General features: G+C 65.9%; 197 protein-coding genes, 2 tRNA genes, 1 other RNA gene and 1 riboswitch (1 of these 201 running past the window's edge). Of the genes, 115 read left to right on the forward strand and 85 right to left on the reverse strand.

The features are described from left to right. The 13 genes from ACFPQ5_RS20855 to ACFPQ5_RS20915 all read left to right on the forward strand — a co-directional run. Window positions 1–152: the end of a glycosyltransferase gene (locus ACFPQ5_RS20855; protein ID WP_379760394.1), read on the forward strand. 1,156 nt of this gene lie to the left of the window's left edge; the window shows 152 of its 1,308 coding nt (coding positions 1,157–1,308); its start codon lies beyond the left edge, outside the window; the stop codon is at window positions 150–152. After that, complete coding sequence (locus tag ACFPQ5_RS20860; RefSeq protein WP_379760396.1) at window positions 134–1,432, forward strand: phenylacetate--CoA ligase family protein; 1,299 nt, start codon at window positions 134–136, stop codon at window positions 1,430–1,432. Before ACFPQ5_RS20855 ends, ACFPQ5_RS20860 begins: the two co-directional genes overlap by 19 nt. 162 nt (window positions 1,433–1,594) lie before the next feature. Continuing rightward, window positions 1,595–2,665 carry a glycosyltransferase family 4 protein gene (locus tag ACFPQ5_RS20865; RefSeq protein WP_379760398.1) on the forward strand — a complete coding sequence of 357 codons (1,071 nt, stop codon included), beginning with the start codon at window positions 1,595–1,597 and terminating at the stop codon, window positions 2,663–2,665. Further along, entirely contained in the window at window positions 2,662–4,632 is a 1,971-nt protein-coding gene (locus ACFPQ5_RS20870; RefSeq protein WP_379760400.1) for a heparinase II/III family protein, read from the forward strand. Before ACFPQ5_RS20865 ends, ACFPQ5_RS20870 begins: the two co-directional genes overlap by 4 nt. A 49-nt stretch (window positions 4,633–4,681) precedes the next feature. Continuing rightward, window positions 4,682–5,794: a non-hydrolyzing UDP-N-acetylglucosamine 2-epimerase gene (gene wecB / locus ACFPQ5_RS20875; protein WP_379760402.1), complete on the forward strand. Its 1,113-nt coding sequence runs from the start codon at window positions 4,682–4,684 to the stop codon at window positions 5,792–5,794. Window position 5,795: 1 nt separating this feature from the next. Next, window positions 5,796–6,545, forward strand: coding sequence for a WecB/TagA/CpsF family glycosyltransferase (locus ACFPQ5_RS20880; RefSeq protein ID WP_379760404.1), 750 nt, complete (start codon window positions 5,796–5,798; stop codon window positions 6,543–6,545). Between the two features lie 144 nt (window positions 6,546–6,689). Continuing rightward, entirely contained in the window at window positions 6,690–7,697 is a 1,008-nt protein-coding gene (galE, locus tag ACFPQ5_RS20885) for a UDP-glucose 4-epimerase GalE (RefSeq protein ID WP_379760406.1), read from the forward strand. A gap of 111 nt (window positions 7,698–7,808) precedes the next feature. Then, window positions 7,809–8,960 carry a sugar phosphate nucleotidyltransferase gene (locus ACFPQ5_RS20890; protein WP_379760408.1) on the forward strand — a complete coding sequence of 384 codons (1,152 nt, stop codon included), beginning with the start codon at window positions 7,809–7,811 and terminating at the stop codon, window positions 8,958–8,960. Window positions 8,961–8,972: 12 nt separating this feature from the next. Further along, window positions 8,973–10,391, forward strand: coding sequence for a mannose-1-phosphate guanylyltransferase/mannose-6-phosphate isomerase (locus ACFPQ5_RS20895; RefSeq protein WP_379760410.1), 1,419 nt, complete (start codon window positions 8,973–8,975; stop codon window positions 10,389–10,391). Window positions 10,392–10,568: 177 nt separating this feature from the next. Further along, window positions 10,569–11,309, forward strand: a complete 741-nt coding sequence (locus ACFPQ5_RS20900; protein WP_379760412.1) for a PEP_CTERM-anchored TLD domain-containing protein — start codon at window positions 10,569–10,571, stop codon at window positions 11,307–11,309. A 10-nt stretch (window positions 11,310–11,319) separates the two neighbouring features. Continuing rightward, window positions 11,320–12,360, forward strand: coding sequence for a TIGR03790 family protein (locus ACFPQ5_RS20905; protein WP_379760414.1), 1,041 nt, complete (start codon window positions 11,320–11,322; stop codon window positions 12,358–12,360). A 181-nt stretch (window positions 12,361–12,541) separates the two neighbouring features. Continuing rightward, window positions 12,542–15,541, forward strand: a complete 3,000-nt coding sequence (locus ACFPQ5_RS20910; RefSeq protein WP_379760416.1) for an ExeM/NucH family extracellular endonuclease — start codon at window positions 12,542–12,544, stop codon at window positions 15,539–15,541. Window positions 15,542–15,552: 11 nt separating this feature from the next. Further along, the gene (locus tag ACFPQ5_RS20915) at window positions 15,553–16,116 is read left to right on the forward strand and encodes an NF038129 family PEP-CTERM protein (protein ID WP_379760418.1); all 564 of its coding nucleotides are present in this window, start codon (window positions 15,553–15,555) and stop codon (window positions 16,114–16,116) included. Window positions 16,117–16,180: 64 nt separating this feature from the next. Here the strand turns inward: ACFPQ5_RS20915 and ACFPQ5_RS20920 are convergent, their stop codons facing one another. Beyond that, window positions 16,181–16,465 (reverse strand): hypothetical protein, encoded by a 285-nt coding sequence (locus tag ACFPQ5_RS20920; protein ID WP_379760420.1) that lies wholly within the window; start codon window positions 16,463–16,465, stop codon window positions 16,181–16,183. 313 nt (window positions 16,466–16,778) lie between these two features. Here ACFPQ5_RS20920 and ACFPQ5_RS20925 point away from each other — a divergent pair, with 313 nt between their 5' ends. From ACFPQ5_RS20925 to ACFPQ5_RS20980, 12 genes are all read left to right on the forward strand, one after another. Then, complete coding sequence (locus ACFPQ5_RS20925) at window positions 16,779–17,195, forward strand: hypothetical protein (RefSeq protein WP_379760422.1); 417 nt, start codon at window positions 16,779–16,781, stop codon at window positions 17,193–17,195. A gap of 125 nt (window positions 17,196–17,320) precedes the next feature. After that, complete coding sequence (gspG, locus tag ACFPQ5_RS20930) at window positions 17,321–17,788, forward strand: type II secretion system major pseudopilin GspG (RefSeq protein ID WP_379760424.1); 468 nt, start codon at window positions 17,321–17,323, stop codon at window positions 17,786–17,788. A gap of 34 nt (window positions 17,789–17,822) precedes the next feature. Further along, complete coding sequence (locus tag ACFPQ5_RS20935; protein ID WP_379760426.1) at window positions 17,823–19,010, forward strand: type II secretion system F family protein; 1,188 nt, start codon at window positions 17,823–17,825, stop codon at window positions 19,008–19,010. Continuing rightward, complete coding sequence (locus tag ACFPQ5_RS20940; RefSeq protein ID WP_379760428.1) at window positions 19,007–20,686, forward strand: GspE/PulE family protein; 1,680 nt, start codon at window positions 19,007–19,009, stop codon at window positions 20,684–20,686. Before ACFPQ5_RS20935 ends, ACFPQ5_RS20940 begins: the two co-directional genes overlap by 4 nt. Next, window positions 20,679–21,479 (forward strand): hypothetical protein, encoded by an 801-nt coding sequence (locus tag ACFPQ5_RS20945; protein WP_379760430.1) that lies wholly within the window; start codon window positions 20,679–20,681, stop codon window positions 21,477–21,479. Before ACFPQ5_RS20940 ends, ACFPQ5_RS20945 begins: the two co-directional genes overlap by 8 nt. A gap of 5 nt (window positions 21,480–21,484) precedes the next feature. Next, a complete protein-coding gene (locus ACFPQ5_RS20950; RefSeq protein ID WP_379760432.1) occupies window positions 21,485–22,030 on the forward strand; it encodes a PilN domain-containing protein in 546 nt (181 codons plus the stop codon). After that, window positions 22,027–22,602, forward strand: a complete 576-nt coding sequence (locus ACFPQ5_RS20955) for a hypothetical protein (RefSeq protein ID WP_379760434.1) — start codon at window positions 22,027–22,029, stop codon at window positions 22,600–22,602. The genes ACFPQ5_RS20950 and ACFPQ5_RS20955 overlap by 4 nt, the downstream gene beginning before the upstream one ends. Continuing rightward, the gene (locus tag ACFPQ5_RS20960; RefSeq protein WP_379760436.1) at window positions 22,599–23,120 is read left to right on the forward strand and encodes a hypothetical protein; all 522 of its coding nucleotides are present in this window, start codon (window positions 22,599–22,601) and stop codon (window positions 23,118–23,120) included. The genes ACFPQ5_RS20955 and ACFPQ5_RS20960 overlap by 4 nt, the downstream gene beginning before the upstream one ends. Beyond that, the gene (locus ACFPQ5_RS20965; protein WP_379761386.1) at window positions 23,120–25,123 is read left to right on the forward strand and encodes a secretin N-terminal domain-containing protein; all 2,004 of its coding nucleotides are present in this window, start codon (window positions 23,120–23,122) and stop codon (window positions 25,121–25,123) included. The genes ACFPQ5_RS20960 and ACFPQ5_RS20965 overlap by 1 nt, the downstream gene beginning before the upstream one ends. Continuing rightward, window positions 25,120–25,590, forward strand: coding sequence for a prepilin-type N-terminal cleavage/methylation domain-containing protein (locus tag ACFPQ5_RS20970; protein WP_379760438.1), 471 nt, complete (start codon window positions 25,120–25,122; stop codon window positions 25,588–25,590). The genes ACFPQ5_RS20965 and ACFPQ5_RS20970 overlap by 4 nt, the downstream gene beginning before the upstream one ends. A gap of 2 nt (window positions 25,591–25,592) precedes the next feature. After that, the gene (locus ACFPQ5_RS20975) at window positions 25,593–25,973 is read left to right on the forward strand and encodes a prepilin-type N-terminal cleavage/methylation domain-containing protein (protein WP_379760440.1); all 381 of its coding nucleotides are present in this window, start codon (window positions 25,593–25,595) and stop codon (window positions 25,971–25,973) included. Further along, window positions 25,967–26,653: a type II secretion system protein gene (locus ACFPQ5_RS20980; RefSeq protein ID WP_379760442.1), complete on the forward strand. Its 687-nt coding sequence runs from the start codon at window positions 25,967–25,969 to the stop codon at window positions 26,651–26,653. Before ACFPQ5_RS20975 ends, ACFPQ5_RS20980 begins: the two co-directional genes overlap by 7 nt. Here the strand turns inward: ACFPQ5_RS20980 and murJ are convergent, their stop codons facing one another. Next, window positions 26,654–28,204, reverse strand: coding sequence for a murein biosynthesis integral membrane protein MurJ (gene murJ / locus ACFPQ5_RS20985; protein WP_379760444.1), 1,551 nt, complete (start codon window positions 28,202–28,204; stop codon window positions 26,654–26,656). A gap of 209 nt (window positions 28,205–28,413) precedes the next feature. Here murJ and rpsT point away from each other — a divergent pair, with 209 nt between their 5' ends. Continuing rightward, on the forward strand, window positions 28,414–28,680 hold the full coding sequence (gene rpsT, locus ACFPQ5_RS20990) for a 30S ribosomal protein S20 (protein WP_056339242.1): 267 nt from the start codon (window positions 28,414–28,416) through the stop codon (window positions 28,678–28,680). Between the two features lie 234 nt (window positions 28,681–28,914). Here rpsT and ACFPQ5_RS20995 read toward each other — a convergent pair whose 3' ends face one another. Continuing rightward, complete coding sequence (locus tag ACFPQ5_RS20995) at window positions 28,915–29,712, reverse strand: DUF2243 domain-containing protein (protein WP_379760446.1); 798 nt, start codon at window positions 29,710–29,712, stop codon at window positions 28,915–28,917. 334 nt (window positions 29,713–30,046) lie between these two features. Here ACFPQ5_RS20995 and ACFPQ5_RS21000 point away from each other — a divergent pair, with 334 nt between their 5' ends. Further along, on the forward strand, window positions 30,047–32,281 hold the full coding sequence (locus tag ACFPQ5_RS21000) for an NADP-dependent isocitrate dehydrogenase (RefSeq protein WP_379760448.1): 2,235 nt from the start codon (window positions 30,047–30,049) through the stop codon (window positions 32,279–32,281). 169 nt (window positions 32,282–32,450) lie between these two features. Here the strand turns inward: ACFPQ5_RS21000 and ACFPQ5_RS21005 are convergent, their stop codons facing one another. Beyond that, the gene (locus tag ACFPQ5_RS21005) at window positions 32,451–33,017 is read right to left on the reverse strand and encodes a pseudouridine synthase (RefSeq protein ID WP_379760450.1); all 567 of its coding nucleotides are present in this window, start codon (window positions 33,015–33,017) and stop codon (window positions 32,451–32,453) included. Window positions 33,018–33,170: 153 nt separating this feature from the next. Here ACFPQ5_RS21005 and icd point away from each other — a divergent pair, with 153 nt between their 5' ends. Next, entirely contained in the window at window positions 33,171–34,427 is a 1,257-nt protein-coding gene (icd, locus tag ACFPQ5_RS21010; RefSeq protein ID WP_379760452.1) for an NADP-dependent isocitrate dehydrogenase, read from the forward strand. Between the two features lie 106 nt (window positions 34,428–34,533). On the opposite strand, the gene cspE is transcribed toward icd, so the two are convergent. Further along, window positions 34,534–34,737: a transcription antiterminator/RNA stability regulator CspE gene (cspE, locus tag ACFPQ5_RS21015; protein ID WP_020653506.1), complete on the reverse strand. Its 204-nt coding sequence runs from the start codon at window positions 34,735–34,737 to the stop codon at window positions 34,534–34,536. Between the two features lie 369 nt (window positions 34,738–35,106). On the opposite strand from cspE, the gene clpS reads away from it, so the two are divergent. The 4 genes from clpS to ACFPQ5_RS21035 all read left to right on the forward strand — a co-directional run bounded on the left by clpS (window position 35,107) and on the right by ACFPQ5_RS21035 (window position 42,942). Next, window positions 35,107–35,409: an ATP-dependent Clp protease adapter ClpS gene (gene clpS / locus ACFPQ5_RS21020; RefSeq protein WP_027864722.1), complete on the forward strand. Its 303-nt coding sequence runs from the start codon at window positions 35,107–35,109 to the stop codon at window positions 35,407–35,409. After that, a complete protein-coding gene (gene clpA, locus ACFPQ5_RS21025) occupies window positions 35,406–37,706 on the forward strand; it encodes an ATP-dependent Clp protease ATP-binding subunit ClpA (protein ID WP_379760454.1) in 2,301 nt (766 codons plus the stop codon). Before clpS ends, clpA begins: the two co-directional genes overlap by 4 nt. A gap of 121 nt (window positions 37,707–37,827) precedes the next feature. Next, complete coding sequence (locus tag ACFPQ5_RS21030) at window positions 37,828–41,181, forward strand: S41 family peptidase (RefSeq protein ID WP_379760456.1); 3,354 nt, start codon at window positions 37,828–37,830, stop codon at window positions 41,179–41,181. A 183-nt stretch (window positions 41,182–41,364) separates the two neighbouring features. After that, a complete protein-coding gene (locus ACFPQ5_RS21035; RefSeq protein WP_379760458.1) occupies window positions 41,365–42,942 on the forward strand; it encodes a methyl-accepting chemotaxis protein in 1,578 nt (525 codons plus the stop codon). Here ACFPQ5_RS21035 and ACFPQ5_RS21040 read toward each other — a convergent pair whose 3' ends face one another. Further along, a complete protein-coding gene (locus ACFPQ5_RS21040; RefSeq protein WP_379760460.1) occupies window positions 42,943–44,130 on the reverse strand; it encodes a trans-sulfuration enzyme family protein in 1,188 nt (395 codons plus the stop codon). It lies immediately after the preceding gene. Beyond that, entirely contained in the window at window positions 44,127–45,539 is a 1,413-nt protein-coding gene (locus tag ACFPQ5_RS21045; protein WP_379760462.1) for a pyridoxal-phosphate dependent enzyme, read from the reverse strand. The genes ACFPQ5_RS21040 and ACFPQ5_RS21045 overlap by 4 nt, the downstream gene beginning before the upstream one ends. A gap of 340 nt (window positions 45,540–45,879) precedes the next feature. Here ACFPQ5_RS21045 and ACFPQ5_RS21050 point away from each other — a divergent pair, with 340 nt between their 5' ends. Next, complete coding sequence (locus tag ACFPQ5_RS21050) at window positions 45,880–46,512, forward strand: Lcl domain-containing protein (protein ID WP_379760464.1); 633 nt, start codon at window positions 45,880–45,882, stop codon at window positions 46,510–46,512. 15 nt (window positions 46,513–46,527) lie between these two features. Here the strand turns inward: ACFPQ5_RS21050 and prpR are convergent, their stop codons facing one another. Beyond that, window positions 46,528–48,138 carry a propionate catabolism operon regulatory protein PrpR gene (prpR, locus tag ACFPQ5_RS21055; RefSeq protein ID WP_379760466.1) on the reverse strand — a complete coding sequence of 537 codons (1,611 nt, stop codon included), beginning with the start codon at window positions 48,136–48,138 and terminating at the stop codon, window positions 46,528–46,530. A 199-nt stretch (window positions 48,139–48,337) separates the two neighbouring features. Here prpR and prpB point away from each other — a divergent pair, with 199 nt between their 5' ends. The 6 genes from prpB (at window position 48,338) to ACFPQ5_RS21085 (ending at window position 57,944) form a co-directional block, all read left to right on the forward strand. Next, window positions 48,338–49,237 carry a methylisocitrate lyase gene (prpB, locus tag ACFPQ5_RS21060; RefSeq protein ID WP_379760468.1) on the forward strand — a complete coding sequence of 300 codons (900 nt, stop codon included), beginning with the start codon at window positions 48,338–48,340 and terminating at the stop codon, window positions 49,235–49,237. An 18-nt stretch (window positions 49,238–49,255) separates the two neighbouring features. Next, complete coding sequence (gene prpC / locus ACFPQ5_RS21065) at window positions 49,256–50,407, forward strand: bifunctional 2-methylcitrate synthase/citrate synthase (RefSeq protein WP_379760470.1); 1,152 nt, start codon at window positions 49,256–49,258, stop codon at window positions 50,405–50,407. Then, window positions 50,404–50,937 carry a GNAT family N-acetyltransferase gene (locus ACFPQ5_RS21070; protein WP_379760472.1) on the forward strand — a complete coding sequence of 178 codons (534 nt, stop codon included), beginning with the start codon at window positions 50,404–50,406 and terminating at the stop codon, window positions 50,935–50,937. The genes prpC and ACFPQ5_RS21070 overlap by 4 nt, the downstream gene beginning before the upstream one ends. Further along, window positions 50,934–53,534 (forward strand): Fe/S-dependent 2-methylisocitrate dehydratase AcnD, encoded by a 2,601-nt coding sequence (gene acnD, locus ACFPQ5_RS21075; protein WP_379760474.1) that lies wholly within the window; start codon window positions 50,934–50,936, stop codon window positions 53,532–53,534. The genes ACFPQ5_RS21070 and acnD overlap by 4 nt, the downstream gene beginning before the upstream one ends. 187 nt (window positions 53,535–53,721) lie before the next feature. Further along, window positions 53,722–54,906, forward strand: coding sequence for a 2-methylaconitate cis-trans isomerase PrpF (prpF, locus tag ACFPQ5_RS21080; RefSeq protein ID WP_379760476.1), 1,185 nt, complete (start codon window positions 53,722–53,724; stop codon window positions 54,904–54,906). 149 nt (window positions 54,907–55,055) lie between these two features. Beyond that, window positions 55,056–57,944, forward strand: a complete 2,889-nt coding sequence (locus ACFPQ5_RS21085; protein ID WP_379760478.1) for a sensor domain-containing protein — start codon at window positions 55,056–55,058, stop codon at window positions 57,942–57,944. A gap of 61 nt (window positions 57,945–58,005) precedes the next feature. On the opposite strand, the gene xth is transcribed toward ACFPQ5_RS21085, so the two are convergent. Further along, window positions 58,006–58,770 carry an exodeoxyribonuclease III gene (gene xth, locus ACFPQ5_RS21090; RefSeq protein ID WP_379760480.1) on the reverse strand — a complete coding sequence of 255 codons (765 nt, stop codon included), beginning with the start codon at window positions 58,768–58,770 and terminating at the stop codon, window positions 58,006–58,008. Window positions 58,771–59,205: 435 nt separating this feature from the next. Between xth and ACFPQ5_RS21095 the strand changes: the two genes are divergently transcribed. Both ACFPQ5_RS21095 and ACFPQ5_RS21100 read left to right on the forward strand, forming a co-directional pair. Further along, the gene (locus ACFPQ5_RS21095; RefSeq protein ID WP_379760482.1) at window positions 59,206–59,538 is read left to right on the forward strand and encodes a hypothetical protein; all 333 of its coding nucleotides are present in this window, start codon (window positions 59,206–59,208) and stop codon (window positions 59,536–59,538) included. Between the two features lie 10 nt (window positions 59,539–59,548). Beyond that, complete coding sequence (locus tag ACFPQ5_RS21100; RefSeq protein ID WP_379760484.1) at window positions 59,549–59,740, forward strand: DUF1653 domain-containing protein; 192 nt, start codon at window positions 59,549–59,551, stop codon at window positions 59,738–59,740. A 196-nt stretch (window positions 59,741–59,936) separates the two neighbouring features. Here ACFPQ5_RS21100 and ACFPQ5_RS21105 read toward each other — a convergent pair whose 3' ends face one another. Then, window positions 59,937–61,433 carry a leucyl aminopeptidase gene (locus ACFPQ5_RS21105; protein ID WP_379760486.1) on the reverse strand — a complete coding sequence of 499 codons (1,497 nt, stop codon included), beginning with the start codon at window positions 61,431–61,433 and terminating at the stop codon, window positions 59,937–59,939. 91 nt (window positions 61,434–61,524) lie between these two features. On the opposite strand from ACFPQ5_RS21105, the gene lptF reads away from it, so the two are divergent. From lptF to ACFPQ5_RS21120, 3 genes are read left to right on the forward strand one after another with little or no spacing between them, the layout of a single operon-like run. Beyond that, window positions 61,525–62,673 (forward strand): LPS export ABC transporter permease LptF, encoded by a 1,149-nt coding sequence (lptF, locus tag ACFPQ5_RS21110; protein WP_379760488.1) that lies wholly within the window; start codon window positions 61,525–61,527, stop codon window positions 62,671–62,673. After that, complete coding sequence (gene lptG / locus ACFPQ5_RS21115; protein WP_379760490.1) at window positions 62,670–63,863, forward strand: LPS export ABC transporter permease LptG; 1,194 nt, start codon at window positions 62,670–62,672, stop codon at window positions 63,861–63,863. The genes lptF and lptG overlap by 4 nt, the downstream gene beginning before the upstream one ends. Next, a complete protein-coding gene (locus ACFPQ5_RS21120; RefSeq protein ID WP_379760492.1) occupies window positions 63,863–64,240 on the forward strand; it encodes a sirohydrochlorin chelatase in 378 nt (125 codons plus the stop codon). The genes lptG and ACFPQ5_RS21120 overlap by 1 nt, the downstream gene beginning before the upstream one ends. A 162-nt stretch (window positions 64,241–64,402) precedes the next feature. Here ACFPQ5_RS21120 and yghU read toward each other — a convergent pair whose 3' ends face one another. After that, on the reverse strand, window positions 64,403–65,245 hold the full coding sequence (gene yghU / locus ACFPQ5_RS21125) for a glutathione-dependent disulfide-bond oxidoreductase (RefSeq protein ID WP_379760494.1): 843 nt from the start codon (window positions 65,243–65,245) through the stop codon (window positions 64,403–64,405). A gap of 261 nt (window positions 65,246–65,506) precedes the next feature. Here yghU and ACFPQ5_RS21130 point away from each other — a divergent pair, with 261 nt between their 5' ends. Next, on the forward strand, window positions 65,507–65,941 hold the full coding sequence (locus ACFPQ5_RS21130) for a hypothetical protein (protein ID WP_379760496.1): 435 nt from the start codon (window positions 65,507–65,509) through the stop codon (window positions 65,939–65,941). A 2-nt stretch (window positions 65,942–65,943) separates the two neighbouring features. Here the strand turns inward: ACFPQ5_RS21130 and cobA are convergent, their stop codons facing one another. The 6 genes from cobA to ACFPQ5_RS21160 are packed head-to-tail and all read right to left on the reverse strand — an operon-like array spanning window position 65,944 to window position 71,946. Further along, complete coding sequence (gene cobA, locus ACFPQ5_RS21135; protein ID WP_379760498.1) at window positions 65,944–66,693, reverse strand: uroporphyrinogen-III C-methyltransferase; 750 nt, start codon at window positions 66,691–66,693, stop codon at window positions 65,944–65,946. A gap of 16 nt (window positions 66,694–66,709) precedes the next feature. Further along, window positions 66,710–68,017 carry a sulfate adenylyltransferase subunit 1 gene (locus tag ACFPQ5_RS21140; RefSeq protein WP_379760500.1) on the reverse strand — a complete coding sequence of 436 codons (1,308 nt, stop codon included), beginning with the start codon at window positions 68,015–68,017 and terminating at the stop codon, window positions 66,710–66,712. Further along, complete coding sequence (gene cysD, locus ACFPQ5_RS21145; RefSeq protein ID WP_379760502.1) at window positions 68,017–68,955, reverse strand: sulfate adenylyltransferase subunit CysD; 939 nt, start codon at window positions 68,953–68,955, stop codon at window positions 68,017–68,019. The genes ACFPQ5_RS21140 and cysD overlap by 1 nt, the downstream gene beginning before the upstream one ends. A gap of 26 nt (window positions 68,956–68,981) precedes the next feature. Then, window positions 68,982–69,698 (reverse strand): phosphoadenylyl-sulfate reductase, encoded by a 717-nt coding sequence (locus tag ACFPQ5_RS21150; RefSeq protein WP_379760504.1) that lies wholly within the window; start codon window positions 69,696–69,698, stop codon window positions 68,982–68,984. A 9-nt stretch (window positions 69,699–69,707) separates the two neighbouring features. Then, on the reverse strand, window positions 69,708–70,268 hold the full coding sequence (locus tag ACFPQ5_RS21155; RefSeq protein WP_379760506.1) for a DUF934 domain-containing protein: 561 nt from the start codon (window positions 70,266–70,268) through the stop codon (window positions 69,708–69,710). Beyond that, window positions 70,261–71,946, reverse strand: coding sequence for a nitrite/sulfite reductase (locus ACFPQ5_RS21160; RefSeq protein WP_379760508.1), 1,686 nt, complete (start codon window positions 71,944–71,946; stop codon window positions 70,261–70,263). Before ACFPQ5_RS21160 ends, ACFPQ5_RS21155 begins: the two co-directional genes overlap by 8 nt. Window positions 71,947–72,117: 171 nt before the next feature. Between ACFPQ5_RS21160 and ACFPQ5_RS21165 the strand changes: the two genes are divergently transcribed. After that, window positions 72,118–73,056 carry a CysB family HTH-type transcriptional regulator gene (locus tag ACFPQ5_RS21165; protein WP_379760510.1) on the forward strand — a complete coding sequence of 313 codons (939 nt, stop codon included), beginning with the start codon at window positions 72,118–72,120 and terminating at the stop codon, window positions 73,054–73,056. A gap of 8 nt (window positions 73,057–73,064) precedes the next feature. Further along, window positions 73,065–73,715, forward strand: coding sequence for a class I SAM-dependent methyltransferase (locus tag ACFPQ5_RS21170; RefSeq protein ID WP_379760512.1), 651 nt, complete (start codon window positions 73,065–73,067; stop codon window positions 73,713–73,715). A gap of 247 nt (window positions 73,716–73,962) precedes the next feature. Here ACFPQ5_RS21170 and ACFPQ5_RS21175 read toward each other — a convergent pair whose 3' ends face one another. From ACFPQ5_RS21175 to ACFPQ5_RS21190, 4 genes are all read right to left on the reverse strand, one after another. Further along, window positions 73,963–74,979, reverse strand: a complete 1,017-nt coding sequence (locus ACFPQ5_RS21175; protein WP_379760514.1) for a porin — start codon at window positions 74,977–74,979, stop codon at window positions 73,963–73,965. A gap of 117 nt (window positions 74,980–75,096) precedes the next feature. Continuing rightward, window positions 75,097–76,254 carry a PAS domain-containing sensor histidine kinase gene (locus ACFPQ5_RS21180; protein WP_379760516.1) on the reverse strand — a complete coding sequence of 386 codons (1,158 nt, stop codon included), beginning with the start codon at window positions 76,252–76,254 and terminating at the stop codon, window positions 75,097–75,099. 277 nt (window positions 76,255–76,531) lie between these two features. Beyond that, window positions 76,532–77,293 carry a LytR/AlgR family response regulator transcription factor gene (locus tag ACFPQ5_RS21185; RefSeq protein WP_379760518.1) on the reverse strand — a complete coding sequence of 254 codons (762 nt, stop codon included), beginning with the start codon at window positions 77,291–77,293 and terminating at the stop codon, window positions 76,532–76,534. A gap of 94 nt (window positions 77,294–77,387) precedes the next feature. Next, window positions 77,388–78,653 (reverse strand): sensor histidine kinase, encoded by a 1,266-nt coding sequence (locus ACFPQ5_RS21190; protein ID WP_379760520.1) that lies wholly within the window; start codon window positions 78,651–78,653, stop codon window positions 77,388–77,390. A 330-nt stretch (window positions 78,654–78,983) separates the two neighbouring features. On the opposite strand from ACFPQ5_RS21190, the gene ACFPQ5_RS21195 reads away from it, so the two are divergent. Next, window positions 78,984–79,922, forward strand: coding sequence for an exopolyphosphatase (locus ACFPQ5_RS21195; RefSeq protein WP_379760522.1), 939 nt, complete (start codon window positions 78,984–78,986; stop codon window positions 79,920–79,922). Window positions 79,923–80,126: 204 nt separating this feature from the next. Here ACFPQ5_RS21195 and ACFPQ5_RS21200 read toward each other — a convergent pair whose 3' ends face one another. From ACFPQ5_RS21200 to ACFPQ5_RS21220, 5 genes are all read right to left on the reverse strand, one after another. Further along, complete coding sequence (locus tag ACFPQ5_RS21200) at window positions 80,127–80,828, reverse strand: YjjG family noncanonical pyrimidine nucleotidase (protein WP_379760524.1); 702 nt, start codon at window positions 80,826–80,828, stop codon at window positions 80,127–80,129. A gap of 264 nt (window positions 80,829–81,092) precedes the next feature. Beyond that, complete coding sequence (locus ACFPQ5_RS21205) at window positions 81,093–83,495, reverse strand: sensor domain-containing protein (protein ID WP_379760526.1); 2,403 nt, start codon at window positions 83,493–83,495, stop codon at window positions 81,093–81,095. A 105-nt stretch (window positions 83,496–83,600) separates the two neighbouring features. After that, a complete protein-coding gene (locus ACFPQ5_RS21210; protein WP_379760528.1) occupies window positions 83,601–84,572 on the reverse strand; it encodes an IS1595 family transposase in 972 nt (323 codons plus the stop codon). Window positions 84,573–84,706: 134 nt separating this feature from the next. Further along, a complete protein-coding gene (locus ACFPQ5_RS21215; RefSeq protein WP_379760530.1) occupies window positions 84,707–85,972 on the reverse strand; it encodes a nitronate monooxygenase in 1,266 nt (421 codons plus the stop codon). A 153-nt stretch (window positions 85,973–86,125) separates the two neighbouring features. Continuing rightward, entirely contained in the window at window positions 86,126–86,611 is a 486-nt protein-coding gene (locus ACFPQ5_RS21220) for a YajQ family cyclic di-GMP-binding protein (RefSeq protein WP_136219396.1), read from the reverse strand. A gap of 139 nt (window positions 86,612–86,750) precedes the next feature. Between ACFPQ5_RS21220 and murB the strand changes: the two genes are divergently transcribed. Next, window positions 86,751–87,779 carry a UDP-N-acetylmuramate dehydrogenase gene (gene murB / locus ACFPQ5_RS21225; RefSeq protein ID WP_379760532.1) on the forward strand — a complete coding sequence of 343 codons (1,029 nt, stop codon included), beginning with the start codon at window positions 86,751–86,753 and terminating at the stop codon, window positions 87,777–87,779. Window positions 87,780–87,782: 3 nt separating this feature from the next. Here murB and ACFPQ5_RS21230 read toward each other — a convergent pair whose 3' ends face one another. Then, complete coding sequence (locus tag ACFPQ5_RS21230; RefSeq protein WP_379760534.1) at window positions 87,783–88,772, reverse strand: GGDEF domain-containing protein; 990 nt, start codon at window positions 88,770–88,772, stop codon at window positions 87,783–87,785. 162 nt (window positions 88,773–88,934) lie between these two features. On the opposite strand from ACFPQ5_RS21230, the gene ACFPQ5_RS21235 reads away from it, so the two are divergent. Continuing rightward, window positions 88,935–89,645: an SDR family oxidoreductase gene (locus tag ACFPQ5_RS21235; protein ID WP_379760536.1), complete on the forward strand. Its 711-nt coding sequence runs from the start codon at window positions 88,935–88,937 to the stop codon at window positions 89,643–89,645. Window positions 89,646–89,657: 12 nt separating this feature from the next. On the opposite strand, the gene ACFPQ5_RS21240 is transcribed toward ACFPQ5_RS21235, so the two are convergent. After that, window positions 89,658–89,930, reverse strand: a complete 273-nt coding sequence (locus tag ACFPQ5_RS21240; RefSeq protein ID WP_379760538.1) for a hypothetical protein — start codon at window positions 89,928–89,930, stop codon at window positions 89,658–89,660. A gap of 49 nt (window positions 89,931–89,979) precedes the next feature. Then, window positions 89,980–90,978: an FKBP-type peptidyl-prolyl cis-trans isomerase gene (locus tag ACFPQ5_RS21245; protein ID WP_379760540.1), complete on the reverse strand. Its 999-nt coding sequence runs from the start codon at window positions 90,976–90,978 to the stop codon at window positions 89,980–89,982. A gap of 747 nt (window positions 90,979–91,725) precedes the next feature. Between ACFPQ5_RS21245 and ACFPQ5_RS21250 the strand changes: the two genes are divergently transcribed. The 10 genes from ACFPQ5_RS21250 to ACFPQ5_RS21295 all read left to right on the forward strand — a co-directional run bounded on the left by ACFPQ5_RS21250 (window position 91,726) and on the right by ACFPQ5_RS21295 (window position 106,955). Then, window positions 91,726–98,133, forward strand: coding sequence for a peroxidase family protein (locus ACFPQ5_RS21250; protein ID WP_379760542.1), 6,408 nt, complete (start codon window positions 91,726–91,728; stop codon window positions 98,131–98,133). Window positions 98,134–98,257: 124 nt separating this feature from the next. Further along, a complete protein-coding gene (locus tag ACFPQ5_RS21255) occupies window positions 98,258–98,506 on the forward strand; it encodes a hypothetical protein (protein ID WP_379760544.1) in 249 nt (82 codons plus the stop codon). Window positions 98,507–98,529: 23 nt separating this feature from the next. Beyond that, complete coding sequence (locus ACFPQ5_RS21260; RefSeq protein ID WP_379760546.1) at window positions 98,530–100,215, forward strand: type I secretion system permease/ATPase; 1,686 nt, start codon at window positions 98,530–98,532, stop codon at window positions 100,213–100,215. 12 nt (window positions 100,216–100,227) lie between these two features. Then, the gene (locus tag ACFPQ5_RS21265; protein ID WP_379760548.1) at window positions 100,228–101,565 is read left to right on the forward strand and encodes an HlyD family type I secretion periplasmic adaptor subunit; all 1,338 of its coding nucleotides are present in this window, start codon (window positions 100,228–100,230) and stop codon (window positions 101,563–101,565) included. Window positions 101,566–101,605: 40 nt separating this feature from the next. Further along, complete coding sequence (locus ACFPQ5_RS21270; protein WP_379760550.1) at window positions 101,606–101,881, forward strand: hypothetical protein; 276 nt, start codon at window positions 101,606–101,608, stop codon at window positions 101,879–101,881. Then, window positions 101,878–103,737, forward strand: a complete 1,860-nt coding sequence (locus tag ACFPQ5_RS21275) for a multicopper oxidase family protein (protein ID WP_379760552.1) — start codon at window positions 101,878–101,880, stop codon at window positions 103,735–103,737. The genes ACFPQ5_RS21270 and ACFPQ5_RS21275 overlap by 4 nt, the downstream gene beginning before the upstream one ends. Window positions 103,738–103,771: 34 nt before the next feature. Further along, entirely contained in the window at window positions 103,772–104,365 is a 594-nt protein-coding gene (locus ACFPQ5_RS21280) for an SCO family protein (RefSeq protein WP_379760554.1), read from the forward strand. 25 nt (window positions 104,366–104,390) lie between these two features. Then, window positions 104,391–106,223, forward strand: coding sequence for a multicopper oxidase family protein (locus tag ACFPQ5_RS21285; protein WP_379760556.1), 1,833 nt, complete (start codon window positions 104,391–104,393; stop codon window positions 106,221–106,223). Window positions 106,224–106,243: 20 nt separating this feature from the next. Next, window positions 106,244–106,495 (forward strand): hypothetical protein, encoded by a 252-nt coding sequence (locus ACFPQ5_RS21290; RefSeq protein ID WP_379760558.1) that lies wholly within the window; start codon window positions 106,244–106,246, stop codon window positions 106,493–106,495. Between the two features lie 7 nt (window positions 106,496–106,502). After that, the gene (locus ACFPQ5_RS21295) at window positions 106,503–106,955 is read left to right on the forward strand and encodes a hypothetical protein (protein ID WP_379760560.1); all 453 of its coding nucleotides are present in this window, start codon (window positions 106,503–106,505) and stop codon (window positions 106,953–106,955) included. Between the two features lie 18 nt (window positions 106,956–106,973). Here the strand turns inward: ACFPQ5_RS21295 and ACFPQ5_RS21300 are convergent, their stop codons facing one another. The 6 genes from ACFPQ5_RS21300 to ACFPQ5_RS21325 all read right to left on the reverse strand — a co-directional run bounded on the left by ACFPQ5_RS21300 (window position 106,974) and on the right by ACFPQ5_RS21325 (window position 112,395). Continuing rightward, complete coding sequence (locus ACFPQ5_RS21300) at window positions 106,974–107,288, reverse strand: YkgJ family cysteine cluster protein (protein WP_379760562.1); 315 nt, start codon at window positions 107,286–107,288, stop codon at window positions 106,974–106,976. A 298-nt stretch (window positions 107,289–107,586) separates the two neighbouring features. Continuing rightward, a complete protein-coding gene (locus ACFPQ5_RS21305) occupies window positions 107,587–108,819 on the reverse strand; it encodes an argininosuccinate synthase (protein WP_379760564.1) in 1,233 nt (410 codons plus the stop codon). A gap of 92 nt (window positions 108,820–108,911) precedes the next feature. Then, on the reverse strand, window positions 108,912–109,838 hold the full coding sequence (argF, locus tag ACFPQ5_RS21310) for an ornithine carbamoyltransferase (RefSeq protein WP_379760566.1): 927 nt from the start codon (window positions 109,836–109,838) through the stop codon (window positions 108,912–108,914). A gap of 69 nt (window positions 109,839–109,907) precedes the next feature. Next, window positions 109,908–110,807, reverse strand: a complete 900-nt coding sequence (gene rsgA, locus ACFPQ5_RS21315) for a ribosome small subunit-dependent GTPase A (protein ID WP_379760568.1) — start codon at window positions 110,805–110,807, stop codon at window positions 109,908–109,910. Next, window positions 110,804–111,136: a 4a-hydroxytetrahydrobiopterin dehydratase gene (locus ACFPQ5_RS21320; protein WP_379760570.1), complete on the reverse strand. Its 333-nt coding sequence runs from the start codon at window positions 111,134–111,136 to the stop codon at window positions 110,804–110,806. The genes rsgA and ACFPQ5_RS21320 overlap by 4 nt, the downstream gene beginning before the upstream one ends. Beyond that, entirely contained in the window at window positions 111,133–112,395 is a 1,263-nt protein-coding gene (locus ACFPQ5_RS21325; RefSeq protein ID WP_379760572.1) for a M48 family metallopeptidase, read from the reverse strand. Before ACFPQ5_RS21325 ends, ACFPQ5_RS21320 begins: the two co-directional genes overlap by 4 nt. Window positions 112,396–112,496: 101 nt before the next feature. Between ACFPQ5_RS21325 and orn the strand changes: the two genes are divergently transcribed. Both orn and ACFPQ5_RS21335 read left to right on the forward strand, forming a co-directional pair. After that, entirely contained in the window at window positions 112,497–113,027 is a 531-nt protein-coding gene (orn, locus tag ACFPQ5_RS21330; RefSeq protein ID WP_379761388.1) for an oligoribonuclease, read from the forward strand. A 61-nt stretch (window positions 113,028–113,088) separates the two neighbouring features. Then, entirely contained in the window at window positions 113,089–115,563 is a 2,475-nt protein-coding gene (locus ACFPQ5_RS21335; RefSeq protein ID WP_379760574.1) for a hybrid sensor histidine kinase/response regulator, read from the forward strand. 119 nt (window positions 115,564–115,682) lie between these two features. Here ACFPQ5_RS21335 and ACFPQ5_RS21340 read toward each other — a convergent pair whose 3' ends face one another. Beyond that, window positions 115,683–116,621, reverse strand: coding sequence for an MBL fold metallo-hydrolase (locus ACFPQ5_RS21340; protein ID WP_379760576.1), 939 nt, complete (start codon window positions 116,619–116,621; stop codon window positions 115,683–115,685). A 139-nt stretch (window positions 116,622–116,760) separates the two neighbouring features. Continuing rightward, window positions 116,761–117,798: an alpha/beta hydrolase gene (locus tag ACFPQ5_RS21345; RefSeq protein ID WP_379760578.1), complete on the reverse strand. Its 1,038-nt coding sequence runs from the start codon at window positions 117,796–117,798 to the stop codon at window positions 116,761–116,763. 152 nt (window positions 117,799–117,950) lie between these two features. Between ACFPQ5_RS21345 and ACFPQ5_RS21350 the strand changes: the two genes are divergently transcribed. Next, window positions 117,951–119,150, forward strand: coding sequence for an HPP family protein (locus ACFPQ5_RS21350; RefSeq protein ID WP_379760580.1), 1,200 nt, complete (start codon window positions 117,951–117,953; stop codon window positions 119,148–119,150). Here ACFPQ5_RS21350 and ACFPQ5_RS21355 read toward each other — a convergent pair. After that, window positions 119,147–119,365: a hypothetical protein gene (locus tag ACFPQ5_RS21355; RefSeq protein WP_379760582.1), complete on the reverse strand. Its 219-nt coding sequence runs from the start codon at window positions 119,363–119,365 to the stop codon at window positions 119,147–119,149. The two genes, ACFPQ5_RS21350 and ACFPQ5_RS21355, sit on opposite strands and share 4 nt — an antisense overlap. A 203-nt stretch (window positions 119,366–119,568) precedes the next feature. On the opposite strand from ACFPQ5_RS21355, the gene ACFPQ5_RS21360 reads away from it, so the two are divergent. Further along, window positions 119,569–120,036 (forward strand): DUF2127 domain-containing protein, encoded by a 468-nt coding sequence (locus ACFPQ5_RS21360; RefSeq protein ID WP_379760584.1) that lies wholly within the window; start codon window positions 119,569–119,571, stop codon window positions 120,034–120,036. A 68-nt stretch (window positions 120,037–120,104) separates the two neighbouring features. Beyond that, a complete protein-coding gene (locus ACFPQ5_RS21365) occupies window positions 120,105–120,377 on the forward strand; it encodes a hypothetical protein (protein WP_379760586.1) in 273 nt (90 codons plus the stop codon). 97 nt (window positions 120,378–120,474) lie between these two features. Here the strand turns inward: ACFPQ5_RS21365 and ACFPQ5_RS21370 are convergent, their stop codons facing one another. Further along, window positions 120,475–121,167: a UPF0149 family protein gene (locus ACFPQ5_RS21370; protein WP_379760588.1), complete on the reverse strand. Its 693-nt coding sequence runs from the start codon at window positions 121,165–121,167 to the stop codon at window positions 120,475–120,477. Window positions 121,168–121,269: 102 nt separating this feature from the next. On the opposite strand from ACFPQ5_RS21370, the gene ACFPQ5_RS21375 reads away from it, so the two are divergent. Both ACFPQ5_RS21375 and ACFPQ5_RS21380 read left to right on the forward strand, forming a co-directional pair. Next, window positions 121,270–122,280, forward strand: coding sequence for a serine/threonine protein kinase (locus ACFPQ5_RS21375; protein ID WP_379760590.1), 1,011 nt, complete (start codon window positions 121,270–121,272; stop codon window positions 122,278–122,280). A 97-nt stretch (window positions 122,281–122,377) separates the two neighbouring features. Next, window positions 122,378–124,699 (forward strand): coiled-coil domain-containing protein, encoded by a 2,322-nt coding sequence (locus ACFPQ5_RS21380; RefSeq protein WP_379760592.1) that lies wholly within the window; start codon window positions 122,378–122,380, stop codon window positions 124,697–124,699. A 43-nt stretch (window positions 124,700–124,742) separates the two neighbouring features. Here ACFPQ5_RS21380 and ACFPQ5_RS21385 read toward each other — a convergent pair whose 3' ends face one another. Together ACFPQ5_RS21385 and ACFPQ5_RS21390 are read right to left on the reverse strand one after the other, a co-directional pair. Beyond that, complete coding sequence (locus ACFPQ5_RS21385; protein WP_379760594.1) at window positions 124,743–125,162, reverse strand: hypothetical protein; 420 nt, start codon at window positions 125,160–125,162, stop codon at window positions 124,743–124,745. 113 nt (window positions 125,163–125,275) lie between these two features. Then, window positions 125,276–126,334: a DUF475 domain-containing protein gene (locus tag ACFPQ5_RS21390; RefSeq protein WP_379760596.1), complete on the reverse strand. Its 1,059-nt coding sequence runs from the start codon at window positions 126,332–126,334 to the stop codon at window positions 125,276–125,278. 187 nt (window positions 126,335–126,521) lie between these two features. Between ACFPQ5_RS21390 and ACFPQ5_RS21395 the strand changes: the two genes are divergently transcribed. From ACFPQ5_RS21395 to ACFPQ5_RS21405, 3 genes are all read left to right on the forward strand, one after another. Next, complete coding sequence (locus tag ACFPQ5_RS21395; RefSeq protein WP_379760598.1) at window positions 126,522–126,962, forward strand: divergent PAP2 family protein; 441 nt, start codon at window positions 126,522–126,524, stop codon at window positions 126,960–126,962. Between the two features lie 214 nt (window positions 126,963–127,176). Next, a complete protein-coding gene (locus ACFPQ5_RS21400; RefSeq protein ID WP_379760600.1) occupies window positions 127,177–128,349 on the forward strand; it encodes an efflux RND transporter periplasmic adaptor subunit in 1,173 nt (390 codons plus the stop codon). 13 nt (window positions 128,350–128,362) lie between these two features. Continuing rightward, complete coding sequence (locus ACFPQ5_RS21405) at window positions 128,363–131,605, forward strand: efflux RND transporter permease subunit (protein ID WP_379760602.1); 3,243 nt, start codon at window positions 128,363–128,365, stop codon at window positions 131,603–131,605. A gap of 76 nt (window positions 131,606–131,681) precedes the next feature. On the opposite strand, the gene ACFPQ5_RS21410 is transcribed toward ACFPQ5_RS21405, so the two are convergent. The 5 genes from ACFPQ5_RS21410 to ACFPQ5_RS21430 form a co-directional block, all read right to left on the reverse strand. Then, complete coding sequence (locus ACFPQ5_RS21410) at window positions 131,682–132,164, reverse strand: hypothetical protein (protein WP_379760604.1); 483 nt, start codon at window positions 132,162–132,164, stop codon at window positions 131,682–131,684. 300 nt (window positions 132,165–132,464) lie between these two features. Then, a complete protein-coding gene (locus tag ACFPQ5_RS21415) occupies window positions 132,465–132,911 on the reverse strand; it encodes a hypothetical protein (RefSeq protein ID WP_379760606.1) in 447 nt (148 codons plus the stop codon). Between the two features lie 355 nt (window positions 132,912–133,266). Next, window positions 133,267–134,220, reverse strand: coding sequence for an NAD(P)H-hydrate dehydratase (locus ACFPQ5_RS21420; protein WP_379760608.1), 954 nt, complete (start codon window positions 134,218–134,220; stop codon window positions 133,267–133,269). A 12-nt stretch (window positions 134,221–134,232) separates the two neighbouring features. Continuing rightward, window positions 134,233–134,997, reverse strand: a complete 765-nt coding sequence (locus tag ACFPQ5_RS21425) for a histidine phosphatase family protein (protein ID WP_379760610.1) — start codon at window positions 134,995–134,997, stop codon at window positions 134,233–134,235. 100 nt (window positions 134,998–135,097) lie between these two features. Beyond that, window positions 135,098–136,498, reverse strand: a complete 1,401-nt coding sequence (locus ACFPQ5_RS21430) for an L-cystine transporter (RefSeq protein ID WP_379760612.1) — start codon at window positions 136,496–136,498, stop codon at window positions 135,098–135,100. Between the two features lie 246 nt (window positions 136,499–136,744). Between ACFPQ5_RS21430 and ACFPQ5_RS21435 the strand changes: the two genes are divergently transcribed. Then, on the forward strand, window positions 136,745–138,451 hold the full coding sequence (locus tag ACFPQ5_RS21435) for a methyl-accepting chemotaxis protein (protein ID WP_379760614.1): 1,707 nt from the start codon (window positions 136,745–136,747) through the stop codon (window positions 138,449–138,451). Window positions 138,452–138,460: 9 nt separating this feature from the next. Here the strand turns inward: ACFPQ5_RS21435 and ACFPQ5_RS21440 are convergent, their stop codons facing one another. The 10 genes from ACFPQ5_RS21440 to ACFPQ5_RS21485 all read right to left on the reverse strand — a co-directional run bounded on the left by ACFPQ5_RS21440 (window position 138,461) and on the right by ACFPQ5_RS21485 (window position 147,783). Further along, window positions 138,461–141,142 carry a bifunctional diguanylate cyclase/phosphodiesterase gene (locus tag ACFPQ5_RS21440; RefSeq protein ID WP_379760616.1) on the reverse strand — a complete coding sequence of 894 codons (2,682 nt, stop codon included), beginning with the start codon at window positions 141,140–141,142 and terminating at the stop codon, window positions 138,461–138,463. Between the two features lie 183 nt (window positions 141,143–141,325). Then, window positions 141,326–141,401, reverse strand: a tRNA-Lys gene (locus tag ACFPQ5_RS21445). 72 nt (window positions 141,402–141,473) lie between these two features. Then, a complete protein-coding gene (gene ybgF / locus ACFPQ5_RS21450) occupies window positions 141,474–142,232 on the reverse strand; it encodes a tol-pal system protein YbgF (protein WP_379760619.1) in 759 nt (252 codons plus the stop codon). Window positions 142,233–142,340: 108 nt separating this feature from the next. Continuing rightward, window positions 142,341–142,862 carry a peptidoglycan-associated lipoprotein Pal gene (gene pal / locus ACFPQ5_RS21455; RefSeq protein ID WP_379760621.1) on the reverse strand — a complete coding sequence of 174 codons (522 nt, stop codon included), beginning with the start codon at window positions 142,860–142,862 and terminating at the stop codon, window positions 142,341–142,343. A gap of 43 nt (window positions 142,863–142,905) precedes the next feature. Continuing rightward, window positions 142,906–144,171 carry a Tol-Pal system beta propeller repeat protein TolB gene (gene tolB, locus ACFPQ5_RS21460; protein WP_379760623.1) on the reverse strand — a complete coding sequence of 422 codons (1,266 nt, stop codon included), beginning with the start codon at window positions 144,169–144,171 and terminating at the stop codon, window positions 142,906–142,908. A gap of 34 nt (window positions 144,172–144,205) precedes the next feature. After that, window positions 144,206–145,189, reverse strand: coding sequence for a cell envelope integrity protein TolA (gene tolA / locus ACFPQ5_RS21465; protein WP_379760625.1), 984 nt, complete (start codon window positions 145,187–145,189; stop codon window positions 144,206–144,208). A gap of 3 nt (window positions 145,190–145,192) precedes the next feature. Further along, window positions 145,193–145,624, reverse strand: coding sequence for a biopolymer transporter ExbD (locus ACFPQ5_RS21470; RefSeq protein ID WP_379760627.1), 432 nt, complete (start codon window positions 145,622–145,624; stop codon window positions 145,193–145,195). Between the two features lie 15 nt (window positions 145,625–145,639). Then, complete coding sequence (gene tolQ, locus ACFPQ5_RS21475; protein WP_056339399.1) at window positions 145,640–146,323, reverse strand: protein TolQ; 684 nt, start codon at window positions 146,321–146,323, stop codon at window positions 145,640–145,642. Between the two features lie 25 nt (window positions 146,324–146,348). After that, complete coding sequence (ybgC, locus tag ACFPQ5_RS21480) at window positions 146,349–146,753, reverse strand: tol-pal system-associated acyl-CoA thioesterase (RefSeq protein ID WP_379760629.1); 405 nt, start codon at window positions 146,751–146,753, stop codon at window positions 146,349–146,351. 283 nt (window positions 146,754–147,036) lie between these two features. Further along, entirely contained in the window at window positions 147,037–147,783 is a 747-nt protein-coding gene (locus ACFPQ5_RS21485) for an SDR family oxidoreductase (protein WP_379760631.1), read from the reverse strand. Between the two features lie 132 nt (window positions 147,784–147,915). Next, window positions 147,916–148,017: riboswitch (ZMP/ZTP riboswitch) on the forward strand. Between the two features lie 100 nt (window positions 148,018–148,117). Between ACFPQ5_RS21485 and glyA the strand changes: the two genes are divergently transcribed. The 9 genes from glyA to ACFPQ5_RS21530 all read left to right on the forward strand — a co-directional run bounded on the left by glyA (window position 148,118) and on the right by ACFPQ5_RS21530 (window position 154,886). Beyond that, the gene (gene glyA / locus ACFPQ5_RS21490) at window positions 148,118–149,365 is read left to right on the forward strand and encodes a serine hydroxymethyltransferase (RefSeq protein WP_379760633.1); all 1,248 of its coding nucleotides are present in this window, start codon (window positions 148,118–148,120) and stop codon (window positions 149,363–149,365) included. A gap of 108 nt (window positions 149,366–149,473) precedes the next feature. Further along, window positions 149,474–149,932, forward strand: a complete 459-nt coding sequence (nrdR, locus tag ACFPQ5_RS21495; RefSeq protein WP_379760635.1) for a transcriptional regulator NrdR — start codon at window positions 149,474–149,476, stop codon at window positions 149,930–149,932. 115 nt (window positions 149,933–150,047) lie between these two features. Next, the gene (pilV, locus tag ACFPQ5_RS21500) at window positions 150,048–150,572 is read left to right on the forward strand and encodes a type IV pilus modification protein PilV (protein ID WP_379760637.1); all 525 of its coding nucleotides are present in this window, start codon (window positions 150,048–150,050) and stop codon (window positions 150,570–150,572) included. Further along, the gene (locus tag ACFPQ5_RS21505) at window positions 150,569–151,471 is read left to right on the forward strand and encodes a PilW family protein (RefSeq protein ID WP_379760639.1); all 903 of its coding nucleotides are present in this window, start codon (window positions 150,569–150,571) and stop codon (window positions 151,469–151,471) included. The genes pilV and ACFPQ5_RS21505 overlap by 4 nt, the downstream gene beginning before the upstream one ends. A 7-nt stretch (window positions 151,472–151,478) precedes the next feature. Continuing rightward, window positions 151,479–152,114 carry a pilus assembly protein gene (locus tag ACFPQ5_RS21510; protein WP_379760641.1) on the forward strand — a complete coding sequence of 212 codons (636 nt, stop codon included), beginning with the start codon at window positions 151,479–151,481 and terminating at the stop codon, window positions 152,112–152,114. Window positions 152,115–152,133: 19 nt separating this feature from the next. Continuing rightward, window positions 152,134–152,568, forward strand: coding sequence for a type IV pilin protein (locus ACFPQ5_RS21515; RefSeq protein ID WP_379760643.1), 435 nt, complete (start codon window positions 152,134–152,136; stop codon window positions 152,566–152,568). Further along, a complete protein-coding gene (locus ACFPQ5_RS21520; protein ID WP_379760645.1) occupies window positions 152,565–153,122 on the forward strand; it encodes a GspH/FimT family pseudopilin in 558 nt (185 codons plus the stop codon). Before ACFPQ5_RS21515 ends, ACFPQ5_RS21520 begins: the two co-directional genes overlap by 4 nt. Window positions 153,123–153,138: 16 nt before the next feature. After that, window positions 153,139–154,245, forward strand: coding sequence for a bifunctional diaminohydroxyphosphoribosylaminopyrimidine deaminase/5-amino-6-(5-phosphoribosylamino)uracil reductase RibD (gene ribD / locus ACFPQ5_RS21525; protein WP_379760647.1), 1,107 nt, complete (start codon window positions 153,139–153,141; stop codon window positions 154,243–154,245). Between the two features lie 11 nt (window positions 154,246–154,256). Then, window positions 154,257–154,886, forward strand: a complete 630-nt coding sequence (locus ACFPQ5_RS21530; RefSeq protein ID WP_379760649.1) for a riboflavin synthase — start codon at window positions 154,257–154,259, stop codon at window positions 154,884–154,886. On the opposite strand, the gene ACFPQ5_RS21535 is transcribed toward ACFPQ5_RS21530, so the two are convergent. Further along, a complete protein-coding gene (locus ACFPQ5_RS21535; RefSeq protein ID WP_379760651.1) occupies window positions 154,850–155,695 on the reverse strand; it encodes a nuclease-related domain-containing protein in 846 nt (281 codons plus the stop codon). The genes ACFPQ5_RS21530 and ACFPQ5_RS21535 overlap by 37 nt on opposite strands. Before the next feature lie 194 nt (window positions 155,696–155,889). Here ACFPQ5_RS21535 and ACFPQ5_RS21540 point away from each other — a divergent pair, with 194 nt between their 5' ends. Further along, complete coding sequence (locus ACFPQ5_RS21540) at window positions 155,890–157,830, forward strand: S9 family peptidase (protein ID WP_379760653.1); 1,941 nt, start codon at window positions 155,890–155,892, stop codon at window positions 157,828–157,830. 74 nt (window positions 157,831–157,904) lie between these two features. Here the strand turns inward: ACFPQ5_RS21540 and ACFPQ5_RS21545 are convergent, their stop codons facing one another. Then, window positions 157,905–160,742, reverse strand: a complete 2,838-nt coding sequence (locus ACFPQ5_RS21545; protein WP_379760655.1) for a M16 family metallopeptidase — start codon at window positions 160,740–160,742, stop codon at window positions 157,905–157,907. Between the two features lie 171 nt (window positions 160,743–160,913). Beyond that, the gene (locus tag ACFPQ5_RS21550) at window positions 160,914–163,613 is read right to left on the reverse strand and encodes a two-component system response regulator (RefSeq protein WP_379760657.1); all 2,700 of its coding nucleotides are present in this window, start codon (window positions 163,611–163,613) and stop codon (window positions 160,914–160,916) included. 350 nt (window positions 163,614–163,963) lie between these two features. On the opposite strand from ACFPQ5_RS21550, the gene ribBA reads away from it, so the two are divergent. The 3 genes from ribBA to nusB are packed head-to-tail and all read left to right on the forward strand — an operon-like array spanning window position 163,964 to window position 166,097. Then, window positions 163,964–165,076, forward strand: a complete 1,113-nt coding sequence (gene ribBA / locus ACFPQ5_RS21555) for a bifunctional 3,4-dihydroxy-2-butanone-4-phosphate synthase/GTP cyclohydrolase II (protein WP_379760659.1) — start codon at window positions 163,964–163,966, stop codon at window positions 165,074–165,076. Window positions 165,077–165,127: 51 nt separating this feature from the next. Then, entirely contained in the window at window positions 165,128–165,613 is a 486-nt protein-coding gene (gene ribH, locus ACFPQ5_RS21560; protein ID WP_056339428.1) for a 6,7-dimethyl-8-ribityllumazine synthase, read from the forward strand. Between the two features lie 13 nt (window positions 165,614–165,626). Further along, entirely contained in the window at window positions 165,627–166,097 is a 471-nt protein-coding gene (gene nusB / locus ACFPQ5_RS21565; protein WP_136218412.1) for a transcription antitermination factor NusB, read from the forward strand. 367 nt (window positions 166,098–166,464) lie between these two features. Here the strand turns inward: nusB and ACFPQ5_RS21570 are convergent, their stop codons facing one another. After that, window positions 166,465–167,376: a transglycosylase SLT domain-containing protein gene (locus ACFPQ5_RS21570; protein WP_379760662.1), complete on the reverse strand. Its 912-nt coding sequence runs from the start codon at window positions 167,374–167,376 to the stop codon at window positions 166,465–166,467. A gap of 473 nt (window positions 167,377–167,849) precedes the next feature. Between ACFPQ5_RS21570 and ubiD the strand changes: the two genes are divergently transcribed. The 10 genes from ubiD (at window position 167,850) to ACFPQ5_RS21620 (ending at window position 177,495) form a co-directional block, all read left to right on the forward strand. Further along, window positions 167,850–169,334 (forward strand): 4-hydroxy-3-polyprenylbenzoate decarboxylase, encoded by a 1,485-nt coding sequence (gene ubiD / locus ACFPQ5_RS21575; protein WP_379760664.1) that lies wholly within the window; start codon window positions 167,850–167,852, stop codon window positions 169,332–169,334. Between the two features lie 72 nt (window positions 169,335–169,406). Further along, window positions 169,407–170,084, forward strand: a complete 678-nt coding sequence (locus ACFPQ5_RS21580) for a type 1 glutamine amidotransferase domain-containing protein (RefSeq protein WP_379760666.1) — start codon at window positions 169,407–169,409, stop codon at window positions 170,082–170,084. Window positions 170,085–170,147: 63 nt separating this feature from the next. Next, window positions 170,148–170,246, forward strand: an RNA gene (ffs, locus tag ACFPQ5_RS21585) — signal recognition particle sRNA small type. A gap of 230 nt (window positions 170,247–170,476) precedes the next feature. Beyond that, complete coding sequence (locus ACFPQ5_RS21590) at window positions 170,477–171,937, forward strand: methyl-accepting chemotaxis protein (protein WP_379760668.1); 1,461 nt, start codon at window positions 170,477–170,479, stop codon at window positions 171,935–171,937. Between the two features lie 90 nt (window positions 171,938–172,027). Then, entirely contained in the window at window positions 172,028–174,175 is a 2,148-nt protein-coding gene (locus ACFPQ5_RS21595) for a DNA polymerase III subunit gamma/tau (protein WP_379760670.1), read from the forward strand. A 36-nt stretch (window positions 174,176–174,211) separates the two neighbouring features. Continuing rightward, window positions 174,212–174,541: a YbaB/EbfC family nucleoid-associated protein gene (locus ACFPQ5_RS21600; RefSeq protein WP_229439345.1), complete on the forward strand. Its 330-nt coding sequence runs from the start codon at window positions 174,212–174,214 to the stop codon at window positions 174,539–174,541. A gap of 19 nt (window positions 174,542–174,560) precedes the next feature. Further along, window positions 174,561–174,851, forward strand: coding sequence for a YciI family protein (locus ACFPQ5_RS21605; protein WP_379760673.1), 291 nt, complete (start codon window positions 174,561–174,563; stop codon window positions 174,849–174,851). 1 nt (window position 174,852) lies between these two features. After that, window positions 174,853–175,443 carry a recombination mediator RecR gene (gene recR / locus ACFPQ5_RS21610; RefSeq protein WP_379760675.1) on the forward strand — a complete coding sequence of 197 codons (591 nt, stop codon included), beginning with the start codon at window positions 174,853–174,855 and terminating at the stop codon, window positions 175,441–175,443. Between the two features lie 110 nt (window positions 175,444–175,553). After that, complete coding sequence (locus ACFPQ5_RS21615) at window positions 175,554–176,690, forward strand: glycosyltransferase family 4 protein (RefSeq protein ID WP_379760677.1); 1,137 nt, start codon at window positions 175,554–175,556, stop codon at window positions 176,688–176,690. Next, the gene (locus ACFPQ5_RS21620; protein ID WP_379760679.1) at window positions 176,677–177,495 is read left to right on the forward strand and encodes a DUF2334 domain-containing protein; all 819 of its coding nucleotides are present in this window, start codon (window positions 176,677–176,679) and stop codon (window positions 177,493–177,495) included. Before ACFPQ5_RS21615 ends, ACFPQ5_RS21620 begins: the two co-directional genes overlap by 14 nt. A gap of 111 nt (window positions 177,496–177,606) precedes the next feature. On the opposite strand, the gene ACFPQ5_RS21625 is transcribed toward ACFPQ5_RS21620, so the two are convergent. Further along, window positions 177,607–177,888 carry a hypothetical protein gene (locus ACFPQ5_RS21625; RefSeq protein WP_379760681.1) on the reverse strand — a complete coding sequence of 94 codons (282 nt, stop codon included), beginning with the start codon at window positions 177,886–177,888 and terminating at the stop codon, window positions 177,607–177,609. 186 nt (window positions 177,889–178,074) lie between these two features. Here ACFPQ5_RS21625 and ACFPQ5_RS21630 point away from each other — a divergent pair, with 186 nt between their 5' ends. Then, window positions 178,075–180,483: a penicillin acylase family protein gene (locus tag ACFPQ5_RS21630; protein ID WP_379760683.1), complete on the forward strand. Its 2,409-nt coding sequence runs from the start codon at window positions 178,075–178,077 to the stop codon at window positions 180,481–180,483. A gap of 224 nt (window positions 180,484–180,707) precedes the next feature. Here ACFPQ5_RS21630 and ACFPQ5_RS21635 read toward each other — a convergent pair whose 3' ends face one another. The 4 genes from ACFPQ5_RS21635 to ACFPQ5_RS21650 form a co-directional block, all read right to left on the reverse strand. Next, the gene (locus ACFPQ5_RS21635) at window positions 180,708–182,876 is read right to left on the reverse strand and encodes a putative bifunctional diguanylate cyclase/phosphodiesterase (protein ID WP_379761390.1); all 2,169 of its coding nucleotides are present in this window, start codon (window positions 182,874–182,876) and stop codon (window positions 180,708–180,710) included. Further along, window positions 182,876–185,707, reverse strand: coding sequence for a response regulator (locus ACFPQ5_RS21640; protein ID WP_379760685.1), 2,832 nt, complete (start codon window positions 185,705–185,707; stop codon window positions 182,876–182,878). Before ACFPQ5_RS21640 ends, ACFPQ5_RS21635 begins: the two co-directional genes overlap by 1 nt. 246 nt (window positions 185,708–185,953) lie before the next feature. Then, a complete protein-coding gene (locus tag ACFPQ5_RS21645) occupies window positions 185,954–186,151 on the reverse strand; it encodes a YbdD/YjiX family protein (protein ID WP_379760687.1) in 198 nt (65 codons plus the stop codon). Continuing rightward, complete coding sequence (locus ACFPQ5_RS21650) at window positions 186,151–188,217, reverse strand: carbon starvation CstA family protein (RefSeq protein ID WP_379760689.1); 2,067 nt, start codon at window positions 188,215–188,217, stop codon at window positions 186,151–186,153. The genes ACFPQ5_RS21645 and ACFPQ5_RS21650 overlap by 1 nt, the downstream gene beginning before the upstream one ends. Before the next feature lie 371 nt (window positions 188,218–188,588). Between ACFPQ5_RS21650 and ACFPQ5_RS21655 the strand changes: the two genes are divergently transcribed. The 3 genes from ACFPQ5_RS21655 to ACFPQ5_RS21665 all read left to right on the forward strand — a co-directional run bounded on the left by ACFPQ5_RS21655 (window position 188,589) and on the right by ACFPQ5_RS21665 (window position 191,987). Further along, window positions 188,589–189,671, forward strand: a complete 1,083-nt coding sequence (locus ACFPQ5_RS21655) for an HDOD domain-containing protein (RefSeq protein WP_379760691.1) — start codon at window positions 188,589–188,591, stop codon at window positions 189,669–189,671. Next, a complete protein-coding gene (locus ACFPQ5_RS21660; protein ID WP_379760693.1) occupies window positions 189,664–191,721 on the forward strand; it encodes a putative bifunctional diguanylate cyclase/phosphodiesterase in 2,058 nt (685 codons plus the stop codon). The genes ACFPQ5_RS21655 and ACFPQ5_RS21660 overlap by 8 nt, the downstream gene beginning before the upstream one ends. A 176-nt stretch (window positions 191,722–191,897) precedes the next feature. After that, a tRNA-Ser gene (locus tag ACFPQ5_RS21665) sits at window positions 191,898–191,987 on the forward strand. Window positions 191,988–192,176: 189 nt separating this feature from the next. Here the strand turns inward: ACFPQ5_RS21665 and ACFPQ5_RS21670 are convergent. Continuing rightward, a complete protein-coding gene (locus tag ACFPQ5_RS21670) occupies window positions 192,177–193,919 on the reverse strand; it encodes a methyltransferase domain-containing protein (protein ID WP_379760695.1) in 1,743 nt (580 codons plus the stop codon). A gap of 122 nt (window positions 193,920–194,041) precedes the next feature. Between ACFPQ5_RS21670 and ACFPQ5_RS21675 the strand changes: the two genes are divergently transcribed. From ACFPQ5_RS21675 to ACFPQ5_RS21685, 3 genes are all read left to right on the forward strand, one after another. Continuing rightward, window positions 194,042–195,745, forward strand: coding sequence for a sensor domain-containing diguanylate cyclase (locus ACFPQ5_RS21675; protein WP_379760697.1), 1,704 nt, complete (start codon window positions 194,042–194,044; stop codon window positions 195,743–195,745). 128 nt (window positions 195,746–195,873) lie between these two features. After that, window positions 195,874–196,950 (forward strand): porin, encoded by a 1,077-nt coding sequence (locus tag ACFPQ5_RS21680; protein WP_379760699.1) that lies wholly within the window; start codon window positions 195,874–195,876, stop codon window positions 196,948–196,950. A 98-nt stretch (window positions 196,951–197,048) separates the two neighbouring features. Further along, window positions 197,049–197,483 (forward strand): hypothetical protein, encoded by a 435-nt coding sequence (locus ACFPQ5_RS21685; RefSeq protein ID WP_379760701.1) that lies wholly within the window; start codon window positions 197,049–197,051, stop codon window positions 197,481–197,483. 208 nt (window positions 197,484–197,691) lie between these two features. Here the strand turns inward: ACFPQ5_RS21685 and ACFPQ5_RS21690 are convergent, their stop codons facing one another. The 3 genes from ACFPQ5_RS21690 to ACFPQ5_RS21700 form a co-directional block, all read right to left on the reverse strand. Further along, window positions 197,692–198,735, reverse strand: coding sequence for an SDR family oxidoreductase (locus ACFPQ5_RS21690; RefSeq protein WP_379760703.1), 1,044 nt, complete (start codon window positions 198,733–198,735; stop codon window positions 197,692–197,694). Window positions 198,736–198,857: 122 nt separating this feature from the next. After that, window positions 198,858–199,877 carry a sulfate ABC transporter substrate-binding protein gene (locus ACFPQ5_RS21695; protein WP_379760705.1) on the reverse strand — a complete coding sequence of 340 codons (1,020 nt, stop codon included), beginning with the start codon at window positions 199,875–199,877 and terminating at the stop codon, window positions 198,858–198,860. A 148-nt stretch (window positions 199,878–200,025) separates the two neighbouring features. Then, window positions 200,026–200,238, reverse strand: a complete 213-nt coding sequence (locus ACFPQ5_RS21700) for a hypothetical protein (protein WP_379760707.1) — start codon at window positions 200,236–200,238, stop codon at window positions 200,026–200,028. Between the two features lie 135 nt (window positions 200,239–200,373). On the opposite strand from ACFPQ5_RS21700, the gene ACFPQ5_RS21705 reads away from it, so the two are divergent. Beyond that, on the forward strand, window positions 200,374–201,111 hold the full coding sequence (locus tag ACFPQ5_RS21705) for a phosphatase PAP2 family protein (protein ID WP_379760709.1): 738 nt from the start codon (window positions 200,374–200,376) through the stop codon (window positions 201,109–201,111). Between the two features lie 16 nt (window positions 201,112–201,127). Further along, window positions 201,128–201,964, forward strand: coding sequence for a metallophosphoesterase family protein (locus tag ACFPQ5_RS21710; protein WP_379760711.1), 837 nt, complete (start codon window positions 201,128–201,130; stop codon window positions 201,962–201,964). 177 nt (window positions 201,965–202,141) lie between these two features. Here ACFPQ5_RS21710 and cls read toward each other — a convergent pair whose 3' ends face one another. The 8 genes from cls to ACFPQ5_RS21750 form a co-directional block, all read right to left on the reverse strand. Next, a complete protein-coding gene (gene cls / locus ACFPQ5_RS21715) occupies window positions 202,142–203,533 on the reverse strand; it encodes a cardiolipin synthase (RefSeq protein ID WP_379760713.1) in 1,392 nt (463 codons plus the stop codon). Next, complete coding sequence (locus tag ACFPQ5_RS21720) at window positions 203,530–205,665, reverse strand: site-specific recombinase (RefSeq protein ID WP_379760715.1); 2,136 nt, start codon at window positions 205,663–205,665, stop codon at window positions 203,530–203,532. Before ACFPQ5_RS21720 ends, cls begins: the two co-directional genes overlap by 4 nt. A gap of 135 nt (window positions 205,666–205,800) precedes the next feature. Beyond that, window positions 205,801–206,262 (reverse strand): hypothetical protein, encoded by a 462-nt coding sequence (locus ACFPQ5_RS21725; protein ID WP_379760717.1) that lies wholly within the window; start codon window positions 206,260–206,262, stop codon window positions 205,801–205,803. A gap of 79 nt (window positions 206,263–206,341) precedes the next feature. Next, window positions 206,342–206,914: an NUDIX hydrolase gene (locus ACFPQ5_RS21730; RefSeq protein ID WP_379760719.1), complete on the reverse strand. Its 573-nt coding sequence runs from the start codon at window positions 206,912–206,914 to the stop codon at window positions 206,342–206,344. A gap of 124 nt (window positions 206,915–207,038) precedes the next feature. After that, window positions 207,039–207,707 carry a YiaD family glycine zipper/OmpA-like lipoprotein gene (locus ACFPQ5_RS21735; RefSeq protein WP_379760721.1) on the reverse strand — a complete coding sequence of 223 codons (669 nt, stop codon included), beginning with the start codon at window positions 207,705–207,707 and terminating at the stop codon, window positions 207,039–207,041. 164 nt (window positions 207,708–207,871) lie between these two features. Continuing rightward, complete coding sequence (locus ACFPQ5_RS21740) at window positions 207,872–208,018, reverse strand: lmo0937 family membrane protein (RefSeq protein WP_136223041.1); 147 nt, start codon at window positions 208,016–208,018, stop codon at window positions 207,872–207,874. Between the two features lie 90 nt (window positions 208,019–208,108). Further along, window positions 208,109–208,351, reverse strand: coding sequence for a hypothetical protein (locus ACFPQ5_RS21745; protein WP_379760723.1), 243 nt, complete (start codon window positions 208,349–208,351; stop codon window positions 208,109–208,111). A 163-nt stretch (window positions 208,352–208,514) separates the two neighbouring features. Then, entirely contained in the window at window positions 208,515–209,285 is a 771-nt protein-coding gene (locus ACFPQ5_RS21750) for a glycine zipper 2TM domain-containing protein (protein WP_379760725.1), read from the reverse strand. Between the two features lie 223 nt (window positions 209,286–209,508). On the opposite strand from ACFPQ5_RS21750, the gene ACFPQ5_RS21755 reads away from it, so the two are divergent. Continuing rightward, window positions 209,509–210,240 (forward strand): Crp/Fnr family transcriptional regulator, encoded by a 732-nt coding sequence (locus ACFPQ5_RS21755; protein ID WP_379760727.1) that lies wholly within the window; start codon window positions 209,509–209,511, stop codon window positions 210,238–210,240. 95 nt (window positions 210,241–210,335) lie between these two features. Beyond that, entirely contained in the window at window positions 210,336–210,647 is a 312-nt protein-coding gene (locus tag ACFPQ5_RS21760; RefSeq protein ID WP_379760729.1) for a hypothetical protein, read from the forward strand. Here the strand turns inward: ACFPQ5_RS21760 and ACFPQ5_RS21765 are convergent. Next, the gene (locus ACFPQ5_RS21765) at window positions 210,589–211,134 is read right to left on the reverse strand and encodes a hypothetical protein (protein ID WP_379760731.1); all 546 of its coding nucleotides are present in this window, start codon (window positions 211,132–211,134) and stop codon (window positions 210,589–210,591) included. The two genes, ACFPQ5_RS21760 and ACFPQ5_RS21765, sit on opposite strands and share 59 nt — an antisense overlap. An 84-nt stretch (window positions 211,135–211,218) precedes the next feature. On the opposite strand from ACFPQ5_RS21765, the gene ACFPQ5_RS21770 reads away from it, so the two are divergent. After that, window positions 211,219–211,572, forward strand: coding sequence for a winged helix-turn-helix domain-containing protein (locus tag ACFPQ5_RS21770; RefSeq protein WP_379760733.1), 354 nt, complete (start codon window positions 211,219–211,221; stop codon window positions 211,570–211,572). A 97-nt stretch (window positions 211,573–211,669) separates the two neighbouring features. Here the strand turns inward: ACFPQ5_RS21770 and ACFPQ5_RS21775 are convergent, their stop codons facing one another. The 3 genes from ACFPQ5_RS21775 to ACFPQ5_RS21785 form a co-directional block, all read right to left on the reverse strand. Next, entirely contained in the window at window positions 211,670–211,891 is a 222-nt protein-coding gene (locus tag ACFPQ5_RS21775) for a glycine zipper 2TM domain-containing protein (protein ID WP_379760735.1), read from the reverse strand. A gap of 27 nt (window positions 211,892–211,918) precedes the next feature. Continuing rightward, complete coding sequence (locus tag ACFPQ5_RS21780; protein WP_379760737.1) at window positions 211,919–212,233, reverse strand: BON domain-containing protein; 315 nt, start codon at window positions 212,231–212,233, stop codon at window positions 211,919–211,921. 115 nt (window positions 212,234–212,348) lie between these two features. Then, window positions 212,349–214,412: an AsmA family protein gene (locus tag ACFPQ5_RS21785; protein WP_379760739.1), complete on the reverse strand. Its 2,064-nt coding sequence runs from the start codon at window positions 214,410–214,412 to the stop codon at window positions 212,349–212,351. Between the two features lie 198 nt (window positions 214,413–214,610). Between ACFPQ5_RS21785 and ACFPQ5_RS21790 the strand changes: the two genes are divergently transcribed. Genes ACFPQ5_RS21790 through ACFPQ5_RS21815 form a run of 6 tightly spaced genes read left to right on the forward strand, consistent with a single transcriptional unit; the run spans window position 214,611 to window position 217,704 of the window. Further along, window positions 214,611–214,988: a DUF4398 domain-containing protein gene (locus ACFPQ5_RS21790; RefSeq protein ID WP_136223058.1), complete on the forward strand. Its 378-nt coding sequence runs from the start codon at window positions 214,611–214,613 to the stop codon at window positions 214,986–214,988. A gap of 11 nt (window positions 214,989–214,999) precedes the next feature. Beyond that, window positions 215,000–215,923, forward strand: coding sequence for an OmpA family protein (locus tag ACFPQ5_RS21795; RefSeq protein WP_379760742.1), 924 nt, complete (start codon window positions 215,000–215,002; stop codon window positions 215,921–215,923). A 26-nt stretch (window positions 215,924–215,949) separates the two neighbouring features. Further along, window positions 215,950–216,489, forward strand: coding sequence for a ferritin-like domain-containing protein (locus tag ACFPQ5_RS21800; protein WP_379760744.1), 540 nt, complete (start codon window positions 215,950–215,952; stop codon window positions 216,487–216,489). Window positions 216,490–216,529: 40 nt separating this feature from the next. Then, on the forward strand, window positions 216,530–216,850 hold the full coding sequence (locus ACFPQ5_RS21805; protein WP_379760746.1) for an ElaB/YgaM/YqjD family protein: 321 nt from the start codon (window positions 216,530–216,532) through the stop codon (window positions 216,848–216,850). A gap of 20 nt (window positions 216,851–216,870) precedes the next feature. Continuing rightward, a complete protein-coding gene (locus tag ACFPQ5_RS21810; RefSeq protein ID WP_379760748.1) occupies window positions 216,871–217,257 on the forward strand; it encodes a phage holin family protein in 387 nt (128 codons plus the stop codon). Window positions 217,258–217,281: 24 nt separating this feature from the next. After that, window positions 217,282–217,704, forward strand: a complete 423-nt coding sequence (locus ACFPQ5_RS21815; RefSeq protein ID WP_379760750.1) for a hypothetical protein — start codon at window positions 217,282–217,284, stop codon at window positions 217,702–217,704. 175 nt (window positions 217,705–217,879) lie between these two features. Here ACFPQ5_RS21815 and ACFPQ5_RS21820 read toward each other — a convergent pair whose 3' ends face one another. Then, entirely contained in the window at window positions 217,880–218,233 is a 354-nt protein-coding gene (locus ACFPQ5_RS21820; RefSeq protein WP_379760752.1) for a hypothetical protein, read from the reverse strand. Window positions 218,234–218,369: 136 nt separating this feature from the next. Further along, window positions 218,370–218,846 (reverse strand): outer membrane lipoprotein, encoded by a 477-nt coding sequence (locus ACFPQ5_RS21825; RefSeq protein ID WP_379760754.1) that lies wholly within the window; start codon window positions 218,844–218,846, stop codon window positions 218,370–218,372. A 227-nt stretch (window positions 218,847–219,073) separates the two neighbouring features. Between ACFPQ5_RS21825 and ACFPQ5_RS21830 the strand changes: the two genes are divergently transcribed. The 3 genes from ACFPQ5_RS21830 to ACFPQ5_RS21840 are packed head-to-tail and all read left to right on the forward strand — an operon-like array spanning window position 219,074 to window position 221,293. Continuing rightward, window positions 219,074–219,622, forward strand: a complete 549-nt coding sequence (locus ACFPQ5_RS21830; protein ID WP_379760756.1) for a hypothetical protein — start codon at window positions 219,074–219,076, stop codon at window positions 219,620–219,622. A 59-nt stretch (window positions 219,623–219,681) separates the two neighbouring features. Further along, a complete protein-coding gene (locus ACFPQ5_RS21835) occupies window positions 219,682–219,996 on the forward strand; it encodes a BON domain-containing protein (RefSeq protein ID WP_379760758.1) in 315 nt (104 codons plus the stop codon). A gap of 46 nt (window positions 219,997–220,042) precedes the next feature. Next, the gene (locus ACFPQ5_RS21840) at window positions 220,043–221,293 is read left to right on the forward strand and encodes an AI-2E family transporter (protein WP_379760760.1); all 1,251 of its coding nucleotides are present in this window, start codon (window positions 220,043–220,045) and stop codon (window positions 221,291–221,293) included. A 299-nt stretch (window positions 221,294–221,592) separates the two neighbouring features. Here ACFPQ5_RS21840 and ACFPQ5_RS21845 read toward each other — a convergent pair whose 3' ends face one another. Both ACFPQ5_RS21845 and ACFPQ5_RS21850 read right to left on the reverse strand, forming a co-directional pair. Beyond that, window positions 221,593–222,537: a YihY/virulence factor BrkB family protein gene (locus tag ACFPQ5_RS21845; protein WP_379760762.1), complete on the reverse strand. Its 945-nt coding sequence runs from the start codon at window positions 222,535–222,537 to the stop codon at window positions 221,593–221,595. 134 nt (window positions 222,538–222,671) lie between these two features. Continuing rightward, window positions 222,672–223,703 (reverse strand): OmpA family protein, encoded by a 1,032-nt coding sequence (locus ACFPQ5_RS21850; RefSeq protein WP_379760764.1) that lies wholly within the window; start codon window positions 223,701–223,703, stop codon window positions 222,672–222,674. Window positions 223,704–224,089 lie beyond the last annotated feature (386 nt).

Consider the following 224,089-nt stretch of genomic DNA (forward strand, 5'->3'; position numbering starts at 1 on the left):
CACTGCGCCTGCTGCGCGACCCCGAACTCGCCGCGCGTTGCGCCGTACGCGGGCCGCCCTGGGTCAGGGCGCACCGCACCTACGACATCCTGGCGCGCGAGGTGGCGCACGCCTACCACTGCATCCTCGCGCCATGTGGACCTGGTCGCTGAAGGCAACGCTGCGCTCGCTCGCGCGCATCCTTCTGCGCGGCCTGCCGGCGCGCCTGCTGGTCACCCCGCGCCTGCTGGCGCAGGAACGCTCGCCCGCGCTGCTGGCCGCCGCCATCGCCGCGCGCGCGCGCCGCCTGGAACTGCAGGTGGCCTTCGATGGCACCCGGCTGCCGCACGCCGATCCGGGCGGGCGCTTCCTGACCAAGGAGGTGCTGCGCCAGTACCCGGAACGCTTCGTGCGTCCGCGTGCGCCCGGCTCCATGCTGCGAAGCACGATTCGCACCAGCGGCACCTCGGGCACGCCGCTGACTCTGGTGCAGACGCTCGGCGCCGTGATCCGCGAAGAGGGCTTCATCCAGCGCCAGCTGCGCTGGATCGGCTGGCGTCCGGGGGAAAGGCGCGCCTGGATCCGCGGCGACATCGTCTGCGCCGACCGTCCACGCACGGAGCGCTACTGGTGCCACGACTACGCGGGCAGGATGCTGCTGATGTCCTCCTATCACCTGTCGGAGACGACGATCGGCGCCTATGTCGATGCGCTCGAGCGTTACGAGCCGGTGGTGCTGCACGCCTATCCGTCCTCGGTGGCGGCGCTGGCGGCCTGGCTCGAGGCGCACGGCCGGCGCTACCGCGGGAGGGCGCTGCGCGGCGTGTTGACCTCGTCCGAAACGCTCGAACCGGCCGTGCGGGCGCTGGTCGAGCAGCGTTTCGGCGTGCGCGTCTTCGACTGGTACGGCCAGGCCGAGCGGGTCGCGGCGATCGGCACCTGCGAGGAGGGCAGCTACCACGTGCTGACCGACTATGGTGGCGTGGAACTGCTCGCGGGCGATGACGGGCTTGCCGAGCTGGTCGGCACCACGCTGAACAACCCGGCCATGCCCTTGCTGCGCTACCGGACGGGCGACCGGGTATTGCCCGGGGACGGCCGGCCCTGTCCCTGCGGCCGGGTGTTTCCGACCGTGCAGGCCGTGATCGGGCGCCAGGAGCGCATCCTCACCTTGCCGGACGGGCGCATCGTTGCGCGCCTGGACCGCGTGTTCCAGGGCCACGACCGGCACCTGATCGAGGGCCAGGTGTTGTATGCGAACGACGGCAGCTTTCGCTTGCGGGTTGTTGTCACACCGGAATTTTCGGAGCGCGACGAAGCCCGGCTGGAGCAGGCTTTCCTGCTGCGCGTGCCGGGCGTCCGGGTGGCCGTGGAGCGGGTGGCGGCGATTTCGCGTGGGCCGAACGGCAAGTTCGAATTCGTCGCGGTCGAACCGGCTGTCCGGGCGGAATGAATGCAACATGCTCAGCATAATTTTTTTACATAATTGAAGGCTGAACCGTGCGCGGAAACGGAAACAGTTGATGTATGATCGAAATATTGTGCCTTTATCAAGAATAGTGAAACCGTCTTCCCACACCCGATCGGCAGCACCGACGAATGCCGGAGTTCGCGCATGAAAGCGCGCGCGCCGCGCATCCTCATGGTCGGAACTGCTCCGGAAGGGCGGGGTGGGGTGGCGGCGCTGGTGGCGGTGCTTCGTGCGGGCGGCCTGTTCGAACAGGCATCGGTCCGGTATGTGAGTACCCATCGCGAGGGCAGTGTCCTCACCAAGTTGAAAGCGGCGGCCGGCGGCTTCGTACAAACGCTTGCCTGCCTGTGGCGCCGTCCGGCGATCGTGCACGCCCACGCGGCCTCGCACGCCAGTTTCGCCCGCAAATCCCTGTTGTTGTGGCTGGCGCGTTGCGCCGGCTGTCAAACCATCTTCCACCTGCATGGGGGCGGCTTTCGCCAGTTCGCCACCCTGCGTTCAGGCGTCCTGATGCGGCGTTGGATCCGTCATACCCTCGAGCGCAGCTCGCTCGTCATTGCCCTCACCGAAGGCTGGGCCGCCTTCGTGCGCAGCTTCGCCCCACGCGCGCGCGTGGCCGTGGTGCCGAATGCGGTGTCGCTGCCGCGCGGTCTCGAAGACCAGGCTGAACCGAACCGCATCCTCTTCCTCGGCCGCGTCGAGGCCGCCAAGGGCGTCGCCGAGCTGCTCGATGCCGTCGCCTTGCTGGCGCCACGCTTTCCGGCACTCAGGCTGATTCTAGCCGGCAGCGGCGAGCTGGACGCCTGGCGCCGCGAAGCGGCCGAACGCGGCATCGCCGGGCGCGTCGAGCTGACGGGCTGGCTCGACGCCGGCGCCTGCGCCGAACAACTGGCGCGCGCCAGCGTGTTCTGCCTGCCCTCGCATGCCGAAGGCTTGCCGATGGCCCTGCTGGAAGCGATGGCCGCCGGCAAGGCCGTCGTCGCCAGCGCCGTCGGCGGGATACCCGAGGTACTGCGCGAGGGCGAGAACGGCTTGCTGGTGCCGCCGCGCGACGGGGCGGCGCTGGCCGGCGCGCTGGCACGGGTGCTGGAGGATGCGAACCTGCGCGCGCGGCTCGGCGCGCAGGCGCGCGGGACGGTGGCGCAACACTATTCAACCGAAGCGGTCTGCGGCCGGCTGGCTGCGATCTATAACGAATTGGCGGGGGCTCGATGAACGCAACAGTACGCATGGTGTGGTGGGTGAATCGTCTGCGCTGCATGTCGGTGGCCGAAATCGGCTTCCGTCTGCGCCGGGCGGCACGCGCGAAGATCGCACGCGGGGCGGCCCTGCGCGCCGCCATCGCGCCTGCCGCGCCCCTGCCGCGGGCCCGCACCTTCACCACCCATGCGGCCCCCGACCTGACGCCGGCACAGGTCGACGCCCTGCTGGCCGAGGCCGACCGCATCTGCGCCGGCCACGTGGTGCTGTTCGCCGACCGCAGCTTCGACGTCGGCGTGCCCACCATCTGGAACCGCGATCCCTACAGCGGCGTCACCGGTCCTTCGATTTTCTCGAGCGACATCGCCATCGACAATCCCGAGCTGGTCGGCGACATCAAGCACGTCTGGGAACTGAACCGCCACCTGCACCTCGTGCGCCTGGCCCAGGCCTGGAGCGTGAGCGGCGACGTGCGCTGGCTGCACGCGCTCGAACAGCAGCTGCGCAGCTGGCTCGACCAGTGCCCGCCGCTGCAGGGGCCGAACTGGACCAGCCCGATGGAGCTGGGCATCCGCCTGGTCAACTGGGCGCTGCTGTGGCAGCTGGTGGGCGGCGAGGCGAGCGTGCTGTTCGCCGGCGAATCCGGCCAGCGCCTGCGCGCCGACTGGTTAGATAGCATCCACGCGCACTGCCGCACAATTTCGCGCAACCTGTCGCGCCATTCCTCGGCCAACAACCACCTGATCGGCGAACTGGCCGGCCTGTTCGTCGCCAGCTCGGTCTGGCCCTGCTGGAAGGAGTCGAGCGCCTGGATGGAACAGGCGCGCCGCGAGCTCGAGCAGCAGGCGCGCTTGCAGTATTCGCTCGACGGCGTGAACCGCGAGCAAGCCTTCGGCTACCACGTGTTCTCGGCCGAGTTTTTATTTGTCGCAGGACTGGTCGGCCAGGCCTGCGACGTGGCCTTCTCGCGCACCTACTGGAGCGTGCTGCAGCGCGCCCTGCGTTTCCTGCGCTCGGTGCGCGACGTCAGCGGCCACGTGCCCAACGTGGGCGACAGCGACGACGGCAGCGTGTTCCGCCTGGACGCCGCCGGCAGCGACCGCGCGGCCCAGCTGCTGGCCCTGGGCGAGACCGTGTTCGGCGCCCAGCCGGCCAGCCACCCGGGCGTGCGCTGGCTGCTGCATGCGCTGCCGGGCAAGCGGCCCGACGCCGACACCCACGAGTCCGATACCGGCTGGGCCTTCCCGGATGGCGGCTACCTGTTGTTCGGTTCCCACTTCGGCGAAGAAAAAGAGATCAAGGGCATGCTCGACTGCGGCCCGCTCGGCTACCTCGGCATCGCCGCCCACGGCCACGCCGACGCCCTGTCGCTGACACTGTCGGTGGCGGGCGAACAGGTGCTGGTCGATCCGGGCACCTATTCCTACTGGCAGGGGCAGAAGTGGCGCGACTATTTCCGCGGCACCTCGGCCCACAACACGGTGCGCGTCGACGGGCGCGACCAGTCGGTTTCGGGCGGGCGCTTCATGTGGCTGCGCAAGGCGCAGGCGAGCATCGAACGCATGCCGGCTTCGCCCCACGAATTCGATTTCCGCGGCTCGCACGACGGCTATACCCGCCTGTCGGACCCGGTGCGCCACCTGCGCAGCGTGCGTTTCGACGCCGCCACCAGCACCCTGGTCGTGCGCGACGAGGTGTCCGCCAAGAAGGCCCACCCGGTCGAACTGTTCTGGCATTTCGCGCCCGAACTGAACGTGCGCCTCACCAGCACCGGCCTGCACGTGCGCGGCAAGCGCTTCGCGCTGCAGATGCACACCACCGGTTCCGACCTGAAGCTTGAATTGGTGCGCGGCGCCGAGAATCCGCCCCTGGGCTGGTACTCGCGCTGCTACCAGTCGAAGGAGCCGAGCGACGTGCTCCGTATCTCGACCGTATCGTCCGCCGTTCCGGTGGAATGTAAGTTTACAATAACGTTTTTTTAACATCGCAATCCGCTCTCATAATTACTATAGCTGTTAGGGAAGTCTGAAAATGCTCATTTACCTGGTCGCGGGCGCAAGGCCCAATTTCATGAAGATCGCCCCCATCGTGCGTGCGCTGCAGGCACAATCGGTGCTGTCGTTCAAGATCATCCATACCGGTCAGCACTACGACCGCGAGATGAACGACGTGTTCTTCGAGGAACTCGGCATTCCGCAGCCGGACGTCTTCATGGCCGCCGGCGGCGGCAGCCATGCCCAGCAGACCGCCAAGATCATGGTCGGCTTCGAGGAACTGTGCGTGGCCGAGCGTCCGGCCGCCGTGCTGGTCGTCGGCGACGTCAATTCCACGCTGGCCTGCTCGATCGTCGCCAAGAAACTCAATATCCCGGTCGCCCACGTCGAGGCCGGCCTGCGCAGCGGCGACATGTCGATGCCGGAAGAAATCAACCGCCTCGTCACCGACAGCATCTCCGACTGGTTCTTCGCCACCGAACCGGCAGCCGTCGAGCACCTCAAGCGCGAAGGCAAGGCGGACTCCGCCGTGCACTACGTCGGCCACGTGATGGTCGACAACGTCCTGTTCCAGGCCGAGAAGCTGGCCCGCGCCGATACCTCCAGCTTCGAGACCGCCGCCTTCAAGGCGACGGCCCAGCAGAACGGCGGCAAATACGGCGTGGTGACCATGCACCGCCCGAGCAACGTCGACGATCCGGTCATGTTCGCCCGCATCGCCGGCGCGCTGAAGGAAATCGCGAACGAATTGCCGCTGATCTTCCCGGTGCACCCACGCACCCGCGCCAACATCGAGAAGTTCGGCATCGACCTCGGCCCTAACGTGACCCTGGCCGGTCCGCAGGCCTACATGGCCTTCCTGAACCTGTGGAAGGATGCGGCCGTGGTGCTGACCGATTCTGGCGGCCTGCAGGAAGAAACGACGGCCCTGGGCGTGCCTTGCGTGACCATCCGCGAGAACACCGAGCGTCCGGTGACGGTGGAAGAGGGCTCGAACGTGCTGGCCGGTACCGACCCTGAAAAAATCCTGTCCGAGGCGCGCAAGGTCCTGCGCGGCGAGGGCAAGCAGGGCCGCCGTCCGCAGCTGTGGGACGGCAAGGCCGCCGAACGCATCGTCGAGGTACTGGCGCGCGAGCTGGAACAGGAATGACATGAGCCCCGCCATCACGATGATGGGCTGCAGGATCGACAATCTGTCGATGGAGGAAACCCTCGTGCGCATCGAGGATTTCATCCGCTCCGGCAAGCCCCATCAGCACGTGGTGGTGAACGTCGACAAGCTGGTCAAGGCCAGCCGCGACGAAGAACTGCGGCGCATCATCAATGCCTGCGCGCTGGTAAACGTGGACGGCATGCCGGTCGTGTGGGCTTCGCGCCTGCTCGGTAAACCGCTCAAGGAGAGGGTGGCCGGCGTCGATCTGTTCGAAGCGCTGATGCGCCGCGCCGGCGAGCGCGGCTGGCGGGTATTCCTGTTGGGCGCGCGCGCCGAGGTGGTGGCCGGCGTGGCCGAGAGGTACGGGCTCCGCTATCCGGACCTGGCGATTGCCGGCTGGCGCGACGGCTACTGGCAGGGCGAGGCGGAAGAAGCAGCGGTGGCCGAGCAGATCCGCGCCAGCCGCGCCGACCTGCTGTTCGTGGCGATCGGTTCGCCAAAGAAGGAACAATTTCTTGGACGCTGGCAGGAAACCATGCGCATCCCGTTTGCAATGGGCGTGGGCGGCACCTTCGACGTGGCGATCGGCCGCGTCAAGCGAGCCCCGCGCTGGATGCAACGTGCCGGCCTGGAATGGTTTTACCGTTTCCTGCAGGAGCCGCGGCGCATGTTCCGCCGCTACTTCATCGAGGACATGGCCTTCGTCTGGCTGCTGCTGAGGGAAGCGGCGCACATGCGCAGGCAATAAAGATCTCAGAGCGTCTCGCGGGACGCCCGGATTAGGGAAGACGCGGCCGTAGAGCCGCTGCCGAAGGACAAGAGGGGGACGGCAAGTACGCCGTTCTGAAGCGCCGAAACAGGCGCGCATCAACAGTGAATGAGAGTGACGACAATGAAGATTCTGGTTACGGGCGGCGTGGGCTATATCGGTTCCCACACCGTCGTCGAGCTGCAAAATGCCGGGTACGACGTGGTCGTGGTCGACAATCTCTCCAACGCCCAGCGCTCGGTGCAAGAGCAAGTGCAAAAAATCACGGGCAAATCCTTCGATTTCGTCGAAGCCGACATCCGCGACCGCGCGGCCATGGAAGCGGCCTTTGCCGCCCACAAGGTCGACGCCGTCATCCACTTTGCCGGCCTGAAAGCGGTCGGCGAATCGGTGGCGCAGCCGCTGCGCTACTACGACAACAACGTCTCCGGCAGCGTCGTGCTGTTCGAGACCATGGCCAAGTTCGGCGTCAAGACGCTGGTGTTCAGCTCCTCGGCCACGGTCTACGGCGATCCGGCCTCGGTGCCGATCCTCGAAGACTTCCCGCTGTCGGCCACCAATCCCTATGGCCGCAGCAAGCTGATGATCGAAGACATCCTGCGCGACCTGATCAAGGCCGAGCCGGACTGGCGCATCGCGCTGCTGCGCTACTTCAACCCGGTCGGCGCCCATGAAAGCGGCCTGATCGGCGAGTCGCCGTCGGGCATCCCGAACAACCTGGTGCCCTACATCGCCCAGGTCGCCACTGGCCAGCGCGAGAAGCTGTCGGTCTTCGGCGGCGACTATCCGACCCCGGACGGCACCGGCATGCGCGACTACATCCACGTGGTGGATCTGTCGATCGGCCACGTGAAAACCCTGGACAAGCTGGCGCAAGGCCCCGGCCTCGTCACCTACAACCTCGGTACCGGCCACGGCAACAGCGTGCTGGAAATGGTGCGCGCCTTTGAGCAGGCCAGCGGCCGTCCGGTGCCCTACCAGATCGTCGACCGCCGTCCGGGCGACATCGCCAAGTGCTATGCCGACCCGGCGCGTGCGCGTGACGAACTCGGCTGGGTCGCCACGCGCGACGTCGCCCAGATGTGCGCGGACACCTGGCGCTACCAGACGATGTCGGCCAAGGCGGCCTGAAGCAAGGAACCAGCACCGATTGCAGACCAATCCGGGCGACAAAGCGCCGACCTGAAACCGACAAAGTTTTACAGTGCGCTCGCCCGACAGCACACAGAATAAGGAACGTTAATGAAAGCAATGATTCTCGCGGCAGGCAAGGGCACGCGCGTTCGCCCGCTCACGTACGACCTTCCGAAACCGATGATTCCCCTGCTGGGAAAACCGGTGATGGCTTACCTGGTCGAACATCTGAAAAAACACGGCGTGACCGAAATCATGGTCAACGTCAGCTGGCTGCACGAAAAGATCGAGGAGTATTTCGGCGAGGGCGAGCAGTTCGGCGTCCAGATCGGCTATTCCTTCGAAGGCTACATGACGGACGACGGCACCATCGTGCCCGAGCCGATCGGTTCGGCCGGCGGCATGAAGAAGATCCAGGAATTCGGCCAGTTCTTCGATGACACCACGGTCGTGCTGTGCGGCGACGCGCTGATCGACCTCGACCTGAAGGCGGCCCTGCTCGAGCACCGCCGCAAGGGTGCGATGGCTTCGGTCATCACCAAGGAAGTACCGTGGGACAAAGTGTCCTCGTATGGCGTGGTGGTCACCGACGAGGAAGGCCGCATCACCGAGTTCCAGGAAAAACCGAGCCAGGACGTGGCGAAGTCGAATTTCATCAGCACCGGCATCTATATCTTCGAGCCGGAAGTGATCGACCTGATTCCGCCGGGCGTCTCCTTCGACATCGGTTCCGAACTGTTCCCGCTGCTGGCCGAGCGCGGCCTGCCGTTCTACGCCCAGCGCCGTCCGTTCAACTGGCTCGACATCGGCACCATGTCGGACTACTGGGAAGTGCTGCAGACCGTGCTGACCGGCGAAGTCAGCCACATGGACGTGCCGGGCACCCAGATCGAGCCTGGCCTGTGGGTGGGCCTGAATACGAGCATCGACTGGAACGGCACCACGATCGAAGGCCCGGTCTACATCGGCTCGGGCGTGCGCATCGAAGCGGGCGTGCACATTGTCGGACCGACGTGGATCGGCCACGGCAGCCACATCTGCGAAGGCGCCGAGATTGTCCGCAGCGTGTTGTTTGAATATACTCGTGTGTTGCACGATGTGACACTGAACGAAATGATCGTCTTCAAGGAATACAGTGTCGACCGTGCCGGGGAAATGAAGCACGCATCGGAGTACAGTTCCGAAGAGTGGTTGAACGCACGCGATCGCCGCCGCAGCAGTCGAAAAGAAAACGCAGGACAAAAGAGTAATAATCGGTAAGAAAGCGAACGCATGAAAATTTATCCCGTGATCCTCTCCGGCGGCGCCGGCACCCGTTTGTGGCCGCTGTCGCGCGCCGTGCTGCCCAAGCAGCTGCTGCCGATCGTGGCCGACAAGACCATGCTGCAGGACACCGCGCTGCGCGTGGCCGGCCTGCCGGGCCTGCAGGCGCCGCTTGTCGTGTGCGGCAACGACCACCGCTTCATGGTCGCCGAGCAGCTGCGCGCGGCCGGCATCACGCCGCTGGGGATCCTGCTCGAGCCGGTCGGCCGCAATACCGCGCCGGCGGTGGCCGCCGCCGCCCATTACCTGAAGGCGATCGATCCGGAAGCGGTCATGCTGGTGCTGCCGGCCGACCACGTGATCGAAAACACGGAAGCCTTCAAGGAAGCCGTGTTGCGCGCCGCCGCCCTGGTCAAGGAAGGCGGGCTGGCGACCTTCGGCATCGTGCCGCAGTCGCCGGAAACCGGCTACGGCTATATCCGCCGCGGCGCGGCGCTGGCCGGCTGCGAGGGCTGCTACCAGGTCGAACGCTTCGTCGAGAAGCCGGACGTGGAGACTGCCCGCGCCTTCGTCGCCGACGGCGGCTATTACTGGAACAGCGGCATGTTCATGTTCGCGGCCGAGCGCTACCTGGCCGAGCTGGCGAAGTTCGCCCCAGGAATCGCCGACGCCGCCGAGCAGGCCATGCGCAGCGGCTACCGCGACCTCGATTTCTGCCGCCTCGACGAAGCCGCGTTCACCGCCTGCCCATCGGACTCGATCGACTACGCCGTCATGGAGCACACCGACAACGCAGTCGTCGTGCCGGCCGACATCGGCTGGAACGACGTCGGTTCCTGGTCGGCCCTGTGGGAAGTGCAGGCGAAGGACGAGAACGGCAATGCCCAGCGCGGCGACGTCTACCTGGACGGCGTCAGGAACTCGCTGGTGCGCGCCGAGAGCCGCATCGTGGCCGTGGTCGGCCTGGACGACGTGGTCGTGGTCGAGACCAACGACGCCGTGCTGGTCGCGCACAAGAACGCCGTGCAACGCGTCAAGCAGGTGGTCGATCACCTGAAGTCGAAAGAACGTACCGAGCACCTGCACCACACCAAGGTCTACCGTCCGTGGGGTCACTACGAAGGCATCGATGCGGGAGACCGTTTCCAGGTCAAGCGCATCACGGTGAAGCCGGGCGAGAAGCTGTCGCTGCAGATGCACCACCACCGCGCCGAGCACTGGGTCGTGGTGTCGGGCACCGCGCGCGTGACCTGCGGCGAGAAGGTCAGCCTGCTGTCGGAAAACGAATCGACTTATATCCCGATCGGCATGAACCACCGCCTCGAGAACCCGGGAAAACTGCCTCTGCACATCATCGAAGTGCAGTCGGGCAGCTATCTCGGCGAGGACGATATCGTGCGTTTCGAGGACATCTACAAGCGGTCCTGATCGACTGCACGGGACGGAAAGCGGACGGCAACGTCCGCTTTTTTTTCGTCTGCGTTCCGGGCTCGCCGCGTCTCTGGCCGATCAAGGTTTCCAGGTCAACAGTGTGATGCCCCGCGCAGCCGCGGCATACAATAACCCTCAGTGCAAGCCCTCAGTGAACCCCGCCAGGAGGTGATCATGAAGACGTTCATTGCCGCCGCTGCGCCGCTGCTGGCCCTGTCCCTGGCCGCCATCGCGCCGGCCCATGCCCAGACCGGCGCGCCGCCGCTGGACCCCGTCCTCGAGGGCCAGCTCGAACGCTGGCTCGGTGCCGGCGACCAGATCTTCGAGAACGTCTATACGCGCCAGGGCGCGCTCGATACGTCGCTCGACTTCCACGCCGCCGCCGACAACCGCGGCCCCACTTTCACGCTGCTGCGCGTCAGCAATCCGGCCGGCCGCTCCTGGCTGATCGGCGGCTACAATCCGCAAAGCTGGGACCAGGACGACGGCTGGCACTTCACGCCGCGCGATTTCCAGCGCACCGCATTCATCTTCAACTACACGGCGCCCGCCGTCTATCGCCAGGTGCCGAGCGGCTTCGAGCTGCCCAGCCAGGGCAGCTTCCAGACCTTCAATGCGCCAGAGCAGGGCCCGACCTTCGGCGCCGGGCCTGACCTGCTGGTCAACGACGCCCTCGACACGGCCCTGTCCTGGCGCCTGAGCTATGGCGACCCGGCCGGGGAAGGGCGCAGCATCATCGACGGCTCCGTCGGCGGCCAGTTCTTCGCCGTCGATGCGCTGGAAGTGTACGCGGTCTCGCCGATTCCCGAGCCGGCCGCGGCGGCGATGCTGGCCGGCGGCCTGGGCCTGCTGGGACTGGCCGCGCGCCGGCGCCTGGCCGGGTGCGCCCCCCTGAACCACGCCGTGCCTGCCTGACGGGCGGGCGATGGCGCGCCTCGCCTCGGGAGTAGTTGCCGCGGTCCTGACGCTGTGCCTTGTGCCGGCCGCGGGCGCCGCTCCGGCCTCGAGCCCGGAGCGCGGGCTGGCAGCGCACCAGCTCGCCATCGTCATCAACGACGACGATCCCGACAGCGTCGCCATCGGCGAGGTCTACCGCAAGCGGCGCGGCATCCCCGCCGCCAACGTCGTCCACGTGCGCATCCCGGGGCGCCCGCAGGCGCTCGAACCGGGGCGCTTCGAGGAACTCCGGCAGGAAATCGACAGCCGCCTCGCGCCCGGGATCGAGGCCGTGCTGATGATCTGGACTGCACCCTATCAAGTCGGCTGCCAGGGCATCACTGCGGCCTATACCCTGGGCGTCGATGCGGCCCTGTGTGCCCACCCCTGCGGCCCGGGCCGGCCCAGCCGCTATTTCAATGCGCGGGGAGGGCGGCCCTACGGCGCCTACGGCATGCGCCTGTCGATGCTGCTGCCCATCGCGTCGCAGGCGCAGGCAAAGGCGCTGATCGGGCGCGGCATCGACAGCAACACCGCGCGCGGCCGCTACCGCCAGCCGGCCCACGCCTGGTATCTGACGACCTCGGAAACGGCGCGCAATGCCCGCGCCATGTTCTTTCCCAGGGCCGGCGAGCTGCCGGCCTATGGCTTGACGGTGCACCACCTGCAGGCCGACGTGCTCGACGGCGCCGGCGACGTGCTCGTCTACCAGACCGGCAAGGCACAGGTCGACAAGCTCGACACGCTGCGCTTCCTGCCCGGCGCCCTGGCCGACCACCTGACCTCGCACGGCGGCGAACTGCTGGGCAACAGCCAGATGAGCAGCCTGCGCTGGCTGGAAGCGGGCGCCACCGCCAGCTACGGCACGGTGGGCGAGCCCTGTAATCACTGGCAGAAATTTCCCAATCCGGCGGTCCTGCTGCGCCACTACCTGGACGGCGACAGCGCCATCGAGGCCTACTGGAAAAGCGTGGCCTGGCCCGGGCAGGGTGTGTTTCTTGGTGAGCCGCTGGCGGCACCCTTTCGGTAACAAGTCCGGGTATAAATTTCCCTGTGGAATCAATATGTTGTCGCTCTACCTCATCTGTTGCCTGAGGCGCAAGTCGGCTCGTCATAATCCTGTCAAATTCTCACAATAAACTTATTTCTAATAATAAAATGCCTATTCGCATCGACAACACGTTGTGCCCCTCCCACTCATTAGGAAGCCCATGAACATGCACGTTGCAACGAACACCCCGGCAGGCCGGCTGACCATCCTCGCCGCGCTGCTGGCCGGACTGTCGACCAGCGCGTTCGCAGCCTCGCCCGACCTCGTCATCAGCCAGATCTTCACTGGCGGCGCGAGTGGCGGCTCGGCCTACAACCGCGATTTCATCGAATTGTTCAATCGCGGCAGCGTCACAGTGGCGCTGAAGGGCAAGAGCTTGCAGTATGCGGCAGCCGACAAGACCTGGAGCGGCGCCAATGCACTGCCGGACGTGGTGGTGCAACCGGGCCAGTATTTCCTGGTCGCGGGCAACGTGCAGGCCGCCGGCGGCGCCGATATCGGCACTCCGATCGACCATAACTGGGCCATGAGCCTGCAGGCCACCTCTGCCAAGGTTGCGCTGGCGAACCAGACGGCCCTGATGACGGCCGCGACCGAGGCCGCCGCGACCATCGACATGGTCGGCTACGGCCCATCGGCCACGCAGTACGAGACCGCCCGCGCGCCGACGCCGTCTGTCACCACTGCGCTTCAGCGCGCGGGCAATGGCTGCACGGATACCGACAATAACAGCACCGATTTTGCCGTGGTGAACCCGGCTCCGATTCCGCGCAATTCGAAAACGGCCTTCAACGTCTGCTCGGGCGGCGGCACCGACCCGGGTCCGCAGCCCCAGGCCATCGTGACGAGCTGCCCGGCCAGCCTGCAGGCGGAGCAGGGCGTCGGCACCAGCGCCGCCCTGTCGGCGCGTGACAGCGACAGCATCGTCAACAGCATCGCCATCGAGTCCGGCGCCGTGCCGGGCATCCGCCTGGAAAACGTCGTGCTGGCCGGCAGCGCCGGCGCGGATGCCACGGCCACCCTGCGCGTGGACGCCAGCGTCGCCGCAGGCAACTACCCGATCAAGATCGCCTTCGGCAACAACGACACCCAGAGCGCCAGCTGCACGGTCGCCGTGCGCGTGGCCGGCCAGCTGACGATCCCGCAGATCCAGGGTCCGGACGCCAAGACCGCCTACAACAACAGCGTGCAGACCACCCAGGGCGTGGTCACCGCCATCGTCGGCAGCGGCTTCTTCCTGCAAGACCCAAGCGGCGACGGCAACCCGGCCACCTCGGACGGCATCTTCGTGTTCGGTTCGAGCGCCGGCGTTGCCGCGGGCGACCTGGTGCGCATCACCGGCACCGTCACCGAATACACCCCGACCGGCGCCACCCGCTCGTACACCGAGTTCAAGGACCTCACCGCCGTCAACAAGGTCGGTACCGGCACTGTCGCGCTGACCAATGTCGACATGCCGACCGACCTGGCCCGCTTCGAGGGCATGCTGGTGCGCTTCACCACGCCGCTGACCGTCAACGGCAACGCCTACCTGGGCGAGCGCGGCGAACTGACCCTGTCCGTCGGCCGCCGCGAAATCCCGACCAACCGCTACGTGCCGGGTTCGCCCGAGGCGCGCGCGCTGGCAGCGGCCAACGCCGCCAACATCGTCGTCCTCGACGACGGCATCTTCACCACCCCGGCCACGATTCCTTACCTGTTCGCGGACGGCACCGTGCGCAGCGGCGACACTGTCGACGATCTCACGGGCGTGCTCGACTTCGGCGCGATGGGCGGCGGCGGCGCGGCCTTCAAGCTGCAGCCGACCGAGACGCCGCGCTTCTCGCGCACCAACGAACGCCTGCCGGCGCCGATCGTCGCCAGCGGCAACGTGCGCGTGGCCAGCGCCAACGTGCTGAACTTCTTCACCACCTTCACCAACGGCAACGACGCCTGGGGCCGCACCGGCCAGGGCTGCAAGATCGGCAGCACGACCAATAAATCGAACTGCCGCGGCGCCGACAACATGGACGAATTCGTGCGCCAGCGCGACAAGATCGTGCGGTCGCTGCAAGCCGTGAACGCCGACGTCGTCGGCCTGATGGAAATCCAGAACAACGACGACATCGCCGTCTCGTACCTGGTGGAGCAGCTGAACGCCGTGGTGGGCGCCGGCACCTATGCCGTCGTGCCGAAGCCGGCTGCGACCGGCACCGACGCGATCCGCGTGGCCATGATCTACAAGCCGAAATCGGTGAGCCTGGTGGGCGGCGCGCTGTCGGACGGCGACTCGGTCAACAACCGTCCGCCGATCGCCCAGACCTTCAAGGCTGCGAACGGCGGCAAGTTCTCGCTGGTCGTGAACCACCTGAAATCGAAAGGCGGCTGCGGCGGCGCGAATGGCGCCAATGCCGACAGCGGCGATGGCCAGGGTTGCTGGAACGGCGACCGCGTCGAACAGGCGACGCGCCTTCGCGACTACTTCCTGCCGCAAGTCAAAGCGGCGGCGAACGACAGCGACGTCCTGATCGTCGGCGACATGAACGCCTACGGCATGGAAGACCCGATCCGCCTGCTGAACGCGGCCGGCTACGAAAACCAGATCGAGCGCTTCGTGCGCCCGGGCGGTACGCCGTACTCGTATGTCTTCGGCGGCGAGAGCGGCTACCTCGACCATGCACTGGCCAGCACCAGCCTGGCGGCGCAGGTGGCCGGCGTGACCGAGTGGCACAACAACGCGGACGAACCGGAAGCGATCGACTACAACATCGAGACGAGCGGCCAGGATCCTTACCAGGCCAATCCGTATCGCGCATCGGACCACGACCCGGTCGTCGTCAGCCTGAACCTGGCGCCGACGTTTGCCGACGTGACTGCCTCAACGACCATTACCCGTACGGCGCCGGTCATGAACCGCCTCACCGGCAAGTACAGCGCAACCGTGAAGATCACCAACACGAGCGGCGCGGCGCTGACCGGCCCTTTGCACCTGGTGCTGCAAGGCCTGACCGCCGGCGTGACGCTGGACGGCCAGAGCGGCGACCGCAACGGCTCGCCTTACCTGACGCTGCCGAGCGCGACGCTGGCGCCAGGCGCCTCGGTCAGCGTGACGACGACCTTTACCAACCCATCGAGACTCGGCATCGGCTACACCCCGGCGCTGTTCAGCGGCACTTTCTGAGGAACTGACCCATGTTTAACCTGAAAAACCTGTTTACCCGTGCGCTGCTGGCGCTGATGCTGCTGACCGGCGCCGGTGCCGCCCTGGCCGGTCCAACCTACCATGTGACGATCGACAGCACGGGCTACAGCGGTACCGGCTTGCTCGACTTCCAGTTCTCGACCTACGTGCCTTCCGATGACACGGCAGTGTTCTTGAGCAATTTCACTGGTGATTACACGGACGCAAGCGGCCTTGCTGCCGGCGTGCTGGTGGGAGCCACTGACGGCTTCGGCTACTTTGCGCAAACGCTCAATCTGGGCGGACGCTTCGGCTTCGATGCGCGCTTCGATAGCGGTGCAATGAGCGAAGGGGTGGCCCTGAGCGTGGGACTGTTCAGCGATGAGCTGGAGCAGTGGCTGGGCACGAGCGGTACCATTGCACTCATCCAGCTGACGCCGGGCGAACCGAGCTTCGTGGAAGTGGACACCGGGTTCGCCAGTGCTAGCGAAGTACCGGAGCCGGCCACCCTGGCCTCGATCATGCTGGGCCTGACCCTGATGGGTTCGACCCTGCGCGCACGCCGCAAGAAGTAAGCGAGGGCCTGACCGACCAGAGGCACATCCGGCGCAGGCCGGATGTGCCTTTTTTATTGGTGGATCAGCCCTGGCCGGCGCGGCGCATGGCGTCGATGCGGACGGCTTCGGCGTTGCCGTCGATGATGCGCAGGCCCTGGCAATGCTCGGCGGCGCAGTCGGGGGCCGGCGTCTGGCCGACGGAGGCAGGGTCGACCGACAGGTCGACGACGCGCGTGACGGCGGCGGACTGCAGGGACGCGGACTGGGCGGAGGGGAGGGCGCTTTCCGAAGCGCCGCCGCCGCAGGCGGTCAGGACGGCGGCGATCAGGGTCATGCTGAAGACGGAGAGGAAGCGGGCGGTGTTCATGGTGATTGAGGCAGGCTCGTCAGTGATGAAATCCATTGTAGCGAATATTCTTTCCATGTATCAATTGATTTGTGGAGAGATCGATGTAGATAGAAGATCTTGAACATAAAATAGGCTCAAGATGGAAGAAGTTGAATGGTGATAGTAGGAAATATCCTACGAGAAATAAAAAGTGCATAAGTGCACTTGTTTTGGCGGCGTCGCGTCTTCGCCACAACGCTGTCATCCACGCGGATCAAAGGCTTGCACGTCGGGCTTTTCGCACAGACCCGCGCACGCTTGACCCGGCCGGCCGCATGCGTATGATGAGCTGATGCGACAACTTGCCATCCTCATATTGCTGGCCTGCACGGCCTGCGCGACCCGGGCCGACGGTCCGTCTTCCACTCCCGCACCGGCACCGGCCGAGGCATCCGCGCCGGCAGCCTCGGGGACCCTGGGGCAGATCCAGGCGCTGATCGGCAAGGCCGAGTGCAGCAGCGACAGCCAGTGCCAGGTGCTGCCGATCGGCGCCAAGGCCTGCGGCGGTCCGGCCAGCCATCTCGCCTATTCGACGGCGAAGACCGATGCGGGCGCGCTCCAGGCTTTGGCCGAACGCTACAAGACCGAGCAGCAGGCGGGCAACCAGCGTTCCGGCAGGATGTCGAATTGCATGGTGCTGCCGACGCCGACCGCATCCTGCCGCGCAAACACCTGCCAATTGGGCGAGGCGGCTGCGGCGGTGCGCTAGGCGTTCAGGCAGGGCAAGAACAGGGGTAAAAACAGGGCTGTCGAGATGTCATCTTGGTTGCCTGGAGTATATTGCCGTGATACGCTTCACGGGTTTGATCGAATGGTCAACTCAGGAGTGTCTGGATGGATCTCGTAAGCCGCAAGTCCCTGTCGTCGCGCACGCGCGCGGGTGGAATCACAGCTGGACTCACAGCCGGATTCACGCTGCTCGAATTGCTGGTCGTGATCGTCATCATCGGCCTGCTCGCCGCCTATGTCGGACCCAAGTATTTTTCCCAGCTGGGCAAGTCCGAAGTGACGATCGCCAAGGCCCAGATCGAAGCCTTCGAAAAATCGCTCGACACCTACCGCCTCGACGTCGGCCGCTATCCGACCGGCGAGGAAGGCCTGGCCGCCCTGATGACGGCGCCCGCCAGCGCCGGCACCAAGTGGAACGGCCCCTACCTGAAGAAGGGCGTGCCGCCGGACCCGTGGGGCCATCCGTATCAATACCGTTCCCCTGCTGCCGCGGGAGAATACGAAATCCTGTCCCTTGGCCGCGACGGCCAGCCGGGCGGCAGCGGCGACAACGCCGACATTTCCTCGCGCTGATTTTCAGAATCACCTCACACCCGGGCACGTCTTCATGCAGTTCGCAGTCCGCACCCTCGCGCCCGACCTCTCGATCGCCAGCATCGTGGTCGATGCCCTCGACGAAGCCGACGCCCGCCGCCAGGTCGAGGCGCGCGGCCTGTACGTCAGCGCCGTCGAAGCGCAGGGCGGCGTGCGCATGGCGCGTGCGCGTGGCCCCAAGCTCTCGCTGGTCCTGTTCAGCCAGGAACTGCTGGCCCTCCTGAACGCGGGCCTCGGCATCGTCGAAGGCCTCGAGGCCTTGCTGGAAAAGGAAGCCAATCCCGCCGCGCGCGGCGTGCTCGAACGCCTGCTTGCGGGACTGCGCGAAGGCAAGCGCTTTTCCGGCGTGCTGGCCGCCCAGCCGGCCCTGTTCCCGCCGCTGTACGTCGGCATCGTGCGCGCCGCCGAAGGCACCAGCGATTTGCCGCGCGCGCTGGCGCGCTACATCGACTACCAGCAGCGCATCGACACCGTGCGTTCGAAAATCGTCAGCGCCTCGATCTATCCGGTGATCCTGCTGTGCGTCGGCGGCGGCGTGTCCGGCTTCCTGATCGGCTACGTGGTGCCGCGCTTCGCCGAGGTGTATCAAGGGGCGGGGCGCAACCTGCCCTGGATGAGTCAACTGCTGCTGGAATGGGGCCAGTTCGCGGCCAGGCACGGCGGCGCGCTGTTCCTGTGCGCGCTGGCGCTGCTGGCGCTGGCGGTAACTGGCGTGCGCCGCCTGTTGAAAAGCGGCGGCGTCAACCGCGTGCTGGCGCGCCTGCCCGGCATCGGCGAACGCGCGCGCATCTACGAACTCTCGCGCCTCTATCTCACGCTCGGCATGCTGACCGAAGGCGGCATCACCATCGTGAGCGCAATCGAGACGGTGCAGCCGATGGTCTCCAACACGCTGCGCGGCGCGCTGGCGAATGCGCGCGCCGCCATCGAATCGGGCCGGCCGCTGTCGGATGCCTTCGAGGCCAACGGCCTGACCACGCCAATCTCCCTGCGCATGCTGCGCGTGGGCGAGCGCACCGGCGACATGGGCCCGATGCTGACGCAATCGGCCGCCTTCTACGACGGCGAGATCAGCCGCTGGATCGACCGCTTTACGCGCACCTTCGAGCCCCTGCTGATGGCGGCCATCGGCCTGGTGGTCGGCGCCATCGTGGTGCTGCTGTACATGCCGATCTTCGATCTGGCAGGGGATATGTCGTGACCGTGCTCGATTCAGCCCTGCTGGCGCGCGCCCGCGTCCAGAGCCGCCAGTCGCAGCGCGCGCTGGTGGCCGAACTCGAAGCGCTGACCGGGCTCGAGCCGCGCCAGCTGGTGGCCGCGCTGGCCCAGCCCTTTGGCCTGAGCGTGATGGAAACGGCCGAGATGCTGAGCCAGGAGCCGGCCTTCGACCTGCTGCCGCTGGCCCAGGCCCTGTCGCGCCACTGCGTGCTGCTGCGCGGACCCGGCGGCGCGCTGACCGGCGTGATCGCCGATCCCTTTGACCTCGACCAGCAGACCTGGCTGGCGGCGCAGGCCGGCAGTTCGCCGCGCGCGCCGCTGCACCTGCGCCTGGCGCTGGCGGCAGACATCCAGGCCTATCTGTCGCGCCAGGAAGCCTCGGCGCGCGCGGTCGACACGCTCGCACCCGGCAACGACAACGCCCGGCGCGACGGCAAGACCGCCGCCGTGCTGTCCTTCGCCTCGGTCTCGGAGGCGGGCAGCCCGGCCGTCAAGCTGGTCAATTCGACGCTGTACGATGCCCTCAAGGCGGGCGCCTCCGACATCCACCTCGAGAGCACGGCCACGGGCATCGCGGTGAAATACCGCGTCGACGGCGTGCTCGATCATGCCACCAGCGTGGGCGGCATCGAGCTGGCCGAGCACATCATCTCCCGTTTGAAGGTGCTGGCGGAACTCGATATCGCCGAGCGCCGTATCCCGCAGGACGGCAGCTTCCGGGTCGAATCGGGCGGACGCGAGATCGACCTGCGCGTCTCCATCATGCCGAGCATCCATGGCGAGGATGCGGTCATCCGTATCCTCGACAAGCGCGCCATGGTCGAAGCCTACGGCGCCCTCACGCTGGAAGCGCTGGGCTTCGACGCGCCTTCGCTGGCAACCCTGCGCCAGCTGGCCCAGGAAGCCTACGGAATGCTCTTGGTGACGGGGCCCACCGGCTCGGGCAAGACCACGACCCTGTATGCGGCGCTGACCGAAATCCACAACGGGCGCGAGAAGATCATCACTATCGAAGACCCGGTCGAGTACCAGCTGCCCGGCATCCTGCAGATTCCCGTCAACGAGAAGAAGGGCCTCACCTTTGCGAAAGGCCTGCGCTCGATCCTGCGCCACGATCCGGACAAGATCATGGTCGGCGAGATTCGCGACCGCGAGACGGCGGAAATCGCGGTGCAGTCGGCGCTGACCGGCCACCTGGTGCTCACCACCGTCCACGCCAACAACGTGTTCGACGTGTTCGGCCGCTTCACCCACATGGGCATCGATCCGTATGCCTTCGTCTCGGCCCTGAACGGCATCTGGGCCCAGCGCCTGGTGCGCATGAACTGCCCGCACTGCGCGGTGCAGTACGATCCGGATGACGCCGAACTGGCCGCGGCGCGGCTGGAGCGGCTTGAGGTGAGCGACTATCTCTTCATGCACGGGAAGGGCTGCGGCGATTGCCGCGGCACCGGCTACAAGGGCCGCCGCTCGATCGCCGAGATCCTGACCCTGAACGACGAGATCCGCGAACTGATCGTCGACAAGCAGCCGATTCGCCGCATCAAGGCCGCCGCGCAGGCCAACGGCACGCGCAGCCTGCGCCTGGCCGCGCTCGACCTGGTCAAGCGCGGCGCCACCACCCTCGACGAAATCCGGAGGGTGACCCAGCATGCCTAGATTGCCTGGACAGGGATTGCGCCTGGGCGTCGGCCACGACAGCCTGGCCCTGGTGCGCACCAGCCGCCTGTTCGGCGCGCGCCGCACGCTGCTGTCCGAGCTGCATATCGACGGCCCCGAACCGGAGAGCCTGGCGCGCGGCCTGCGCACGCTGTTCGAAGGCATCGATGCCGCCGGCTGGCCCTTGACGGTGGTGCTGGCCGACGAGCTGGCGCGCATCTGGCAGGTATCTCCGCCGCCGCAGGCCGCCAGTCCCGCCGATTTGCAGGCCGCCGCCGCGATGCGCTTTACGAGCCTGTTCGGCAGCGCCACGGCCGGCTGGACCCTGGCCGCCGACTGGCGCGCCGACCAGCCTTTCCTGGCCGCGGCGCTGCCCGCGCCCTTGCTGGCGGCCGTCGCCGATGCGGCGCGGGCGGCGCGCTGTCCGCTGGTCGAAGTGGTGCCGCAGTTCGTCGCCGCGATGAACGGCTGGCGCAGGCTGCGCCGTCCCGGCGCCTGGTTCGGCCTGGTGCATGGCCAGGTGCTGACGCTGGCCGCCTACGAGGGCAAGACGCTGGCCGCGCTGCGCACGGCAGTCGTGCCGCCCGGCGCCGACCGCGCCTGGCTGGACAATCACATTGCACGCGAGGCGCTGCGCCTCGGCCTGACGGCGCCGGGCCTGCTGCAGCTGTGCGGGACGGCGCCGCGCAGCTGGGCGGGCGAGGCAGACGGACTGGCCTGCACGCTGTTCGAGGATGGCGCGGCAGGGGAGGCGGGCGCGCTGCGCCTGGCGTGCACCGGGAGCGTCCGATGAGGACGATGCGGAAACCTGTACGCCTCGATTTCGCGCCGCCCAGCCTGCGCCGCACGCTGCTGCGCGCGCCCCTGGCCGCCCGCGTGTCGGCTATCGGCGCGCTGGCCCTGTGCGCCGTGGCGCTGGTGCAGGTGTTCGATTACCGCGAGGCGCGCGAAGAGGTCGACGCGCAGCTGGCCGCCCTGCAGGCACGCGCCGCTACGCCGGTCGCCGCGCCGAGCGCGCCGCGCACGCCCGTCAGCGAACAGGAAGCGCTGGCCGTGAACGCCGCGATCGCGCAACTGAACCTGCCGTGGCGCGCGCTGCATGACGCCGTGCGCGCGGCGACCCCGCAAAGCGTCGCGCTGCTGGCGCTGGAGCCGGACGCGAAACGCCGCGTGCTGCGCATCACGGCGGAGGCGAAGAACAGCGACGACATGCTGGCCTATGTCAGCCTGCTCGAACGCGAGGAGTGGTTCGCATCCGTCACCCTGGTGCGCCACGAGGTGGTCGAGCAGGACCCGAACCGCCCGCTGCGCTTCCAGCTCGATGCCGGATGGGAGGCGCCATGACGTTTGCCCGAAGCGCTCTGCGCCTGCGCCTGGCGCTGCGCGCCCTGAACCCGGTGACGATCGCCGCGCTGCTGCTGGCCCTGGCCGGCCTGCTGGTGCTGGCCTGGGTGCTGCCGGCGCGCGAGGCCCTGGAGCAGGAGCGCGCGCAGGCCCGGCGCGCCGCCGCGCTGCCGCCGCCCGCAGTTGATCCGAGCCTGGCGCCGGTGGTGCTCGAAAGCGGCGCTCCCGAGAACCTGGCCCTGTTCCGCAGCGCGCTCGGACGCCAGCGCGATGTCGAACCGGCGCTGAAGACCCTGTTCGCGCTGGCGGCGAAGAGCGGCCTGGTGCTGCGCCAGGGCGAGTACAAGCGTGGCGTCGACCGCAACGCCAGGCTGCACACCTACCAGATCAACCTGCCCGTGAAGGGCAGCTATGCCCAGGTCTGGCAGTTCGCGCTGCAGAGCCTGCGCGCGCTGCCCTATGCCTCGCTCGACGACGTCAGCTTCAAGCGCGACAACATCGTCGAGACCGGCCTGGAAGCGCGCCTGCGCCTGACCCTCTACCTGTCGGACGCACCGGGAGCGCCGCGATGAAGCCGCGCCACATCGCCATGGGCGCGGCCCTGCTGCTTGCCGCCGGCCTGCTCGTTTTCGGCGACCGCAGCCCGGAAGCCGAGGTCGCGGAGGCGGTCGAACGTCCGGCCTCCGCACGTCCCGCGTCCGCGCGCCGGACAGAAGCGAAACCGGCGCCGCCGGTCGCGCGCCTGGTGCCGCGCGAGACCCTGATCGGCGACGGCAAGGACAGCTTCAACGCCGGCGACGGCGCGTTGTTCGGCCGCCAGGACTGGACCCCGCCGCCGCCACCGCCGCCGAAACCGGCGGCGCCACCGCCGCCGGCCGCGCCGCCGCTGCCCTTTACCGTCATCGGCAAGTCGCTCGGGGAGGGCAAGTGGGAGGTCTACCTTGCCAGCGGCCAGAGCACGCACATCGCCCATGAAGGCGCCGTGCTGGAGGGCGCCTGGCGCATCGACCGCATCGCGCCGCCCCTGATGACCCTGACTTACCTGCCGCTGAACCAGGTCCAGCAGCTCAACATTGGAGTATTCGATTGATGGTTCGTTCCCGCATTCGTGCCTGGGCCTCATTGCTGTGCGGCGCCGCGCTGCTGTCGGGCTGCACGGCGCAGCGCGCCTACCAGGAAGGCAATGCCCTCGTCGCCCAGCAGCAGGTCAGTGCCGGCCTGGCGAAATACCGCGAAGCGGTGGCGGCCGATCCGGGCAACGCGCTGTACCGCGCGGCGCTCCTGCGTGCACGCGACGCCGCCGCCACGCGCCTCATCGAGCAGGCCGAACGCGAGCTGGCAGCCGGCCGCGTCGACGCCGCGCGCAATGCGTACCAGCAGGTGCTCGAGGTCGACCCGGCCAACGAGCGTGGCCGCGCCGGCATGCGCCAGATCGAGGCCGACCGCCGCCACAGCGCCTTGTTCGATGCGGCGCGCGCCGATATCGAGAAGAAGGACGTCGAGGCCGCGCGCCAGAAGCTGGGCGCGATCCTGAGCGAGCGTCCCGGCCACGAAGGCGCGCGCCGGCTGCTGGTCGAACTCGACGAAAAGGCGGCCGTGCCGGCGGCATCGACAGGCGAGGCGACGCTGGCGGCGAGCTTTCGCAAACCGATCAGCCTCGAGTTCCGCGATGCGCCGCTGCGCCAGGTCTTCGAGATCATCGCGCGCCATTCGGGCCTGAACTTCGTCTTCGACAAGGACGTGCGCTCCGACACGCGCACCTCGATCTTCCTGAAGAACAGCACGGTGGAAGCGGCCGTGCACTTCCTGCTGGTGACCAACCAGCTCGAGCGCCAGGTCATGGACGGCAACACCATCCTGATCTACCCGAACAGCGCGGCCAAGCTGAAGGAATACCAGGAGCTGACGGTCAAGACGTTTTATCTTGCCAACGCCGACGCGAAAAGCATCGCCAACACCTTCAAGACCATCCTGAAGTCGCGCGACGTGGTGGTGGACGAGAAGCTGAACCTGGTGATCCTGCGCGACAGCCCGGAAGCGATCAAGCTGGCGACCCAGCTGGTGGCCTTGCAGGACGTGGCCGAGCCGGAAGTCATGCTCGACGTCGAGGTGCTCGAGATCAAGCGTAGCCGTATCATGGACCTGGGCGTGGCCTGGCCGCAGAGCCTGGGCTTCGCGCCGCTGATCGGCAGCAGCGGTGCGCCGATTTCGATCGACGAGTTGCGTGGCCTGAACAGCAGCGTGATCGGCGTGTCCGGCGTGCGCGCCACGGTCAACGCCAACAAGACCGATTCGGATTCGAACACCCTGGCCAATCCGCGCATCCGCGTGCGCAACAAGGAAAAGGCCAAGGTCGTCATCGGCGACAAGGTCCCGAACATCACGACCAACGTGTCGCCCGCGACCACCGGCAGCTTCCTGTCGCAGTCGATCAACTACGTCGACGTCGGCCTGACGCTGAACGTTGAGCCGACCATCTACCTGAACAACGAAGTCGGGATCCGCATCTCGCTCGAGGTGAGCAACCTGGTCGACACGATCCAGACCGAGAACGCGGTGGCCTACCGCATCGGCACGCGCTCGGCGACCACCATGCTGCAATTGAAGGATGGCGAGAACCAGGTGCTGGCGGGCCTGATCAACAGCGAAGACCGCAGCAGCGGCAGCAAGGTGCCGGGCGTGGGCAACCTGCCGATCCTGGGCCGCCTGTTCGGCAGCACGCACGACACCGACGACAAGACCGAGATCGTGCTGTCGATCACGCCGCACCTGGTGCGCACGGTCCAGCGTCCGCCGGCCGGGGCGGCGGAATTCAGCGCCGGCACCGAATCGAGCTTCCGCCGCCGTCCGGATACGGCGCTGCGCCTGCCGACGGCGCAGCCGGCGGTGCAGCCTGCGCGGCCTGCCGTGCCAGTGGCGCCGCCGGTCGGCCAGCCGGCCACGCCGGCCACGCCCGCAGTGACCGGCGTGCCGCTGTCGCAGCCGATCGGCACCGCACCGGCGCCATACACAGTGCCGCCAGCGGCGCAGCCGGGTGTCCAGGTCACGCCGATTCCGGCACCACCCGTAACGACGCAGCCGCCCGTGCAATGAAGCGGCGCGGCTTCACCCTGATCGAGCTGCTGGTCACGCTCGCCATCCTGGCGCTGCTGGCCACGCTCGTGATCCCGGTCGGCCAGACCGTGGTCCAGCGCCGCGACGAAGCCGCCTTGCGCCAGTCGCTGCGCGAGATCCGCGCCGCGCTCGACGCCTACAAGCGCGCATCCGACGAAGGCCGCATCGCGAAGGCGGCCGGCGCCAGCGGCTACCCGGCCAGACTGGAACTGCTGGTCGAAGGCGCGCGCGACCTGCGCAGCCCGAAGGGCGCGAAGATCTTTTTTCTGCGCCGCCTGCCGCGCGACCCCTTCAATCCCGATCCCGAACTGAGCGAGGCCGAGACCTGGGGCAAGCGCAGCTACGCCAGCGAAGCGGAGGAACCGAAAGAGGGCGACGACGTCTACGACGTGTATTCGACTTCCTCGCGCGTTTCGCTGAGCGGCATTCCCTACCGGCGGTGGTGAACATGCGGGTCATGAAAAAGGGCTTCACGCTGATCGAACTGCTGGTGGTGCTGGCCATCGTCGCGCTGCTGCTGACGCTGGCCGTGCCGCGCTTCTTTCCCAGCGTGGACAAGACCAGGGAGACCATTTTGATGGACAACCTGCGCAGCACGCGCGCGGTGATCGAGCAGTTCCATGCCGATACCGGGCGTTATCCGGATTCGCTCGAACAGCTGGTCGAGAAAAAATACCTGGCGCGTTTGCCGGTGGACCCGATTCTCGAGAGCGACAGCGGCTGGGTCATCGTGCCGCCCGAAGAGGAGGGCATCCAGGGCGAGGTCTACGACCTGCACAGCGGCGCGCCGGGGAATGGCCGCGACGGCCGGCCCTACGCCGAATGGTAGCGCGCCATCCTCGTCGCGTAGCCGGCTTCACCTACGTCGGCCTGATCGTGTTCGTCGCGATCCTGGGCATGGTCGGCGCGGCGACCGTGAAGGTGGACAGCCTGCTGCGCCGCGCCGCCGCCGAGCAGGAGCTGCTGGAAATCGGCGCCGCCTACAGCGCGGCCCTGCGCAGCTATGCCGCCGCCACGCCCAAGGGCTACACGCCGGTGCCGCCGACGCTGCAGGACCTGCTGAAGGACCCGCGTTTTCCCGGCACCCGGCGCCACCTGCGCAAGATTTTTGTGGACCCGATCACGGGCGGCACGCAGTGGGGCATCGTCTACCAGGGAGAGAATGTCGGGGTGCTGGCCGTGTACAGCCTGTCGCAGGCGAAGCCGCTGAAGGTGGCGAACTTCGACGCGCGCTTTCCGCACTTCGAGAACCGCGAGCACCTGTCGGAGTGGAAGTTCTCGGCGGCCGAGGGCGTGCCGGTGACGCCGGTCCGCCCGCCGCTGGTATCGCTGCCGCCGCCACGGCCGGAGACGCCGCCCGTGCCTGCCGCGGTGCCGCCGGCGGCGCCGGCCGACGCGCCTGCAGCGGAGCCGGAACCGGCGCCCGCGCAGCCGGAGGAAGCGGACGAAGCGGAAGAGGAAAAGGAAACCGCGCCGCCACCCCCACCCGACACGGCGTCGGGCACCTGATTACTTGGCGCGGCGCTTGAAGTCGCGCGGACGAAAACCCAGGACGCCGAGCACGCCGAAATAGCTGATCGCGCTGACGCTGATGATGGCCAGCAGGGCGCCGGCGCGCATCAGCGGGTGGGCGCGCATCGCGATCCAGTCGAACTGCACCTGGCCGAACCAGGCCACCGCGCCCATCACGGACACGGCAATCACCAGCTTGAGGAAGAAGCCGCCCCATCCCGGCTCCGGCTGGTAGATCGCGCGCTTGCGCAGGCCGGTATACAGCAGGGCCGCGTTGATGCAGGCGCCGACGCCGATCGACAGGGCCAGGCCGGCCACGCCCAGAAGCGGCACGAAGACGAGGTTCATCAACTGCGTCACGACCAGCACGCCGACGGCGATGCGCACCGGCGTGCGCACGTCCTGGCGCGCGAAGAAGGCCGGCGCCAGCGTCTTCACCAGGATGAAGCCGAGCAGGCCGGCGCTGTAGGCCATCAGAGGGAGCGAGGAGGCGACGACGTCGGCGTTGTCGAAGGCGCCGTAGTGGAACAGGGTGGCGATCATCGGCTCGGCCAGGGTGGCCAGGCCCACCGCGGCCGGCAGCGACAGCAGGAAGGTCAGGCGCAGGCCCCAGTCCAGCAGCGAGGAGTATTCGCGGGTATCGCCTTCGGTGTTGGCCTTGGCCAGGCCGGGCAGCAGGATCGTCCCCAGGGCGACGCCGAGCAGGGCGGTCGGCAATTCCATCAGGCGGTCCGCATATTGCAGGGCCGAGACGGCGCCCGCCGCCAGGCCGGCCGCGATCGTGGTGTTGATCAGGAGGCTGATCTGGGCCGCGGCCACCGAGAACACGGCCGGTCCCATCTTGGCCAGCATGCGGTGCACGCCGGCGTCGCGCAGGCCGACCAGGGGATTGATCGACAGGCGCGGGAGCATGCCGATCTTCAGCAGCGAGGGAAGCTGGAGCGCCACCTGCAGCACGCCGCCGATGCACACGCCCACCGCCATCGCATAGATCGGCTGCGCGAACCAGTCGGCCATGACGACGGCGGCGAAGATAAAGGAGAGGTTCAGCAGCACCGGCGTAATCGCGGGAATCTTGAACTGGCGCCAGGTGTTGAGCACGCCGCTGGAGAGGGCGACGAAGGCCATGCAGGCGATATACGGGAACATCATGCGCGTCATGACGACGGCGGCATCGAAGGCCGCCGGCTCGCGCTGCAGGCCGCCGCCGATCCAGTAGATCAGGACCGGTGCCGCGACGATGCCGGCGATGCTGGTCAGCACGGTCGCCCAGATCAGCACGGTTGCCACGTGGTCGACCAGGGTCTTGGTGGCTTCCTGGCCGTGCTTGGTCTTGTACTCGGTAATGATCGGCACGAAGGCCTGCGAGAAGGCGCCCTCGGCGAACAGGCGGCGCAGCAGGTTGGGCAGGCGGAAGGCGATATTGAAGGCGTCGGTGAAGTTCGAGGCGCCGAAGGCGGTCGCGAACAGGCTTTCGCGCAACAGGCCCGTCACGCGGGACACCATGGTCATGCTGGAAATGGCAGCGAGGGTCTTGAGCAGATTCATGGGGCGAGATTATAGCTGGGCAACACCTCCGTGACGCTCTCTCGCGTGGCGAAAATGAAGAATGAATTGCCAGAAGAGGGTTGTTTCGCTATAATCGTGGGCTGTACTGAATTCTGTTAGCAGACACATATGTTTGGCAGGCACTGGAATGGGCCAGTTTGACTCGCTAATGTTTGCAAACGCAACTTGACCCCGATTTAGGAAATTCCATGGCAAATACCGCACAAGCGCGCAAACGCGCTCGTCAAGCAGTTAAGCAAAACGCACACAACAGCGCTCAGCGTTCGACCCTGCGCACCGCCATCAAGGCCGTCCGCAAAGCCATCCAGGCAGGCGACAAAGCTGCAGCAACCAGCATCTTCCAGTCGTCGGTTTCGACCATCGACAGCATCGCTGACAAGAAGATCATCCACAAGAACAAGGCCGCTCGCCACAAGAGCCGCCTGGCTGCTGCCCTGAAAGCCCTGTCGGCTTAATACCCGGTTGGCGCGCGGTCCCGGCCGCGCTGGCAGTACAGTGGAAGAGAAACCCGCCCGGCATCGAGCCTGGCGGGTTTTTCCGCTTCTGGAGATAATTTGCTCCGGATTCGGAGTTCGTAGGGTGGACTCCTGAGTCCACGCATGATTGTTAGCGGCTCCGCTCTCGTGCTCGATGATCTCGCCGTCGCGTATCACCGCGTGGACTCGGGAGTCCACCCTACGAATGTCGGTCTATCTGCGTGCCGAGGTCCAGGCCAGGCATCCCGCCGCCAGCGCCGAATTGCTGACCATCCAGGCGCCATGCTTGTAAAGCAGGCCAGTCTTGCTGCGATCTTTCACATCCAGCGCCCACACATCCCCCGAGGGCGCCGACCACAGGATGCGTCCATCCACCGCCTCGATCCCGGCAAACACCGTCGCCGGCTTTGTCCCCGGCTTATAAAATACCATCACCGTATCGAGGCCCGGCGGCGGCAGCGCTGCGACCGGCCCACCGACGAGCACCGCCAGCACCAGCGCCGCCGCGCCGCCGCGTCCACCCACAGCGCCCCCATTGCCGCGCCGCAGCCACCGGCCGAGCACCACGAAGACCACGCCAAAGACGATAAACCACAGCAAGTCCCAAAACAGCACATTCTCCGAATCGAGCCGGATGCGGTGAATCCCGAGAATCCAGTGCGACAGCACGCCGTCGAGCATATGCCAGGCGCCGAAGCCGATCGCCGCGTTCGCCAGCAGCAGGCGGTCGCCGCCGCCCTCGAAGTGGTGGCGTCCCTTCCACAGTTTCCACAAGCCGGCTCCGGCCAGCACGTACATCAGCAGGTGAAAGAAGCCGTCGGCCATGATCTGCACCCGGATGTTCTGGAAGGGCGGACGAGTGACGAGAGACAGCAGGTGGTGCCATTGCAGGATCTGGTGCAGCAGGATGCCGTCGAAAAAGCCGCCCAGGCCGAATCCCAGCAGGTAGCCGGCCCAGCCGAGGGAACGCTGCTCGGCGATCGTCGATGCGTCGGACTGGCGTACGGTCATGGCGACTCCTGTCAAGGCTGTGATTCCATCCTAGCGCGTTCGCACGCGGCCGAGCGCCGCGTAGCCTGTGGCTTGCTAAAGCGGTGGCGCACAGTAAAATACTGGTGCATAATATGAAACGCTCGTCTTATGTCTTATAGAAGACTTGAGCGACAGCAGAGCTCTCCCGGCAGTGCGCCGCGGCCTTCGTGCCCGGTTCCCCTTCGCGTGAAGGAGGAGTAGCATGTCCGGCGGGCCGCATAGCTCTCGCAGGACGTCGCGTTCAGCGCGGACGAGGACAGGCATTTATTAGTTGAACCATCGCGACCGTTCGCGAGAACCGAGGAAAAAGCGCATGAGCAGTAATCCGACCATCATCTACACCCTGACCGACGAGGCGCCACTGCTGGCGACCCACGCCTTCCTGCCTGTCGTCAGCACCTTCACCAAGGCCGCCGGCATCGACGTCGTCTCGAGCGACATCTCGGTCGCGGCCCGTATCCTGGCCGCCTTCCCGGAAGCCCTGACGCCCGAGCAGCGCGTGCCGGACGCCCTGGCCGAACTGGGCAAGAAGACGCTCGAGCCGGACGCGAACATCATCAAGCTGCCGAACATTTCCGCTTCGGTCGGCCAGCTGACCGCCGCCATCAAGGAACTGCAGGAGAAGGGCTACAACTTGCCCGACTACCCGGCCGACGCCAAGACCGACGAAGAGAAAGCCATCAAGGCCCGTTACGGCAAGTGCATCGGTTCCGCCGTGAACCCGGTCCTGCGCGAAGGTAACTCGGACCGCCGCGCACCGCGCGCCGTCAAGGAGTACGCACGCAAGAACCCGCACTCGATGGCCCCATGGTCGCCGGCATCGCGCACCCACGTCTCGCACATGACCCATGGCGACTTCTACCATGGCGAAAAGTCGATGACGGTGCAGGGCGCCCGCGAGGTCAAGATGGAACTGATCACCAAGAGCGGCCAGACCATCGTCCTGAAGCCGAAGGTCGCGCTGCAGGACGGCGAGATCATCGATTCGATGTTCATGAGCCGCAAGGCCCTGCTGGCCTTCTACGAACAGCAGATCAACGATGCCCGTGATACCGGCGTCCTGTTCTCGCTGCACGTGAAAGCGACGATGATGAAGGTCTCGCACCCGATCGTCTTCGGCCACTGCGTGCGCATGTTCTACAAGGAAGCCTTCGAAAAGCACGGCGCCCTGTTCGACAGCCTCGGCATCAACGTCAACAACGGCATGGCTGATCTCTACAACAAGATCGCCAACCTGCCGGCCTCGCAGCGCGAAGAAATCGAACGCGACCTGCACGCCTGCCAGGAACACCGTCCGGCGCTTGCCATGGTCGACTCGGCCAAGGGCATCACCAACTTCCACTCGCCGAACGACGTCATCGTCGACGCCTCGATGCCTGCGATGATCCGCGCCGGCGGCAAGATGTACGACGCGACCGGCTCGCTGAAGGAAGTGAAGGCGGTCATCCCTGAATCGACCTTCGCCCGTATCTACCAGGAGATCATCAACTTCTGCAAATGGCACGGCGCCTTCGATCCGAAGACCATGGGCACCGTCCCGAACGTGGGCCTGATGGCGCAGCAAGCCGAAGAATACGGCTCGCACGACAAGACCTTCGAGATCCAGGAAGACGGCATCGCCAACATCACCGACCTCGCCACCGGCGAAGTCCTGATGAGCCAGAACGTCGAGACGGGCGACATCTGGCGCATGTGCCAGGTCAAGGACGCGCCGATCCGCGACTGGGTCAAGCTGGCCGTGACGCGCGCACGCAACTCGGGCATGCCGGCCGTATTCTGGCTGGACCCGTACCGTCCGCACGAGAATGAGCTGATCAAGAAGGTCAAGACCTACCTGAAGGACCACGACACGACCGGCCTGGACATCCAGATCATGTCGCAGGTGCGTGCGATGCGCTACACGCTGGAGCGTGTCAAGCGCGGCCTGGACACCATCTCGGTGACCGGCAACATCCTGCGCGACTACCTGACCGACCTGTTCCCGATCATGGAACTGGGCACCTCGGCCAAGATGCTGTCGATCGTCCCGCTGATGGCCGGCGGCGGCATGTACGAAACCGGCGCCGGCGGTTCGGCTCCGAAGCACGTGCAGCAGCTGGTGGAAGAAAACCACCTGCGCTGGGATTCGCTGGGCGAGTTCCTGGCCCTGGCCGTGTCGCTGGAAGACCTCGGCATCAAGACCGGCAGCGACAAGGCCAAGGTCCTGGCCAAGACGCTCGACGCCGCAACCGGCAAGCTGCTGGACAACCGCAAGTCGCCATCGCCGAAGACCGGCGAGCTCGACAACCGCGGCAGCCAGTTCTACCTGTCGCTGTACTGGGCCCAGGAACTGGCCGCACAGACGGAAGACGCCGAACTGGCGTCCTACTTCGCGCCGCTGGCCAAGAACCTGGCCGAGAACGAAGCCAAGATCGTGGCCGAGCTGCTGGAAGTGCAGGGCAAGCCGGTCGACATCGGCGGCTACTACAAGGCGGACGACGCCAAGGTGAAGGCCGTGATGCGTCCGAGCGCGACGTTTAACGCTGCGCTGGCTTCGCTGGGCGCGTAAGCTAGTCTTAGCTGGTCAATAAAACCCGCCGGTTCCGAAAGGGCCGGCGGGTTTTTTTATTTATATCGAATCGTTCGGACCTGAGACGTAGGGTGGGCGCCCCGTGCCCACCACACGCGTGCGTCAACGCGACGCCACGATTTGGTGGGCACAGGGCGCCCACCCTACGTCAGCGCTTGCTCTTCAAGGCTGCGACTGGTATTTCGACGAATTCGCCCGGCATCAAGGGATGCGTCGCCAGACTGAACGGTCCGATACTGCTCCTTACCAGCCGCAGCGTCGGCAATCCCACCGCCGCCGTCATCCTGCGCACCTGCCGGTTCTTTCCCTCTTCCAGCGTGATCGCAATCCACCCGGTCGGCTTGTCCGCACGCGTCCGGATCGGCGGGTTGCGCGGCCACAGCCACTCCGGTTCGGCAATGCGCACTGCGCGGCAGGGTTTCGTCACGAAGTCGCCCAAGTCGATCGGCGCCTGCAGGCGGGCGAGGGAAGCCGCATCGGGGATTCCGTCGACCTGCACCAGATAGGTCTTGGCCTCCTTGTGGTCCGGATGCGCGATCTTGTGCTGCAGGGCGCCGTCGTCGGTGAGTAGCATCAGGCCCTCGCTGTCGGCATCCAGGCGGCCGGCCGGATAGATGCCGGGAATGGAGAGGTAGTCGGCGAGCGATTGCCGGCCTTCCTGCGGCGAGAATTGGCACAGGACCTGGAAGGGTTTATTGAAGAGGATAAGCGGCATGAATAAAGTGTGGAACGACTGGTGAAGCGCTGGGCGGTGAAGCGTGGCATCTGGCAAAATGGTGCATAATGCAAGACGCCATCTTATGTCTTATAGAGGACTACAGATCCTGCCGCTATTGTAATGCAGCCCTGCGACCACCTGGGAGAACACATGTACCAACACATAAACGTCCCGGCCGACGGCCAGAAAATCACGGTCAACGCCGATTTCTCGCTCAACGTGCCGGACAATCCGATCATCCCCTATATCGAAGGCGACGGCACCGGCCTCGATATTACTCCCGTGATGCTCAAGGTGGTCGATGCGGCGGTGGCGAAGGCCTATGGCGGCCGGCGCAAGATCAGCTGGATGGAAATCTTCGCCGGCGAGAAGTCGACCAATGTGTATGGTCCCGACGTCTGGCTGCCGACCGAGACGCTCGAGGTGGTGAAGGACTACGTGGTCTCGATCAAGGGTCCGCTGACCACGCCGGTCGGCGGCGGCATCCGTTCGCTCAACGTGGCGCTGCGCCAGGAACTCGATCTCTACGTCTGCCTGCGCCCGGTGCGCTATTTCGCCGGCGTGCCTTCGCCGCTGAAGCAGCCGGAAAAGACCGACATGGTCATCTTCCGCGAGAACTCGGAAGACATCTACGCCGGTATCGAATGGGCGGCGGAGTCGGAAGGGGCGCAGAAGATGATCGCCTTCCTCACTAAAGAAATGGGAGTGAAGAAAATCCGCTTCCCGGAGACCTCGGGCATCGGCATCAAGCCGGTTTCGCGCGAAGGCACCGAGCGCCTGGTGAGAAAAGCGATCCAGTACGCGATCGACAACGACAAGCCTTCGGTCACGATCGTCCACAAGGGCAATATCATGAAGTACACCGAGGGCGGCTTCCGCGACTGGGCCTACGCACTGGCGCAGAAGGAGTTCGGCGCCGAGCTGATCGACGGCGGCCCATGGTGCAGGTTCAAGAGCCCGAAGACGGGCCGCGACATCACCATCAAGGATTCGATCGCCGACGCCTTCCTGCAGCAGATCCTGCTGCGTCCGGCCGAGTACAGCGTGATTGCGACCCTGAACCTGAACGGTGACTACATCTCGGACGCGCTGGCGGCCCAGGTCGGCGGCATCGGCATCGCGCCGGGCGCGAACATGTCGGACTCGGTGGCGATGTTCGAGGCGACCCACGGCACCGCGCCGAAATACGCGGGCAAGGATTACGTGAATCCGGGCTCGCTGATCCTGTCGGCGGAAATGATGCTGCGCCACATGGGCTGGACCGAGGCCGCCGACCTCATCATTTCGTCGATGGAAAAGGCGATCACCTCGAAACGCGTGACCTACGATTTCGCGCGCCTGATGGAAGGCGCGACCCAGGTCTCGTGCTCGGGCTTCGGCGAGGTCATGATCGAGCAGATGCAATAAGCTTTATTACGGCTCGGCCCGCTTTGGAAGAGGCGGGCGCCGGATAAACTGCACGGACGAAAAAAAACCCCGCGGTTCGCGGGGTTTCTCGCTTCCGAGGGCGGTATTACATGCCCTGGATGTTGGAAGCTTGCTTGCCTTTAGGGCCTTGCGTGACTTCGAATTGGACTTTCTGACCTTCTTTGAGGGTCTTAAAACCGTTCATGTTGATTGCGGAGAAATGCGCGAACAGATCCTCGCCGCCGTCATCTGGAGTGATGAAGCCAAAGCCTTTGGAATCATTGAACCACTTAACAGTACCAGTTGCCATAAAAGAACTTTCAAATATAAACAAATCACACGAGCCATAAAAGCAAGAAGCTTCTTGCCCCCTCCTCAGCCTGCTCACTTCTTATCAACAAGTACATAAGTACATGTCAATGTTTGCATTGTTGATGCACTAAACTTTGAAGTCAAGCCCTTTGATGCGACTGTTGTTAATTTTTTCATACGTCATGCATAGCCCATCTGTATGCCTGTGAAGAACGCTTGTGAAAACCCAGCTCTTGATTTCCGCAATCGGAACCGCATCTGCGCTTTCAACGGAAAACAAGTAAGATGAAGGCGAATCGAAGTGAGCTGATAGCAGTGAGCTGATATTTCTGCTTTGCATCATCCTTGAACGCTTTAGAATACGCCCATGGCAACCAAGCACGATACCGAACAGCTGCTGGAGCGGCAGACAGTTAAACCACCGCCCCTGTATCAGGTGGCCTTGCTGAACGATGACTACACACCAATGGAATTCGTGGTGGCCATCATTCAGGAGTACTTCAACAAGGATCGCGAAACAGCGACGCAGATCATGCTTTCCGTACACCGTCATGGTAAAGGGGTGTGCGGCGTGTTTTCCAAAGATATAGCGTGTACCAAAGTGGAGTTTGTCTTAACGCATGCGCGCAAGGCGGGGCATCCCCTGCAGTGCGTGATGGAGGAAGTATGATTGCGCAGGAACTTGAAGTATCCCTACACATGGCCTTTGTCGAAGCTCGACAGGCACGGCACGAGTTCATTACCGTGGAGCACCTGCTGCTTGCGCTCCTCGATAATCCTTCGGCCGCTGAAGTCCTGCGTGCATGCGCGGTCAATATCGATGACCTGCGCAAGACCCTGACCAATTTCATCGGTGACAACACCCCGACCGTGCCGGGCACGGGCGAGGTCGACACCCAGCCGACGCTCGGCTTCCAGCGCGTGATCCAGCGCGCGATCATGCACGTGCAGTCGGCCTCGAACGGCAAGAAGGAAGTCACGGGCGCCAATGTGCTCGTCGCGATCTTCGGCGAGAAGGACTCGCATGCCGTTTACTACCTGCACCAGCAGGGCGTGACCCGTCTCGACGTGGTGAACTTCATTTCGCACGGCGTGCGCAAGGACCAGCAGATCGACAGCCAGAAGGCGTCGGAAGGCGTGGAAGAAGCGCAGGTCGAAGGCGCGACGAAGGAAAGCCCGCTCGATCAGTTCACCCAGAACCTGAACAAGTCGGCTGCCGACGGCAAGATCGATCCGCTGATCGGGCGCGAAGAGGAAGTGGATCGCGTGATCCAGATCCTGTGCCGCCGCCGCAAGAACAATCCGCTGCTCGTCGGTGAGGCCGGTGTCGGCAAGACCGCGATCGCGGAAGGCCTGGCATGGCGCATCGTCCAGGAAGACGTGCCCGAGATCCTGCAGAACGCCGTCGTGTTCTCGCTCGACATGGGCGCGCTGCTGGCCGGCACCAAGTACCGCGGCGACTTCGAACAGCGCCTGAAAGCCGTCCTCAAGCAATTGAAGGACACGCCGAACGGCATCCTGTTCATCGACGAGATCCATACGATCATCGGCGCCGGTTCCGCATCGGGCGGCACGCTCGACGCCTCGAACCTGCTGAAACCTGCGCTCGCCAACGGCCAGTTGAAATGCATCGGCGCGACCACGTTCACGGAATTCCGCGGCGTGTTCGAGAAAGACCATGCACTGTCCCGCCGCTTCCAGAAAGTGGACGTCAACGAGCCGTCGGTCGAGCAGACCGTGCAGATCCTGCGTGGCCTGAAGTCGCGCTTCGAAGAGCATCACGGCGTGAAGTACTCGTCGTCGGCTCTGTCGACCGCGGCGGAACTGGCGGCACGCTTCATCAACGACCGTCACCTGCCTGACAAGGCGATCGACGTCATCGACGAAGCGGGCGCGGCCCAGCGTATCCTGCCGAAGTCGAAGCAGAAGAAGACCATCGGCAAGACCGAGATCGAGGAAATCATCGCCAAGATCGCGCGTATCCCGCCGCAGACTGTCAACCAGGACGACCGCAGCAAGCTGCAGACGATCGACCGCGATTTGCGCAACGTCGTCTTCGGCCAGGACCCTGCGATCGACGCGCTGGCGTCCGCCATCAAGATGGCGCGCGCGGGCCTGGGCAAGCAGGACAAGCCGATCGGCTCCTTCCTGTTCTCCGGTCCGACCGGTGTCGGCAAGACCGAGGTGGCCAAGCAGCTCGCCTTTATCCTCGGCATCGAGCTGATCCGCTTCGACATGTCGGAGTACATGGAGCGTCACGCCGTGTCGCGCCTGATCGGTGCGCCGCCGGGCTACGTCGGCTTCGACCAGGGCGGCCTGCTGACGGAAGCCATCACCAAGAAGCCGCACGCGGTGCTGCTGCTGGACGAGATCGAAAAAGCCCATCCGGACATTTTCAACATCCTGCTGCAGGTGATGGACCATGGCACGCTGACCGACAACAATGGACGCAAGGCCGACTTCCGCAACGTGATCATCATCATGACCACGAACGCGGGCGCCGAGAGCCTGACCAAGCGCTCGGTGGGCTTCGTCGATTCGAAGGCGGCCGGCGACGAGATGGCCGACATCAAGCGCATGTTCACGCCGGAGTTCCGCAACCGCCTGGACGCGATCATCAGCTTCCGCGCGCTGGACGAGGAAATCATCCTGCGCGTCGTGGACAAGTTCCTGATGCAGCTGGAAGAGCAGCTGCACGAGAAGAAGGTGGAAGCCGTCTTCACCGAGAAACTGCGCAAGTTCCTCGCCTCGAAGGGCTTCGATCCGCAGATGGGTGCGCGTCCGATGTCGCGCCTGATCCAGGACATGATCCGCAAGGCCCTGGCCGACGAGCTGCTGTTCGGCCGCCTGGTCAACGGTGGCCGCGTTACGGTCGACCTGAACGAGAAGGACGACGTCATCCTCGAGTTCCCGGAAGGCGATGCACTGCCGCCGCCGGCACCGGCCGAGACGGTCGAGATCGAATAAGTCTCGTTCCCGCTTCACAAGAACCGCGCCTCGGCGCGGTTTTTTTTTGCATGTATGCACGCCAACTCATCTGTGCGCTGTGGCAGACTCATGCTCTTTAGCAAACTCTGCCGCAGTGACCATGAAACTGTCCCGTACCATCCTCGCGCTGTCCCTGGCTCTGATCGGTGCCCAGGCCGGCGCCGCCGATCCCTATTTCCGCTTCCCGGCCGTGCGCGGCGACACGGTCGTGTTCACCGCCGAGGGAGATTTGTGGCGCACCACGCTCGCAGGCGGCAAGGCCACGCGCCTGACCACGCACCCATCGAGCGAAACCCATGCCGCGATCTCGCACGACGGCAAGTTCGTCGCCTTTGCCGCCTCCTACGAAGGCGCCCAGGAAGCCTATGTGATGCCGATCGAGGGCGGCCTGCCGAAGCGGATCACCTTCGAGAACGGCGGCGTCACGGTGCTGGGTTGGACCGCGCAGGGTGAAGTCCTGGTCAGCACCGAGAATTCGACGGGGCCGGCCAAGCACCGCGTGGTGGCCGCGCTGGATCCGGCCAGCCTGAAACGCCGCGTCCTGCCCCTGGCCGACGCCAACGACGCCGTGCTCGACGACGCCGGACGTACCGTGTACTTCACGCGCATGGGCTTGTCCATGACCAACGATAACGTCAAGTCCTACCGCGGCGGCGCGCATGCCCAGCTGTGGCGCTTCGACTTGCAGGGGAAGGGCGAGGCCGAGCCGTTGTTCAAGGGCGACAATGCCAACAACCGGCGCGCGATGTGGTGGCAGGGCCGCCTGTACTTCATCAGCGACGCCGGCGGCGCCGACAACCTGTGGACCGCCAATCCCGACGGCAGCGGGCGCCGCCAGCTCACCAATCACAAGGAGTGGGACGTGCGCACCGCCTCGCTGGGCGACGGCCGCATCGCCTACCAGCTGGGCGCGGACCTGCACGTCTTCGACATCGCCAGCGGCGCGGACTCTCTTCTGAAAGCCACCCTGCTGTCCGACTTCGACCAGCAGCGCATGCGCCGCGTGAAGTCGCCGCTCGAGGCGCTCACCAGCATCGAGGTCGCCAACAAGGCCGAGCGCATCGTGATCACCGCGCGCGGCCGCGTGACGATTGCCGGCACCGGCAGCCACCGGCGCGTCGAGATCGCGGTGCCGGAAGGCGCGCGTGCGCGCGGCGCCGTCTTCAGCCACGACGACAAATGGGTGTACGCGATCGCCGACACCAGCGGCGAGAACGAGATCTGGCGCTACGCCGCCGACGGCTCGGGCCATGGCGAACGCCTGACGATGGACGGCGCCAGCCACCGCCGTAACCTGTATCCCTCGCCGGACGGCAAATGGCTGGCGCACACCGACAAGAAGGGCCGCACCTGGCTGCTCGACCTGGCCGCCAAGACCAACGTGATCATCGACGACGCCGGCCTCGAAGGCCTCGATCCTTCGGACCAGGTGGTCTGGTCGCCGGACAGCCGCAACCTCGCTTTTGTCCGCGTGGGCAGCAGCGAGCGGCGCGACCAGATCGGCATGTACAACCTTGCCGGCAAGGCGCTCAGCTTCGTCACGACCGACCGCTACGAGGCCAGCTCGCCGGCCTTTTCGCCGGATGGGAAGTGGCTCTACTTCCTGTCGTCGCGCCACTTCGACGTCGGCAATGTCTCGGTCTGGAGCGACCGTAACATGGGGCCCGTGTTCGACAAGCGCGTCGGCGTGTATGCGCTGGCGCTGCAGCCCGATTCCCGTTTCCCTTTCAAGCCCGAGGACGAGCTGACCAAGCCGGAAGAAAAGTCGCCGGAAGCGGCGGCCAGGGCGGCCGTCAAGGCGCCGGGCGAGGAGGGCGAGAAGACCGCCGCGATCGCCGCCGCAGCGGTGGCCGCCGCCAGCAAGGCCGGCGCCGAAAAGTCCAAGGCGCCGACCCCGGGCATCGTCTATGCCGGCCTGCGCGAGCGTCTGTACGAAGTGCCGGTCGAACCGGGCAACTACCGCGCGCTGGCGCTCGACGACAAGCGCCTCTACCTGCTCGAGGCGGGCGACGACGAAGCGGCCAAGGGCACGCTCCGTACCTTGGCGATCACGCGCAGCGCGCCCCAGCCCGAAACCTTCGCCGCCGGCGTGCGCGAGTTCGGCCTGTCGAGCGACCGCAAGCACCTGTTCTACCGCACCTGGGCCAAGGGCACGCCGGGCGACATGCTGGTGGTCGACGCCGGCGCCAAGGCGCCCGCCGACCTGTCGAAGGCCAAGGTCAAGATCGACGACTGGGCGGTGACGTCGAACCCGCGCCTGGAATGGAAGCAGATGTTCAACGACGCCTGGCGCATGCACCGCGACTTCCTGTACGACGCCAAGATGCGCGGCATCGACTGGAACGCCGTGCGCAGCCGCTACGCGCCGCTGGTCGAGCGCGTGACCGACCGCGCGGAACTGGACGACGTGCTGGGCATGATGGTGGGCGAGGTCGGCGCGCTGCACTCGCAGATCCGTCCCGGCGACGTGCGGCGTGCGCCTGCCGAAGGCGTGCCGGCCAGCCTGGGCGCGGTGCTCAGCCGCGTGGCGGATGGCTACCGCGTCGACCGCGTCTACCGCAGCGAGCCGGAGCTGCCGTCGGAAGCCGGCCCGCTGGCCGCGCCCGACGTCAACGTCAAGGAAAGCGACGTCATCACGGCGGTGAACGGCAAGTCGCTGGTGGAAGCGCGCGACATCGCCGACCTGCTGCTCGACACGGCCGGCAAGCAGGTGCTGCTGAACGTGAAGCGCGCAGGTGGACAAGCGCGCGCCGTGATCGTCACGCCGGTGCCGATGGCGCGCCACGCCAGCCTGCGCTACGCCGACTGGGAGCAGGGCAGGGCGCAGCAGGTCGATGCCGCCTCCAAGGGCAAGATCGGCTACCTGCACCTGCGCGCGATGGTGGCGCGCGACATCAACGCCTTCGCGCGCGACTTCTACGCCAACATCAACAAGGAAGGCCTGGTCATCGACGTGCGCCGCAATAACGGCGGCAACATCGACAGCTGGATCATCGAAAAGCTGTTGCGCCGCTCCTGGGCCTTCTGGGCCTCGAACGGCAGGCAGCCTTACTCGAACATGCAGAACACCTTCCGCGGCCACCTGGTCGTGCTGATGGACGAGCTGACCTATTCCGACGGCGAGACCTTCGCCGCCGGCGTCAAGGCCCTGAAGCTCGGCCCCCTGGTCGGCAAGCGCACCGCGGGTGCGGGCGTGTGGCTGAGCGACGGCAACGGCCTGGCGGACAACGGCATGGCGCGCGTGGCCGAAAACGGCCAGTTCGGGGCGGACGGCGAATGGCTGATCGAAGGCGTCGGCGTGACGCCCGACGTCGAGGTCGACAACCTGCCGCACGAGACCTTCGCCGGGCGCGACCGCCAGCTGGAAGTGGCGATCGAGCTGCTCGAGAAGAAGATGAAGGAGCAGCCGGTGAAGCCGTGGAAGCCGGCGGCGATTCCGGCGATCAAGCGGTAAGAAGTAGAGGTAAGGCCGCGTGGTTTCATGCGGCCGAACCGCGTGGGCATGCCCACCCTACAGCAGCGGACGCAGGGTGGGCATGCCCACGCGTTTACACCGCCCGCATTTCGGCGAACGCATTCATGCTCTTGTCATAATCCCTACCTACACTGCGGGGCATCTCCATCCACCGTGACCCGCATGTCCCTCGCCAAACTCACCACCGGCACCAAGATCCTCGGTTCCTTCCTGCTCGTCTCCCTCCTCATCCTCCTCGTCACCGCCGTCGCCCTGTGGCGCATGCAAGCCGCCGACGCCATCGCGCGCGACCTCGTGCAGGACAAGCTGGCCAAGCAGCAGCTGGCCTCCGACCTGCTCGGCGCCGCGCGCCTGAATGGCTTGCGCATCATGTCGGTCGCGCGCAGCGACAGCCTGGAGCTGGCCGACCTGTACAAGGCGCAGCTGCAGGAGGGCGAACAGCAGGCGAGCAGAATCGACACGGCGATCCGCGCGCTGCCGCTATCGAACACCGAAGCGGCCCTGCTGCGCACCGCAAGCGAACAGCGCGACGCCTTCGCCGCCGCAACGAAAGCCGTGTTCGCGGCAAAGGACATCGGCCGCACCCAGGAAGCCGAGGAGCTGCTGGCGCGCTCGCTCGAACCCGCATTCGCCCGCTACGTCGCCGGCCTCGAAGCGCTGCTGAAGCACCAGGCGCGCGAGGCGCACCGCCTGGCCGACGATTCCGCCGCCGCCTTCGCCTTCAGCCGCATCCTGCTGTTCGCACTCGGCGCGGCGGCGCTGGCGGCGGGCGCGCTGCTCGGCTGGCTCCTGACGCGCCACATCGTCGGTCCGCTCAAGCAGGCCGTCGGTCTCGCCGAACAGGTCGCGCGCGGCGACCTCCGTCCGCGCATCAAGCACCGCCGCGGGGACGAGATCGGTCGCCTGTTCGACGCCCTGAACGGCATGACCGGCGGCGTGTCCGCCACCGTCACCGAAGTGCTGCGCGGCGCGCACGGCATCGACGCGGCATCGAACGAAATCGCCGACGGCAACCAGGACCTGTCGCAGCGCACCGAGCGCCAGGCCGACGCCCTGCGCCAGACCGTGCTGGCGATGGAAGAACTGACCGGCGCGATCGCCAGCAACAACCACAGCGCGCGCGACGCGAATGCGCTGGCGCAGTCGGCATCGAATGTGGCAGGCGAGGGCGCCGCAGCCGTCGCCCAACTGGTGCGGCGCATGGAAGCGATCAAGGCCTCGGCTGCGAAGATCGTCGACATCACCGGCATGATCGACAGCATCGCCTTCCAGACGAATATCCTGGCGCTGAACGCGGCGGTCGAAGCGGCGCGTGCCGGCGCCGAAGGACGCGGCTTTGCGGTCGTCGCGGCCGAAGTGCGCAACCTGGCCCAGCATTCGGCCGCGGCGGCCAAGGAGATCAAGGGCCTGATCAACACCTCAGCCGGCGAAATCGAAGCGGGCACCGGCATCGCGCACGGCGCCGGCGATACCATGCGCGCCGTGCTGGAGAAGGTGAACGCGGTGGCCGACATCCTGGGCGCGATCCACGGGGCCAGCGAACAGCAGGCGCAGGGCGTGGCGAAGGTGGGAAAGGCCATCGCCGAGATCGACACGTCGACCCAGCAGAACGCGGCGATGGTCGAGGAAGCGGCGGCTGCAGCCGCCGCGATGCGCGAACAGGCGGCCGCCCTGTCGGCGCTGGTGGGCACCTTCCAGCTGCGCCAGCAGGCGGGCGAGCCGCGCCTGCTGGCCGCCTGATTACACCTGGGCCAGGGCGCGCTGCAAGTCGCGGCGCTGGTCTTCCAGGTGCTCGATCCCGACCGAGAGCCGGATCAGGGTGTCGCCGATGCCCAGTTCCGCGCGCTGGGCCGGCGGGATGGTGGCGTGGGTCATCAGGGCCGGATGCTCGATCAGGCTCTCCACGCCGCCCAGGCTTTCGGCCAGCGTGAATACCCGGCAGTTCTCCAGGAAGCGGCGCGCGCCCGCCAGGTCGGATTCCAGTTCGATCGAAACGATGCCTCCAAAACCCGCCATCTGGCGCCGCGCCAGCGCATGCTGGGGATGCGACTCCAGGCCCGGATAAAACACCTTGCGGACCTTCGGTTCGCGCTCCAGCCACTGCGCCAGCGCCAGGGCGTTCGCATTGCTGCGCTCGACCCGCAAGGCCAGGGTCTTGATCCCGCGCAGCACCAGGAAGCTGTCGAAGGGCCCCTGGATCGCGCCCACCGCGTTCTGGATGAAGCCGAGGCGCTCGCCCAGTTCGGCGTGGTGCGGCGCGTCGCCGACCACGGCGACGCCGCCGATCACGTCCGAATGCCCGTTCATGTACTTGGTGGTCGAGTGGACGACGATGTCGATGCCCAGTTCCAGCGGGCGCTGGTTGATCGGGCTGGCGAAGGTGTTGTCGCACACGGTGACGATGCCGCGCTCGCGGCAGAGTTTGGCGATCGCGGCCAGGTCCGCGAGTTTGAGCATCGGGTTGGTCGGCGTCTCGACCCAGACCAGGCGCGTCTCCGGCGTCAGCGCGGCGGCCAGTGCCTCCGGATCGGCCAGGTTCACGTAGCTGAAGCGGTGACCGGCGCTGGCGCGGCGCACGCGTTCGAACAGGCGGTAGGTGCCGCCGTACATGTCGTCGCCGGCGACGATGTGCGAGTTGGCCGGCAGCAGCTCCAGCACCGCGGAAATGGCGGCCAGGCCCGAGGCGAAGGCGAAAGCCGCGCTGCCGCTTTCGATGTCGGCCACGCAGCGCTCCAGCGCCCAGCGCGTCGGGTTGTGCGAGCGGCCGTAATCGAGGCCCTTGTGCACGCCCGGGCTTTGCTGGACGAAGGTCGAGGTGGCGAAAATCGGCGGCATCACGGCGCCGGTGCTCGGCTCGGGCGACTGGCCGCCGTGGATGACGCGGGTGGCGAGATGGTAGTGGGTATCTTGATCGGTCACTGGATTCACGATAAGGTCCTGCGCAGGTGGTTGAGGAGGTCGAAGCGGGTGATCAGGCCGTAGAAGCGCTCGCCGTCCTGGACCACGGCGGTCAGGCCGCGGTCGAGGATGTCGCGCAGCTGGGCCATGCTGTCGGAAGGTTTCAGCGTCTGCAGCGTGGAGGTCATGGTGCTGGAGACCGGCGTCTGGAAGCGCGAGGCCTCCATCGTCACGTGCAGCAGCAGGTCCGATTCGTCGATGATGCCGACCAGGCGGCCGTTCTCGATCACCGGCATCTGCGCCAGGTCGCTCGAACGCATGCGGTTGAAGGCGGTCAGCAGGGTGTCGGTGGGACTGACCGTGACGACTTCGCCGGCATCGAAACGGCGCCCGACCAGGTCGCGCAGGTCGCCCGTTTTCGGCCGCTGCAGCAGGCCCTGGTCGACCATCCAGCCGTCGCTGTACACCTTGGTCAGGTAGCGTGTGCCGGTATCGCAGACAAAGGTGACGACGCGTTTCGGACTGGTCTGGGCGCGGCAGTATTTCAGCGCCGCGGCGAGCAGGGTGCCGGTCGAGGAGCCGGCCAGGATGCCTTCGTGCTGCAAGAGGGCGCGCGCGGTGCCGAAGCTTTCCTCGTCGGTGATCGTATAGGCGCTCTTCACGCGCGACAGGTCGGCGATGCCGGGAATGAAGTCCTCGCCGATGCCTTCCACGGCCCACGATCCGGCTTCTTTCGCCAGGTGGCCGGTGTTGACGTAGTCGGCCAGGATCGAGCCCTTCGGGTCGGCCAGCACGAATTCGAGATCCGGCTGGACGCGCGCGAAATAGTTCGACAGGCCGGTCAGGGTGCCGGACGAACCGACGCCGACCACGATCGCATCGAGCTCGTGGCTGGTCTGTTCCCACAGCTCGGGTCCGGTCGTGGTTTCGTGGGCGCGCGGGTTGGCGGGATTGTTGAACTGGTCGGCGAACCAGGCGCCCGGAATTTCGCGCGCCAGCCGTGCGGCCACGTCCTGGTAGTACTCGGGATGGCCCTTGCCGACGTCCGAGCGGGTGAGGTGGATTTCGGCGCCCAGCGCCTTCAGGTGCAGCACCTTCTCGGCCGCCATCTTGTCGGGCACGACCAGCACGACCCGGTAGCCCTTGATGCGGGCCACCAGCGCGAGGCCGAGACCGGTATTGCCGGCAGTGGCCTCGACCACGGTGCCGCCGGGCTGCAGGCTGCCGTCGCGTTCGGCCTGCTCGATCATGGCGCGGCCGATGCGGTCCTTGATCGAGCCGCCGGGGTTTTGCGATTCCAGTTTCAGGAACAGCTGGCACGGACCGGTATCCATGCGGGTAACTTGCACCAGCGGGGTATTGCCGATCAGGGAGAAGATTGCCGCTTGAGACGCATCTTGCTTACTGGCGTCCATATTGCCTTGCATGTCGCGTTGCATGTTGCCTCCAGAGAGACGCCTTGTGGGCGTCGCGAGCGCGGATGAGCGGGCGCAGATGGGCACCCGGCCGTGGTGAAAAAGACATGGTACGGCGGTTTGGAGAACAGGTGTTTGCATTTGCGCGAATCGCGATCGCGCCTTCTCCGGGCCGCCGGGGCGCCACCTTAACACGGGACATTGTTGATTAAAAAGCTAGATAAACGCATATCAATATGCGATTCATCAGGCGTGCGCGTGCAGCCTGGAGCTAGGATGGCTGCCGCTCTTCCGGCGCAAAACTTGTCAATTTTTCCAGTTATAAATGTTATACTGGAGCACTATTTTTTATATGACTAATCCCATGACCAAACATCTGCTTGCCCTTGCTGCCGCCTGCACTCTCACCCTATTGGGCGGCTGTGGAGGGAACAATGATGGCGTCCAGCTCGGCGAATTCCCGGCAATCAGTGTGGCGGAGGGCGACACGATCGACTTGAAGGCGCCTAGCTCGAAAAGTCCCGCTCCTTTCAGTTTTAGCAGCAGCAACCCGGCCATGGCCGAGGTCAGCGGGACTAAGCTGATCGCCAAGGCGGCTGGTACCGGTACCATTACAGCCCAGCAGGGGCAAATGGGCAGCTATAACCCAACTTCGACCAGCACGACCTTCACGGTGGTAGGTTATGTGAATCAGGGTGGCATGGTATGGATGCCTCCTACTGCAGGCGCGATGAATTGGGACAATGCGCAGGCGTTTTGTACGAACTCGACGATCAAGGGTCTTACAGAATGGCGGCTGCCAACCCAGGCCGAGCTGGCCGCGTTGACCGCTTCTGCCGCCCTTACGGGGCAGGGCTGGCCCTTGTCCGATACCTGGAGCTCGAATCCAGGTTCGCTCGCAAAGACCCATGTTGCCTTCAACATGACGACTAAAACGCCGGCCCCGCTCGCGGACGCCAAGACGGCTGCCGTCACCTGTGTGAAGCAAGCAGGCTAGCCGCTCCGCGTGTTTCTAAGTCTCTGCCTTCAGCCGCCGCCACAAGGTCGTGCGGCTGATGCCGAGGTGGCGCGCGGCCGCGTCGCGCTGGCCGCCGAAACGGGCCAGCACGTCGGCGATGTTTTCTGATGGGGCCTCTTCAAGCACCGTTGCTTCAGGCAGCGCAAGTCCCGCCGCGCCGAGCTCCGGCGCAATCCCCAATAAAAAATTCGGCGTCAGCGCCTGCAGCGGCTCGGCCGCCAGGAACAGGGCCAGGCGCTCCATCAGGTTGCGCAGTTCGCGCACGTTGCCCGGCCATGCGTAGCTGGTGAGCAGCGGCGCACAGGCCTGGATTTCGGCGTGCAGGTTCGGATGCGGCTTCGCGCCCAGGGCCGCCAGCGACTGCTTGAGCGACCACTCGGCGAGCGGCACGATGTCCGCCACCCGCGCGCGCAGCGGCGGCAAACTCAAACGCAGCACCGCCAGCCGGTAGAACAGGTCGGCGCGGAAGCGCCCCTCGCGCACGCGCGCTTCCAGGTCGCAGTGGGTGGCGCTGACGACGCGCACGTCGATCGGCACCGGCCGCGTGCCGCCGACCCGCATCACTTCGCGCTCTTCCAGCACGCGCAGCAGGCGGGTCTGCAGGCCGAGCGGCATTTCGCCGATCTCGTCCAGGAACAGGGTGCCGCGATTGGCCGCCTCGAACAGGCCGGCGTGGCCGCCGCGGCGCGCGCCCGTGAACGCGCCTTCCTCGTGGCCGAAGAGTTCCGATTCCAGCAAGGACTCCGCGATCGCGCCGCAGTTTACGGCCACGAACGGCCGGTTCGCCCCCAGGCTGCGCGGCCCCTCGCGGTGGATGGCCTGGGCCACCAGTTCCTTGCCGCTGCCGGTCTCGCCCTGGATCAGGACCGTGGCCGGCGAGCGCGCATACAGCACCACGGTCTGGCGCAGGCGCTCCATCGCTTCGGACTCGCCGCGCAGGTCGTTGAGGCCGCGCCGCGCGCGCCGCGGTTCGTTGGCCGGGCCGCGCCGGATGCGGTTCGCCTCCAGGTGGGTCAGGCGCGCCAGCTCGATCGCGTCGTCGAAGGCCTGGCGGATGGTGGCGGCCGAGTACAGGAAGATACCGGTCAGGCCCGCCTCTTCGGCCAGGTCCGTGATCAGGCCGGCGCCGACGATGACCTCGATGCCGGCCGCCTTCATTTCGTCCATCGCCGCACGCGCATCCTCGCGCGTGACGTAGCTGCGCTGGGCGACGCTCAGGCCGAAGGTGGCGCTGAACTCGGCCAGCTCGGGCAGCAGCTGCTGGTAGGTGATGACGCCGATGCGCGGCGAGATCTTGCGGGCACGCGCCAGCGCCTGCATCACGTCGTAGCCGCTGGCCTTGGCGACGATCACCGGCGCCGACACCCGTCCGCGCAGGTAGGCGCCGTTCGAGCCGGCCGCGATCACCACGTCGCAGCGCTCGTTCGCCATCCGTTCGCGGATGTGGCGCGCCGCCTCGTCGAAGCCGAGGTCGATCGGCTCGATGGTGGCGAGATGGTCGTACTCGAGCGTGATGTCGCGGAACAGGTCGGCCAGGCGGGAGACGGAAACGGTCCAGATGACGGGCTTGTCGGCGTCTTGCGGAACAGGAGAAAGAGGGCGCATGTTGCAATTTTAGCGCAACGGCGTTTCATGTGTTTCATCCTGCAACACCGAGTGAAACATCAGCGTGAACCGCAAGCTGCATATGGACGAGCCAAGTCCTTGAAACGATGTCGTTTTTCCCGGGTCGAAGGAGCAGGGCAGGGCTGGCACGGTCCTTGCAAAATGAAGCGCATCGTTCACGTTTTACCCAGGAGACCCCATGATCCAATCCGCAGGCGCTGCGTTCCGCAAAGCCGTCCAGGAAGAATCGCCGCTGCAAGTCGTCGGCGCCATCAATGCCAACCACGCGCTGCTGGCCAAGCGCGCCGGCTTCAAGGCCATCTACCTGTCCGGCGGCGGCGTCGCGGCCGGCTCGCTCGGCCTGCCCGACCTCGGCATTTCGAACCTGGACGACGTGCTGACCGACGTGCGCCGCATCACCGACGTCTGCGACCTGCCGCTGCTGGTCGACGTCGACACCGGCTTCGGCTCCTCGGCCTTCAACGTCGCCCGCACCGTGAAATCGATGATCAAGTTCGGCGCCGCAGCGATGCACATCGAAGACCAGGTCGGCGCCAAGCGCTGCGGCCACCGTCCGGGCAAGGAGATCGTCTCGAAGCAGGAAATGGTCGACCGCATCAAGGCGGCAGTCGACGCGCGCACCGACGAGAACTTCGTGATCATGGCGCGCACCGATGCGCTGGCCGTGGAAGGCATCGACGCCGCCATCGAGCGCGCCGTCGCCTGCGTCGAAGCGGGCGCCGACATGGTGTTCCCGGAAGCGATGACGGATCTCGCCATGTACTCGCGCTTCGCGAAGGCCGTCGGCGTGCCGATCCTGGCCAACATCACCGAATTTGGTTCGACCCCGCTGTTCACCGTCGAGGAACTCAAAACGGCGGACGTGGGCATCGTGCTGTATCCGCTGTCGGCCTTCCGCGCCATGAACAAGGCGGCCGAAAACGTCTACACTGCGATTCGCCGCGACGGCAGCCAGCAGGCCGTGGTCGACACCATGCAGACCCGCGCCGAGCTGTACGAGCGCATCGGCTACCACGACTTCGAGCAGAAGCTGGACGCCCTGTTCGCCGCCCAGAAAAACGCATCACAAGATCAATAACGATACCAGGAGATCACCATGACTGAACAAGCACCAGCCTTCAAGCCAAAAAAATCCGTCGCCCTGTCCGGTGTCGCTGCCGGCAATACCGCGCTCTGCTCGGTCGGCAAGTCGGGCAACGATCTGCACTACCGCGGCTACGACATCCTCGATGTCGCCAACTCCTGCGAATTCGAAGAGATCGCCTACCTGCTGGTGCACGGCAAACTGCCGACCGCCGCCGAACTGAAAGGCTACAAGGCCAAACTGAAGTCGCTGCGCGGCCTGCCGCAGGCGGTGAAGCTGGCGCTGGAAGCGCTGCCGGCCGGTAGCCACCCGATGGACGTGATGCGTACCGGCGTCTCGGCGCTGGGCTGCGCGCTGCCTGAGAAGGACGACCACAACATCGCCGGCGCGCGCGACATCGCGGATCGCTTAATGGCATCGTTCGGCTCGATGCTGCTGTACTGGTACCACTACAGCCACAACGGCAAGCGCATCGAAACCGAGACCGACGACGATTCGATCGGCGGCCACTTCCTGCACCTGCTGCACGGCACCACGCCGCCGGAAGAGTGGGTGCGCGCGATGCACACCTCGCTGATCCTCTACGCGGAACACGAGTTCAACGCCTCGACCTTCACCGCGCGCGTCATCGCCGGCACCGGTTCCGACATGCACTCGGCGATTACCGGCGCGATCGGCGCGCTGCGTGGTCCGAAGCACGGCGGCGCGAACGAAGTCGCCCTGGACATCCAGAAGCGCTACGAAAACGCCGACGAAGCCGAAGCCGACATCCGCAACCGCGTGGCGAACAAGGAAGTCGTGATCGGCTTCGGCCACCCGGTCTACACCATCAGCGACCCGCGCAACGTCGTCATCAAGGAAGTGGCGCGCTCGCTGTCGCAAAGCGCCGGCTCGATGAAGATGTTCGACATCGCCGAGCGTCTCGAATCGGTGATGTGGGAAGTCAAGAAAATGTTCCCGAACCTCGACTGGTTCTCGGCCGTTTCGTACCACATGATGGGCGTGCCGACCGCGATGTTCACGCCGCTGTTCGTCATCTCGCGCACCTCCGGCTGGTCTGCCCACATCATCGAGCAGCGCATCGACAACAAGATCATCCGTCCGAGCGCGAACTACGTCGGTCCGGAAGACCTGCAGTTCGTGCCGATCGCCGACCGTAAATGATCCACGCTCCGTCAGCCGCTTCGTTCGTACTGCGTCGCCTCGGCCCCGCCGACGCCGCGCAGTACCGCGCGCTGCGGCTGGCGGGTCTGCGCGCCTTTCCGCACGCCTTTCGGCCTGCGGTGGAGGAGGCGCTGGAACAGCCGCTGTCCTGGGCCGAGAAGCGCCTGGCGACCAAAGGCGAATACTGGTTCGGCGCTTTCGACGGCATCGAGTTGGTGGGAGCGATCTGCCTGCGTACGCAGGAGGGCGCCAAGATCCGCCACTCGGCCAGCCTGAATGCGCTCGTGGTCGATCCCGAACGCCAGCGTGAAGGTATCGGCGCCGCACTGGTGGCGCATCTGATCGCGTTTGCGCGTGAACTCGGCTTCATCCGCCAGCTCACGCTTACCGTCCATGACGGCAACTCGGGAGCCGTTAACCTGTACGAGCGCTTCGGCTTCCGCCAGTTCGGCCTCGAACCCGACGCCTTCCTGCACGACGGCGCTTACTACGCCAAGCAGCACCGACAACTATCACTGCTTACATCATGAACAACGCATACCGCAAACCCCTACACGGCACCAACCTGCATTACTTCGACGCGCGCGAAGCCGTCGACAGCATCCAGCCCGGTGCCTGGGACGGACTCCCTTATACCTCGCGCGTGCTGGCCGAAAACCTGGTGCGCCGCTGCGAGCCGATGGCCCTGGTGCCCTCGCTCAAGCAGCTCATCGAGCGCAAGCGCGACCTCGATTTCCCCTGGTTCCCGGCACGCGTGGTCTGCCACGACATCCTGGGCCAGACGGCCCTGGTCGACCTGGCCGGCCTGCGCGACGCCATCGCGCAAGAGGGCGGCAATCCGGCCCTGGTGAACCCGGTGGTGCCGACCCAGCTGGTGGTCGACCACTCGCTGGCCGTGGAGTGCGGCGGCTTCGATCCGGACGCCTTCGCGAAGAACCGCGCCATCGAGGACCGCCGCAACGAAGACCGTTTCCACTTCATCGACTGGACCAAGAAGGCCTTCCAGAACGTCGACGTGATCCCGCCGGGGAACGGCATCCTGCACCAGATTAACCTCGAGCGCATGTCGCCCGTGGTGCAGGTGAAGGACGGCGTCGCCTTCCCGGATACCCTGGTCGGCACCGACTCGCACACCCCGATGGTCGACGCGCTGGGCGTGATCGCGATCGGCGTGGGCGGCCTGGAAGCCGAGAGCGTCATGCTGGGCCGCGCCTCCTGGATGCGCCTGCCGGACATCGTCGGCGTCGAGCTGACCGGCAAACCGCAGCCGGGCATCACCGCGACCGACGTGGTGCTGGCGCTGACCGAGTTCCTGCGTAATTCGAAAGTCGTCTCGACCTACCTCGAGTTCTTCGGCGAAGGCGCAGCCAACCTGACCCTGGGCGACCGCGCGACGATCTCGAACATGGCGCCGGAATTCGGCGCCACCGCCGCGATGTTCTACATCGACGAGCAGACCATCAAGTACTTGCGCCTCACCGGCCGCGAGGACGAGCAGGTGAAACTGGTCGAGGACTATGCCAAGGAGACCGGCCTGTGGGCCGACACGCTGACCAAAGTCGACTACGAGCGCGTGCTGCATTTCGACCTGTCGAGCGTCGTGCGCAACATCGCCGGTCCGTCGAACCCGCACAAGCGCGTGCCGACCTCGGAACTGGCCGCGCGCGGCATTTCGGGCGTGGTCGAGAACGAGCCGGGCAAGATGCCCGACGGCGCTGTCATCATCGCGGCAATCACCAGCTGCACCAACACGAATAACCCCCGCAACATGATCGCGGCCGGCCTGCTGGCGCGTAACGCCAACAAGCTGGGCCTGCTGCGCAAACCCTGGGTGAAATCCTCGCTGGCGCCGGGCTCGAAAGCCGTCTCGCTCTACCTGGAAGAAGCGGGCCTGATGCCGGAGCTGGAGCAGCTCGGCTTCGGCGTGGTCGCCTTTGCCTGCACCACGTGTAACGGCATGAGCGGCGCGCTCGACCCGGTGATCCAGCAGGAGATCATCGCGCGCGACCTGTACGCGACCGCCGTCCTGTCGGGCAACCGCAACTTCGACGGCCGCATCCACCCCTATGCGAAGCAGGCCTTCCTGGCTTCGCCGCCGCTGGTGATCGCCTACGCCATCGCGGGCACGATCCGCTTCGATATCGAGAAGGACGTGCTGGGTACCGACAGTTCCGGCAAGGAGATCAGGCTGGCCGACATCTGGCCGAGCGACGCCGAGATCGACGCCGTGATCGAACAGAGCGTCAAGCCCGAGCAGTTCCGCAAGGTCTACACGCCGATGTTCGCGCGCGTGGCCGACGATGGCGAAGCCGTGTCGCCGCTGTACGACTGGCGCGAGATGAGCACTTACATCCGCCGTCCCCCGTACTGGGAAGGCGCGCTGGCCGGCGAGCGTACTTTGAGCGGCATGCGGCCGCTGGCGCTCCTGGGCGACAACATCACCACCGACCACCTGTCGCCGTCGAACGCGATCATGGGCGACAGCGCCGCCGGCGAATACCTGTTCAAGATGGGCCTGCCGGAAGAGGACTTCAACTCCTACGCGACCCACCGCGGCGACCACCTGACGGCGCAGCGCGCGACCTTCGCGAATCCGACGCTGAAGAACGAGATGGTGCGCGATGGCGCGGGCGCAGTGAGAGCTGGATCCTTGGCGCGCATCGAGCCGGAAGGGCAGGTCACGCGCATGTGGGAAGCGATCGAGACCTACATGGAGCGCAAGCAGCCGCTGATCGTGATCGCCGGCGCCGACTACGGCCAGGGTTCCTCGCGCGACTGGGCGGCCAAGGGCGTGCGCCTGGCGGGCGTGGAAGCGATCGTCGCCGAAGGCTTCGAGCGCATTCACCGCACGAACCTGGTCGGCATGGGCGTGCTGCCGCTGGAGTTCATGCCGGGCGTGAACCGCCTGACGCTGGGCCTGGACGGGACCGAGACCTACGACGTGGTGGGCGAACGCACGCCGCGCGCGACGCTGACCTTGGTGATCAAGCGCCGCAACGGCGAGCGCGTCGAGGTGCCGGTGACCTGCCGCCTCGATACGGCGGAAGAGGTGTCGATCTACGAGGCCGGCGGCGTGCTGCAGCGCTTTGCGCAGGACTTCCTGGCCTCGTCCAAAGTCGCGGCGTAGTCCGGACGCGCCGTACCGCGTGGGCACTGAGTGTCCACCCTACGGTGCGCTGCATTTCGTAGGGGTCATTGAGGCCAATGGCCTCAATGACGGGTTCACCGGGCGCTCCTGCGCCCACCGTTACGCACGTAACAATCGGCCATGTACGGCGACGCATTGCCCGCACAATCAACAGGACCACGAACAAATGGCACACACCCCCCAAATCAAAATCCCCGCCACCTACATGCGTGGCGGCACATCGAAAGGCGTCTTCTTCCGCCGCGACGACCTGCCCGAAGCCGCCCGCGTCCCGGGCCCGGCCCGCGATAAACTGCTGCTGCGCGTGATCGGCAGCCCCGACCCCTACGGCAAGCAGATCGACGGCATGGGCGGCGCCACCTCGAGCACCAGCAAGACGGTCATCGTCTCGAAGAGCACGCGTGAAAACCACGACGTCGACTACCTGTTCGGCCAGGTCTCGATCGACAAGCCTTTCGTCGACTGGAGCGGCAACTGCGGCAACCTGTCCTCGGCGGTCGGCTCCTTCGCCATCGCCAGCGGGCTCGTGACCAACGTGCCGCAGGACGGCATGGCGGTCGTGCGCATCTGGCAGGCCAACATCAATAAAACCATCATCGCCCACGTGCCGATGACGAACGGCGAAGTCCAGGAAACCGGCGGCTTCGAACTCGACGGCGTGACCTTCCCGGCGGCCGAAGTGCAGCTCGAATTCATGGACCCGGCGGCCGAAGAGGAGGGTGGCGGCGGCGCGATGTTCCCGACCGGGCAGCTCGTCGACGAGCTGGAGGTGCCGGGCATCGGCACCTTCCGCGCCACCATGATCAATGCCGGCATTCCGACCATCTTCCTCGACGCGGAGGAACTCGGCTACACCGGGGCGGAGCTGCAGGAAGCGATCAACGGCGACCCGGCGGCACTGGCGAAGTTCGAGACCATCCGCGCCTATGGCGCCGTGCGCATGGGCCTGATCAAGGAGACGAGCGAAGCCGTTGGGCGCCAGCACACGCCGAAGGTGGCCTTTGTCGCCTCCCCGATCGACCACACGACCTCCAGCGGCAAGCACCTGACGGCCGGCGAGGTGGACCTGCTGGTGCGCGCGCTCTCGATGGGCAAGCTGCACCACGCGATGATGGGCACGGCGGCCGTCGCCATCGGCACCGCGGCCGCGATTCCGGGCACGCTGGTGAACGAAATGGCCGGCGGCGGCGAACGCGACGCGGTGCGCTTCGGTCACCCGTCCGGCACCCTGCGCGTCGGCGCCGAGGCGAAGCTGATCGACGGCGAGTGGAGCGTGACCAAGGCCGTGATGAGCCGCAGCGCGCGCGTGCTGATGGAAGGATGGGTGCGCGTGCCGGGCGACGCTTTCTAAAACGCTCGCCATCCACCAGGCCCGGCCGCTGCGTTGCAGCCGTCGGGCTTTTTCGTCAATACCCCGTAGAGATTCTACCCACCCTGGTTTATCATTCTGCAACATCAAAGCGGTCCGCATAGAGGCCGCATGCAAGAGGATAGGCCTGAATGGATAGAACAACGAGCACCCCTGCCGGCGCCGCGGCTGCGCTGGACCTGGTCGCGGCGCCCGCCTGCGCCTGCGACGCCGCGGGCATGGTCATCGCCGCCAACGCCGCGATGAGCGCGCTGGCGGGCGAGCCGCTGGCCGGGCGGTCTCTGCTCGACCTGTTCCGCGGCGCCGCCGCGCAGCAGGCCGCGGACGAACTGCGCGCCGCCGTGAGCGCCGAGCGCCACTGGCGCGCTACGCTCAGCGTCGGCGGCAAGGCCATCGCCGCCGACGTGCGCGCCAAGCCCCTGCCGGCTGGCTGGGGCCTGCCGGGCGCGAGTTTTGTGTTCACCGACCTCGGCGCGCTCGAAAACGGCCAGGAAGCGCTGCGCAAGACCATGCTGGAACAGCAGGCCATCCTCGACCATGCGCCGGTCGGCATCGTCTTCACCAAGCCGGGCCTGCTCAAGGAATGCAATCCGCGCCTGGCCGAGATGGTCGGCTACAGTGTGGACGAACTGGCCGACCGCGATGCCGGCGAGATGTTCGCCACCCTGGACGCCTATCAATCCTTCCGCGACGAAGCCTTCGCCGCGCTGGCCAAGGGCGGCAGCTACGAGAATCCCGAGTGCCCGTTCCGCCGTCGCGACGGCTCGCTGTTCTGGGCGCGGGTGCGCGCCAGCGCCGTCGTGCCGGGCGAGCGCGAGGCCGGCACCATCTGGATCATCGAAGACGTGAGCGAGACGCGCGAGGCGCGGCGCGAGCTGCAGGCACTGGTGAACAACGCCTCGCTGGCGATCATGTTTACGCGCGAGCAGCGCATCCGGCGCGGCAATGCGGGCTTCTTCGAAATGTTCGGCTATGCGGTCGGCGAATGCGAGGGCCTGCCCGTGGCATGCCTGCATCCGGACCGGGCTGCGTTCGAGCGTGTCGTCGCCGAGGCTTATCCGCTGTTTGCGGAGGGACGCACCTACCAGGGCGAAGTCCAGCTCGCGAAAAAGGACGGCACGCCGATCTGGAGCAAGGTGATCGGCTACCCGGTCAATCCGGACGACCTGTCTCACGGCTACGTCTGGATCGCCGAGGACCGCACGCGCCAGCGCCGCGACGAGCAGGCGCTGCGTGAGGCCCTGCAGGAAAACCAGGCGATCTTCGACACCGCGGTGCTGGGCATCGCCGTGGTCGAGAACGGCCACACGCTGCACGGCAACCGCAAGATGGAAGAGCTGTTCGGCCATGCGCCCGGCACGATGACGGGCGTCTCGATCCGCTCGCTGTATCCCGATGTCGAGGGCTGGCAGGCCGCACGCCTGGACACGGCGCGCGACTTCGCCGCCGGCCGCGTCAGCGTCAGCGAGCGCCTGCTGGTGCGCAGCGACGGCGCCACCTTCTGGGGCCGCCTCTCGGGCCGGCCCTTCGACCAGGACGACCCGGGTGGACGCAGCCTGTGGCTGGTGGACGACGTCACCGCCCAGCACGAGGCGGCCGAAGCGGTGCGCCGGGCGCGCGACGAGCTCGAACTGCGGGTGAGCGCGCGCACCGCCGAACTGGCCGGCGCCAACGCGCTCTTGCAGGACGAGATCGTCGAGCGGCGCCAGGCCGAGGCGCGCGTGCACCACATGGCCTACCACGACAGCCTGACCGGCCTGCCGAACCGCGCGCTGCTGGCCGACCGCCTGCAGCAGGCGATCCACGCGGCCCAGCGCAACGGCACGCGCCTGGCCGTGATGTTCCTCGACCTCGACCGCTTCAAGAACATCAACGATTCGCTCGGCCATGCCACCGGCGACTACCTGCTCAAGGAAGTCGCAGCCCGCCTGTGCCACGTGGTGCGCGCCAGCGACACGGTGGCGCGCCTGGGCGGCGACGAATTCGTCGTGCTGGTGCCGGGCGCCGGCACGCAGGAGGAGTGCAGCCAGGTCGGCGACAAGATCATCGAGGCGCTCGGCGCGCCGGTGCGCTTCGAGGGCCACAGCCTGCACATCTCGCCCTCGATCGGCATCTGCGTCTATCCGGATGATGGCGCCGACGTCGACCTCCTGATGCGCCACGCCGACGCCGCCATGTACCAGGCCAAGGCGGCGGGACGCAACAACTACCAGTTCTTCAAGGAGCGCATGGACGGCGAAGTGGCGCGCGCCTTCGCCATGCACGCGCTCGAGTCGAACCTGCGCCAGGCGCTGGCCAATGGCGAGTTCGAACCCTTCTACCAGCCGATCATGGACATGCGCACGCGCCGCGTGCACGCGCTGGAAGTGCTGCTGCGCTGGCGCCGTCCCGAGCATGGGCTCGTGATGCCGGACGACTTCATCCCGACGCTGGAAGAGAACGGCATGATCGTGCCGGTGGGCGAGTGGGTGATCCGCCGCGCCTGCGAGCAGAGCATGGCCTGGCAGCGCGCCGGCCTGGCGCCGGTGCCGCTGGCGATCAACCTGTCGGCGCGCCAGTTCATGCACCGCGCACTGGTGGCCTCGATCAAGCGCATCGTCGACGAAACCGGCATCGATCCGCAGCTGGTCGAATTCGAAATCACGGAGACGGCGCTGATGCAGCACGGCGAGCAGACGCTCGAGATCCTCGACCAGATCAACCGCATGGGCATGCGCCTGTCGATCGACGACTTCGGCACCGGGTATTCGAGCCTGGCCTACCTGAAGCGCTTCCCGGTCAGGAAGATCAAGATCGACCGCGCTTTTATTCGGGAGCTGGAAGCGAGCAGCGAGGACCGTGCGATCGTCGCGGCGGTGATGGCGCTGGCGAACAGCCTGCAGCTGCAGGTGGTGGCCGAAGGCGTCGAGACCGAGGAGCAGCTGGCGCTGCTGCGCGATTATGGCTGCCAGTATGTGCAGGGCTGGCTGTTCGCGCGGGCGCTCGACGCGGAGGCAGCGCGGGAGCTGCTGGCTGGGTAGGGTGGGCACGGGGCGCCCGATGAAACCGTGATCGAGGCCATTGGCCTCGATCACCCCTACGTCACTCGATGGTGGCGATCACCGGCGTGTGATCCGACGGCTGCTCCCACTTGCGCGGCTCGCGGTCGATGGTGCAGGCCGTGCAGCGCTTGGCCAGCTCGGGCGAGAGCAGGATGTGGTCGATGCGCAGCCCGCGGTTGCGCCTGAAACCCATCATGCGGTAATCCCACCAGCTGTACTGCTTCTCCGGCTGCTCGAACAGGCGGAAGGAGTCGGCCAGGCCCAGCTCGACCAGGGCCGCCATCGCCGCGCGTTCGCGGTCCGAGCAGTGGATCTGGCCGGCCCATTCGACCGGATCGTGCACGTCGCGGTCTTCGGGCGCGATGTTGTAGTCGCCCAGCAGGGCCAGCTGCGGATGGGCGCGCAGTTCCTCGCCCAGCCATTCGTGCAGGGCCTTCAGCCAGGCCAGCTTGTACACGTATTTGTCGGAATCGACCGCCTGCCCGTTCGGGATATAGGCGTTCACGAAATGCACGCCTTCGATGGTGGCGGCGATGATGCGCTGCTGCTCGTCCTCGAAACGCGGATTGTTCCTGACCACGTCCTGGATCGGGAAACGCGACAGGATGGCGACGCCGTTATAGGTTTTCTGGCCGGTATAGGCGACTTGATAACCCGCCGCATTAATTTCGGAAACCGGGAACTTATCGTCGGTGAGTTTGGTCTCTTGAATGCAGAGCACGTCAATCGGGTTCGCTTCCAGCCAGCGCAGCAGGTGGGGCAGGCGTACTTTCAGCGAATTGACGTTCCAGGTTGCTATTTTCATGTCGGCGCACAGGTAAATGCGGCGGACCGTCCGCCGCGAAACGCGCAGTATCGACGCTTGCAGCATTTCCCGCAACTTTTCCCCTATGCAATCCGCTTCATATTGCGTGTTGTATTTATTTGCTTAAACTGCAAGCACAGTGCTCGAACGACAATTTTGTGGTTTAAAATATATTGTCGTTACGCACGGATGACATTTAGCTCTAGCAATATGTAACAATTACCGGATAAAATCTCACATTCCTGTTGTTACTGATAGGTAATATCCGGTTGTTTTTATATAACTCGCATTGTAGTATCTTGGCTGGACAAGATTCCTTGTCCCCATCGCCGCACGATTGAATTTGCCGTGCAAGCTTTATTAGGCGAAATGGTACTATGGTGAAATATTGCTGTTTCGATAGCGATAATCCGTACCCATATGAAAAGGACAGAGATGCGCAGTGCATTTGAAGCATGGGCCCAGCGTGATGGCCACATCGTTCGCCGCCGCGAAGACAAGCCCGAGGAATACCTCGTCTACGAAACGCAGCGCCGCTGGGTCATCTGGCAGGCCGCGCTGGCGCATGGCGCCAAGGCCGCCGAGGAGACCCCGTCGAAGTTCGCCGCCGAGCAGGTCAAGCCGGATGAGGCAGCGGTGCGCAACCGCGTGCTGAACGAGGTGCTCGACGCCTTCAGCGACCTGGACGAGGACACCGGCATCGAAGGCGTGCTGAAGGTCATCCAGGGCCTGAAGAAGAAGCAGAAGGCCACGGCCGAGCAGGCTTGAGCGAGCGGACTTGATCCAGTACCGCCACTACAAAGGCGGCCTCTACGAGCTGGTCTGCGAAGCCACGCTCGAGGCCGACCTGTCGCCGATGATCATCTACCGCGCCCACGACGGTTCGATCTGGGCACGGCCGAAGTCGGTCTTCTTCGAACTCGTCGAGGTCGAGGGGCAGATGGTGCCGCGCTTTGCGCAGGTGAATTGAAATAAAATTTCATTAATGAGTTGTAGGTGAAAGAATATTTCACCGTGGGGTGCGCATTTGTGCGCACGCGGTACGGCGCTCGCACAGAGTGCAGCATGCCGTGCCATATTTCGATGGTGAGACCGCGTGGGCATGGAATGCCCACCCTACAAAAATGGGCCGCTTGAAGCGGCCCATTTTCATTTCACGTTACTGATTACACCCGGTTCATCAGGAACGTCGTCAGCAGCGGCACCGGACGGCCGGTCGCGCCTTTCGCCGCGCCGCTCTTCCATGCCGTGCCGGCGATGTCGAGGTGGGCCCAGGTGTAGTTGCGGGTGAAGTTCTCGAGGAAGCAGGCCGCCGTGATCGAGGCGCCGCCCGGCGTGCCGATGTTGGCCAGGTCCGCGAAGTTCGACTTCAGCTGCTCGTTGTACTGCTCGCCGATCGGCAGGCGCCATGCGCCGTCGCCGGTCTGCTTGCCGGCGTCCAGCAGTTCCTCGGCCAGGGCGTCGTGGGCGGCGTCGTGGCGGGTGAACAGGCCGCTGTTGTGGTGGCCCAGCGAGACGATGCAGGCGCCGGTCAGCGTCGCGATGTCGACCACGGCGGCCGGCTTGAAGCGCTCGGCGTAGGTGAGGGCGTCGCACAGGATCAGGCGGCCCTCGGCGTCGGTATTCAGGATCTCGATGGTCAGACCGTTCATGGCGGTGACGATGTCGCCCGGCTTCGACGCGCGGCCCGACGGCATGTTCTCGCAGGCGGCGACGATGCCGATCACGTTCAGCTTCAGGCCCATTTCGCCGATGGCGCGGAAGGTGCCCAGCACCGAGCCGGCGCCGCACATGTCGTACTTCATTTCGTCCATGCCGGGACCCGGCTTGATCGAGATGCCGCCCGTGTCGAAGGTGATGCCCTTGCCGACCAGGACCACCGGCGCATCCTTCTTGCCGCCGCCCATGTGCTTGAGGACGATGAACTTCGGCGCTTCGTCGCTGCCCTTGGCAACCGACAGGAAGGAACCCATTTTCAGGGCTTCGAGCTGCTTGCGTTCCAGGACTTCGACGTCGAAGCCGTGGTCGTCGGCCAGTTTGCGGGCGACGGTGGCGAGGTAGGTCGGGGTGCAGACGTTCGGCGACAGGTTGCCCAGTTCCTTGGTCAGGCTCATGCCGTTGGCGATCGCGATCGACTGCGCCAGCGCGGCCTTCGCCTCGCCATTGGCAAGCGGCACGGCCAGGGTCACCTTGCGCACGCCGGTCAGCGCCGGATCCTTCTTGCTCTTTTGCGCGTCGCTGCGGAATTCCGCGTCCGTTGCGGCCACGACGACGGCGCGCATTGCCCATTCAGGCGTGCGCTCTTTCACTTCCGTCATCGGAAATGCGATAATGCCATCCGCCGCGCCCAGCGACGCGAAGGCTTTCAGCGTCGCGCCGACCGCGGTCATGAAATTCTTTTCGCCTACCGCCTCGTCGGCGCCCATCCCGACCAGCAGCACGCGCTGCGCGGCCACACCGGCCACGCCGCGCAGCAGCAGGGTCGAACCGGCCTTGCCGGAGATGTCGCCCGACTTCAGTGCCGCCGTGATTTCGCCCGTCTGGTCGAGGGTTTTCGCAGCCTGCGACAGTTTCTTGTTTTCGAACACCGCCACTGCGAGCACGCCGGTTTTGGCCGCAGCCAGGGTGTTCTTGGTGTCGAATGCTTTTATGCTAAAGTCCATTTGATTCTCCGTTTCGTTTTGTGCGCAGTGTGCACCGCAGTGTGCTTCGCAGTGTGCACGATGCTGCCTAACCTGCAATTATAACTATCGAATGATTTTTCAACGCGCCTTGCACCGTGAACTGGCCAGCGCAGCCGGGGCAACCTTCACGGTCCTGTTCACGGTGTGCGTCACCTGGACCCTCATCGCCATCCTCGGCCGGGCTGCGGGCGGACGCGTCGCATCCGGCGACGTCCTGGCATTGATTGCCTTTCAATCACTGAATTATCTGCCAACTGTCCTGATCCTCACCAGCTTTATTTCTGTGCTGGTGGCCGTCACGCGCAGCTACCGCGATTCCGAGATGGTCGTCTGGTTCGCCTCGGGCCAGTCGCTGCTCGCCTGGATCCGTCCGGTTCTGGTGTTCGGCGTGCCGGTCGTGCTGCTGGTAGGCGCGCTCTCCTTTGTGGTGGCGCCCTGGGCCAAGATGAAGAGCGCGGAATTCATCCAGCGCTTCGAGAAGCGCGAAGACCTCAAGCGCGTGGCGCCGGGCCAGTTCCGCGAGTCCTCCTCGAGCGACCGCGTGTTCTTCGTCGAGGGCAGCGCCAACGGTTCCACCGTGGTGAAGAACGTGTTCGTCAGCAGCACGCAAGGCACGGGCAGCTCGGTCGTCGTCGCGCGCGAAGGCGTGGTCGAATCCGACGGCAAGGGCGGCCAGTACCTGGTGCTGAAAAACGGCCGCCGCTACCAGGGCACGCCGGGCCAGGCCGATTTTCAGTCGATGGAGTTCGAGCGCTACAGCATGCGCGTAGCCACCAGCGTGCCCGTGATCGGCGCCGACGTGCCGCTCAACGCCATGTCGACGCCGGCGCTGCTCCTGATCAAAAACCAGTACACGCGCTCCGAACTGCTCTCGCGCCTGTCGGCGCCGATCGTCTGCCTGGTGCTGCTCCTGCTCGCCATTCCGCTCGGCTTCGTCAATCCGCGCGCCGGCTCCTCGGCCAACCTGATCCTCGCGCTGCTGATCTTCTTCACCTATAACAACCTGGTGCGCATGGTCGAAGCCAGCGTCAAGCAGGGCAAGGTCGATTTCGCGATGGCGTGGTGGCCGTTGCACCTGATCGTGAGCCTGATCGTCGTCGCCCTGTTCGCCTGGCGTTTGAACGTCAACCATCATTACCACCCGCTGGTCCTGATCAATGCCTGGAAGCGGCGCCGCCATGCGCAGCACGCGCTACGTGCCCAGGTGGAGTCCCGATGAAAGTACTGCAGCGTTATTTCGCGATCAACATCACGCAGGCGGTCGTCTTCGTGCTGTTCGCCTTCCTCGGCCTGATCGCCTTCATGGACCTGACCTCCGAGCTGCCCTCGGTCGGCAAGGGCGACTACATGTTCCAGCACGCGCTGCTCTACGTGGCGCTGATGCTGCCCGGGCACGTGTACGAGGTGATGCCGGTCGCGGCCCTGATCGGCACCATCTACGCGATGGCGCAGTTCGCGCAAAGCTCGGAATTCACGATCATGCGCGCCGCCTCGATGTCGACCCGGATGGCCGGCTGGATGCTGTTCAAGATCGGCATCGTGTTCGTCGTCATTACCTTCATCTTCGGCGAACTGATCACGCCGCGCACCGCGCCGCTGGCGGAAAAGGTGCGCCTGTCGGCCAAGGGATCCACGCTCGCCTCGGAATTCCGTTCGGGGATGTGGACCAAGGATAACGTGCACGCCGCAGGCCAGAACGGCACCCGCGGCGCGATCGTCGGCTCGCGCTTCTTCAATGCGCGCCAGATCCGCCCGGACGGCCAGCTGATCGACGTGCGCCTCTACGAATTCGACAATGCGATGCGCATGCGCGCCCTGATCACGGCGAAGAGCGCGACCTTCCTCGGCAACGGCACCTGGCGCCTGCAGGAGGTCAGCGAAACCCAGTTCTCGAACAGCCGCGTGCTGGCCGATCCGGGCGCGCCGGTCCCGCAGGGCCAGACCATCCAGAGCACCTACGGCCAGGAGACCAGCGCGGTTGCCACGCGCACCATCGCCAGCCTCGACCTGGTGTCGGAGATCACGCCCAAGATCCTGCAGGTCTCGCGGCGCGACCCTGAGCGCATGTCGGCCAACGAACTGGCCGTGTACTCGCGCCACCTGGCCGAGAACCGCCAGGAGAGCGAACGCTTCCGCATCGCCTTCTGGAAGAAGATCGTCGACCCGCTCGCCATCTTCGTGCTGATGGCGCTGGCGCTGCCGTTTGCCTACCTGCACACCCGCAGCGGCGGGGTCAGCCTGAAGATCTTCATCGGCATCATGATCGGGGTCGGCTTCATCCTGATCAATTCGCTGTTCTCGCACCTGGGGCTGCTGTCGACCTGGCCGGCCTTCCTGACGGCGGTGGCGCCGAGTTTGCTGTTCCTGCTGCTGGCGATCGGGGCGCTGCGGTGGGTGGAGAGGCATTGATGACCAAGGCTTTGGTCCTGTTTGCCCACGGAGCGCGCGCCGCGTCCTGGGCGGCGCCGTTCGAGCGCCTGCGCGACCTGACGGCGGCGCGCTTGCCGGATTGCGCGGTGCGGTTGGCATTTCTGGAGTTGATGGAGCCGAGGTTGCCGGAGGCGGTGTCCTCCCTCGTTGCCGAGGGCGTGGAGGAAGTAACCGTGGTGCCGGTGTTCCTGGGGCAGGGCGGGCATTTGCTGCGGGATTTGCCGATGCTGGCTGACGGCTTGCGCGCGGCGCATCCGGGCCTGCGTTTGAACGTCGCCGGCGCGGTCGGCGAAGATCCCGGCGTGCTGGCGGCGATGACGGACTATTGTGTCCGTTCAGTCGCGGCCCCCGAATAGCTGCGATACGTAGGGTGGAGTCCTGACTCCACGGCTTTTCAAACGGCGTAGACGCGTGGACTCGGGAGTCTGGTGAACCCGTCATTGAGGCCATTGGCCTCAATGACCCCTACAAGAGCGGGCGTGCACGCTGAAGCGGTGCTCCGCGCCGCTCCCATTCAATCAATCCAGATCCGCCGCCGAATGCCGCTCCGGCAGTTGCGTTTCCGGGTCTCCGAATACGCGATTCACCCGGCGCCCGCGCTTGACGGCCGGCCGCGCATAGACTTCGTCCGCCCAGCGCTTCACGTGCTCGTACTCGTGCACCGACAGGAACTCGCCCGCGCCATACAGCTCGCCGCGCACCAGGCCGCCGTACCAGGGCCAGATCGCCATGTCCGCGATCGTGTACTCGTTCCCGGCGACGAAGCGCTTGTTGGCCAGCTGCCGGTCCAGCACGTCCAGCTGGCGCTTCACTTCCATCGCGTAGCGGTCGATCGGGTACTGGTATTTTTCCGGCGCGTAGGCAAAGAAGTGGCCGAAGCCGCCGCCCAGGAAAGGCGCCGACCCCATCTGCCACATCAGCCAGTTCAGGGTCTCGGTGCGCGCCGGAATTTCCTTCGGCAGGAAGGCGCCGAACTTCTCGGCCAGGTAGATCAGGATCGAACCCGATTCGAACACGCGCACAGGCTCGGCGCCGCTGCGGTCGAGCAGGGCCGGGATCTTCGAGTTCGGGTTTACCTCCACGAAGCCGCTCGAGAACTGCATGCCTTCGTTGATCTTGATCAGCCAGGCGTCGTACTCGGCGCCGCCATGGCCGGCGGCCAGCAGCTCTTCCAGCATGATCGTCACCTTCACGCCGTTCGGCGTGGCCAGCGAATACAGCTGCAGCGGATGCGCGCCGACCGGCAGCGCCTGCTCGTGCGTCGGGCCGGCGACGGGACGGTTGATGTTGGCAAAGGTGCCGCCGTTGGACGCGGGCGGGGTCCAGACCTTCGGCGGTACGTAGTTCGATGATTCGCTCATTCGGTTCTCCTCGTAAGAAAGGTGGAGTGTCGAAACGACATGTGCGACGAGCTTACCCGAAGCGTTCCGATCGCGCTGGAAGCGCCCGCGTTTTGCGCCGGCGCCGGGTTTCGATAACGCCCTGCCAACAATCAGTGCCAAGCATGCGCCCCCTTGTTGTACATCAGATGCATGCACCGACCGGCGGTTTGACAGCCCAGCTGAACCCGCCCACACTGCGTGAGCTCTTCAGCCGCGTTTCCATCCATTCACGCGCTTCCCATGCTCCCATCCATTCTCAAGCAGATCGTCGCCATGCTCCTGCGCCCGCGCGCAGGCAGGGCAGCGCTGTGGGACGGCATGCGCCTGCCGGGAGGACTGTTCGCGCAGGCGCGCTGCGCACGCCATATCGACGCCACCGCGCGCCGGGTCACGCAGCTGCGCATCAAGATCACGACGCTCTCGAACCGCCTGCACGCCGGCAGCATCCCGGGCCTGGTCGATGCCGACCGCAGCCTGCGGCGCATGCTGGGAGAATTGAAGGACGACCTGAACGCGATGCGCCGCGACATGGCGCGCTGGCATAGCCGGGAATGTGCAGGGCGTGCCAGCGCGCGCCTGGAGGCGGCGATCGCGCGCTTGAACCGGGTGAATGCCGACACGCACGCGGCGGCCGACCTGCTACTGGGTCAAATCGAAGAATACGACAGACAGTAGTTTCAAGCGTTCTCGGCCTGCGCCACCGTACCGAGCGCCGGCTGATGCTCGCGCAGGCGCAGCGCCTCGCCAATCATCACCAGCACCGGACCATGCGCCGCTTCCAGGCCGCCGGCGAGATCCGTCAGCGTCAGCCGCAGGATGCGCTCATCAATCCGGCTGCAGTTTTCCACCACCACCACCGGCGTGTCGGCACGCCGTCCCTGCGCCAGCAGGCGCTCGGCGGTGGCCGCGGCTTCGCGGCCGCCCATGTACTGGACCATGGTGTCGGTGTGGGGCAGGGCGGGGTGTTCCGGCTGGTCCGGACCGGTGCTGGAAGTGAAGAAGGCGACGCTGCGCGCGACGCCGCGCTTGGTGAGAGGCTGTTTGGTGGCGGCGGCAGCGGCTACCGCGGTGGTGATGCCGGGGACGACTTCGACCTCGATGCCTTCAAGCTCGAGCGCGCGCAGCTCTTCGTCGGCACGCCCGAACAGCATCGGGTCGCCGCCCTTCAGGCGCACGATGGTCTTGAACTTGAAGGCGCATTCGACCAATAAGGCATTGATCGCATCCTGGGCCGTGGAACGCTGGCCCGAGCGCTTGCCGACCGAAATCAGCTCGGCCTGGCTGCACAGTTCCAGCATCTCGGGCGTTACCAGCGCGTCGTAGAGCACGACGTCGGCCTGCGCCAGCAGACGGGCGCCGCGCACGGTGACCAGGTCGGCGGCGCCCGGCCCGGCGCCGATCAGATACACCTTCCCCTTGCTCACCATGCGCCGCTCCATGTGTTTAATCGCCCAGGCGAATCATACCCGCAGCAACGGTCTGGTGCGTCACTTCGTCGATCAGGATGAAGGCGCCGGTGGCGCGGATGTCGCTGTAGGCGTCGGCGGCGAGCGGCTGCTGCACGTTCAGAGCGATGCGCGCGATGTCGTTCAGCTTCAGGCCTTCCGCAGCGTGACGTTGCTGGGTGTTGATGTCGAGGATGGAGTCGACCTTGGTCACCTTGGCCGCCGTCTGGCGCGTGCCGTGCTTGATCCAGTACTTGCGGCGCACGTCGAGCGGTTCGTCCGACATCCAGCAGACATCCGCCACGACCTGCTTCAGCAGGGTCGCCGGGGCTTCTGCGCCCGCGAGCGTGTCGCCGCGCGAGATGTCCAGGTACTCTTCCAGCAGCAGCGTGACCGACTGGCCGGCGCTGGCGCTTTGCAGCGAACCGTCGAAGGTCAGGATCTCTTTCACGGTCGCCTGCTGGTTCGAAGGCTGCACCACCAGCTTGTCGCCGACCGACACTTTACCGGACTCGATGCGGCCCATGTAGCCGCGGAAGTCCTTGGCTTCGTGGCCGTTGTGGCGGGCCACCAGCTGCACCGGGAAGCGGAAGGGCGCATCGTGGGCTTCGTCGTAGACCGACAGCGATTCCAGCAGCTCGATCAGGGTCGGGCCGGTGTACCAATCCATGTTGCTTGAAGCGTCGACCACGTTGTCGCCGGCCAGCGCCGACAGCGGGATCGCGGTCACGTCCTTGAGGCCCAGCGAATTCGCGAATTCCTGGTAGGCGGCGACGATGCGCTCGTATACGCTCTGGTCGTAGTTCACCAGGTCCATCTTGTTGACGGCCACGATCACGTGCTCGATCTGCAGCAGCTTGGCGATGGTCGAGTGGCGCTTGGTTTGAATGAGCAGGTCCACGCCCCCGTCTTCGCGCAGCTTCACCTTCGAGACGTCGACCAGGATGATCACGGCGTCCGCGGTGGACGCGCCGGTGACCATGTTGCGGGTGTACTGCTCGTGCCCCGGGGTGTCGGCGATGATGAACTTGCGCTTCGGCGTGGCGAAGTAGCGGTAGGCCACGTCGATCGTGATGCCTTGTTCGCGCTCGGCTTCCAGGCCGTCGGTCAGCAGCGACAGGTCGATGGTGTCGCCCACGGTGCGCTTGTGCTTCGAGCGCGACACGGCGGCCAGCTGGTCCGCAAAGATGCCCTTGCTGTCGTACAGCAGGCGGCCGATCAGGGTGCTCTTGCCGTCGTCGACGGAGCCGGCGGTGATGAAGCGCAGCAGGCTGTGTTGAGTGAGATTGTCAGTCATGGCGTTCATCAGAAATATCCTTGCTTCTTGCGTTTTTCCATCGAGGCTTCCGAGGTCTGGTCGTCCATCCGGGTGGCGCCGCGTTCGGTCACTTGCGTCACGGCCGTCTCGGCGATGATCGCCTCGACCGAGGATGCATCCGACGACACCGGGCAGGTGCACGAGATATCGCCCACGGTACGGAAGCGCACGGTCTGGGTTTCGACGGTTTCGCCTTCCTTCGCCGGCGTCAGCGGGGTCAGCGGCACCAGCAGGCCGTTGCGTGGAATGACTTCACGCTGGTGCGCGAAATAGATCGACGGCAGGGCCAGCTGTTCGCGGGCGATGTACTGCCACACGTCCAGTTCCGTCCAGTTCGAAATCGGGAACACGCGCATGTTCTCGCCCGGGTGGACGCGGGTGTTATACAGGTCCCACAGTTCCGGACGCTGGGCCTTCGGGTCCCACTGGCCGAATTCGTCGCGGAAGGAGAAGATGCGCTCTTTCGCACGCGCCTTTTCCTCGTCGCGGCGGGCGCCGCCGATGCAGGCGTCGAAGCCGTGTTCGGCGATGGTTTCCAGCAGGGTCACGGCCTGGGCCGCGTTACGCGAGTCGGTCTGCGGATTGCGCAGGCGCACCGTGCCCTTCTTGATCGATTCCTCGACCGAGCCGACGATCAGGCGCTCGCCCAGTTCGGCCACACGGGCGTCGCGGAAGGCGATCACTTCGTCGAAGTTATGGCCGGTGTCGATGTGCACCAGCGGGAAGGGGAATTTGCCCGGCCGGAAAGCTTTTTCGGCCAGGCGCAGCAGCACGACGGAATCCTTGCCGCCCGAGAACAACAGGGCGGGATTCGTGCATTCGGCCGCCACTTCGCGCAGGATGTGGATCGCTTCCGATTCGAGCGCGTCCAGGTGGCGCGCATTGACGGTGGCAAGGATGCCGGCGTTGTCCAGGAGGGTCGTCATGAGTTGCCTTGTGTTCAGTATGTAGCTCAGGCGGCTACGGATTTAATGCGAATGAGTTTGCCGTCCACGACGTGCAGGCCGCATTCCTTCGATTCCGGGTTTTCCCACCACCAGCGTCCGGCGCGCACGTCCTCGCCCGGCTGGATCGCGCGGGTGCAGGGTTCGCAGCCGATCGAGGGGTAGCCGCGGTCGTGCAGGGCGTTGTACGGGACCTGGTTGGCGCGGATGTATTCCCAGACGTTTTCCTCCGTCCAGTCGGCCAGCGGATTGAATTTGGTCATCATGTGCGCCGGATCGTCTTCCTCGACGCGCAGGTCGGAACGCGTGGCCGACTGTGCGCGGCGCTGGCCCGTGATCCACGCCTGGTTGCCGAGCAGGGCGCGGCCCAGCGGTTCGACCTTGCGCACGCGGCAGCATTCGCGGCGCATCTCGACGCTGTCGTAGAAGGCGTTCAAGCCGTTCTGGGCGACATAGGCATCGACCGCCTCGGTCTGTGGACGGAACAGGGCGATGTCGTAGCCGTAGTGCTCCTTGACGGCGTCCAGCACGGCCAGGGTTTCCTTGTGCAGGCGGCCCGTTTCCAGCGAGAAGATGCCGATCGGCAGCTTCGCCTTCAAGATCAGGTCGGTCAGCACCATGTCCTCGGCCGCCAGGCTGGAGGCGAACACGCTAGGGGTGAAATCGGCGGCGATGCGCGCGAGAATCGCTTCGGTCTCGCGGACGCGGATGGCGAGGTCGCTCATGTGTAATCCTCAGATACCCGCGCCGACGTCGCTGTGCTCCAGCGGCACGTCGCGTTCCTTGCGGCGGAACAGCGGCAGCGGCTGGTCGACGGAAGCCTGGTAGGTTTCCGAGAACACGGTCAGGCCCTTCAGCGCGTCATGGATCGAACGGTCCTTGCGCGTCGCATAGGCATTGATGCCCACGCGCGACATCGAGAACAATTGATCGCGCAGGACGTCGCCGATGGCGCGCACTTCGCCGGTGTAGCCGAGGCGCTTGCGCAGGTTGAAGGCGATCGAATAGCCGCGGCCGTCGCTGAACTTCGGGAAGTCGACGGCGATGACGGCAAAGCGGTCGGACTCGCCCTTCAGGACTTCGAAGCGCTCGTCCGCCGCCAGCCAGACGCCGATCTCGGCGCGCTGCGCCAGGGCTTCCTTATGGGCCAGCCACACGGTGAGAGGCACGATGACCTTGCCTTCCGGGACGACGACGGTCTCAGGGGCCTCGTTTTCTTCGAGGCGCAGCACGCGCCAATCGTCGGCCACGACTTCGCGGCCGCGGATGATCTGTTCATGGACTACTTCAAGCATGGTCTTCCCCAACCAGTTCGCCCGCCGTGATCGGCGTGGCATACACGTGTTCCTTGAATGGCGCGATGCCCAGGCGCTGCGCCGTTTCGGCGAAACGCTCGCCTTCGAAACGGTTCTGCACATACACCTCGAGCAGGCGGCTCACCACTTCCGGCATCTGCCAGCCGGCAAACGACGGGCCGATGATCTTGCCGATCGCCGAGTTGTTGCCCTGGGCGCCGCCGATCGAGACCTGGTACCACTCGCTGCCGTCCTTGTCGACGCCCAGCACGCCGATCGAACCCACGTGGTGGTGGCCGCAGGCGTTGATGCAGCCCGAGATGTTCAGTTCGATGTCGCCGATGTCGTGCTGGAAGTCGAGGTTGTCGAAACGCTCGGCAATGGCGGCCGCGATCGGGATCGACTTCGCATTCGCCAGCGAGCAGAAATCGCCGCCCGGGCAGGAAATGATGTCGGTCAAGAGGCCGATGTTCGGCGTCGCCAGGCCCTTCGATTTCGCCAGCGTCCAGACTTCGAACAGGTCGGACTGCTTCACGTCCGCCAGCACCAGGTTCTGCTCGTGGGTTACGCGCAGTTCGCCGAAACTGAATTTATCCGCCAGGTCGGCCACGAAGTCGATCTGCTCGGCGGTGGCGTCGCCCGGCGGTACGCCGGTTTTCTTCAGCGACAGCACGACGGCGGCATAGCCCGGCACCTTGTGCGGCTTGACGTTGCGGTTGAGCCAGTTGCGGAAGGCCTTGTTGTCCGGGTGCGCCAGCGTTGGATCGCTGTCTTCCAGGGTGGCGTAGGCCGGTGCCTCGAAATAGGCGGCGACGCGGTCGTATTCTTCCTGGGTCAGGGTTTCCGGACCGTCCTTCAGGTCTTGCCACTCTTCTTCGACCATGCGCGAGAATTCCTCGACGCCCAGGGCCTTGAGCAGGATCTTGATGCGGGCCTTGTACTTGTTGTCGCGTCGGCCGTACGAGTTGTACACGCGCATCACGGCTTCGGTATAGGTCAGCAGGTGCTGCCATGGCAGGAATTCGCGGATCACGCTGCCCAGGATGGGCGTGCGGCCCATGCCGCCACCGGCCATGAACTTGAAGCCGACTTCGCCGTTCTCGTTCTTGACCAGGGTCAGGCCGATGTCGTGGATCGCGATGGCGGCGCGGTCTTCCACGGCGCCGTTGATCGCCACCTTGAATTTACGCGGCAGGGCGATGAACTCGGGGTGGAAGGTGCTCCATTGGCGCAAAATTTCGGCGAAAGGACGCGGATCCATGATCTCATCGGCCGCCACACCGGCGAACTCGTCGGTCGTGATATTGCGGATGCAATTGCCCGAGGTCTGGATGGCGTGCATTTCCACGGAGGCCAGGTCGGTCAGGATGTCCGGCGTCTGCTCCAGCTCGATCCAGTTGTACTGGATGTTCTGGCGCGTCGTGAAGTGGCCGTAGCCGCGGTCGTACTTGCGTGCGATGTGGGCGAACATGCGCATCTGGGCGGTCGACAACAAGCCGTAGGGCACGGCGACGCGCAGCATGTAGGCGTGGCGCTGCATGTACAGGCCGTTCTGCAGGCGCAGCGGCAGGAATTCTTCTTCTGTCAGCTCGTCGTTCAGGCGGCGTGCAACCTGGTCGCGGTACTGCGCGATGCGCTCGCGGACGATGAGATGGTCGTATTGATCGTAACGGTACATGAGTTTTTCCTGATGGAAGCGGGCGTTCTAAACCCTTTAGGCTGGATGGAATGGTAAGGGAGACCAGCTTTATTCCAAACGACTGACAATTTATTTGCTTATATACGGTAGGGGCATAAGCATTCGCATAAAATAGCGGCTGGCGTTTTCACAAACTTAAAAACAACAGGAATGAACCTTCATCAATTGCGCTTCGTTCGCGAAGCCGTGCGCCAGAACTACAACCTGACCGATGCGGCGAAGGCCTTGTTTACCTCGCAGCCGGGGGTATCGAAAGCCATCATCGAGCTCGAGGAAGAGCTCGGCGTCGACATCTTCACCCGCCACGGCAAGCGTATCCGCGGCCTGACCGAGCCGGGCCGGCTGGTGCTGGAGTCGGTCGAGCTGATCATGCAGGAAATCGAAAGCCTGAAACGGATCGGCAAGGAATACGCGGCCCACGACAGCGGCAGTTTTACGATTGCCACCACGCACACCCAGGCGCGCTACATGCTGCCGAAGGTGGTGCAGGCCTTCATGCAGAAGTTCCCGAAGGTGCGCTTGTCACTTTTGCAAGGCAATCCGAAGCAGATCGCCGACATGGTCAAGACCGGCCAGGCCGATCTGGCCATTGCCACCGAGGCCATCGCCGCCATCGACGGCCTGGTGACCTTGCCCTGCTACCAGTGGGAACACGTGCTGGTGGTGCCGCCCGAGCACGATCTGCTGCGTTCGAAGGCGGTCTCTCTGGAAGAAATCGCCGGCTACCCCTTGATCACCTACGACGCCGCCTTTGCCGGCCGCAGCAAGATCGACCACGCCTTCACCCTGCGCGAGCTGAAGCCGGACGTGCTGCTGGAAGCGATCGACGCCGACGTCATCAAGACCTATGTCGAGCTGGGCATGGGCGTGGGCATCATCGCCGGCATGGCTTTCGATCCGGAACGCGACCGCAACCTGCGCGCCATTCCCGTCGGTCATTTGTTCGGCATGAACGTGTCGCGGGTGGCGGTGAAGCAGGGCGCCTACCTGCGCAGCTATATCTATACCTTCATCGAGCTGCTGGCGCCTAGCCTGAGCCGCAAGATGGTCGAAGCCGCGATGCGCGGCGGCGAAAACTACGAACTGTAAGAAACGAAATGAGCAATCAACAAGTCGCCAAGTATTACGCCCTGCTGGGCGAAGCGGTCGAGGACAAGTACCTCGAGCCGGACATGGACGAAGACATCGACGACATGAGCATCCACCTCGGCAACCTGCTGGCCGGGCACACGGTGCTGGAACTGGGCTGCGGCAGCGGGTTCTGGACCGAGGTCGTGGCCGAGTCGGCCGCGTCGGTGACGGCGCTGGACATCAATGCCAACCTCGTTGATATTGCCCGCGAGCGCGGCATGCCCGAAGGTAAAGTCAGCTTCCGGGTGGCGGATGCGCTCGATTTGCCGGAGGATATCGGCAAGTTCTCGGCGGTGCTGGTCAGTTTCCTGTGGTCGCACCTGAACAAGAAAGAGCAGGAGGGGTTGCTGGCGACGCTCAAGAAGCGTTTGGGCAAGGATGTGCTGCTGGTGATCCTGGACGATTCCTTTGTCGAGGGCTTCAGCGAGACCATCGCGCGCACGGATGCGGAGGGGACGACCTACGAGATCCTGACCACGGCCGAGGGCGAGCGTTTCGAGGTGCCGAAGAGTTACCAGTCGGATAGCGCGTTGCGGAAGCGGCTGGGGAATGTGGGCAAGGAGATCAAGATCGAACGCGTCGAGTTCTTCTGGATCCTTACCTGTCGCCTGAAATAACCGTTGGCTGTCGCGTAAGGTATGGGGTCATTGGGGCCAATGGCCCCAATGACGGCATCACCGGGCATTCATGCCCACGCGGTGCGGCGTTTGAATCGTGGCGACGTATGTGGTGGGCAAACGCACGTACGCGTGGGCATGCCCACCCTACGGTGCACCGCCGCCCGAAGTAATATCCGAGACACCTGGTCTCACATATAAAAACGCGCGTGAACTCACGCGCGTTTTTCATTTCACATCACACCGATTAGAACGCGTGACGCACACCGACGGTGAACGCCGTCGGATCCGCGCCCAGCGCGGTCGCCACCGGCGTCACGTTGTTCGACGACGAATTCAGGCCGAACACGCCGCGCTCGTTGTTGCGCATCGAGCCATAAGCGGTGTACAGGTTGGTGCGCTTGGACAGCGCGTAGCTGTAGGCCAGGGACCAGGCGTTGCCGCGGGCGCCGTTTTCGATCTCGTTGCGCTGCAGGTTCACGAAGAACTTGTTCGAACCCATGGTGTAGACGCCGCCCAGGTTGATCTGCTCGAACTTGTTGTTCGCGCCCGCCTGGTCGGCCGACAGGTAGTTCGCCTTCAGGTCAAAGGCACCGAACTTGTAGCCGGCGCCGACGGCGACTTCCTTGTCGTCCTCGAGGGCCACGCGCTCGAACTGGTGGTAGCCGGCGCCGACGTAGAACGGGCCGTTCGCGTATTCCAGCGCCACGCCCAGCAGGTTGCCGTTCGGGCCTTCCGTGGTGCGCTCGCCGGCCGAGTAGGCGGCCAGCACGCTGAAGCCCGACATCGAATTGCTCTTGAAGTTGACCGAGTTCGACAGGCGGCGGGTCAGGCGGTTGGTGGTGAAGGCAGACAGGTTGCTGCCGTAGAAGCCCTGGCCGAGTGCGTCGGTGGCGGCGGCGATCGAGGCGATCGGGCTGTATTCGCGGCCCACGGTCAGCTGGCCGAAGTTGCCTTGCAGGCCGACCACCGCGCGGCGGCCGAACAGCGAGGAATCGGCGGCGCCGGTGTCGAGGGCGACGCCGGCTTCGATGTTGAAGATCGCCTTCAGGCCATTGCCCAGGTCTTCGGTGCCGCGGAAGCCCAGGCGGCTGCTCGACTGGTTGCCCGAGCTGACGACGGTGCGGCGCTTTTCGCCCGGTGCGTCGGTGTCCTCGATGGCGACGGCCGCGTCCATGATGCCGTAGACGGTGACGTTGGTCTGCGCATGCGCGAACAGCGGAAGGGTCGTGATCAGCGCAGCGGCCAGGGCTTTGTATTGCATGAAGATCTCCAATAAGGGTGAAGGATTGAGTTGGCCTTTTGGCAAACTCAAGGTCCAGCGCATCTTATCGGTCGAATATGTCGACTTGATGACAGGTTGACATTCCGCAACAAAGGCTTAGACGGCGTGGCCCCTCAGCGGCACGACGATGTCGATGCGCGTGCCGGGCGGCTCGTCGGCGCTGATCGTGATCTCGCCCTGCAAAGCCCAGACCCGTTCGCGCATGCCGACCAGGCCCAGCGATTCGGCCTTTTCCATGTCTTCCTCGCGGATGCCGCGGCCGTCGTCGCGGATCGTGACCAGCAGTTCGCCGTTAACACGGTACAAGGTCAGCGTCACCAGGCTGGCCTGCGCATGGCGCGCGATGTTGGTCAGCGCCTCCTGGACGATGCGGAAGATGGCCGTGCTGGCCTGGTCGTCCAGGCGCAGCTCGGCTTCTTCGGCCAGCAGTTCGCAGGCGATGCCGTGGCGCTGGACGAAATCCTCGCGCAGGCCCTGCAGGGCAAAATACAGGCCGCCTTCGTCCAGCGCGCGCGGACGCAGGTTGGTGGCGATGCGGCGCAGCGAGGTGATCGCCGTGAGCAGGTTGCCGTCCATGCCGTCGATCAGGCGCGCCGAGCTGGGCGCGGCGCCGCAGACCTCGCGCAGCAGGGTCAGGTCCATGCGCAGCGAGGCCAGCAGCTGGCCGAGGTCGTCGTGCAGCTCGCGCGCGATGTGGGTGCGCTCTTCCTCGCGGATGGTCTGCAGGGCGCTCGAGAGCTGGCGCAGCTGGTCGTGCGAGCGCGCCAGCTTGCGCTGCACGCGCTGGCGCTCGGAGACGTCGCGCAGCACGATGGTGTAGACGGTGCGGCCACCCTGCAGACTGTCGACGATCGAGCCTTCGATGGCGAAGGCGTCGCCGGTGGCGCGCAGGCCGGTGCCGGCGTAGTCGGTGGCGCGCCGCCCGGCGCGGCCGTCGGCATGGAAATACTCGGTAGGAGCGGCGTCATCCAGCCCCGGTGCTTTGATGAAGTCGGCCAGCGAGCGCCCCTGCATCTGCCTTGCCGTCACCCCGAACATGGCGGCGGCAGCCGGATTGGCCAGCACGATGCGGCTGCGTTCGTCGGCCGCGATGATCGCTTCGTTGGCGTTGTGGACGATGCGGCGGCTGTGGTAGGCCGGGCCATCGCCGGCGCCGTTGGCGTCGAATCGGCTCAGCAGGCGGCCGCCGAGCAAGCCGAGCGCGAACATCGCCAGGCCGCGCCCGCGCGGGCGCGCACTGCGCTGTTGTTTCATGTGGGTATGCCTGCGGTAATGTCCGCGTGCGCGGACCAACCCCTACGATACGGCGCGCAGAGCGCCGTACGGTTGAGCAGGCACAAACTGGGCAGGAAGAGCACGTAGGGCGGGCATGCCCGCGCGTGACGCTTGCATCGTGTTGGCGGAGTCTTTCCCCAAACGAAGCCACAGTTCAACGCACAATGGCTTCGACGCGAGGCAACACAAAGCCGCCGTCACGCGTGGACGGCGTCAATGGCGCGACGGCTCTACCGGTCCAGTAGAGCCGTCCACCCTACATTTGCTTGAACAAGTGCAAGAAACTCCGGCTCACTTCCAGCTTCTCCGGACGCCCCTTCACGAGCACCAGGTGACGCCCGCGAATATCGCGCGTCACGCCTTCGATCGCGTTGACGTTGACGAGGGTGGCGCGGTGAATTTGCCAGAACAGCGCGGGATCGAGTTCCTCGGCCAGGTCGCGCACGGGCTTCCTGATCAGCGCTTCGAAGCTCGCGGTCTGCACGCAGGTATATTTCTCGTCCGAACGGAAGAACAGGATCTCTTCGACCGGGATCATGCGCAGGTCCTGGCCGATGCTGGCCTGGATCCATTGCAGGTGTTTCGGTTTCGGCGCCGCGATCTTCTCGGCCAGCTGCGACAGCATCGCGGTGACGCTGTCGTTGACGACGCTGCCCGGCTTGTCCAGGCGCGCCTTCAGGCGTTCGACCGTGACCTTCAGGCGCTCCGGTTCCGACGGCTTGAGCACGTAGTCGACGGCGCCGCGTTCGAAGGCCTCGACCGCGTACTGGTCGTAGGCGGTGACGAACACGATCTGGCTGCGGTCGCCGATCTCGGCCGCCGCTTCCATGCCGGTCTTGCCGGGCATGCGGATGTCGAGGAAGGTCAGGTCGGGCTTGCACTGGCCGACCAGCTCGACGGCTTCCTCGCCGTTCTTCGCTTCGCCCACGATCTCCAGTTCCGGCCACACCTGCTCCAGGCGCATGCGCAGCTGGTCGCGCATCAGTCTTTCGTCATCGGCAATAATCGCAGTCGGCATGGCGGGGTCCTGGCGGAAAAAGAGTTTGACAATTATTCAACGAAACGGCGCCGCAGGCAAGGCCGGCGGTGGCGCCGGCCGCCTCCGAACGCACTCAGCGGGAGACCTGGTAGGGCACTTCGACCATCGCGATCACGCCCGTCGGGCTGTTGGCGGCGATGTGCAGCTGGCCGGCCTCGCCGTGCAGCAGGCGCAGGCGCTCGCGGATGGTCGGCAGGCCCAGGCCCGTGCCCGTGCTCGGCACCACGCCGAAGCCCACGCCGTCGTCGGTGACGGTGACGCGCAATTTACTGTCGGCCACGTCGGCCACGATCTTCAGGGTGCCGCCCTCGGGCTTGCATTCGAGACCGTGCTTGATCGCATTCTCGACCATCGACTGCAGCATCATCGGCGGGAAGGCGGCGCTGCGCAGGCCGTCGGGGATGCGCATGTCGACCGTCAGGCGTTCTTCCATGCGCATTTTGAGGAGGTCGAGGTAGGCCGTGACCATGTCGACTTCGCGGCCCAGGTTGGTCACCAGGTTGTTGTCGCGCATCTGCGGCAGCACGGCGCGCAGGTAGAGGATCAGGCTGCGCTGCATGGCCGAGGCGCGCGGCGGATTGGTCTCGATCAGGTGTTCGACGGACGCGAGCGTGTTGAACAGGAAGTGCGGCTCCACCTGCGCCTGCATCATCTGCATCTTCGTTTCCGACAGCTGGCGCTGCATCGATTCGCGTTCGGCGGCGGCATTCGCGGACTGGGTCTGCAATTCCGCGCGCTTCTTGCCGCCCATCAGGGCCTTGATGCCGAACAGGGCGAGCACCAGCAGGAACACGAAGCTGTTGAACCAGGTCGAGGCCTGCTTGTGATAACGCGACACTTTCGCTTCTGCCGCATCGTCGACCGCACCTTCGATCGCCACCGACAATTCTTCGGCGATCTGCGGCGGCAATTCGATGTGGACCGCTTCGCTGCCGGGATTGGCGCCCTTGGGCAAGGCCAGGTCGGGCGCCGGCGCTGCAGGCGCTGCAGGGGCGGCCGGTGCCGCCGGCGCGGCGGGGGCAGCGTCCGGCGGCGAGGGCGGCGTCTCCGGACTGCCGGGCTTCGGTTTGTTGCGCGGATTAAAACGGATGCCGCTGTCGTCGATGACGATGCTGACCTGGTCCTTGCGCGCGGCGCGCTCGGCGGCGGCGATGTCGGCTTCGCCGCCAGAAAACAGTTCTTCCTGGAGGATGGCGCCGGCGATCAGGGTGAGGGCGGCGAACAGGAAGAATTTCCACCACGACAGCTGGGTGACCCAGGTCGCGACGGCATCGAAGGCGCGGTAGAGCGACGACAGGATGCCGGAAAAATAGTGGTGGGAGGAGCTGCGCGCTTGCATGTCGTTTCTTGTCGGTCGATTCGTGGGCGGGAGCGAGTGTACCGCGTCCCTGCCATCCGATGCCGGTTTGTCTTGTTCAAAGGACACGGGACGGCTTCCGGATTGTTGGAATGTTGCAACTTTACACCGGTGCCCGGCCGCTGGCACGCGCTTTGCGACAGCCTGCACGATGCGGGGCGTGGAATGCAAAACCGGGCGCCAGGATTCCCGGCATGCATGAATGGTCGCGACAAAAACCGGCTGGAGAAGCTAACAACACGAAACATTGCGCGGTATGATGAAAAACGAGCTCAGCTTCCACAGTCAACCATTCGACGAAAGGATTTGCCGATGTCCGCCGTTCCAGCACAGTATCGCCTCGTTACCCGCAGCGACTTCGATGGCCTGGTTTGCGCAGTCCTGCTCAAGCACCTGAACCTGATCGACGACATCCTGTTCGTCCACCCGAAAGACATGCAGGACGGGAAGATCGCGATCACGCAGCGCGACATCACGACCAACCTGCCTTACGTCGCGGGCGCCCACCTGGCTTTCGACCACCACCTGTCCGAAACCATCCGCAACCGCGGCGTGCGCGAGAACCACGTGATCCATCCCGAGGCGCCCTCGGCGGCGCGCGTGGTCTGGGATTACTACGGCGGCGAGAAAACCTTTCCGAAAGCCTGGCTCGACATGATGGCCGCCGTCGACAAGGGCGACAGCGCCCGCTTCTCGCGCGAGGAGGTGCTCGAGCCGGCCGGCTGGAACCTGCTGAACTTCCTGATGGACGCGCGCACGGGCCTGGGGCGCTTCCGCGATTTTCGCATCTCGAACTACCAGCTCATGATGGAACTGATCGAAGCCTGCCGCCGGCACTCGATCGACACCATCATGGCGCTGCCCGACGTGCAGGAGCGCACCAGGCTGTATTTCGAGCATGCCAACCTGTGCAAGGAACAGATCCGGCGCTGCGCGCGCGTGCAGGCCAACCTGGTCGTGCTCGACCTGCGCAAGGAGACGACGATTTATGCCGGCAACCGCTTCATCATCTATGCGCTGTTCCCGGAAACGAACATCTCGATCCACGTGCTGTGGGGGCTGAAGAACCAGAACACGGTGTTCGCGACGGGTAAATCGATCCTGAACCGGACCTCGAAGACCAACATCGGCGCGCTGATGCTCGAGTACGGTGGCGGCGGACATGAGAATGCGGGGACCTGCCAGGTCGATAACGAGATGGCGGAAGACGTGCTCGGCGCGCTTATTCAGCGGATTACCACCGAGGGGTAAGCGGGCGGGGTGGGGCTGTTGCCTGCCTTGCTATCGGTGCGCGTAATCCGCGTGGGCACGGAGTGCCCACCCTACAGGACACGTTAACGATCGGGTTTCGTGTGATCTTGCCGACAACGGTGACCGTAGGGTGGGCACTCCGTGCCCACGCGGATCGAACACACCGATAGCGGCGCAGGCAACAGCCCCACAATCAGGCGCGTCTCAGACGCCTGCCATGCTCCGCAACGCCGGCACGACCTCGTCCAGGTGCGCCACCTCGCAGGTCGGCCGCGCCTCCGACTCGTTCGCGAGTCCCCCCGGATTGAACCAGCAACTCTCGATCCCGAACCGGTTCGCCCCCAGGATATCCGCGTCCAGTCGGTCCCCCACGATCACCGTTTCCGCGTGCGCAAACCGGCGCGCCATCCTGACCGTGTAGTCGAAGAAGCGATGATCCGGCTTCGCATGCCCGCAGGCCTCCGAGGTCGCGACGAAGGACAGGTGCACATGCAGCTTCGCGGCCGCGATGCGCCGGTGCTGGATCTGCTCGACCCCATTCGTGATGATCCCGACCTCGCCGATCCCGGCCAGGGTTTCGCACAGCGCCTGCGCGCCCTCGACCAGGACCACCGTGTCCGCCAGCGATTCCAGGTACAGGCGGCTGGCCGCCTGCGGATCGAGCTCCAGCCCGCCCGCTGCGAAGGTCTGGCGAAACCGCTCCACCTTCAGGAAATCCTTCGACACCGTCCCCCCTTCGAAGGCCTTCCACAAGGCCAGGTTGAAGCCCTGGTAGCGCCCGAACAGGCCGTCGGGCAGCCTGGCCAGCCCGAGTTCGCGCATGGTGCGCTCGAAGGACAGCTGTTCGGAGGCCTTGAAGTCGAGCAGGGTGTCGTCCAGGTCGAAAAGAAAGAGTCGATGTTTCATCGCGTCGGATAGCGCGCAGCAAGGCCCGCAGTTAAGTGAAAATTAAATAGACAAACGCGCAGCCTGAAAAGACGATGATAACGGAAGCGGCAGATAGCTGCCGAGCTTGCGGCCCAGGCTTCCATACGCGGTGACGTACCGTATCAAGACCTCGAGAAACCGTAGCGAGCGGAAGAAGCTTTGGCCGAGAAGCGCAGCTGTACTTCGGTACAGCGAGCATCGCAGGCCGAAGATTCGACGCGCAGTAGGTTTATCGAGGTCTCACTACGCAGGCATGCGGTCGCGTACGAGCTCGCGCGCGATGTCGGGCTCCACCGGCTCGCTCATCAGGATGCCCTGCAGCACTTCGCAGCCGTGCGCCGTGAGGAAATCGCGCTGCGCCCGCGTCTCGACCGCTTCGCCGATGACCGGCATGCGCAGGTTGTGGCCGATGTCGATCAGGGTGCGCGCCATGGTGCCTCCCTCGGCATCGAGCTCGTCGGCGATCGAGCGCACCGCTTCCCTGGACAGTTTCAGCTGGCCCACCGACAGCTCGCGCAGGAAGCCGAGGTCGGTCATGCCCTGGCCGAACTCGTCGATCGAGAGCGTCAGGCCGAGCTCGCGCAGCTGGCCGGCCAGGTCGCGCACCTGGCCCGGGTTGCGGATCACGGTTTCCTCGCGCAGCTCGATCTGCAGGCTGTCCGGCGCGAGGCCGTAGGCGGACAGGCGCGCGGCGATGCCGGGCACGAAATCCTGCTGGCCGTATTCGCGCGCCGAGACGTTCACCGTCACCGGCACGTCGGTCACGCCGAGTTGCTTTAAATCGCGGAGAAAAGCGCAAGCCTGGTCCAGCACCCAGGCGCCGAACTCGACGATGCGGCCGTTTTCCTCGGCTTCGCTCAGGAAGGCCGAGGGCAGCAGCACGCCCTGCTCGGGATGGCGCCAGCGCAGCAGCGCCTCGAAGCTCGAGACCCTGCCGCTGCGTGCATCGATGCAGGGCTGGTACAGCATGAAGAGCTCGCCGCGCTCGATCGCGTGCGCCATGCCGTAATCGAGCCGCTGCCGCGCTTCGCTGCTCGTCTTCATGTCGTTCGAGAAGAAATAGATCTCGTTGCGGCCCGTGGCCTTGGCGTGGTACATGGCGACGTCGGCCGAACGCACCAGCTCGGCCGCCGTGACGCCATCGTGCGGATAGACGGCCACGCCGAGGCTGGCGCCGACCTCGATGTTCTTGTGCATGAAGGAGACCGGCTGGGTCAGGCTCTGGCGCAGGCGCTCGATCATGCGCAGCGTGAAGCGCAGCGAGGGCTGGTTGACCAGCACCAGCACGAATTCGTCGCCGGACATGCGTGCCACCGTGTCGATGTCGCGCACCGAGGCCTGCAGGCGGCGCGCCACCACCTTCAGCACCACGTCGCCGGCCTCGTGGCCGTAGCTGTCGTTGATGTTCTTGAAGTTGTTCAGGTCGATCAGGACCACGCCGGCCATCGATTTCTGGCGCTGCGACAGGTGCAGGGCCTGTTCCAGCCGGTCCCACATCAGGTTGCGGTTGGCGAGACCGGTGAGCGCGTCGTGGTTGACCTCGTGCTCGAGGTGGGCGGTGCGCTGCTTGCTGGTGGTCACGTCCATGATGACGCCGATGAAATGGGTCGTGGTGCCGTGCTCGTCGAGGACCGGGGTGATGCTCAGGTCGTTCCAGAACAGCTGGCCGTCCTTGCGCATGTTGCGAAACACCACGTTGACGCTCTTGTGCGCCACGATCGCCTCATGCACGCGCTGGCGTTCGTTGTTGTCCATGCCGGGCGCGGCCATGAAGCGCGAATCGCGTCCGATCACTTCCTCGGCGCTGTAGCCGGTGATGCGCTCGAAGGCCGGATTGACGTATTCGATCGGGCAGTCGCGCCCGTCGATGCCGGTGATGACGATGCCGTTGCTGGCCGCATGCAGGGCGCGCTCGCGCAGGCGCAGCCAGCGTTCCTGGTCGCGCCGGGCGCTGATGTCGACGCCCATGCCGAACAGGTACTGGCCGCCGTTGCAGTCCACGCGCGCGCCGCACAGCACCATCGGCGTCTCGCGCCCGTTGCGCGCGACGACGTCGGCCTCGATCGCGACTTCCTCGCCGTTCTCGAAGACACGGCGGATGCTCTCGGCGATCAGCGGCCGGGTCTGCAGGTCGAACAGCTCGAGCGCATTGGTCGCGCCCATTTCCTCGGCGGTGTAGCCGGTGATCCGTTCGTGGTTGCGGTTCCAGAGCACGAAACGGCCTTCGCGGTTGAGCGCATACACGGTGCCGGGCAGGACGTCGATGACGGCGGCCAGCGGCGTGCGTCCGACCAGCACGGAGTCGGGCGTGGCGTCGGTGTGGACGTTGTCGATGGCGGCGACCCAGACCTGCGTACTGCCGTCAGCCTGGGTTTGCGGCGACAGCGCCAGCTCCGCCTTGACGGTGCTGCCGTCGGCATGGCGCAGCAGGACGCGGTTGGTATGGCCGTGGTTTTCCGCCAGGCCGCGCCAGCGCTCGCCGCTGTCTTCCGGCGCGGTGCCGATGAGCAGGGCGCCAAGCGGCTGCAGGATGGCTTCGGCGGGCGTGAAGCCGAGCAGCTTTTGGCAGGCATTGTTCCAGGTCGTGATGATGCCCGCGCCATCGAGGAGGAAGGCGGCATTGGCTGTCGGGACGGGCAAGGTCATGCTGAGCGCCTTTCGTTCGCGGGCATCCTCAGTTGGACTCGACTAGCCTACACCCGTTCCCGAACTCTTGTCGCGGTTGTGCTGAAACAAAAGGCGCTGTTCACGTTAACTGTGGGAAGTCGCCGGACGCCCTGCGCCCATCGCCATCTGCAGCAGTCTGTCGGGCGTCCTGATGCGTCCACCATCGAGCGCCCAGCGCCAGCCCAGGTAGTGGCTCAGGTAGCGGCTGGCCACGCCCCGGAAAGGCTGAAGCCAGCCGCGCAGCCGGCTGTGATAGGCGTTGACGTTCTGGACGTGAATAGCGCCCCGCACCGGGACCCCTGCTTGCAGGTTGACCGCTTTATGCGTGATGCCCGCTTCCTGTGCGAAATGGCGATAGGCCGAATGGCTGTCCGTGACCAGCAGCACGTCCGGCTCCAGCCGTGCTTTCAGATGCTCGTGCAGCTGCCGCCGCGTGACCGGCCCTTTTCCGGGCACCCAGTCGAGCGTCTGGCCGCTGCGGTCGCGTGCGACCAGGATGCACATCTGCTCGTTCGAGATGCCGCGCTTTGTCGCTTTCCCGCCGCGCTTGCGAGGCGCACGGTCAAGTGTGCGCGAGCCTTTGTGTGATTCCAGCAGATACATTTCGTCGGCCTCGGCGATGCCGCCCAGGCGGTCGGGGCGGTCATGCTGGCTCAAGGCAAGGAAGCGGTGGCGCCAGCGAAAGCTCGTCGCGCCGGCAACGCCCAGCTGCTCGGCGGCGCGGCGAATGCTGTGCGAGTCGAGCATCCCACCCAGATAGTCGAGCCAGCGGCCCTTGTGCCGCAGGCGCGCCAGGGGCGTGCCGCTCAGGCCGTTGCAGGTGCGCCCGCAGTTGCGGCAACGGTAGCGCTGCAGGCCATGCGCGCGGCCGTGCTTGTGGAAATTGCCGCCGCCACAGCCAGGACACAGGAGCCGCCTGGCGGAGTGCTGCTCGATCAGCTCGACGACCTGGTCGCGCTTCACCTCCGGAAGCAAGAGATCGAGCAGGCGTTGCCGTTGGCGCAGCGTCAGCGCTGCCAGCTGTTTCAGGAAGTGTTCGAACTTGCGTGCCTGCATGCAGACCTCCGCTTGGTGAAGTCCAGGTTGGACCTCAGCCGTACAAGAAGATTCAACACTTAACACGAACAGCGCCAAACAAAAAAAGCCACGCATGCAGCGTGGCTTTCTGGAGCTTACGGCCAGGGCAGGGCTCAGGCCGCCACGCTCTCCTGCTTTTCCGGCAGCGCGATCTCGTTGTCGACGCTGAACTGGTAATCCTTGAACACGTGCTCGGCGCTCAGGATCTGGTAGTCGCCATTGGCCAGCTTGTGCGTGGTGTCCTTCAGGCGGTAGGTGTAGTGGCCGCAGGTCCAGCAATTGTAGTTGCGCATGTGCGTGCACAGGCAGGTCTTGTCCATCACCGGCGGATTCTTGACGTCCGGATTGGCCAGCACTTCGCGGTTGTACGAATTGATGTAGGCGCAGTTGCCGGTCGCATCCAGCAGGTAGCCATAGGATTCGCAGCCTGGACGGATGCCGGAACCGATCGCCGGCGTGCTTTTCAGCATGCGCATCGGATAACCGGTCGGCGAGATGCCGTTGACGATGATGTCCTCTTCGCTGGCGCGGAAGTATTCCTGCTTGACGCTGTCGGGCATGCCGCATTCGCGGGTGACGGTGAAGCGGGTCGCCACCTGCACGCCGCCCACGCCCTTTTCCAGGAAGGCGACCGCGTCGGAACCGGTGAACACGCCGCCGGCTGCGATCAGCGGGATGTCGATGTTTTCCGCGCGCATGTAGGCGAGGATCTCGTCAATGATCGTGTGCAGGTCGTAGTTCTTCCAGTCGAAGCCGAAGCCCAGGTGGCCGCCGGCCAGCGGACCTTCGACGATGATGAAATCGGGCGGGCGGTTCAGCTTGGCGACCTTGCGCAGGAACAATTGCAGGGCGCGCACCGAGGACACGATGATGCCCAGCTTGGCTTCGCGGAAGCGCGGATGATCCTTGATCAGCTCGAAGGAACCGAGGTGCAGGCCGGCCGACATGGTGATGCCGTCGATGCCGGCGTCCAGGGCCGAGGCCAGGCGCGTGCGCAGGGTTTCCTTGGGCGCGTTCATGGTCAGCTTTTCCATGCAGTTCACGAAAATCAGGCCGTCGCCCTTTTTCGCCGCCATGGTCGCGCCCACGTGCAGGCGGGTCGCTTCGGCCAGGCGCTCGAGGTCGAACTGCACCACCGCCTTGTCCATGTTGTTGATGTTGAACTTGTAGAGCTTGGTCTTGTCCTTGACGAAGGTGGTGTCGAACTTGCGGTCCGAGACGTCCTGCACCATCGCGTCCGAGATGTGGCCGATGCCGCCCAGGCGCGCCGCTTCCAGCGCCAGTTCCGAGGTCGAAATGTCCACGCCCATTCCGCCGATCATGATGGGCACATATTCCTTGTTGCCCAGACGCAGGCGGAAATCATCAACACGTTTCATTGCTATCCTTAGACTACGTTGCTCTTGCTCAAAAGGTGGGGCCCTGCGAGCGAGTTTGTGCAGCCTCCATTCTACCCCAAGCGAAAATGGGGCAGCGCGAGGCGTGCGGCGATATGCAGAGTGGGAATACGAGGCCTCAAGCCCGCACCGGGCTCAATCGCGGAAGTTATTAAATGCCAGCGGCAAGTCCTGGATGTCCTTGCGCAGCAGGGCCATGGCCGCCTGCAGGTCGTCGCGCTTGGCGCCGGTGACGCGCACGGTTTCGCCCTGGATGCTGGCCTGCACCTTCATCTTGCTTTCCTTGATCGCCTTGGTGATCTTCTTGGCGTCCTCGGTCTCGATGCCGTTGCGCACCTTGATCAGCTGCTTGACCTTGTCGCCGCCGATCTTCTCGACCTTTTCTTCGTCGAGGAAGCGGACGTCGACCTTACGCTTGGTCATCTTGTTGACGAGCACGTCCTTGACTTGATTCAGCTGGAAGTCGGAATCGGCGAACAGCGTCAATTCCTTCTCCTTCTGCTCGACCTTGGCCGAGCTGCCCTTGAAGTCGAAGCGGGTCGTGATTTCCTTGTTCGACTGCTCGACGGCGTTCTTCACTTCAACCATGTCTGCTTCGCAGACCACGTCAAACGATGGCATGGCGTTTTTCCTTTAGATTGCATTATTTATGAGTGGCAGTATTTTAACGGACTGGCCCAAATAGAACGACCGTTTCTTGCCGGTAGAGCAGGGCTTGCCTCTATAATCGACCGGTTTTCGCCCTCAGCCAGCCCTATCCATGTCTACCGCACTCCCGATCGAACACGACGTTTCGCTGCAAGCCTTCAATACCTTCGGCCTGGCCGCCCGCGCCCGCCACTACCTGCGCGTGACCAGCGCCGGCCAGCTCGACCAGCTGGCCTCGGATGCGCGTGCCCAGGGCCTGCCGCGCTTCGTCCTCGGCGGCGGCAGCAACGTGCTGCTCACAAAAGACGTCGAGGCCCTGGTGCTGCACATGGCCATCGAGGGCCGCGACGTCCTCGGCGAACAGGACGGCAAGGTCCTGGTGCGCGCCGGCGCCGGCGAGAACTGGCATGCCTTCGTCGACTACACGCTGGCGCAGGGCCTGGGCGGGCTGGAAAACCTGTCCCTGATCCCCGGCACCGTGGGCGCGGCGCCGATCCAGAATATCGGGGCATATGGCCTGGAGATCAAGGATGTGTTCCACTCGCTGACCGTATTCGACCTTGCGCGCGGCGAGCGCCGCACCCTGAACGGCGCGGACTGCCGCTTCGGCTACCGCGACAGCCTGTTCAAGCATCCGGACGGCGCCGGGCTGGTGGTGCTGGACGTCACCTTCGCCCTGCCGCGCGCCTGGCAGCCGAACCTGCGCTACGCCGAACTGGCCCAGGCGGTCGAGGCCGCCGGCGTCCAGGCGCCGACGCCGCGCCAGGTGAGCGACACGGTCATCGCGATCCGCCGCCGCAAGCTGCCCGATCCGCTCGAGATCGGCAATGCCGGCAGCTTCTTCAAGAATCCGGTCGTGCCGGGCGCGCAGTGCCGCGCCTTGCTCGAACGTTTCCCGGCCCTCGTGCACCACGCACAGCTCGATGGCAGCGAAAAGCTGGCCGCCGGCTGGCTCATCGACCAGTGCGGCTGGAAAGGAAAGAATCTCGGTGCGGCCGGCGTCTATCCGAAGCAGGCGCTGGTGCTGGTGAACAATGGCGGGGCCACCGGCCAGGAAGTCATGGCGCTGGCGCGCGCGATCCAGCAGGACGTGCGCGCGCGCTTCGGCGTCGAGCTGGAGCCGGAACCGGTGTTCGTGTAAGGATCAGGCGCGGAAGGCCGCCACGCGGTTGCGCCCACGCGATTTCGCCGCATGCACGGCTTCGGCGGCGCGCGTGATCACGTCGTCGAATTCGCCATTTTCCGCAGGCAGGGTCGAGGCCACGCCGACCGACATCGTGACGATGCGCCGCTCCGGCAGCGGGTGTGACAGGGCCAGGCGTTCAAGCGCGGCGCGGCAGGCTTCGGCCACCTGCACGGCGCCGTCCAGGCCGGTATCCGGCAGCAGGATCGCGAACTGCTTGCCGTCGTAACGGGCGGCGAGATCCGACGGGCGTTTCAGCTGCCCGGTCAGCACGCCCGCCATCTTGCGCAGGCAGAGGTCGCCCGCTTCGCGCCCGAGGCGGTGATTGAAATAGCCGAAACTGTCGACGTCGCACACCAGCAGCGAAAGCGGCTGGCCGTTGCGGCGCGCGCGCTGCCATTCGCCTTGCGCGACCTGGTCGAAGCGGCGCCGGTTCGGAATGCCGGTCAGGCTGTCGACGCCGTCGATGCGGTCGAGTTCGGCCTGAGCGCGGCTCAGCAGGGACTGCGTTTCCACCAGGCGGCGCAGGGCGTCGTCGCGTTCGAGCAGGGCGCGGTTGGTAGTGGCGTGGTAGCGCAGGCGCGCCAGCAGCTCGGTCTGCGCCGGCAGTTCGGAGAGATAATCGCTGGCGCCGGCGGCAAAGGCGGATTCGCGGCCAGCCGTGCTTCCATTCGGCGCCAGCACCATCAGCGGCACGCCGGCGAGGGCGCCATGTGCGCGGCAGGCGCGGATGAATTCGCCGCTGTCCTCGCTCCCGCCCAGCGCCCGCACCAGCACCGCCGGACGCAGGCTGGCCGCCTGCTCGAGCGCCTGGACGGCATCGGTCAGCACCAGTTCGAGGTCGTCGGCCCCCAGCAGCATCTCGCGCAGCGCGCCGGCAAACGGCGGCGCGCCGACCAGCAGGACGCGGGAAGGACTGTTCAGTGATGCAAGGGCAGGGACGTTGGACATCGCGGCTCGGTCGGCGAAAACAGGGTGAAAGGGGCGCTTCATTTTACCCTGAGGCACTTACAAATTGTTGCATTCAACCCATTTTGGGTAACGTTGGACAAGCTTCTGTGGCGCCGCCGCGTCTTCGGCTATGCTTGGGCTCCCATCCTGGAGGAGAATTGCATGAAAGCCATCGTCACCGGCCATACGAAAGGCCTGGGCGCCGCCATCGCCGCCGAGCTGGTCCAGCGCGGCATTCCCGTGCTCGGCCTGGCGCGCAGCGGTTCCGGCGCCGCCTCGCCGCTGCTGACCGAGATCGAGGTCGATCTGTCGGATTGCGCGGCGCTGGCCGCCTTCCTGCAGGGCGACGCGCTGGCAAGCTGGCTGCGCGACGAGGGCGCCACGCTGCTGGTCAACAATGCCGGCGTCGTCTCTCCGGTCGGGCCCCTGGCCGAGCAGGATCCGCTGGCGGCACTGCGCGCCGCGACCCTGAACGTGGGCGCGCCGCTGGCGCTGGCAGCGAGCGTGGTGCGCGCCAGCCGCGGCGAGCGGCGCATATTGCACGTTTCGAGCGGCGCCGGCCGCAATGCCTACCCCGGCTGGAGCGTCTACTGCGCCACCAAGGCCGCGCTCGACCGCCACGCCGAAGCCGTGCTGCTCGACGGCGACAGCACGGTGCGCTGCTGCAGCCTGGCGCCGGGCGTGATCGACACCGGCATGCAAGCCGAGATCCGCGCCACGCCGGAAGCGAATTTCCCGATGAAGGAGCGCTTCGTGCAGATGAAGCAGGAAGGCGCGCTGGCGGCTCCCGCCGACTGCGCGCGCAAGCTGGTCGACTTCCTGCTGGCGCCCGGCTTCGGCACACAGGCGGTCGCCGACCTGCGCGATGCCTGAGGCCTGCCCGCGCTAGCACTCCGTACCGGTCGTATCGGAAAACAGCACTGGCAGCGCCGCTCCGCTCCGGCGCCGCGGCGTGGTCGCGCGCAGCGTTGCCAGGCCGTCGAGCACGCGCCGCGCCAGCGCGGGCGCGACGCCGGTTTCGCGCATAAAGGCCGCGGCCACCCCCGGGCCGAGATTGAGCCGGTAGGCGATGGCGACGTCGATCAAGGCGCCCAGCACAGGATCGGCGCGCCGCTCCCCACGGCGCTGCGTGAACGCAGTATCCAATTGATTCCCCATGATCTGTCCGGCCGCGGCCCCTGCCTGGGGCCGCGGCGCGCCGGATGGCCTATTGCACGCTGATAAGCTCGACCTCGAAGAGCAGGGGAGCATCCGGTGGAATCGCCGTGCCGCTGCCGCTGCGGCCATAGGCCAGCGAGGCCGGGATGATCAGGGTGCGCTTGCCGCCGGCGCGCATGCCGAGCAGGCCCTGGTCCCAGCCGGTGATCACCTGGCCGGCGCCGAGCCGGAAAGTAAAGGGTGTCTTGCCGATCGAGGTGTCGAACTGCGCGCCCTTGAAGTCGGCCTTGCTTGCGTCGTACAGCCAGCCGGTGTAGTTCACCGTCAGCGTGCGTCCGGAAGTGGCGAGCGTGCCGCTGCCCTCCACGGTATCGATGCGCTGGAATGCCGGCCCCTGGGCTTGCGTCGTGGTCGCGCGTTCCTTCGTGTAGCGGGCGTCGGCGACATAGCCGCCGCCGGAGGGAGAAAGCAGCACCAGCTCGCCCTTGTCGAGGGTGAGCGCGCCGGCGCCGCTGGCCGCCGGCTGCGTCCCCGCATCGGCCGTGCACACCGCGCCGTCGGGATAGCCGATGCACCAGGACAGCACGCCGTTGGCGCCGGTGGTCGTGGTCACCGCCGGGCCGCTGCGGCTGCGCGTATAAGCCGGAATCGAAATCGTCACCAGGTCGAGCGCCACCTGCGTCGCTGTCGCACCAGGCGCCAGCAGGGCGGCCGCGGTACTGGTGCTGCCGTAGGTGAGCGTGAAGTCGGCGCTCAAGGTCTCGGAAGCGATCGCCGTACCGGCGCAGCCGTCGGCGGCGTGGAAATTGCGTACCAGGTTCAGGCGCAGGGCATGCGCGCCGCCATCGGCCATGGCCAGGGTCGCCGTGTCCTGGCTGCGGCCCTGGCAGGGACCGTACCAGGTGCCGGCATAGGCGGCCAGCGCCAGTGGGGTTGGTGCCGGCGTGGCGGCGACCGGGGGCGTACCCGTTGCCGGCGCAGCCGTCGTCGCCGTGCTTCCGCCTCCACCCCCGCAAGCGCTCAGGCCGAGACAGGCCAGGGCCAGCAAGCCGGCGCCGGATCCGAGGCGTTTCCAGCGCGGCCGGGAATGAACATCATTCGATTGAGAGGCAAGGCAGTAAAAGCCATCCCGAGTAACGGGAAAAAGTGCGCGCATTATTATCTCCCCAGGTGTTCTAATTTCCAGATCTCAACAAGTTTTGGTCAAACCTAATTACCTTCTGTTTTTATGGAATGCAATCGGCAAACATATGCACCGTTGTACCGATTTTGAAAATGACGAAAACGCGCATTTCCGCACATTCTGTACACGCAAATTCGGAAAGCACAATTGGGTAAATATAACCGGCGGGTCACTTAGGTGCGTATGCAGGTCAAATAATGCACCTACACGCTATCTTGCCTAAAATCATGTCTTCTACGGGGCGTAGGGCTCTCATTCGTAAAGCTGGCATTTTCGATGTGTCTTACGAGCTTGTAGGTGATCTCTTACGCGCTATGCATAAATTCCGGCTGATAGTTATATTTTATGGAACGAAAATCTGCGGATGTGTTGTTTTTGTAACATGTAAAAATTTATGCATTTTGCGTAAATTTTTTATGCTAGCTTAGTAAATACGCCTGTATTCACTTCCGGTTACTTTTGCAAATCCGGCCTTATCGCCGTGATTCTCCAAAGGTATGGCCTCGCTTTGCCTGGCGTTTGTGGAAACGGGTGGAAAGCACGGATATCTGCGTTGTTCGAGCAGTGAACAAACAAAGAAGCGTGGTCCAAACTATCTCAGGGGAAATTAACATGGCTACGAATCCGCAGTACAACTTCAACGTCAATCTGGATGACTTGACCTTCATTCTGAAGCAGATCAAGATCGCGGAAGACACGACCAATCCCGACGGTTCCATCAACGGCGCGGCACTGCGCGAGATGATCGGCAGCCCGCTGCTGCCGTATGGACTGCGCACGGTCGACGGCTCCTGGAACAGCCTGCTGCCCGGCATGGAACGGATGGGCGCTGCGGACAACATCATGCCGCGCCTGGTGCCCGGCGTCTTTCGCGACGCGGAAGGCGTGCCGGCCAACTTCTTCGGGCCGGGCGTCCCGGGTGTGGCGAGCAGCAGCTACGCCACCAGCACGCCCGGCAACATGGTGTTCGACTCGCAGCCGCGCATCATTTCCAACCTGATCGTCGACCAGACCGGGCGCAATCCGGCGGCGGTGGCCGCGGCCGACGACCGCGCCGACATCGCCACCTTCCCGGGCTTCGACGAGGTCCACGTCTCGCCCGACGGCACCCTGCAGATCCCGAACCAGTCGCCCGACATCGGCCTGTCGCCGCCGTTCAACGGCATGATGGCGCTGTTCGGCCAGTTCTTCGACCACGGCCTCGACCTGATCAGCAAGGGCGGGGGCACCGTGTTCGTGCCGCTGCAGCCGGACGACCCGCTGTACGTGCCGGGCAGCCCGACCAACTTCATGGTGCTCAGCCGCGCCGTGAATGCGCGCGGTCCCGGCCCTGACGGCATCCTCGGCAATGCCGACGACGACCTGCGCGGGCACACCAATACCACCACGCCTTTCGTCGACCAGAACCAGACCTATACCTCGCACCCCTCGCACCAGGTGTTCCTGCGCGAATACAAGATGATCGACGGTAAGCCGCTCGCCACCGGACGTCTGCTCGACGGCGAGCACGGCGCCGGCAACTGGGCCGAAGTGAAGGCGCAGGCGGCGCAACTGCTCGGCATCCAGCTGACCGATACCGACATCTTCAACGTGCCGCTGCTGGCGACCGACCGCTACGGCGAATTCCTGCGCGGGCCGAACGGCTTCGTGCAGATCGTCACCGCGCACGGCCTGGTCGAGGGCAACCCGAGCGCGAACGGCAACCAGGGCGTGGCGCTGCCGAACGACACCCTGCGTACCGGCCATGCCTTCCTCGACGATATCGCGCACACCGCGGTTCCGGGCACCTACGACCACGACCACGATCCGCGCACGCCGCAAGTGCAGCTGGTGCCCGACAGCGACGACGCAACCGGCCTTGCGGCCGGCCAGCAACAGCCGGTCGGTACCTACGACGACGAGCTGCTCGACCGCCACTTCATCACCGGCGACGGCCGCGGCAACGAGAACATCGGCCTCACCGCCATCCACGAGATCTTCCATAACGAGCACAACCGCCTGGTCGAGGAATACAAGCAGACCATCCTCGCCAGCGGCGACCTGGCCTTCGTCAACGAATGGCTGGCCAAGGACGTCACGGCCATCCCGACGGGCGCCGCCGACATCGCCGCCCTCCAGTGGGACGGCGAACGCCTGTTCCAGGCCGGCCGCTTCGCCACCGAGATGCAATACCAGCACCTGGTGTTCGAGGAATTCGCGCGTGCCGTCCAGCCCAGCATCGACCCCTTCGTGTTTTCCAACTCGGCCGACATCGACCCGGCCATCATGGAGGAGTTCGCCAACGTCGTGTACCGCTTCGGCCACTCGATGCTCGACGATACGGTCGCGCGTACGACCGCCAGCGGCCAGAATGACGACATCGGCCTGATCGAAGCCTTCCTCAATCCGGTCGCCTTCGACAAGGACGGCGGCCTCGATTCGCACAAGGCGGTGGGCGAGATCGTGCGCGGCATGTCGCGCCAGGTCGGCCAGGAGATCGACGAATTCGTCACCGACGCACTGCGCAACAACCTGGTCGGCCTGCCGCTCGACCTGGCCACGCTGAACATCGCGCGTGCCCGCGAAACCGGCGCACCCAGCTTCAACGAGGCGCGCGCCGCGTTCTACAAGATGACCGGCGACAGCCAGCTCAAGCCGTACACGAGCTGGGCCGACTTCGCGCCGCACATGAAGAACCCGGCCTCGATCATCAACTTCATCGCCGCCTACGGCCTGCACCCGAGCGTCGCCCTGGCGACCACGGTCGAAGCCAAGCGCGCCGCCGCCACCCTGCTGGTGATGGGCGACTTCGACCTGAACAAGGACGGCGACATCAATGCCGATCCCGACCTGGTCGGCCCGACCTACCGCCTGGAGACGGCACCGAGCGACCGCCTCGACTTCCTGAACGGCACCGGCACCTGGAAGGACGTCGAAACCGGCTTGAACAAGGTGGACTTCTGGATCGGCGGCCTGGCCGAGGCCAAGCTCGAATTCGGCGGCATGCTGGCGCCGACCTTCAACTTCGTCTTCGAATCGCAGCTGGAAAACCTGCAGAACGGCGACCGCTTCTACTACCTGAGCCGGACCCAGGGCCTGAACATGCTCAACGAGCTGGAAGGCAACCTGTTCTCGGCGATGGCGATGCGTAACACCGACATCGGCGACAAGGGCAGCACGACCCACCTGCCGGGCCTGATGTTCTCCACGCCCAGCTACACCCTCGAGATGGACCAGAGCAAGCAGCAGACCGGCATCGGCGTGGGCGGCCATGGCGACCCGGGCCGCGTGAACCCGGTGCTGAACGCCTTTACTTCGCTCGTCACCCGCGTCGCGCCCGGCGCCGACGTCAACGGCGACGGCTACAAGGACGGCGGCCAGCTGATCTACGCCTACGACGGCCCCGACCACGTGGTGCTGGGCGGCACGCCCGGCAACGACATCATCAAGGGCGGACGCGGCATGGACACCCTGTGGGGCGACGAGGGCGACGACATCCTCGACGGCGGCGACGAGGCCGACCAGGTCCATGGCGGCGACGGCGACGACATCATCACCGACCACGGCACCCCGGCCGGCGCCGCCGACTTCCTGCGCGGCGACAACGGCAACGACGTGATCAGCAACGGCGCCGGCAACGACATCGTGTTCGGCGGCGCCGGCCAGGACTTCTTCATCGTCGGCCCCGACTTCACCGAAGTGTTCGCAGGGGAGGGCAACGACTTCATCCTCGGCGGCAACGGCCCCGACGGCCTGATGGGCAACGAGGGCGACGACTGGATCGAGGGCGGCGAGGGCTTCGACAGCCTGTCCGGCGAAAACTCGCAGCTGTTCTTCAACAGCACCATCATCGGCCACGACGTCCTCAACGGCCAGGGCAACGACACCGACTACGACGGCGAGTCGGGCGACGACATCATGGTGCAGGGCACCGGCATCCAGCGCAACAACGGCATGCTCGGCTTCGACTGGGCCATCCACAAGGGCGACCCGGTGGCGGCCAATTCCGACCTCGGCATACCGATCTTCGGCCAGCAAGCGCCCTTCATCCTGCGCGACCGCTTCGATTCGGTCGAGGGCCTGTCGGGCTGGAAGTTCGACGACGTGCTGGTCGGGACCAACCTGCCGACCGGCGCGGCCGGCGGCGAGGGCGCGGGCGGCATCATCGGCGGCCCGGCCACCGACAGCATGCTGCTGCAAAAGAACGTGGCGCTGATCAACGGCCTGCAGGAGCTGCTCGGCGTACCGGCCGTGGCCAACCCGGAGGCGGTGGTGTTCAACCCGCAGACGGGCGCCGACATCCTGATTGGCGGCGGCGGCAGCGACCGCATCACCGGCAAGGCCGGCAACGACCTGATCGACGGCGACGCCTGGCTCAACGTGCGCGTCAGCGTGCGCTCGAAAACCGATCCCAACGTCGAGATCCGCTCGGTCGAGAGCATTGCCGAACTGAAGGACGACATGCTGGCCGGCCGCATCAACCCGGGCCAGCTGCGCATCGTGCGCGAAATCCTGCAATCGACCACCAAGACCACCGACATCGACCGCGCCATCTATTCGGACGTGCGTGCCAGCTACGACGTCTCGCGCAACGCCGACGGCACCTGGACGGTGGCGCACGTGCGCGGCACCGCCACGGACGGCATCGACACCATCCGCAACATCGAGGAACTGGTGTTCACCGACGACGTCTTCAACCTGACCGGCGAGCCGCACATCGACGACATGTCGCCGACCGAGCGCCACCTCCTGACCGCGACCCCCGGTTCCGTGGCCGCCTTCAGCAACGTGCCGGAATCGGCCATCAGCTACCAGTGGCAGGCCCTGGTGAACGGGGTGTTCGTGAACATCGCCGGCGCCACTGGCGCCACCTTCATGCCGCAGCAGGCGCAGGTCGGCCAGCAGCTGCGCGTGGTGGCCAGCTTCATCGACGCCACCGGCGTCAGCCGCGCGATTCCCTCGGCCGCGACCAAGGGCGTGGGCGACCAGGTGATCGGCACCGCCAACAGCGAAACCCTGAACGGCACGGCCTTCGACGACGAGCTGATCGGCCTGGGCGGCAACGACATCCTGAACGGCGGCGCGGGTGCCGACGTCATGGATGGCGGCGCCGGCAACGACACCTTCATGGTCGACGACCTGGGCGACGTCGTCATCGAGGGCGTCAACGGCGGCACCGACACCACCCAGACCACGCTGGCGGCGCGCACCCTGGCGGCCAACCTGGAAAACCTCACCTTCGCAGGCACCGGCGACTTCGTCGGCACCGGCAACGCGCTGGCCAACACCATCATCGGCGGCAACGGCAACGACACCCTCGATGGCGCCGGCGGAAACGACCGCCTGCAGGGCGGCCTGGGCAACGACACCTACATCGTCAGCGAGACCGGCGACGTCGTGTCCGAGCTGATCTCCCAGGGCGTCGACACGGTGCGCACCACGCTGGCCGCGCACATCCTGGCCGCCAACGTCGAGAACCTGGTCTACACCGGCACCGGCAACTTCACCGGTACCGGCAACGTCGAGGCCAACAGCATCAGCGGCGGCGCCGGCAACGACGTGCTCGACGGCGGCAGCGGCGGCAACGACAGCCTGTTCGGCAACGATGGCAACGACACGCTGCGTGGGCAGGGCGGCGACGACCTGCTCGAGGGCGGACTCGGCGACGACAGTCTCGACGGCGGCAGCGGCAACGACACAATGCGCGGCGGCAGCGGCGACGACACCTATATCGTCTCGGCCACCACCGACATCGTGACCGAACTCGGCAACGAGGGCAACGACACCGTGCGCACCGCGATATCGTCCTATACGCTGGGCGACGAGGTGGAAAACCTGACCTACACCGGCACCTCGTCCTTCGCCGGTACCGGCAATGCGCTGGCCAACGTCATCACGAGCGGCGCCGGCGCCGACACCCTCAACGGCGGCGCCGGCGTCGACCGCATGATCGGCGGGCGCGGCAACGACACCTACGTCGTCGACGAGGCGCTCGATGCCGTGGTCGAACTGGCCGCCGGCGGCACCGACACCGTGCGCACCACGCTGGCCAGCTATACGCTGGGTGCCGAGCTGGAGAACCTGACCTTCATCGGCACCGGTTCCTTCGCCGGCGAAGGCAATGCCCTGGCCAACATCCTCACCGGCGGCACCGGCGACGACACCCTCGACGGCGGCGTCGGCGCCGACCGCATGGTCGGTGGCCTGGGCAACGACACCTACATCGTCGACAACGTGGGCGACATCATCACCGAGAACACCGGCACAGGCTTCGGCATCGACCTGGCGCGCGTGAGCGTGTCCAGCTACACCATGGGCCTGAACCTGGAAGACATGGTGTTCACCGGCAGCGGCAACTTCACCGCCGTCGGCAACACCCTGAACAACACGATCACCGGCGGCGACGGCGACGACAGCCTGAACGGCAACACCGGCACCGACCGCATGATCGGGGGACTCGGCAACGATACCTATTACGTCAACACCAGCACCGACGTCGTCGTCGAGCTGGCCGGCGGCGGGATCGATACCGTCATGTCGAACGCGACCAGCTGGGTGCTCGCTGCCGAGGTCGAGAACGCCACCCAGTACGGCGGCACGGCCAACCTCACCGGTAACGCGCTGGACAACTACCTGAAGGGGGGCGGCCTCAACGACATCCTGCGCGGCATGGACGGCAACGACCGGATCGAGGGCGGGGCGGGCAACGACCGTCTCGAAGGCGGCTCCGGCAACGACATCTTCGTGTTCGCGGCCCCCGGCTTCGGCGCCGACACCATCGCCGGCGGTTTCGACTTCGACCCGGCGGGCGGCCAGGACCTGCTCGACATCTCGGGCCTGGGCATCACGGCGGCCACCTTCGGCAGCAGCGTCACCATCGCCGACCTCGGGGCCGACCTGCGGGTGACGATCGGCACCTCCGGTTCCTTCGTGATCCAGGGCGTGGGCGATCCGGCGTCGATCACCATCGACGACTTCCTGCTGCAGGGCCAGGTCGCACCGGCCGGCCTGGCGGCGCCCGGTGAGTTGCTGGCGTCCTGAGACAAGGGGGAGGAGAGAGCACGGCCCGTAGTACGGCAGTACCGGCCGGGCGCCGACAGCATGGCGGCGCCCGGCCCGGACAACACAACGACGAAGTCAAGAAACAAAACCAGGGGAGTACATCATGCGCATCACAAAGAAGTGCCTCACGGGCGCGCAACGGCTGCATGCCGCGCTCGTTGAAACCGATCCAGCCAGTCCCGACCTGATCCTCATCCGCGCGTCGGGCTTCTTGCGCCTGCCACAGCTGCGAATGACCGCGATGTCCGCGTCGTGTCCCGCGCACGCGCACCGTGCGCCGCCTGGAACCGGGTACGCCGGCAGGCCATGCCGCCGCCGCGCCGCGCCGAACAAGTCCGACAAGTCCGCCTGAATCCACCGCTCCGGGAGAACCACATGAAAACGATCTGGCGCGAGCTGCGGCCCCTGCTCGGGTATATGGCCCTGTTTTCCTTTTGCGTCAACCTGCTCTACCTGGTGCCGGCATTGTTCATGCTGCAGGTATTCGACCGCGTGTTGACGACCAATAGCCGCGAGACCCTGGTGGTCCTGATGGCCGGCACCGCGATCGCGATGATCGTGCTGCTGCTGCTCGACTACGTGCGCCACAGCCTGCAGGGCGTGCTGGCCACCATCGTCGACGAGCGCCTGGCGCGCCCGCTGGTGGAGACCCTGGTCGAGCGCGCCGCGCGCACCCCGCATGCCGGCATCGGCGAAGGCATGCGCGATCTGGCCCAACTGAAGACCGTGCTGTCCTCGAACGCGCTGGCGGCGCTGCTCGACGCACCGTGGGCGCCGCTGTTCCTGGCGCTGATCTGGGGCTTCCATCCGGCGCTGGGCCTGGGCGCGCTGGTCTCGGTGAGCCTGATGCTGGTGCTGGCCTGGCTCAACCACCGGGTCAGCCGCGCCGCCATCGAAGGCCTGCAGACCGACGGACGGCGCGCCTCGAAATACGTCGAAAGCTCGCTGCGCAATGCCGAGGTGCTGCAGGCGCTGGGCATGACCGGCAAACTGCTGGGCCGCTGGCGCGCGCTGCAGGACGAGGTGGCCGGCGCCCAGGCCAGCGCCGGACGCACCGGCGTCGTCTTCACCGCGCTGACCCGCTTCCTGCGCCAGGCGATCCAGATCGCGATGCTGGCGCTGGGCGCCTGGCTGGTGATCAGCCAGGAGGCCTCGGCCGGCATCATGATCGCCACCACCGTGCTGCTCGGACGCGCGCTGCAGCCCGTCGAGCAGCTGGTCGGCAGCTGGCGCGCGCTGGCCGACGGCCGCGCCGCCCATGCCCGCCTGCGCACGCTGCTGGACGAGGCCGCCGCGTACGGCGAACAGGTCGAGCTGCCATGCCCGGAAGGGCGCCTGCAGGTCGAGGGCCTGTCCTACCGCGCCCCGGGTTCGGGCAAGCCGATCCTGTACAACGTCGCGCTGCACCTGGAACCGGGCGAATCGCTGGCCGTGATCGGCGCCAGCGCCGCCGGCAAGTCGACACTGGCGCGGCTCCTGATCGGGGTCTGGGCCCCGGCCGGCGGCAGCGTGCGCCTGGACGGCAGCGACGTCGCCGTATGGAAGCGCGAAGGACTGGGCCAGTGGATCGGCTACGTGCCGCAGGACGTCGAACTGTTCGACGGCACCGTCGCCGAAAACATCGCGCGCCTCGACACGGTCGATTCCGAGCGCGTGATCCGGGCAGCGAAACGCGCCAATGCCCACGAGATGATCGTCGAATTCGCCAACGGCTACGACACCCAGGTCGGCGAGAGCGGCCTGCGCCTGTCGCCCGGCCAGCGCCAGCGCATCGCCCTGGCGCGCGCGCTGTATGGCAATCCGCGCCTGGTGGTGCTGGACGAGCCGAATTCGAATCTCGACGGCGCCGGCGAAGTGGCGCTGGCCCAGGCCGTCAGCGGCCTGCGCGCCGATGGCGTCACCACCGTGATCATTACCCACCGTCCTTCGCTGGTTGCCCACGTCACCAAGATCCTGGTGCTGGAAGCCGGCCGCGTGAAGCGCTACGGCGCCGCGGGCGAAGTCATGAAAGAGATGCAGCGCCAGGCGCAGGCGGCCGTCGATACCGCCAGCGTGGCTTGAGGAGGAAAAGAGATGGATACGACGATCGAATTGGTACAGGAAGAACGCGCCTTTACCGCGAGCGAAGAGCAGGGCCGGCGCCTGGGGCGTCTCGGCATGCGCATCTTCCTGCTGGCGCTGCTGCCGCTGGGTGCCTGGGTCTGCAGCGCGCCGCTGTCGATGGCGGTGGTGGCCCCGGCCTATGTGAAGGTGGACCTGAACCGGCGCCCGATCCAGCACCTGGAAGGCGGCATCGTGCGCCAGGTGCTGGTGCGCGACGGCCAGCGCGTGCGCGCCGGCGAACCGGTGTTGATGCTGGGCGACGTCGGCGTGGACGCCGACCGCAACCGCCTGGCCTACCGCGCCGTGGTCGAGCGGGCTGGCCTGGCGCGCCTGGAGAGCGAACAACTACGCGCCGCGGCGCTGCAGTTCCCGCAAGACCTGCGCGACGCGGCCGAGCGCGACCCGCGCGTGGCGCAGGCCCTGGCCAAGGAGGCCGGCCTGTTCGCCAGCCGCCGCACCTCGCTCGACAGCGAAGTGGCGCTGATGCGCGCCCAGCGCCAGCAGATCGGCAGCGAAGCCGAATCCCTGCGCGCCCAGATCGCCAACATCGAGCGCTCGCTGACGCTGCAGCGCCAGGACCTGGAACTCAACCGCGGGCTGCAGCGCGACCAGTTCATCTCGGCGGCCAAGCTGTCCCAGCTCGAAGCCGCGGTGTCCGACTACGCGGCCAAGGTCGACGAGCGGCGCTCGGAACTGGCGCGCGCCGCCCAGCGCATCGCCGACATCGACCTGCGCATCCGCTCGCTGCAGAACGCCTACGTGCAGACCGCCAGCGACGAAGTCAAGGCGACGCTGGCGCGCCTGACCGACATCGACCAGGAAGTGCGCAAGACCGACGACGCCGCCAGCCGCCAGGTGGTGGTGGCGCCGGCCGGCGGCGAGATCATCGACCTGAAGTTCACCTCGCCCGGCGCCGTCGTGCGTCCGGGCGATTCGATCGCCGAGATCGTGCCCTCGGATGCGCGCCTGATGCTGGAAGCGCATATCCGGCCCGAGGAGATCAACCATGTCCACCTGCGCCAGAAGGCGCGCATCAAGTTCACCGCGCTGAAGTTCCGCGGTGCGCCGATGGTCGATGGCGAGGTGACCTACATCTCGGCCGACCGCCTGGTCGACAAGGCCACCGGCCAGTCCTACTTCAACGTGTTGATCGCGGCCGACGACAAGTCGCTGCAGGCGCGCCACGAGCTCACGCTGCAGGCAGGCATGTCGGCCGAGGTCTACATCGACGGCAGCACCCAGACCCCGCTGCAGTACCTGGTCGAGCCGGTGATGTCGACCTTCCGCAAGGCGGGCCGCCAGCTCTAGGACGGGCCGGGAGATGAACGGGCGGCGGCAAGGGATCGAGATGCGGCGCTACGCCATCGTCAACGCGGTGCTGGCGGCCGCGGCGGCGCTGGTGCTGGCGCTGCACGACGATCCGGCGGCGCCTGCACCGCTGGGCGCCACGCCGCATGCCCCGGCGGCACGGGCGGACGCTCAGGCCGTCATCCAATCCGCGCGCCTGCAGCCGCCGCTGCGCGCGCTGGGCGAACCACGCCGCCTCGCCGTCCCGCAATCGGCCCCCCTGGCGCGCGTGCGCAGATCCATCAGATTGTTGTTGAAGAACTGGAGTACATCATGAAACCCGACGAAGGAAACGAAAACGACGACACACGCATCCTCACCCGGCGCAGGCTCGCCGGCGCTTCGATCGTGGCGGCCGGCGCCGCCGCGTTTGCCGCCGAAACCAGGCTGGGCCTGTTCGACGCGGCGCCCGCCGCGCCGGCCGGCCCGGCCTTGCCCGCCGCCGCCTCCACGGGCGCCGCCAAGGCAGCCGCCGCCGGCGCCGCGCCCGGCAGCCCGGTCGCCACGGCCGGCACTGCCACCGGCATCACCAGCTTCAAGAGCGCCGAGGTCGGCCGCGCACCCTACACCACGCCCTTCATCGTGCCGCTGCCGATGCCGCCGATTGCCGAACCGGTCAGCAGCCTCAGTCCCGAGCCCGGCGAGTACCCCGACGAGAAGGAAGCGGGACGCCTGCCGCACCAGGCCTGGAGCCGCTTCCCGCCGCAGAAGTTCTACTACCTGAAGGTCGAGGCGAAGGACCACGAGTTCCACCCCGAACTGCCGAAGCAGAAGATATGGGGCTATGGCGGCGTCACGCCGGGACCGACCTTCGTCGTCAAATACGGCGAGCCGATCCTGGTGCGCATCGAGAACGCGCTGCCGCTCGACCACGTCGGCTACGGCACGCCCGAGATCTCGACCCACCTGCACAACGGCCACACGCCCTCGGAGAGCGACGGTTTCCCCGGCGACTACTACAGCGAAAGGAAGTGCGGCTCGACCCTGAGCCGGCCCGGCAAGTTCAAGGACCACCACTACCCGAACGTCTGCTCCAACTTCACCGCCTACCCCGACACCGGCGGCGACCACAACCTGGCGCTGGGCACCCTGTGGTACCACGACCACCGCATGGAGTTCACGGCGCCCAACGTCTACCGAGGCCTGGCCGGCTTCTACCTGATCTTCGACGACCTCGATTGCGACGACGAGAACGACGATCACGAGGGCGCGCTGCGCCTGCCGTCCGGCGTCGGAAAGTACGATATCCCGCTGGTGTTCCAGGACCGCCGTTTCGATTCGGGCGGCTACCTGTTCTTCGACCAGCTCGATCCGGAAGGGATCGTCGGCGACAAGTTCCTCGTCAACGGCAAGGTCCAGCCCTTCTTTTCCGTCGAGCGGCGCAAGTACCGTTTCCGCATGCTGAACGGTTCGCCGCTGCGCTTCTACGAGTTCTACCTGGTCTACCAGGGCGCCGACCAGAGCTTCGTCCAGATCGGCAACGACGGCAACCTGCTGCCGGCGCCGGTCACGACCACGAAATTGCGCCTCGGCGTGGCCGAGCGCGGCGACCTGATCGTCGATTTTTCTCCGTATCCGATCGGGTCCAAGCTGTACATCGTCAACAAGCTCGAACACCTCGACGGGCGCGGGCCGACCGGACGCATTTTAAATCCCGGCACGCAGATCATGCGCATCGACGTCGACAGTGAACCGGCGTCGCCGGACAACAGCCGCGTGCCGGCCGTGCTGCGCCCGCTGCCGCCGATCGACCTGCGCAAGTCGCGCCCCGAGCGCCGCTTCGACTTCGGCCGCCTGAACAATATGTGGACCGTCAACGACAAGCTGTTCGACGAAACCAAACCGATCGTATCGGTCAAGCGCGGCGTCGAGGAGATCTGGACGCTGCGCGGGAAGGGCAGCTGGAGCCATCCGGTGCACATCCACTTCGAGGAGATGCGCATCCTGTCGCGCAACGGCCGGCCGCCGCCAGCGCACGAGGCCGGGCGCAAGGACGTGTTCGTACTGAGTCCCGGCGAAGAGGTGCGCATCCTGGTGTGCTTCCGCGACTTCGTCGGCAAGTACGTCATGCATTGCCATAACACGGTGCACGAAGACCACCACATGATGGCGCGCTTCGACGTCGTGGCTTGACACAGTCTGGTCCAATAATAGCGAGGGGAAGATCATGAAATCACGCAGGGCATTCCTGGCGGCCGCGGCCGCCACACCGCTGCTCTACCCGGTCATCAAGCATGCGCAGACGCGCGAGCCGGTCCCGTTGCCTGTCGACGACGGCCGCCGCCTGCCGAACGTGCTGCTCGAGACTCACGACGGACGTCAGGTCCGCTTCTACGACGACCTGGTGAAGGACCGCCTGGTCGTCGTCAACATGATGTACGCGAACTGCAGCAACCTGTGCCCGCCGAATACGGCGAACCTGCTGCAGGTGCAGGAAGCCTTGCGCGAGCACGTGGGCAAGGACGTCTTCATGTATTCGCTGACGCTGCAGCCGGCGATCGACAAGCCGCTCGACCTGCGCCGCTACATGGACAAGTTCGACATCAAGCCCGGCTGGACCTTCCTCACCGGCGATCCGGCCCACGTCGAACTGCTGCGCCGCCGGCTCGGCTTCTACACGCTCGACGCCGCCGCCGACGCCGACCTCAAGCAGCACACGGGCATGCTGCGCATCGGCCACGATGCGCGCGACCGCTGGTCGATGATCCCGGCGCTGGCCAGCCCGCGCCAGATCGTCAACTCGATCTCGAACTACATGTAGGCCTTTCGACTTTCAGGAGCGATCGATGGAACCGAGCGACGAAACGACGAAGAAAAGCCGGCGCTGGCTAGTGACCGGCGGCCTGGCCGCCGCCGGCGCCGCGGTGCTGGCGGGCGGGCGCGACGATGACGACGACGATGATGACCGTGCACCCGTACCCAGCCAGCCGACGAGCGGAACCACGGCGGGCACCACGGCCGGTACCACAACGGGAAGCACGACCACGCCGCGCACCACGACCACCAGCGTGCGCGACGACTACATGAAGAGCCGCGTCGGCAAGGCGCCGGCCACGCCGCCTTTCCTGGTGCCGCTGCCGATCCCGGAGATCAAGGAGCCGGAAAGCGGTCTCAGTCCGGCGCCGGGCAAGTTCCCTGACGAGGACGAAGCGGGGCGCCTGCCGCACCAGGCCTGGGACCGCTACCCGCCGCGCAAGTTCTACCGCCTGCGCGTGCGCGAGGAGAAGCACTCCTTCCACCCGCACCTGCCCGAGCAGAAGATCTGGGGCTACGACGGCATGCTGCCCGGTCCGACCTTCGTCGCCTGGTACGGCGAGCCGATCCTGGTGCGCATCGAGAACGACCTGCCGCGCGACCACGTCGGCTTCGGTTCGCCCGAGATATCGACCCACCTGCACAACGGCCACACGCCGTCCGAGAGCGACGGCTTCCCGGGCGACTACTACAGCCGCGACAAGTACGGCCCGACCCTGACCCGCGCCGGCCGCTTCAAGGACCATCATTATCCGAACAAGCTCTCCAACAGCGCCGACTTCCCCGACACCGACGGCGATCCGGAAGGCGCGCTCGGCACCCTGTGGTACCACGACCACCGCATGGAATTCACCGGCCCCAACGTCTACAAGGGCCTGGCCGGCTTCTACCTGGTGTTCGACAGCCTCGACACCGGCAACGAGCGCGACGAGCGGCCGGGGGCGCTGCGCCTGCCCAGCGGCGTCGGCGAATACGACATCCCGCTCGTGTTCCAGGACAAGAGCTTCGATTCGGGCGGCTACCTGTACTTCAACCAGTTTGACCCGGAAGGCATGGTCGGCGACAAGTTCTGCGTCAACGGCAAGATCCAGCCTTATTTCTCGGTCAAGCGCCGCAAGTACCGCTTCCGCGCGCTGAACGGTTCCTCGCTGCGCTTCTACGAGTTCTATCTGGTGCACGAGGGTGTCGACCACAGCTTCCACCACATCGCCAACGACGGCAACCTGCTCACCGCACCAGTGCTGACCAAGCGCCTGCGCCTGGCGAGCGCGGAGCGCGGCGACATCGTCATCGATTTCTCCAAGTTCCCGCTGGGGAGCAAGGTCTACCTGGTCAACCGCCTCGAACACCTCGACGGCCGCGGCCCGACCGGACGCCTGCTCACGCCCGGCACCCAGATCCTGCGCTTCGACGTCGACGCCGAGCCGGACTCGCCCGACCTCAGCCAGGTGCCGGACATCCTGCGTCCGCTGCGCCCGGCGGTGGTGCCGCGCAATACCCGGGTGAGAAAGTGGGAGTTCGACCGCGAGAACGACCTGTGGACCGTCAACGGCAGGCTGTTCGACGTGACAAAACCCGCCGCCATCATCAAGCAGGGCGTGGAAGAAGTCTGGGAGCTGCAGGGCAAGGGCAGCTGGAGCCACCCGGTGCACATCCATTTCGAGGAAGCGCGCATCCTGACCCGCAACGGCGCCGCGCCGCCCCTGCACGAGCGCGGACGCAAGGACGTGTTCGAGCTGCGGCCGGGCGAGACCGTGCGCATCCTGATCTGCTTCGAGGACTTCACCGGCAAGTACCTGATGCACTGCCATAACACGATCCACGAAGACCACCACATGATGGTGCGCTTCGACGTCGTGCCCTGACGGCAGCGCAATGCCGCCTTGTGCCAACCGTAGTGGAGCATGCGATGAAACAGAGCGATGCCAGGCAGGACGAGGAGGGAGCCGGCGGCCGGCCGGGACGGTGCTGGCTGCGGGTGGCGATGGGCATGGCGGGCGCCTGCGCGCTGCTGGCGCAGGCGGCGCTCGAACTGAGCGCGCTCGAGACGCCGGACCCCAGCTACGCGGCCCAGCCGGCGCCCCCGGCATGCACGCCGCCTTGCTCCGACGCGCCGACAATCACGATAAAGGGATGATGAACCGATGTACACACGCCGAACTTTCCTTGCATTTGCCGCAGCGGCGCAACTGGTCAGCCCCAACGTGCGGGCGGCAGCCGTGCCGCCGGGAGCGGCCGGGCGGCTGGCGCTGGCGCGCCTGCCCACCGTGCTGCCGCTGGCGTACCCGGGGCGCGACATCCACTTCCACAACGACCTGGCCGCGGGACGGTTGGCGATCCTGGACTTGCGCTACGACCTGGACCGTGCCCTGGGGCCGGCGAGCTTGCTGGACGGCGCCAGGCGGGCCGCCGGCAGCAGGCAGGCAGGGGATTTTTATGCGTATGCGCTCACCATGCAGCCGGCGATCCGCGACGAGGAAGCCCTGCGCCGCTACATGGAATGGTATGGCGCGACCGGGCGCGGCGAGCTGCCACCTGCTGCGCGCGACATCGAACTGCTGCGGCTCCGGTTCGGCGTCCTGACCGGCGAGCGCTGACACAGGAGGCAGGATCCCCTAGAGCAGCGCCAGCGGCGCCAGCCCATGCCGTGCCCGCGCGCGGGTGCACTTGTCGTCGCCGATCTCGACTTCGCGGCAGGGGCTCGGGCGGCTGTCGTAGACGGCGCAGGCCATCGGGCCCGCCGTGCCGCGGCCGAGGGCGGCGCAGCGCGGGCTGGACGCGTTGGTGCCGGCCATGCAGGCCAGGTGCGGCGTCAGCTGTTCGCTCAGGCCCTCGGGCAGCTGCAAGGCTTCGGCCCAGTAGAAGGAGACGCGAAAGCTCATGCAGCAGGCGCCGCAGTCGAGGCAGGGATTCGATGAAGAGTCGCTCATGCGTCGTGGCCGTAGAAGCAATATTTTTACCACGAATCCGCGCATGAAAAAAGCCGCCCGAGGGCGGCTTTCGATGGCTGAGTAAAGTAGGGTGGGCGCCCCGTGCCCACCATCGCCAAGAGCAGACAGGACGTATCCCGGACGCGCCAACGCGACGCGCGTGTTTGGTGGGCACGGGGCGCCCACCCTACGGTGCTTCGTGCTCGTAAAAACACCATGCTCACCACGAATTCGCGCATGGAAAAAAAGCCGCCCGGAGGCGGCTTTGTGCGGCAGGGCGGCGCTGTTGCCGGCCGCCTTATTGGCCGCGTTTTGCGCGCGCCTTGGCCGCGATGCGCATGCGCAGCGCGTTCAGCTTGATGAAGCCGCCGGCGTCCGCCTGGTTGTAGGCGCCGCCGTCTTCATCGAAAGTGGCGATGTTCATGTCGAACAGCGAATCGGTCTTCGAATCGCGCGAGACGACGATCACGTTGCCCTTGTACAGCTTGATGCGCACCCAGCCATTGACGGTCTGCTGGGTGTGGTCGATCAGCGTCTGCAGCGCGACGCGTTCCGGCGCCCACCAGTAGCCGTTATAGATCAGCGAAGCGTAGCGCGGCATCAGGTCGTCCTTCAGGTGCGCCACTTCGCGGTCCAGCGTGATCGACTCGATCGCGCGGTGGGCGCGCAGCATGATGGTGCCGCCCGGCGTCTCGTAGCAGCCGCGCGACTTCATGCCGACGTAGCGATTTTCGACCAGGTCGAGGCGGCCGATGCCGTGCTTGCCGCCCAGACGGTTCAGTTCCGTCAGCACCTCGGCAGGGCTCATGCGCTTGCCGTTCAGGGCCACGATGTCGCCCTTTTCGTATTCGATGTCGAGGTACTCGGCTTCGTTCGGCGCCTGCTCTGGGCTGACCGTCCAGCGCCACATCGATTCCTCGGCTTCCGCGCTCGGGTTTTCCAGGTGGCGGCCTTCGAAGGAGATGTGCAGCAGGTTGGCGTCCATCGAGTAGGGCGCGCCGCCGTTCTTGTGCTTCATGTCGATCTCGATGCCGGCGTCTTCCGCGTACTTCAGCAGCTTCTCGCGCGACAGCAGGTCCCACTCGCGCCATGGAGCGATGATCTTGACGTCGGGTTTCAGCGCATAGGCGCCCAGCTCGAAGCGCACCTGGTCGTTGCCCTTGCCGGTCGCGCCGTGCGAGACGGCGTCGGCGCCGGTTTCGTTGGCGATCTCGATCAGGCGCTTGGCGATCAGCGGACGCGCGATCGAGGTGCCCAGCAGGTATTCGCCTTCGTAGACGGTGTTCGCGCGGAACATCGGGAACACGAAGTCGCGCACGAATTCTTCGCGCACGTCGTCGATGTAGATGTTTTCAGGCTTGATGCCGAACTTGATGGCCTTGGCGCGTGCCGGCTCGAGTTCCTCGCCCTGGCCGAGGTCGGCCGTGAAGGTGACGATCTCGCAGTTGTAATGGTCTTGCAGCCATTTCAGGATGACGGAGGTGTCGAGGCCGCCGGAGTAGGCGAGAACTACTTTTTTGATGTCGCTCATGGAAGTTCCAGTGTGGAGAGGAGGAGGGATTGAAGTGGTCAGCCGGCCCGTCTTTCAACGGGACCGACGATCAAACAAAGGTGGGTGAAAAATTAGTTGTCTTCGATGCGGCCGAGCAGCAGGTATTCGATCAGCGCTTTCTGCACGTGCAGGCGGTTTTCGGCTTCGTCCCAGACCACCGACTGCGGGCCGTCGATGACTTCGGCCGCGACTTCCTCGCCGCGGTGGGCGGGCAGGCAGTGCATGAAGATGGCGTCGGGGGTGGCGCGCGCCATCTTGGCACTGTCGACGATGAAGCCGTCGAAGTCCTGCAGGCGCTGCGCGTTTTCCTTCTCGAAGCCCATGCTGGTCCAGACGTCGGTGCTGACCAGGTGCGCGCCTGCGCAGGCGTCCGACGGATTGTCGAACAGCGTGTAGCGCTTGGTGCTCAACAGGGCCGGATCGAGGTCGTAGCCCTTCGGGGTCGCGATGTTCAGGTGGAAGCCGAAGACTTCGGCCGCCTGCAGCCAGGAGTACAGCATGTTGTTGGCGTCGCCGATCCAGGCCACCGTCTTGCCCGCGATCGGACCGCGGTGCTCGTAGAAGGTGAAGATGTCGGCCAGCACCTGGCAGGGATGGTGTTCGTTGGTCAGACCGTTAATCACCGGCACGCGCGAGTGGGCGGCGAAGCGCTCGATGATGTCCTGGCCGAAGGTGCGCACCATGATGATGTCGCACATGCGCGACATGACCTGGCCCGCGTCCTCGACCGGCTCGCCGCGGCCCAGCTGGCTGTCGCGCGTGTTCAGGTAGATCGCGGCGCCGCCCAGCTGGTGCATGCCGGCCTCGAAGGAGAGACGCGTGCGGGTCGAGCTCTTCTCGAACACCATCACCAGCGTACGGTCGACCAGCGGGTGGTACACCTCGTAGGCCTTGAACTTGCGCTTGATGACCTTCGCGCGTTCGATCACGTATTCGAACTCGTCGAGCGAAAAATCGGAGAACTGCAGGAAGTGCTTGATCGCGTTGGTGCCTGGCATAGTAACTCGGAAGGAAGAATATCCTCTTGATTATAAGGGTTTTTGCTTGACGCTAGGGAAAGCACCCAATTAGTACAGCGTCTGGGCGGACTCGTGCAGCAGCTGGCCATACAGTTCGTGCCGGTGCTTGGCAATCTTCCCGTCGGCCAGCGCCGTCAGAACGGCGCACTGCGGCTCCGCCAGGTGCCGGCAGTTGTAGTACTTGCAGCCGCCGAGATAAGGCTTGAACTCGACAAAGGCGCGCTCCAGCATGCCTTCGCTCAGGTGGTACAGGCCGAATTCCTGGAAGCCTGGCGAATCGATGATGGAGCCGCCGTCCGGCAGCCAGTACAGGCGCGTAAACGTCGTCGTGTGCTTGCCAGTGTCGAGGGCGGCGGAGATTTCGCGTACGGCGATGTCGGCGTCCGGCACCAGCAGGTTGATGAGCGAGGACTTGCCCATGCCCGACTGGCCGATGAAGATCGAGGACTGGCCGGCCAGCAGCGGCTGCAGCACGCCCAGCGCATGTTCCGGATCGGCCTTGGCCGAGACTTCGTGCACCGGATAGCCGAGCGCGGCGTAGACGGCGGCGCGTTCGCGCGCGCGCGGCAGCAGCTCCGCGACGTCGGTCTTGTTGAGGATGATGTGGGCCTCGATGCCGGCCGCTTCGGCGGCGACGAGCGAGCGCGAGACCAGGTCGTCGGCGAAACCCGGTTCGGTGGCGACGACGATGAACAGGCGCGAGATGTTCGCCGCCAGCAGCTTCGATTTGTACTGGTCCGAGCGGTAGAGCAGGGTCTGGCGCTCGGCGATCTCTTCGATCACGGCCTGGTCGTTTGAGGTCTGCTTCAGGTGCACGACGTCGCCCACGGCGACATTCGTCTTCTTGCCGCGCGTGACGCACTGGAATTTTTCGCCGTTGACGTCGGCCAGGTAGTGGCGGCCGTGCGCCGCGATGATGGTGCCGGTCAGCTTGGTATCTTTGCTCACGCGCGTTTCCGTTCTTCGTAGAGTGCGTCGGCTTTCGCAGCGCAAATCAGGTCGTTCAGCGAGACGGCATTGCCCGCCGAGTGGGTGGTGTAGCTGACGATGCAGTGGCGATAGCGCACCGTCAGCTCGGGGTGGTGGTCCTCGGCGTGGATCATCCAGGCCAGGGCGTTCACGAAGGCGATCGTCTCGTGATAGTTCTTGAACTCGAAGCTGCGCACGATGCGCTGGCCTTCCAGCTGCCACTGCGGCACCTCGAGCATGAGCGCGGCGAGGGCGCCCGCATCGAGTGCCGGCGCGCCATGCGTGCAGCGCTGTTCCAGCAGCTTCATGCCGCCGCCCCGTTCAGGTGAGCGATGCGCACGGAAGCCGGCGGATGCGAATCGTAGAAGGCCGAGTGCAGCGGATCGGGCGTCAGCGTCGAGGCATTATCCTCGTACATCTTGACCAGCGCCGAGACCAGGTGGTTCGCATCGCTGTGCCTGGCCGCAAAGGCGTCCGCCTCGAACTCGTGCTTGCGCGAGGTGATCGCGTTCAGGGGACCGAAGACAAAAGTAAAAATCGGCAGCACCAGCGCGAACAGCAGCAGGGCCATGGCATCGTTCGGGCCGGCCAGCAGCGGCATCACGCCCAGGCCCGTGTAGAACCAGGCCTGCTCCTTCAGGTAGCCGAGCAGGGCGAGGAAGGCCAGCGACAGCGCGAACATGACGACGATGCGCTTGACGATGTGGCGCAGCTTGAAGTGGCCGAGTTCGTGGGCGAGCACCGCTTCGATCTCGTGCGGCGCCAGGCGCTCGATCAGGGTGTCGAAGAAGACGATGCGCTTGGCCGTGCCGAAGCCCGAGAAATAGGCGTTGCCGTGGGCGCTGCGGCGGCTGCCGTCCATCACGAACAGGCCCTTCGAGGCGAAGCCCACGCGCGTCATCAGGCCCTCGATGCGCGCTTTCAGCCCTTCGTCGGACAGCGGCGTGAACTTGTTGAACATCGGCGCGATCACGCTCGGGTACAGCACCATCATCAAGAGCTGGAAGCCGCTCCAGACCAGCCAGGTCCAGAACCACCACAGCGATCCGGTCGATTCCATCAGCTTCAGCACGACCCACAGCAGCGGCAGGCCGATCACGGCGCCCACCAGCGCGCCCTTGACCATGTCGGTCAGCCAGAGCTTGACGCTCATCTTGTTGAAGCCGAAGCGCTGCTCCAGCACGAACTGGCGGTAGTAGTCGAAGGGCAGGTCGAGCACGCCGGAGATGATCGCGAACGCGGCGATCAGGCCGATCTGGTATAGCATGCCAGGACCGGCCGCGTGCAGCAGGGCGGTGGACAATGCCTGCAGGCCGCCGAGCAGGGTGAAGCCGACCAGGGTCAGGCCGCCCCAGAGCAGGGCCGCGATGCCGAAGCGGGTCTTGGCGACCGTGTAGTCCGCCGCTTTCTGGTGCGTCTCGAGCGGGATCTTCCGGGCGAACTCGGGCGGCACGCTGCCGCGGTGGCGCAGCACGTGCCGGATCTGGCGGTTCGCCAGCCAGAAGCGCAGGCCCAGCGTGAGCACGAAGAAAACGACGAACAAAATCGAAAACGCGAGTGAAGACATTCCGTGCCTGTGAGAAAATGCAGGATTGATTAGGCAAAGAGAGAATTATGTCACACCCAACCGATTCCGCAGTCTCCACCCCGGTCCAGCGTCCGAACGACATGAACCTGGTGTGGGTCGACATGGAAATGACCGGCCTCGACCCGGATACCGACCGCATCATCGAAGTCGCCGTCGTCGTCACCGACATGCACCTGAACGTGCTGGCCGAAGGCCCCGTGTTCGCGATCCACCAGTCCGACGAAACCCTGGACAAGATGGACAACTGGAACAAGGGCACCCACGGCCGCTCCGGCCTGATCGACCGCGTACGCGCCTCGACCGTCACCGAAGCCGACGCCGAGACGGCCCTGATCGCCTTCCTGAAGAATTTCGTTCCTGCAGGCAAGTCGCCGATGTGCGGCAACACCATTTGCCAGGACCGCCGCTTCATGGCGCGCGGCATGCCGAAGCTGGAAGCCTTCTTCCACTACCGCAACCTGGACGTGTCGACGCTGAAGGAACTGTGCCGCCGCTGGAAGCCGGACCTGGCCTCGGGCTTCAAGAAGCACCAGAAGCACACGGCCCTGGCCGACATCATCGAGTCGGTCGAAGAACTCAAGTATTACCGCGAGCATTTCATCAAGCTTTGATGACGATTCGTCGGGGCAATCTGTGCTCCGGCGCCTGCACCAAGTGTGGGAGAATCCGACCATGCCCGGATTCCTCCCCACCGACCCCTCCCAGCCCCTGACCGGCGTCCGCGCGCTCTACGCCGCGCACGACTGGAGCACCTGCCCGCTCGGGCACCCCGACACCTGGCCGCCCGAACTGGCGACCGCGGTGAGCATGTCGCTCAATTCGGCTTTTCCGATGTTCGTGGTCTGGGGGCCGGACCTGCGTTTCCTGTACAACGACGCCTACGCCGTCATCCTCGGCGCCAAGCACCCGGCCGCGCTGGCCCAGCCTTTCCAGCGGATCTGGGCCGAGATCTGGGCCGACCTGGTGCCGATCATCGACCGCGCGCTGTCGAACAAGTCCGCCTTTCACGAAGACCTGCCGCTGGTGGTGGTGCGCAAGGGCTTCCCGGAGCAGGGCTACTTCACCTTCTCGTATTCGCCCCTGCACGACGGCAGCGGGCACGTGGCGGGGATGTATTGCACGGTCATGGAGACGACGAGCCGGGTCCAGTCCGAACGGCGCGCCGCGCTCGAGCTGAAGCTGTCCGACGCCCTGCATCCGCTTGGTACCCCCGACGACGTGCTGGGCACGGCCAGCGCCCTGCTGGGCGAGGAGCTGGACCTGAGCCGGGCGACCTATGCCGAGGTGGACGACGCGGGCCTTGCATTTACCGTGCGCTACCAGTGGAACGCCGGCGGCACCGGCGAACTGTCGCGGGAAAGCTATCCCCTCGACGCATTCGGACCCACCATCGCCGCGCTCACGCGCGCGGGCGAAACCCTCGTCGCCGACGATGTCGACAGCGATCCGCGCTTCGTCGACTGCCGTGCCATCTTCCGCGCGGAAGGAGCGGCCGCCGTCCTGACCGTGCCGCTGATGCGCAGCGCCCGCCTGGTCGGCTTCCTCAGCCTGAACCGCGCGCAGCCCTGTCACTGGAGCGACGCCGACGTGCGCTTCACGCGCGAGACGGCCGAGCGCACCTGGGCCGCTCTCGAGACGGCGCGCGCGCAGGCCGAACTGCGCGCCGAGCGCGACCGCAGCCGCTACATCTTCGACACCATGGTCGAGGGCTTCGCGCTGATGGATTCGGACTGGACCATCACGCGCATGAACGTCGAGGGCCTGCGCATCTGTCGCAAGACGGCCGAGGAAGTCGTCGGGCGCAGCCACTGGGAAGTGTTCCCGGAAGTCGAGGGCAGCGAAGCGGGCCACATGCTGCACCGGGCCATGGAGCAGCGCATCGCCGGCGCCGTCGAATACCGGGTGCCGCAGATCGAAGGGCGCGGCGGCTGGAACGAGATCCGCGCCTTCCCGACCCAGGACGGCGGCATCGCCGTGTTCTTCCGCGAGATCACCGACCGCAAGCAGGTCGAGGAACAATTGAAGGTGGCCGACCAGCGCAAGGACGAATTCCTGGCGATGCTGGCCCACGAACTGCGCAACCCGCTGGCGCCGATCAGCGCGGCGGCCATGCTGCTCGACATGGGCTCGCTGAACGAAACCCGGGTGCGCCACAGCAGCGCCATCATCGGGCGCCAGGTACGCCACATGACGCGCCTGGTCGACGATTTGCTGGACGTGTCGCGCGTCACGCGCGGCCTGATCGAACTCGATCGCACCCTGCTCGACGTGCGCGCCATCGTCGACGAAGCGGTCGAGCAGGTGCGCCCGCAGCTCGGGGCGCGGCGCCAGCGCCTGGCGCTGCATTTGCCCAGCGTGCCGCTGACGGTCGAGGGCGACCGCGCGCGCCTGGTGCAGGTGCTTGCCAACCTGCTCGGCAACGCCGTGAAGTACACGCCGGAGGACGGCGCCATCGAAATAGATGCGGAGACCCGGGAAGGCAGGCTGGTGCTGGGGGTGAGCGACAACGGCATCGGCATGGAGCCGGAACTGACCGAACGCGCCTTCGACCTGTTCGCCCAGGCCAAGCGCAGCTCGGACCGTTCGCAGGGCGGACTCGGGCTCGGCCTGGCCCTGGTGCGCAACCTGGTCGAGCTGCACGGCGGCACGGTCACCTGCGCCAGCCCGGGACTGGGGCAGGGCAGTACCTTCACGGTGACCCTGCCCTTGGCGGCGAGTGCGGCTTCACACCCGCCTCAGCTGGAAGCGGTTTCGCAGCGCACCGGCGGCCTGCGCCTGCTGGTGGTGGACGACAACGTCGACGCCGCGACGACGCTGGCCATGCTGCTCGAAGCGAGCGGCCATGAAGTCTTCATCGAACACGAGTCCCTGCGCGCGCTGGAACTGGCGCGCAGCGCCCGGCCGGATGCCTGCCTGCTCGACATCGGCCTGCCCGACATCGACGGCAACGAACTGGCGCGGCGCCTGCGTGCGCAGCCGGAGACAGCGCACAGCGTGCTGATTGCGGTGTCGGGATATGGGCAGGAGGCGGATCGCCGGCTGGCGCTGGATGCGGGGTTTGCGCATCACCTGGTCAAGCCAGTGGATCTGGATGGATTGATGGCGGTGTTGGCGACAGTGCGTCCGGACACCCGGGACGCGGCGTAGCCGTAGGGTGGGCACTCCGTGCCCACGCGGTCGTACTTTTGCATGCCGCAACGTCTGCGAATATTGTTTCGACATGCATGCGTTGTACCGCGTGGGCACGGAGTGCCCACCCTACAAAATCATGGCATGCGGCTGTAGTTGACCGGGATATAGCGATATCCCTTGCCCTCTTTCTGTAGATAACCCATCCCCGGGAACTGCAGGTGCGCGCCGCCGATCAGCAAGCCATCCTTGGCCGCCGCATCGAACAGTTTTTTACGCGCCGCAGCCGCCGCCTTCTGGTCGCCGTCGAAGCCGATCGTCACCGCCGGATCCTCGAACTGCACCGCGCCCACGTGGATCAAATCGCCGATCACGACCATCTTCTGGCCGCGGCTCTCGACCACGAAGGTGGTGTGGCCCGGCGTGTGGCCGTGGCCGCCCTGGGCGCGGATGCCGGGCGAGACCTCGACGTCGCCCTCGAAGGTCTTGAACTTGCCGGCTTTGACGTAGGGATCCAGCGCGGCCAGCGCATTCTTGAACGTGCCCTTGCCGTCTTCCGGCGCCTTGTCCATGTTCGCCTGGCTCAGCCAGTGGTCGGCTTCGCGCTTCGATGCGCGCACGACCGCGTTCGGGAAGGCGGCTTTCGATTGCGCCGACAGGCCGCCCAGGTGGTCGCTGTGCATGTGGGTCAGGTAGATCTCGTCGACCTGCTCGGGCGTGTAGCCGGCCGCCTTCAGGTTCGCCTGGATCTTGCCCAGGGTCGGGCCGAAGAACACGCCGGCGCCGGTGTCGATCAGAATCAGCTTGCTGCCGGTATTGATCAGGAAAGCGTTGTCCGAGGTTTCGAGCGGGACTTTCAGGTGGGCCTTGGCCAGCGCCGCGGTGGTCTTGTCGGCCTTCTGGGTCAGCAGCTTGTCGACTGGCAGGTCGACCGTGCCGTCGGACAGCGGCGTGACTTCGAAGTCGCCCAGCATCATGCGGTAGTAGCCGGGAGCCTGGGTTTTCGCCATCGGTGCGGCGGCAAAGGCGGGGGCGGCGAGGAGGGCGGCGAGCAGGCACAGGGAAGTGCGTTTCATGGGGTCTCCATTGGTGTGTGGTCGATATGGCAGCGTTGCGTATCGTACATCAATGCAGCCAAGAATCGTAGGGTGGAGTCCCGACTCCACGCGTTACAACGCGGGCACCATGGCAACGCCGCCATGATGCCGATACCGCTTATTTCGCTTTGAACGCCTTCTTCAACGCATCCGCCGCGTACTGCTCCGCCTCCTTCGCCTTCGGCACCACCGCACCCATGCCGAAGAACTCGTGCGTCACGCCGCTGTATTCCTTGTAATCCACGGCCACGCCATCCTTCTTCAGCTTGTCCGCATAGGCTTTACCTTCCGACAGCAGCGGATCGATCTCGGCCGCGATGATGGTCGCCGGCGGCAGGCCCTTGAGCGACTCGGCCTTCATCGGCAGCGCATACGGGTTCTTCGGGTCGCCCTTGTAGTGCTTGAAGAACCAGCCCATCATCGCCTTGTTGAGCGGCTTGGCGTTGGCGTTCTTCTGGTACGAAGGCGTGTTCATGTCGTCGTTCACCACCGGGTACACCAGCAGCTGGTGCACCGGCATCGCGACCTTCTTATCGCGCGCCATCATCGAGACCACGGTCGCCAGATTGCCGCCCGCGCTCTCGCCGCCGACCGCGACGCGCGCCGGGTCGCCGTTGAATTCCTTCGCGTGTTCCAGCGTCCACTGGTAAGCCGCGAAAGCATCGTTCGGCGCGGCCGGGAAGGGGTGTTCCGGCGCGCGGCGATAGTCGACCGCGACCATGATCGCGTTCGCCATTTTCGCCAGCGCACGCGGGCTGGCCTCGTAGACCTTGGTGTCGGCAATGACGAAGCCGCCGCCGTGGTAGTACATCATGACCGGGAACGGGCCCTTGCCTTCCGGGGTAAAGATGTGGACCGGGAAGCTGGCGTCGCCGCTGCCGACCGTCATCGTCTTCATCGTCACGCCCGGTTCCGGCGCCGTCGATTTCTTCATGTCGGTCAGGACTTTCTTGACGGCGTCGGCCGGCGTCGGCTGCATGCGCGCTTCCTCGGGCGTCAGGGTTTCGATCGGTTTCGGGTTCAACGAGGCGTGTGCGTCGAGCACCTTCTGCATGTGCGATTCGGCTTTCGGCGGCTTGGCGGCGTCGGCAGCCCAGGCGCTGGTGGCGAGCAGGGCGGCGCCGGCGATCAGCGTCAATGGCAGTGCTTTCTTCATGGGAAATCCTATTTATCAAATTTGATGGATTGCGGCAACAGACACCGCCCGAAATTACTGGGGCCAGCTTCGCAGAGGAGAGCAGGCTCGTCCGTGCGTTCACGCGCATTGACAAAATTGACGATGTGGCTGCGAGTCAGGAATGCACGCAAATGGTGCATCTCCTGCACCGCAACAATGCTTGTGGTGTAATTGCAGTCTTTGCCTGTTCCCTGCTCAGCTTCATGCGCGCCACCTTCATCCAATGGCTGCACGGCTTCCTGCCCCAGCCTCTTCCCGCCGGCAACACCGAGCGGATCCGTGCCGGCATCGGCGCCTGCATCGGCCTCTTCCTCACCGCGCTGCTCACCCACGTACTGGCGCCCGACCTGGCTGCCTGGCTGATCGCGCCGATGGGCGCTTCTGCCGTGCTGCTGTTCTGCGTTCCCGCCAGCCCGCTCGCGCAACCCTGGTCGGTGGTGGGCGGGAATACCATCTCGGCCCTGGTCGGCGTCGCCTGTCTGCACCTGGTGCCCGACCCGCTGCTGGCCGCGCCGCTGGCCGGCGCTCTCGCCATCGGCACCATGTTCGCGCTGCGCTGCCTGCACCCGCCGGGTGGCGCCGTGGCCCTGACCACGGTGCTTGGCGGACAGGCCGTGCACGACGCCGGCTTCCTGTTCGCCCTGAGTCCGGTGGCCTTGAATTCGGCCCTGATCGTGATCGCCGCCATCCTCTACAACAACCTGACCGGCCGGCGCTACCCGCACGCCCAGCACGCGGCGGACAAGAATGTCCACGCCACCGGCGACCCGGTCCCCGGCGCGCGCCTGGGCATCACCGAAAGCGACCTGGAAGCGGCGCTGGCGCGCTACGGCGAAGTGCTGGACGTCAGCCGCGACGACTTGCTGGCGATCGTCGACGACGCCCGCCAGCTGGCGCTGCACCGCCACTTCAACGAACGCGTCTGCGCCGAGCTGATGTCGACTCACATCGTCTTCGTCTCCCCGCGCGACACCCTCGAACACGCGCGCGAACTGCTGCTGCGCTACCGCCTGCAGTCGCTGCCGGTGCTGGACGACACCCGCCACCTGCGCGGCGTGATCGCCCAGGAAGACCTGCTGCGCATGGTGGGGTGGGGAACGCGCCTGCGCCAGCTGGTGCCGGGCGCCGGGCCCTACGTGGAAGATGCGATGCGCCAGCGCGTGGTGGCGCTGGACGCCGCCGCGCCGCTGGCGCAGCTGGTGCCGCTGCTGCGCGACGGCGGCTATCACCAGGTGGCGATTACCGGGGCCGATGGGGCGATGGTGGGCCTGGTGAGCCAGTCGGACCTGCTGGCGGCCCTGAGCGAGGAGCGGCTGGAGACGGCGGCTTAGCGTCCGACGCCGATGCCGATGCCGATGCCGGAACGGCCGCCGCTGCCGAAGCCGCCGAAAATGGAGGTCGATACGCCGCCGCGGTAGGTGCCGTTCCTGGTCGCCATCTGCACGACGCAATTGCGCCAGGGGTCGGTATTGGCGGCAAAGCCCAGCTGCACGCAGGCCGGCCCGTATTCGGCCATCATGCGATCCATCTCGGCTTGCTGCTGCATCGCCCTTTCCTGAGGGGTCGTACATCCGAATAAGCAAACGACGCTTGCTGTCATCAATAGTAACGCGCGCATGGCGGCCTCCTTGAGTGATCGATCGAACGGGCTTGAGCCCGGCAGGCTATGGAGCGATCATACCTCTCAATCGATTCAGCCGATTTCTACCGGACAGCCGGATCACGCCTGGATATGTGGGAGAACGAAGCATGCATGTTGCACAGGGAATCCGCACGGTAGCCGCGCTCGAAGCGGCCAAGGGCCTGGTCGTCCTGCTCGCCGGCTTCGGCCTGTTCGCCCTGCTGCACCGGGATGTGCAGCAGTTTGCCGAGGAACTGGTCAGGCATGCCCACCTGAACCCCGCATCCCATACGCCGCGCGTCTTCATCGACTACGCCGGCAAACTCGACGACGCGCGCCTGCGGCAACTCGCCGCCGCCGCGCTTGCCTATTCCGCCGTGCGCCTGGTCGAAGCCTACGGCTTGTGGTTCGAACGGGTGTGGGGCGAAGGCTTCGCGGCCCTCAGCGCTGCGGTTTATGTCCCGTTCGAAGTGCGCGAGCTGATCCACCGCCCCGGCCTGCTCAGCGTTTGCCTGCTGCTCGTGAACCTGGCGATCGTGCTGTTCATGGTCTACAGCTTGCGGCAACGAATGAAGCTCCCGAAGGATCTATGTTAGCGGGCTAACGGTTGCCTGCCGACGAAGCGCGTACTGTGAAGCTCGTAGACTTACACAAGGAGAGCTTCATGCGTACCAGACTTTCGCTCGCGGTCGTCAGCACCGCGCTGTTGCTGGCTGCCGGATCGGCCCAGGCCGGCTGCGGCAAGGGCGCCCTCGCAGGCGGTGTCATCGGCCACGTTGCAGGCAAGCATGGCGTGGCCGGTGCCGCGATCGGCTGCGCGGTCGGACACCATGCGGAAAAGAAGAAGCAGAAACAGAAGCAGCAGGCTGCGGCAGCAGCGGCCGCCGCGCAGAACAACGCGGCACCGGCCAGCGAGGGCGCCAAACCCAGGAAGTGATCTGCCTGGAAGCGGACTAGGCCAAACTTTGACTGTCGAAAGAAAAAAGCCCGGCTGATCACCGGGTTCCGCGCTTTGACTGCGACACAAACAGGCCTTACGCCGATTCCGCCCCGCAGCACTTCTTGTACTTCTTCCCGCTCCCGCAAGGGCAATCGTCATTGCGCCCGACCTTCGGCGTCTCGTGGCGCACGGTCTCGACCGCCGCCTTGCGCAGCGGCAGCCAATACTTGTAGATCGCCGGCAGGTTCGCTTCGATTTCCAGCGCCAGCTGGTGCGCCTTGACCGGGTCTTCGACCAGCGGCAGCTCTTCTTCCTCGATCTCGTCGGCGCCCAGCAGGTACAGGGGACGCATCAGTTCGGCAACCTCGGATTCCCAGATCGGGTCCCAGGAGCCGGGACGCAGTTCCATGCCTTCCCAGAATCCCCAGCACCAGGCTTCGGCGTCGATCAGGGTCTGGCCCTTGTGCTCGTGCTCGCAGTACAGGGGCTCGAACTCCTTCGGGGCGACTTCGAAGGTGATCAGGACTTCGTTCATGAAGCGCATGATCAGGTTGATGATGCGTTCTTCTTCCTTGCCGTTCTTCCACTTCGGCGCGGCGTCATCGCCTTCGCCCCACACGCGCGGCAGCCATTCGGCCGGCATGATGGTTTCCGGGCCGATCGCGATCGCGGTCAGGTAGCCGTGCAGGGTGTCCATCGTCATCGCGTCTTCCGGGCTGCGCTCGGAGAGGAGGAACTGGTCGAGTTCGTCGAATTCTTTTTCGGTGAGGGGCTGTTCGAGTTGCATGGGGTGCTCTGAATGTGTGCTTTAAATGCGGTGAAGTCCGCCAGTTTAACGCCTGGGAGCGCGGAGAGTACGAAATAACGCGCCGCGCCTTACAATGTCGATATGCACAACGAGTCTATTTCTTCCGACGAAAGCGCGGCGCACCCGTTCTCCCGGCTCGATCCGGGATGCGTGCTCGACGCCGTCGACAGCGTCGGCCTGCACGGCGACGGCCGCCTGCTGGCCCTGAACAGCTACGAAAACCGGGTCTACCAGGTCGGGCGCGACGAGGGCGAGCCGGTCGTGGTCAAGTTCTACCGGCCGGAGCGCTGGAGCGATGCCGCCATCCTGGAAGAGCACGCGTTTGTCGCCGAACTGGTCGGGCACGAGATCCCGGTGGTGCCGGCGATGCAGATCGATGGACGAACCCTGCACAGCTTCGACGGCTTCCGCTTTGCCGTCTTCCCGCGCCGCGGGGGCAGGGCGCCGGAACTGGGCGATCCGGATACCCTGGAATGGATGGGACGCTTCATCGGCCGCATCCATGCCGTCGGCGCGGTGAAACCGTACGCATTGCGCCCCGAACTCAATCCGCAGACCTTCGGACGCGAGCCTTTCGATTACCTCGTGAAGCACGATTTCATCCCGATCGAGCTGCGCGCGACCTATGCCAGCGTGGTCGAGCAGGCCCTGGCCGGCGTGGCACGCTGCTACGAGCGCGCGGGCGAGCAGCCGGCGCTGCGCCTGCACGGCGACTGCCACGGCGGCAACGTGCTGTGGACGCCGGACGGCCCGCATTTCGTCGACTTCGACGACAGCCGCATGGGGCCGGCGATCCAGGACCTGTGGATGCTGCTGTCGGGCGAACGGCACGAGATGGTGCGCCAGATGAGCGACGTGCTGGCCGGCTACGAGGATTTCTGCGAGTTCGACCCGCGCCAGCTGTACCTGGTCGAAGCCCTGCGCACCCTGCGCCTGATCCATTACGCGGGCTGGCTGGCGATGCGCTGGGACGATCCGGCCTTCCCGGCGGCTTTCCCGTGGTTCAACACGCAGCGCTACTGGCAGGACCGTATCCTCGAATTGCGCGAGCAGGTGGCGCTCATGGATGAGCCGCCCCTGTGGCCGGTGTAAGCAATAAAATAGGGCGAATTCACCGCGCAGTTCGGCGTGCCATGATCGTCTGGTTTAACAGATAATGGACGGGCGCGCCCTAGAACAGAGAACGACCATGGAACCAGCACCACACGACGATACCGACTTCACCATCGACATGCCGCCCGCCCTGGGCCAGCATGTGCCGCCGGCCGCCGCGCCGGCCGACCGGGGAAGTTCGGAAAAGATGGCGATCAAGGAAGCGATCGCCCGTGTGGAAGCCGAGGCGAAAGCGAATGTCGCCGCCGAGACGCGCGCCCATGCCGAGGCGCGTGCCCGCTCGCTGGCCGAGGAGCGTGCCGCCCTGGATGCCGCTGCCGCGGCCGCCGCGCTGGCCAATGCCCAGGCTTCCGAAGAAGTCATCGAACTCAACCGCGACCGCCTGGAAACCCTGCGCGCCGCCGCCCAGGCCACCAACGAGCGCCTGGAGGCGATGCGCCTGGAAACGGCCGAGCTGCGCGCGCGGGTCCAGGCCGATACCGAAGGCCGCCTGGCGGTCGAAGCGCGCGCCCGCGCGGCCGAGGAAGCCCGCCGCCGCGCCGCCGAGCAGATCGAGCTGGAGGCCGCGATGGCGCTCGAAGCCGCGCAGGCGGCCGAAGCGCTGCTGGTGCAGACCGAGGAAGCCCGCCGGCAGGCCGCCGAACGCGTCGCTGCCGTCCAGGCCGCGCGCGAAGAGGTGCTGCACAGCGCCAGCGCCGATGCGCGCGTGGCCGTGCTGGCGCGCGAGCGTGAACGGGCCGAGAAGGCCGCGCGCCAGACCGCCGAGAAGCTGGCGCAGGTCGAAGCCGAAGCGCTGGAACTGGCTGTGCAGCGCGAACGCGCCGACCAGGTCGCCCTGAGTTCGGCCTTTGCCCGCGCCACCGCCGAAGCGCGCGCGCTGGAAGAAGCCCGCGCGCTGGCCCACGTCGAGCACGAGCGCGAATCGATCGCCCAGTCGCAGGCCGATTCGACCCGCATCGCCGCCGACACCCTGCGCGCGCGCCTGCAGCTGGAAAAGGAATTGCGCGACGCCGCGATCCACCGCGAGCGCCTGGAGCAGACCGCCGCCGCCACCGCCGAAGCGCGGCGCGACGCCGAGGCGCGCATCGCCGCCGCCACCGAGGCGCGCATCGAAGCCGACCGCAAGCTGCGCGAAGTGGCCCTGGCGCGCGCCGAGGCCGAACACGAAGCGGGCATCCAGGTGGAAGCCCGCCTGCAGGCCGAGACCCTGGCCGCGCAGCATGCGCGCGAGCTGGCCGAGGCCGACCGCGAGGCGGCCCAGGCGGCCGAAGTGGATGCGCGCGAACAGGAGCGCGAGCGCGCCCTGGCCCTTGAGCGCGCCGCGCTGGCGCATGCCGCGGCCGAGGCCCGGTCGCGCGCCAACGCGGCCCAGGAAGCCGAACTGGCGCTGGCGAGCGAAGCGCTCGAACGCGAACAGGCGGCGGCGGCGCTGGCCGAACGCCGCGCGCAGGAAGCGGAGAGCCTGGCCGCGGCCGAACGCGCGCGCTTCGATGCGGAAAATACGGCGCTGGTGCGCCAGCAGGAAAAGATGGATGCCGAGCGCGCCCTGGTTGATGCCGCCTCGGCGCGCGCCGAGGCGGAAGCGCTGGAAGCGGCATCGCTGCGCGAGCAGCTCGACGTCGAACAGCGCGCTGCGCAGGCCGCGCAGGCGGCGCAGGAAGCGCAGCGCATCGAGACCGCACACGCGCAGGAAACTGCCGCGGCCCAGGAAGCGGCCGCTGCCGCCGCCCAGGCCGCACTGGACGCCGCCGTAGAACTGGCGCGGGTGCAGGCCGAACGGCAAGCCTGCGAACAGGCGCGCCTGGCCGCGACCGAGGCGGCGCTGGAGGCCGAACGCGAGGCCGCCGCTGCGGCAGCCGAGGCGCTGGCGCAGGCCGAACGCAAGCTGGCGGCCCAGCGCGAGCAGCTCGATTTCGACACCCGCGCGAACGCCGCCGCGGCCGAGCGCCTGGCGCTGGACGAGGAAGCGGCCCTGGCCGCGCGCGTGCGCTGCGAAGCCGAGGAAGAAGCGGCGCGCCTGGCGCGCGAGCGCGAGCAGGCCGAGTCGGCCGCGGCCCAGGCGGCACTCGAAAAACGCGACGCGCAGCGTGCGCTGCTGGAGCATGCGCAAGCCCACGCCGAGATGCAGAAGCGCACCGCCGCGACCACGCAGCAGATGGCCGACGCCCGGCGCGAGTTGCTGGAGCTGGAAACGAAGCGGCTGGAAGAGCAGGCGGCCGAGCTGTCGGCCACCGAGGATGCCATCGTCGAACGCAAGTCGGAAGCGCGTCAGCGTACGGCGTCGGAAAACATCACCCGCGAAGTGCTGGGACGCTTGAAGAAGCAGCCGTCGGCGCAGCAGGCGGCGGCGCGGCTGGCCGAGGTGATCATGGCCCAGCGCAAGAATACGGGCGAATGATTCGCCAAACGTATCACCGGCTCACGGTGATACGTGGTTCATATCACTGCGCCACCGTCGGCGCCTCGCTCGGCGACACCGGCGACACCGGCCCCGTATTCACCGCATTCACGAAATACTCGGTTTCGCCGAAGCAATTGGTCGGCACGCCCCGGTGCTGTTCGTAGCCGATCTCGACGCGCTGGCCCATGGTCGACTGCAGCTTCTGCACCAGCTTGTCGTCGCGCACGGTAAAGGCGAAGCGTTCCGGGATCGCGCCCGGCATGCTCGAGAGCAGGATTTCGCCTTCCCAGGTCTTGCACAGCCAGCCTTTTTTCGAGAACTTCTGCAGGTAGCCGGCCCGCGTGCCTTCCGAATACGACCAGGTCAGCGTGAACCAGGTGTAGAGCCCGAAGATGACGACGAGGGCGACGACGAGGGACAGCAGGATGGCGGTGGCGCGCTGCGGCAAGGCTTTCGGCATGGTGTCAGGAATATGAGTGGAAGAGGGCGCTCGGCAGCGCGGTGGCCCCATTCTGCCACGCGCACTCCGATTGTCAAAATGGCAGCGCTGCCGTTTAAGCGCTGCCTAAGGGCCTAGGCGATCTCGGCCTTGTCATGGGTTTCTTCATGGCCCAGGCGCCTGCGGTGCCGCACCGAGGACCACAGCGACACCAGGATGAAGGCCAGCCCCGACAGCCCCGTGAACCACTCCGGGATGTGATAGTGCACGCTGGCGAACATGATCAGCGCCAGGATGCCGATCGCGTAGTGAGCGCCGTGCTCCAGATAAACGAATTCCTGCAGCGTGCCTTTATAGACCAGGAACACGGTCAGCGAACGCACGAACATCGCGCCGATCGCCAGGCCCAGCATGATGATGACGACGTCGTTGGTGATCGCGAAGGCGCCGATCACGCCGTCAAAGGAGAAGGAGGCGTCCAGCACTTCCAGGTAAAGGAAGCCGCCGATGCTGCCCTGGGAAATCATCTTGCCGATGGTCGGGTCCGCTTCCTCTTCTTCCAGCAGGCCGCTGATCCAGTCCACGCCCACGTACACCAGCACCCCGACCACGCCGGAAATCAGCACCGGCAGCTTGCGCTGCTCCGGCATCAGGCTCATGGCGAAGAACACGGCCAACAGGGTCAGCAGGATGGCCAGGCCTTCCGAGCCGTACTTGCCGACCTTTTCCTCGATCCAGCCGAGCCAGTGCAGTTCCTTTTCCTCGTCGAACAGGAAGTTCAGGAAGACCAGCATCAGGAAGGCGCCGCCGAAGGCCGACACCTCGGCGTGGTGCTCGGTCAGATGGCGCGAGTATTCCTGCGGCGTGTCGATCGCCATGTGCCAGACGTCGATCAGGCCCAGGCCGGTGGCGACCGAGACGATCACCAGCGGGAACAGCAGGCGCATGCCGAACACGGCCACCAGGATGCCGACGGTGAGGAACAATTTGCGCCAGAACTCGTTCCAATGGCGCAGGACGGACGCGTTGACGACCGCATTATCGAAGGACAGCGACACTTCCAGCACGCCCAGCACCGCCGTGATCCATAGCGCGCTGAGCAGGCCCGGCATCCCCCCGTGTTCGAAACCCCACCAGCCCGCCAGCGCCATCAGGACGATGGTCACGGCAAAGGAAAGCCTGAAGTGTTGCATGTCGATTCCTCGTTTTCCGTTTTGTTGTTTGGTATTGGCAAAATGCCACAGTTTTCTCTATCTTAACCGCAGCAGGGGCGTCATGGCGCAGTGCAGGTCGCTAGCAGGTCGCTATCGAGCATTGCTTCTGCGATAATTCCGCCCGGCATATGCATTCAACCCCGGGCTTGCCCCGTACAAGGATTCCATGGATTACGCTTACCTCATCACTCCCTTCCTGACCTGGCTGGTCGTCGGCCCGATCAAGTTCCTGATCAATAGCGCGCGCCAGCGGCGCTGGGCCTTCAACCTGGTCGGGAATGGCGGCTTTCCCAGCAACCATAGCTCGGTCGTGACGAGCATGGCGACCCTGATCGCCCTGCGCGAGGGGCTCAATCATCCGGCCTTCGGCGTGGCCGTCACGCTCGCCTTCATCGTGATGATCGACGCCAACAGCCTGCGCCAGCACGTCGGCCGCCAGGCCGCCGCCATCAACCAGCATGCTGCCGGCCTCAACCGCCTGTCGCTGGGCGCCGCCAACCACAAGGTGCTGCGCGAGCGCATGGGGCACACCCTGGTCGAGATTTGCGGCGGCATCGCTACCGGCATCGGCATGGGTTTCCTCGTATTTAATTTGTTCGGCGCATAATCGTCGTTCGTCCCGGGGCGACCGGCCCCGGGTTTTCGCGCATCTCGTCACGTACGTATGCAGCTCATCGCAGTATTTCGCAGTTCATCCATCCAAAATAACAACGGGCGCGCTCCTCAATTGACGGGTGGGGCCGCCTCCTAGATACTGCGCGCTGACAGATTTCGTCCAATTTTTATAAATACACGTCAGAGTCCAATCTGGGAGATCCTCAATGCTGCGCAACACACTACTCGTCCTTGCCATCGCGTCCACCCTGGCCGCCTGCAACAAGGAAGCCAAGGATCCGGCCAAGCCGGACGGTAAAGCCCAGGCCAGCCAGAAGGACACGCGGCCGGACCAGCTGCTGGTCGCGCCCCAGGACCTGCTGACGGTGTCGAGCGACGCCATGGCGTCCGGTCCCGTGATCACCGGCTCGATCCAGCCGGAACGCCGCGCCGACCTGCGCGCCGAAGTCTCGGCCGTGGTACTGCAGGTACTCAAGGAAAATGGCGAGCCGGTCAAGAAAGGCGACCTCTTGGTGAAGCTCGACGAGACCGCGATCCGCGACAGTCTCGTCTCGGCCGACGCCGGCGTGACCGCGGCAAGCCAGGCGCTGGACCAGGCGAATCGCCAGCTCGAGCGCCTGAAAACCCTGCGCGCTTCGGGCATGACCTCGGCCGCGGCCCAGGACGAAGCCGAAGTGCGCCGCAACAGCGCCCTGAGCGAGCTGTCGGCGGCGCGCAGCCGCGCGGCGCTGGCGCGCCAGCAGATCGCCCGCACCCAGGTGCGCGCGCCGTTCGACGGCATCGTCAGCGACCGCAAGGTCTCCGCCGGCGACACCGCCACCATCGGCAAGGAACTGGTGAAGGTCATCGACCCGACCAGCATGCGCTTCGAAGGCCGCGTCTCGACCGACAAGATCAGCACCATCAAGGTCGGCCAGCCGGTCAAGTACCACATCAACGGCTACGGCACCCAGCAGTTCACCGGCGTCGTGCGCCGCATCGACGCCTCGGCCAACGACATCACGCGCCAGGTCGAAGTGCTGGTCGGCCTGACCGGCGAGCAGCCGCGCGTGGCCGGCCTGTACGCGGAAGGCCGCATCGACGCCGAAACGGCGAACGTGCTGATGCTGCCGGAAAGCGCCCTGGTCAAGGCGGGCGACAAGACCTATACCTGGCGCGTCAAGGGCAACCTGCTCTCAAAAGTAGACCTGCAGACCGGCGCGCGCGACCAGCGCACCGGCAACATCGAGATCAAGGCCGGCCTGGCCGCCGGCGACACCGTGCTGCGCAATCCGAGCTCGAACCTGAAGGATGGCCAGAAGGTCGCGTTCGCGGGCGGGGCCGCCGGTGCCGGCAAGACCGTCGCCAGCGCGTCCGTGCCGGCCGCCAAAGGCAACTGAGGGATATCGAGCCATGTTCCTGTCTAATTTCTCAGTCAAGAAGCCGATCGCCACGATCGTGCTGATCGTCGGCATGATGTGCATGGGCCTGCTGGCCCTGTCCAAGCTGCGCGTCAACCAGAACCCGGACGTCGAGATTCCCGTCATCGTCGTCAGCATCCCGTATCCGGGCGCCTCGCCGGAAACGAGCGAGCGCGAGATCATCAACCGCCTGGAAAAGCAGATGCTGAGCGTGCCGGGCGTAACCGAGGTCGAGTCCTACGCGAACGAGGGCAGCGCCACGATGGTGCTGCAGTTCGACTTCAAGCGTAACCTGATCGAAGCCTCGGACGACGTGCGCAACGCGATCTCGGCGGTGCGTTATAAATTGCCGACGGAAATGCGCGAGCCGATCCTGCGCCGCGTCGATCCGTCCTCGCAGCCGATCATGCAGCTGGCGCTGTCCTCGAGCGCGCAGTCGCACGCCGAGCTGTCGCGCCTGGCCGAAGACGTGCTGGCCGACCGCTTCCGCGCGATCGAAGGCGTCTCGACCGTCAACGTCAACGGCTCGCTGCGGCGCGAGCTGTCGGTGCTGCTGCGCGCGGATAAACTGCGCGAATACAACGTCTCGGTCAGCGAAGTGGCAAATGCCCTGCGCAACCAGAACACCAACGCGCCGGTCGGCAAGGTGCGCGGCGAAATGGACGAGAAGGGTATCCGCCTGATCGGCCGCATCGAGCGTCCGGAAGACTTCTCGCAGGTCGTCGTCAAGCGCATGGGCGAGACCATCGTGCGCCTGAACCAGGTCGCCGAAATCCGCGACGGCTTCGCCGACATCGACAGCGCCTCGATCCACAGCGGTTCGCCGAACGTGGGCATTTCCATCGTCCGTACCCGCGACGCCTCGACCGTGTCGATCGCCAAGGAAGTGCGTAAACTCGTCGAGGAAATCAACAAGGAACTGCCGAAGGGCAGCTCGCTGAACATCACCCGCGACGGCGGCAACGAGGCGCAGTCGAGCCTGAACAACGTGATCGAGTCGCTGGTCTTCGGCGCCGTGCTGACCGTGTTCGTGGTGTATGCCTTCCTGAATTCCTGGCGGTCGACCCTGATTACCGCGCTGTCGCTGCCGACCTCGGTGCTGGCCGCCTTCATCGCGGTCTGGCTGTGCGGCTTCACGCTGAACTTCATGACCCTGCTCGGGCTGTCGCTGGCGATCGGCGTGCTGATCGACGACGCCATCGTGGTGCGGGAAAACATCGTGCGCCACATGGAAAACGGCGCCGACCGCCGTACCGCCGCGCTGGTCGGCACTTCCGAGATCGGCATGGCGGTGGCCTCGACCACCTTCTCGATCATGGCCGTGTTCATCCCGGTGGCCTTTATGCCGGGCATCGCCGGCGAATGGTTCCGTCCGTTCGCGCTCACGGTCACCTGCTCGGTGCTGGTTTCGCTGTTCATCTCCTTCACGCTCGACCCGATGCTGTCGGCCTACTGGGGCGATCCTCCGGGCCACCACCACGCGCCGAAGAAGGGCATCTCGAAGCTGCTGGGCCGCTTCAACGACTGGTTCGACCGCCAGGCCGCGCGCTACGGCAACGTCATCGCCTGGGCGCTGCACCACCGCCGCTGGATGGGCGTGATCGCGCTGGCGACCTTTATCGGCGCGATCTTCCTGCAGGGCAGCTTCGGCGGCACCAGCTTCCTGCCCAAGGGCGACGGCAACAAGATCATGATCGAGGTGCGCACCCCGGCTTCCTCGAGCCTGGAATACGCCCGCCTGAAGATGGAACAGGCCGCCGCACTGGCGCGCACCATTCCGGAAACGCGCGCCACCGACAGCGTGATTCGTCCGAGCGGCGGCTCGATCTACATCGAGATCGGCAAGCGCAACACCCGTAACCGCACCGCGGCCGCCATCGGCGCCGAACTGCGCACCAAGGTGTCCCAACTGGTGGGCGCCGAGTACACCGTGCTCGACGACCTGAACGGCGGCGGCAAGCCGGTCCAGATCGAGTTCACCGGCGCCGATTCGCGCAAACTGATGGAGCTGACCACGGCCTACATGGACAAGCTGCGCCAGGTGCCGGGTGCGGTCGACGTCACGCTGTCGCAGCAGGATCCGAAGAACGAACTGCAGATCGAACTCGACCGCGGCCTGGCCAATTCCATGGGCGTCTCGGTGGGCGATGCTGCCACCGCTCTGCGCGTGGCCTTTGCCGGCATCGAAGTGGGCGACTGGGTCGATCCGACCGGGGAAACCCGCGACGTCGCCGTGCGCCTGCATCCGCAAGACCGCGTCAACATCGAGAACATCGAACGCCTGCCGATCGCGATCGCCGGCACCAACATGATGGTGCCGCTGGAACAGATCGCCCGCATCAGCATGGGCAAAGGCCCGTCGGAAATCGTGCACAAGGACGGCAAGCGCGTGATCACCGTCTCGGCCAACGCGCAGGGCCGTTCGAGCGGCGAAGTCACGGCCGACGCCATGAAGCTGGCCAAGACCTTCGACTTCCCGCCGGGCTATGGCCTGGCGCTGGGCGGCGCCGGCAAGGACCAGCAGGAACTGTTCCGCGAGATGACCATCGCGCTGCTCGGCGGTATTGGCCTGATGTACCTGATCCTGGTAATGCAGTTCGGCTCCTTTACCGCGCCGTTGGGCGTGATGCTGTCGCTGCCGCTGTCCCTGATCGGCGTCGTGCTGGCCCTCCTGATCACCGGCGGTACGCTGAACCTGATGAGCTTTATCGGCATCATCATGCTGATGGGCCTGGTGGCGAAGAACGCGATCCTGCTGCTGGACGCCGCGCGCGCCCTGGAAGCGGAAGGCTATGGCCGCGAGGACGCGCTGATGAAGGCCGGCCGCATGCGTCTGCGCCCGATCCTGATGACGACCTTCGCCCTGATCGCCGGCATGCTGCCGGTGGCCCTGGCGCTCGGTCCGGACGGCAAGTTCTACCAGCCGCTGGCGGTGGCCATCATCGGCGGGACGATCACCTCGACCTTCCTGACCCTGCTGGTCGTGCCGACCTTCTACGACAGCATCGAGATCGCGCGCGACCGCATGGGAGTCAAGTTCCGTGGCCGCGTGGAGCGCTTCACCGCGCTGCCGGCCTTCGTGATGACCTTCGTGGAAGCGATCCTGACCCTGGTCTTCGTGCGCCTGGTGTTCCGCATGATCGTGCGCGGTTTCCGCCTTGCCACCGGCCGCGGCCGCAAGCCGGCGGTGCCGCTGGCGAAAGCGCCGGTTGTCAAGGTGACCGAAGGCGTTTAAAAGCGCTGCCGCCACGTGAAAAAGCCCGCGCAAGCGGGCTTTTTTTTCGGCTGCTTATTAGCCGCTTATTTGCAACTTAGTGGATGCTGCCCGCGCCGCCGGAACCTGGCTTGGTGGAGGCGGGACCGGTGCCGGTGGTGTTGCCCGTGTGCCCGACGTGATCGGTGCCCGCTGCCGGCGCGCTCTGCATCGGCGCGCCGCCCGGATTGGCGCCGCCAGTGGTCTGGCCACTGCCATCGACCGGCTTGACGCCGTCGAATCCGCTGGCGCCGCCGCTCGCGCCGAGGCTGTCCTGCTTGTTGCTTTCCTCGTTGCCCACCGTGCGCGGCGTCGTGTTCGTGTTGTATTCGGTCGAGGACAGCCCGGCATTGCCCGAGTTGCCGGTGGCGCCGCTGACGCCGGCGGCCGAGCCGCCGCCGGTCCCTTCGACCCGGCTGCTAACGTGTTCCGCGTCGCCGGCGCCGCCGATGCCGGAATCCTTCTTGGTGCAGGCGCCGAGCGTGGCGGCGAGGAAAGCGGCGATCAGGACGATCTTCGGTAAGGTATTCGTGTTGCGCATGGTAGGACTCCTTGTTCGATGGCTTGCCGCTGCCGCGCATGGTTGGCGGCACGGGGGACTGGTTCGCATTGTGTCACGCAGGTGGAGGCTGCACTGTGCGCTGTTTGACACAGTGGAAACAGGCAGGCGCAATGGCGCATCCGGACGAACGGGCAGGGAGAAATCGAAGCGGGGAAGAGGACGTAGAGCCTGCCGCACGAAGGAATGCCGCAGGACTGCATTGAAACGCCGGCGCCAAAGCCGGCCGGACGCAAACGCGGAGCCCGCGTTGTGGGGCTCCGGTTTGCAGGACAGACGCGATTAGCGGCCGGTGCCGGTGGTGCCGGTGCCAGTCGAGTCGGTGTTGCCGGTGGTGCCGCCCGAGGTGGTGGTGCCGGTGGTGCCCGTGGAGGTCGCGCCAGCGCCCGACTGGTCGGTCATGGTGCCGGTGCCGGTGGTGCCGGCAGGGGGCATGGCGCCGGTGCCGGTGCCGGTGGCGCCGGTACCCGTCGTGTCGCCAGTGGTGCCGGTGGTGCCCATTGCGCCGGTGCCGGTGGCGCCCGTGCCAGTTGCGCCGGTGCCGGTGTCACCCGTCGTGCCGGTGGTGCCGGTGGTGCCGCTCGTGCCCGACGTCGAGCTCGGCGAGGTTGCCGAGGTGTCGCCGGTTGCGCCGGTGCCGGCGGTATCGTTCTTCTTGCAAGCGCCGAGCATCGAAGCCAGCAGGGCGGCGGTCAACAGGATTTTTGGTGCTTTGGTGATTGCGTTCATTGTTTAAACTCCTCGTTCACGTCTATCTTGTGCCGATGTCTCCAGGTGAGGCGGTGGAGAACAACGGCGCTAGTTCGGCTTTACCATGACCCTCTTGTCGGGCGCATCGCTAAGCTGATGCGACCTGTGCTCATTGGCAAAACCACCAGGGAACCGACGCAACACGCGGCCCCGTGAGATGCACGAATTCGACGGTAAAAAAATTAGACTGCCGTGATTACCGACAGTTCGTCGAATTGTGACCTTCTTGCTTTGTTCCGCGATCGTGCTAGCGGACTTTGATACCAGTCAAACGGTTCCCCGCTCGACCCTTTCCCCCAGCGTAAGCTGGATGGTTGGTGCAGATGCCTTTATTTCAAGGCTTCTTTTGATCGCTTGCTTCGCCGCCGGCGATGTACTCGAGCAGCGTCGGGATCTCATTCGGAATTTCACGCGCCAGGTAGCCCAGCACCCCCATGCGTTCGGCCAGGCGCTCGCCGGCGCGCGCATGCAGGGCGACGCCCCAGCAGGCCGCCTGTTCCAGGCTGGCGCCGCGGGCCGCCAGGCCGGCGATGATGCCGGCCAGCGTGTCGCCCGAGCCGGAAATGGCCAGGCCGACATTCCCCCCTTCGTGCTGCCACATTTCTCCCTTGGGCGAAGCGATCACGGTGCGCGCGCCTTTCAGGGCCACGACAGCATTCCATTGCGCGCTCGATGCCAGCGCCCGCGCATCGGGCCCGGAGACGATCTCGTCCTTCTCGATGCCGGTCAGGTGCGCCATCTCGCCGCAATGGGGCGTGACGATGACGGGCTGCTCGAATCGGAAGGCTTTGCCTGGCGCCCAGCCCGGCGGCGCATGCAGCAGCGTGCCCATGGCGCAGGCGTCGAGTACCACCGCCGTGTCGCTGCCCTGCATGCGTTCGAGCAGGCCATGCACCAGTTCGGCCGCCGCCGCTTCGTCCTGCATGCCCGGTCCGATCAGCATGGCGTTCACGCGGTCGGCCAGCGGGTCGAGGCGGGCGATGGCCTCCGGCAGGAAGCCGCCGGCCTCTGTTTCGGCCAGGCCGATCACGCGCGCCTCGGGCATGGCCAGGGCCACCAGCTGGGCGACACTGGCGCCGGTGGCGACCGTCAGCTTGCCGGCACCGGCGCGCAAGGCGGCAGTGGCAGCGAGGATGACGGCGCCCGGCATTTCGCGCGAGCCGCCCAAAATGAGCACGTGCCCGCGTACTTCCTTGTCGCCTTCGACCGCCGGCATCGGCAGCGGCCACTCGCGCAGCAGCTGCGTGGTGACGTCGTGCACGGCGGGAGCGGCGTGGATTGCATTCATCGGATGTTGACCTCAGGCTTTCGGCGCGGACGGCACGTCCTTGCCGACCGTGACCGGCGTGCCGGTGTTTTCGAGCGGCGCGACGAAATTCACGAGGCGCACCACCAGGCGGCCATGCTTGCCTTGAATGGGGTCGAAGGAATACGAGGTGACCGAGCAGTTCGGCACGTCGCCGGCGCGGTCGAAAGCCAGGATGCTCGCTTCGTCGAGACGCTCGATCAGGTAGCGGAAGCAGTTGACGATGACCTGGTGGGCGACGATCACGACGCGCTCGTTGCACCAGTCGCGGCTGAGGGTGTCGATGACGCTGCGCAGGCGCAGGATGACGTCGCACCAGCTCTCGCCGCCGGGCGGGCGGAAGTAGAACTTGCCGACGTGCTGGCGCTGCGCATACAGGTCGGGATACTTGTGGGCGATGCCGTGCGTGGTCAGGCGGTCGAGGATGCCGAACTCCTTTTCGCGCAGGCGCTCGTCGGCATTGATGGCCAGCAGCGTGTCGCGCTCGAGGCGGCGGATCAGGATCTTGGCGGTCTCGGCCGCACGCACGTAGGGCGAATGCAGCACGACGTTGGGACGCTCGTGCTGCGGCAGGCTGGCGAACCAGGAGGCAAGGGCTTCGGACTGGCGGATGCCCAGCTCGGACAGCGGCACGTCGACGTCGCGCTCGGCGATGTCGATTTCGTGCCCGGCAGCGGCCTCGGCGACGTCACGTGCGACGTTACCTGCGCTTTGCCCGTGCCGGATCAGCCAGAGTTCCTGTGGCCACTTTTGTTCCATTACCTGCCCGCCGTTGATGTTGACATGACATCATCATAGACAGATTCGGCAGGTGGGCCGCGCACGATTCCGTGCGCAAACTATTAACTTTTTTTGTACTTCAAGCAGCTTGTTCTTCGCTGTCCAGATTGGTTTCCGCGTCGCTATTAAATACCGCGATGTTGGTGGCGCCGAGCACGCGCGAGGTCAGGGTGCCCGCCGTAATCGAGCCGCTCACGTTCAGGGCCGTGCGGCCCATGTCGATCAGCGGTTCGATCGAGATCAGCAGTCCCGCCAGGGCCACCGGCAGGTCGAGGGCCGACAGCACGATCAGGGCGGCGAAGGTGGCGCCGCCGCCGACCCCGGCCACGCCGATCGAGCCGAACACGACGATGGCCAGCAGCGGCAGGATGAAACTCGCCGTCCACGGATCGATGCCGACCGTCGGCGCGATCATGACGGCCAGCATGGCCGGATAGATGCCGGCGCAGCCGTTCTGGCCGATGGTGGCGCCGAAGGAGGCGGCGAAGTTGGCGATGCCTTCCGGCGTGCCGAGGCGCGTGGTCTGGGTCGCCACGCTCATCGGAATCGAACCGGCGCTGGTGCGCGAGGTGAAGGCGAAGGCCAGCACCGGGAAGATCTTCTTCACGTAGCGCGCCGGGTTCAGGCCGGACAGCGCCACCAGCACCAGGTGCACGCCGAACATCAGGATCAGCGCGCTGTAGGAGGCGAGCACGAAGCCGGCCAGGTTCAGGATGTCCTGCAGGCTGGAACCGGCCACGACCTTGGTCATCAGCGCGAACACGCCGTAGGGCGTCAGGCGCAGCACCAGGGTCACCATGCGCATCACGATGGTGTGGGCGACGTGCACGAACTGGCTGAAGGAGGCGAATTCGGTCGGCTTCTTGGACGCGATGCCGGTGGCGGCGATGCCGACGAAGACCGAGAAGAACACGACGGCGATCGTCGAGGTCTTGCGCGCGCCCGTCATGTCGAGGAAGGGATTGGCCGGGATGAAGGAAAGCAGCATCGACGGCAGCGAGATTTCCTTGGCCGTGGATAGCGAACCCTGCAGGTACTCGCCGCGCGCCACTTCGGCGGCGGAGGCGGTCACGCCCACTGCCGTGAGGCCGAACAGTTTCGCCATCAGGATGCCGATCATGGCGGCCACGGCCGTTGTGGCGATCAGGATGCCGATGGTCAGTGCGCTGATCTTGCCGAGCGAGGCGGCGTCGCGCAATTTGAGGATAGCGCCGACGATCGAGACCATGATCAGCGGGATCACGATCATCTGCAGCAATTTGACGTAGCCGCTGCCGAGCACGTCGAGCCAGGCATTGGTGCCGGCAACGGTGGGCGAGCCGGCGCCGTAAATCGCCTGCAGCGCCGCGCCCAGCAGCACGCCCAGGCCGAGGCCGGTGAACACGCGCTTGGTGAAGGAGGCGTGGCTGGCCTGCATGCGGTAGAGCAGGGCGCATACGAACAGGGCGACGACGAGGTTCAGGATGATGGTGAGGGTCATGTCGTTCTTCTTAGAAACCAAAAACTCAATCGCAGCATTCTATAGGCAAACCGTTTGCGCCGCAGAAAGAGAGGGCTTGTCGATTTGTTCACAGGCCATGACGCCTTGTTATGTTTCCGTTGTCTTCAGGCGACGAAACCCGGAAAGCCAGTGCGGATATCCGATAGTGTTTCCTGTGGGATTCAGAAATTTCTATAATCAAATGAAGCGGGCCTTGCCTTTCATCAATCTATCTGCGGTCGAATCATGTTCAAGAACATCACCATCAAGACGCGCCTCATCTTTGTCATTGGTTTCCTTGCTGTCGAACTCATCGCCGGTTTCGCGGTCGGCATCCTGAATCTGGAAAAGTCGAACGATGCCATGAAGAGCATGTACGACGACCGCCTGGTGGCGCTTGCCGAACTCAACAAAGTCCAGCAGATCGTGATGCTGAACCAGATCCTGGTGTCCAAGGCGATCGCAACCGGCGACCCGGCCGGCCCGATCATGGAGCAGGTCGAGGCGAACATCGCCGAGGCCAACAAATCCTGGCAGGCGTACAACACCACCAGGATGGCGGATGACGAAAAGCAGCTGGCCCAGAAGTTTGCCGCATCTCGCGCGCGCTTCCTGGACCAGGCCCTGAAGCCGATCATCGCTGCGCTGAAGGATGGCGACATCGATCGCGCAACGGCGCGCATGAACGGGCCGATGCACAAACTGGCTATCCCGATGGGAAAAGATATCGCCGGTCTGGTCAAGATCCAGACTGACGTGGCCGCCGCCGACTTCAAGCGTTCGCAGGAAATCGTCGAGATCGTGCGCATCGTCTGCTTCGCCGGCCTGGTGCTGGGCCTGGCCGTCGCCGCCTGGCTCGGCTGGCTGCTGGTGCGCGCTATCGTGCGTCCGCTCGAAGAGGCGGTCAAGATCGCCGGCGCCGTCGCCCAGGGCGACCTGACCCAGCGCATCGAGGTGCGTTCGAACGACGAGACCGGCCGCCTGATGGCCGCCCTGCGCGACATGAACGATGCGCTGGTCGAGATCGTCACCCGCGTGCGTGCCGGCACCGATACGATTTCCACCGCCTCGGGCGAAATCGCCGACGGCAACCTGGACTTGTCGTCGCGCACCGAACAGCAGGCCGGCTCGCTGGAAGAAACCGCGTCCTCGATGGAAGAGCTGACCTCGACGGTCAAGCAGAACGCCGACAATGCGCGCCAGGCCAATGTGCTGGCCGGTTCGGCATCGGCGATTGCCGGCAAGGGCGGCGAGGTGGTGGCGCAGGTGGTCGAGACCATGGGCGGCATCAACGCTTCGGCCGGCAAGATCGTCGAGATCATTGCCGTGATCGACGGCATCGCTTTCCAGACCAATATCCTGGCGCTGAACGCAGCGGTCGAAGCGGCGCGTGCCGGCGAGCAGGGCCGCGGCTTCGCGGTCGTCGCCGGTGAAGTGCGCAACCTGGCCCAGCGCAGCGCCGCGGCCGCCAAGGAAATCAAGAGCCTGATCGACGACTCGGTCGGCAAGGTGCAGCACGGCTCGCAGCTGGTCGACCAGGCCGGCGCGACGATGAAGGAAATCGTCGCCAGCGTCAGCCGCGTCACCGACATCATGGCCGAGATCAGCGCCGCCAGCCAGGAACAGACGGCCGGCATCACGCAAGTCAACGAAGCCATCGTGCAGATGGACCAGACCACCCAGCAGAACGCGGCCCTGGTCGAGCAGGCTTCGGCGGCGGCGCAGTCGCTGCAGCAGGAAGCGGCCTCTCTGGCGCGCACCGTGGGCGCGTTCCGGATCGAGGGCAGCGTCAGCGTGCCGGCAGCGGCGCCGGCGCAGAGTCCGGCGCCGGTGGCAAAGCCAGCCGCGCGCCCGGCGCTCGCCAAGCCGGCCGCTCCCAAGGCCGCCGCGCAGCCGCGTCCGGTCAAGAAAGAAACGGCAACGACCGCGGGCGACGGCTGGGAAGAGTTTTAAGAAGCCAGTTCAGGTAGCCGGGGCGGCCACCGCGCGGTTGCGCTCGACCAGCGCCGGCACCTGGCCGGCCTCGACCGGCCGGCTGAACAGGAAGCCCTGGTAGTCGTCGCAGGCCAGCGCGCGCAGGATCGCCAGCTGCTCCGCGGTCTCGACGCCTTCGGCCACGACCGACATCTTGAGGTTGCGCGCCAGGTTCAGGATCGAGCGCACGATGGCGGCGCTGTCCTCGTCGCGGCCGAGGTCGCGGATGAAGGCGCGGTCGATCTTCAGGCGCTGCACGGGGAAGCGCTTCAAAGCGGCCAGACTCGAGTAGCCGGTGCCGAAATCGTCGATCGACAGCTCGACCCCGAGCGCGCGGATCGCGTGCAGCAGGTCGTCGACCTCTCCTTCGCGCCGCATCAGGGCCGTTTCCGTGATCTCGAATTCGAGGCAGCGCGGATCGACGCCGGTCTCGAGGATGCAGCGCTGCATCATCGGCACCAGGTCTTTCTGGTCGAACTGGCGCGGCGACAGGTTCACCGCCACTTTCAGGCCGGCGCCGCCGGCGTTCCAGCGCGCCAGCTGGCGGCAGGTTTCCTGCAGCACCCAGGCGCCGATCGGCACGATGAGTCCAGTGCGTTCGGCCAGCGGGATGAAGCGCACCGGCGACACCTCGCCGAGCTCCGCGCTGTTCCAGCGCAGCAGCGCCTCGAAGCCGACGATACGTCCCGACTCCAGCGCCACCTTCGGCTGGTACACCATGCGCAGTTCGCCGCGCTCGAGGGCGCGCCGCAGCTGGGCCTCGACCGTGAGCCGCTCGTCGAGGTCGGCCTGCACGCTCTCGGAATAAAAATGGATGGTCTCGCCGTCGGCGCCGCTGCGGTTGCGCGCGCTCTCGGCGCGGCGGAACAATTCGTCCGCGCTTTGTCCGTCTTCGGGGAAGAGCGAGACGCCGACCCGCGGGCCGAGGAAGAACTCGCGGCCGTTGACGCTGAACGGGCTGGACAGGCGGCGGTGCAGGGCCTGCGCGAATTCTTCCAGCTCGCCGCGGCCATGGTGGGCATGCACCGCCAGCGCGAACTCGTTGCTCTTGATCCGCGCCACGCCGGCCGCGCGCGGCAGCTGCGACTGGAACAGCACGCCGATCTCGCGCAGCGCCGCCTCGCCCGCTTCGTGGCCGAGCAGGTCGCTGATCTCGTGCAGGCGCGCCAGCGACACCACCAGCGTGCCCAACCCCGTGCCCTTGGCGGCGGCGTCGGCCAGTTCGGCACCCAGCAGGTGGCGGAAGTGATTCCGGTTCGGCAGGCCGGTCGGGGCGTCGAAGTTCGCCAGGTAGGCCAGGTGCGCCTCGGCCCGTTCGCGCTCGGTGATGTCGGTCAGCAGGCTGACCAGCTGCACCTGGCCGGAGGCGTCCAGCAGCTGCGAGGTCTGCTGGATCACACTGCGGGCGTCGCCTGCGCCGTCGGCGAGCGTGGCCAGCGCCTCGTCGGTGCGGCCGGTGCCCAGCACCAGGGCGTAGCGCCGCTCGCGCTCGGCCGCCCCGGCCGGATCGAGCACCTCGGCCTCGAGGCGCCCACCCAGTTCGGCCGGCGTGCGTCCGACGAAGCGGGTAAAAGCCTCGTTCCAGACCACCAGCCGGCGTGCGCCGTCGAGCACCCAGATCGGGGTCCGCACCGCATTCAGGATCGCCGCCAGGTAGCCGGCGCTGCGCCCGGCCTGCGCTTCGCTCGCTTCCAGGCGCACGATCAGGGCCTGCTGGCGCCGGGTATCGCGCGCCACGCGCCAGGCCAGGAAGGCCAGCGCCAGGCAGACCAGGGTCAGCAGCGACACGGCCGTCCACAGCCGGCCATACCACGGCGCCAGCGCCACCGACTTGTTCATCCCGGTGATGATCACGAGCGGGTAATTGCCGACCGCGTCATAGCCATACAGCCGCGCCAGGCCGTCGACCGGGCTGATTGTTTCGAAGGCGCCGCGCGGGCTCGCCGGCAGATGCTGCTGGAACAGGGGCGTATGGAAGAACGAGCGCCCGATGTTCATCGGCAGGCTCGGGCCGCGCACCAGCATCGTGCCGTCGCGGTGCAGCAGGGTCACCGAGCCGCCTTCGCCCAGTTCCACCAGGCTGTAGATGCGCTCGAACTGTTCCGAGTCGACTTCGGCCAGCACCGAGCCGATGCGCCGTCCGGCGGCGTCGCGCAGGGGGCGCACGACTTCGATGATGCCGCGCCCGGTCGTGCGGTCGACGGCGGAGATGCCGATCCGCAGCGTGTCGCCGCGCACCAGGGCGCCGGTGGGCGCTGCCGGCGCGGGCCTGGCCGCGCCCGGCGGCGCACCGCTCGCCAGCAGGCGGCCGTCGAGCCCGAAGACATGGAGCCCCAGCAGGTATTCGCGCGCCGGCCCCCCTTCGTCGAAGTAGGCGAGCCTTTGCGGCTGCCCGTCCGGCGCCGGCCGGTAGCTGCGCCCGACCTGGCGCAGCGCCTGGTCGACGGCCTGGACCACGACCTGGGACTGGGCGGCAAAGGCGATCGCCAGGTTGCGCAGCGTGGTCTGCTGCTGGCGCATGGTGTCGCGGTAGCTGACGTGCAGCATCGCCGCGGTGCCCAGCACCAGGGTCAGGATCAGCAGCGCCGCGAGGCTGCCCAGCCGCAGCGGCGAATACAGGCCGGGCGACGGCGGTGCAGCGGGCAGCGGGGAGGGAGGGCGTTCGCTCATGGTGGATGCGTTGGTTGCGCGCGGACGACGGTGTCCGCGGCGCTCGTGTGCTGCAACCGGATTATGCATTAACGGCCGGCATCACGGCACATGGCTGGGCTCAGCAGGGAATGGGCGCGGCGCCGAAAACAAAAAAGGAGTCGACGATTGCTCGTGACTCCTTTGATGCTGCTGCTGAATTCGTGGTAGGCCGTGCGGGATTCGAACCTGCGACCAACGGATTAAAAGTCCGCTGCTCTACCAGCTGAGCTAACGACCCGAAAGAAGCAAGATTATAGGGCGCTGCCGCCGTGCTGTCAAACGTGCAGGCCGTGAATGTTGCAGCGCAGCTTTACTTCAGCGCGGCCAGGCGGTCCTTGGCGGACTGCGCGGCCTGCGATTCCGGGAACTTCGACACCAGCGTCTGCAGGGTCTTCTTGGCTTTCACTTTGTCCTTCAGCTCGGCGTAGCTGGTGGCGATGTTGAGCAGCGCGTCCGGGGCCTTGGCGCTGCTGGCGTAGGTGGTGGTCACGACTTCCTGGGCGGCGATGGCGTTCTTGTAGTCGCGCTGGGCGTAGTAGGCGTTGCCGAGCCAGTACTGGGCGTTGGCGGCGTAGGCCGATTCCGGATAGCGCTTGACGAAGTCCTGCAGGGCGCCTGCCGCGCGCTTGTAGTCGCCGGTCTTGAAGACTTCCATCGCGCCGTCGTAGGCCTGCTTCTCGGACGGCAGCACCTGGGCGCTTTCGCCGTCGATGGTCTCGGTGCGCGGCTCGAGCTTCTTGATGCGGGCGTCGAGGTCGGCGTACAGGGTGCGCTGGTTGTTCTGGGCCTTGCTGACCTCGTTGGCCAGCACTTCGACCTGGCCGCGCAGCTTGGCGATCTCGGACAGCAGCTGCTGGTTCTGGTTCAGCAGGTCGAGGGTGGCGTTCTTGTCGGCCTTGGCGTCGAGGCGGGTGGTGAGGTCGCGCGTGATATTGTCGACTTTCGCGCGCAGGTCGATGATCGCGCGGCGCGCTTCATCGTCGTCCAGGATGCCGGCGGAGGCCTGCAGCGGCAGCCAGGCGGCCAGCATCAGGCAGGCAAGACGGGACGGGGACAACAATTTAGGCATGTCGTGGCTCTTTCTTTACGAGTGATGCAATGGAAAACGGGGCGGTAGCAGTCTGCACTGCACCCGCCCCGCTGTCAATTCGCCGAGTCTTAAGACCCGATCAAACGATTACTGGTAGACGATGTCGGCGCGACGGTTTTCAGCCCAGGCGCTCTCGCCCGAACCGGTTGCCTTCGGCTTTTCTTCGCCCAGCGAGACGGCTTCCATCTGGCTTTCGGCCACGCCCTGGGTTGCCATCGCACGGCGCACGGCTTCGGCGCGCTTCTGGCCCAGGGCCAGGTTGTACTCGCTGCCGCCGCGATCGTCGGTGTTACCTTGGATCAGGATCTTGCGGCCCTTGTTCTGGTTCAGGTACTGCGAGTGGTTGGCAACCACTGGCTTGCCGTCTTCACGCACGACGTAGCTGTCGAAGTCGAAGTAGACGCTGCGGTTGGCCAGCACGCCTTTCGGGTCGTTCAGCGGATCGACGGTCGCGGTTTCGACCGGGCGGATGTCGCGCGCGTCGGCGGCTGCCGGCGGGGTCACTGGACGCTCTTCGACGGCCGGTGCGGCCACTGGGGCTGGCGATTTGCAGGCTGCGAGCAGGGCAGCGGTGGCGATGATGAAGGATACACTCTTAACGTTGCGCATGGTTTTTCTCCTGGTCTTGGGTTGGTGGTTTACTTCTTTACTATTACTTCATGAAGGGGCCCCAGCTGGGTTCCCGAATGTTTCCCGCTTTGGTGGACAAACGCTGCTTGACGCGGCCATCGGTCGATACGACGGCCAGCGAGACACGCCCGCCACCCTTGTTCGCATACATGATGTATTTGCCGTTCGGCGAAAAACTCGGTTCGGAGGCCCCATCGGCCAGGCGCAGTTCCTGGCCGCTTGCCAGGTCCTTCGCGTAAAGAGAGTAGCCACCGTCGCGCTGGGAGATCCAGGCCAGGGTCTTGCCGTCCGGAGACACGCGCGGGCTGATGTTGTAGTTGCCGTTGAAGGTGACGCGGGTGGCGTTGCCGCCTGCGACGCTCATTTTATAAATCTGCGGGCCGCCGCTGCGGTCGCTGGTGAAATAGATGCTCTGGCCGTCGGCCGAGAATTGCGGCTCGGTGTCGATGCCGCTGCTGTTCGACAGGCGGCGCAGGCCGGAACCGTCGGCGTTCACGATGTAGACCTGGTAGTTGCCCGACTTCGACAGGGCGATCGCCAGCTTGCTGCCGTCCGGCGACCAGGTCGGTGCCGAATTGCTGCCCTTTTCGTTGGCGATCACGCGGCGCTTGCCGGTGACCAGGTCCTGCATGTAGATGACCGGCTTGCGGTCTTCGAAGGAAACGTACGCGACCTTGCCGCCGTCCGGCGACCAGGACGGCGAGATGATCGGCTCCTTGCCGTGCACCGCGACGATCTCGTTCTCGCCGTCGGCGTCCGCCACGGCCAGCGCATAGCTGCGGCCGGCGCGGTTTTCCTTCACGTAGGCGATGCGGGTCGAGAAGATGCCGCGCACGCCGGTCAGCTTTTCATACACGTCGTCGGCGATGCGGTGGCCCTGCAGGCGGATGTACTTCGGCTGCACTTCGCCGCCCATCTGCGAAAGCTGGCTGCCCTTGACCGTATCGTAGAGTTTATAGCGCACGGCGAAGCGGCCGTCCGGCTGGCGCGCCACGCTGCCGACCACCAGCGCGTCGGCGCCGCGCGCCTTCCAGCTGCCGGCGTCCACGCTGGCGCTGTCGCTGATGACCTGGCCGGCGTTGATGACCTTGAAGACGCCGCTGCGCTCGAGGTCGGCGCGCACGATGGCCGAGACCTGGTCCGGGGCCAGGGATTCGTCGGCGAAGGCGGCGACCGCCACCGGGATCTGGTTGCTGCCGACGCCGGCGATTTCCACCTGGAGCTGGGCATTGGCCGCCGAGCCCATCAGGAGGGTGGCGCTGAATAACAGGTAATGAAGTTTTTTCATGCGTTCTTTTCTCGGTAAAGAGTAACTTGTTCGGTCAGTCCAAATCTTTCATGGAGAAATTGACCACGATAGTGCGCTCCACCGTACCATCTTTCTTCTTTGGAAGTGGTGACGATTTGTTAATGCCGCGCTCCACCGCATCGTCGAACTGCGGCACGCCGCTGCTCTTGGTCAGGCGCACCGACAGGATCTCGCCGGTCGGCAGCGTCTCGACCTTGAACACGGCTTTCGGATTGCCCGGCACGTCGGTGCTGCCCGTGAAGCTCGTATTGCTCTTGATGAGGGCGGTCAGCTTGGCCACGTACCCGGGATCGGATTTCGGCGCGCTCGACTTGGCCGCGCTGCCGGTGGTGCCGACGGCGCCCATCATGCGCTTGAGTTCCTCGTCGCGCATCTTGTCGAGCTTGGCCTGTTCGGCTTTCTCGGCCTTGGCCTTGGCGGCTTTCTCGGCAGCGACTTTTTTCTTCTCGGCTTCCGCTTTTTCGGCGGCGAGCTTCTTCTCGGCCTCGAGCTTCTTCTTCTCGAGTTCCTTCTTTTCCTGTTCCTGCTTCGCCAGTTCTTTTTTCTTCAGCTCTTCGCGTTCCTGCTTCTCGGCCAGTTCGCGCTCACGTTCTTTCTTTTCAAGCTGTTCGCGTTCGCGTTCGCGCTGCTTCTTCTGCTCGGCCAGTTTCTTTTCGCGTTCGAGATTGATGTCCGGCGGGGCCGGCTTGACCGGCTCCGGCTCCACGACCTTCGGCGCAGGCGGCGGCGTCGGGACAGGCTCGGGCTGCGGCTCGGGCTCGACCACTTCGGGCGGCGTCGGCGGCGGCAGCGCAGGGGCGGCGGCCGACTCGACTTTCATGTCCCACACCTCGGCCTCGACCGCGGGCGGTTCCGTGTTCTGCCAGCTGATGCCGATCCAGAGGAAGGCCAGCAGCAGGGCGTGCACGGCCAGCGCCAGCACGATCGCGCCGGTGCGGTTCGGTTCTGGCGGCACCGTGTACGGGGCGCCGATGGTGGCAGGCTTCGTTGCGGACATTGCTTATTTGGTTGCGAGACCGACGCGGTTGATCCCCAGTTTCTTCGATTCCGAAATCAGTTCGATCACGTCGGCGTACTTGCTGTCGCGGTCGCCCGCGATCATCACCGGATAGTCGGGATTGCTCTCGTGCAGTTCACGCAGGCGGCTCAAGAGGGCGGCGCGGTCCGGCATCGTTTCGGCGGCGACGGTTTCCTTGCCGCTGACGCCGATCGCCAGCGTGGCGTCGGGTTTCACGGTGATGTGGATGTAGGTGTCGGGCGGCAGCGCCGACTTCTCGGCATTCGGCAGGTTGACCACGTTCGGGGTCTCGTTGGCCGGCACCGCCATGAAGATGATGAGCAGCACCAGCATCACGTCGATGTAGGGCACGACGTTGATTTCGGATTTCAGTTTGCTGCGGCGTCCGCCGCGCATGCTGCTGGAAAAGGCCATGATCGATTCTCCGGATCAGCGCGACTGGCGCTGCAGGATGTTCGAGAATTCCTCGACGAAGCTCTCGAAGCGGGTCGCCAGGCGGTCGATGTCGTGCGTGAAGCGGTTGTAGGCGACCACGGCAGGAATCGCGGCGAACAGGCCGATCGCGGTGGCGATCAGTGCTTCGGCGATGCCGGGTGCAACCACTGCCAGGGTCGCTTGCTGGACGCTGGCCAGGCCGCGGAAGGCGTTCATGATGCCCCACACGGTGCCGAGCAGGCCGATGTAAGGGGAGACGGAACCGACCGAAGCCAGGAAGTTCAGGTGCAGGTCGAGGCCGTCGAGTTCGCGCTGGAAGGCGGCGCGCATGGCGCGGCGCGAGCCGTCGAGCACGGCGCCCATGTCGAGGGCGTCGCGCGAGGCTTGTTTGCCCTTGATGAATTCGCCCATGCCGGCTTCGAAGATGCGCGCCAGCGGACCGCTCTGGTCGCGCTGGGCCGAGGCCGACTGGTGCAGGGTATGCAGGTTGCCGCCGGCCCAGAAGCTGCGCTCGAACTGCTCGGTCTGGCGGCGCGCGGCGCGGATGGCGAACAGTTTGCGGAAGATGTATGACCAGCTGACCACGGACAGCACCAGCAGGAGCAGCATGATGAGCTGCACGATGAGGTGCGCATTGCTGATGAGGGCAAGGAAGGAGAGGTCGTGGGATGGGGTCATCTGTTATGCAATATTGTTGAATGAGTCAAGCGGCACGCATTTTATCAGCGACATCGCCGGGGAGCGAGCGCGGACGCATGGCGGCGAGGTCGACGCAGCCGACTTTCACCTGCGCTTCGACCAGCAGCAGGTCGCCAAGATACGCTTTCTGGGCGAACTGGACCGAGGCGCGGCCGAGCTTTTCGACCGTCAAGGTCAGGGTGATCTGGTCGTCCAGGCGGGCCGGCGCGTGGTAGTCGAGGTGGGCGCTTTTCACGACGAAGCCGGCGCCTTCACGCTCGAGCAAGGCTTGCTGGTCGACGCCGGCGGCGCGCAGCCACTCGGTGCGGGCACGCTCGAAGAACTTCAGGTAATTCGCGTAGAACACGATCCCGCCGGCGTCCGTATCTTCGTAATAAACCCGTACTGTCCAGGTGAAAGGCGCAGGCATTCTTATTTGCCAAAAATGATAAAAGGAAACATTTTACGCTATACGCGTGTATGTATGCTAGCGAACACACTGCCGCGGGTCAGCACGGCGGTGCGTTCGCTGGAAAATCCATGGAGCGCGGCGTAGTAGACGAGAGACAACGCTGTCAGGACAATAACTGTAACACTTTCTCACAATTATCGAAGTCGGGGCGCACGCTGTGCCGCAGGGTGGGCGCCCCGTGCCCACCAAGCGTATTGGCTGCGCGTCCATCGGTGGGCACGGGGCGCCCACCCTACGACTCTTACGCCCGCTTGATATTGAACGGCGCGAAGCCCTGGCAAGTCGGCATCATCTCGATGCTGTTGACGTTGATATGCGGCGGCAGGGACGCGATCCAGTAAGCGGTCTCGGCAATGTCCTTGGCCGTCAGCGGCGTCGTGCCTTCATAGACTTTCGCCGCCGCCTCGTCGTTGCCCTTGAAGCGCACGTTCGAAAACTCGGTGCCGCCGCACAGGCCGGGCGCCAGGTTGGTGGCGCGCACGCCGGTGCCGACCAGGTCGGCGCGCAGGTTCAGGGTGAACTGCTCGACGAAGGCCTTGGTGGCGCCATACACGTTGCCGCCCGGGTAAGGATAGTGGCCGGCCACCGAGCCCAGGTTGATCACCAGGCCGCTGCCGCGCTCGACCATGGCCGGGAGCAGGGCGCGCGTCATCGTCACCAGGCCCTTGCAATTGGTGGCGATCATGGTTTCCCAGTCGTCCAGCGGCGCTTCGTGGGCGGGCGCGGTGCCCAGCGCCAGGCCGGCGTTGTTGATCAGGACATCGATCTGGCGCCAGGATTGCGGCAGCATCGCCAGCGCTTCCTCGATCGATTTCTTGTCGGTCACGTCCATCTCGACCGGCAGCGCCGATTCGCCCAGTTCGGCCGCCAGCGCCTGCAGGCGTTCGATGCGGCGAGCGGCCATCACGACCTGGTGGCCGTTGCGGACGAAGGTGCGCGCCATTTCGGCGCCGAAGCCGGCGGAAGCGCCGGTGATGAAAACGATCATGGTGGATTCCTCGGGTGGCAGATGCTGCAAGATTGTAGCCGACAATCTTGCTTGAAGTTTCAAAGATGTTGCCAGCCTGGCAGGGCTTTCCTTGCCCTCAACGGGCACTTCACATACAATCCTGAGTCCATTTATGTCTCACATAACTGGCGAAACTCGCACCTCAAGTGCGGGAAAGGTGGGGTCCCACCGGGGAATGTGAGACTTCATCCGCCGTTCGCCTGGGCAGCCGACAATGGTTCGCGTGTATTGCAGCGCGGCCGGCTGCTTCTTGGGCCGCGCGCCGATCCGACACTGCTGTTGTCCGGTTCTCTTATCGATTGGAGTTTTGTTCATGTTTGCAAAAGATCACACGCTGGCCAAGGTTGACCCGGAACTGTGGGACGCCATTCAGAAGGAAAACACCCGTCAGCAAGATCACATCGAGCTGATCGCGTCCGAGAACTACACCTCGCCGGCCGTGATGGAAGCCCAGGGCTCCCAGCTGACGAACAAGTATGCCGAAGGCTATCCGGGCAAGCGCTATTACGGCGGCTGCGAATACGTCGACGTCGCCGAGCAGCTGGCGATCGACCGCCTGAAGGAACTGTTCGGCGCGGAAGCCGCCAACGTCCAGCCGAACTCGGGTTCGCAGGCGAACCAGGGCGTGTTCTTCGCCATGCTGAAGCCGGGCGACACCATCATGGGCATGTCGCTGGCCGAAGGCGGCCACCTGACCCACGGCATGGCGCTGAACATGTCGGGTAAATGGTTCAACGTCATCTCCTACGGCCTGACCGAGCAGGAAGACATCGATTACGAAGCCATGGAGCGCCTGGCGCGCGAGCACAAGCCGAAGATGATCATCGCCGGCGCCTCGGCCTTCGCGCTGCGCATCGACTTCGAGCGCTTCGCCCGCATCGCCAAGGAAGTCGGCGCCTACTTCATGGTCGACATGGCTCACTACGCCGGCCTGATCGCCGCGGGCGAATACCCGAACCCGGTGCCGCATGCCGACTTCGTCACCTCGACCACCCACAAATCGCTGCGCGGCCCGCGCGGCGGCATCATCCTGATGAAGGCCGAGTACGAGAAGCAGATCAATTCGGCGATCTTCCCTGGCATCCAGGGCGGTCCGCTGATGCACGTGATCGCCGGCAAGGCCGTCGCTTTCAAGGAAGCGCTGTCGCCCGAGTTCAAGGAGTACCAGCAGCAGGTGGTCAAGAACGCCGCCGCCCTGGCCAATACCCTGACCGAGCGCGGCCTGCGCATCGTCTCGGGCCGCACCGAGTCGCACGTGATGCTGGTGGACCTGCGCGCCAAAGGCCTGACTGGCAAGGAAGCGGAAGCGATCCTGGGCCAGGCACACATGACCTGCAACAAGAACGGCATCCCGAACGACCCGCAAAAGCCCTTCGTGACCTCGGGCATCCGCCTCGGCAGCCCGGCCTTCACCACCCGCGGCTTCAAGGAAGAAGACGCGGTCAAGGTCGGCCACCTGATCGCCGACGTGCTGGACAACCCGCACGACGCCGCGACCATCGAGCGCGTCAAGGCCGAAGTCAAGGTGCTGACCGACAAGTACCCGGTGTACGCGAAGTAAGCGGAAATCACCATTCAGTAGCAAACGTAGTAGAGTTCAGGAACGGCACCGGGTGTCCGGCTGCCGTTCCTTTGCATTAGCCAGCATCATTGAGTAACACCGGCGCCCATGAAATGTCCGTTTTGCCAGCATGAAGACACCCAGGTCCTCGATACGCGCGTATCCGAGGAAGGCGACGCCATCCGCCGCCGTCGCCGCTGCGTGCAATGCGACAAGCGCTTCACCACCTACGAACGCATCGAACTGTCGATGCCGATCATCGTCAAGAAAAACGGCAGCCGCACCGAATTTGCCAGCAGCAAGCTGCGCGGCAGTTTGATGCTGGCCCTGCGCAAGCGCCCGGTCCCGGCCGCGGCGATCGACGCCGCCGTCGCCTCGATCGAGGAAAAGCTGCTCACCAGCGGCCGCCGCGAAGTCGATACCGGCTATGTCGGCGAGCTCGTGATGCAGGAACTCAAGCGCCTGGACGAGATCGCGTACATCCGTTTTGCCTCCGTCTATAAAGACTTCAAGGACCTGGCCGAGTTCCAGCAGGCGCTCGTCGAAGTCGGCCATTCACGCAAATAAATCAAACGCTGTTGGGCCGCCCGCGCACGCTTGAGCGAGCGCAGGAGCACGCTCGGCCGCGCTGTTAACTTCTCGGTTCGCGCGAATTCCCGCGTTCGAATCGTGGAGGTGGTCCTTGCAGCGCTGGTCTCAGGGTGGCTTCACCCTCATCGAAGTCCTGGTTGCCTTATTCGTGCTGGCCCTCGGCGTGGCCGGTGCGGCCGGCACCCAGCTGTCGAGCGCGCGCCTGCGCCAGCAGGCGGCGCTCGAATCCGAGGCCGTGCAGCTGGCCGCTTCGCTTGGGGCGCGCATGCGCGTGAATGCGGCGCTGCCCGACGCATCCAATCCCTACCTCGGCTTCGACTACGATGCCGCCGGCGGCGCGCCTGATGCGCCGTCCGTCCAATGCTTCGGCACCGCCTGCGACCCCGCGCAGCTGGCCGCCTTCGACCTGTACGAGGCGGCGCGCATCGTGCATGGCGCCTTTCCGGGCGGGCGCATCGCCGTCTGCCGCGATGCGGGCGGCTGGAACGCGGCGCTGCAATCCTTCGAGTGGAACTGTTCCGGCGGCGCCGGGGCGCCGGTGGTCGTCAAGCTGGGCTGGCATATTCCGGGCGCATCCACGGCGGCACCTGTCGTCGTCATGGTGGTGTCGGCATGAAGGCGCGGCAAAGCGGTATGACCCTGGCCGAGCTGCTGGTCGCGCTGGCCGTCGGCCTCGGCGTGCTGCTGGCCGGCGCGGTCCTGATGGTCAGCGCCAACAAGGCCTATGTCGCTCACGAAGACGCGGCCGGCATCGATGACGGCGGACGCTATGCGCTGGCGCTGATCGGGCGCGCGGTGCGCCAGGGCGCCTTTGTCGACTGGGAACGCCACGGCCCGCCCGACAAGAACGCGCCGGCGCCGCTCGCGGGTCTCGACAGCCGCTCGCTCGTCAAGACCAGCTTCGGGATCGACGATCCGGTGACGAGCGCCGTCAACGGCAGCGACGTGCTGGCCGTGCGCTATGGCGGCGCCGGCGGTGCGCCCGATGGCGACGGCAGCGTGGTCGACTGCGCCGGTTTCACGGTGCACGAGGCGAAGGATGGCTGGAGCATCTTCTATGTCGCGCGCAATGGCGACGGCCTGGCCGAGCTGCGCTGCAAGTACAAGGGCGCGGCCAACTGGAGCGCCGACGCGGTGGTCGCCGGCGTCGACGGCTTCCAGGTGCTGTATGGGCTCGATACCGACACGCCGACCGACGGCATCCCGAATCGCTACGTCAACGCCAGCGCACTGGCCGCGCTCGACGCCGCGCTGGCGCCGGGCGAGCGCAATGAAAAGACGGCCTGGAAGCGCGTCGCCAGCGTGCAGGTGGCGCTGCTGCTGCACGGTGAGCAGGCATCGAGCGCGCCCGTGCAGCCGGATGCTTATGCGCTCTTCGGAGCGGCCTACGGCGCGGCGCAGGGGAGTGCGGATGCGGGCGTGCAGCTGACGCGTGCGGAGCTCGATGGCGGCCGTCCGGCGCCGGCGCGCCGCCTGTTCACGGCCGTGTACGCGGTCGGCGCACCCCAGCCCTGAGCCCGACATGAAGTTCGCTGAACAGGAGCGCGGCGCGGCGCTCGTCACCATGCTGTTCCTGATGCTGGCGCTGCTGATGATGTCCTTGTCAGGCACGCGCGCCGCGCTGGCCGGCGCCAAGTCGGCGCGCTACGAACGCGACCGCCAGGTAGCCCATGCGGCGGCCGAGGCGGCGCTCGTCGACGCCGAGCGCGACATCGACGGCGCGGCCGGCCCGGCGTCGCCGCGCACCGCGATTTTCACGGCGCTCGATGCGGATGCCTTCGATCAGCGCTGCAGCGGCCGTGCCGAGAAGACGGGCCTGTGCAAGCCGGCGGCGGGCGCCGCGCCGGCCTGGCAGGCGGCCGACCTGCAGGGCGAGGCCGGCGTCGAATACGGCCGCTTCAGCGGGCGGACGCTGCCGACGGGCAGCGGCAGCTTGCCTGCCGCGGCGCCGCGCTACCTGGTCGAACTGCTGCCCGCATCGCCGCCGACATCCGAGCCCCTGTTTCGCATCACCGCGCTCGGCGTCGGCGCCGATCCGGCCACGGTCGTCGTCCTGCAGAGCTACTACCGGCGCGCCGCCGGCACCGCGCCGGCCAGGCGCCTCGGCTGGCGCGAGATTGCCAACTGGCCCGCGCTGCACCGGGCCGCATCCAAGTGAACCAATCGAGGAGAAAACGATGTCCCGCGGTTTCACCCTGGTCGAAATGCTGCTCGTGCTGCTCATCCTCGCCATCCTGTCCAGCATCGCCTGGCCTGGCTATGCCGGCTATCTGACGAAGACGCGGCGCATGGAGGGCAAGGTCGCGCTGATCGGCGCGATGCAGCGCCAGGAGCAGCACCACGCGCTCCACCATACCTATGTCGCCTTTTCGCAGGCAGAGCCGGTGGCGGGGCTGCCCTGGTGGTCGGGCAACAGCGCCGCCACCAGTTTCTACGAGCTGGACGCCGAGGCCTGCCCCGGCAGCGAGCTGCGCGACTGCGTGCGGCTGCGCGCGCGTCCGGGGACGGCGAACGTCGACGCGCGCTTCACCGATCCCGAGTGCGGGATCCTGAGCCTGGATAGCCGCGGCGCGCAGGGCGCCAGCGGAACGTCAAGCCGCTGCTGGCCATGAAAGCGCCTTTGACCATGGCGCGTGGCTTCTCGCTGCCCGAACTGCTGACCGTCACCGCGATCGCCGCCGTCCTGCTGGGCGTGGCCGTGCCCGATTTGGCCGCGCTGCTGCGCGCCCAGCAGCTGCGCGCGGCCACCAACGACCTGTTCGGCGCGATCGGCCTGGCGCGGGCGCAGGCGATCGCGCGCAACGAGCAGGTCATCGTGCTGCCGCGCGACGCGGGCGGGGCCGACTGGCGCCAGGGCTGGACCGTGTTCGCCGACCGCGACGGCGACGGCCTGCCTGGCCCCGGCGACGACATCCTCGCCGTGCACGAGGCGCTGGCTGCCGGCTTCGGTGCCGACTTCTCCTTCACGAGTCCTGCAGCGCCGTATTACATCGCCTACAATGGCGCCGGACGCAGCTGCAGCACGAGCGGCGCGGCGCGCTGGGGCACGCTGTCGCTGTTTCATGGCGGCGCGGTCCGCCGGATCAAGATCAACATGCTGGGGCGGGCGCGTGCCTGCAACCCGGCGCGCGACACGAATTGCGACGGCGCGGAAGCGCCAGGCTAGGACACGAAACAAGACTGTGCAGATCAATAACGACACCGAAGCGATGGCCCTGGCCCTGGAATGGGCTGCGAAGGGCATGTACATCACCGCGCCGAATCCGCGCGTGGGCTGCGTGATCGTGCGCGACGACGAAGTCATCGGCGCCGGCCACACCCAGCCGGCCGGCCAGGCGCATGCCGAGATCCAGGCCCTGCGCGACGCTGCCGCACGCGGAAACGACGTGCGCGGCGCCACCGCCTACGTCACGCTGGAACCCTGCAGCCACTATGGCCGCACGCCGCCCTGCTCGAAAGCCCTGGTCGAAGCGGGACTGGGACGCGTGGTGGCGGCGATGGGCGACCCGAATCCGCTGGTCGCCGGGCGCGGCATGGCGCAGCTCGAAGCGGCCGGCATCGCGACCGCCTCCGGCCTGCTGGCGAATGAAGCGCATGAACTGAACATCGGCTTCTTCTCGCGCATGCGGCGCGGCCGTCCCTGGGTGCGCCTGAAGATCGCGGCCAGCCTGGACGGCATGACCGCGCTGGAGAACGGCGAGAGCCAGTGGATCACGGGCCCCGAGGCACGCCAGGACGGCCACGCCTGGCGCGCGCGCGCCTGCGTGATCCTGACCGGGATTGGCACCGTCAAGGCGGACGATCCGCAGCTGACCGTGCGCGGCATCGACACCCCAAGACAGCCGCGCCGCGTCATCGTCGACAGCCGCCTCGAGATCGCGCTCGACGCGAAGATCCTGCAGGGCGCGCCGTGCTGGATCGTGGGCGCCGTTCCGGATGCGGACAAGGAAGCCCGGCTGCGCGCAGCCGGCCACGAAGTCATCCTGTTGGCGAACAATGCCGGCAAGGTCGACCTGCCGGCGCTGATGCTGGAACTGGGCCGGCGCGAGATCAACGAAGTGCACGTGGAGGCCGGCTCGAAGCTGAACGCCTCGCTGGTACGCGAGGGCTGCGTCGACGAACTGCTGGTCTACCTGGCGCCGAGTTTGATCGGATCGGGGCAGGGCATGTTCGCGCTGCCGCCTTTGACGCGCCTGGCGGACAAGATCGCACTGCGCTTCCACGACGTCGCCATGGTCGGCGCCGACCTGCGCATTGTGGCCAGACTACACAACGAAGAACCAACCTGAAGGAAAGCAGCATGTTTACTGGAATCGTCGCCGCCGTCGGCAATATCAACTCGGTCGCGCCGCTGGCGGGCGGCCTGGACGCGGGCGTGCGCCTGCAGATCGACGCCGGCAGCCTGCCGCTGGCCGACGTTGCCCTGGGCGACTCGATCGCCATCAACGGCGCCTGCATGACGGTGGTGGAAAAGGATGCGTCGAGCTTCTGCGTCGACGTCTCGCGCGAAAGCCTGAACAAGACCGTGGGCCTGGACGCGCCGGGCGAAGTCAACCTGGAAAAGGCGCTGACCCTGGCCGAGCGCCTGGGCGGCCACCTGGTTTCGGGCCACGTGGACGGCCTGGGCCGCGTGCACAGCTTCGAGCCGGTCGGCGAATCGCGCGAACTGGTGATCGACGCGCCCCAGGAGCTGGGCAAGTTCCTCGCCTATAAAGGCTCGATCGTGGTCAACGGCGTGTCGCTGACCGTGAACCGCGTCGAAGACCTGAGCGTCGATAGCGCGAAGGTCTGCCGCTTCTCGATCAACCTGATCCCGCACACCATCGAGGTCACGACGCTGAAGCACCTGCGCGCCGGCTCGCAGGTCAACCTCGAGATCGACCTGATCGCGCGCTACGTCGAGCGCATGCTCTCGGCCGCCAAGGCCTGATTCTGCTCCGGCGCCGGCGGATCGCCCTCGCTGTCGGCGGCGGGCGGGGCGGACGGCGCAGGCGGGCAAGGCGCGGGCATGGCCGCGTCGCGGCGCAAGCCGAAGCGCGCCATGGTGTCCGCCGTCGACGGGCTGTGCAGGGCGATCAGGCGCTGCGCGATCTCGCCGATGGATTCGGACATCCTTGTCCGGTTCAGCTCATGCAGCTTCGCCAGCGCCGTGGCCTGGGCATTCTCGACGCCGTTGTTCAGCTTTTCCAGGAACTGGTCGGCCCGCATCACGCGCATGGTGTCGTTGTCGAAGCGGCGCGGACGCTCGATGCGCGCATTCGGGGCCAGCAGCACCAGGGTCTCGACCGGCGCATCGTCCAGGCCGAAGGCTTCGAGTGCGTCGCGCAGCACCGAGACCTGGCGCGCCAGCGCGTCGAACGGGGAGGGAATCGGCGCGTGGCGCTTGTCCGCCTCGCTCCAGCGCAGGAAGTCGCCGTCCTCGGTGATCTTCAGGCCGTGCGCGAAGTAGCGCGTGTCGAGCACGTAGAAGCGGCGCGAGCGGTGGATCAGCAGGTGGTCGATCCGCGCCGCCGCGCCTTCGTTCGAGACCAGCCGCAGGTCGTGCACGACGGCGGTGCGGGTCGAATCCTTGAGGTGGACGTCGATCAGGGCGATCGCTTCGCGCTCGGCCAGGATCCCGGCGCGCATCATGCGCAGCTCGTGCGCGATCAGCGCGCGCTTGTCCGGTCCCGCCAGCGCCAGCATGCGCTCGAGTATGGCGACGACGGGCATCTTGTTGTCGCTGTCCTTGTAGATCATGGTCAACTCCTGCTGAGGTCGAACTTCCACTCTAGCTTTGCGTCAACGAACCGCCTTCATATTTCTTAAGTGCAAGCAAGTTTATTCCGCCTGCATACAAACTGTTGCGCTCCAGACTCACTCAAAACGGCGTAGACTGCGCTCCACAATAAACATGAGCCTGCCCATGAGCCGGCTCATCACGAGGAGAGCAGATGAGAATCAAGGAAAGTTTGCTGGGCGGAGCCTTGCTGCTGGCGACGGCCGCGCATGGCGCTCATGGGGCATCCATGCGCGAATACCGCTCGGTGGCGATCAGCGCCGGCGGCGAATCGATCGCCGCGATCGAGTCGAGCGACCCGGGCATCCCGGGACAGCGCGCCCATGCGGCCATCGTCGTGCGCGACGCCGCCAGCGGACGCATCACGGCGCAGTACGATCCCTGCGCCGCCTGCTCCTACGATTTTCCGTCCTGGTCGCCGGACCGCAAGGCCCTGGCCTTCATTGCTGCCAACCGCGGGACGGGCGAAGCCACGCTCTGGGTTGCGCGCGACGGCAAGACGATTGCCGCCGCCACCGTGAAAGGCGTGGCGAATACGGCGCGCTGGTCGCCCGACGGCGCCAGCATCGCCTTGCTGGCGACGGTCGGCGCGAAGAAGCTGACCGGCGCGGTGGAAGCGGGCGCACGCCAGGTCGGCGAGATCGGCATCGAGGAAGACGCCCAGCGCATCGCGCTGGCGCCAAGCGCGGGCGGCACGCTGCGCCTGGTTTCGCCGCCGGACACCTTCGTCTACGAATACGACTGGACGCCGGACGGACGCGGCTTCGTCGCCACCAGCGCCAAGGGCAATGGCGACAACAACTGGTGGGTCGCGACGCTCGGCCACGTCGACATCGGCAGCGGAGAACTGCGTGTGATCGCCGCGCCGAAGATGCAAATGAGCCTGCCCCACGTGTCCCCGGACGGCCGCACGGTGGCCTTTGTCGGCGGCCTGATGAGCGACTTCGGCTCGGTCGGCGGCAACGTCTACACCGTGCCGCTGGCCGGCGGCGAGCCGGTCGACGTGACGCCGAACTACGCCGGCTCCTTCAACGGCCTGGCGTGGAAGGGCACGCAGCTGCTGGCCTCCAGCCTGCAGGGCAGCGAGATGGCGATCGTGGCGATCGATCCGCTTGCGAAAACGGCGCGCACGCAGTGGGGCGCGGCCGTGTCCGCCAACGGCTCGGCCGACGGGCGCATCGTATTCAGCGCGGACGGCGCTTCGGCCGTATCGGTGATCGAATCCTACGAACAGGCGCCGCGCATCGTCGCCGGGCGCATTCCCGCTTTGAAGCCGATCACGCGCGACAACGCCGATTTCGCGCCCCAGGTGTCCGCACGCAGCATCGTGTGGACCAACGAAGGCATGCGCAGCCAGGGCTGGCTGATCGGTCCGCGCAAGCCGCGAGCCGGCGTCAAGCATCCGATGGTCGTGATCGTGCACGGCGGACCGGCGTCCGCCGCCACGCCGCGCTTCGTCGCCGAAGGGGAGTTCGGCAACCCGCTGGTGCGCGAGCTGACGGCGCGCGGCTTCTACGTGTTCCAGCCGAACCCGCGCGGCAGCTATGGGCAGGGCCTGGCCTTCACGCAGGCGAACCGGCGCGACTTCGGCGGCGGCGACTGGCGCGACATCCTGGCCGGGGTCGACGCCGTGATCAAGCAGGCGCCGGTGGACGGCGCGCGCCTCGGCCTGATGGGCCATTCCTACGGCGGCTTCATGACCATGTGGGGCGTGACGCACAGCCAGCGCTTCAAGGCCGCGGTGGCTGGCGCCGGCATCGCCAACTGGATCAGCTACTACGGCCAGAACGGTATCGACCAGTGGATGGTGCCATTCTTCGGGGCCAGCATGTACGACGACCCAGCGATCTACCGCGCCGCTTCGCCGATCGAATCGATCAGGAACGCGAAGACGCCGACCCTGCTGTACGTGGGCGAGCGCGACGTCGAGACGCCGGCCGTGCAGTCGATGGAGTTCTGGCACGGCCTGCGTGCGATGGGGACGCCGACGGCGCTGGTGATCTACGATGGGGAAGGGCATGCGATTCGCAAGCCGGAACACCAGCTAGATCAGAGGAAGCGTACGATCGAGTGGTTCGAACGGTATCTGAAGTAGGGTGGGCGCCCCGTGCCCACCAAAACGATGCGCCAACGCGGCGCATGCGGTCGGTGGGCACGGGGGCGCCCACCCTACGGGGCTGCGGGCACTTCCTTCTTCTCCGGATACAGCACCACCTGCACGTAATTCTCCGTGTTCAGGTAGCGCCGCGCCGCCTCCTGCACTTCGCCGGCACCGAGCGCATTCACGCGCTGCTCGTGGGTCAGGATGTCGGCCGGATCGGTCCCGTCGAGCAGCGCGGCCTGGATGCGGCCCAGCCAGTAGCCGTTCTCGCGCAGCGCCTTGCGGTGGTTCTGGATCCAGTTCTGCTTGACCTTGGCCAGATCGGCGGCCGACGGGCCTTCGCGCTTGAGGCGTTCGAATTCGTCGAAGGTCGCCTTCAAGACCCGGTCGACGTTTTCGGGACCGGTCGGCAGCGTCACCGACAGCGTGTAATTCCCGTAGGGGATGCGGCCCAGCTGGGCGCCGGCGCTGCCGCCGTAGATCAGGGACAGCTGCTCGCGCAGCACCTCGATGATGCGGATATTCAGGATCTCGACCAGGGCCTGCAGGCGCATCTGCTCCAGCTCGGAGAAGGGCGCCTCGCCGGTGAAGGTGAGCGAGATCGTGCTTTTCGGTTCGCTGCCGCTGTAGACGGCGCGCTTGACCACGCCCTTCACCGGACGCAGGCCGACGTCGCGCCAGGCGGTCGGGATGTCGGGCGTGGGCAGGCTGCCGAGATAGGTGGCCAAGAGCGGCTTCATCGCCTTGGGATCGAAGCTGCCGACGATGACAAAGGTGAAGTCCTTGGCGCTCGAGAAGCGTTCGCGGTAGATGGCGATGCTGCGGTCCAGGCTGATCTGGCTGTACTCTTCGGGCCGTAGCGGACGCGGTGCGCGCGGGTGGTTGTTGTAGAGCGTGGCGACGACCGCGTCGCCGAAGCGCGCGCCCGGCTGGCCGAGGCGGTTGCGCGCCGCCTCCACCTGCTTGCCGATGAAGGACTTGAACAAATCCTCGTCGCGGCGCACGGCGTCGAAGCGCAGCCACAATAGCTGCAGCATGGTCTCGATGTCGGTGGCGCCGGAGGAGGCGCCCAGCACTTCGCTGTAGCCGGCCAGGCCCATCGTCACGGCGGCCGCCTTGCCGGCCAGGACCTTCGACAGATCGAGGGGCGAATACTCCTGCAGGCCCATGCTGGCGACGATGGCGTTGGCGTAGCGCGCATTCAGGATGTCGCCGTCGCCGAACAGACTCTGGCCGCCGTAGCGCGCCGCGCTCACCACGACCTGGTCGTTGCGGAAGTCGGTGGGCTTCAGGATCGCGTTGACGCCGTTCGAGAACGTCAGGTTAGTGAGGCCGAGTGTCTTGTCTTCGCGTTCCTCGACGATGCTGCCGGCCTTGGGCGGCTGGGCCATCAGCTGGCTGCCGAGCGCCTTTTCCTCGTGCGGCGCCACCTCGGCCTTCTCGGCCACGGCCAGCGCCGCCAGCAGCGCCTCGCCCTGCGGCGGCGGGGTGTCCGCGCGCTCGATGCCGGTGTAGATCACCAGCTTGCCCGAGTTGGCGGGGATGGTGCGGCGCGCGTAGGCGTTCATCTCGTCCAGCGTCACGCCGGGCAGCATCTCGTTGGCGTAGCGGTATTCGGCGGCGATGCCGGGGATCGGTTCCTGCTGCAGGAAGTTGCGCATGTACTCGGCGACATAGGCGCCGGAATCGGTCTTTTCGCGCTCGTTGTACAGGCGCTCGAAGCTGCGCAGCATGTTCTTGCGCGCGCGATCGAGTTCGGCCTGGCCGAAGCCGTAGCGGCGCGCGCGCTCGTTCTCGCGCACCAGCGCGTCGATGGCCTTGGGCGCGCCGCCGGGGCCGATCACGGCGCTCGAGTTAAAGGATTTATAGAAGGGCGTGAGCTTGCCCAGGGCGCTGCCGCCGCGCAGGAAAGGCGGCTCGGCCAGCTGCGACAGCTCCTGCAGGCGCGCGCCCAGCATGCCGGTGAACAGGCCTTCGACCAGCTGCTCGCGGTAGCCGCGCACCGTGTCGGGCTCTGCTACCTTCTGCACCGGATAGCGCACCAGGATGCTGTTGCCGCCGGCTTCCTTGTCAGTGACGACCACCGCCTCGGTCTCTTCGCGCTGCGGAATCTCGGCATATACGCGCGGCCGCGCCGGCTTCGGGTTCTTCAGCTTCGAGAAGTGGGCCTTGACCAGCTTCTCGATGGTCTTCGGATCGATGTCGCCGACCGCCACCACGGCCATCAGGTCGGGCCGGTACCAGTCGCGGTAGTAGCGTTTCAGCGTCTCGGGCTTGAAGTTGCGCAGCACCTCTTCCTTCCCGATCGGCAGGCGCTCGGCATAGCGCGAGCCGTTGTAGATCTTCGGGTAGACCTGCTTGCCGATGCGGTCGCCCGCGCCTTTCCCCAGCCGCAGTTCTTCCAGCACGATGCCGCGTTCCTTGTCGATCACGTCCTCGTCGAAGGACAGGCCGTGCGCCCAGTCTTCGAGCACCTGGAAGGCCTTGCCCAGGTTTTCCGGGCGATCGAGCGGGATCGGCAGGATGTAGACGGTTTCGTCGAAGGAGGTGTAGGCGTTCAGGTCGGCCCCGAACTTGACGCCGATCGATTGCAGGTAGTCGACCAGCTCGTGCTTCTTGAAATTGGTCGAGCCGTTGAAGGCCATGTGCTCGACGAAGTGGGCCAGGCCCTGCTGGTCCTCGTCTTCCAGGATCGAGCCGGCCTTGACGACCAGGCGCAGTTCGAGCTTGCGTTCGGGGCGCGTGTTCTTCTGGATGTAGTAGGTGAGGCCGTTGGGCAGCTTGCCGACCTTGACCTGGGGGCCGACCGGGATCGGCGCGTCGAGCTTCAGGGCGGCGCCGGCGCTGAAGGGCTGCAGGAACAGGACGGCGGCGAGACAGGCGTAGCGGACGAATTGAGCGAACATCGGGGCTTCCGTGGAAAGGCGTCGAGCGGCCATTGTACCGGCCGTGCGGTGTGCAAGCGCACGTAAACGCGTGGAGTCGGGACTCCACCCTACGGCTAGACCGATTCGTAGGGTGGAGTCCTGACTCCACGCGTTACACCGGTCGAGCAGCCGCCTTCTTCGCGTCCTGTCCTAAACCGTGATACGCCCCGCCTGCAACAGCATCTCCATCTCGCGCGCCGGCAGCGGCTGGCTGTACAGATAGCCCTGCAGGGTCGTGCAGCCGATCCGGCCCAGGTAGTCGCGCTGGGCCAGGGTCTCGACGCCTTCGGCCACGACGCGCAGCGACAGGCCTTCGGCCAGCGCGATGGTGGCCTGGGCGATCGCCGCGCTGCGCGGGTCGCTGGTGATGTTGCGGACAAAAGCCTGGTCGATCTTCAGCTTGTCGAGCGAGAAGCGCGACAGGTAGCCGAGCGAGGAATAGCCGGTGCCGAAGTCGTCGAGCGAGAGCGAGACGCCCATCGCGCGCAGCTCGGCCAGCTGGGCTTCGGCCGCCGTGGTGTCGCCCATCATGACGCTTTCGGTCAGCTCGATCTCGAGGTAGCGCGCCTCCAGGCCCGATTCGGCCAATGCGTTGCGCACCACCTGCGGCACCGTACCGGCCTTGAACTGGTGCGCCGAAACGTTGACCGCCACCGGCACGCGCGGCAGGCCCGCATCCTGCCAGGCTTTATTTTGCAGGCAGGCCTGGCGGATCACCCAGTCCCCGATCGGCAGGATCAAACCGGTGTCCTCGGCCAGCGGGATGAAGTCGGCCGGCGAGACCCGGCCCAGCTCCGAGCTGTGCCAGCGCAGCAGGGCTTCCATGCCGAGCACGCGCCCGTCCTCGCCCGCCACCTGCGGCTGGAAGTGCAGGGCCAGTTCGGCCTGGCCGATGGCGCGGCGCAGGCGCGTCTCCAGCGCCAGCCAGCGCATCGCCTCGGCATTCATCTCGCCCTTGAAGAAGCGGAAACCGTTGCGGCCGGCGTCCTTCTGGTGCGCCAGCGCGGCGTCGGCAGCCTTGAGCAGGTCGCCCGGCACGTCGCCGTCGCGCGGGAAGACGCTGATGCCGATGCTGCCGGTGACGACCACGTCGTGCCCGACCACCGAATGCGGCTGCGCGATCGCTTCGATCAGGCGCTGCGCGGTGAAGATGATGTCCTCGGTGTCGTCGCAGCTGGTGAGCAGCACGAATTCGTCGCCCGACAGGCGCGCGACGGTGTCGGCCGGTCCGGCGATTTCCTTGGCGCGGCGCGCCACTTCGCGCAGCAGGGCGTCGCCGGCGGCGTGTCCGAGGCTGTCGTTGATGCGCGAGAGGCGGTCGACGTTCACCAGCAGCAGGGCCAGCTGGCTGCCGTCGCGCCGCGCCGCCGCGATCGACTGCTGCAGGCGGTCGTGGAACAGCGAGCGGTTCGGCAGCAGGGTCAGCGCATCGTGGTTCGACAGGAAGTCGAGCTGGTTGTGGGCCGCCTTCAGCGCCGACAGATCGGTCGAGACCGAGACGTAGGCGGTGAGGTTGCCCGCATCGTCGCGTACCGCGCTGATGCTGGTGCGCTCGGGGTAGACCTCGCCGTTCTTGCGGCGGTTCCAGATCTCGCCGCGCCACTGGCCGTCCTCTTCCAGGCCGTTCCACATGCAGCGGTAGAAGCCGGCGTCGTGGCGGCCCGAGCGCAAGAGGCGCGGGTTCTTGCCGACGACTTCCGCTTCGCGAAAGCCCGTGATCTGTTCGAAGGCCGGATTGACCGCGACGATATTGGCGCAGGCGTCGGTCATCATGATGCTTTCCTGGGTGCTGTCGAAGACCTGGCGCGCCAGTTCGAGACGGTGTTCGCTCTCGCGCAGGGCGGCGTCGGCTTCCGCGCGGGCGGTGGCTTCCAGCTGCAGCTGGGCCGCGTGGCGCTGGACCACGGCGTACAGGTTCAGGTTTTCGTAGGCCACCGCCAGGTGGGCGGCCAGGGTCGAAGCCCAGCGCGCGTCCTCGCGCTCGAAGGCCGGCGCGCTCGGCGCGCGTACGAGGAACAGCCAGCCGTGCAGGTGGCGCAGGTCGCGCACCGCGAGACCCAGGAAGGAGCCGCAGCGCGGCAGGCCGGGCGGCAGCGTGGCCAGCAGCGGGTCGCCCTCGGCCAGCAGCAGCACTTCGCGTGTTTGCAGCAGGGCGCCGGGCAGGCGGGTGCCGATGGCATGCGCCGACAGCAGCGCGCCGTCCAGGCCGCGCGCGGCCAGGTGGCTGACGGTGCGTTCGTCGCTCTCGAGCAGGCACAGGGCCAGCTGGTCGGCGTCGAGGATGCGCTGGGCGGCCTGCAGGAACAGGTCGACCAGGCCTTCGACGCGGCGCTCGCCGGCCAGGTGCAGGCACATGTCCTCGAGCGCGGCCAGGCGGTTTGCGAGACGGCTGTCGGCCGGCGGCGCGGCGGGCGGCGCGGCCACGCCAGGCGTGCTGCGCGCCGGCTGCGCCGGAGCGGGGGCAGTGTTCTGTGCCGCGGCCGACAGGCCCAGTTCCGCGTTCACCGCGGCCATGATGTCGGCCGGATCGGATGGCTTGGAGAGCACGGTCTGCACGCCGCAGCTGCGCGCCATTGCCATCGTCTCGCGTTCGGCATACACGGCCGAATAGAAGATCACGCGGGTCGCGGCCAGGGCGCGGTCGGCGCGCAGGCGCTGGACGAACTCGTAGCCGTCCATGGTCGGCATCAGAATATCGGTGATGATCAGGTCGGGACGTTCGGCCCGCACCAGCTGCAGGGCGGCGGCGCCGTCTTCGGCTTCCAGCAGCCGGTGTTCGGTAAAGCCGAGCAGGGCCAGCAGGTAGGCGCGGTTGCTCGGCCGGTCGTCGACGATGAGGATGGTGGCCATCAGTTGTGCTCCCGGGCTGCGGCGGTGAACTGATGGACGAATGTTGATCCCAGCATAACTACTCCATGAATGCGCCGGCGGCAGCACGCCGGCACGTTAGCCCTGACTGTGGTAAATCATAATCCTTTGCATGACGCATGCATGACAAAGTTGCTTATTAAAACATGGAATTTAACAATTATTTTTGAACAAATGCACTTTGTTGCATTTGGGCAACGTTAATTGTGGTATTTGTCACACTCATTTTTGGAATCGTACTGTCGAGTTCCTCGCATCGGACTCGGTTAAACGGCGGCAAATCCTTTAAAATAGCGGATTACGCACGATGCGTCACCGTTTCAAGGATTCGAATGTCTATTTCTAGTACTCAGGAAATCGTTGCCGAGCTGCGTGCCGGCCGCATGGTCATCTTGGTCGACGAGGAAGACCGCGAGAACGAGGGCGACCTGGTACTGGCGGCGGACTTCGTCACCCCGGAAGCGATCAACTTCATGATCCGCCACGCGCGCGGCCTGGTCTGCCTGACACTCAGCGAGGACATCTGCGACAAGCTGGCCCTGCCGATGATGACGAGCCGTAACGGCACCTCCTTCGGCACCAATTTCACGGTCTCGATCGAAGCGGCCGAAGGCGTCACCACCGGCATTTCGGCGGCCGACCGCGCCCGCACCATCCAGGTGGCGGTGGCGAAGAACGCCAGGCCGGACGACCTGGTGCAGCCGGGCCACATCTTCCCGCTGCGTGCGGTGAAGGGCGGCGTCCTGATGCGCGCCGGCCACACCGAAGCCGGTTGCGACCTCACCGAGATGGCCGGCCTGACCCCGGCCTCGGTGATCTGCGAGATCATCAAGGAAGACGGCACCATGGCGCGCCTGCCGGACCTGATCGAATTCGCCAGGGAACATGGCCTCAAGATCGGCACCATCGCCGACCTGATCCACTACCGCAGCGAGAACGAAAGCCTGGTCGAGCGCGTTGCCGAGCGCACGCTGAACACGGCGCAGGGCGAATTCAAGCTGGTCGCCTACCGCGACAAGCCGAGCGGCTGCGCCCACCTGGCGATGGTGCACGGCGACGTGCAGCGCGAAAACGAAACCCTGGTGCGCGTGCACCAGCCGGTGTCGATCCTGGACGTGCTGGAACACCGCGCCACCACCCACTCCTGGACCATGGCTTCGGCCATGGAAGCGATCAAGAAAAGCGATTCGGGCGTGATCGTGCTGCTGAACTGCGGCGAGACGGCCGAGCAGCTGTTCGCGCAGTTCACTTCGCTGGATGCGCCGGGCGCGCGTCCGACCGGCCGCGCGGCGACGATGGACCTGCGCACCTACGGCATCGGCGCCCAGATCCTGAAGGAACTGGGCGTGGGCAAGATGAAGCTGCTGGCCAATCCGCGCAAGATGCCGTCGATGACCGGTTTCGACCTGGAAGTCACCGGTTACATCGCGAATCCGGGCGCCTGAGGCGTTACCATACACACTAACTAATACGAACACACTAAGAAGAGGGCAGCCATGACGGTAGGAACTTATGAGAGCAACATGACAGGCGAGGACCTGCGCATCGGGATCGTGCAGGCGCGCTTCAATGCCGACGTCGGACATGGCCTGCTGTCGTCCTGCCTGGCCGAGCTGAAGCACCTGGGCGTGGCCGACGAGGACATCCTGCACGTGACCGTGCCGGGCGCCCTGGAAATCCCGCTGGCCCTGCAGAAGATGGCCGAGACCCAGCAGTTCGACGCCCTGATCGCACTCGGCGCCGTGATCCGCGGCGAAACCTACCACTTCGAGCTGGTCTCGAACGAGTCGGGCGCCGGCATCACCCGCATCGGCCTGGACTACGGCATCCCGATCGCCAACGCCGTGCTGACCACCGAGACCGACGAGCAGGCCGAAGTGCGCATGGCGGAAAAGGGCGCCGACGCGGCCAAGGTTGCGGTCGAGATGGCCAACCTGCTGCTGGCGCTGGAAGAGCTGCACCCCGAGGAAGAAGAAGAGTAAGCGAAGGACCAATATGACCGACAAGACCACCCACGCCAACCCGAGCAAGAACCGCACGCCGCGCCACCGCGCGCGCGAGTTCGCGCTGCAGGGCCTGTACCAATGGCTGCTGAACAATGAGCCATCGAGCCAGGTGGCCAACAACATCCGCGCCGCCCACGGCTTCGACAAGGCCGACGGCGAGTACTTCTCGTCGCTGCTGAACGGCACCATCACGACCTCGGTCGAGCTGCGCGAAACGATCGCCCCGCTGATCGACCGTCCGGTGGCCGACCTGTCGCCGATCGAGCACGGCGTGCTGCTGCTGGGCGCTTTCGAGCTGAAGAACCATCCGGAAATTCCGTACCGCGTCGTGATCAACGAGGCGGTCGAGCTGACCAAGTCGTTCGGCGGCATCGATGGCCACAAGTACGTCAACGGCGTGCTGGACAAGCTGGCGTCGAAACTGCGTCCGGAAGAGGTTGGGGCCGACGCGCGGCGCTGATTCCCTCTATATATAGTAGGGAGGCAAAAAGCCACCGTTGCTGAAGAGCACGGTGGCTTTTTTAATGCCCGTGAAGGTCGTGCACCGTAGGGTGGACCGGGCGGCGAACCGCTCCCGAGTCCACGCGTACGTGTTCGTCCTTTGGTATAACGTTTCCGTCAGCCACGAACATTGGCGCACACATGCCGCGGGCGAGCCCCTGGGCCGCGAGCGTTCAACCGCACGTAACGCGTGGACTCAGGAGCGGTTCGCCGCCCGGTCCACCCTACGGTGCGCCACCGTCTCGGGTAGTTACCAGCGTTTAGTGGCGACAGCCCATAAAAAAAGCCACCGCAAGCGGTGGCCACGAGGAGTGAACGATCGGTACTTACAGCGTCGCCAGAGCTTCCGCCTGCGGCTCGGCCTGGACCGGTTCCGCGGCCTTCACCGGCGCTGCCGCAGGCTGGGCGGCTGGCGCGCTCTTGACGACCATCTGGGTCGGCGCGGGCGGGGTGACGGTCGGCACCTTCTTGCCGCCGGCAACCATCTTGAGGCGCTTGTATTCGGCCAGCACCTTGGCGCCATAGCCCGAATCGTCTTCCATGTCGGCCGCGCCCACATAGGTTTTCAGGCCGCCTTCGACGGAACCGGTGCGCTTCACGTAATCCTTCAGGATCTGGGCGCCGACCTTGATGTTGGCGACCGGATTCAGCGCGGCTTCGGCGCCGCCGAGGTTCTCGAACTTGTCGTGGTGGACCTTGGCCATGACCTGCATTAGGCCCTTGGCGCCCATCGGGCTTTCGGCGAACGGGTTCAGGCCCGATTCGATGGCCATCACGGCCAGGATCAGCAGGGGATCGAGCTTGATCTCGTGGGCCGTCGTGTAGGCCGTCGAGACCAGCATGTTGGCCGCGTCGCCGGCCACGCGGTAGCGCTTGGCGAGCCAGGAGGTGACGTTCTGCTGCTGCTTGCTGTTGCCGAGGTATTTGGCGTCGGCCTTGTCCTGCTTCGTTTCCACCGCGGCGTCCTGGACCGTGGCTGGGGCGGCGGCCGCGACGACGGTGCTGGCGGGTGCGGCGGCAACGGTTTCTGGGTGCAGCAATTGCGAAACTTTTTTCGCTGCATCTGGATTCAGATAGAGCAGGGCCAGTACCGCCACTGCCGAGAGACCGAATACGGTCAGGGTGTGCTGCATGGTGGTCAACAGACCACGTGCCGTTTTGCTCACTTGTGAAAACGTGATTGGCTGGCTGGCCAGGTGGACGAGCCTTGCGCTCGTGCCGAACAAACGATTGATCATCGAAGTCCCCTTTGTCGCGGCGAAAAGGATCCCGTCGCGGCGCTCTAAGCGCTGCGGAGGTTACCAATGCCGTGCATCAGAAAAATCGTCAGGGCTTCCAGTGTGGAAGACCAAAACGCCGTCATTGCTTTGCTTCAGCTGGTCGCTAGCCCAGGGCGGGTGCGGTCCAGTGGCTCAACAACTGTCTCGGGGGTTCAGGCAGACGCCTGGTGGAAACACTCCTTAAAATGTCATTGGGGCCCCGACCCCGTGAAGTTATGAGAGCGGCTACAATCTGCTTTCAAAAATGGCCGTCTCATCAAGTAGGTGCGATTGTAGGAGGTCGTTTATACCAAGTCAATACTAGCACGACTGCGCTTTATAACTTATAGATCTGACTTTTGGGTCGTGAGCTCAGCAATACCTTGCCAAATCAAATACTTGGCGCAGGTATTTGATTAACCTCAAGCAAGTGAAAAAACAAGCAAAACTTGATGAAATATTCAGATCTTCGGGATTTTATGTCCCAACTGCAACTAAATGGTGATCTTCGGCGTGTAAGTACCCCGGTTTCCCCGCATCTCGAGATGACGGAAGTGGCCGACCGCGTCCTGCGCGCCGGCGGGCCGGCCTTGCTGTTCGAAAAACCGACCGGTCACAGTATCCCAGTGCTGGCCAACCTGTTCGGCACGCCGCAGCGCGTCGCCCTGGGCATGGGCGCGGACGACGTCGGCGAGCTGCGCCGAATCGGCCACGTGCTGGCGCGCCTGAAGGAACCCGAGCCGCCGCGCGGCTTCAAGGACATCATGGGCCTGGGTTCGCTCGTCAAAGCCGTGTGGGACATGGCGCCGAAGGAAGTGAAGGGCGCGGCCTGCCAGGAGATCGTCTGGGAGGGTAAAGACGTCGACCTGGGGCGCCTGCCGATCCAGCATTGCTGGCCGGGCGACGTCGCGCCCCTGATCACCTGGGGCCTGGTGATCACCAAGGGGCCGAACAAGAAGCGGCAGAACCTGGGCATCTACCGCCAGCAGGTGCTGGGGCCGAACAAGGTCATCATGCGCTGGCTGGCGCACCGCGGCGGCGCGCTCGACTTCCGCGAGCATGCGCTCGCCAACCCGGGCCAGCCCTATCCGGTGGCCGTCGCCCTGGGCGCCGACCCGGCCACCATCCTGGGCGCGGTGACGCCGGTGCCGGACAGCCTGTCCGAGTACCAGTTCGCCGGCCTGCTGCGCGGCCAGCGCACCACGCTGACCAAAGCCATCGGCAGCGAACTGCGCGTGCCGGCATCGGCCGAGATCGTGCTGGAAGGCCATATCTATCCGGACGAGAATCATCCGTCGGGCTTCGAGCATGCGCTGGAAGGTCCGTACGGCGACCACACCGGTTACTACAACGAGCAGGACAGCTTCCCCGTGTTCACGATCGACCGCATCACGATGCGGCGCGATCCGATCTATCACTCGACCTATACGGGCAAGCCGCCCGACGAGCCGGCGGTGCTGGGCGTGGCGCTGAACGAGGTCTTCATTCCACTGCTGCAAAAGCAGTTCAGCGAGATCACGGACTTCTACCTGCCGCCCGAAGGCTGCAGCTACCGCATGGCCGTGGTGCAGATGAAGAAGCAGTACGCCGGGCACGCCAAGCGCGTGATGTTCGGGGTCTGGAGTTTCCTGCGCCAGTTCATGTATACCAAGTTCATCGTGGTGGTGGACGAGGACGTCGACGTGCGCGACTGGAAAGAGGTGATCTGGGCCATCACGACCCGGGTCGATCCGACCCGCGACACGGTGCTGGTCGATAACACGCCGATCGACTACCTCGACTTCGCCTCGCCGATCAGCGGCCTGGGCAGCAAGATGGGCATCGACGCCACCAACAAGTGGCCCGGCGAAACCAATCGCGAATGGGGCACGCCGATCGTGATGGCGCCGGAGGTCAAGCAGCGCGTCGACGAGATCTGGCAGCAGCTGGGCCTGTAGGGCGATCGTGCGTCGCGCGAAGCGGCGCTCGGCTAGACTCGGCCTTCGATCAAGAACCTTGAAGGAGGCCCGATGAACATCCTGATGGTGCTGACCTCGCACGACCGCCTCGGCGACACCGGCAAGAAGACCGGCTTCTGGCTGGAAGAGTTCGCCGCTCCCTATTATGTATTCAAGGATGCCGGCGCGACCCTGACGCTGGCCTCGCCGCAGGGCGGCCAGCCGCCGCTCGACCCGAAGAGCGACGAGCCGGATGCCCAGACCGAGGCGACCCGGCGTTTTCAACAAGACCCGGCCGCGCAGCAGGCGCTGGCCAATACGGTCAAGCTCGCCGGCGTCTCGGCGGAGCAGTTCGATGCCGTGTTCTATCCCGGCGGCCACGGTCCGCTGTGGGACCTGGCCAACGACCAGGATTCGATCCGCCTGATCGAATCCATGATCGCCGCCGGCAAGCCGGTCGCCGCCGTCTGCCACGCGCCGGGCGTGCTGGGAAAAGTGAAAGGGCCGGACGGCAAGCCGCTGGTGCAGGGCAAGCGCGTGACCGGCTTCACCAATACCGAAGAGGCGGCCGTCGGGCTGACGGACGTGGTTCCTTTCCTGGTCGAAGACATGCTGGTGAAAAATGGTGGCCAGTACAGCAAGGCAGGGGACTGGGCGCCGTATGTGCTGACCGACGGCTTGCTCGTCACCGGCCAGAATCCGGCCTCGTCCGAGCCGGGTGCGCATGCCTTGCTGGCGCTGTTGACATAGCCATTGCAATAGCCATTGCAACAAGCGGCCCCAAAACCGGCGGGGTCGGTTATAATGGCCGCTGGCGGGCCCCTGCGCATTGTGGCATGGTTTACCTGGTCAGGTCGGGAACGAAGCAGCCAAAGCCGTTCACCGCAAGTGCCGCAGATCAGGCTCGCCTCCTTCCTTTTATTTCCCCTCCTGCATCGTCTCTCTCAGCGCTATCATTCAGCGTTGCCTCGTTCCGCCCGTTGAACAATTGTTTTAAAGCTACAAACATTTGTTTAAGGTAATCAATTCCTACAAATTTCGGGACAGCCTGTCCAGGCTTTGTCGATTTTTAGTTCCGAGTGGAAATCTTTTTGCTGTAAGCTCACCCGTTTCCAATAATTTCAATAAATCAGGAGAGCGGAATGAGCAATTTGCAGGTGGAAGAAGCGCTACGGCACCATGCGCACAAGGCGGACCGTTTGATGGTCGCGATTTTGTGGGCGATGTTCGTCCTCGCCCTGGCCTTGTCGACCATGCACGACACCATGGGCTGGGCGCTTGCCGTCGGCCTGCCGGTCGCCGCCGTTCCGACCCTGCTGATGCTGGCCGCGCCCGGCGCGCGCCCAACGCGTCTGGTGACCGGCGTCGCGATGATCGCCATGTGCGCCCTGCACATCCACCAGGGCGCCGGACGCAACGAACTGCACTTCGGCATCTTCGTCGTGCTCGCCTTCCTGTTGTGCTACCGCGACTGGGCCGTGATCGCGCTGGCGGCCGGCGTCACCGCGCTGCATCACCTCTCCTTCAGTCAATTGCAGGAACTCGGCTTCGGCGTGCGCTGCCTGCTCGAGCCGGGCTTCGGCATGGTGCTGGTGCATGCCGCCTATGTCGCCGCCGAAGCGCTCGTGCTGTGCCACCTGGCCCGGGTGCTGCGCCGCGAAGCGCTGCAGTCGGCCGAGCTGCGCGTTAGCGTCGCGGCCCTGCAGGCAGGCAAGGGCGCGATCGACCTGCGCGCCCAGCCGCAAGCGCGAAGCGACAGCGGCCGCGCCCTGCAGGAAGTCGTGGCGCTGCTGCAGCGCTCGCTGGCCAGCGTCCAGCGCAGCGTGCACACCACCAGCGCCGCTTCGCACCAGATCGCCGAAGGCAATGCCGAGCTGTCGCAGCGCACCGGGCGCCAGGCCGATGCGATCCGCGCCACGGTGTCCTCGATGGCCGAGCTGACCGACACCGTGCGCCGCAACGCCGAGCACGCGCGCCAGGCCGATGCGCTGGCCGGCTCGGCTTCGCAGGTGGCCGCGCGCGGCGGCCAGGTCGTGACCGAAGTGGTCGAGCGCATGGAGGCGATCGATGCCTCCTCGCGCCGGATCGGCGACATCATCGCCGTCATCGACGGCATTGCCTTCCAGACGAATATCCTGGCCTTGAATGCGGCCGTCGAGGCGGCCCGCGCGGGCGAGCAGGGCCGCGGCTTCGCGGTCGTCGCCGGCGAGGTGCGCAACCTGGCGCAGCGCTCGGCCGGCGCGGCGCGCGAGATCAAGGCCCTGATCGAGGAATCGATGGCCCAGGTCGGCGCCGGCAGCACGCTGGCCCAGCAGGCCGGACGCACGATGGCCGAAGTGGTCGACAGCGTGCACCAGGTGTCGGGCATCATCGGCGAGATCAGCAGCGCCAGCCGCGCCCAGGCGCAGGGCATCGCGGCGATCAGCGAAGCGGTCCAGGCGATGGACGACGAGACCCGCGACAGCGCCGCCATGGTGCACGACGCGGCCGCCGCGGCCGGCGCCCTGAAGGACGAAGCGGCGCACCTGGCCGAGGTGGTCGCCGTGTTCCATCTGGACAAAACCGGCGCCACGGCGCCACGCCCGGCGCTGCTGCCGGCCTGATACGAGCCGGCCGGGGCAGGCTTGCCACAAGGGCAAGCCTACTCGGCCGGGAAACTGCCCGACGCGGCCCAACTGCGGTAAAATCGCGGTATGTCCTATCAAGTCCTCGCCCGCAAATACCGCCCCAAGAACTTCGAAACGCTGGTCGGCCAGGAGCACGTGGTGCGCGCGCTCACGCACGCGCTCGATACCGGCCGCCTGCACCACGCTTACCTGTTCACGGGCACCCGCGGCGTCGGCAAGACGACGCTCTCGCGCATCCTTGCCAAGTCGCTCAACTGCACCGGGCCGGACGGCAACGGCGGCATCACGGCCCAGCCCTGCGGACAATGCGAAGCCTGCCGTGCGATCGACGCCGGCCGCTTCGTCGACTATATAGAGATGGACGCCGCCTCCAACCGCGGCGTCGACGAGATGGCCCAGCTGCTCGAGCAGGCCGTCTACGCACCGAGCAATGCACGCTTCAAGGTCTACATGATCGACGAGGTGCACATGCTGACCAATCATGCGTTCAACGCGATGCTCAAAACGCTCGAGGAACCGCCCGAGCACGTCAAGTTCATCCTTGCCACCACCGATCCGCAAAAGATTCCGGTCACGGTGCTGTCGCGCTGCCTGCAGTTCAACCTGAAGCAGATGCCGCCGGGCCACATCGTCGGCCACCTGGAAAACATCCTGGGCCAGGAAGGCGTGAGCTTCGAGCAGCCGGCCCTGCGCCTGCTGGCGCAAGGCGCGCACGGCTCGATGCGCGATGCGCTCTCGCTGACCGACCAGGCGATCGCCTACGCGGCCGGCGCCGTCACGCTGGATGCGGTGCAGGGCATGCTGGGCGCGCTCGACCAGTCCTACCTGGTGCGCCTGCTCGACGCGCTGGCGAACGAGAACGGCGCCGATTTGCTGGCCGTGGCCGACGAGATGGCCAGCCGCAGCCTGTCGTACAACGGCGCGCTGCAGGACCTCGGCACCTTGCTGCACCGGATCGCGCTGGCGCAATCGGTGCCCAACGCGGTGCCGCAAGACTTGCCGGAACTGGCCGACATCCTGCGCCTGGCCGCGGCCTTCGACCCGCAGGAAGTGCAGCTCTTCTACCAGATCGCCGTGCACGGCCGTAACGAGATCGGCCTGGCGCCGGACGAGTACGCCGGCTTTACGATGACCTTGCTGCGCATGCTGGCCTTCCGGCCAGGACAGGGCGGGGCGGAACGTATTGCCGCACCCGTTGCGGCAGCCGCGCCGCGCGCGCAGGCACCGGCGGCGCGTGCCGCTTCCGCCGCCAGCCCGGCGCCGGCGCCGGCCGCGCAGGCGCCTGCCGCCGCGCCCCAGCGTCCGGCGGCTCCCCCGCCGGCAGCCGATCGCGGCCCGGCCAACCCGGCCCCGGCCATGAATTCGGCGCGCGCCGCGATCAATGCCGCGCTGGAAGCGGCCCGTGCCGCCTCCGGCCAGCGCGTCGCGCCGAAGCGTCCGGGCGCCGATGCGGCACCGGCACCAGCCCCGGCGGCGCCGGCCGCGCCTGACCGTCCGATCCAGGTGGGCCCGAGCGGCGGCCACCCCGACGGCGGCGCCCCATCCGCACCGCCTGCCGCGGCAGCGCAGGGCACGCGACCGGGCGCTACACCGCCGCCCTGGTCCGGCGGACAGCAGCCGCAGGCCATGGCGCGCCCGCAGGCGCAGGCCCGGCAGCAGGAAGACAATAGCGACGAGCCGCCGTCCTGGGTCACCGAATTTTCCGACGACACCGCCGTCGCCTCCGAAGCCGCCGCCGTAACCGCGCCGGTAAGCGCACCGCCGGCCGCGCGCGCGCCGGCCCGGCCGCCGCACGAGTACGTGATCACGCCCGTGCCTGCACTCGACTGGGACGGCAACTGGCCGGCCCTGGCCGCCGGCCTGCCGCTGCGCGGCGTGTCGCAGCAGCTGGCCCTGCAGACCGAACTGGTCGGCTGCCATGCCGACGCGGCCTCGGCCGTGTTCAAGCTGCGCGTGCCTGTGGACACCCTGCGCGCCAGCGGCAACAGCGAAAAGCTGCAGGCGGCCCTGCAGGAGATTTTTGCCGGCAAGCGCATCACGGTCGAAACCGAGATCGGGCCGGTCTGGTACACCGCCAGCGCCGAAGCCAAGGCCGCGCGCGAGGAGCGCCAGCGCCTGGCCGAATCGATCGTCGCCGGCGACCCCTTCGTGCAGGACCTCGAGCGTACCTTCGGCGCCTTCGTCGTGCCCGGCTCGGTGCGTCCGCCGGTCTGAGCACCCCTTATAAACTATTTATTGGAGAACCACACCATGATGAAGAACCAGCTCGCAGGCTTGATGAAACAGGCGCAAGCCATGCAGGACAACATGAAGAAGGCGCAGGAGCAGCTGGCCCAGATCGAAGTCGAAGGCCAGTCGGGCGCCGGCCTGGTGAAGGTCACGATGACCTGCAAGAACGACGTCAAACGCGTGCAGATCGATCCATCGCTGCTGGCCGACGACAAGGACATGCTGGAAGACCTGGTCGCCGCCGCCTTCAACGACGCCGTGCGCAAGGCCGAAGCCACCGCCGCCGAGAAGATGAGCGGCCTGACCGCCGGCATGCCTGGCCTGCCGCCCGGCTTCAAGATGCCGTTCTGAGCGGACTCCACGCGCGTTCATGTTCATCGTCTCGCTCACCTATACCGCACCGCTCGCGAAGATCGATGCGCGCCTGGCCGCGCACCGCGAATTCCTGGCGGGGCAGTACGCGGCCGGCATCTTCCTGATGTCGGGCGCGAAGGTGCCGCGCGACGGCGGCATCATCCTCGCGCGCGCGCCCAGCCGCGGCGCGCTCGAGCGCATCCTGAGCGGAGATCCGTTCGCGCTGGCCGACCTGGCGCGCTACGAGATCACCGAATTCACCCCGACCATGACGGCCGAGGCCTTCGAGGCCTGGCGCGGGGTCTGACATGTCCAAGTCACTCGACTTCCTGACCGAGGCGCTGCGCCGCCTGCCCGGCATCGGCCCCAAGTCGGCCCAGCGCATGGCCTTCCACCTGCTGCAGCACGACCGCGAAGGCGCGGCCATGCTGTCGCGCGCGCTCTACCAGGCGGTCGACTCGGTGCACCACTGCGCGATGTGCAATACCTTCGCCGACACCGAAGTGTGCGAGATGTGCGCCGACGAGACGCGCGACCGCTCGCTGCTGTGCATCGTCGAGACCCCGGCCGACCAGATCATGATCGAGCAGACCCTGACCTACAAGGGCCTGTACTTCGTGCTGATGGGGCGGCTGTCGCCGCTGGACGGCATCGGTCCCAAGGACCTGCACCTCGACAAACTGGTCGGGCGTGCGGCCGACGGCGTCGTCGGCGAGGTCGTGCTGGCGACCAATTTCACCAACGAGGGCGAAGCGACTGCCCACTACATCAGCGAAATGCTCAAGGCGCGCGGGCTGAAGGTCAGCCGCCTGGCGCGCGGCGTGCCCGTGGGCGGCGAGCTCGAGTACGTCGACGCCGGCACCATCGCGCGCGCCATGCTCGATAGGCGCAGTGCATAATCTTCTGCTAAGAACCCGATAGCTGTTCGAGACGGTGCCGTTTGCGTGCGCGCAATCGGCATCGGAAGTCCGCTGCTATCGTGGGCTTGACCTTTAGCGGACCTGCGAGCATGCACCTAGTCGACATCACGATGTTCTACGCCGCCGAAGGCAATGGCGTGAGCACCTATCTGAATGCCAAGGCACGCTGGCTGGCGCGCAATAGCCGCGTCCGGCATACCATCCTCAGCCCGAACGTCGACAGCGGCGGCGACGCCCCGGCCCTGGTGCGCGTGCCCGCGTTCGCGCTGCCCGGCATCAACGGCTTTCGCATGCCGACCTCGGTGCGCGCGCCCGCGCGTCTGCTGCGCCAGGCCGCGCCCGACCTGATCGAAGTCGGCGACGCCGGCCATAGCGCCTGGGCCGCCCTGCAGCTGCGGCGCCGCCTCGGCGTGCCGGCCATCGCCTTTTATCACTCCGACCTGCCGCGCCTGGTGCGTCCGCGCTTCGGGCAAACGGCGGAGGGCGTCACCTGCAAATACCTGTCCCACCTGTACCGCCAGTTCGACCTCGTGCTCGCGCCCAGCCGCGTCATGGTCGAGCAGCTGCAGGCGATGGGCGTGCCGGGCGCCTGCCACCAGCCGCTCGGCATCGACAGCAGCGTCTTTCATCCGGCGCGCCGGGTCGAGACCCTGCGCGCGCATTTGCGCCTGCCAAGCGATGCGCGCCTGCTGGTCTACGCCGGCCGCTTCACGCTCGAGAAGAACCTGCCGCTGCTGATCGAGGCGGTGCGTAAACTCGGCCGGCCCTACCACCTCGTGATGATCGGCGGCGGACGCGACCTGCCGCGCTACCCGCAGATCACCTACATGCCCTTCAAGCGCAACCAGCGCCACCTGGCGCGCCTGCTGGCCAGCTGCGACGTGCTGGTCCATCCGGGCGACCGCGAGACCTTCGGCCTGATCGTGCTCGAAGCCATGGCTTGCGGCCTGCCGGTGGTGGCGACCAGCGGCGGCGGGGTGGCCGAACTGGTCGACGATGACACCGGCATCCTGGCGCGGCCCAACTGCGTCGACAGCCTGGCCGCCGCGATCGACGCCATCTACGAGCGCGACCTGGCCCAGCTCGGCGCCAACGCGCGCCGCAAGGCGGCCGAGTACTACGACTGGAACCAGATCCTGCCGCAGGTGATGCGGCGCTACCAGGCCGTGCTCGGCACGCGCGGCCAGGACGAACCCGGAGCGAGGAGCATCTGTGTCACCGATTGAACGGCACCTGGCGCACGAGGAAACCGAGGACCCCATGCTGTGCGTGTCGATCCACGACGTCGCGCCCGGCACCTGGGACGAATGCGCGCGCCTGGCGCGGGCCATGCGCGAAGTGGCGCAAATCCGCCTGACCTGGCTGGTGGTGCCGCGCTACCACGAGCGCATGGGGGATGAGAAATTCGTGGACGAGGGCGCCATGCGGCGCGGGCTGGATGCGGCGCTCGCGCATGGCGACGAGCTGGCGCTGCACGGCTACACGCATCTCGACACCGCGCGCGCATCGCCTGGTCTGCGCCAGCGCTTCCTGCGCGGCGTCTACACCCAGCGCGAAGGCGAGTTCGCAGCCCTGGCCGCGGAAGAAGCGCGCGAGCGGATCGCGCTCGGCCTGGAATGGTTCCGCCAGCGCGACTGGCCGGTAGCCGGCTTCGTGCCGCCGGCCTGGCTGCTGGGCGAAGCCTCCTGGCGCGTGCTGCCCGAATTCGCGTTCTCGTACACGACGACTTTCACGCGCTTTCATTTGCTGCGCCAGGGCCGCTCGGTGTTCGCGCCTTCGCTCGTCTACACGGCCAGGAACGCCCTTGGGCGGGCCCTGTCGCCGCTGGCCGCCAGCGCCGCCGCGCGCTGCATGGCGCAGTCGCGGCTGGTGCGCCTGTCCCTCCATCCGCCCGACGTGCGCCACCCGCAGCTGGTCGCGCATGCGCAGCGCCTGGTCGAGCGCATGCTGGCCACGCGCGAGGCGGTGACGAAGGCGGAGTGTGCGCGCCGGCTGGTTGCGCGCCTCCCGGCGCCACTGTATCCTGCCTAAAAATGTGGGTACATCGAATGACACTACGACAGTTGCGTAACGTAGGGGTCATCAAGGCCATTGGCCTTGATGACCCCTACGTTACCTTTTCGGGCTAACCGCCACAAGTAACTACCAGCCCCGCCCCCAGAACCCGCCGCCCCAGTAGCGTCCGCCCCAGCCCGGCCCGTAGGCCGGATAACTGCCATAGCGCTGCACCTCATCCTTGGTGCTGAGGTTGATGATGCAGTTGCGCCATTGGTCGGATTGCGCGGCAAAGCCGAGCCGTTCGCAGGCCGGCCCATAGACGGCGATCATCTCGGACATTTCCGCCTGTTTGCGCGCCGCGCGTTCCTGAGGAGTGGCGCAGGCGCTCAGCAGCAGCGCTGCCGACAGCATGATGAAAGTACGCATTGCGAGCTCCTTTTGCGGTGAACGTTCCCGGTTTCGAGCTTAGCGCAAGAATCAGAACACTGCTCGATCCCGTCCAATCGGACAGCCGGGCGCCGCCATGCGTCATGCATGCACGAGCGCGCCAGCCTTTCTCGAATGCTGCTTTTCTGGCAAGATCATTCGCACAAAAAATAACAAGGAGACCGCATGCGCGCTCGCCGCTGGACAACCTGGACCAGGCGCCTAGCCCTCATCCTGCTCGTCCTGGTGCTGCTGGCCTGCCTCGGCGCCTGGCTGCTGCTGCGCGCCAGCCTGGCGCAGGTGGACGGCACCCGCCCCGTTGCCGGCCTGGAGGCGGCGGTGACGGTCGCGCGCGACGCGGCCGGCGTGCCCTTGATCCGGGGCGCCAACCGCCTCGACCTGTCCTACGCGACCGGCTTCGTCCACGCCCAGGAGCGCTTCTTCCAGATGGATCTGCTCCGACGCACGGCCGGCGGCGAACTGGCCGAGCTGTTCGGGCCGCGCGCCTTGCCGCTCGACCGCGCGCGCCGCCTGCACCGCTTCCGCGCCCGCGCCGTGCGTGCGCTGGCGGCGCTGGAGCCAGGCGAGCGTGCCTTCGTCGAGCGCTACGTCGCCGGCGTCAACGACGGCCTGAACGCGCTCGGCGCGCGGCCCTTCGAATACCTGCTGACGGGGACGACGCCCCGGCCCTGGCGCGCCGAGGATTCGCTGCTGGCTGTGTGGGCCATGTACATCGACCTGCAAGGCAACCAGGAGCCGCGCGAACTGGCGCGCGGCTGGCTGCGCGCGCACAGCGATCCGGCCCAGCTGGTCTTCCTGCTGCCGCAGGCGAGCCGCTGGGACGCGCCGCTCGACGCCGCCGTCGCACCGGCCGAAGCACCGGCGCCTGCGACGGCGCCATCCTGGTGGGGCATGGCGGGGGAGCGTGCTGCGTCGCTGGCCCTGCTCGGACGCGGCGACATGGTCGGCAGCAATAACTACGCGCTGGCCGGCAGCCGCAGCGCGACCGGTGCGGCGATCGTCGCCGACGACATGCACCTGGGCCTGCAGCTGCCCAACATCTGGTATCGGCTGGCGCTGGCCTGGCCAAGCGGGCAGGGCGGACAGCGGCGAGTGGTCGGGGTCAGCCTGCCGGGCGCGCCGCCGCTCATCATCGCGGGCAGCAACGGCAAGGTAGCCTGGGGCTTCACCAACAGCTATGGCGATTACCTCGACCTGGTCGAAGTCGGCACCGCGCCCGGGCAGCCCGGGATGGTGCGCACGCCGGCGGGCTGGGAGCGGCCTGACACTCACGTCGAAACGATCCTGGTGAAAGGCGCGCCGGCCGAACGCCTGGACGTGCGCGAGACGCGTTTCGGACCGCTGCGCGAGGCGGGCGGAAAAACCTATGCGCTGCACTGGGTCGCGCATGCGCCGGGCGCCGTGAACCTGAACCACCTGCGCCTGGAAAGCGCGGCCACGCTCGATGCGGCGCTGGCGGTGGCCGCGATCGACGGCATCCCGGCCCAGAACTTCGTCGCCGGCGACGCCGCCGGGAACATCGGCTGGACGATCGCCGGGCGGCTGCCGCGACGTGTCAACCTTGCGGCCGGTAGCGACGGCGCCAGTTTTCCGATGCTGGCCGGAGAGGGGACAGCGACCTGGGACGGACTGCTCGCGCCCGAAGCATATCCTCGCGTAGTGAACCCGGTCGACGGCCAGCTCTCGACCGCGAACAGCCGCCAGCTGCTGGGCGATGCCGGCGCGCTGCTGGGCGACGGCGGCTTCGACCTGGGCGCGCGCAGCAGCCAGCTGCGCCAGCGCCTGCGCGAGCTCGGGCCGCGCACCGACGAACACGGCGCCTTCGCCGTGGCCCTGGACGACCGCGCGCTCTTCATCGCGCAGTGGCGCCAGCGCGCCCTCGCCGTGCTCGACGAGCGAGCGCTGGCCGGACAGCCGCGCCGCGCCGATTTCCGGCGCCTGCTCGAGACCAGCTGGAACGGCCGCGCCGGCGTCGACTCGGTCGGCTACCGCCTGGCGCGCAACTTCATGTGGGCGCTGCACGACATCCTGTTCGCGGGCGTCGATGCGCAATTGAAGACGCTCGATCCGAAGGCGACGATGGCGCTGGCGAACCCGCGCTGGCCGGCGCTGGTGGCGCGCCTGCTGGACGAACAGCCGGCCGGATGGCTGCCGCCCGGGCAGCGCAGCTGGCGCGACCTGCAGCTGGCGGCGGTCGACCGCGTGCTGGCGGAGCTGGAGCGCGACGGCGTGCCTTTGGCGTCCGCGACCTGGGGCGCACGCAATACCGCCGCCTTTGCCCATCCGATCGCGCTGGCCGTCCCGGCCCTGGCCAGCTGGCTCGGCGTGCCGCCCGACCAGCTGGCGGGCGACTCGCACATGCCGCGCGTGGCCGGTCCCAAGTTCGGGCAGTCGGAACGGATGACGGTCTCGCCGGGACACGAGGAGCGCGGGCTGTACAACATGCCGGGCGGGCAGAGCGGCCATCCGCTCTCGCCCTGGTTCCTGCACGGGCACGCGGAGTGGGTGCAGGGCCGGCCGCAGCCGCTGCTGCCGGGGCCGGCGCGGCATACGCTAACGTTCATGCCGCGGTAGGGGGCATTGAGGCCAATGGCCTGATGCCGGTCACTTGAGCCGAGAATCCGCGGTTTCTCGTAGGGTGGGCACTCTGTGCCCACGCGGCGATACGTTCCGGCTCCGATGTCGGGCGCGACGATCTCGAAGGCACGTATCGCCGTGTGGGCTCGGGGAGCCCACCCTACGTTACGCAGCTGTTTCGGCTTAGTTGACCGGCATTGGGCCATTGGCCTCAATGACCCCTACGGCGCGGGCAAGATCATGGGCACTGGCCCCAGCATCTCCGTGATCACTTCCGCGCTCGACGGGTGGCCGAGGAAGTAACCCTGCACCAGGTCGCAGCCGAACTGCTCGAGCAGCACCAGCTGCTCGTCGGTCTCGACCCCTTCGGCCACCACCGCCATCTTGAGGCCGTGGGCCATGGCGATGATGGCGCGCGTAATCGCCGCGTTTTCCGAGTCCTGGGGCAGGCCGCAAATGAAGCTGCGGTCGATCTTCAGCGCCCGCACGTCGAAACGTTTTAGATAATTCATCGACGAGTAGCCGGTGCCGAAATCGTCGATCGAGAGATAGACGCCGATCCGGCGCAGCTGCTCGAGCGTGGCCAGGGTGGCCTTGGCGTCGTCCATCAGCGTGCCTTCGGTCAGCTCCAGTTCCAGCAGCTTCGGTTCGAGCCCCGTCTCGTCCAGCGCCGACAGCACGATCTGCGACAGGTTCTCGTCCTTGAACTGCTTGGCCGAGAGGTTGACCGCCATGCGCACCGAGCGGCGCAGGGCGTGCTGCCAGGCGCGCGCCTGGTTGCAGGCGGTGCGCAGCACCCATTCGCCGATCGGCACGATCAGGCCCGTCTCCTCGGCCAGCGGAATGAACTCGGTCGGCGAGATGATGCCGCGCTCCGGATGGCGCCAGCGCACCAGCGCTTCGACGCCGACGATCTCGAGCGAGCGCACGTCGAGCTGCGGCTGGTACAGCAGGTACAGCTCGTCGTTCTGCAGCGCCTTGCGCAGGCCGACTTCGAGCTTCACGTGGCTCATGATCTGCATGGTCAGCGAAGAGCTGTACAGCTTGGCGTTGTTCTTGCCGCAGTTCTTGGCGTGGTACATGGCCGTGTCGGCGAACTTGAGCAGCGAATTGCAGTCGTCGCCGTCTTCCGGGAACAGCGAGATGCCGATGCTGGCGGTGACGAAGATCTCGTTGCCGTCGATGAGGAAGGGCCGGCGCATCGCTTCCTTGACCCGGTGCGCGACGTTGAGCGCATGCTCGACCCGCTCCAGGTCGGGAATCAGGATCGTGAATTCGTCGCCGCCCAGGCGCGCGAACTTGGTGCTGGAGCTGTCGTGATCGAGCCCGAGCGCGGCGTCGGGCGTGGCTTCGCCGCGCGACACCAGGTCGCTCGGGCGGATCGTCTCGCGCAGGCGCTCCGAGACGATCTTCAACAGATGGTCGCCGACGTTGTGGCCGAGCGTGTCGTTGATGCGCTTGAAGGCGTCGAGGTCCATGAACAACACCGCGAACTTTTTATTGCCGACTTTCGAGCGCTGCAGCTCGCGCTCCAGCGTTTCGAGAAACGCCTGGCGGTTCGGGATGCCGGTCAGGCTGTCGCAATAAGCCAGGCGCCGGATCTGTTCTTCGCTGCGCTTACGTTCGCTGATGTCGCGCACCAGTCCCAGCACTTCGGACGGACCGGTGGCCACCAGGCGCGCCTCGAAATGCTGGGTCGCGCCGAAGCGCAGCAGCTCGTATTCGATCGAGCGGATCTGCTGGCTGCGCAGCACCTCGCCCAGTTGCGCCATCACCCGCGCCGCGATGTCCTTCGGCAGCACCTCGGTGATGTGGCGCCCGACGCAGCGTTCGCTGGTAAAAGGCACGGCGCCGTCGCGCTCGCGGCTGGGAAAGCCGCGGCCCGGCTCGTAGTCCAGGTAGAAGCCGTCGCCGTTCATGCGGAAAAACGTGTCCGGAATCGCGGCCAGCACGGCGCGGTTCTGGGCGTCGGCAATGCGCAGGCGCGCGATGGCGTCGCTCGCGCGCAGCACGTACAGCACCCGGTGGCCGAGAATCGGCCAGTTGATCGGTTTCGAGACGAAGTCGGTGGCGCCGGCTTCGTAGGCGCTGGTGACGGCTTCGATGTCGTCGCCGCCGGTGACCATCACGATCGGCACCGAGGCGGCGGGACCTTCGCTGCGGCGGATCGCGCGGCAGGCCGCGAAGCCGTCCTGGTGCGGCATCTCGACGTCCATCAGGATCAGGTCGGGACGGCGCGCCGCGGCCAGCGCCACGGCTTCGCGTCCGTCCGCCGCTTCGATGCCCTCCAGTCCGACCTGCTGCAGCATCTCGAGCATCAGGAGGCGCATCACCGGATCGTCGTCGGCAACGAGCACGACACCGCGTTGGGGGGAAGGGGAGAGGGGCATCATGTTTCCTTCTCTAACAAGCCGTTCAATGAAGCTCGCACCGCCTGGAATTCTTCTTCCATGTCGGTGAGCAGGGGCGCCGCGCCGCTGACGCTGGCGTTGCGGCCCATCTGTTCGAGGTCCTTGCACAGGCGCGCCAGCGTGTCGGCGCCGACGTTGGCGCTGGCCGACTTCAGGCTGTGGGCGACGCGGCGGATGGTCGCGGCGTCCTGTCCGCCGACCGCCTCGCGCAGGGTGCGCAGGTGCTGCGGCGTGTCGCCGACGTAGGCCGCGACCACCTTCTGCACCAGCGCGTCGCCGCCCTGCTGGCTGAGCGCGCGGATGTTGTCCAGCGCCCTGGCGTTGATGACGTCGCGCTGGATCACTTCGCGCGCTTCGATCGGCAGGGTCGGCGCGGCCTCGCCGTGGTGCACGCTGGCGCTCAGGGGCAGGGCGATCCAGCGGCCGATCACGCCGGCCAGCTCGGCCTGGGTGAAGGGCTTCGACAGGTAGTCGTCCATGCCGGCGGCCAGGCAGGCTTCGCGGTCGCCCTGCAGGGCATTCGCCGTGATCGCGATGATCGGCAGGGTGCGCGGGCGGCCCGCTTCCTGTTCCTCGCGCCGGATCGCGGCGGTGGCGGCGAAGCCGTCCATCACCGGCATCTGGCAATCCATCAGCACCGCCTCGAACGCGTTGGTGCGCGTCGCTTCCAGCGCTTCCTGGCCGTTGCGCGCCACCTGCGCCTGCAGGCCCAGGCTTTCGAGCATGGCCTTGGCCACTTCGACGTTCACCGGGTTGTCCTCGGCCAGCAGCACGCGGCGAACGCGGGCACTGCCTTCGCCGCGCGGGGCTTGCGGCGGCGGCAGGAACTGCGGCGCCGGCGCGGTGACCCCGCGCGGGCGCGTGCCCAGGCAGGCAAACAGGTCGGCCGCGCGCGCCGGTTCGATCAGCTGGTAGGCCACGCCCGCTTCGCGCCGCTGCACCGGATCGGCCGCCAGGCGCTCGGGGCTGAGGAGGACGATGCGGGTCGGGCGCGTGAGCGGATCGGCCTTGATCGTCGCGGCCAGCAGCAGGCCGCTCGACTGGGCCAGCTCCATGTTGATCAGCGCGGCATCGAAGGGCTGGCCGGCGCGCGCGTGCGTGGCCAGGAGATCGAGCGCTGCGCGCGCGCCGGCAGCGCCTTCGCAGGCCAGGTCCCAGGCGGCCAGGTGACGCTCCAGCGCGATGCGCGTGGTCTCGTCCTCGTCCACCACCAGCACGCGCATGCCGTCCAGGGTGTGCTGTTGGCTGCCCGGCGCTACCACGCCAGGCGCGTCCGGATCGACGCGGCGCTTGTCGAAGCTGACCGTGAACCAGAATACCGATCCCTGCTTGGCCCCGTTGTCGACCCCGATCGCGCCGCCCATCAGCTCGACCAGCTGCTTCGAGATCGCCAGGCCCAGGCCCGTGCCGCCGAACTTGCGGGTGGTCGAATCGTCGGCCTGCGAGAAGGCCTCGAACAGGCGCCCGCGCGCCTCGCGCGAGATGCCGATGCCGGTATCGTGCACCTCGAAGCGCAGCATCACGGCCTGGCTGTCCTCGCTGGCCACGCGCACCCGCGCCACGATGCGGCCCTGCTCGGTGAACTTGATCGCGTTGCCGAGCAGGTTGGCCATGATCTGGCGCAGCCGGTTCGGGTCGCCGCAGATCGCCACCGGGATGTCGTTGGCGATGTCGAAGTCGAGCGCGATGCCCTTGTTCTGGGCTTGCGGCGTGTAGACCGTGTGGATGTCTTCCAGCAGGTCCCAGAGATTGAAATTGATGTACTCGATGGTGAGCTTGCCGGCCTCGATCTTCGAGAAATCGAGGATGTCGTTGATGATCACCAGCAGGTGCTCGCCCGAGCGCTTGACCAGGCGCGTGTAGTTGCGCTGCGCCTCGGTCAGGTTCGTCCCGAGCAGCATCTCGGTCATGCCCAGCACCCCGTTCATCGGGGTGCGGATCTCGTGGCTCATGGTGGCGAGGAAGGCGCTCTTCGCGCGGCTGGCCGCCTCGGCCGCGTTCTTGGCGCGCTCCAGCTGCTCGGTGCGCACCGAGACCTGGCGTTCGAGTTCGTCGCGATGCAGGGTCAAGGCCGCGCCGCGGCCCTCGATCTGGGCCAGCATGTCGTTGAAGCTGTCGATCAGGATGCCCAGTTCGTCGCGCCGTTCGTGCGGCACGCGCAGCGTGTAGTTCTGGCTGCTGGAGACTTCCTGCGCGGTCTGGATCAGGCGCGTCACCGGCGCGGCGATGCTGCGCGTGAAGCGCCGCGCCAGCACCAGCGAGACCAGCAGCGAAGCGCACATGGCCGCGGCCAGCACCGCGCTGCTGCGCAGGATGTCGCGCCACATCGGCAGCAGGTCGACCTCGATCACCAGCACCCCGACCTGGCTGCGCGCGCCCGCCACCGCGCGGTACAGGCGCATGCGCGGCGACCACAGGCGCGCGCTCTCGAGGTTGGCGCGCGCGAGAAACGCGTCGTCGACCGCATCGAGCAGCGCGCTTGGCTCCTCGCCCGCGTGGCCGGGTGCGCTGTAGGCGGCGAACAGCTTGCCCTTGCGGTCGTACAGGGCCGCGCGCGAGATTTCTCCCTTCGCTTCGAGCGAGGCCAGCAGGGTGCGCGCCAGGTTGCGGTCGTTAAAGACGAGGGCGTCGGCGCTGTTGGCGGCGACCACGCCCGCCAGCGAGGACAGCTGCTGCCGTTCGTTGGCGCGCCCGTTCAGCACCGAGGCGACGGTGAAGGCAACGAACACGCAGACGAGCGCGACGCCGGTCGACAGCAGCGACATCGTCGTCAGGGTGCGGTACAGGCTGGAGCGCGCAAAGGTCGGCATGGGAGATGAACAGGGGCGGCAACGTGAAGCGGGCCGGCGCGATGTGCGTGCGCATGCCCTCCTTGCAGAAATGCAAATTCCTGCAGGAAAAAATATTACGTGGGAGGGGGGAGGGTGGCTTTGCGGTGGCGCAAAGCGGGAGGGGCGTAGGGTGGACGGCTGTGCCGTCCACGCGTTTAACTACAGTTCAACAAGACGCATCGTTCCCTGGGCACGAGTGCCCAGGCTCCCGCGGTGGGTGCTGCTTCAGCAGCACCCACCGCTGCGCCCAGACCCATACCGCGCTTCCTGACGCTCGCGGAAGAACTCCTCGTAGCTCATCGGCCGCTTGTCCGGATGCTCGCGCTCCATGTGCGCGAGGTAGGTGTCGTACTCCGGCAGGCCGACCATCAGGCGCATGCTTTGCCCGAGATACTTGCCGGCCTGGGCGAGGGTGGCGAACATCACTGCACCTGTGCGGCTGGCGCAGCCACGAACGGCGATTCCTTCACCGTCGGGTTGCCGCTGTTGCGGGCGTTGATCACCGTGCGGATGCCGTAGAACAGCACCGCCAGCACGACCACCATGAAGAAGCCGCACAGGGTGGCGTCGACGTAGTCGTTGAAGATGATCCGGCGCATCTGGTCGAGCGACTTGGCCGGCGCCAGCACTTCGCCGGCGTCGAGCGCGGCCTGGAACTTCTGCGCGTGGGCGAGGAAGCCGACCTTCACGTTTTCGTGGAAGATCTTCTGCCAGCCGGCGGTCAGGGTGCAGATCAGCAGCCAGATGGTCGGCACGATCGTGACCCAGGCGTACTGGCCGCGCTTCATCTTGAACAGCACCACGGTGCCCAGCGTCAGCGCAATACCGGCCAGCATCTGGTTGGCGATGCCGAACAGCGGCCACAGGGTGTTGATGCCGCCCAGCGGATCGACCACGCCCTGGTACAGGAAGTAGCCCCAGGCCGCGACGCACAGGCCGGTGGCCAGCAGGTTGGCCGGCAGCGAGTCGGTGCGCTTGAGCGACGGCACGAAGGCGCCCAGCAGGTCCTGCAGCATGAAGCGGCCGGCGCGGGTGCCCGCGTCCACCGCGGTCAGGATGAACAGGGCTTCGAACAGGATCGCGAAGTGGTACCAGAAGGCCATCATCGCCTTGCCGCCCACGACGTTGGCCAGGATGTTGGCCATGCCGACGGCCAGCGTCGGGGCGCCGCCGGCGCGCGAGATGATGGTGTGCTCGCCGACGTCCTTGGCGGTCTGGGTCAGCATCTCGGGCGTGATGACGAAGCCCCAGTTCGAGACCGCGGCGGCAGCGCTCTGCGCGGTGGTGCCGAGCACGGCGGCCGGCGCGTTCATGGCGAAGTAGATGCCCGGATCGATGGTCGAAGCGGCGACGAGGGCCATGATGGCCACGAAGGATTCCATCAGCATCGCGCCGTAGCCGATGAAGCGGGCATGGGTCTCGTTCTCGATCATCTTCGGCGAGGTGCCCGAGGAGATCAGCGCGTGGAAGCCGGAAACGGCGCCGCAGGCGATGGTGATGAACAGGAAGGGGAACAAATTGCCCGACCAGACCGGGCCGGTGCCGTCGATGAAGCGGGTCACGGCCGGCATCTGCATGTGCGGCGCGACCAGCAGGATGCCGATGGCCAGCGCGACGATGGTGCCGATCTTGAGGAAAGTCGACAGGTAGTCGCGCGGTGCCAGCAGCAGCCAGACCGGAATCACGGAGGCGACGAAGCCATAACCGATCAGCATCCAGGTCAGTTCGGTGCCGGTGAAGGTGAACATCGGGCCCAGGGTCGGCGAATCGTGCACCCACTGGCCGCCGACGATGGCCAGCATCAGCAGGATGAAGCCGATGAAGGAGATCTCGCCGATGCGGCCGACGCGCACGTAGCGCGAATAAATGCCCATGAAGAGCGCGATCGGGATCGTCGCCATCACGGTGAAGGTGCCCCATGGCGAACCGGTGAGCGCCTTGACGACGATCAGCGCCAGCACCGCGAGGATGATAACCATGATCATGAAGGTGCCGAAGAGGGCGATCACGCCCGGGATCTCGCCCATTTCGGATTTGATGAGGTCGCCCAGCGAGCGGCCGTCGCGGCGCATCGACATGAACAGGACGATGAAGTCCTGCACCGCGCCGGCAAAGACGACGCCGGCAAGGATCCACATCATGCCCGGCAGGTAGCCCATCTGGGCCGCCAGTACGGGGCCGACCAGGGGACCGGCGCCGGCAATCGCGGCGAAATGGTGGCCGAACAGCACGTACTTGTTGGTGGGAACGTAGTCGAGGCCGTCGTTGTATTTATAGGCGGGGGTCTGGCGCCCCGGGTCGAGCCCCATCACCTTGGTGGCGATGTAGAGGCTGTAAAAACGGTAGGCGATCAGGTAGACGCAGACGGCGGCCGCCACCACCCAGACGGCATTGATGGACTCGCCACGGCGCAAGGCAACGTAAGCGAGCGCACCGGCGCCGAGGAGTGAGAGCGCCGCCCAGCCGAGTCGATTTCCGAGACTTTTCATGGTGGCTCCTGTTGGTTTTTTCGTGAGGGTGCGGCGCATCTGTCCTGCTGCCGAGACCGTCAGCGAGGGCAGGATGAGGATCCGACCCGAATTTCACACTAAGCTTGCACTAGTATGGAAATGGCAAGCGCATGATTCTAACTGTCGGGGATGTCGATTCGACTACGTAATAGTACGTATGCAATGCGTGGTAAATACCGCCAAAATGTATCCGCAAGGAAACATTTCCATTGCTTTTGCGCATTTGCTCGACTACTATTGTCTGACTACCTACTCCGAAGACGCCAATGGCCTTGCTGGACCTTGCTTCCTTTCCAACGGTGCGCTTGCACCCCATCGCCAATGGCAGGAACGAGTGGGTGGCGTTGGGAATGGACCTGTCCGCCGGCAAGCTGGCGGAACTGATCCCCGCGCTGTTCGGCGCGCCCGACCTGCTGGCGGCGATCGCCCCCCTCGACTGCGTGCTGCTCTTGTCCGATCCGGCCGAGCTCACACCCCCGCTGCTGAACCTGCTGCCGCCGAACCGCATCGTGTTCGGGGTCGCCGCCGCCGCGCTGGCGGCTGAAGGGGCGGCGCAGCAGTTGGCCGCCCTGGCCGATGCCGGCTACCGCGTGATGCTCGACGGCCCCTTGCCGCCGGGCGTGGCGCGTCCGGCCAAGCTGCGCGCGGTGACGCTGCGCTGCCGCGACGGCGCGCCTCCCAACGCCAGCCTGCTGGCCGTATTCGGTCCGCACCTGGCGCGCGAGGTCGACAGCATGGCCCGCTTCGAAGAGTGCGAGCGCGCCGGCTTCACCTGGTTCAGCGGCGACTATCCATTGGCGACGCCGACCGGCGGTCCCGCCGAGGACGGCAGCTCGCGCCGGCGCATCCTCAGCCTGCTGGCCCTGCTGGCCACCGACGCCGACTCGCGCGACATCGAACTACTGCTCAAGCAGGATCCGGCGCTGTCCTTCCACCTGTTAAAGCTGGTGAATTCGGCCGCGTTTGCGGTCAACACCGCGATCACCGGCTATGCCCAGGCCATCGCCGTGCTCGGCCGGCGCCAGCTGCAGCGCTGGCTGCAGCTGCTGCTGTACGCGCGCGGCAATGCCGACGGCTTGCCGAACCTGCTGCTGCCGCTGGCGGCCCTGCGCGCCGGCCAGCTCGAAATGCTGTGCAAGCGCGACGGCGGCGAGCGCGATGAACAGGACCTGGCTTTCATGACCGGCGCCTTCTCCCTGCTCGACCGCCTGCTCGGCATGCCGATGGCGGAGATCCTGGCCGACCTGCCGCTGCCGGATCACGTCGCCGCCGCGCTGCTGCATCGCGAGGGCGTGCTGGGCCGGCGCCTGCTGCTGGCCGAGCGCGGTCCCGATGCCGCCTTGCTGGACGCGGCCGGCATCGACGCCGCCACCTGGTGGCAAAGCCAGCTGCACGCGCATCATTGGGCGATCCAGGTGGGCCGCAATGTCTGAGGCGCAGCTCCTGCACAGCCACGACTTCGTCGCCTGCAGCGCGGCGCTAAGCGCGGCCGTGATGCGCCTGCGCGGCGAGGCACTGGCCGAAGAACTCGGCCGCATCGCACGCACGCTGCTGGGCTGCGCGGAAGGGCGCTTCATCGCGGCCGACCCGCTGGCCCCGGCCTTCCCCGAGCCGCGCAGCGCGCCGGCGGGCACGCTGCTGCACGAGGTTCATGCCGAGGGCACGTATCACGGCTGCTATGAAGTCGCCGGCCGCTGCGATTTCGATGAGCAGGACCGGCGCCACCTGGCCGGTCTCGCGTCGCTCACCGGCTCGCTGCTGCAGGTGCATTCGCTGGCGCGCCGCGCCACCCACGCCTACGCCGGCATCGAAGCCCAGCTGGCGCACCAGTCGCAGATCCTCGACCAGATCCACGAGTCGGTGCTGACCCTCGACCTGATGGGCTACATCACCAGCTGGAATGGCGGCGCCGAGCGCCTGTTCGGCTACTCCGCGCTGGAAGCCGTGGGCAAGAGCATCCTGTTTCTGTACGTGGACGAAGACGAAAGCATTCCGGATGCGTTTGCCGAAGGCGGCGGGCGCATGATGGAAGTGCGGCGCCGGAAAAAGTCGGGCGAGGTGTTCTGGGCCAGCCTCTCGCTGACGCCTTTGCGCGACCTCGAAGAGCGTCCGGTCGGCCTGATCGCCTACCTGACCGACATCACCGAACGCAAGCTGGCCGAAGAGCGGCTGCACCACCTCGCGTATTACAACGAGCTGACCGGCCTGCCGAACCGCACCCTGTTCGCGCGCCTGGTCGACCAGGCGCTGATGGTCGCCCAGCGCAACGTCGCTACCGGCTGCGTGCTGTTCATCGACCTGAATCGCTTCAAGCTGGTCAACGACACCCTGGGCCGGCGCATCGGCGACGAGCTGCTGCGCCAGGTCGCGGCGCGCTTCCGCGGCACCTTGCGCGAGGAAGACGTGGTGGGCCACCTGGCCGGCGACGAATTCGCGGTCGGCCTGTTCGACATCCGCCAGCACTTCGAGGCCACCACGGTGGCGCAGAAGCTGCAGGCCGCGCTCGACGCGCCCTTCGTGATCGAAGGCCACGACCTGCGCGTCGGCGCCAGCATCGGCATCAGCGTCTTCCCGCAGGATGGCGTGGAAGCCGAAACCCTGCTGCGCCACGCCGACATCGCGATGGCGCGCGCGAAAGAGGGCCATGCAAACCCGGACCACAGCGTCGCCTTCTACAGCATGGACATGAACCAGGGCATGCATGAGCGCATGCGCATCGAATCCGGCCTGCGCCACGCGCTCGGCCATGGCGAGCTGCTGCTGTACTACCAGCCGAAATTCGAAATCGGCAGCGACCGCATCGTCGGCGCCGAAGCGCTGGTACGCTGGTCGCATCCCGAGCGCGGCCTGGTGCCGCCGTCCGAATTCATCCCGCTGGCCGAAACCACCGGCCTGATCGTGCAGGTCGGCGAATGGGTGCTGGAACAGGCCTGTGCCCAGGCGGCCGTCTGGCAGCGCGCGGGCATGCGCCCGTTCCGCCTGGCCGTGAACGTCTCGGCGCGCGAATTCACCGAGTCGCTCCCGACCCGCGTCGCCGCCACGCTCGAACGCTACGCGCTCGATCCCTGCTGGCTGGAGCTGGAAATCACCGAGAGTACGCTGATGCACGACATCGACCGCGTGATCGGGATCATGGATCGGATCAACGAACTCGGTGTCGCGCTCTCACTGGACGATTTCGGTACGGGCTACTCGAGCCTGTCCTACCTGAAGCGCTTCCCGATCCATACCTTGAAAATCGACCGTTCCTTCACGACCGGCATTCCTTCCGATACGAGCGACTGTGCGATCGCCAGCACCATCATCAGCATCGGGCGCCAGCTCGGGCACCGCGTGATTGCGGAAGGTGTCGAGACGCTGGATCAGCTGTCCTTCCTGCGCGATTCGGGGTGCGACGAGGTGCAGGGTTATCTGTATGCGGCGCCGTTGCCGGCGGCGCGTTTCGAGCAGGGTTTGCGGGAGAATTGGCTGCTGGTGGAGTAGGGCTCGGCCGGTTTTGTAGGGTGGGCGGGTCCCCCGCCCACGCGGTGATACGCGAACGTCGCGCTGCTGCAACCGTTCCGATCACCGATCGACTGTGCTGGATAGCGCTGCTCCTGTTGAGTGATGCTGATTGCCTGCCGTCAGCACAATGATTTATGTATAATGCCGGTCTCACAGGAAGCGTGGCCGAGTGGTTGAAGGCAGCAGTCTTGAAAACTGCCGACGGGGGAACCCGTTCGTGAGTTCGAATCTCACCGCTTCCGCCAGGAAATAAAGAAAACCGCCCGAGGGCGGTTTTTTTATTGCCTGGCGGAAGCGAGGGAGGCGCCTGCGCGCCTCCCGTGTGAGATTCGAAGGGCTGGGCATACTTGCCCAGCCCTCTTCGAATCCGGCCGATTGCTGCCCGCGCAGCGGGCAGCGCCGCGCGCCGAGGGCGCGCGCTCCACCTCTGATCATCATGCGCGGCCGTAGCCCGGCTCCCAAGCCCTCAACCCCTGATCCTTCGCCAACCGAATCCGCTGCACCTTCATCGCATCGATCAGTTCCAGCGACGAACCCGAATTGCGCAACATCGGCAAAGTCTGCTCCGCCTCCAGGAAAAACCGCTGACGCGTCCCATTCCCAACCGACAGGAACGCATCCTCCCACCACTCCCCAATCCGCTCGCTGGCCCGCTCCAACGCAGCTTGCGTGACCAATCGATTCGATTTCTCATTGTTGATCCGTTTCGACGCCGGCATCAGGTTCCATGCATCCCCACAAGGCCAGGCAGCGAACGGAAAACAATGGTCGATGTCGTAGTCATCCCGCAAACGCTGGCCCGACCAGACACAGTAGACCGACTTGCCTTGACCTCGAAGCCGTTCGACTGCCGCCCGCGCAAGCCGGGTGTCGCGCTCGGGATCCGCCCACGCAAGCAGGGAATAGGCAGTCTGGCCGATTGCCGGGCCGAGTTGGCCGGCGTAGGACTCCATCAGGCGCACCCATTCCGCAACGAGAACCGGTTCGACCCACACGTTGTAATGGCTGAGCGCATCCCAGATCTGGAGCGGGACATGAAACTCGCCGAAGCTCCACAGGAACGGGTCATCGATCCGCAGGCTTGCCGGTGTCGATGTGCGGCGCTGGTGCCTGATATGGAAGATGTGCTCATCGCTTGCCGGCCAGCGCAGATACTTCACCGGCATTTCGCGGATCAGCCTGGCAATTTCCCACAGACTGGCGTGCAGGTGACGCGCTGTGTCGTCATGGAATTCCATCCCTGCCCGAAGGTCCACCGGTCGAACGGAACGCAAGGCAGTGAAGTTGCTGGACACGAAGCTGGGGGTATTTCCCGCCCGGTTGGGCGGCATCTGCGGAAGCCCGCCTTCGATGAGCGGCTTGTACATGCGTAACCAGAAGAGCGCGACAAGGCCCATTGGCAGGGCGACGAACTCGGGCTCGTGGCGCGCTGCACCCGCCGCGGTATCGGCGATCCTGGCAAGAATGCGCAGCAGCGCAATCTTGTAGGTCGATGACTTCCCGTCCGTGAGGATCAAGTGACGTAGCAGCGGAAGCGCGCCCAATCCATCATCAGGCAACCCAAGAACCGCCGTCGTCCACGAAATGCCCGGCCGTCCCAGCCTGTCGGGGCTGTCGTCGGTCCGTACTAATCTGAGCCCGAACTGCTGGGCCATCGACGTCAGCTCAGGCAGCGTCACCTCGTACATGGCCCGATCGGTATCCGGTGGGCCGAGGCGAAGGCTGATGGCGATCCGTCCATTCGGCGACAGCAGCGTTGCCAGCTTGCGCAGGGCGCGTTGACGCGACGCCGGCGGCACGTGCATCCAGACCGCCGAGAGCAGGATCAGGTCAAAAGTAAGTCCCAGTCTGCGTACCTGGGCCAGGTCCGGCAGGCTGTCGGCGACCCAGTGAATACGTGGCGAAGGATGGCGCTGACGTGCAAGGATGCGCATTGCCTCCGAGGGCTCGGCAGCGACCACCTCGTATCCTTTGGACGCGAGCCAGGCGGCATCCCTTCCGGAACCGGCGCCGACGTCGAGAATCGTCGCGCCGGGCGGCGGCAGCAAGTCCAGCAGGGCAGGATGCACATGCTCGAAGCTCAGCGACTCGTACTGGGCGACGAACTGCTCGGCGTTCTGATCGTAGTGGGAAATGGTCTGCACGCGACCTTCGGTATGTTTTGTCGATTCATTCATTGTAAGCCGAGCATGCTGCTGGAAGGCACCGATTCCGAGAAATTGTGCTTTTCAGCACTATTTTCGTTGTCCGCCCAACCCCACCCGGCTATGATGTGCGATTCATTCGACAATGTGTCCACATGAACATTCCGGCCCGCCCCCCGACGCGCCGCTCCCTGCGCCTGGCGACCATCACCATGCTCACCGTCAGCATCGCCGTCACCCTGACGGTCCTGCTGCACCTGGCCCTGGTCAGCCACTTCGCCCACCAGCAAGCCCGCAAGGAAGCCCAACTGCGCCTGCAGCAGCTGTCCTGGCAGATGCGCGATTCGCTCAACCGCGTCACGAACAACGCACTCGTCACCGTCAAGCTGCTCGCGGACCTGCCCCAGGTGCGTTCCTTCGACGACGCGGATGCCACCCGCGGCGTGCTCGAATCGATCCAGCGCGAAGTGGCGGACTATGCCTGGATCGGCGTTGCCGATGCGAACGGCAAGGTGAGGGTGTCGACCGGGCGCATGCTGGAAGGGGCGCAGGTCGAGGCCCGGCCCTGGTTCCAGGCCGGCTTGAAACGGGCGCACGCCACCGACTACCATCCGGCCCTGCTGCTGAATAAGTTGCTGCCGAAAGCGGCCGATCCTTGGCGCTTCATCGACATGTCGGCCCCGCTGGCGGGCGCGGATGGCCAGGTGCGCGGCGTGGTCGGGGTGCACATGAGCTGGCAGTGGGCGCGCAACCGCGCGCGCCAGCTGCTGACGCCGGCGCTGCGCGAGTACGGCGCCGAAGTGCTGGTGGTGCGTGCCGACGGCACCGTCATTCTCGGTCCGGACCACCTGATCGAGAAGAAGATCGACACCCCGAGCCTGCGCCTGGCCCAGGCGGGCGCGACCGGCTCGCTGCGCGAGGAGGGCGTGGACGGCAAGACTTATCTCACCGGTTATAGCCGGACCGGCACGGCGGGCGATCCCACGACCTTGCAGTGGGCGGTGCTAGTGCGCCACACCGAGGATGCAGCCTTGGCCGATGCGCGCGCGCTGGAGGACCGCATGATCGTGCTGAGCGTGCTGATGGCCCTGGTGCTGGCCGGCTGTGCGGCCCTGCTGGCGCGCCGCCTGACGCGGCCGATGGATGCGCTCAGCGGCGCGATCGAGCAGGCGGCCGCTGCCACCCGCGCCGGCGGGCGCCCGCAAGACATTCCGGTCGTCAACGGCTTCCACGAGGCGCAAGTGCTGTCGGACGCAATGCGCGAACTGGTGCGCAGCGAGGAGGCTCATCGCAGCGCTCTGGAAACGATGAACCGGCAGCTGGAAAGCACGGTCGCCGCGCGGACCGCCGAGCTACAGGCGCTGTTGCTGCACGACGCCCTGACGGGGCTGCCGAACCGGCGCGCCCTGATGCAGGCCTTGCCCGATGCGATGCGCCGCGCCGCGCGTGCCGGCAAGCCCTGCGCCTTGCTGTTCCTCGACATGGACGGTTTCAAGGGCGTCAACGATACCCACGGCCACGAGGAAGGCGACGAATTGCTGCGCCAGTTCGGCGCGCGGCTGCTCGACGCGGTGCGCAAGACCGACTTGGTGGCGCGCCTGGCCGGCGACGAATTCGTGGTCGTGCTGGAAGGCCTGGCCGACGCGCAAGATGCTCATGAGAAAGCAAACAGCCTGCTGGACGTGCTGGGCCAGCCCTACGCCCTGCGCCGCGCCGGCGTGCGCGTCGGCGCCAGCATCGGCGTGGCCCTGCACCGGCCCGGCGATCCGCAGGATCTCGACGCCTGGCTGGCCCGTGCCGACAGTTCCATGTATGCCGCAAAACGGGGCGGCAAGAACGCCGTGGCGCTGGCAAACTGAGGGTTCAATGTATGTACGTCAGAGTTCGCCTACATGAAGGCGAGCCGAACCGGTCAGCCGTATGTGCGACATTCGACAGAAGAAGCCGCTTGAGAGGCGTAATGTAGAGGCGTAGAGAGGATACGCCGATGCTGAAGTCGTTTGTCACGTTTGCTGTGCTGGGAGGAAGTGCCGCGCTTGCCTGCGCGCAGAACGGCGTCACGACCTATGGCGTGATCGATGCCGGGGTGGTCGGGCAGGGCGGATGCGGCAACATGTGTGCGACCCAGGTAAGCAGCGGACTGGCCTCGGAATCGCATATCGGCATCCATGGCAAGGAACCTATCGGCAACAACACATCCGCCGTCTTCACCCTGGAAAGCGGCGTCCGGGTCGACACCGGCCGCAGCGACCAGCACGAGCGCGTGTTCGGACGCCAGGCCTTCGTCGGCCTCGCCGGCGAATTCGGCGCGATTACCATCGGCCGCCAGTACAACCTGCAATACCTGGCGCTGGCCGACGTGGCCGATCCCTTCAAGGGCGGCATGTCCGGCAATGCGGGCAACCTGATCGGCGGCGGGCGCCGGGTCGACAACAGCATCCAGTACTTCGGCGCCCTGGCACGCGGCATTTCGGCCGGCGCCTCGTATGCCTACAAGGAGCAAGTCGACACCTCGCCCGCCGGGCGCGCCTGGGGCATGACGGTGGGGCTCGAGGCCGGACCGCTGACCGTGCGCGCGGCGCACCAGAACCTGAGCGCCGTGCGCGTGCAGCTCAACAGCAAGACGGCCAACGACACCATCTCGCGCAACTCGATCCTGGCAGCGAACCTGCGCCTGGGCTGGGGCACGGCTTACACGGCCTATAGCCTGAGCCGCGGCTGGGCCAGCTCGCCGCTATTCAATCCCGACAACCCCTACGGCGCCGGCCTGGCGCGCACCGCGTCGACCAACAGCCGCGACGTGCTGTTCGGCATGGCGGTGCCGGTCGGCCAGCGCACGACCCTGCTGGCATCCTGGATCCAGAAGGACGACCGCGATCCGGCCAACCAGGACGCCCGGCAGGTCGCGATCGGCGCCAGCCATGCGGTATCGCGCCGTACCGATTTCTATGCGGCGTATTCGCGCATCCAGAACCGCAATGGCGCCGGCTATACGGTCGGCAATGCCAGTGCGCGCGGCAATGGCAATGCGGCCATCAACGTCGGCATGCGCCACGCTTTCTAGTGCCTTGCTACCGCGCCCTGCGCTGCGCCGTGCACTGCCGAATGGCTGTAGCCTGACACTATCCTGAACTATCCGACAACCATCTTCACGGAGGCATCATGACTGGCATTAGCACACTTGATCCGGACAACTTCCCGGAACGTCCAGACCGCAGCCTTGGCAAGGGCCATGGCACCGACGCGCTGGGACCGAGCGATATCTCCGATACCGGCAGCGACGTGGTCGGCGGCCCGGGTTTCTCGGCCAACCTCGACGACGACCAGGTGCTGCACCTGGACGAGGGCACGACCTCCGACCTGGAAGCAAGCCACGCGGGCGACACCGCTGGCCCTGACGTGGGCGACGCCGACTTTTCCGGCGACAGCGACATGGGCGGCACCGGCGAACGCGCCGCGGCCGGACGCGACACGGTGGCCAAGGATGGGGCCGACATCGATACCGACCGGATCGAGTCGATTCCCGATTTGCCGCTGACGGAAGACGATACCGATTTCCTGGCGAGCCGGCCGCCGATCGATAAGGATGCCGGCTAATAAACCTTGGCGCGTGGTTTCGTAGGGTGGGCACTCCGTGCCCACGCGGTTACGGCGCTTGCAGGTCGAGACGTGGCACCTGGCCTGACATGGTGCTTGGGGACGATGCGGTATGCGTAGGCAGGACCGCGTGGGCACAGAGTGCCCACCCTACAAGATCGAAAAAGACGCGTCTTGTGCGCGTCTTTTTTGTTACGGCCGGCGTCGCTTACACCCGACCCAGCCTGCGCCTTGCCATCCCCGGCTGCGCCAGCTTCCACGCCGCGAACAGCGCGCCGCCACCCAGCAGGGCCGTCATCAAGGGCTTCTTGTTCAGGCTGAGCGTCGTATAGGCCGAGGTTTCCTTCACGGTACGCTCAGGCATGCCCTGGCGCTCGCGCAGCGTGTGGGTCGGGTCCGGCGCATGCAGCGCGTCGGGGCGGCCCGGCATCTTGTCCTGTTTGGTCTTTTGCTGGCTGAACATGGTCGCCTGGCTGAAGCGGTCCGTCAGGCCCGGCATGCGGGCGCGGCTGGCAGAGATGAACTTCGAGGCGCCGCCGACATACACTTCGCGCTTCGGATGGCAGGCGCAATGCAGGATGGCCTTGGCCACGATTTCCGGCGCGTACACCGGCGGCGGCAGGGTCGCTTCCTTGTCCATGTAGTTCTTCGCGTGCACCGCGAACAGGGTGTCGATCGCCGCCGGCTTGATCAGGGAGACCGAAATCGGGGCGTCTTCCTTCTGCAATTCCATGCGCAGCGAATCGGTGAAGGCTTTCACGGCATGCTTGGACGCCGAATACATGCCCTGCAGCGGAACCGGCGTATCGGACACTTCGCTGCCGACATTGATCAAGGCGCCGCCGCCGCGCTGCTTCATGCGCTTGACCGCTTCCAGCGAGCCGTGCACGACGCCCCAGAAATTGGTCTGGAACAGGCGCTGGTGGTCTTCGAGCGTCACCTCGTCGAGCCGCCCGAAGGTGCCGACGCCGGCATTGTTGATCCAGGTGTCGATGCGGCCGAAGCGTTCCATCGCCGTCTGGCCGATGCGCTCGACGTCCTGCACGTTGCCGACGTCGGCCGCGACGGTGGCGACCTGGCAGCCCTGGCGCCGCAGTTCGCTGGCCAGCTGGTCGAGCGCGTCGCCGTTGCGCGAGGCGAGCACGAGTTTCGCGCCCTGTTCGGCGGCCTTGCGCGCGGTGGTGAGACCGATGCCGCTGCTGGCGCCGGTGATGACGATGACTTGTTCGTTGATCTTGCGTAGTGCTGACATGTCGTCTTCCTTTCCTAGGGGTAGTACAGGAAGGACTGCCGCGACGGATGCGCAAGAGCACTTCCGCCGGCAGGCCACGATTATCAAATCAACACAGTCGTGGCCATGCGCCGGATTTCAAGTCATTTTTTGCCGGGCTGGTAGATCTGGTCGAAGACGCCGCCGTCGGCGAAGTGGGCCTTCTGTGCAGTGGTCCAGTTGCCGGCCACCTGGTCCAGCGTGAACAGCTTGATGTTCGGGAACTGCGACGCGTACTTGCGCGAGAACTTCTCGACCGCCGGACGGTAGTAGTTCTTGGCGATGATGTCCTGGCCTTCGTCGCTGTACAGGTATTCGAGGTAGGCCTGGGCCACCTGGCGCGTACCGCGCTTGTCGGCGACCTTGTCGACCACGGCGACCGGCGGTTCGGCCAGGATGCTTACCGACGGGGCGACGATCTCGAACTTGCCCGGACCGAGTTCGCGCAGGGCCAGCAGGGCTTCGTTTTCCCAGGCCAGCAGCACGTCGCCGATGCCGCGTTCGACGAAGGTGGTGGTGGCGCCGCGTGCGCCCGAATCGAGCACCGGCACGTTCTTGTACAGCTTGCCGATGAAGTCGCGTGCGCTCGCTTCGTTGCCGCCCGGCTGGCGCAGGGCATAGCCCCAGGCCGCGAGGTGGTTCCAGCGGGCGCCGCCCGAGGTCTTCGGATTCGGCGTGATGACGGAGACGCCAGGCTTCACCAGGTCGCCCCAGTCCTTGATACCTTTCGGATTGCCCTTGCGCACCAGGAACACGATGGTCGAGGTGTAGGGCGAGCTGCGGTACTTCAGGCGATCCTGCCAGTTGTGCGCGATAAGGCCGCGTTCACTGATAGCATCGATGTCATAGGCCAGTGCCAAGGTGACAACGTCGGCCGTGAGGCCATCGATCACGGCGCGGGCCTGCTTGCCCGAACCGCCGTGCGATTGGCGCACCGTGACGTTGTCGCCGGTCTTGGCCTTCCAGTGCTTGGCGAAGGCCGCGTCGTAATCCTGGTAGAGCTCGCGGGTCGGGTCGTAGGAGACGTTCAGCAGGGTGACGTCGGCCGCATGAGCGGCCGAAAACGCTGCGGAATGGGCCAGCAGCGCGACGGCTACCAGCGAACTTGCGATTTTCTTGAACATACGATTCTTTCGGATGAGTTGGAACAGGGTTACCGTTAGGGTATTGCTCCACTCATCCGAAGAAAACGAATGATTTCAGCTATGGTTATGCGATTTTTAATGCTTGCCCGGCAGGACGATAATGCCGCATGCTCGGGCCAGGAAAGCCTTAGTGGGCTTTCGAGAGAATGAGCAGCCAGCGGCCGAACAGCAGCACTTCGATGTGGCCCGCTTCGACGCCGGTATCGCATTCGATGATCGGGTTGATCGGGTAGAAGCGTTTGCGGAAGTCACGGGTAATCAGGATTTCACGGCGTCCGATGCGCATAAGAAAAGGTGCAGGAGCGTATTCCAGGCCGAAGGTGTTGTTCAGAGTGGTCATTGACGTTTCCTTTGTTTGAATTATGTTGATCAGTGAAAACAGGATAACACAACTACTGTATAAATCTACAGGTACTGTATATAACACCAGTAAAAAATTTTAAGTGTAGTTTTTTTGCCATGTCTCGCTCGTTGCATGAATGAATCCTTGACGACCCGCCTGCACCGTTTCGCCGTCGCGCGTTTCTCGCCGCAGGAGCAGTTCGGCCTGCACCTGACCCTGGGCGTGCTGGTCCTGCTGCTGGCGATGGCGGGCTTTGCGCGTATTGCCGGCGAGGTCGTCAATGGCGCGCCGATCACCGCGCTCGACCTGCGCCTGGCGAACTGGCTGCACGTGCATGCGCATGCCAGCGCATGGCTGCGCAATGTCCTGCTGGTCGTGACCCAGCTGCACAGCACGCCGGGCATGCTGGCCCTGACGGCGCTGGCCGGCTGGTGGCTGGTGCGGCGTGACGCGCGCCACTGGATGCTGGCCCTGGTGGCCGCGGTGCCGGGCGGGATGCTGCTGAACGTGGCCATGAAGCACACCTTCGAGCGCGCGCGCCCGCATTTCGACGAGCCGATCCTGACCCTGACGACCTATAGTTTTCCAAGCGGCCATACGGTCGCGGCGACCCTGTTCTACGGCGTGCTGGCCTGCTACCTGACGCGCCATGCGCGCAGCTGGGGCAGGCGCGCGGCGATCGTGCTGGCCGCCTGCGCCATGGTGTTGCTGGTCGCGGGTTCGCGCCTGTATCTTGGCGCCCATTATTTGTCCGACGTGCTGGCCGGTATGCTCGAGGGCTGCGCCTGGCTGGCGATCTGCGTCACCGGCGTGTCCACGCTGCGCCGGCGCCAGGCGGCGCGCGCAGGCCGCGCCGCTTCCGAATACTGATCAACGAGGAATTCCGATGCGAACACTCATTCACTTGTCCGACCTGCATTTCGGGCGCGTCGACCAGGCCCTGCTGGGGCCGCTGCGCGAGCTGGTCCATTCGATCGCGCCCGACGTCGTCGTCATCTCCGGCGACCTGACCCAGCGCGCCAAGCCCGAGCAGTTCGAGGAAGCGCGCGCCTTTCTCGACAGCCTGCCGGGACCGCAGATCGTGGTGCCGGGCAACCACGACATTTCCCTGTACAACGTGTTCCGCCGCTTCGTCAAACCCCTGGCGCGCTACAAGCGCTACATCACCGACGACCTCGATCCGATGTATGTCGATGACGAGATCGCCGTGGTCGGCGTCAACACGGCGCGTTCGCTGACGATCAAGGACGGGCGCGTGAACAAGGAGCAGGTGAGCAAGATCCGCGAGGAACTGGCCGGCCTGGATCCGAAGATCACGCGCATCGTCGTCACCCACCATCCCTTCGACCTGCCCACCACCTTCGAGGAACAGGACCTGGTCAACCGCGCGCCGATGGCAATGGAGGTGTTCGCCGAGTGCGGTGTGGACGTCCTGCTGGCCGGCCACATGCACGTCAGCCATGCGGCCAGCACGGCTTCGCGCTACCAGATCGACGCCTACGCGGCGCTGGTTGTGCAGGCGGGGACGGCGACCTCGACGCGGGGCAGGGGCGAGGTCAATTCGTTCAATTTGCTGCGGGTCGAGCATGAGCGGGTCGAGATCGACCGCTATGGATGGGATGCGCTGACGAATACCTTCCGCGTGATCCTGACCGAGAAATTTTTGCGGAGCGGGAATGTGTGGGCGCCGGCGGCGGAAGGGATGCTGGCTGCGGGAATTTGAGGGGCGTAGGGTGGGCACTCCGTGCCCACGCGGTAGTACGGTTGCGTTCCACGACGCGTAAAAAATCGACGTTTCGAAATGCACACGTAGTACCGCGTGGGCACGGAGTGCCCGGTGAACCCGTCCTTGAGGCCATTGGCCTCAAGGACCCCTACAACGGCAACGGCAACGGCAACGTCAGATCCAGTACTCGGTCAAGCGCGCGGCCCACTCCTTGATCCGGTCCGCCCACGGCCGGTCGCGCCACTGCTCCAGCGTCACTTCCTTCGAATCGCGCAGGTCCTCGTTGAACGCACTCTCCATGTCGCGTCCAAAAGCCGGATCGATCACCACCACGTTCAGCTCGTAGTTGTGAATGAAACTGCGCCGGTCGATGTTCGCCGAGCCGATGGTCGACCAGGCTTCGTCGATCACGGCCGTCTTGGCGTGCAGCACGGCCACCTGCAGCTGGAAGATCTTTACGCCGCCGGCCAGCAATTGTTCGTAGAAGGCCTGGCCGGCGTACATCACGAGGCCGTGGTCGGACACGCCCGGCAGCACCAGCTTGACGTCCACGCCCCGTTTGGCGGCGGCGATCAGGGCGTCGACCACCTGCTGGTCGGGCACGAAATAGGCCGAGGTGATGTGCACCGATTTCTTCGCTTCGTTGATCGCCACCATCAGCGACTTGTAGATTTCCGAGTGACTGCCCGGCTCGGTGGCCAGCACGCGCACGAACTTGTCGCCGGCCGGGGCCAGGCGCGGGAAGTAGTCGCGGGGAGGCTGGAGTTCGCCGCCTTCCTGGCGCACCCAGGCGTTCACGAACGCCCATTGCAGCGTCGCCACCGCCGGGCCTTCGATCCTGACGTGGGTGTCGCGCCAGCCGACCTTGTTCTTGTCGACGTTGTCGGGCTTCCTGCGCGAGCGGAACAGCGAGCTGTTGGCATAGTCGGCGCTGATGTTGATGCCGCCCGTGAAGGCCACCTTGCCGTCGACCACCATCAGCTTGCGGTGGTCGCGGTTGTTGATCGACCAGTTGCCCTTGGCCTTGGCCGGATTGACGGGATTGAAGGCGACCATCTTGATGCCGGCCGCGCGCATGCGATCGAAGAATGCCTGGGGCGTGCCGATGGTGCCGACGCTGTCGTACATGACGTTCACCGTCACGCCCTGGCGCTGCTTCTCCATCAGCAACTCGGCGAACTGCAGGCCGATCGGATCCTGGTCGAAGATATAGGTCTCCAGGTTGATCGAGGTAGTGGCGTTACGTGCCGCGGCCATCATTTCGCGCATCGTCGCCGGCCCGTCGAACAGCAGCTGCACCTGGTTCCCTGCGATCAGCGGCAGGCCGGTCGCCTGTTCCTCCAGCACCGCCAGCTGCTTCAGGTCGCTCGTCGCATTCGCCCAGCGCCGCTGCAGCAATGCCGCCGCCTGCTGCTTCTGCAGCGTACCCTTGGCGGTGGCCACCGTCGGGTTGTTCTTGTGCGGCGTGTCGGGCAGCGTGTCGGCGTCGGGCAGGGTGCGGCAGGACGCGATCGCGCCGACGAAGGCGAGGGCGGCGAGCCACCAGCTCAGGCGTTGCTTGTTCATTTGTTTCCCCTTGTGGAGACGTGGATGTCGATGCTGTCGATATCCCGCGGCCCGATGAAAAAGTCGAGCGGCGCGTACGCGAAGCGCCGGCCGAGTGCGCGCAGCAGCAGGATGCTGCGCTTGAACTGGATCTTGCGGGCGCGCAAGGCCACCCACAGCGCCAGGCTGAAACTGACCAGCAGGTTGACCGCGCCGATCAGCGCGACGCCAAGCGAGGCATTCGCCACCATCTCCAGGCTCATCTGGTAGTCGAGCCCGACCAGGGCAGTGGCGAAATTCGCCGTCGAGAAGGTGACGTGCCGGATGTCGAGCGGCAGGCCGAGCAGGAAGCCGACGGTGCCGGTGGTGCCGAGCAGGATACCGAAATAGAAGTTACCCATCAGGCCGCCGAGATTGTCCTCGACGTAGCGCGAGACGCGGTCGCGCCGCTCGGTGCCGAGCAGGATGCCGAGCCAGCGCAACTGGCGCACGCGCTGGCCCATGCGCGTGTACAGCGCCTTGTTGTCGTAATAGCCCGAGATCAGGCCGGCCACGAACAGCCAGACACCCGCAATCGCCGCATAGAACAGGGCCGGCGTGTGGAAGGGATCGATGTCGTGCAGCAGGTGGTGGGCCTTCTCGGGCGTGACGAGGTGGTGGCCCGTCATTTGCTGGTAAGCGACGGCGATCACGAGCGCGGTCGGGAAGGCGACGACCACGTTGCCGAGCACCGAGACGATCTGGGTGCGGAAGACCTTGTTCACCAGCTCGGCCATGCTGTCGAAATCGATGCTGCGCCCGTCCCGGCTGTGCAGGCCGGCGGCGATGCGCTGCGCCGTCATAGCCGGCTGCTTGGTAGCGATGGTCCAGTGCAGCATGTGGACGAGCATGAAGCCGAGCGAATAGTTCATGCTGAACAGGAAGGCTTCGACCAGGGGCGCGGCGCGCAGGTAGGACAGCAGGATCTTGAAGGTCGCCATGAAGCCGACGATGAAGCCGGCCCCGGCCGCGGCCTTGAACATGTCGCGCAGCTGGGCGCGGCTTTCGGCGATGTAGTGCTCGCCGGTGCGGCTGGCATTTTCCGTGACGTTGCGCGCCAGCAGGTGGATGTTGTCGCGGAACAGGCCGCGCACCTGGTATTTCGTGTTGTGCGCTTCGACCAGTTCCTGGGCCAGGGCGAGCGCGGCGGCGCGGCGCGCGCTGACCGGACGCGGCGGTGGAGAGTGCGGCGGGATCGTCGCCAATGCGCGGCTGTTCGACAGCGTGAGCTCCCCCTCGTCTTGCGCCGCGGCCGGCAGCTGCGGCGGTTCTTCTTCCGTTTCCTCGCTGCTGTCGACCAGGAACAGCAGCTTGCGCAGCCGCTCGATGCTTTGGGAAATGGCGACCAGCACATAGGTCAACGCCACGCTGGTGCCGAAGGAGAGCGAATTGCGGCGGATCTTGGCCACCACCTCGTCGCACTGGTCGAGCATCACCAGGAGGTGACGCGGATCGTCCGGGCGATCGATCGATCCTTCCAGGAAGCGGCCGTACTCGTCGAGGTAGTTGTTGACCTCGATGTTCTGCATCAGGAAGGGCGAATCGAAATCCTCGATCTCGCTGTAGCTGTGCACCAGGCGCGGCTCGAGCCCGAGCGCGCAGACGCGGCAGGACAGGGTGCGGATCGCGTCCAGCATGCCCATGGTCGTGACCAGGCGCGCGCGGTCGGGCGCGGCGTCCTGCGGCGGCGGCGCCTCGGCCACGACGTCGAACAGGGCCAGCCAGTCTTCGTCCGGCACCGAGCGGATCCAGTAGTAATCGGCCTCGGCGTACAGCACCTGGTCGAGCGCGTCGGACAGGTAGAGGTCGTCGAGCGCGGGGGGCAGCAGGCGCCAGGCGATGCGGCGCTTGAGTTCGGTGAAGAAGCCGTCGTTGGAGAGAATGCCGATGTCGCTGTACAGGCTCGTGTGGCGGCGTTTTTCGAGCAGGGTGACGATATAGCTGCGCAGCGCCCAGGCCTGCGCCGGGTTGCCCCGCAATAGTTGTGTCAGTGTGCGCACGGCGGCGCGCGCATGGCCCAGGTGACGCCGGCGCGGCCGCAAACAATCGACGAGCTCGATGAGCAGGTCGATGCGGTCGCTGCGTGGGTCGATGCGTTCAAGAATGTCAAGCATACAAAATCCGTTTCCTCATGGACGACAGTGTACGCGTTGAGGCCGGTCGCGTTTGGTACGGCAGCGTACACTTTCGGTCGATGAGAAAAAGGATGTAGGGTGGGCGGCTCTGCCGCCCACGCGTTCAGCGCGCGGTCAGGTAAACGCCAGCAGCAAGGCCGTCAGCATCGCCCCGGCAGCCCAGCACATCAGCCCCCAGGCCACCGCCACGCCCAGCGCGCCATTCCAGCCGCGCCGCGCATAGCGCCGGCCGAAGCGCCGCCGCACCACGCGCCATTGCGGCGCCGCCGCGCCCAGCAGCCACAGGCCCAGCCAGGCCAGGGCCAGCCACTGGGCAAAGGGTGCGTTGCCGTTCACGCGCGCGCTGATCGCGCCGGCCAGCCCTTCGAGCGCCAGCACGAGCACGCTGGCCAGCAGCCAGCGCCGGGCGCTGTGCGCCGCGTGCGCATGGCCCAGCACGCGCCAGTTGTGCATCAAGAGCCAGGACCCGAAGACCGGGGTGAACAGCAGGCTCCAGGCGGCAACGGCCGAAGGCCGCCAGAGTGCAGGCATGTCGTGGAGGGTGTCGGAATCAAACGCGGCATGGGTGTCAGGCATGATAGCGAGAGAAATGTTGCTGAAGAGAAGCAACATGATCCCGCCGGCCTACCCGACCGTTCTTGCGCCTAGTCTTCCTTCATGATGTACAGCTGCAGGTATTGCAGCAATACGACAGTCTTGACGTCCACGATCTCGCCACGAGCCAGCTTGTCCAGGGCCTCGTCGCAGCCGAGTTCGCGCACCTCGATGTCCTTGCCTTCGCTTCCTTGCCGCCGCCCGCGCTGCAGCGGTCGTCAAGCCGGTACTCGCCGACAAAGTAGTGCACCTGCTCGGTGAGCGTGCCGGGACTGGCGAACAGGGTCATCACGTGGCGCAGGTCATCCACGGTGTAGCCCAGTTCCTCGCGGATTTCGGCGCGGATGCGCTCCAGGGGATCGGCGCCTTCGAGCACGCCGGCGGCGGTCTCGATCAGGAAACCGTCGTGGCCGGCGAGGTGGGCGCCGATGCGGAACTGGCGCGTGAACAGCAGCGTGCGCCGCGTGCGGTCGTAGAGCAGGGCGGTGACGCCGCTGTCGCTGCCGTACACCTCGCGCGTCTGCTCCTGCACCCGGCCGTCGGCGCGGCGCTGGGCGTAGCGGATTTTCTGCAGCGGATAGTAGCCATCGAAGACGGTGCGCTGCTCGACGATGCGGATCGGCGGCTTGGGCATGCGGGCTCCGGTCTGGTGTCAAGCCGAGCATACACGAGCGCCGCGCCGCCCTTCGCACCCGAGCCGGACGGAAAAAAAGCCGCCCGGCTTGCGCGGGGCGGCTTCGTGATGGCTATGGACTTGATTAGCCGCGGCCCGGTTCGGCGACGTAGATCTCGACGCGGCGATTGCGTGCGCGGCCGGCGTTGTCGTTGTTGTTGGCGATCGGCTCGCGTTCACCGCGGCCTTCGATCGTGATGCGGCTCGGATTCACGCCGCGGCCCGCCAGGTAGTCGCGGGTACGCGCTGCGCGGTCGACCGACAGCGGCTGGTTGATGGCCGGACCGCCGGTGTTGTCGGTGTGGCCGATGATGACGACGTTGGTGCCCGGGTTTTCCTGCAGGGTGGTGGCGAAGCGCTCGAGCACCGGCTGGAAGTTCGGCTTGATGTCGGCACGGCCGCTGTCGAAGGAGACGTCGCTCGGGATGTCGAGCTTCAGGCGGTTGTCGGCCGTCTGGCTGACCTGCACGCCGGTGCCGCGGGTAGCCTGTTCCATTGCCTGCTTCTGCTGTTCCATGCGCTTGGACCAGATGTTGCCGATCACGGCGCCGGCTGCGCCGCCGATCACCGCGCCCTTGGCGGCACGGCTGCCGCCGCCGCCATGGGTGGTGCCGCCGATCAGCGCGCCGAGGGCTGCGCCGGCGCCGGCGCCGGTCGCGGTGCCGCGCTGGGTCGCGCTCATGTCGGCGCAACCGCTGATGCCGAGGGCGAGGATGGTGGCGGCTGCTGCGGATTTGGTCAGTTTGGAATACATAATTTTCTCCTTAAAGAAAAAATCCGTTTCGTAGGCGCGCCCAGGGGGCACGACCGCGAAACGGATTAATCAACCTACTTCGGGTGGTGCTACCGTCGTACCAGGAGCTGCGATGCGTGGCAGCGCACTCCTTGTACAACCGATATGGTACTGCATGCGGCGTTCTATATGCCTCGACCGCTGATCAGGCGCACCAGGATCATGATGACGGCAACCACGAGCAGGATGTGGATGAAGCCGCCGATGGTGTACGAGGTGACCAGGCCGAGCAGCCACAAGACGATGAGAACGATGGCGATTGTATAGAGCATGATGAGTCTCCTCACTGGGGTTTGCGTCCGAATGACGCCGTGAATCCAGTATCGCGCGCTCAGCTCAGCACCACCGTTCGTTGGCGTACATTATGCGCGAGATTTTTGTTCGTTTCGCAAGCCCGGGCCATTCAGTCCGGGAATCCAGCCCATGAAACCGAGCAGGCCGACGATGCCGATGAGGCAGGTCAGCAGGCCGCCGCTGACCAGGAAGAACACGTCGTGCGCCGCCAGCTCGCCCGCCTGCTCGAGCGGCGGCGCGGCCGAGAAGAGTCCGAATCCGGTGACGACCAGGCCCCAGACGATGATGCCGATCCATGCAAGGCTATTCATGGTGCTCCCCTTATGCAAAGTTAATGACGGCGTTTCTGTTGACGCTCAGCCATTCTCGGGGCAGCTCAGCAGTATTTCCGTGCGGTGGCGCACATTGCACTGAGGAAAAAATCAAGGCCGGCGATCCGAAGATGGCCGGCCTTGCTTGTGGGGTGTTTCGCTATCACGCGGCGCGCAGGCGTCCTTTGACGATGCGCACGCGGTCGCCGCTGCGCCATTGCGGCTGGCTAGCCTGGTGGAAAGTGCGCAGGCTGCCGTCGTCCAGGCGCACCCGGATTTCGTAGCTGGTGGTGGCCTTCATATTGCCCTCGACCTGGTTGCCGACCACCGCGCCGCCGACCGCGCCGGCGACGGTAGCCAGCTGGCGCCCATGGCCGCCGCCGATCTGGTTGCCCAGCAGGCCGCCGATGACGGCGCCGCCGGCCGCGCCCAGGCCGCTGCCTTGGGCGCGCTGCTTGATCGCGCGCACCGATTCGACGTTGCCGCAGTTGCCGCACCATTTAGGCTCTTTCGGCTCGGCGGCAGCGACCTGCACCGGCTTCGGCTTGACAGTCGTGCGCGGCGCCGGCGCCGGCTCGGGTTCCGGTGCATAGGCCTGGGCCGGGGCAGGACCGTAGCCCTGGGCCAGCTGCTGCGATGGATAGGCGGGCGCGACCGGTGCAGGCGCGGCCGGGTAGGCCGGACCTTGCGGACCCAGCTGGGCCATGGCAGCGGCGGGCGCTACCGGGGCGGTCTGGCCTGCCGGCGGCAGGCTCGCGGCCAGCGCGGCGCGGTCGGCCTCGCTCAGCTGGCGGCCGGCATTGCCGCCGATCGAAGATGGAATCCAGCCCAGGATGGCGGCGGTGCCGATCAGGCAGAACAGCAGGACGGCAAGCGCGGCCAGCAGCAGCAGCGGGTGCTGCTTGCGGACCGGTGGAGTAGAAATATTGTTCATGGCATGTGCTCCATAGATTGCGGGATTGCATGTGCGTTTCCGCGGCGGCAGGCAGGGCCAGCCGATGCGAAGGATTGTCCCTAGGAACAACAAGGTATTCCGTGCGTCACCGAACATACACCCCCTATCAGAGCCTTTAACCTGATCGAAATTGTTTGCAAATGTATCCGTGAGCCGCATGCATGCATGCGCCACGGGTGATCCCCTTTAACGCGAGAATTCGATGAACTTTGCTGCTTCTCCCGACGTCGCCGAGCACAACGCCAACTTGCTGCTGGCCGCGCTCCCGCCGCAGGAGCTGGCCCAGGTGTTGCCGATGCTCGACCAGGTGCGCGTCGAGGCTGGCGAAGTGCTGGGCGAGGCGGGCACCCCGGTCCAATACATCTATTTTCCGCACGATTGCCTGATTTCGCTGCTGGGCGTGGCCGGCGGGCGCATGACGCTCGAGGTCGGCCTGGTCGGACGCGAGGGCATGCTGGGCGCCACCGTCGCCCTCGGCCACGAGATCGCCCAGGTGCGCGCCGTGGTCCAGCGTCCGGGCAGCGCCAGCCGCATGGACAGCGCCGCCTTCCGCGCCGAGTTCGCACGCAACGCGGCCCTGCAGCGGGTGTTGTACCGCTATACCGATTCGCTGCTGGCGCAGGCGATCCAGATCGCCGTCTGCAGCCGCTTCCACGTGTTGGAAGCGCGCCTGGCGCGTTCGCTGCTGATCACGCGCGACCGCCTGCAATCCGACAAATTCCATCTCACCCACGAATTCCTGGCCCACGCGCTGGGCGTGCGCAGGGTCGGCGTCACCAAGGCGGCCAGCGCCCTGCAGCAGCAGGGCCTGATCATCTATAGCCGCGGCAATATCGAGATCCTCGACCCCGAAGGTCTGGCGGCCGCCGCCTGCACCTGCTACGAAATCGTCAAGGATGCCGGGGCCGGGGCGCTGTCGAGCGCCTTCGTCTAGCCAGGGCAAAAAAGCGCGCGCCGGCAATTGCGCCGGCGCGCAGTCGCAGCACTCGAACGTTATGGATTCCAGAACGGTTGTCGATACTGAACACGATGTGGCCCCTTACCGATACGGCATTGCACCTGATGGACGCCGCCAATCTGGCGTCGGCCCGGCGCCATGGCGTCGAACTCGACCTGGAGCGGCTCTGGCGCGCTGCCGATCCGGCCGCGCCGCATACGCTCGATGGGTGCCTGGCGGCGGTGCTGGCCCATGCCTGGCCATGGCCGCTCGACCCGGTCGTGATCGCCTTGTGCTACCAGGCCGAAGAGATGCGCGATGCCGTGCAGGCGCAGGCGCGCAAACTCAGCGGCGCGCGGGCGCCAGCCGCGCCAACAGGAATTTGGCCATGTAGAGTACCGTGATCGTGCCGCAGAAATCCCCGATCGCCATCGCCAGGAAGCTGTGGACCAGCTCGCGCTTGCCTTCGTAGAAGAAGAACCAGAGGTGGTGCAGCAGCGGGCTGGCGATCGAGTAGGCCAGGGCGGCGAACAGCAGGCGTCCCGTCGTCAGGCGCGTCAGGCCCGCATCGAGGCCGCCGTAGCGCCGCATGCCGAGGTAGACGAGGTAGGGGCTGAGGGTGGCGAGGATGCCGCCGGCGAAGGCGCGCATCGAATCGTTCGGAAAGAACAGGAAGAAGCTGACGCCCCAGGACACGATCAGCAGGCCGATCGCCCCGGCCTCGGCGAAGAGCAGGGTGGACAGCAGGCGCACGCCCGCGGGCAGGTAGATCCAGTTGATGCCAGGCCCGAACTCGAAGCGCAGGAGAAAGAGTTCGTTGACCGCGAGCGCGGCCAGGAACATCACGATGGTCGCGAGGATCATCAACACGTTGAGTTTGAGCTGGGTCATCCGCGTACAGTACAATATCCGCAGGCCAGCCGGTATAAAAAATGCACCAAATCGGTGCGCCGGCAGCCGGAACCTGAGCCTTTCATGAAGACCACCCGCCCGGCCGACATCTACCTGCGCTTCCTGCAATTGAGCGACGCCTTACGCGGCTTGCCCTCGCTGCCCGCGCTCGATCCGCTCGAGGAGCGCATCCTCGCGCTGGTAGCCCGCGCCGGCCAGACCGACGAACGCCTGTCGGTGCGCGACGTCATGAGCAACGCCGAGCTGGGTGCTCCCGCCACCGTCCACAACCGCCTGAAGTCGATGCGCCAGAAAGGCTGGATCATGCTGGCCGATACCGAGGACACGCGGCGCAAGCGCATCGAGCTGACCCAGGCCGCCTTGCAGCATTTCGACCGGCTTTCACATTGCATGCTTCGCGCGACAGAGCGCGCCTGACGTCGAATCGCACCCCACAAACGTCACGCCCCGCTTGCGCAGGACGCAAGCGGGGCGTTTCGTGTGTGTTTGCCTTGGGTACTACAGGGGGTGAAAATCAGTTGGTCTTGCCGGTCTGGTTGCCGATGACGCCGCCGACGGCTGCGCCGCCGACCGTGCCCACAGCGCTGCCGCCGGTCAGGGCGCCGCCGATCACTGCGCCGGCGCCGGCGCCGATCGCGGTGTTCTTGTCTTGGCGCGACATGCCGGAGCAGCCGGTCAGGGCCAGTGCCAGGGTAGCCAGGGTAGCGCTCACTGCCAGGTGTTTGACGTTTTTCATAATGATCTCCTTGGTGGGTTTACTTCTTTACTTCAGGCGCAGGTCATTCCTGACCGACTTCACGCCCTTCACTGTGCGCGCAACCGACGCTGCGGTTGCCACGTTCTCCGCCGAGCCGACATAGCCGCTCAGCTGGACAATGCCTTCGCGGGTCGCGACATCGATGTCCGCCGCATTCAGCTCGGTGCTCCGGCCGATTGCCGCCTTGACGCCCGCCGTGATGGTGGAATCGTCCACCACCTCGCTTTGCGCCCGCAGGCTGCTCGTGCTGCCGCAGCTTGCAAGCTGGCTCGCGCCCATCAGGGCCGCCAGCAGGGCCAGGGCCGGTCTCCAATGCCTCATGCGTAATCCTTGATGCCGTATTCCTGTTTCAGCGTTGATCAGAGAGTAAAGCTGCCCATCTGCATGGTCTGTTCGGCAACACACACATGGGCTTATTTACTCATCCGTTCGGGCATCAACGCGTCTTCGCCTTGCCCGGCGGCGGTGCCTTCGGCTTCTCCTTGGCCAGTGCCACCAGGCGGCCGCAAGGGCTATCCTGGCCCGGTCCGGTATTGATCAAGGGCAGCAGCGCGGCGACCGGCGCCGCGACCGTCGCCAGCACGGCGGCGCCGCCGGCCTTCAGGGCCAGCACGCCCTTGTCGACCGACACGTCGGGCTTGCTGAACGGACCGCGCACGTACAGCGGCGCACGCAGGGTGAACAGGCGCAGCGCCTTGGTTTCGGGGTGGATGGTCAGGTCCATCTGCTCGTTCGCCAGGCTGATGCTGCCGTCGACGCGGATGATCGCTTCCTCGGTATCGACCACGAACACCTGCGACTGCGCTATGCCCTTGTTGACGTCGAAGTCGGCGGCCAGGCAGTTCAGTTGCACCGTCTTGTCGCCGAACAGCTTGGTGACGATGATATTGCCCACGTTCAGGCCAGCCATTTCCAGCAGCATCTTGCTGATCGTACCTTCGCTGACCAGCGCCTTGACCTCGCCATTCGAGGAGCCGAGCAGGGCGGCAACCGAGGTGCCGGTGGCCGACAGCTGGGCGTCGCCGTTGATCTGGCCCACTGTCGCCTGCATCTTCTCGATGGTCGGGAACAGCTGCTTGATCTGGATGTGGCGCGCGCTGATTTTGGCCGTGGCCGCGATCGTATTGCCCTTGGCGCCGCTGCCGTCCAGACGGATGGTCGAGCGCAGCGTGCCGCCGGCGACGCCGAAGTCGAGCGGCGCCAGCGTGATGACGCCGTCCTTCATGATCAGGTGGGTCGACAGCTTGCTGATCGGCAGCGTCTTGTCGCGGATGATCTGGTCGGCCGCGTAGCGCACGTCCGCATCGATCGCCTTCCAGCGTTCGGTGCGGAATTCCTCGACCGGCAAGACCTTGCCGCCCGGCTGCACCGCATCGACGCCGCGCGCCTTCTTGCTTTCGTTCGAGTCGCCGCCGATCAGCGGGGCGAGATCGGCGAACACCAGCTTGTGGGTCGATACATTGCCCGTCAGCTTGGGACGTGGCTTGCCGCCTTCGTACACGAGCTTGCCGCCGATGTCGCTCGAACCGACCTTGCCCTTGAAGTTCTCGTAGGTCCAGCGTCCATGCTCACGGTCGAGCTCGCCAACCAGGTGGCCCGAAGTCGAGAAGGCGCCCGTTTCCGGCAGCGTGATGCCGGTGAAGTTGTACAGGCGCGCCATGCTGCGTCCGGCCAGCGTCAGCTGCAGGTCGACTGCTTTCAGCTTGGCGGGGCTGGTGACCGTGCCTTCGACGGCGATGCGGCTCGGCCCGCTGCGCATGTCGGCCTGCACCGGGTAGGGCGTGTTCTGGTCCTTCAGCGACAGCACCTGGCCGACCTTGCCGCCGCCGGTCACCTCGGCGCCGTTGTAGGTGCCGGTCACATCGAAGCCGATGCCGTACTTCGCGTCCTTGTCGAGGGTGCGCACCTTGGCCGTGACGTCGGCCTTGGTGACGGCGTCGACCACTTTCACGACGCCGTCGGTCAGCACCACCCGCTCGAGGTCGAGCTCCCACTTCGATTTCTCTTCCTTCTTCTTGTACACCCAGTTGTAGTGGGTGGCATCGGTGCGCTGCAGTTCGACGTAGGGCGAATCGAAGCGCAGCACCGGGATGCCGATCGTGTGGTGCAGCAGGCCGAAGGGATTCAAAGAGAAGGAAAACTGCTTCACGCGCGCCATGTCCATCTGCTTCATGGTGGCTGGGTTGCCGACGTGCACGTCGTTGGCGATCAGGTGCGGCCAGGGCAGCCAGTCGCGCAGGTGGCGGTCGGACTTGGCCATGCGCTTGGCCGGGACTTCCCACTGCACGGCCAGGTTGCCGCGGATGGCGAACGGCCGCTCGATGGCCTCGCTGACCTTGGCGTTGAGCCAGGGACGCGCCTTGTTCCAATCGAAGGTAAGGATAAAAATGATGGCGATGACCGGGAGCGCAATCAGGACGGCAAGCAGGCTCAGGAGGATTTTCTTCTTCTTGCCGCCGTGCTTGTGGCCGGCGTCTTGCTGGGCGGTAGTATCGGGCATGACGATCCTTTAATGGGTATCGATCTTGCGGCCAGCTTAGCGCAAAGGCCATGGTCATCAATGTGCGGTGTCGCACGGTGCGGCGGATGAGCAGGGCGCATGCCCCGTGATATGCCGGGTATGTGCGGCAGCGAACCGAACTCGGCCGATAACAGGCTTATAACGTTAACAACTTGCTTACATCTACGGGAGAAAGTCATGGACATGAATCGTTCGATGGGTTGCGCGGCAGCCCTTGCCGCCGTGCTGGCGCTGAGCGCCTGCGCCAGCCAGAAGGCGCCGGCCACCGCCGATGTCGCGGTCTCGCGCAATGCCGTCGCGAATGCGGTGCAGGCCGGTGCGGCCGACCTGGCGCCGGAAGAAATCACGGCGGCGCGCGCCAAGATGATGCGCGCCAACGAAGCGCTGGCCGCCAAGGACTACAAGCTGGCGCGCGAACTGGCGACCCAGGCGCAGGCCGATGCCCAGCTGGCCCAGAGCAAGGCCGCGTCGGCCAAGGCGACCGCCGCCTCGAACGCACTGAACGAAGACCTGCGCGTGCTGCGCCAGGAAGTCGACCGCGCCAACTCGCAATAAAGGAGAAGAACATGACACCACGTTTCCTGAAACCGGCCGTCTTCGCCAGCGCCATCCTGCTGGCCGCCTGCAGCACCACGCCGACCACGACGCCGACGCTGGACCAGGCGCGCGCCGATTTCGTTGCCGCCAATAACAACCCGCAAGTGTCGAGCTATGCGCCGCTGCAATTCAAGGAAGCCAGCGACGCGCTCGACCGCGCCAACGCCGCGGCCGCCAAGAAGGAAAGCCTGAACGACATCGACCGCCTGGCCTACATCGCCAAGCAGAAGATCGCCACCGCCCAGGAAGTGGCGCGCGCCAAGGCCGCCGAGGCGAACATCGCCGACGCCGGACGCCAGCGCACCGAACTGACGCTGGAAGCGCGCACCGCCGAAGCCGAGCGCGCCAAGCGCGAAGCGGCCGAAGCGCAGGCAGCAGCGGCAGCGGCCCAGCAGCAGGCGGCCACCGCCCAGCAGCAGGCCGCCATGGCCCAGGACCAGACCCGCATGATCGCCGAGCGCGCCGCCAAGCTGGAAGCGCTTCTGGTCGAACTGCATGCGACGAAAACCGAGCGCGGCATGGTCGTCACCATCGGCGACGTCCTGTTCGCCACCAACCAGGCCAACCTGACACCGAACGGAATGTCGACCCTGCGCAAGCTCGCCGACGTCATGGCGCAGAACCCGGAGCGCACTGTACTGGTCGAAGGGTTTACCGACAGTACCGGCAGCTCGAGCTACAACATGGACTTGTCGCAGCGCCGCGCGAACGCGGTGGCCACGGCGCTGTCCAGCATGGGCGTGCCGCGCGAGCGCATCGCCATGAAGGCCTATGGCGAAGCCTTCCCGGTTGCCGCCAACGACAACGCGTCGAACCGCCAGCTGAACCGCCGCGTCGAGATCGTGCTGTCGAACGAGAACGCGCCGATTCCGCCGCGTGCGGCCAGCCGTTGATTGATTTGAATAGCTGAGGAAACATCATGGAACAAGGCAAGACGCCCCTGGCGCATGGCTTCGACATCGAGGCCATCCGCCGCGCCGCGGCCAACCTCGACGACGGCGCCGTCACCGCGGGCTACGCGGCCGACCGCGAGGCGGTCATCGCGATGCTGAACGACGCGCTGGCCACCGAACTGCTGTGCGTGCTGCGCTACAAGCGCCATTACTACACGGTGCAAGGCCCGAACAACGGCGCCCTGAAGGCCGAGTTCCTCGAGCACGCCCAGCAGGAACAGGACCACGCCGACCGCATCGCCGAGCGCATCGTGCAGCTGAACGGCTCGCCGAACTTCAACCCGGCCACGCTGACGGCCCGTTCGCATGCCGAGTACGACGATTCGGAAGACGCGCAGGCGATGGTGCGCGCCGACCTGATCGCCGAGCGCGTCGCCATCGAATCCTATCGCCAGATGATCCAGGCGATCGGCGACAAGGACCCGACCACCAAGCAGATGCTCATCGAAATCCTGGCTGTCGAGGAAGAACACGCCGACGACATGCACGATTTCCTTGTGCGCTGATTTTTACTACCACCATCAATACCGATAACAGGAGTTCACCATGCAAGACATCAACCGCTCGATCGAAAACGGCTACCAGAACACCAGCGCCGACATGAAGGGTCTCGTCAAGGACGCCCAGTCGCTGCTGTCGGCCGCCACCTCGCTGACCGGCGACAAGGCCGACGAGCTGCGTGCACGCGGCATGGAACTGCTGGACCGCGCCATGGGCAAGGCCAGCCAGTACCAGGGTCAAGCCGTCATCAAGAGCAAGGAACTGGCAGAGAGCGCCGATGTCTACGTCAAGGACAATCCATGGCGTACCGTCCTTGCCGCAGCGAGCGTCGGCCTGCTGGTCGGCATCTTCCTGGGTCGTAAATAATTCACGCCGGAGAGAACGCCATGGAAAAGACCGACACCGTCGTGCATGGTCCCGGACTCATGGGCGGCATCTCCGGCCTGGCGAAAAACCTGTTCGGCCTCATCGTGTCCCGCGTGGAATTGGCGGCGCTCGAGATGTCGGAAGTGCGGAACCACGTGATCGAGCTGCTGGCGATTTTCGCCGGCGCGGTGCTCGCCGTGTGGTTCGCGCTGGCGTATGGCACCGCGACGATCGTGATGCTGGCCTGGGACAGCTGGGGCTGGAAGATTCTGCTGGTGATGTTCCTGGTGTTTTTGGTGATCACGGTCGTACTCGTGATGAAGGGACTGGCCATGCTCAAGCAGGGCAAGCTCGCTTTCCCGGAAACGATGAACGAACTGCGTCATGACCGCGACGCGCTGCTCTGAGCAGCCGCCTACAGGGGAGGGAACATGGACAAACACGATCACGATCACAAGCACGGTCACAAACATGACCTGAAAAAGGACGAGCCGACCGGGCTGGCTGGCCACAAGCACAGCCGCGATCCGGCCACGCGCAAGGCCGAGCTGCTGCGCGAAGGCGAGTTCTACCGTGCCGGCGTTGCCTACGCGAAAGCGCAGGTAAAGCACGGCGCGCGGCCCGAAGTCATGTTACATTCTGCCTTAGACCACGCGACGTGGGCGTTGCGGGCACGAGCTGATGCTCTGCTGAAACCCACGGGCACGAGTGTCTCGGTGCTGCTGCCGTATGCGATGACTGCATTCAACTTCGTGCGCCAGCGCCGAATGGGCAAGCAGGCATTGGCAGGCGCTGTGCTGGCAGGCGTTGCCGGCTGGTACATGAAGAAGCGCCGCGCGCAGCAGGGATATTAAAGGGGCCGACATGGCGGCTCCGGCCGCCATCCGGTCGACATGCCGGTAGCGGTGGCTTCAAGGCTTCCGCTGCCGAATGTTTTTGATGGACACAGAATATGGTGGGGCTTGAGCGGCGTCGCAATCATTGATTGGACGCCGTCTTTTTTTGCCGGTCGCAAATGCGCTTTCGCTCTCAACGCGTCTGCGTCCCCGCTTCCGCCCGCGCCGCCGCCAGCTCCTCCTTGTACGTCTCCTGCGCCGCCTTCAAACACCCGGCCCGCTCCCCCGCCGGCCCCTGCGCACAAGCGCGCTTCGCCTCATCCAGCGCCGCGCCGATCTCCTTCTTGCGCGTACGCCATTGCTGCTGCGCCGTCGCATCCTCGCGATACCAGCGCGCCGGATCGCCTTGCGCAATCTCGCGGGCCTGCTTGCTGGCCGCGGCCGGCGCCACCATCGCATCGTTGCTGGTCTGGGCGCCCGCCATGCCGCCCGTGCCGGCCAGCAGGCCGGCCAGCAGCAGGCGCCCCATCAAGCTCTGTACATTCATCTTCACCTCCGAAAAATGAAACGGGCCGGCAATGCCGGCCCGTCGGACACGTCAGGCGCTGCGGCTGCAAGTGCGGCCCCACACCCGGCGCAATGCCGGGGAGTGCAGGCTGTCCTCCGCAGTGCCCACGCCGAAATTAGTAACGGTAGACGCGGCCGTCGACCAGACGCACGCGGTTGCCCACGCGCAGGTCATAGACGCTGTCCTGGACCACGGTGCGGTATTCGCCGTTATCCATGCGCACGTTGACCTGGTACATCTCCTGGCCGCTGCCCGCGTTGCGGTTCTTTTCGATGTTGTTGCCGACCATGGCGCCGCCGACACCGCCGGCCACGGTCGCCGCGGTACGGCCGCTGCCGCTGCCGATCTGGTTGCCGGCCAGCGCGCCGACCAGGGCGCCGACGACGGCGCCGCCGCCGCTCGTGCGGTTCTCGGCCTGGGTCACCTGGATCGATTCGATGACGCCGTAGCCCATCGATGCCGTATTGGCGTAGCCGCCGCGGTTATAGCCATTGTTCGAATAGCTGTCGTTATACGACGGCGAGCTGGCGCAGCCCGAGAGCAGGGCGGCGGCGGAGATGACTGCGGCGACGAGGGTGTGAGGTGCTTTCATATTGTTCTCCTGGCAAAAGGTGTGAGTCAAGAATACGAATCCACCTGCGGGAGGTCTGTGCGCTCACGCACGATCAATTGCTAAATTAATATTATCGAAACAACATGTTCTGTTGTGTTCGACAACGAACAGATAGCCCGGCGGGATGGGCGTAAAACATCATCCATGATCACGCTGAAGATCGATGCAACGAGCAGAACCGGGAGAACAAGAACATGAAAACGAGAATGAAAAACGTCCACGCACTATTGATTATCGGCGCCGCCCTGCTGTGGGCGACCCACGGCCGTGCCCAGACCGTCCCCGACGCCAAGACCGCCTACAACACGGCGCGCGACACGGCAGCGACCACCTACAAGGCGGCGCGCGCCCGCTGCGAACTCGTGACCGGCAACCCGCGCGACGTCTGCCTGGCCGAGGCCAAGGCCGAGCGCGTGCGCGTCGAGGAAGAGGCGGGCGCCGCCTACAAGAACACCCTGAAGGCCTACACCCAGGCGCGCATGCGCATCGCCGACGCGAACTACGACCGCGACAAGGCGCGCTGCGGCGCGGTGACGGGCAATGACCGCGACGTGTGCATCAAGCAGGCCAAGGCGACCCTGATCGCCGCCCAGGCCGATGCCACGGCGGATCGCAAGATGATCGAAGCGCGCAGCAATGCGCGTGAAGACAAACTGACGGCGGAATACCGGGTCGCACTCGAAAAGTGCGACGCGTTTGCCGGCGCGGCGAAAGACCAGTGCGTCGACGCCGCAAAAACCGCGTACGGCAAGTGACGTACCGGATCGCTCACCCGAGCACATTGACTTTGACCACAGACAGAAAGGGATACATCATGAAAATCACCCAACGCCTTGCTACCGCCATCTTCACCGGCGCGCTCGCCTTCACGATGGTCGGCTGCGCCTCGGGCCCACAGAAGGAAAGCGCCGGCGAATTCGTCGACGACAGCGTCATCACCGCCAAGGTGAAGGCTGCCTTCGCCGCCGACCCGCAAGTCAAGGCAACCGAGATCAACGTCGAAACCTTCAAGGGCGACGTCCAGCTGTCGGGCTTCGTGGCCCAGCCAGGCGACGCACAGAAAGCCGTCGAGGTTGCCCGTGGCGTGAAGGGTGTAACATCGGTCAAGAACGACATCCGCGTGAAGTAATTCCAGCCGCTGGGCGGCGGTCCGGCAACTTTTAATCGGCAAACACATGCATCTCGCCAGTCCAGGTTCGGCTCAAGCCGAGCCGAACAAGCCCGCCGCCCCAGAGGCACCGTCGGCCATCGGCGCCGACATCGTCCAGCCGGAGATCCACTCCGGCCCGGGCGACGACCTGACCCTGCATTCCGGCGGCCTGCGCCTGCCCATCCACGTCAATGCCCGCGGCCTTTCGCTCGGCATCCTGGCCACCGTGGCCTTCGTATTCGCCCTGCAATGGGCGCAGAAATTCTTCGTACCGCTACTGCTCGGCATCTTCATCGCTTACACGCTCAGCCCCCTCGTGCGCTGGCTCGAGCGCATCCACATCAAGCGCGTCATCGGCGCCACCCTCGTCACCGCCATCCTGATCGGCGGCCTGGGCGCGACCATGGTGCGTTTGCAGGACGAATTCTTCAACATCATCGACGAACTGCCGACGCTCACCCACAAGGTGACCAAGCTGCTCACCAGCGCGGCCAGCGGCGGTTCGACCATCCAGCAGATGCAAAAGGCCGCCGCCGAGATCGAGCAGGCTACGGCCAGCGTCGGCCAGAACAAGGATGCGCGCCTGATCCAGCGCCGCCCGACGCTGTCGCAACCGCATTCGCCGGCCTTCCGCATCACCGACTGGCTGCTCGCCGGTTCGGTCGGGCTGGCCTCCTTCATCACCCAGGCCACCATGGTCCTGTTCCTCGTGTTCTTCCTGCTGCTGGCGGGGGACACGTTCAAACGCAAGCTGGTCAAGCTGACCGGCCCCTCGCTGACGCGCAAGAAAGTCACCGTCCACATCCTGGACGACATCAACACCACGGTCCAGAACTACATGTTCATGCTGCTGGTGACGAATATCCTGCTGGCGCTGCTGATGTGGGTGGCGCTGCGCGCGATCGGCCTGGAAAACGCGGGCGCCTGGGCCATCTTCGCCGGCGTGACGCACATCATGCCGTACTTCGGCCCACTCTTGATCACCACCGCCACCGGCCTGGTCGCCTTCCTGCAGTTCGAATCGCTGCGCATGGTGATCCTCGTGGCCGGGGCCTCGATGGGCATCGCCACCCTGGTCGGCATGGTGGTTGCCACCTGGATGACGGGCAAGATCGCCAAGATGAACCCGGCGGCCGTGTTCGTCAGCCTGCTGTTCTGGGGCTGGCTGTGGGGCATGTGGGGCTTGCTGCTGGGGGTGCCGGTCGTCATGATCCTCAAGACGGTGGCCGAGCGGGTCGAGGGGATGGAGTTCGTGGCGGAGCTGCTCGGCGAGTAGGGGCGGCCGGGTGTTCGCCGGCACGTAAAACGCGTGGAGTACTTCAGGCCGGGGGGCCTGAAGTACGAGTCCACCCTACGTGCGCGGCAGTTCGTCATTCGACATTCACCACGGATGACCGCAAACCACGCTTCGTAGGGTGGACTCCCGAGTCCACGCGGTGCGGCGCTCGATCAGACGCGAAACCGGGCTAACACAAAGAGCGGTGCGGACCTGATGGGGTGCTCAACAACACGTAAACCGCGTGCGCATGGTAAAAAAAACGGCGCGGACCTGATGGAATCCGCGCCGTTTTCATATTAACTGCGCTCCGGCCAAGTCATCCGCTTGACATTCTTCGCCCCCGTCTCATGCTCCGGCTTGTGCTTCAGGCTGCCCAGCTGCAGCGCATACTGGCGGGCGAACTCGGCGCCGAGGAAGAAAATCTGCGCCGAGTAATACACCCACAGCAGCAGCGCGATCAGCGAGCCGGCGGCGCCGAAGCTGCTGGCGGCGCCGCTGTTGCCGATGTACAGGCCGATGGCGAATTTCCCCAGCGTGAACATGGCGGCGGTGCCCAGCGCCCCGACGATCACGTCATGCCAGGATAGCTTGATGCGCGGCAGCAGCTTGTAGATCACACCGAACATGGTCGAGATCACCAGGAAGCCGATGCAGGAGGAGATCCAGCCGAGGATCACGGCCGAGTCCTTCCAGATGCCGCCGATATAGTTTTCGACCACGGCCATCGCCGCGCTGATCACCAGCGACACCAGCAGCAGGAAGCCGAGCACCAGGATCAGCCCGAAGGACAATACGCGGGTGCGGATCGTGTCCCACACGCCGGCATCCTTCGGCGCCGGCACGTTCCAGATTTCGTCGAGGCTGTCCTTCAGCTCGGCGAACATGCTGGTGGCGCCAACCAGCAGCAGCACGCCGGCGATGATGGTTGCCATCAAGCCGCTTTCCTTGTCGCGCGCACCTGCCAGGATCGCCTGGATGGTTTCGGCGCCTTCCTTGCCGACCAGACCGCGTAATTCGTTGAGCAGCTGTCCCTGCGCCGCTTCGGCGCCGTAGAAGAAGCCGGCAACGGCGATCACCAGCACCAGGATCGGCGCCATCGAGAACAAGGTGTAGAAGGCGAGGGCGGCGCCCTTGCTGGCGGCGCGGTGCGCCAGCCACTCGGTCACCGCGCACTTCATGATGTGGAAAACCTGGCGCGGGGAGGGAATCCACTGCTTTTTGTCTTTGTCGTCCTTGTCCATACCGATTCTCCGTGAAATGAAAAAGGGGCACCGGACCCCTGTTCAACCTGGCGTCGCAAGACGTGGTTGACCGGACCAGGTACCCCTCCGAGCGCCGTTCCGTCACGAGGACGGAGCGGCGGCCGAGATGTCGATTACTGAACGCGCTTTTCGATCGTGATCTGCTCGACTTCCACGCGGCGGTTCGGTTCCAGGCACTTGATCAGAGCGGCACGGTTTTTCTCGGTGCAGGTCACGACCGGGTTGGCTTCGCCCTTGCCGTAGGCCTTCAGGCGGCCGCCTTCGACACCCTTGCCGACCAGGTATTCACGCACGGAGTCGGCGCGGCGCTGCGACAGCTTCAGGTTGTACTTTTCCGAGCCCAGGCGGTCGGCGTAGCCGGTGATGTCGACGTCGGTGATGCTCGGGTCGGCTTGCAGGGCGGCGGCGATCTCGTCCAGCTTAGGCTGCGGCATGCGCAGTTCGGCCTTGTCGAACTCGAACAGTTCGGTGGTCGACAGGGTGACCTTCTCGAAGCGTGCCGGCGGCGGAGCGACCGGTGCCGGTGCTGGTGCCGGAGCCGGTGCCTCGACGACCGGAGCTGGCGCAGGAGCCGGTGCCGGTGGCGCTGGCGGCGGGTTGAAGGCGTAGTTCAGGCCAATGGTGAGGTACTTGTTGTTCGGCTTGTTGAAGCCGAACTCTTCGTCGTGGCGCAGGTTGCTCTTCACCGAACGGATGTCGGCCTGCAGCGACCATTGCGGAGTCAGGGTTGCCTGGACGCCGATACCGCCGGTCCAGTATGGGGAGTTGTGGCTCACGTTGCGCAGCGGGTTCTGCACCTTGTCGCGCTCGACGCCCAGGCCGAGCAGGATGTATGGGCGAACACGGTTACGCGACAGCATCAGCAGCCCGTCCACACCCAGCAGGGTCTGATTGTAACGAGCCGGGCCATTTTCGGTACGGACGTGGGTGCCGCCAATCTGGACGTCCCAGTACTGGTTCACGGCTTTACCGAACTTCAGGCCACCGCCCCAGTCTTTTTCGCTATTGGTGCCGAAATCGGCGTCCGGCTTCATGCCGACGACGCTCGGCTGGATGTACCAGGACGGGTTGATTTCTTGGGCCAGCGTGGAGCCGGCGGCGCAGAGCATGGCAACGGCCAGGGCGATCTTCTTCGTATTGTTCACAGGAAACTCCCATAAGTTGAAAAGGTAGGGTGACATCGCGTGCTTGAAACAGTGATGTTGGACGAATAATACGGGGCAGGGTTCCGGAACCTCGGTGCGCTAGCGCACCTAGTCATACTGATGAGTGACAGATTCACAACATCCATGTCGGTATCGTAAAACTGCCCTCTATATAGAAGGGATCGACGTTTTGATGTAAATTTATTAAATATTTCAAAAAGAAAAAATTTTTCAAAAATCGTTGTATTTTTGCGACAAGCAAACGTGCGGACGGTAGTGTTGATTCTATGCAAAGAAAAATTTTTAAAATGCTTGGAGGAATTTTGCCAATGTGGGCTGGCGCACAGACCGGCCGGGCTGACGCAGGCAATCTTGAGGCCAGTTAA

The organism is Massilia suwonensis (genome assembly GCF_042655665.1).
Classification (GTDB): Bacteria; Pseudomonadota; Gammaproteobacteria; order Burkholderiales; family Burkholderiaceae_D; genus Telluria; species Telluria suwonensis.

Excerpts from the sequence above, each read along its gene's own strand:
- ACFPQ5_RS21595 (WP_379760670.1), top strand. The coding sequence starts at position 172,028 with ATGTCCTATCAAGTCCTCGCCCGCAAATACCGCCCCAAGAACTTCGAA.
- ribH (WP_056339428.1), top strand. The coding sequence starts at position 165,128 with ATGACGGTAGGAACTTATGAGAGCAACATGACAGGCGAGGACCTGCGC.
- murB (WP_379760532.1), top strand. The coding sequence starts at position 86,751 with ATGTCTACCGCACTCCCGATCGAACACGACGTTTCGCTGCAAGCCTTC.
- ACFPQ5_RS21395 (WP_379760598.1), top strand. The coding sequence starts at position 126,522 with ATGGATTACGCTTACCTCATCACTCCCTTCCTGACCTGGCTGGTCGTC.
- ACFPQ5_RS20995 (WP_379760446.1), bottom strand. The coding sequence starts at position 29,712 with ATGACCGTACGCCAGTCCGACGCATCGACGATCGCCGAGCAGCGTTCC.
- ACFPQ5_RS20860 (WP_379760396.1), top strand. The coding sequence starts at position 134 with ATGTGGACCTGGTCGCTGAAGGCAACGCTGCGCTCGCTCGCGCGCATC.
- ACFPQ5_RS21275 (WP_379760552.1), top strand. The coding sequence starts at position 101,878 with ATGAAACCCGACGAAGGAAACGAAAACGACGACACACGCATCCTCACC.
- ACFPQ5_RS21840 (WP_379760760.1), top strand. The coding sequence starts at position 220,043 with ATGCATCTCGCCAGTCCAGGTTCGGCTCAAGCCGAGCCGAACAAGCCC.
- tolB (WP_379760623.1), bottom strand. The coding sequence starts at position 144,171 with ATGAAAAAACTTCATTACCTGTTATTCAGCGCCACCCTCCTGATGGGC.
- ACFPQ5_RS21825 (WP_379760754.1), bottom strand. The coding sequence starts at position 218,846 with ATGAAAGCACCTCACACCCTCGTCGCCGCAGTCATCTCCGCCGCCGCC.
- ACFPQ5_RS21645 (WP_379760687.1), bottom strand. The coding sequence starts at position 186,151 with ATGTTCGCCACCCTCGCCCAGGCCGGCAAGTATCTCGGGCAAAGCATG.
- ACFPQ5_RS21180 (WP_379760516.1), bottom strand. The coding sequence starts at position 76,254 with ATGAAACAACAGCGCAGTGCGCGCCCGCGCGGGCGCGGCCTGGCGATG.
- ubiD (WP_379760664.1), top strand. The coding sequence starts at position 167,850 with ATGAAATATTCAGATCTTCGGGATTTTATGTCCCAACTGCAACTAAAT.
- ACFPQ5_RS20965 (WP_379761386.1), top strand. The coding sequence starts at position 23,120 with ATGGTTCGTTCCCGCATTCGTGCCTGGGCCTCATTGCTGTGCGGCGCC.
- ACFPQ5_RS21520 (WP_379760645.1), top strand. The coding sequence starts at position 152,565 with ATGAAAGCGCCTTTGACCATGGCGCGTGGCTTCTCGCTGCCCGAACTG.
- ACFPQ5_RS20905 (WP_379760414.1), top strand. The coding sequence starts at position 11,320 with ATGGCGCGCCTCGCCTCGGGAGTAGTTGCCGCGGTCCTGACGCTGTGC.
- ACFPQ5_RS20945 (WP_379760430.1), top strand. The coding sequence starts at position 20,679 with ATGCCTAGATTGCCTGGACAGGGATTGCGCCTGGGCGTCGGCCACGAC.
- ACFPQ5_RS21485 (WP_379760631.1), bottom strand. The coding sequence starts at position 147,783 with ATGATCGTTTTCATCACCGGCGCTTCCGCCGGCTTCGGCGCCGAAATG.
- ACFPQ5_RS21725 (WP_379760717.1), bottom strand. The coding sequence starts at position 206,262 with ATGCCTGACACCCATGCCGCGTTTGATTCCGACACCCTCCACGACATG.
- ACFPQ5_RS21045 (WP_379760462.1), bottom strand. The coding sequence starts at position 45,539 with ATGCAACGCGACATGCAAGGCAATATGGACGCCAGTAAGCAAGATGCG.
- prpB (WP_379760468.1), top strand. The coding sequence starts at position 48,338 with ATGATCCAATCCGCAGGCGCTGCGTTCCGCAAAGCCGTCCAGGAAGAA.
- ACFPQ5_RS20870 (WP_379760400.1), top strand. The coding sequence starts at position 2,662 with ATGAACGCAACAGTACGCATGGTGTGGTGGGTGAATCGTCTGCGCTGC.
- argF (WP_379760566.1), bottom strand. The coding sequence starts at position 109,838 with ATGCCAGGCACCAACGCGATCAAGCACTTCCTGCAGTTCTCCGATTTT.
- ACFPQ5_RS21280 (WP_379760554.1), top strand. The coding sequence starts at position 103,772 with ATGAAATCACGCAGGGCATTCCTGGCGGCCGCGGCCGCCACACCGCTG.
- ACFPQ5_RS21000 (WP_379760448.1), top strand. The coding sequence starts at position 30,047 with ATGAGCAGTAATCCGACCATCATCTACACCCTGACCGACGAGGCGCCA.
- ACFPQ5_RS21590 (WP_379760668.1), top strand. The coding sequence starts at position 170,477 with ATGAGCAATTTGCAGGTGGAAGAAGCGCTACGGCACCATGCGCACAAG.
- ACFPQ5_RS21750 (WP_379760725.1), bottom strand. The coding sequence starts at position 209,285 with ATGAACAATATTTCTACTCCACCGGTCCGCAAGCAGCACCCGCTGCTG.
- ACFPQ5_RS21730 (WP_379760719.1), bottom strand. The coding sequence starts at position 206,914 with ATGCCCAAGCCGCCGATCCGCATCGTCGAGCAGCGCACCGTCTTCGAT.
- ACFPQ5_RS21085 (WP_379760478.1), top strand. The coding sequence starts at position 55,056 with ATGGATAGAACAACGAGCACCCCTGCCGGCGCCGCGGCTGCGCTGGAC.
- ACFPQ5_RS21380 (WP_379760592.1), top strand. The coding sequence starts at position 122,378 with ATGGAACCAGCACCACACGACGATACCGACTTCACCATCGACATGCCG.
- ACFPQ5_RS20910 (WP_379760416.1), top strand. The coding sequence starts at position 12,542 with ATGAACATGCACGTTGCAACGAACACCCCGGCAGGCCGGCTGACCATC.
- galE (WP_379760406.1), top strand. The coding sequence starts at position 6,690 with ATGAAGATTCTGGTTACGGGCGGCGTGGGCTATATCGGTTCCCACACC.
- yghU (WP_379760494.1), bottom strand. The coding sequence starts at position 65,245 with ATGAGCGAATCATCGAACTACGTACCGCCGAAGGTCTGGACCCCGCCC.
- ACFPQ5_RS21035 (WP_379760458.1), top strand. The coding sequence starts at position 41,365 with ATGTCCCTCGCCAAACTCACCACCGGCACCAAGATCCTCGGTTCCTTC.
- ACFPQ5_RS20925 (WP_379760422.1), top strand. The coding sequence starts at position 16,779 with ATGCGACAACTTGCCATCCTCATATTGCTGGCCTGCACGGCCTGCGCG.
- ACFPQ5_RS21155 (WP_379760506.1), bottom strand. The coding sequence starts at position 70,268 with ATGCTTGAAGTAGTCCATGAACAGATCATCCGCGGCCGCGAAGTCGTG.
- ACFPQ5_RS21845 (WP_379760762.1), bottom strand. The coding sequence starts at position 222,537 with ATGGACAAGGACGACAAAGACAAAAAGCAGTGGATTCCCTCCCCGCGC.
- ACFPQ5_RS21410 (WP_379760604.1), bottom strand. The coding sequence starts at position 132,164 with ATGCGCAACACGAATACCTTACCGAAGATCGTCCTGATCGCCGCTTTC.
- ACFPQ5_RS21210 (WP_379760528.1), bottom strand. The coding sequence starts at position 84,572 with ATGCAGGCACGCAAGTTCGAACACTTCCTGAAACAGCTGGCAGCGCTG.
- ACFPQ5_RS21185 (WP_379760518.1), bottom strand. The coding sequence starts at position 77,293 with ATGCCGACTGCGATTATTGCCGATGACGAAAGACTGATGCGCGACCAG.
- ACFPQ5_RS21755 (WP_379760727.1), top strand. The coding sequence starts at position 209,509 with ATGAACTTTGCTGCTTCTCCCGACGTCGCCGAGCACAACGCCAACTTG.
- ACFPQ5_RS21535 (WP_379760651.1), bottom strand. The coding sequence starts at position 155,695 with ATGATCTACAAGGACAGCGACAACAAGATGCCCGTCGTCGCCATACTC.
- ACFPQ5_RS21835 (WP_379760758.1), top strand. The coding sequence starts at position 219,682 with ATGAAAATCACCCAACGCCTTGCTACCGCCATCTTCACCGGCGCGCTC.
- tolQ (WP_056339399.1), bottom strand. The coding sequence starts at position 146,323 with ATGACCCCATCCCACGACCTCTCCTTCCTTGCCCTCATCAGCAATGCG.
- ACFPQ5_RS21260 (WP_379760546.1), top strand. The coding sequence starts at position 98,530 with ATGAAAACGATCTGGCGCGAGCTGCGGCCCCTGCTCGGGTATATGGCC.
- ACFPQ5_RS21550 (WP_379760657.1), bottom strand. The coding sequence starts at position 163,613 with ATGGCCACCATCCTCATCGTCGACGACCGGCCGAGCAACCGCGCCTAC.
- cysD (WP_379760502.1), bottom strand. The coding sequence starts at position 68,955 with ATGACGACCCTCCTGGACAACGCCGGCATCCTTGCCACCGTCAATGCG.
- ACFPQ5_RS21770 (WP_379760733.1), top strand. The coding sequence starts at position 211,219 with ATGAAGACCACCCGCCCGGCCGACATCTACCTGCGCTTCCTGCAATTG.
- ACFPQ5_RS21605 (WP_379760673.1), top strand. The coding sequence starts at position 174,561 with ATGTTCATCGTCTCGCTCACCTATACCGCACCGCTCGCGAAGATCGAT.
- ACFPQ5_RS21120 (WP_379760492.1), top strand. The coding sequence starts at position 63,863 with ATGACCAAGGCTTTGGTCCTGTTTGCCCACGGAGCGCGCGCCGCGTCC.
- ACFPQ5_RS21295 (WP_379760560.1), top strand. The coding sequence starts at position 106,503 with ATGTACACACGCCGAACTTTCCTTGCATTTGCCGCAGCGGCGCAACTG.
- ACFPQ5_RS21105 (WP_379760486.1), bottom strand. The coding sequence starts at position 61,433 with ATGGACTTTAGCATAAAAGCATTCGACACCAAGAACACCCTGGCTGCG.
- ACFPQ5_RS20890 (WP_379760408.1), top strand. The coding sequence starts at position 7,809 with ATGAAAGCAATGATTCTCGCGGCAGGCAAGGGCACGCGCGTTCGCCCG.
- ACFPQ5_RS21235 (WP_379760536.1), top strand. The coding sequence starts at position 88,935 with ATGAAAGCCATCGTCACCGGCCATACGAAAGGCCTGGGCGCCGCCATC.
- ybgF (WP_379760619.1), bottom strand. The coding sequence starts at position 142,232 with ATGCCTAAATTGTTGTCCCCGTCCCGTCTTGCCTGCCTGATGCTGGCC.
- acnD (WP_379760474.1), top strand. The coding sequence starts at position 50,934 with ATGAACAACGCATACCGCAAACCCCTACACGGCACCAACCTGCATTAC.
- ACFPQ5_RS21150 (WP_379760504.1), bottom strand. The coding sequence starts at position 69,698 with ATGAGCGACCTCGCCATCCGCGTCCGCGAGACCGAAGCGATTCTCGCG.
- tolA (WP_379760625.1), bottom strand. The coding sequence starts at position 145,189 with ATGTCCGCAACGAAGCCTGCCACCATCGGCGCCCCGTACACGGTGCCG.
- orn (WP_379761388.1), top strand. The coding sequence starts at position 112,497 with ATGAACCTGGTGTGGGTCGACATGGAAATGACCGGCCTCGACCCGGAT.
- ACFPQ5_RS20895 (WP_379760410.1), top strand. The coding sequence starts at position 8,973 with ATGAAAATTTATCCCGTGATCCTCTCCGGCGGCGCCGGCACCCGTTTG.
- ACFPQ5_RS21470 (WP_379760627.1), bottom strand. The coding sequence starts at position 145,624 with ATGGCCTTTTCCAGCAGCATGCGCGGCGGACGCCGCAGCAAACTGAAA.
- prpF (WP_379760476.1), top strand. The coding sequence starts at position 53,722 with ATGGCACACACCCCCCAAATCAAAATCCCCGCCACCTACATGCGTGGC.
- ACFPQ5_RS20970 (WP_379760438.1), top strand. The coding sequence starts at position 25,120 with ATGAAGCGGCGCGGCTTCACCCTGATCGAGCTGCTGGTCACGCTCGCC.
- ACFPQ5_RS21775 (WP_379760735.1), bottom strand. The coding sequence starts at position 211,891 with ATGAAAAACGTCAAACACCTGGCAGTGAGCGCTACCCTGGCTACCCTG.
- ACFPQ5_RS21720 (WP_379760715.1), bottom strand. The coding sequence starts at position 205,665 with ATGCTTGACATTCTTGAACGCATCGACCCACGCAGCGACCGCATCGAC.
- ACFPQ5_RS20935 (WP_379760426.1), top strand. The coding sequence starts at position 17,823 with ATGCAGTTCGCAGTCCGCACCCTCGCGCCCGACCTCTCGATCGCCAGC.
- ACFPQ5_RS20900 (WP_379760412.1), top strand. The coding sequence starts at position 10,569 with ATGAAGACGTTCATTGCCGCCGCTGCGCCGCTGCTGGCCCTGTCCCTG.
- nusB (WP_136218412.1), top strand. The coding sequence starts at position 165,627 with ATGACCGACAAGACCACCCACGCCAACCCGAGCAAGAACCGCACGCCG.
- ACFPQ5_RS21365 (WP_379760586.1), top strand. The coding sequence starts at position 120,105 with ATGCGTACCAGACTTTCGCTCGCGGTCGTCAGCACCGCGCTGTTGCTG.
- ACFPQ5_RS21430 (WP_379760612.1), bottom strand. The coding sequence starts at position 136,498 with ATGACCCTCACCATCATCCTGAACCTCGTCGTCGCCCTGTTCGTATGC.
- ACFPQ5_RS21515 (WP_379760643.1), top strand. The coding sequence starts at position 152,134 with ATGTCCCGCGGTTTCACCCTGGTCGAAATGCTGCTCGTGCTGCTCATC.
- ACFPQ5_RS21655 (WP_379760691.1), top strand. The coding sequence starts at position 188,589 with ATGGACCTGTCCGCCGGCAAGCTGGCGGAACTGATCCCCGCGCTGTTC.
- ACFPQ5_RS21780 (WP_379760737.1), bottom strand. The coding sequence starts at position 212,233 with ATGAGGCATTGGAGACCGGCCCTGGCCCTGCTGGCGGCCCTGATGGGC.
- ACFPQ5_RS20975 (WP_379760440.1), top strand. The coding sequence starts at position 25,593 with ATGCGGGTCATGAAAAAGGGCTTCACGCTGATCGAACTGCTGGTGGTG.
- ACFPQ5_RS21300 (WP_379760562.1), bottom strand. The coding sequence starts at position 107,288 with ATGAGCGACTCTTCATCGAATCCCTGCCTCGACTGCGGCGCCTGCTGC.
- ACFPQ5_RS21820 (WP_379760752.1), bottom strand. The coding sequence starts at position 218,233 with ATGAATGTACAGAGCTTGATGGGGCGCCTGCTGCTGGCCGGCCTGCTG.
- ACFPQ5_RS21540 (WP_379760653.1), top strand. The coding sequence starts at position 155,890 with ATGAGAATCAAGGAAAGTTTGCTGGGCGGAGCCTTGCTGCTGGCGACG.
- ACFPQ5_RS20950 (WP_379760432.1), top strand. The coding sequence starts at position 21,485 with ATGCGGAAACCTGTACGCCTCGATTTCGCGCCGCCCAGCCTGCGCCGC.
- recR (WP_379760675.1), top strand. The coding sequence starts at position 174,853 with ATGTCCAAGTCACTCGACTTCCTGACCGAGGCGCTGCGCCGCCTGCCC.
- ACFPQ5_RS21685 (WP_379760701.1), top strand. The coding sequence starts at position 197,049 with ATGACTGGCATTAGCACACTTGATCCGGACAACTTCCCGGAACGTCCA.
- cobA (WP_379760498.1), bottom strand. The coding sequence starts at position 66,693 with ATGGTGAGCAAGGGGAAGGTGTATCTGATCGGCGCCGGGCCGGGCGCC.
- ACFPQ5_RS21170 (WP_379760512.1), top strand. The coding sequence starts at position 73,065 with ATGAGCAATCAACAAGTCGCCAAGTATTACGCCCTGCTGGGCGAAGCG.
- ybgC (WP_379760629.1), bottom strand. The coding sequence starts at position 146,753 with ATGCCTGCGCCTTTCACCTGGACAGTACGGGTTTATTACGAAGATACG.
- ACFPQ5_RS21140 (WP_379760500.1), bottom strand. The coding sequence starts at position 68,017 with ATGAACGCCATGACTGACAATCTCACTCAACACAGCCTGCTGCGCTTC.
- ACFPQ5_RS21215 (WP_379760530.1), bottom strand. The coding sequence starts at position 85,972 with ATGAAACGTGTTGATGATTTCCGCCTGCGTCTGGGCAACAAGGAATAT.
- ACFPQ5_RS21630 (WP_379760683.1), top strand. The coding sequence starts at position 178,075 with ATGCGCGCTCGCCGCTGGACAACCTGGACCAGGCGCCTAGCCCTCATC.
- ACFPQ5_RS21680 (WP_379760699.1), top strand. The coding sequence starts at position 195,874 with ATGCTGAAGTCGTTTGTCACGTTTGCTGTGCTGGGAGGAAGTGCCGCG.
- ACFPQ5_RS21765 (WP_379760731.1), bottom strand. The coding sequence starts at position 211,134 with ATGACCCAGCTCAAACTCAACGTGTTGATGATCCTCGCGACCATCGTG.
- gspG (WP_379760424.1), top strand. The coding sequence starts at position 17,321 with ATGGATCTCGTAAGCCGCAAGTCCCTGTCGTCGCGCACGCGCGCGGGT.
- ACFPQ5_RS21320 (WP_379760570.1), bottom strand. The coding sequence starts at position 111,136 with ATGAAGCTGCTGGAACAGCGCTGCACGCATGGCGCGCCGGCACTCGAT.
- ACFPQ5_RS21415 (WP_379760606.1), bottom strand. The coding sequence starts at position 132,911 with ATGAACGCAATCACCAAAGCACCAAAAATCCTGTTGACCGCCGCCCTG.
- ACFPQ5_RS21600 (WP_229439345.1), top strand. The coding sequence starts at position 174,212 with ATGATGAAGAACCAGCTCGCAGGCTTGATGAAACAGGCGCAAGCCATG.
- ribBA (WP_379760659.1), top strand. The coding sequence starts at position 163,964 with ATGTCTATTTCTAGTACTCAGGAAATCGTTGCCGAGCTGCGTGCCGGC.
- ACFPQ5_RS21760 (WP_379760729.1), top strand. The coding sequence starts at position 210,336 with ATGTGGCCCCTTACCGATACGGCATTGCACCTGATGGACGCCGCCAAT.
- rpsT (WP_056339242.1), top strand. The coding sequence starts at position 28,414 with ATGGCAAATACCGCACAAGCGCGCAAACGCGCTCGTCAAGCAGTTAAG.
- ACFPQ5_RS21240 (WP_379760538.1), bottom strand. The coding sequence starts at position 89,930 with ATGGGGAATCAATTGGATACTGCGTTCACGCAGCGCCGTGGGGAGCGG.
- glyA (WP_379760633.1), top strand. The coding sequence starts at position 148,118 with ATGTTTGCAAAAGATCACACGCTGGCCAAGGTTGACCCGGAACTGTGG.
- ACFPQ5_RS21285 (WP_379760556.1), top strand. The coding sequence starts at position 104,391 with ATGGAACCGAGCGACGAAACGACGAAGAAAAGCCGGCGCTGGCTAGTG.
- ACFPQ5_RS21570 (WP_379760662.1), bottom strand. The coding sequence starts at position 167,376 with ATGATCAATCGTTTGTTCGGCACGAGCGCAAGGCTCGTCCACCTGGCC.
- ACFPQ5_RS21190 (WP_379760520.1), bottom strand. The coding sequence starts at position 78,653 with ATGCAAGCGCGCAGCTCCTCCCACCACTATTTTTCCGGCATCCTGTCG.
- prpR (WP_379760466.1), bottom strand. The coding sequence starts at position 48,138 with ATGCGCCCTCTTTCTCCTGTTCCGCAAGACGCCGACAAGCCCGTCATC.
- pal (WP_379760621.1), bottom strand. The coding sequence starts at position 142,862 with ATGCGCAACGTTAAGAGTGTATCCTTCATCATCGCCACCGCTGCCCTG.
- ACFPQ5_RS21710 (WP_379760711.1), top strand. The coding sequence starts at position 201,128 with ATGCGAACACTCATTCACTTGTCCGACCTGCATTTCGGGCGCGTCGAC.
- ACFPQ5_RS20960 (WP_379760436.1), top strand. The coding sequence starts at position 22,599 with ATGAAGCCGCGCCACATCGCCATGGGCGCGGCCCTGCTGCTTGCCGCC.
- ACFPQ5_RS21735 (WP_379760721.1), bottom strand. The coding sequence starts at position 207,707 with ATGTATTCCAAACTGACCAAATCCGCAGCAGCCGCCACCATCCTCGCC.
- ACFPQ5_RS21740 (WP_136223041.1), bottom strand. The coding sequence starts at position 208,018 with ATGCTCTATACAATCGCCATCGTTCTCATCGTCTTGTGGCTGCTCGGC.
- ACFPQ5_RS21440 (WP_379760616.1), bottom strand. The coding sequence starts at position 141,142 with ATGAGCGAACGCCCTCCCTCCCCGCTGCCCGCTGCACCGCCGTCGCCC.
- ACFPQ5_RS21220 (WP_136219396.1), bottom strand. The coding sequence starts at position 86,611 with ATGCCATCGTTTGACGTGGTCTGCGAAGCAGACATGGTTGAAGTGAAG.
- lptF (WP_379760488.1), top strand. The coding sequence starts at position 61,525 with ATGATTTTTCAACGCGCCTTGCACCGTGAACTGGCCAGCGCAGCCGGG.
- ACFPQ5_RS21130 (WP_379760496.1), top strand. The coding sequence starts at position 65,507 with ATGCTCCCATCCATTCTCAAGCAGATCGTCGCCATGCTCCTGCGCCCG.
- ACFPQ5_RS21205 (WP_379760526.1), bottom strand. The coding sequence starts at position 83,495 with ATGACCTTGCCCGTCCCGACAGCCAATGCCGCCTTCCTCCTCGATGGC.
- ACFPQ5_RS20865 (WP_379760398.1), top strand. The coding sequence starts at position 1,595 with ATGAAAGCGCGCGCGCCGCGCATCCTCATGGTCGGAACTGCTCCGGAA.
- ACFPQ5_RS20955 (WP_379760434.1), top strand. The coding sequence starts at position 22,027 with ATGACGTTTGCCCGAAGCGCTCTGCGCCTGCGCCTGGCGCTGCGCGCC.
- ACFPQ5_RS21425 (WP_379760610.1), bottom strand. The coding sequence starts at position 134,997 with ATGGAACAAAAGTGGCCACAGGAACTCTGGCTGATCCGGCACGGGCAA.
- ACFPQ5_RS21195 (WP_379760522.1), top strand. The coding sequence starts at position 78,984 with ATGTCCGCCGTTCCAGCACAGTATCGCCTCGTTACCCGCAGCGACTTC.
- ACFPQ5_RS21800 (WP_379760744.1), top strand. The coding sequence starts at position 215,950 with ATGGAACAAGGCAAGACGCCCCTGGCGCATGGCTTCGACATCGAGGCC.
- ACFPQ5_RS21810 (WP_379760748.1), top strand. The coding sequence starts at position 216,871 with ATGGAAAAGACCGACACCGTCGTGCATGGTCCCGGACTCATGGGCGGC.
- ACFPQ5_RS21670 (WP_379760695.1), bottom strand. The coding sequence starts at position 193,919 with ATGAATGAATCGACAAAACATACCGAAGGTCGCGTGCAGACCATTTCC.
- ACFPQ5_RS21160 (WP_379760508.1), bottom strand. The coding sequence starts at position 71,946 with ATGTACCGTTACGATCAATACGACCATCTCATCGTCCGCGAGCGCATC.
- ACFPQ5_RS21370 (WP_379760588.1), bottom strand. The coding sequence starts at position 121,167 with ATGCAACTCGAACAGCCCCTCACCGAAAAAGAATTCGACGAACTCGAC.
- ACFPQ5_RS21230 (WP_379760534.1), bottom strand. The coding sequence starts at position 88,772 with ATGTCCAACGTCCCTGCCCTTGCATCACTGAACAGTCCTTCCCGCGTC.
- ACFPQ5_RS21005 (WP_379760450.1), bottom strand. The coding sequence starts at position 33,017 with ATGCCGCTTATCCTCTTCAATAAACCCTTCCAGGTCCTGTGCCAATTC.
- ACFPQ5_RS21635 (WP_379761390.1), bottom strand. The coding sequence starts at position 182,876 with ATGCCCCTCTCCCCTTCCCCCCAACGCGGTGTCGTGCTCGTTGCCGAC.
- ACFPQ5_RS21625 (WP_379760681.1), bottom strand. The coding sequence starts at position 177,888 with ATGCGTACTTTCATCATGCTGTCGGCAGCGCTGCTGCTGAGCGCCTGC.
- ACFPQ5_RS21095 (WP_379760482.1), top strand. The coding sequence starts at position 59,206 with ATGCGCAGTGCATTTGAAGCATGGGCCCAGCGTGATGGCCACATCGTT.
- ACFPQ5_RS21545 (WP_379760655.1), bottom strand. The coding sequence starts at position 160,742 with ATGTTCGCTCAATTCGTCCGCTACGCCTGTCTCGCCGCCGTCCTGTTC.
- ACFPQ5_RS21805 (WP_379760746.1), top strand. The coding sequence starts at position 216,530 with ATGCAAGACATCAACCGCTCGATCGAAAACGGCTACCAGAACACCAGC.
- cspE (WP_020653506.1), bottom strand. The coding sequence starts at position 34,737 with ATGGCAACTGGTACTGTTAAGTGGTTCAATGATTCCAAAGGCTTTGGC.
- ACFPQ5_RS21420 (WP_379760608.1), bottom strand. The coding sequence starts at position 134,220 with ATGAATGCAATCCACGCCGCTCCCGCCGTGCACGACGTCACCACGCAG.
- ACFPQ5_RS21615 (WP_379760677.1), top strand. The coding sequence starts at position 175,554 with ATGCACCTAGTCGACATCACGATGTTCTACGCCGCCGAAGGCAATGGC.
- ACFPQ5_RS21510 (WP_379760641.1), top strand. The coding sequence starts at position 151,479 with ATGAAGTTCGCTGAACAGGAGCGCGGCGCGGCGCTCGTCACCATGCTG.
- ACFPQ5_RS20880 (WP_379760404.1), top strand. The coding sequence starts at position 5,796 with ATGAGCCCCGCCATCACGATGATGGGCTGCAGGATCGACAATCTGTCG.
- ACFPQ5_RS21175 (WP_379760514.1), bottom strand. The coding sequence starts at position 74,979 with ATGCAATACAAAGCCCTGGCCGCTGCGCTGATCACGACCCTTCCGCTG.
- ACFPQ5_RS21675 (WP_379760697.1), top strand. The coding sequence starts at position 194,042 with ATGAACATTCCGGCCCGCCCCCCGACGCGCCGCTCCCTGCGCCTGGCG.
- ACFPQ5_RS21355 (WP_379760582.1), bottom strand. The coding sequence starts at position 119,365 with ATGCAGCAGCAAGCCGAGATGGATCGCATGATGGCCGAATACGGGCCG.
- ACFPQ5_RS21360 (WP_379760584.1), top strand. The coding sequence starts at position 119,569 with ATGCATGTTGCACAGGGAATCCGCACGGTAGCCGCGCTCGAAGCGGCC.
- ACFPQ5_RS21505 (WP_379760639.1), top strand. The coding sequence starts at position 150,569 with ATGAAGGCGCGGCAAAGCGGTATGACCCTGGCCGAGCTGCTGGTCGCG.
- ACFPQ5_RS21255 (WP_379760544.1), top strand. The coding sequence starts at position 98,258 with ATGCGCATCACAAAGAAGTGCCTCACGGGCGCGCAACGGCTGCATGCC.
- clpS (WP_027864722.1), top strand. The coding sequence starts at position 35,107 with ATGGCAACCAAGCACGATACCGAACAGCTGCTGGAGCGGCAGACAGTT.
- ACFPQ5_RS21305 (WP_379760564.1), bottom strand. The coding sequence starts at position 108,819 with ATGAGCGACATCAAAAAAGTAGTTCTCGCCTACTCCGGCGGCCTCGAC.
- ACFPQ5_RS21340 (WP_379760576.1), bottom strand. The coding sequence starts at position 116,621 with ATGAAACGCACTTCCCTGTGCCTGCTCGCCGCCCTCCTCGCCGCCCCC.
- lptG (WP_379760490.1), top strand. The coding sequence starts at position 62,670 with ATGAAAGTACTGCAGCGTTATTTCGCGATCAACATCACGCAGGCGGTC.
- ACFPQ5_RS21435 (WP_379760614.1), top strand. The coding sequence starts at position 136,745 with ATGTTCAAGAACATCACCATCAAGACGCGCCTCATCTTTGTCATTGGT.
- ACFPQ5_RS21325 (WP_379760572.1), bottom strand. The coding sequence starts at position 112,395 with ATGTCTTCACTCGCGTTTTCGATTTTGTTCGTCGTTTTCTTCGTGCTC.
- wecB (WP_379760402.1), top strand. The coding sequence starts at position 4,682 with ATGCTCATTTACCTGGTCGCGGGCGCAAGGCCCAATTTCATGAAGATC.
- ACFPQ5_RS21745 (WP_379760723.1), bottom strand. The coding sequence starts at position 208,351 with ATGAATAGCCTTGCATGGATCGGCATCATCGTCTGGGGCCTGGTCGTC.
- prpC (WP_379760470.1), top strand. The coding sequence starts at position 49,256 with ATGACTGAACAAGCACCAGCCTTCAAGCCAAAAAAATCCGTCGCCCTG.
- icd (WP_379760452.1), top strand. The coding sequence starts at position 33,171 with ATGTACCAACACATAAACGTCCCGGCCGACGGCCAGAAAATCACGGTC.
- ACFPQ5_RS21695 (WP_379760705.1), bottom strand. The coding sequence starts at position 199,877 with ATGTTCAAGAAAATCGCAAGTTCGCTGGTAGCCGTCGCGCTGCTGGCC.
- ACFPQ5_RS21640 (WP_379760685.1), bottom strand. The coding sequence starts at position 185,707 with ATGCCGACCTTTGCGCGCTCCAGCCTGTACCGCACCCTGACGACGATG.
- ACFPQ5_RS21350 (WP_379760580.1), top strand. The coding sequence starts at position 117,951 with ATGGTGCATCTCCTGCACCGCAACAATGCTTGTGGTGTAATTGCAGTC.
- ACFPQ5_RS21335 (WP_379760574.1), top strand. The coding sequence starts at position 113,089 with ATGCCCGGATTCCTCCCCACCGACCCCTCCCAGCCCCTGACCGGCGTC.
- ACFPQ5_RS21345 (WP_379760578.1), bottom strand. The coding sequence starts at position 117,798 with ATGAAGAAAGCACTGCCATTGACGCTGATCGCCGGCGCCGCCCTGCTC.
- ACFPQ5_RS21400 (WP_379760600.1), top strand. The coding sequence starts at position 127,177 with ATGCTGCGCAACACACTACTCGTCCTTGCCATCGCGTCCACCCTGGCC.
- ACFPQ5_RS21690 (WP_379760703.1), bottom strand. The coding sequence starts at position 198,735 with ATGTCAGCACTACGCAAGATCAACGAACAAGTCATCGTCATCACCGGC.
- ACFPQ5_RS21795 (WP_379760742.1), top strand. The coding sequence starts at position 215,000 with ATGACACCACGTTTCCTGAAACCGGCCGTCTTCGCCAGCGCCATCCTG.
- ACFPQ5_RS21530 (WP_379760649.1), top strand. The coding sequence starts at position 154,257 with ATGTTTACTGGAATCGTCGCCGCCGTCGGCAATATCAACTCGGTCGCG.
- ACFPQ5_RS20980 (WP_379760442.1), top strand. The coding sequence starts at position 25,967 with ATGGTAGCGCGCCATCCTCGTCGCGTAGCCGGCTTCACCTACGTCGGC.
- murJ (WP_379760444.1), bottom strand. The coding sequence starts at position 28,204 with ATGAATCTGCTCAAGACCCTCGCTGCCATTTCCAGCATGACCATGGTG.
- ACFPQ5_RS21250 (WP_379760542.1), top strand. The coding sequence starts at position 91,726 with ATGGCTACGAATCCGCAGTACAACTTCAACGTCAATCTGGATGACTTG.
- nrdR (WP_379760635.1), top strand. The coding sequence starts at position 149,474 with ATGAAATGTCCGTTTTGCCAGCATGAAGACACCCAGGTCCTCGATACG.
- ACFPQ5_RS21700 (WP_379760707.1), bottom strand. The coding sequence starts at position 200,238 with ATGACCACTCTGAACAACACCTTCGGCCTGGAATACGCTCCTGCACCT.
- ACFPQ5_RS21200 (WP_379760524.1), bottom strand. The coding sequence starts at position 80,828 with ATGAAACATCGACTCTTTCTTTTCGACCTGGACGACACCCTGCTCGAC.
- ACFPQ5_RS21265 (WP_379760548.1), top strand. The coding sequence starts at position 100,228 with ATGGATACGACGATCGAATTGGTACAGGAAGAACGCGCCTTTACCGCG.
- ACFPQ5_RS21830 (WP_379760756.1), top strand. The coding sequence starts at position 219,074 with ATGAAAAACGTCCACGCACTATTGATTATCGGCGCCGCCCTGCTGTGG.
- ACFPQ5_RS21390 (WP_379760596.1), bottom strand. The coding sequence starts at position 126,334 with ATGCAACACTTCAGGCTTTCCTTTGCCGTGACCATCGTCCTGATGGCG.
- ACFPQ5_RS20915 (WP_379760418.1), top strand. The coding sequence starts at position 15,553 with ATGTTTAACCTGAAAAACCTGTTTACCCGTGCGCTGCTGGCGCTGATG.
- ACFPQ5_RS21375 (WP_379760590.1), top strand. The coding sequence starts at position 121,270 with ATGCACAACGAGTCTATTTCTTCCGACGAAAGCGCGGCGCACCCGTTC.
- ACFPQ5_RS21165 (WP_379760510.1), top strand. The coding sequence starts at position 72,118 with ATGAACCTTCATCAATTGCGCTTCGTTCGCGAAGCCGTGCGCCAGAAC.
- ACFPQ5_RS21580 (WP_379760666.1), top strand. The coding sequence starts at position 169,407 with ATGAACATCCTGATGGTGCTGACCTCGCACGACCGCCTCGGCGACACC.
- ACFPQ5_RS21785 (WP_379760739.1), bottom strand. The coding sequence starts at position 214,412 with ATGCCCGATACTACCGCCCAGCAAGACGCCGGCCACAAGCACGGCGGC.
- ACFPQ5_RS21405 (WP_379760602.1), top strand. The coding sequence starts at position 128,363 with ATGTTCCTGTCTAATTTCTCAGTCAAGAAGCCGATCGCCACGATCGTG.
- cls (WP_379760713.1), bottom strand. The coding sequence starts at position 203,533 with ATGAACAAGCAACGCCTGAGCTGGTGGCTCGCCGCCCTCGCCTTCGTC.
- ACFPQ5_RS21030 (WP_379760456.1), top strand. The coding sequence starts at position 37,828 with ATGAAACTGTCCCGTACCATCCTCGCGCTGTCCCTGGCTCTGATCGGT.
- xth (WP_379760480.1), bottom strand. The coding sequence starts at position 58,770 with ATGAAAATAGCAACCTGGAACGTCAATTCGCTGAAAGTACGCCTGCCC.
- ACFPQ5_RS21815 (WP_379760750.1), top strand. The coding sequence starts at position 217,282 with ATGGACAAACACGATCACGATCACAAGCACGGTCACAAACATGACCTG.
- ACFPQ5_RS21650 (WP_379760689.1), bottom strand. The coding sequence starts at position 188,217 with ATGAAAAGTCTCGGAAATCGACTCGGCTGGGCGGCGCTCTCACTCCTC.
- ACFPQ5_RS21660 (WP_379760693.1), top strand. The coding sequence starts at position 189,664 with ATGTCTGAGGCGCAGCTCCTGCACAGCCACGACTTCGTCGCCTGCAGC.
- ACFPQ5_RS21050 (WP_379760464.1), top strand. The coding sequence starts at position 45,880 with ATGACCAAACATCTGCTTGCCCTTGCTGCCGCCTGCACTCTCACCCTA.
- ACFPQ5_RS21705 (WP_379760709.1), top strand. The coding sequence starts at position 200,374 with ATGAATGAATCCTTGACGACCCGCCTGCACCGTTTCGCCGTCGCGCGT.
- ACFPQ5_RS20920 (WP_379760420.1), bottom strand. The coding sequence starts at position 16,465 with ATGAACACCGCCCGCTTCCTCTCCGTCTTCAGCATGACCCTGATCGCC.
- ACFPQ5_RS21070 (WP_379760472.1), top strand. The coding sequence starts at position 50,404 with ATGATCCACGCTCCGTCAGCCGCTTCGTTCGTACTGCGTCGCCTCGGC.
- ACFPQ5_RS21270 (WP_379760550.1), top strand. The coding sequence starts at position 101,606 with ATGCGGCGCTACGCCATCGTCAACGCGGTGCTGGCGGCCGCGGCGGCG.
- clpA (WP_379760454.1), top strand. The coding sequence starts at position 35,406 with ATGATTGCGCAGGAACTTGAAGTATCCCTACACATGGCCTTTGTCGAA.
- ACFPQ5_RS21385 (WP_379760594.1), bottom strand. The coding sequence starts at position 125,162 with ATGCCGAAAGCCTTGCCGCAGCGCGCCACCGCCATCCTGCTGTCCCTC.
- ACFPQ5_RS21790 (WP_136223058.1), top strand. The coding sequence starts at position 214,611 with ATGGACATGAATCGTTCGATGGGTTGCGCGGCAGCCCTTGCCGCCGTG.